210 protein-coding genes and 1 pseudogene (2 of these 211 running past the window's edge) are annotated in these 228,298 nt (G+C 72.0%); 141 read left to right on the top strand and 70 right to left on the bottom strand.

What is annotated here, in order from left to right:
* The 3 genes in view from ACPPVX_RS07450 to neuC are tightly spaced (each overlapping or abutting the next) and all read left to right on the top strand, a layout consistent with a single transcriptional unit that may run on beyond the window.
* Positions 1-60: the 3' end of an SDR family NAD(P)-dependent oxidoreductase gene (locus ACPPVX_RS07450; RefSeq protein WP_426574266.1), read on the top strand. It extends 765 nt beyond the left edge of the window; only the last 60 of its 825 coding nucleotides appear in the window; its start codon lies beyond the left edge, outside the window; the stop codon is at positions 58-60.
* Positions 54-1,097 carry an N-acetylneuraminate synthase family protein gene (locus ACPPVX_RS07445; RefSeq protein ID WP_426574265.1) on the top strand — a complete coding sequence of 348 codons (1,044 nt, stop codon included), beginning with the start codon at positions 54-56 and terminating at the stop codon, positions 1,095-1,097. Before ACPPVX_RS07450 ends, ACPPVX_RS07445 begins: the two co-directional genes overlap by 7 nt.
* Positions 1,087-2,265: a UDP-N-acetylglucosamine 2-epimerase gene (gene neuC, locus ACPPVX_RS07440; protein ID WP_426574264.1), complete on the top strand. Its 1,179-nt coding sequence runs from the start codon at positions 1,087-1,089 to the stop codon at positions 2,263-2,265. The genes ACPPVX_RS07445 and neuC overlap by 11 nt, the downstream gene beginning before the upstream one ends.
* 44 nt (positions 2,266-2,309) lie before the next feature.
* On the opposite strand, the gene ACPPVX_RS07435 is transcribed toward neuC, so the two are convergent.
* Complete coding sequence (locus tag ACPPVX_RS07435) at positions 2,310-3,506, bottom strand: glycosyltransferase (RefSeq protein ID WP_426574263.1); 1,197 nt, start codon at positions 3,504-3,506, stop codon at positions 2,310-2,312.
* 220 nt (positions 3,507-3,726) lie between these two features.
* On the opposite strand from ACPPVX_RS07435, the gene rpsL reads away from it, so the two are divergent.
* From rpsL to rpsJ, 5 genes are all read left to right on the top strand, one after another.
* Complete coding sequence (rpsL, locus tag ACPPVX_RS07430) at positions 3,727-4,098, top strand: 30S ribosomal protein S12 (RefSeq protein WP_216997204.1); 372 nt, start codon at positions 3,727-3,729, stop codon at positions 4,096-4,098.
* A 1-nt stretch (position 4,099) separates the two neighbouring features.
* Entirely contained in the window at positions 4,100-4,573 is a 474-nt protein-coding gene (gene rpsG / locus ACPPVX_RS07425; RefSeq protein ID WP_426574262.1) for a 30S ribosomal protein S7, read from the top strand.
* Between the two features lie 129 nt (positions 4,574-4,702).
* Positions 4,703-6,784 (top strand): elongation factor G, encoded by a 2,082-nt coding sequence (fusA, locus tag ACPPVX_RS07420; protein ID WP_426574261.1) that lies wholly within the window; start codon positions 4,703-4,705, stop codon positions 6,782-6,784.
* Positions 6,785-6,856: 72 nt separating this feature from the next.
* Positions 6,857-8,044 (top strand): elongation factor Tu, encoded by a 1,188-nt coding sequence (gene tuf / locus ACPPVX_RS07415; RefSeq protein ID WP_426574260.1) that lies wholly within the window; start codon positions 6,857-6,859, stop codon positions 8,042-8,044.
* An 8-nt stretch (positions 8,045-8,052) separates the two neighbouring features.
* A complete protein-coding gene (gene rpsJ, locus ACPPVX_RS07410; RefSeq protein ID WP_426574259.1) occupies positions 8,053-8,373 on the top strand; it encodes a 30S ribosomal protein S10 in 321 nt (106 codons plus the stop codon).
* 120 nt (positions 8,374-8,493) lie between these two features.
* On the opposite strand, the gene ACPPVX_RS07405 is transcribed toward rpsJ, so the two are convergent.
* Together ACPPVX_RS07405 and ACPPVX_RS07400 are read right to left on the bottom strand one after the other, a co-directional pair.
* Positions 8,494-9,627, bottom strand: a complete 1,134-nt coding sequence (locus ACPPVX_RS07405) for a glycosyltransferase family 4 protein (RefSeq protein ID WP_426574258.1) — start codon at positions 9,625-9,627, stop codon at positions 8,494-8,496.
* Positions 9,624-10,745, bottom strand: a complete 1,122-nt coding sequence (locus tag ACPPVX_RS07400; RefSeq protein WP_426574257.1) for a glycosyltransferase family 4 protein — start codon at positions 10,743-10,745, stop codon at positions 9,624-9,626. The genes ACPPVX_RS07405 and ACPPVX_RS07400 overlap by 4 nt, the downstream gene beginning before the upstream one ends.
* A gap of 111 nt (positions 10,746-10,856) precedes the next feature.
* Between ACPPVX_RS07400 and ACPPVX_RS07395 the strand changes: the two genes are divergently transcribed.
* The 7 genes from ACPPVX_RS07395 to asnB (ACPPVX_RS07365) are packed head-to-tail and all read left to right on the top strand — an operon-like array spanning position 10,857 to position 18,620.
* Positions 10,857-11,879 (top strand): Gfo/Idh/MocA family protein, encoded by a 1,023-nt coding sequence (locus tag ACPPVX_RS07395; protein WP_426574256.1) that lies wholly within the window; start codon positions 10,857-10,859, stop codon positions 11,877-11,879.
* The gene (locus ACPPVX_RS07390; RefSeq protein ID WP_426574255.1) at positions 11,876-12,463 is read left to right on the top strand and encodes an acyltransferase; all 588 of its coding nucleotides are present in this window, start codon (positions 11,876-11,878) and stop codon (positions 12,461-12,463) included. Before ACPPVX_RS07395 ends, ACPPVX_RS07390 begins: the two co-directional genes overlap by 4 nt.
* A gap of 1 nt (position 12,464) precedes the next feature.
* Complete coding sequence (locus tag ACPPVX_RS07385) at positions 12,465-13,583, top strand: DegT/DnrJ/EryC1/StrS family aminotransferase (protein ID WP_426574254.1); 1,119 nt, start codon at positions 12,465-12,467, stop codon at positions 13,581-13,583.
* Positions 13,580-14,734: a DegT/DnrJ/EryC1/StrS family aminotransferase gene (locus ACPPVX_RS07380; protein WP_426574253.1), complete on the top strand. Its 1,155-nt coding sequence runs from the start codon at positions 13,580-13,582 to the stop codon at positions 14,732-14,734. The genes ACPPVX_RS07385 and ACPPVX_RS07380 overlap by 4 nt, the downstream gene beginning before the upstream one ends.
* Positions 14,731-15,459 carry a sugar transferase gene (locus ACPPVX_RS07375; protein ID WP_426574252.1) on the top strand — a complete coding sequence of 243 codons (729 nt, stop codon included), beginning with the start codon at positions 14,731-14,733 and terminating at the stop codon, positions 15,457-15,459. The genes ACPPVX_RS07380 and ACPPVX_RS07375 overlap by 4 nt, the downstream gene beginning before the upstream one ends.
* Positions 15,452-16,732: a glycosyltransferase family 4 protein gene (locus ACPPVX_RS07370; RefSeq protein ID WP_426574251.1), complete on the top strand. Its 1,281-nt coding sequence runs from the start codon at positions 15,452-15,454 to the stop codon at positions 16,730-16,732. Before ACPPVX_RS07375 ends, ACPPVX_RS07370 begins: the two co-directional genes overlap by 8 nt.
* Before the next feature lies 1 nt (position 16,733).
* Positions 16,734-18,620 (top strand): asparagine synthase (glutamine-hydrolyzing), encoded by a 1,887-nt coding sequence (asnB, locus tag ACPPVX_RS07365; protein WP_426574250.1) that lies wholly within the window; start codon positions 16,734-16,736, stop codon positions 18,618-18,620.
* A gap of 81 nt (positions 18,621-18,701) precedes the next feature.
* Here the strand turns inward: asnB (ACPPVX_RS07365) and ACPPVX_RS07360 are convergent, their stop codons facing one another.
* Positions 18,702-19,634 (bottom strand): NAD-dependent epimerase/dehydratase family protein, encoded by a 933-nt coding sequence (locus tag ACPPVX_RS07360; protein ID WP_426574249.1) that lies wholly within the window; start codon positions 19,632-19,634, stop codon positions 18,702-18,704.
* A 243-nt stretch (positions 19,635-19,877) separates the two neighbouring features.
* Between ACPPVX_RS07360 and ACPPVX_RS07355 the strand changes: the two genes are divergently transcribed.
* The gene (locus ACPPVX_RS07355; protein WP_426574248.1) at positions 19,878-21,101 is read left to right on the top strand and encodes a glycosyltransferase family 4 protein; all 1,224 of its coding nucleotides are present in this window, start codon (positions 19,878-19,880) and stop codon (positions 21,099-21,101) included.
* Here ACPPVX_RS07355 and ACPPVX_RS07350 read toward each other — a convergent pair.
* The 5 genes from ACPPVX_RS07350 to ACPPVX_RS07330 all read right to left on the bottom strand — a co-directional run bounded on the left by ACPPVX_RS07350 (position 21,046) and on the right by ACPPVX_RS07330 (position 28,755).
* Positions 21,046-22,518 (bottom strand): O-antigen ligase family protein, encoded by a 1,473-nt coding sequence (locus tag ACPPVX_RS07350; RefSeq protein WP_426575006.1) that lies wholly within the window; start codon positions 22,516-22,518, stop codon positions 21,046-21,048. The genes ACPPVX_RS07355 and ACPPVX_RS07350 overlap by 56 nt on opposite strands.
* Before the next feature lie 26 nt (positions 22,519-22,544).
* On the bottom strand, positions 22,545-24,284 hold the full coding sequence (locus tag ACPPVX_RS07345) for a polysaccharide biosynthesis tyrosine autokinase (protein WP_426574247.1): 1,740 nt from the start codon (positions 24,282-24,284) through the stop codon (positions 22,545-22,547).
* A gap of 185 nt (positions 24,285-24,469) precedes the next feature.
* Positions 24,470-26,281, bottom strand: a complete 1,812-nt coding sequence (locus ACPPVX_RS07340) for an ABC transporter ATP-binding protein (protein WP_426574246.1) — start codon at positions 26,279-26,281, stop codon at positions 24,470-24,472.
* A gap of 66 nt (positions 26,282-26,347) precedes the next feature.
* Entirely contained in the window at positions 26,348-27,619 is a 1,272-nt protein-coding gene (locus ACPPVX_RS07335; protein WP_426574245.1) for a glycosyltransferase family 4 protein, read from the bottom strand.
* Positions 27,619-28,755 carry a glycosyltransferase family 2 protein gene (locus ACPPVX_RS07330; protein WP_426574244.1) on the bottom strand — a complete coding sequence of 379 codons (1,137 nt, stop codon included), beginning with the start codon at positions 28,753-28,755 and terminating at the stop codon, positions 27,619-27,621. Before ACPPVX_RS07330 ends, ACPPVX_RS07335 begins: the two co-directional genes overlap by 1 nt.
* 87 nt (positions 28,756-28,842) lie before the next feature.
* Between ACPPVX_RS07330 and ACPPVX_RS07325 the strand changes: the two genes are divergently transcribed.
* The 6 genes from ACPPVX_RS07325 to ACPPVX_RS07300 all read left to right on the top strand — a co-directional run bounded on the left by ACPPVX_RS07325 (position 28,843) and on the right by ACPPVX_RS07300 (position 36,127).
* Entirely contained in the window at positions 28,843-30,471 is a 1,629-nt protein-coding gene (locus ACPPVX_RS07325) for a glycosyltransferase family 2 protein (protein WP_426574243.1), read from the top strand.
* The gene (locus tag ACPPVX_RS07320; RefSeq protein WP_426574242.1) at positions 30,468-31,703 is read left to right on the top strand and encodes a glycosyltransferase; all 1,236 of its coding nucleotides are present in this window, start codon (positions 30,468-30,470) and stop codon (positions 31,701-31,703) included. Before ACPPVX_RS07325 ends, ACPPVX_RS07320 begins: the two co-directional genes overlap by 4 nt.
* Positions 31,700-32,965: a glycosyltransferase family 4 protein gene (locus tag ACPPVX_RS07315; protein ID WP_426574241.1), complete on the top strand. Its 1,266-nt coding sequence runs from the start codon at positions 31,700-31,702 to the stop codon at positions 32,963-32,965. The genes ACPPVX_RS07320 and ACPPVX_RS07315 overlap by 4 nt, the downstream gene beginning before the upstream one ends.
* Positions 32,962-34,344 carry a phenylacetate--CoA ligase family protein gene (locus ACPPVX_RS07310; RefSeq protein WP_426574240.1) on the top strand — a complete coding sequence of 461 codons (1,383 nt, stop codon included), beginning with the start codon at positions 32,962-32,964 and terminating at the stop codon, positions 34,342-34,344. Before ACPPVX_RS07315 ends, ACPPVX_RS07310 begins: the two co-directional genes overlap by 4 nt.
* The gene (locus ACPPVX_RS07305) at positions 34,341-35,393 is read left to right on the top strand and encodes a glycosyltransferase family 4 protein (protein ID WP_426574239.1); all 1,053 of its coding nucleotides are present in this window, start codon (positions 34,341-34,343) and stop codon (positions 35,391-35,393) included. Before ACPPVX_RS07310 ends, ACPPVX_RS07305 begins: the two co-directional genes overlap by 4 nt.
* A gap of 74 nt (positions 35,394-35,467) precedes the next feature.
* On the top strand, positions 35,468-36,127 hold the full coding sequence (locus ACPPVX_RS07300) for a GNAT family N-acetyltransferase (protein ID WP_426574238.1): 660 nt from the start codon (positions 35,468-35,470) through the stop codon (positions 36,125-36,127).
* Positions 36,128-36,170: 43 nt separating this feature from the next.
* Here ACPPVX_RS07300 and ACPPVX_RS07295 read toward each other — a convergent pair whose 3' ends face one another.
* Together ACPPVX_RS07295 and ACPPVX_RS07290 are read right to left on the bottom strand one after the other, a co-directional pair.
* Positions 36,171-37,298 (bottom strand): hypothetical protein, encoded by a 1,128-nt coding sequence (locus ACPPVX_RS07295; RefSeq protein ID WP_426574237.1) that lies wholly within the window; start codon positions 37,296-37,298, stop codon positions 36,171-36,173.
* Positions 37,295-38,440, bottom strand: a complete 1,146-nt coding sequence (locus ACPPVX_RS07290) for a glycosyltransferase family 4 protein (protein WP_426574236.1) — start codon at positions 38,438-38,440, stop codon at positions 37,295-37,297. The genes ACPPVX_RS07295 and ACPPVX_RS07290 overlap by 4 nt, the downstream gene beginning before the upstream one ends.
* Before the next feature lie 124 nt (positions 38,441-38,564).
* On the opposite strand from ACPPVX_RS07290, the gene ACPPVX_RS07285 reads away from it, so the two are divergent.
* Complete coding sequence (locus ACPPVX_RS07285) at positions 38,565-40,457, top strand: radical SAM protein (protein ID WP_426574235.1); 1,893 nt, start codon at positions 38,565-38,567, stop codon at positions 40,455-40,457.
* On the opposite strand, the gene ACPPVX_RS07280 is transcribed toward ACPPVX_RS07285, so the two are convergent.
* Entirely contained in the window at positions 40,446-41,621 is a 1,176-nt protein-coding gene (locus tag ACPPVX_RS07280) for a radical SAM protein (protein WP_426574234.1), read from the bottom strand. The two genes, ACPPVX_RS07285 and ACPPVX_RS07280, sit on opposite strands and share 12 nt — an antisense overlap.
* A gap of 130 nt (positions 41,622-41,751) precedes the next feature.
* Between ACPPVX_RS07280 and ACPPVX_RS07275 the strand changes: the two genes are divergently transcribed.
* On the top strand, positions 41,752-43,647 hold the full coding sequence (locus tag ACPPVX_RS07275; protein WP_426574233.1) for a radical SAM protein: 1,896 nt from the start codon (positions 41,752-41,754) through the stop codon (positions 43,645-43,647).
* A 42-nt stretch (positions 43,648-43,689) separates the two neighbouring features.
* On the opposite strand, the gene ACPPVX_RS07270 is transcribed toward ACPPVX_RS07275, so the two are convergent.
* On the bottom strand, positions 43,690-44,856 hold the full coding sequence (locus ACPPVX_RS07270) for an SPASM domain-containing protein (protein ID WP_426574232.1): 1,167 nt from the start codon (positions 44,854-44,856) through the stop codon (positions 43,690-43,692).
* A gap of 141 nt (positions 44,857-44,997) precedes the next feature.
* On the opposite strand from ACPPVX_RS07270, the gene asnB (ACPPVX_RS07265) reads away from it, so the two are divergent.
* Together asnB (ACPPVX_RS07265) and ACPPVX_RS07260 are read left to right on the top strand one after the other, a co-directional pair.
* Positions 44,998-46,755, top strand: a complete 1,758-nt coding sequence (gene asnB / locus ACPPVX_RS07265; protein WP_426574231.1) for an asparagine synthase (glutamine-hydrolyzing) — start codon at positions 44,998-45,000, stop codon at positions 46,753-46,755.
* Positions 46,752-48,944: a UbiA family prenyltransferase gene (locus tag ACPPVX_RS07260; protein ID WP_426574230.1), complete on the top strand. Its 2,193-nt coding sequence runs from the start codon at positions 46,752-46,754 to the stop codon at positions 48,942-48,944. The genes asnB (ACPPVX_RS07265) and ACPPVX_RS07260 overlap by 4 nt, the downstream gene beginning before the upstream one ends.
* Positions 48,945-48,974: 30 nt before the next feature.
* Here the strand turns inward: ACPPVX_RS07260 and ACPPVX_RS07255 are convergent, their stop codons facing one another.
* Positions 48,975-50,621: a radical SAM protein gene (locus ACPPVX_RS07255; RefSeq protein ID WP_426574229.1), complete on the bottom strand. Its 1,647-nt coding sequence runs from the start codon at positions 50,619-50,621 to the stop codon at positions 48,975-48,977.
* Between the two features lie 78 nt (positions 50,622-50,699).
* On the opposite strand from ACPPVX_RS07255, the gene ACPPVX_RS07250 reads away from it, so the two are divergent.
* Entirely contained in the window at positions 50,700-51,569 is an 870-nt protein-coding gene (locus ACPPVX_RS07250; protein ID WP_426574228.1) for a class I SAM-dependent methyltransferase, read from the top strand.
* The gene (locus tag ACPPVX_RS07245) at positions 51,566-52,582 is read left to right on the top strand and encodes a hypothetical protein (RefSeq protein ID WP_426574227.1); all 1,017 of its coding nucleotides are present in this window, start codon (positions 51,566-51,568) and stop codon (positions 52,580-52,582) included. Before ACPPVX_RS07250 ends, ACPPVX_RS07245 begins: the two co-directional genes overlap by 4 nt.
* A 2-nt stretch (positions 52,583-52,584) precedes the next feature.
* On the opposite strand, the gene ACPPVX_RS07240 is transcribed toward ACPPVX_RS07245, so the two are convergent.
* The 4 genes from ACPPVX_RS07240 to ACPPVX_RS07225 form a co-directional block, all read right to left on the bottom strand.
* Complete coding sequence (locus ACPPVX_RS07240; RefSeq protein ID WP_426574226.1) at positions 52,585-53,448, bottom strand: phytanoyl-CoA dioxygenase family protein; 864 nt, start codon at positions 53,446-53,448, stop codon at positions 52,585-52,587.
* 106 nt (positions 53,449-53,554) lie between these two features.
* Positions 53,555-54,364, bottom strand: a complete 810-nt coding sequence (locus ACPPVX_RS07235; protein ID WP_426574225.1) for an ABC transporter permease — start codon at positions 54,362-54,364, stop codon at positions 53,555-53,557.
* Complete coding sequence (locus ACPPVX_RS07230) at positions 54,365-55,615, bottom strand: ABC transporter ATP-binding protein (protein ID WP_426574224.1); 1,251 nt, start codon at positions 55,613-55,615, stop codon at positions 54,365-54,367. It abuts the gene before it with no gap.
* A gap of 136 nt (positions 55,616-55,751) precedes the next feature.
* Positions 55,752-56,525: a phytanoyl-CoA dioxygenase family protein gene (locus tag ACPPVX_RS07225; RefSeq protein ID WP_426574223.1), complete on the bottom strand. Its 774-nt coding sequence runs from the start codon at positions 56,523-56,525 to the stop codon at positions 55,752-55,754.
* 239 nt (positions 56,526-56,764) lie between these two features.
* On the opposite strand from ACPPVX_RS07225, the gene ACPPVX_RS07220 reads away from it, so the two are divergent.
* The 3 genes from ACPPVX_RS07220 to ACPPVX_RS07210 are packed head-to-tail and all read left to right on the top strand — an operon-like array spanning position 56,765 to position 59,333.
* Positions 56,765-57,592 carry a phytanoyl-CoA dioxygenase family protein gene (locus ACPPVX_RS07220; RefSeq protein WP_426574222.1) on the top strand — a complete coding sequence of 276 codons (828 nt, stop codon included), beginning with the start codon at positions 56,765-56,767 and terminating at the stop codon, positions 57,590-57,592.
* Complete coding sequence (locus ACPPVX_RS07215) at positions 57,589-58,476, top strand: phytanoyl-CoA dioxygenase family protein (RefSeq protein ID WP_426574221.1); 888 nt, start codon at positions 57,589-57,591, stop codon at positions 58,474-58,476. Before ACPPVX_RS07220 ends, ACPPVX_RS07215 begins: the two co-directional genes overlap by 4 nt.
* Complete coding sequence (locus tag ACPPVX_RS07210) at positions 58,473-59,333, top strand: phytanoyl-CoA dioxygenase family protein (RefSeq protein WP_426574220.1); 861 nt, start codon at positions 58,473-58,475, stop codon at positions 59,331-59,333. The genes ACPPVX_RS07215 and ACPPVX_RS07210 overlap by 4 nt, the downstream gene beginning before the upstream one ends.
* Here the strand turns inward: ACPPVX_RS07210 and ACPPVX_RS07205 are convergent.
* The 6 genes from ACPPVX_RS07205 to ACPPVX_RS07180 all read right to left on the bottom strand — a co-directional run bounded on the left by ACPPVX_RS07205 (position 59,328) and on the right by ACPPVX_RS07180 (position 67,877).
* Positions 59,328-60,515, bottom strand: a complete 1,188-nt coding sequence (locus ACPPVX_RS07205) for a cytochrome P450 (protein ID WP_426574219.1) — start codon at positions 60,513-60,515, stop codon at positions 59,328-59,330. The genes ACPPVX_RS07210 and ACPPVX_RS07205 overlap by 6 nt on opposite strands.
* 59 nt (positions 60,516-60,574) lie before the next feature.
* Complete coding sequence (locus tag ACPPVX_RS07200) at positions 60,575-62,947, bottom strand: B12-binding domain-containing radical SAM protein (protein ID WP_426574218.1); 2,373 nt, start codon at positions 62,945-62,947, stop codon at positions 60,575-60,577.
* A 118-nt stretch (positions 62,948-63,065) separates the two neighbouring features.
* Positions 63,066-63,953, bottom strand: coding sequence for a peptidase (locus tag ACPPVX_RS07195; protein WP_426574217.1), 888 nt, complete (start codon positions 63,951-63,953; stop codon positions 63,066-63,068).
* Positions 63,950-65,881 carry a hypothetical protein gene (locus ACPPVX_RS07190; RefSeq protein WP_426574216.1) on the bottom strand — a complete coding sequence of 644 codons (1,932 nt, stop codon included), beginning with the start codon at positions 65,879-65,881 and terminating at the stop codon, positions 63,950-63,952. The genes ACPPVX_RS07195 and ACPPVX_RS07190 overlap by 4 nt, the downstream gene beginning before the upstream one ends.
* Entirely contained in the window at positions 65,881-66,051 is a 171-nt protein-coding gene (locus tag ACPPVX_RS07185) for a DUF5989 family protein (protein ID WP_426574215.1), read from the bottom strand. The genes ACPPVX_RS07190 and ACPPVX_RS07185 overlap by 1 nt, the downstream gene beginning before the upstream one ends.
* On the bottom strand, positions 66,048-67,877 hold the full coding sequence (locus ACPPVX_RS07180; RefSeq protein WP_426574214.1) for a carbamoyltransferase family protein: 1,830 nt from the start codon (positions 67,875-67,877) through the stop codon (positions 66,048-66,050). Before ACPPVX_RS07180 ends, ACPPVX_RS07185 begins: the two co-directional genes overlap by 4 nt.
* Positions 67,878-67,943: 66 nt before the next feature.
* Between ACPPVX_RS07180 and ACPPVX_RS07175 the strand changes: the two genes are divergently transcribed.
* Both ACPPVX_RS07175 and ACPPVX_RS07170 read left to right on the top strand, forming a co-directional pair.
* The gene (locus ACPPVX_RS07175) at positions 67,944-69,092 is read left to right on the top strand and encodes a hypothetical protein (protein ID WP_426574213.1); all 1,149 of its coding nucleotides are present in this window, start codon (positions 67,944-67,946) and stop codon (positions 69,090-69,092) included.
* A gap of 36 nt (positions 69,093-69,128) precedes the next feature.
* Positions 69,129-70,214, top strand: a complete 1,086-nt coding sequence (locus ACPPVX_RS07170) for an RCC1 domain-containing protein (protein WP_426574212.1) — start codon at positions 69,129-69,131, stop codon at positions 70,212-70,214.
* A 15-nt stretch (positions 70,215-70,229) separates the two neighbouring features.
* Here the strand turns inward: ACPPVX_RS07170 and ACPPVX_RS07165 are convergent, their stop codons facing one another.
* Genes ACPPVX_RS07165 through ACPPVX_RS07150 form a run of 4 tightly spaced genes read right to left on the bottom strand, consistent with a single transcriptional unit; the run spans position 70,230 to position 74,274 of the window.
* The gene (locus tag ACPPVX_RS07165; protein WP_426574211.1) at positions 70,230-71,465 is read right to left on the bottom strand and encodes a hypothetical protein; all 1,236 of its coding nucleotides are present in this window, start codon (positions 71,463-71,465) and stop codon (positions 70,230-70,232) included.
* A gap of 2 nt (positions 71,466-71,467) precedes the next feature.
* Positions 71,468-72,427, bottom strand: a complete 960-nt coding sequence (locus ACPPVX_RS07160) for a ketoacyl-ACP synthase III (RefSeq protein ID WP_426574210.1) — start codon at positions 72,425-72,427, stop codon at positions 71,468-71,470.
* A 1-nt stretch (position 72,428) separates the two neighbouring features.
* Positions 72,429-73,871, bottom strand: coding sequence for a radical SAM protein (locus ACPPVX_RS07155; RefSeq protein WP_426574209.1), 1,443 nt, complete (start codon positions 73,869-73,871; stop codon positions 72,429-72,431).
* 55 nt (positions 73,872-73,926) lie between these two features.
* Positions 73,927-74,274: an acyl carrier protein gene (locus tag ACPPVX_RS07150; RefSeq protein WP_426574208.1), complete on the bottom strand. Its 348-nt coding sequence runs from the start codon at positions 74,272-74,274 to the stop codon at positions 73,927-73,929.
* 23 nt (positions 74,275-74,297) lie between these two features.
* Between ACPPVX_RS07150 and ACPPVX_RS07145 the strand changes: the two genes are divergently transcribed.
* Complete coding sequence (locus ACPPVX_RS07145) at positions 74,298-75,083, top strand: glycosyltransferase (protein ID WP_426574207.1); 786 nt, start codon at positions 74,298-74,300, stop codon at positions 75,081-75,083.
* The gene (locus ACPPVX_RS07140) at positions 75,080-75,832 is read left to right on the top strand and encodes an N-acetyltransferase family protein (RefSeq protein WP_426574206.1); all 753 of its coding nucleotides are present in this window, start codon (positions 75,080-75,082) and stop codon (positions 75,830-75,832) included. Before ACPPVX_RS07145 ends, ACPPVX_RS07140 begins: the two co-directional genes overlap by 4 nt.
* 9 nt (positions 75,833-75,841) lie before the next feature.
* Here ACPPVX_RS07140 and ACPPVX_RS07135 read toward each other — a convergent pair whose 3' ends face one another.
* Complete coding sequence (locus ACPPVX_RS07135) at positions 75,842-77,797, bottom strand: right-handed parallel beta-helix repeat-containing protein (protein ID WP_426574205.1); 1,956 nt, start codon at positions 77,795-77,797, stop codon at positions 75,842-75,844.
* Positions 77,794-78,654 carry a phytanoyl-CoA dioxygenase family protein gene (locus ACPPVX_RS07130; RefSeq protein WP_426574204.1) on the bottom strand — a complete coding sequence of 287 codons (861 nt, stop codon included), beginning with the start codon at positions 78,652-78,654 and terminating at the stop codon, positions 77,794-77,796. Before ACPPVX_RS07130 ends, ACPPVX_RS07135 begins: the two co-directional genes overlap by 4 nt.
* Positions 78,655-78,807: 153 nt before the next feature.
* On the opposite strand from ACPPVX_RS07130, the gene ACPPVX_RS07125 reads away from it, so the two are divergent.
* Both ACPPVX_RS07125 and ACPPVX_RS07120 read left to right on the top strand, forming a co-directional pair.
* Positions 78,808-79,806, top strand: coding sequence for a hypothetical protein (locus tag ACPPVX_RS07125; RefSeq protein WP_426574203.1), 999 nt, complete (start codon positions 78,808-78,810; stop codon positions 79,804-79,806).
* A complete protein-coding gene (locus ACPPVX_RS07120; RefSeq protein ID WP_426574202.1) occupies positions 79,803-80,693 on the top strand; it encodes a glycosyltransferase in 891 nt (296 codons plus the stop codon). Before ACPPVX_RS07125 ends, ACPPVX_RS07120 begins: the two co-directional genes overlap by 4 nt.
* 4 nt (positions 80,694-80,697) lie before the next feature.
* Here ACPPVX_RS07120 and ACPPVX_RS07115 read toward each other — a convergent pair whose 3' ends face one another.
* Together ACPPVX_RS07115 and ACPPVX_RS07110 are read right to left on the bottom strand one after the other, a co-directional pair.
* Complete coding sequence (locus ACPPVX_RS07115) at positions 80,698-81,918, bottom strand: hypothetical protein (RefSeq protein ID WP_426574201.1); 1,221 nt, start codon at positions 81,916-81,918, stop codon at positions 80,698-80,700.
* Positions 81,915-82,520 carry a hypothetical protein gene (locus tag ACPPVX_RS07110; RefSeq protein ID WP_426574200.1) on the bottom strand — a complete coding sequence of 202 codons (606 nt, stop codon included), beginning with the start codon at positions 82,518-82,520 and terminating at the stop codon, positions 81,915-81,917. Before ACPPVX_RS07110 ends, ACPPVX_RS07115 begins: the two co-directional genes overlap by 4 nt.
* Positions 82,521-82,898: 378 nt before the next feature.
* Here ACPPVX_RS07110 and rplC point away from each other — a divergent pair, with 378 nt between their 5' ends.
* The 30 genes and pseudogenes from rplC to rplQ all read left to right on the top strand — a co-directional run.
* Positions 82,899-83,534, top strand: coding sequence for a 50S ribosomal protein L3 (gene rplC / locus ACPPVX_RS07105; protein ID WP_426574199.1), 636 nt, complete (start codon positions 82,899-82,901; stop codon positions 83,532-83,534).
* Between the two features lie 2 nt (positions 83,535-83,536).
* Positions 83,537-84,181, top strand: a complete 645-nt coding sequence (gene rplD / locus ACPPVX_RS07100; protein ID WP_426574198.1) for a 50S ribosomal protein L4 — start codon at positions 83,537-83,539, stop codon at positions 84,179-84,181.
* Positions 84,178-84,471: a 50S ribosomal protein L23 gene (rplW, locus tag ACPPVX_RS07095; RefSeq protein ID WP_426574197.1), complete on the top strand. Its 294-nt coding sequence runs from the start codon at positions 84,178-84,180 to the stop codon at positions 84,469-84,471. The genes rplD and rplW overlap by 4 nt, the downstream gene beginning before the upstream one ends.
* Positions 84,472-84,476: 5 nt before the next feature.
* A complete protein-coding gene (rplB, locus tag ACPPVX_RS07090; protein WP_426574196.1) occupies positions 84,477-85,313 on the top strand; it encodes a 50S ribosomal protein L2 in 837 nt (278 codons plus the stop codon).
* A 15-nt stretch (positions 85,314-85,328) separates the two neighbouring features.
* Positions 85,329-85,613 carry a 30S ribosomal protein S19 gene (rpsS, locus tag ACPPVX_RS07085; protein WP_426574195.1) on the top strand — a complete coding sequence of 95 codons (285 nt, stop codon included), beginning with the start codon at positions 85,329-85,331 and terminating at the stop codon, positions 85,611-85,613.
* 2 nt (positions 85,614-85,615) lie between these two features.
* Complete coding sequence (gene rplV / locus ACPPVX_RS07080) at positions 85,616-86,386, top strand: 50S ribosomal protein L22 (RefSeq protein ID WP_426574194.1); 771 nt, start codon at positions 85,616-85,618, stop codon at positions 86,384-86,386.
* Positions 86,386-87,303, top strand: coding sequence for a 30S ribosomal protein S3 (gene rpsC, locus ACPPVX_RS07075; RefSeq protein WP_426574193.1), 918 nt, complete (start codon positions 86,386-86,388; stop codon positions 87,301-87,303). The genes rplV and rpsC overlap by 1 nt, the downstream gene beginning before the upstream one ends.
* Before the next feature lie 2 nt (positions 87,304-87,305).
* The gene (rplP, locus tag ACPPVX_RS07070; RefSeq protein WP_426574192.1) at positions 87,306-87,722 is read left to right on the top strand and encodes a 50S ribosomal protein L16; all 417 of its coding nucleotides are present in this window, start codon (positions 87,306-87,308) and stop codon (positions 87,720-87,722) included.
* Positions 87,722-87,952 (top strand): 50S ribosomal protein L29, encoded by a 231-nt coding sequence (gene rpmC, locus ACPPVX_RS07065; RefSeq protein WP_426574191.1) that lies wholly within the window; start codon positions 87,722-87,724, stop codon positions 87,950-87,952. Before rplP ends, rpmC begins: the two co-directional genes overlap by 1 nt.
* Positions 87,952-88,227, top strand: a complete 276-nt coding sequence (gene rpsQ / locus ACPPVX_RS07060) for a 30S ribosomal protein S17 (protein ID WP_426574190.1) — start codon at positions 87,952-87,954, stop codon at positions 88,225-88,227. The genes rpmC and rpsQ overlap by 1 nt, the downstream gene beginning before the upstream one ends.
* Positions 88,224-88,592 carry a 50S ribosomal protein L14 gene (gene rplN, locus ACPPVX_RS07055; protein WP_216997265.1) on the top strand — a complete coding sequence of 123 codons (369 nt, stop codon included), beginning with the start codon at positions 88,224-88,226 and terminating at the stop codon, positions 88,590-88,592. Before rpsQ ends, rplN begins: the two co-directional genes overlap by 4 nt.
* Positions 88,592-88,909, top strand: coding sequence for a 50S ribosomal protein L24 (rplX, locus tag ACPPVX_RS07050; protein ID WP_426574189.1), 318 nt, complete (start codon positions 88,592-88,594; stop codon positions 88,907-88,909). The genes rplN and rplX overlap by 1 nt, the downstream gene beginning before the upstream one ends.
* Positions 88,906-89,487, top strand: a complete 582-nt coding sequence (rplE, locus tag ACPPVX_RS07045) for a 50S ribosomal protein L5 (RefSeq protein WP_426574188.1) — start codon at positions 88,906-88,908, stop codon at positions 89,485-89,487. The genes rplX and rplE overlap by 4 nt, the downstream gene beginning before the upstream one ends.
* Positions 89,487-89,672 carry a type Z 30S ribosomal protein S14 gene (locus tag ACPPVX_RS07040; protein ID WP_421121211.1) on the top strand — a complete coding sequence of 62 codons (186 nt, stop codon included), beginning with the start codon at positions 89,487-89,489 and terminating at the stop codon, positions 89,670-89,672. Before rplE ends, ACPPVX_RS07040 begins: the two co-directional genes overlap by 1 nt.
* Positions 89,673-89,685: 13 nt before the next feature.
* Positions 89,686-90,090 carry a 30S ribosomal protein S8 gene (gene rpsH, locus ACPPVX_RS07035; RefSeq protein WP_426574187.1) on the top strand — a complete coding sequence of 135 codons (405 nt, stop codon included), beginning with the start codon at positions 89,686-89,688 and terminating at the stop codon, positions 90,088-90,090.
* An 8-nt stretch (positions 90,091-90,098) separates the two neighbouring features.
* Positions 90,099-90,638 carry a 50S ribosomal protein L6 gene (gene rplF, locus ACPPVX_RS07030; protein WP_426574186.1) on the top strand — a complete coding sequence of 180 codons (540 nt, stop codon included), beginning with the start codon at positions 90,099-90,101 and terminating at the stop codon, positions 90,636-90,638.
* Positions 90,639-90,644: 6 nt separating this feature from the next.
* Positions 90,645-91,007 carry a 50S ribosomal protein L18 gene (gene rplR / locus ACPPVX_RS07025; protein WP_426574185.1) on the top strand — a complete coding sequence of 121 codons (363 nt, stop codon included), beginning with the start codon at positions 90,645-90,647 and terminating at the stop codon, positions 91,005-91,007.
* A complete protein-coding gene (gene rpsE / locus ACPPVX_RS07020; protein WP_426574184.1) occupies positions 91,007-91,570 on the top strand; it encodes a 30S ribosomal protein S5 in 564 nt (187 codons plus the stop codon). The genes rplR and rpsE overlap by 1 nt, the downstream gene beginning before the upstream one ends.
* A 2-nt stretch (positions 91,571-91,572) precedes the next feature.
* On the top strand, positions 91,573-91,752 hold the full coding sequence (gene rpmD / locus ACPPVX_RS07015) for a 50S ribosomal protein L30 (protein ID WP_426574183.1): 180 nt from the start codon (positions 91,573-91,575) through the stop codon (positions 91,750-91,752).
* A 3-nt stretch (positions 91,753-91,755) separates the two neighbouring features.
* A complete protein-coding gene (gene rplO, locus ACPPVX_RS07010; protein WP_426574182.1) occupies positions 91,756-92,244 on the top strand; it encodes a 50S ribosomal protein L15 in 489 nt (162 codons plus the stop codon).
* Positions 92,245-92,289: 45 nt separating this feature from the next.
* A complete protein-coding gene (secY, locus tag ACPPVX_RS07005) occupies positions 92,290-93,669 on the top strand; it encodes a preprotein translocase subunit SecY (protein WP_426574181.1) in 1,380 nt (459 codons plus the stop codon).
* A gap of 4 nt (positions 93,670-93,673) precedes the next feature.
* Positions 93,674-94,336 carry an adenylate kinase gene (locus ACPPVX_RS07000; protein ID WP_426574180.1) on the top strand — a complete coding sequence of 221 codons (663 nt, stop codon included), beginning with the start codon at positions 93,674-93,676 and terminating at the stop codon, positions 94,334-94,336.
* A gap of 8 nt (positions 94,337-94,344) precedes the next feature.
* Positions 94,345-95,115: a type I methionyl aminopeptidase gene (gene map / locus ACPPVX_RS06995; protein WP_426574179.1), complete on the top strand. Its 771-nt coding sequence runs from the start codon at positions 94,345-94,347 to the stop codon at positions 95,113-95,115.
* Between the two features lie 188 nt (positions 95,116-95,303).
* Positions 95,304-95,528, top strand: coding sequence for a translation initiation factor IF-1 (infA, locus tag ACPPVX_RS06990; protein ID WP_426575005.1), 225 nt, complete (start codon positions 95,304-95,306; stop codon positions 95,526-95,528).
* Positions 95,529-95,573: 45 nt separating this feature from the next.
* Positions 95,574-95,690, top strand: a complete 117-nt coding sequence (gene rpmJ / locus ACPPVX_RS06985) for a 50S ribosomal protein L36 (protein WP_426574178.1) — start codon at positions 95,574-95,576, stop codon at positions 95,688-95,690.
* A gap of 3 nt (positions 95,691-95,693) precedes the next feature.
* Positions 95,694-96,071 carry a 30S ribosomal protein S13 gene (gene rpsM / locus ACPPVX_RS06980; protein WP_426574177.1) on the top strand — a complete coding sequence of 126 codons (378 nt, stop codon included), beginning with the start codon at positions 95,694-95,696 and terminating at the stop codon, positions 96,069-96,071.
* Entirely contained in the window at positions 96,071-96,469 is a 399-nt protein-coding gene (gene rpsK, locus ACPPVX_RS06975; protein WP_426574176.1) for a 30S ribosomal protein S11, read from the top strand. Before rpsM ends, rpsK begins: the two co-directional genes overlap by 1 nt.
* Before the next feature lie 11 nt (positions 96,470-96,480).
* The gene (gene rpsD, locus ACPPVX_RS06970) at positions 96,481-97,095 is read left to right on the top strand and encodes a 30S ribosomal protein S4 (protein ID WP_426574175.1); all 615 of its coding nucleotides are present in this window, start codon (positions 96,481-96,483) and stop codon (positions 97,093-97,095) included.
* A 32-nt stretch (positions 97,096-97,127) separates the two neighbouring features.
* Positions 97,128-98,066: a DNA-directed RNA polymerase subunit alpha gene (locus ACPPVX_RS06965; RefSeq protein ID WP_426574174.1), complete on the top strand. Its 939-nt coding sequence runs from the start codon at positions 97,128-97,130 to the stop codon at positions 98,064-98,066.
* A 2-nt stretch (positions 98,067-98,068) separates the two neighbouring features.
* Positions 98,069-98,419, top strand: a pseudogene (gene rplQ, locus ACPPVX_RS06960) (50S ribosomal protein L17); the annotation flags it as partial.
* A 129-nt stretch (positions 98,420-98,548) separates the two neighbouring features.
* On the opposite strand, the gene sigJ reads toward rplQ, so the two are convergent.
* Positions 98,549-99,433: an RNA polymerase sigma factor SigJ gene (gene sigJ / locus ACPPVX_RS06955; protein ID WP_426574173.1), complete on the bottom strand. Its 885-nt coding sequence runs from the start codon at positions 99,431-99,433 to the stop codon at positions 98,549-98,551.
* Positions 99,430-100,737 carry an NAD(P)-binding protein gene (locus tag ACPPVX_RS06950; protein ID WP_426574172.1) on the bottom strand — a complete coding sequence of 436 codons (1,308 nt, stop codon included), beginning with the start codon at positions 100,735-100,737 and terminating at the stop codon, positions 99,430-99,432. The genes sigJ and ACPPVX_RS06950 overlap by 4 nt, the downstream gene beginning before the upstream one ends.
* Positions 100,738-100,843: 106 nt before the next feature.
* Here ACPPVX_RS06950 and truA point away from each other — a divergent pair, with 106 nt between their 5' ends.
* From truA to ACPPVX_RS06915, 7 genes are all read left to right on the top strand, one after another.
* Positions 100,844-101,707: a tRNA pseudouridine(38-40) synthase TruA gene (truA, locus tag ACPPVX_RS06945; RefSeq protein ID WP_426574171.1), complete on the top strand. Its 864-nt coding sequence runs from the start codon at positions 100,844-100,846 to the stop codon at positions 101,705-101,707.
* Positions 101,708-101,768: 61 nt separating this feature from the next.
* Positions 101,769-102,941 (top strand): LLM class flavin-dependent oxidoreductase, encoded by a 1,173-nt coding sequence (locus ACPPVX_RS06940; RefSeq protein WP_426574170.1) that lies wholly within the window; start codon positions 101,769-101,771, stop codon positions 102,939-102,941.
* A gap of 156 nt (positions 102,942-103,097) precedes the next feature.
* Positions 103,098-103,550, top strand: coding sequence for a 50S ribosomal protein L13 (gene rplM, locus ACPPVX_RS06935; protein ID WP_426574169.1), 453 nt, complete (start codon positions 103,098-103,100; stop codon positions 103,548-103,550).
* A gap of 11 nt (positions 103,551-103,561) precedes the next feature.
* Entirely contained in the window at positions 103,562-103,966 is a 405-nt protein-coding gene (gene rpsI, locus ACPPVX_RS06930; protein ID WP_426574168.1) for a 30S ribosomal protein S9, read from the top strand.
* Positions 103,967-104,043: 77 nt separating this feature from the next.
* Complete coding sequence (gene glmM / locus ACPPVX_RS06925; RefSeq protein ID WP_426574167.1) at positions 104,044-105,384, top strand: phosphoglucosamine mutase; 1,341 nt, start codon at positions 104,044-104,046, stop codon at positions 105,382-105,384.
* 109 nt (positions 105,385-105,493) lie between these two features.
* Entirely contained in the window at positions 105,494-108,955 is a 3,462-nt protein-coding gene (locus tag ACPPVX_RS06920; protein ID WP_426574166.1) for an SIS domain-containing protein, read from the top strand.
* 80 nt (positions 108,956-109,035) lie between these two features.
* Positions 109,036-109,401, top strand: coding sequence for a holo-ACP synthase (locus tag ACPPVX_RS06915; RefSeq protein WP_426574165.1), 366 nt, complete (start codon positions 109,036-109,038; stop codon positions 109,399-109,401).
* 86 nt (positions 109,402-109,487) lie between these two features.
* Here ACPPVX_RS06915 and ACPPVX_RS06910 read toward each other — a convergent pair whose 3' ends face one another.
* Positions 109,488-110,366 carry an alpha/beta fold hydrolase gene (locus ACPPVX_RS06910; protein ID WP_426574164.1) on the bottom strand — a complete coding sequence of 293 codons (879 nt, stop codon included), beginning with the start codon at positions 110,364-110,366 and terminating at the stop codon, positions 109,488-109,490.
* 55 nt (positions 110,367-110,421) lie between these two features.
* Here ACPPVX_RS06910 and ACPPVX_RS06905 point away from each other — a divergent pair, with 55 nt between their 5' ends.
* Genes ACPPVX_RS06905 through ACPPVX_RS06890 form a run of 4 tightly spaced genes read left to right on the top strand, consistent with a single transcriptional unit; the run spans position 110,422 to position 114,509 of the window.
* Entirely contained in the window at positions 110,422-111,792 is a 1,371-nt protein-coding gene (locus ACPPVX_RS06905) for an NAD(P)H-hydrate dehydratase (RefSeq protein ID WP_426574163.1), read from the top strand.
* A 30-nt stretch (positions 111,793-111,822) separates the two neighbouring features.
* Positions 111,823-112,281, top strand: coding sequence for a CBS domain-containing protein (locus ACPPVX_RS06900; RefSeq protein ID WP_426574162.1), 459 nt, complete (start codon positions 111,823-111,825; stop codon positions 112,279-112,281).
* Between the two features lie 12 nt (positions 112,282-112,293).
* Entirely contained in the window at positions 112,294-113,424 is a 1,131-nt protein-coding gene (gene alr / locus ACPPVX_RS06895) for an alanine racemase (RefSeq protein ID WP_426574161.1), read from the top strand.
* Positions 113,421-114,509 (top strand): alpha/beta fold hydrolase, encoded by a 1,089-nt coding sequence (locus ACPPVX_RS06890; RefSeq protein WP_426574160.1) that lies wholly within the window; start codon positions 113,421-113,423, stop codon positions 114,507-114,509. The genes alr and ACPPVX_RS06890 overlap by 4 nt, the downstream gene beginning before the upstream one ends.
* A 32-nt stretch (positions 114,510-114,541) precedes the next feature.
* Here ACPPVX_RS06890 and ACPPVX_RS06885 read toward each other — a convergent pair whose 3' ends face one another.
* Entirely contained in the window at positions 114,542-114,895 is a 354-nt protein-coding gene (locus ACPPVX_RS06885; protein ID WP_426574159.1) for a DUF192 domain-containing protein, read from the bottom strand.
* A 153-nt stretch (positions 114,896-115,048) separates the two neighbouring features.
* Here ACPPVX_RS06885 and tsaE point away from each other — a divergent pair, with 153 nt between their 5' ends.
* The 7 genes from tsaE (at position 115,049) to groL (ending at position 121,417) form a co-directional block, all read left to right on the top strand.
* On the top strand, positions 115,049-115,570 hold the full coding sequence (tsaE, locus tag ACPPVX_RS06880; protein WP_426574158.1) for a tRNA (adenosine(37)-N6)-threonylcarbamoyltransferase complex ATPase subunit type 1 TsaE: 522 nt from the start codon (positions 115,049-115,051) through the stop codon (positions 115,568-115,570).
* The gene (tsaB, locus tag ACPPVX_RS06875; RefSeq protein ID WP_426574157.1) at positions 115,564-116,262 is read left to right on the top strand and encodes a tRNA (adenosine(37)-N6)-threonylcarbamoyltransferase complex dimerization subunit type 1 TsaB; all 699 of its coding nucleotides are present in this window, start codon (positions 115,564-115,566) and stop codon (positions 116,260-116,262) included. The genes tsaE and tsaB overlap by 7 nt, the downstream gene beginning before the upstream one ends.
* Entirely contained in the window at positions 116,259-116,885 is a 627-nt protein-coding gene (gene rimI, locus ACPPVX_RS06870) for a ribosomal protein S18-alanine N-acetyltransferase (RefSeq protein WP_426574156.1), read from the top strand. Before tsaB ends, rimI begins: the two co-directional genes overlap by 4 nt.
* Entirely contained in the window at positions 116,882-117,928 is a 1,047-nt protein-coding gene (gene tsaD, locus ACPPVX_RS06865; RefSeq protein WP_426574155.1) for a tRNA (adenosine(37)-N6)-threonylcarbamoyltransferase complex transferase subunit TsaD, read from the top strand. The genes rimI and tsaD overlap by 4 nt, the downstream gene beginning before the upstream one ends.
* A gap of 168 nt (positions 117,929-118,096) precedes the next feature.
* A complete protein-coding gene (locus tag ACPPVX_RS06860; RefSeq protein ID WP_426574154.1) occupies positions 118,097-119,326 on the top strand; it encodes a hypothetical protein in 1,230 nt (409 codons plus the stop codon).
* 133 nt (positions 119,327-119,459) lie between these two features.
* Positions 119,460-119,753 (top strand): co-chaperone GroES, encoded by a 294-nt coding sequence (gene groES, locus ACPPVX_RS06855; RefSeq protein ID WP_426574153.1) that lies wholly within the window; start codon positions 119,460-119,462, stop codon positions 119,751-119,753.
* A 14-nt stretch (positions 119,754-119,767) separates the two neighbouring features.
* On the top strand, positions 119,768-121,417 hold the full coding sequence (groL, locus tag ACPPVX_RS06850) for a chaperonin GroEL (protein ID WP_426574152.1): 1,650 nt from the start codon (positions 119,768-119,770) through the stop codon (positions 121,415-121,417).
* Between the two features lie 96 nt (positions 121,418-121,513).
* Here groL and ACPPVX_RS06845 read toward each other — a convergent pair whose 3' ends face one another.
* On the bottom strand, positions 121,514-122,233 hold the full coding sequence (locus tag ACPPVX_RS06845) for a TetR/AcrR family transcriptional regulator (RefSeq protein WP_426574151.1): 720 nt from the start codon (positions 122,231-122,233) through the stop codon (positions 121,514-121,516).
* Positions 122,234-122,338: 105 nt separating this feature from the next.
* On the opposite strand from ACPPVX_RS06845, the gene ACPPVX_RS06840 reads away from it, so the two are divergent.
* Together ACPPVX_RS06840 and ACPPVX_RS06835 are read left to right on the top strand one after the other, a co-directional pair.
* On the top strand, positions 122,339-122,500 hold the full coding sequence (locus tag ACPPVX_RS06840; RefSeq protein WP_426574150.1) for a hypothetical protein: 162 nt from the start codon (positions 122,339-122,341) through the stop codon (positions 122,498-122,500).
* Between the two features lie 16 nt (positions 122,501-122,516).
* Positions 122,517-123,257, top strand: a complete 741-nt coding sequence (locus ACPPVX_RS06835; protein ID WP_426574149.1) for an NUDIX hydrolase — start codon at positions 122,517-122,519, stop codon at positions 123,255-123,257.
* Between the two features lie 10 nt (positions 123,258-123,267).
* Here ACPPVX_RS06835 and ACPPVX_RS06830 read toward each other — a convergent pair whose 3' ends face one another.
* Positions 123,268-125,157 (bottom strand): hypothetical protein, encoded by a 1,890-nt coding sequence (locus ACPPVX_RS06830; RefSeq protein WP_426574148.1) that lies wholly within the window; start codon positions 125,155-125,157, stop codon positions 123,268-123,270.
* Positions 125,158-125,409: 252 nt separating this feature from the next.
* Between ACPPVX_RS06830 and ACPPVX_RS06825 the strand changes: the two genes are divergently transcribed.
* From ACPPVX_RS06825 to ACPPVX_RS06790, 8 genes are all read left to right on the top strand, one after another.
* Entirely contained in the window at positions 125,410-125,955 is a 546-nt protein-coding gene (locus tag ACPPVX_RS06825) for a YqgE/AlgH family protein (RefSeq protein WP_426574147.1), read from the top strand.
* Positions 125,956-126,015: 60 nt separating this feature from the next.
* Positions 126,016-126,405 carry a hypothetical protein gene (locus ACPPVX_RS06820; RefSeq protein WP_426574146.1) on the top strand — a complete coding sequence of 130 codons (390 nt, stop codon included), beginning with the start codon at positions 126,016-126,018 and terminating at the stop codon, positions 126,403-126,405.
* Between the two features lie 91 nt (positions 126,406-126,496).
* Positions 126,497-127,975, top strand: coding sequence for an IMP dehydrogenase (gene guaB / locus ACPPVX_RS06815; RefSeq protein WP_426574145.1), 1,479 nt, complete (start codon positions 126,497-126,499; stop codon positions 127,973-127,975).
* 150 nt (positions 127,976-128,125) lie between these two features.
* Positions 128,126-129,352 carry a hypothetical protein gene (locus ACPPVX_RS06810; RefSeq protein WP_426574144.1) on the top strand — a complete coding sequence of 409 codons (1,227 nt, stop codon included), beginning with the start codon at positions 128,126-128,128 and terminating at the stop codon, positions 129,350-129,352.
* 113 nt (positions 129,353-129,465) lie between these two features.
* Positions 129,466-130,596, top strand: coding sequence for a GuaB3 family IMP dehydrogenase-related protein (locus tag ACPPVX_RS06805; RefSeq protein ID WP_426574143.1), 1,131 nt, complete (start codon positions 129,466-129,468; stop codon positions 130,594-130,596).
* Positions 130,597-130,615: 19 nt separating this feature from the next.
* A complete protein-coding gene (guaA, locus tag ACPPVX_RS06800; protein WP_426574142.1) occupies positions 130,616-132,181 on the top strand; it encodes a glutamine-hydrolyzing GMP synthase in 1,566 nt (521 codons plus the stop codon).
* Between the two features lie 117 nt (positions 132,182-132,298).
* The gene (locus ACPPVX_RS06795) at positions 132,299-135,613 is read left to right on the top strand and encodes an EAL domain-containing protein (RefSeq protein WP_426574141.1); all 3,315 of its coding nucleotides are present in this window, start codon (positions 132,299-132,301) and stop codon (positions 135,611-135,613) included.
* A gap of 20 nt (positions 135,614-135,633) precedes the next feature.
* Positions 135,634-136,431, top strand: coding sequence for a dienelactone hydrolase family protein (locus ACPPVX_RS06790; RefSeq protein ID WP_426574140.1), 798 nt, complete (start codon positions 135,634-135,636; stop codon positions 136,429-136,431).
* A gap of 3 nt (positions 136,432-136,434) precedes the next feature.
* Here the strand turns inward: ACPPVX_RS06790 and ACPPVX_RS06785 are convergent, their stop codons facing one another.
* Positions 136,435-137,727, bottom strand: a complete 1,293-nt coding sequence (locus ACPPVX_RS06785) for a lysylphosphatidylglycerol synthase transmembrane domain-containing protein (RefSeq protein ID WP_426574139.1) — start codon at positions 137,725-137,727, stop codon at positions 136,435-136,437.
* A 136-nt stretch (positions 137,728-137,863) separates the two neighbouring features.
* On the opposite strand from ACPPVX_RS06785, the gene pcrA reads away from it, so the two are divergent.
* Genes pcrA through ACPPVX_RS06770 form a run of 3 tightly spaced genes read left to right on the top strand, consistent with a single transcriptional unit; the run spans position 137,864 to position 142,115 of the window.
* Entirely contained in the window at positions 137,864-140,134 is a 2,271-nt protein-coding gene (gene pcrA / locus ACPPVX_RS06780; protein ID WP_426574138.1) for a DNA helicase PcrA, read from the top strand.
* Entirely contained in the window at positions 140,134-141,633 is a 1,500-nt protein-coding gene (locus tag ACPPVX_RS06775) for a class I adenylate-forming enzyme family protein (RefSeq protein WP_426574137.1), read from the top strand. Before pcrA ends, ACPPVX_RS06775 begins: the two co-directional genes overlap by 1 nt.
* Before the next feature lie 56 nt (positions 141,634-141,689).
* Positions 141,690-142,115: a VOC family protein gene (locus ACPPVX_RS06770; RefSeq protein WP_426574136.1), complete on the top strand. Its 426-nt coding sequence runs from the start codon at positions 141,690-141,692 to the stop codon at positions 142,113-142,115.
* Between the two features lie 4 nt (positions 142,116-142,119).
* On the opposite strand, the gene ACPPVX_RS06765 is transcribed toward ACPPVX_RS06770, so the two are convergent.
* Both ACPPVX_RS06765 and ACPPVX_RS06760 read right to left on the bottom strand, forming a co-directional pair.
* Complete coding sequence (locus ACPPVX_RS06765; RefSeq protein ID WP_426574135.1) at positions 142,120-143,091, bottom strand: NADPH:quinone oxidoreductase family protein; 972 nt, start codon at positions 143,089-143,091, stop codon at positions 142,120-142,122.
* A gap of 3 nt (positions 143,092-143,094) precedes the next feature.
* On the bottom strand, positions 143,095-143,631 hold the full coding sequence (locus ACPPVX_RS06760; protein ID WP_426574134.1) for a hypothetical protein: 537 nt from the start codon (positions 143,629-143,631) through the stop codon (positions 143,095-143,097).
* Positions 143,632-143,727: 96 nt separating this feature from the next.
* Between ACPPVX_RS06760 and sucC the strand changes: the two genes are divergently transcribed.
* Both sucC and sucD read left to right on the top strand, forming a co-directional pair.
* Entirely contained in the window at positions 143,728-144,867 is a 1,140-nt protein-coding gene (gene sucC, locus ACPPVX_RS06755) for an ADP-forming succinate--CoA ligase subunit beta (protein WP_426574133.1), read from the top strand.
* An 11-nt stretch (positions 144,868-144,878) separates the two neighbouring features.
* On the top strand, positions 144,879-145,769 hold the full coding sequence (gene sucD / locus ACPPVX_RS06750; protein WP_426574132.1) for a succinate--CoA ligase subunit alpha: 891 nt from the start codon (positions 144,879-144,881) through the stop codon (positions 145,767-145,769).
* Positions 145,770-145,874: 105 nt separating this feature from the next.
* Here the strand turns inward: sucD and ACPPVX_RS06745 are convergent, their stop codons facing one another.
* Positions 145,875-146,354, bottom strand: a complete 480-nt coding sequence (locus ACPPVX_RS06745) for a hypothetical protein (protein ID WP_426574131.1) — start codon at positions 146,352-146,354, stop codon at positions 145,875-145,877.
* A gap of 149 nt (positions 146,355-146,503) precedes the next feature.
* Here ACPPVX_RS06745 and purN point away from each other — a divergent pair, with 149 nt between their 5' ends.
* The 4 genes from purN to ACPPVX_RS06725 are packed head-to-tail and all read left to right on the top strand — an operon-like array spanning position 146,504 to position 150,410.
* Positions 146,504-147,070, top strand: coding sequence for a phosphoribosylglycinamide formyltransferase (purN, locus tag ACPPVX_RS06740; RefSeq protein WP_426574130.1), 567 nt, complete (start codon positions 146,504-146,506; stop codon positions 147,068-147,070).
* Between the two features lie 49 nt (positions 147,071-147,119).
* Positions 147,120-148,667, top strand: coding sequence for a bifunctional phosphoribosylaminoimidazolecarboxamide formyltransferase/IMP cyclohydrolase (purH, locus tag ACPPVX_RS06735; protein WP_426574129.1), 1,548 nt, complete (start codon positions 147,120-147,122; stop codon positions 148,665-148,667).
* Positions 148,668-148,695: 28 nt separating this feature from the next.
* A complete protein-coding gene (locus ACPPVX_RS06730) occupies positions 148,696-149,556 on the top strand; it encodes a bifunctional 5,10-methylenetetrahydrofolate dehydrogenase/5,10-methenyltetrahydrofolate cyclohydrolase (protein WP_426575004.1) in 861 nt (286 codons plus the stop codon).
* Positions 149,553-150,410 (top strand): methylenetetrahydrofolate reductase, encoded by an 858-nt coding sequence (locus ACPPVX_RS06725; protein WP_426574128.1) that lies wholly within the window; start codon positions 149,553-149,555, stop codon positions 150,408-150,410. The genes ACPPVX_RS06730 and ACPPVX_RS06725 overlap by 4 nt, the downstream gene beginning before the upstream one ends.
* 31 nt (positions 150,411-150,441) lie before the next feature.
* Here ACPPVX_RS06725 and ACPPVX_RS06720 read toward each other — a convergent pair whose 3' ends face one another.
* Positions 150,442-152,673, bottom strand: a complete 2,232-nt coding sequence (locus ACPPVX_RS06720; protein ID WP_426574127.1) for an NADP-dependent isocitrate dehydrogenase — start codon at positions 152,671-152,673, stop codon at positions 150,442-150,444.
* 157 nt (positions 152,674-152,830) lie between these two features.
* Between ACPPVX_RS06720 and ACPPVX_RS06715 the strand changes: the two genes are divergently transcribed.
* Entirely contained in the window at positions 152,831-154,561 is a 1,731-nt protein-coding gene (locus ACPPVX_RS06715) for an N-acyl-D-amino-acid deacylase family protein (protein ID WP_426574126.1), read from the top strand.
* Here the strand turns inward: ACPPVX_RS06715 and ACPPVX_RS06710 are convergent, their stop codons facing one another.
* The gene (locus ACPPVX_RS06710; RefSeq protein ID WP_426574125.1) at positions 154,562-155,035 is read right to left on the bottom strand and encodes an SRPBCC family protein; all 474 of its coding nucleotides are present in this window, start codon (positions 155,033-155,035) and stop codon (positions 154,562-154,564) included. It lies immediately after the preceding gene.
* A gap of 56 nt (positions 155,036-155,091) precedes the next feature.
* On the opposite strand from ACPPVX_RS06710, the gene ACPPVX_RS06705 reads away from it, so the two are divergent.
* Complete coding sequence (locus ACPPVX_RS06705; RefSeq protein WP_426574124.1) at positions 155,092-156,531, top strand: aldehyde dehydrogenase family protein; 1,440 nt, start codon at positions 155,092-155,094, stop codon at positions 156,529-156,531.
* Between the two features lie 27 nt (positions 156,532-156,558).
* On the opposite strand, the gene ACPPVX_RS06700 is transcribed toward ACPPVX_RS06705, so the two are convergent.
* Positions 156,559-156,981: a gamma-glutamylcyclotransferase family protein gene (locus tag ACPPVX_RS06700; RefSeq protein ID WP_426574123.1), complete on the bottom strand. Its 423-nt coding sequence runs from the start codon at positions 156,979-156,981 to the stop codon at positions 156,559-156,561.
* Positions 156,982-157,093: 112 nt separating this feature from the next.
* Between ACPPVX_RS06700 and ACPPVX_RS06695 the strand changes: the two genes are divergently transcribed.
* Both ACPPVX_RS06695 and ACPPVX_RS06690 read left to right on the top strand, forming a co-directional pair.
* Entirely contained in the window at positions 157,094-158,737 is a 1,644-nt protein-coding gene (locus ACPPVX_RS06695; RefSeq protein ID WP_426574122.1) for a flavin-containing monooxygenase, read from the top strand.
* A 64-nt stretch (positions 158,738-158,801) separates the two neighbouring features.
* On the top strand, positions 158,802-159,791 hold the full coding sequence (locus tag ACPPVX_RS06690) for a malate dehydrogenase (protein WP_426574121.1): 990 nt from the start codon (positions 158,802-158,804) through the stop codon (positions 159,789-159,791).
* Here the strand turns inward: ACPPVX_RS06690 and ACPPVX_RS06685 are convergent.
* Both ACPPVX_RS06685 and ACPPVX_RS06680 read right to left on the bottom strand, forming a co-directional pair.
* Complete coding sequence (locus ACPPVX_RS06685) at positions 159,784-160,644, bottom strand: sulfotransferase domain-containing protein (RefSeq protein ID WP_426574120.1); 861 nt, start codon at positions 160,642-160,644, stop codon at positions 159,784-159,786. The two genes, ACPPVX_RS06690 and ACPPVX_RS06685, sit on opposite strands and share 8 nt — an antisense overlap.
* Positions 160,645-160,704: 60 nt before the next feature.
* Entirely contained in the window at positions 160,705-162,225 is a 1,521-nt protein-coding gene (locus tag ACPPVX_RS06680; RefSeq protein ID WP_426574119.1) for a DUF222 domain-containing protein, read from the bottom strand.
* Between the two features lie 151 nt (positions 162,226-162,376).
* Here ACPPVX_RS06680 and ACPPVX_RS06675 point away from each other — a divergent pair, with 151 nt between their 5' ends.
* Entirely contained in the window at positions 162,377-162,928 is a 552-nt protein-coding gene (locus ACPPVX_RS06675; protein WP_426574118.1) for a GrpB family protein, read from the top strand.
* Here ACPPVX_RS06675 and ACPPVX_RS06670 read toward each other — a convergent pair.
* Both ACPPVX_RS06670 and ACPPVX_RS06665 read right to left on the bottom strand, forming a co-directional pair.
* Positions 162,921-163,754: a DNA-formamidopyrimidine glycosylase family protein gene (locus ACPPVX_RS06670; RefSeq protein ID WP_426574116.1), complete on the bottom strand. Its 834-nt coding sequence runs from the start codon at positions 163,752-163,754 to the stop codon at positions 162,921-162,923. The genes ACPPVX_RS06675 and ACPPVX_RS06670 overlap by 8 nt on opposite strands.
* An 11-nt stretch (positions 163,755-163,765) precedes the next feature.
* Positions 163,766-164,176 carry an SCP2 sterol-binding domain-containing protein gene (locus ACPPVX_RS06665; RefSeq protein ID WP_426574115.1) on the bottom strand — a complete coding sequence of 137 codons (411 nt, stop codon included), beginning with the start codon at positions 164,174-164,176 and terminating at the stop codon, positions 163,766-163,768.
* 91 nt (positions 164,177-164,267) lie between these two features.
* On the opposite strand from ACPPVX_RS06665, the gene ACPPVX_RS06660 reads away from it, so the two are divergent.
* Complete coding sequence (locus ACPPVX_RS06660; RefSeq protein ID WP_426574114.1) at positions 164,268-165,209, top strand: DUF7065 domain-containing protein; 942 nt, start codon at positions 164,268-164,270, stop codon at positions 165,207-165,209.
* Here the strand turns inward: ACPPVX_RS06660 and ACPPVX_RS06655 are convergent.
* A complete protein-coding gene (locus tag ACPPVX_RS06655; protein ID WP_426574113.1) occupies positions 165,206-169,282 on the bottom strand; it encodes an alpha-(1->3)-arabinofuranosyltransferase domain-containing protein in 4,077 nt (1,358 codons plus the stop codon). The two genes, ACPPVX_RS06660 and ACPPVX_RS06655, sit on opposite strands and share 4 nt — an antisense overlap.
* Between ACPPVX_RS06655 and ACPPVX_RS06650 the strand changes: the two genes are divergently transcribed.
* From ACPPVX_RS06650 to ACPPVX_RS06620, 7 genes are all read left to right on the top strand, one after another.
* On the top strand, positions 169,199-170,602 hold the full coding sequence (locus ACPPVX_RS06650) for an acyltransferase family protein (protein ID WP_426575003.1): 1,404 nt from the start codon (positions 169,199-169,201) through the stop codon (positions 170,600-170,602). The two genes, ACPPVX_RS06655 and ACPPVX_RS06650, sit on opposite strands and share 84 nt — an antisense overlap.
* A gap of 81 nt (positions 170,603-170,683) precedes the next feature.
* Positions 170,684-171,400 (top strand): hypothetical protein, encoded by a 717-nt coding sequence (locus tag ACPPVX_RS06645; RefSeq protein WP_426574112.1) that lies wholly within the window; start codon positions 170,684-170,686, stop codon positions 171,398-171,400.
* Positions 171,401-171,438: 38 nt separating this feature from the next.
* On the top strand, positions 171,439-172,164 hold the full coding sequence (locus ACPPVX_RS06640; RefSeq protein ID WP_426574111.1) for a class I SAM-dependent methyltransferase: 726 nt from the start codon (positions 171,439-171,441) through the stop codon (positions 172,162-172,164).
* Positions 172,161-173,036, top strand: a complete 876-nt coding sequence (locus ACPPVX_RS06635) for a glycosyltransferase family 2 protein (RefSeq protein ID WP_426574110.1) — start codon at positions 172,161-172,163, stop codon at positions 173,034-173,036. The genes ACPPVX_RS06640 and ACPPVX_RS06635 overlap by 4 nt, the downstream gene beginning before the upstream one ends.
* Positions 173,033-176,506: an alpha-(1->3)-arabinofuranosyltransferase domain-containing protein gene (locus ACPPVX_RS06630; RefSeq protein WP_426574109.1), complete on the top strand. Its 3,474-nt coding sequence runs from the start codon at positions 173,033-173,035 to the stop codon at positions 176,504-176,506. The genes ACPPVX_RS06635 and ACPPVX_RS06630 overlap by 4 nt, the downstream gene beginning before the upstream one ends.
* Positions 176,503-177,051 (top strand): hypothetical protein, encoded by a 549-nt coding sequence (locus ACPPVX_RS06625; protein ID WP_426574108.1) that lies wholly within the window; start codon positions 176,503-176,505, stop codon positions 177,049-177,051. The genes ACPPVX_RS06630 and ACPPVX_RS06625 overlap by 4 nt, the downstream gene beginning before the upstream one ends.
* Positions 177,048-178,418, top strand: a complete 1,371-nt coding sequence (locus tag ACPPVX_RS06620; RefSeq protein WP_426574107.1) for a hypothetical protein — start codon at positions 177,048-177,050, stop codon at positions 178,416-178,418. Before ACPPVX_RS06625 ends, ACPPVX_RS06620 begins: the two co-directional genes overlap by 4 nt.
* Positions 178,419-178,435: 17 nt before the next feature.
* Here ACPPVX_RS06620 and ACPPVX_RS06615 read toward each other — a convergent pair whose 3' ends face one another.
* On the bottom strand, positions 178,436-179,173 hold the full coding sequence (locus tag ACPPVX_RS06615) for an endonuclease/exonuclease/phosphatase family protein (RefSeq protein ID WP_426574106.1): 738 nt from the start codon (positions 179,171-179,173) through the stop codon (positions 178,436-178,438).
* A 97-nt stretch (positions 179,174-179,270) separates the two neighbouring features.
* On the opposite strand from ACPPVX_RS06615, the gene ACPPVX_RS06610 reads away from it, so the two are divergent.
* Positions 179,271-180,350, top strand: a complete 1,080-nt coding sequence (locus tag ACPPVX_RS06610; protein ID WP_426574105.1) for a glycosyltransferase — start codon at positions 179,271-179,273, stop codon at positions 180,348-180,350.
* An 8-nt stretch (positions 180,351-180,358) separates the two neighbouring features.
* Here the strand turns inward: ACPPVX_RS06610 and ACPPVX_RS06605 are convergent, their stop codons facing one another.
* The 3 genes from ACPPVX_RS06605 to ACPPVX_RS06595 are packed head-to-tail and all read right to left on the bottom strand — an operon-like array spanning position 180,359 to position 185,607.
* Complete coding sequence (locus tag ACPPVX_RS06605) at positions 180,359-182,320, bottom strand: acyltransferase family protein (protein ID WP_426574104.1); 1,962 nt, start codon at positions 182,318-182,320, stop codon at positions 180,359-180,361.
* A complete protein-coding gene (locus ACPPVX_RS06600) occupies positions 182,317-183,387 on the bottom strand; it encodes a hypothetical protein (protein ID WP_426574103.1) in 1,071 nt (356 codons plus the stop codon). Before ACPPVX_RS06600 ends, ACPPVX_RS06605 begins: the two co-directional genes overlap by 4 nt.
* Before the next feature lie 15 nt (positions 183,388-183,402).
* Positions 183,403-185,607, bottom strand: a complete 2,205-nt coding sequence (locus ACPPVX_RS06595; protein WP_426574102.1) for a glycosyltransferase — start codon at positions 185,605-185,607, stop codon at positions 183,403-183,405.
* A 171-nt stretch (positions 185,608-185,778) separates the two neighbouring features.
* On the opposite strand from ACPPVX_RS06595, the gene ACPPVX_RS06590 reads away from it, so the two are divergent.
* The 3 genes from ACPPVX_RS06590 (at position 185,779) to ACPPVX_RS06580 (ending at position 189,232) form a co-directional block, all read left to right on the top strand.
* Complete coding sequence (locus ACPPVX_RS06590) at positions 185,779-187,782, top strand: hypothetical protein (protein ID WP_426574101.1); 2,004 nt, start codon at positions 185,779-185,781, stop codon at positions 187,780-187,782.
* A gap of 54 nt (positions 187,783-187,836) precedes the next feature.
* Positions 187,837-188,361 (top strand): Ig-like domain-containing protein, encoded by a 525-nt coding sequence (locus ACPPVX_RS06585; protein ID WP_426574100.1) that lies wholly within the window; start codon positions 187,837-187,839, stop codon positions 188,359-188,361.
* 121 nt (positions 188,362-188,482) lie between these two features.
* Complete coding sequence (locus tag ACPPVX_RS06580; RefSeq protein WP_426574099.1) at positions 188,483-189,232, top strand: DedA family protein; 750 nt, start codon at positions 188,483-188,485, stop codon at positions 189,230-189,232.
* Positions 189,233-189,253: 21 nt separating this feature from the next.
* Here ACPPVX_RS06580 and ACPPVX_RS06575 read toward each other — a convergent pair whose 3' ends face one another.
* The 9 genes from ACPPVX_RS06575 to ACPPVX_RS06535 all read right to left on the bottom strand — a co-directional run bounded on the left by ACPPVX_RS06575 (position 189,254) and on the right by ACPPVX_RS06535 (position 200,841).
* Complete coding sequence (locus tag ACPPVX_RS06575) at positions 189,254-189,910, bottom strand: class I SAM-dependent methyltransferase (RefSeq protein WP_426574098.1); 657 nt, start codon at positions 189,908-189,910, stop codon at positions 189,254-189,256.
* A 134-nt stretch (positions 189,911-190,044) separates the two neighbouring features.
* Positions 190,045-192,414, bottom strand: coding sequence for a sodium-translocating pyrophosphatase (locus ACPPVX_RS06570; protein ID WP_426574097.1), 2,370 nt, complete (start codon positions 192,412-192,414; stop codon positions 190,045-190,047).
* 218 nt (positions 192,415-192,632) lie between these two features.
* The gene (locus ACPPVX_RS06565; RefSeq protein WP_426574096.1) at positions 192,633-193,994 is read right to left on the bottom strand and encodes a flavin monoamine oxidase family protein; all 1,362 of its coding nucleotides are present in this window, start codon (positions 193,992-193,994) and stop codon (positions 192,633-192,635) included.
* A complete protein-coding gene (locus ACPPVX_RS06560; protein WP_426574095.1) occupies positions 193,991-195,202 on the bottom strand; it encodes a C69 family dipeptidase in 1,212 nt (403 codons plus the stop codon). Before ACPPVX_RS06560 ends, ACPPVX_RS06565 begins: the two co-directional genes overlap by 4 nt.
* A gap of 108 nt (positions 195,203-195,310) precedes the next feature.
* The gene (locus tag ACPPVX_RS06555) at positions 195,311-196,585 is read right to left on the bottom strand and encodes a DUF3089 domain-containing protein (RefSeq protein ID WP_426574094.1); all 1,275 of its coding nucleotides are present in this window, start codon (positions 196,583-196,585) and stop codon (positions 195,311-195,313) included.
* A gap of 50 nt (positions 196,586-196,635) precedes the next feature.
* Complete coding sequence (locus tag ACPPVX_RS06550; RefSeq protein WP_426574093.1) at positions 196,636-197,358, bottom strand: histidine phosphatase family protein; 723 nt, start codon at positions 197,356-197,358, stop codon at positions 196,636-196,638.
* 44 nt (positions 197,359-197,402) lie between these two features.
* Entirely contained in the window at positions 197,403-198,164 is a 762-nt protein-coding gene (locus ACPPVX_RS06545) for a succinate dehydrogenase/fumarate reductase iron-sulfur subunit (RefSeq protein WP_426575002.1), read from the bottom strand.
* A 5-nt stretch (positions 198,165-198,169) separates the two neighbouring features.
* The gene (locus ACPPVX_RS06540; protein WP_426574092.1) at positions 198,170-200,086 is read right to left on the bottom strand and encodes a fumarate reductase/succinate dehydrogenase flavoprotein subunit; all 1,917 of its coding nucleotides are present in this window, start codon (positions 200,084-200,086) and stop codon (positions 198,170-198,172) included.
* 8 nt (positions 200,087-200,094) lie between these two features.
* Entirely contained in the window at positions 200,095-200,841 is a 747-nt protein-coding gene (locus ACPPVX_RS06535) for a succinate dehydrogenase cytochrome b subunit (protein ID WP_426574091.1), read from the bottom strand.
* 168 nt (positions 200,842-201,009) lie between these two features.
* On the opposite strand from ACPPVX_RS06535, the gene ACPPVX_RS06530 reads away from it, so the two are divergent.
* A complete protein-coding gene (locus ACPPVX_RS06530; RefSeq protein WP_426574090.1) occupies positions 201,010-201,357 on the top strand; it encodes a helix-turn-helix domain-containing protein in 348 nt (115 codons plus the stop codon).
* A 48-nt stretch (positions 201,358-201,405) separates the two neighbouring features.
* Positions 201,406-201,840 (top strand): ImmA/IrrE family metallo-endopeptidase, encoded by a 435-nt coding sequence (locus ACPPVX_RS06525; RefSeq protein ID WP_426574089.1) that lies wholly within the window; start codon positions 201,406-201,408, stop codon positions 201,838-201,840.
* Here the strand turns inward: ACPPVX_RS06525 and ACPPVX_RS06520 are convergent.
* Positions 201,820-203,970: a glycoside hydrolase family 2 protein gene (locus tag ACPPVX_RS06520; RefSeq protein WP_426574088.1), complete on the bottom strand. Its 2,151-nt coding sequence runs from the start codon at positions 203,968-203,970 to the stop codon at positions 201,820-201,822. The two genes, ACPPVX_RS06525 and ACPPVX_RS06520, sit on opposite strands and share 21 nt — an antisense overlap.
* 194 nt (positions 203,971-204,164) lie before the next feature.
* On the opposite strand from ACPPVX_RS06520, the gene ACPPVX_RS06515 reads away from it, so the two are divergent.
* Together ACPPVX_RS06515 and ACPPVX_RS06510 are read left to right on the top strand one after the other, a co-directional pair.
* A complete protein-coding gene (locus ACPPVX_RS06515) occupies positions 204,165-205,511 on the top strand; it encodes a magnesium chelatase (protein ID WP_426574087.1) in 1,347 nt (448 codons plus the stop codon).
* A 10-nt stretch (positions 205,512-205,521) separates the two neighbouring features.
* The gene (locus ACPPVX_RS06510) at positions 205,522-205,890 is read left to right on the top strand and encodes a VOC family protein (protein ID WP_426574086.1); all 369 of its coding nucleotides are present in this window, start codon (positions 205,522-205,524) and stop codon (positions 205,888-205,890) included.
* A gap of 28 nt (positions 205,891-205,918) precedes the next feature.
* Here ACPPVX_RS06510 and ACPPVX_RS06505 read toward each other — a convergent pair whose 3' ends face one another.
* From ACPPVX_RS06505 to ACPPVX_RS06495, 3 genes are all read right to left on the bottom strand, one after another.
* Positions 205,919-207,103, bottom strand: coding sequence for a hypothetical protein (locus ACPPVX_RS06505; protein WP_426574085.1), 1,185 nt, complete (start codon positions 207,101-207,103; stop codon positions 205,919-205,921).
* Between the two features lie 46 nt (positions 207,104-207,149).
* Positions 207,150-208,322, bottom strand: a complete 1,173-nt coding sequence (locus ACPPVX_RS06500; RefSeq protein WP_426574084.1) for a hypothetical protein — start codon at positions 208,320-208,322, stop codon at positions 207,150-207,152.
* Positions 208,323-208,391: 69 nt separating this feature from the next.
* Positions 208,392-209,615: a family 1 glycosylhydrolase gene (locus tag ACPPVX_RS06495; protein ID WP_426574083.1), complete on the bottom strand. Its 1,224-nt coding sequence runs from the start codon at positions 209,613-209,615 to the stop codon at positions 208,392-208,394.
* A 57-nt stretch (positions 209,616-209,672) separates the two neighbouring features.
* Between ACPPVX_RS06495 and ACPPVX_RS06490 the strand changes: the two genes are divergently transcribed.
* Positions 209,673-211,706, top strand: a complete 2,034-nt coding sequence (locus ACPPVX_RS06490) for a VWA domain-containing protein (protein ID WP_426574082.1) — start codon at positions 209,673-209,675, stop codon at positions 211,704-211,706.
* Positions 211,707-211,721: 15 nt separating this feature from the next.
* Here ACPPVX_RS06490 and ACPPVX_RS06485 read toward each other — a convergent pair whose 3' ends face one another.
* Positions 211,722-212,696, bottom strand: a complete 975-nt coding sequence (locus ACPPVX_RS06485) for an alpha/beta fold hydrolase (RefSeq protein WP_426574081.1) — start codon at positions 212,694-212,696, stop codon at positions 211,722-211,724.
* 177 nt (positions 212,697-212,873) lie between these two features.
* On the opposite strand from ACPPVX_RS06485, the gene ACPPVX_RS06480 reads away from it, so the two are divergent.
* Positions 212,874-213,185, top strand: coding sequence for a WhiB family transcriptional regulator (locus tag ACPPVX_RS06480; protein WP_426574080.1), 312 nt, complete (start codon positions 212,874-212,876; stop codon positions 213,183-213,185).
* 10 nt (positions 213,186-213,195) lie between these two features.
* Here ACPPVX_RS06480 and ACPPVX_RS06475 read toward each other — a convergent pair whose 3' ends face one another.
* Positions 213,196-213,975: a glutamate formimidoyltransferase gene (locus ACPPVX_RS06475; protein ID WP_426574079.1), complete on the bottom strand. Its 780-nt coding sequence runs from the start codon at positions 213,973-213,975 to the stop codon at positions 213,196-213,198.
* Between the two features lie 85 nt (positions 213,976-214,060).
* Between ACPPVX_RS06475 and tatA the strand changes: the two genes are divergently transcribed.
* On the top strand, positions 214,061-214,258 hold the full coding sequence (gene tatA / locus ACPPVX_RS06470) for a twin-arginine translocase TatA/TatE family subunit (RefSeq protein WP_426574078.1): 198 nt from the start codon (positions 214,061-214,063) through the stop codon (positions 214,256-214,258).
* An 11-nt stretch (positions 214,259-214,269) separates the two neighbouring features.
* Here tatA and ACPPVX_RS06465 read toward each other — a convergent pair whose 3' ends face one another.
* Complete coding sequence (locus ACPPVX_RS06465; protein ID WP_426574077.1) at positions 214,270-214,521, bottom strand: WhiB family transcriptional regulator; 252 nt, start codon at positions 214,519-214,521, stop codon at positions 214,270-214,272.
* Between the two features lie 200 nt (positions 214,522-214,721).
* Here ACPPVX_RS06465 and ACPPVX_RS06460 point away from each other — a divergent pair, with 200 nt between their 5' ends.
* The 13 genes from ACPPVX_RS06460 to ACPPVX_RS06400 form a co-directional block, all read left to right on the top strand.
* On the top strand, positions 214,722-216,116 hold the full coding sequence (locus tag ACPPVX_RS06460) for a S1C family serine protease (RefSeq protein ID WP_426574076.1): 1,395 nt from the start codon (positions 214,722-214,724) through the stop codon (positions 216,114-216,116).
* A 55-nt stretch (positions 216,117-216,171) separates the two neighbouring features.
* Positions 216,172-216,441: a hypothetical protein gene (locus ACPPVX_RS06455; RefSeq protein ID WP_426574075.1), complete on the top strand. Its 270-nt coding sequence runs from the start codon at positions 216,172-216,174 to the stop codon at positions 216,439-216,441.
* Positions 216,442-216,516: 75 nt separating this feature from the next.
* Positions 216,517-218,628: an RNA degradosome polyphosphate kinase gene (locus ACPPVX_RS06450; protein ID WP_426574074.1), complete on the top strand. Its 2,112-nt coding sequence runs from the start codon at positions 216,517-216,519 to the stop codon at positions 218,626-218,628.
* Entirely contained in the window at positions 218,628-219,041 is a 414-nt protein-coding gene (locus ACPPVX_RS06445) for an NUDIX hydrolase (protein WP_426574073.1), read from the top strand. Before ACPPVX_RS06450 ends, ACPPVX_RS06445 begins: the two co-directional genes overlap by 1 nt.
* 172 nt (positions 219,042-219,213) lie before the next feature.
* The gene (gene pstS / locus ACPPVX_RS06440) at positions 219,214-220,335 is read left to right on the top strand and encodes a phosphate ABC transporter substrate-binding protein PstS (RefSeq protein WP_426574072.1); all 1,122 of its coding nucleotides are present in this window, start codon (positions 219,214-219,216) and stop codon (positions 220,333-220,335) included.
* An 87-nt stretch (positions 220,336-220,422) separates the two neighbouring features.
* Positions 220,423-221,424 (top strand): phosphate ABC transporter permease subunit PstC, encoded by a 1,002-nt coding sequence (pstC, locus tag ACPPVX_RS06435; protein ID WP_426574071.1) that lies wholly within the window; start codon positions 220,423-220,425, stop codon positions 221,422-221,424.
* Positions 221,421-222,422, top strand: a complete 1,002-nt coding sequence (gene pstA, locus ACPPVX_RS06430; RefSeq protein WP_426574070.1) for a phosphate ABC transporter permease PstA — start codon at positions 221,421-221,423, stop codon at positions 222,420-222,422. Before pstC ends, pstA begins: the two co-directional genes overlap by 4 nt.
* Before the next feature lie 56 nt (positions 222,423-222,478).
* Positions 222,479-223,315 carry a phosphate ABC transporter ATP-binding protein PstB gene (pstB, locus tag ACPPVX_RS06425; protein ID WP_426575001.1) on the top strand — a complete coding sequence of 279 codons (837 nt, stop codon included), beginning with the start codon at positions 222,479-222,481 and terminating at the stop codon, positions 223,313-223,315.
* An 11-nt stretch (positions 223,316-223,326) separates the two neighbouring features.
* A complete protein-coding gene (gene phoU / locus ACPPVX_RS06420; RefSeq protein ID WP_426574069.1) occupies positions 223,327-223,989 on the top strand; it encodes a phosphate signaling complex protein PhoU in 663 nt (220 codons plus the stop codon).
* A 12-nt stretch (positions 223,990-224,001) separates the two neighbouring features.
* Complete coding sequence (phoU, locus tag ACPPVX_RS06415; RefSeq protein WP_426574068.1) at positions 224,002-224,718, top strand: phosphate signaling complex protein PhoU; 717 nt, start codon at positions 224,002-224,004, stop codon at positions 224,716-224,718.
* Between the two features lie 4 nt (positions 224,719-224,722).
* The gene (locus tag ACPPVX_RS06410) at positions 224,723-226,033 is read left to right on the top strand and encodes a sensor histidine kinase (RefSeq protein WP_426574067.1); all 1,311 of its coding nucleotides are present in this window, start codon (positions 224,723-224,725) and stop codon (positions 226,031-226,033) included.
* On the top strand, positions 226,026-226,745 hold the full coding sequence (locus ACPPVX_RS06405) for a response regulator (RefSeq protein ID WP_426574066.1): 720 nt from the start codon (positions 226,026-226,028) through the stop codon (positions 226,743-226,745). The genes ACPPVX_RS06410 and ACPPVX_RS06405 overlap by 8 nt, the downstream gene beginning before the upstream one ends.
* A 70-nt stretch (positions 226,746-226,815) precedes the next feature.
* Positions 226,816-228,298 carry the 5' portion of an MFS transporter gene (locus tag ACPPVX_RS06400; RefSeq protein WP_426574065.1) on the top strand. The gene runs 131 nt beyond the window's last position, so only the first 1,483 of its 1,614 coding nucleotides appear in the window; it begins with the start codon at positions 226,816-226,818; the stop codon falls past the right edge of the window.

Below are 228,298 nucleotides of genomic sequence, written 5' to 3'. Positions count from 1 at the left end.
CTCTCGCGCTACGTGACCGGCCACGATCTGGTCGTCGACGGTGGCTGGACGGCATGGTGAGGCCCACGCCCGTCATCGAGCTGGCGGGCCGCCCGGTCGGCCCGGGCCACCCGCCCCTGGTGATCCCCGAGATCGGCATCAACCACGTGGGCGATCTCGGCAAGGCCCGCCGGATGGTCCACGACGCGGCCCAGGCCGGCGCCGAGATCGTGAAGTTCCAGACGCACATCCCCGCGGCCGAGATGATCCCCAACGACGTCGTGCCGGGCAACGAGACCCGCTCGATCTGGGACATCATCAGCGAGGCCGTCCTCAGCGGTGACGACGAGCAGAAGCTGAAGGCCGAGGCCGAGGAGCTCGGGCTCGCGTTCCTGTCGACGCCGTTCAGCCGGGAGGCGGCCGACCGTCTCGAGGCCCTGGGCGTGACGGCCTTCAAGATCGGCTCCGGAGAGTGCAGCAACCTGCCCCTCATCGATCACATCGCCTCGTTCGGGAAGCCGATGGTGGTGTCGACCGGCATGCACGGCATCGAGCAGCTCGGGCCCACGGTGGAGGTCCTGCGGTCCCACCGCGTGCCGTTCGCCCTCCTGCACTGCACGAGCGTCTACCCCACGCCCCCATCCCTGGTGCGCCTCGGAGCCCTCGCGGAGCTGCGAGAAGCGTTCCCGGATGCGGTCGTGGGGTTGTCGGACCACACCCTCAACAACCACACCTGCCTGGCCGCCGTGGCGCTCGGAGCGTCCATCGTCGAGCGGCACTTCACCAGCGACCGCGCCTGGCCCGGGCCTGACATCGAGGTCTCGATGGACCCCGTCGACCTGGCCGACCTGGTGGTGGGAGCCACCGAGATCCACCAGGCGCTCGGTGGGCACAAGTCGGTGCTCGCCGAGGAGCAGGTGACGATCGACTTCGCCTTCGCCTCGGTCGTCACCATCGCCCCGATCCCGGCGGGCGCTCCCTTCGATGGCTCCAACACCTGGGTGAAGCGGCCGGGCGATGGGGAGATCCCGGCCACGCGGCTCCCCGACGTCCTGGGATCGGTCGCGTCTCGCTCCCTGCCCGCGAACCACCAGGTGACGTGGAGCGATGTCCGCTGACGCGACGGCGGGCGGTGCCGGCCCGCCCCGTCAGGTGTGGTTCCTCACCGGGACCCGGGCCGACTTCGGCAAGCTGAAGCCGTTGATCCTCGCCGCTGCCGCCGAGCCGGGAGTCGAGGTCACGGTCGTGGCGACGGGCATGCACCTGCTCGACCTCTACGGCTACACGGTCCTCGAGGTCCGCCGCTTGCCGCCGCCCATCCGGGTGCGCGAGTTCGCCAACCAGCCCACCGGCGCCACCATGGACGTGATCCTGGCCGAGACGACCGCCTCGCTCGGGCGGATGTTCAACGAGCACCGTCCGGACCTGCTCGTGGTGCACGGCGATCGCGTGGAGGCGCTCGCCGGGGCCGCGGTGGGGGCGCTCCGGGGCGTCCCGGTGGCCCACGTCGAGGGCGGCGAACGGTCGGGCACGATCGACGGCGTCCTGCGCCACGCCATCTCGAAGCTCTCCCACCTCCACCTCGTGGCCAACGACGAGGCCGCTCGAAGGATCCTGCAGCTCGGTGAGGTGCCGTCGAGCGTCCGCGTCCTCGGCTCACCCGACATCGACGTGATGGTGTCCGGGTCGCTTCCAGACCTCGACGCCGTGCGGGCGTCGTACGCCATCCCGTTCGACCGCTACGTGCTGGTGCTGTTCCACAGCGTGACCACCGAGCCCGACGAGGCCGCCGCCGCGACGGCCCAGGCACTCCTCGCGGCCGTCGACGCGGTCGGGCTCCCGGCGGTGGTGGTGTACCCCAACAACGACCCCGGCGGCCAGGCCATCCTCGACGTGTACCGATCGCTCGACGGCCGTGACGGCTACCGGGTCTTCCCGTCGATCCGGTTCGAGGCGTTCCTCACCCTGCTGGCCCATGCCGAGGTGCTGATCGGCAACTCCAGCGCCGGGATCCGAGAAGCACCCTTCTACGGCGTGCCCACCGTCAACATCGGCAGTCGCCAGCGGGACCGGTTCCACCATCGGTCGATCCACTCGTGCGACGGCACCGTCGCGGCCATCTCGGCCGCGATCACGGCGGCGCTCGAGGGCGACCGGGTCCCGGCGGCCGATCACTTCGGCGCGGGGGACAGCGCCGGGCGCTTCGTCGAGGTGCTGCGCGACCCCGCCACCTGGTCGATCGACCTCGACAAGCGGTTCTTGGACCTCGACGCCGGCCCGCCCTGAACGGCGCCGCCTCCCAGCCGCGGCCGTGGCCGTGCCCGCAGGCGTCAGCGCGGCGAGGCGGGGTGGTGGGCGATCAGCTCGTCCCACAGGGCGGTGAGCGCCGCCTGCTGCGCGCGCTCGGTGTACCGGTCCACGTACCGCTCCCGCGCCGCGGCTCCGAGCGACCGCCGCAGGTCGGCGTCGGCGACGAGCCGGCCGAGCGCCGTCGCGCTGGCGTCGACGTCGTCGACCTCGACGAGGAGGCCGAGCCCGCCGTCGAGGCGATCGGGCATGGCCCCCACCGCCGTCGAGACGATCGGAAGCCCCGCGGCCATGGCCTCGACGCCGGTGACGGGGCCGCCCTCCGAGCGCGAGGTGATGGCGAAGACGTCGAGCCCGGCGTAGAACGCGGCCCGGTCGGTCACCAGGCCCGGGAGCTCCACGCGCGCGCTGATGCCCAGCGCCTCGGCCTGGGCGCGCAGCGCCTGCTCCTGGGCGCCGGTCCCGCCGATGCGCAGCACGACGTCGGACGCGCCTGGGGCGATGCGGGCGAACGCCTCCAGGAGCACGTCGAGGCCCTTGACCTCGTCGAGCCGGCACAGGGTGCCGATCACGAGCGGTTCGCCGGCCGGCCGGGCCGACGCCCGCTGAAGCTCCAGCAGGTCGTCCTCGATGTCGAGGGCCGACTGGCTGATCGTGACCGTGCGGCCCTGGTAGTCGAAGTGCTCGGCGAAGTCGGCGACCTGCCCCGGGTGCGAGATCAGGATCAGGTCGAGCTGGTTGCAGGTCCCCCGGAAGCCCTTCCGGTAGATGTTGGCGGCGTACTCGGGCGTGATCTCGTGGACCGACTGGTAGAGCACCGGCACCCCGGCGGCGTGCGCGGCGGCCAGGCCCTGCTGGACGAAGGGGAGCGGGGGCCCGAAGAGGTGGAGCACGCTCGTGTTCGCGAGCACCTCCTGGCCCGGCCCGTCCCAGTAGCGGGCGGCCATCCGCCGGACCACCCGGTGGGTGCCGAGCCGGCGCCCGGCGCGCTGGTTGGCGATGGCCTGACGGTTGCCGACGCGCACGAGGGCTCGTCCGGTGACATCGAGGGCCCTCGACCTGGCGGTGGACTCCCAGAGGTGCTCCAGGGCGCTGAAGTCGTAGGCGGCCAGGCGGTCTGCGGTGGTCGACCCGGGCGGTGTGGAGCGGCCGGCGCGGATCGCGACCCGGTGGCCTGTCGCCGCCGCCAGGTCCGCGGCGGCCAGGATCCTCGTCTCCATCCCGCCGTATCCGCCGAGCTGCCAGCCAGCGAAGGTCACCTGAGGTGGTTGCGCGCTCATGATCGCTGGGGACGCTAGTGGCCGGGCCCCTGGGCCTCCCCACCGTGACCAGGTGGCCGATCTTGCTCCGACCGGGGGTGTCCTCCTAGCATGTCTCTTCGGCTCAACGACGGATGTCGTCGTTCGGGAGCCACCATCGAAGTCATCGAGAGGTTCGTTCGTGCCCACCATCCAGCAGCTGGTCCGCAAGGGCCGCCAGGACAAGCCCACCAAGGGCAAGACGCCCGCCCTCAAGGGCGCGCCGCAGCGCCGTGGCGTCTGCACCCGCGTGTACACGAACACCCCCAAGAAGCCGAACTCCGCCCTGCGCAAGGTGGCCCGCGTCCGCCTGTCGAGCGGCGTCGAGGTCACGGCCTACATCCCCGGTGAAGGCCACAACCTCCAGGAGCACTCCATCGTCATGGTCCGTGGTGGCCGTGTGAAGGACCTTCCCGGTGTCCGTTACAAGATCATCCGCGGCACCCTCGACACCTCCGGTGTGAAGGACCGCAAGCAGGCCCGCAGCCGTTACGGCGCGAAGAAGGAAGGCTGACATGCCCCGCAAGGGTCCCGCACCCCGCCGCGAGCTCATGCCCGACCCGATCTACCGGTCGGTCGTCGTCACGCAGCTCGTCAACAAGGTCCTGCGCCACGGCAAGCGCTCCACCGCCGAGCGCATCGTGTACCAAGCGCTCGAGATCGTGCAGACCAAGACCGGCACCGACGATCCGGTGGGTGCGCTGAAGCGTGCGGTCGACAACGTCCGCCCCCAGCTCGAGGTCCGCAGCCGCCGTGTCGGTGGCGCGACCTACCAGGTCCCCGTCGAGGTCAAGCCCCGTCGGGCCAACACCCTGGCCATCCGCTGGCTCGTGGGCTACTCGCGGCAGCGCCGTGAGAAGACCATGGCCGAGCGCCTGGCCAACGAGATCCTCGACGCCAGCAACGGCATCGGAGCCTCGGTGAAGCGCCGTGAAGATCTGCACAAGATGGCAGAGTCGAACAAGGCCTTCGCCCACTACCGTTGGTAGTCGCCTTCGGGCATCAAGACCTTCCCATCCCTACGAGCCTCCGGGTTCGGCATGCATACGACCGGGCCTGCTGCGCAGGACCCGGTCGTGGCATGGAACCAGCACCAGACGTGAACTGAGATCAAGCAGATGCCCGACAACATCCCACTCGAGCGCTACCGCAACATCGGGATCATGGCCCACATCGACGCGGGCAAGACCACCACGACCGAGCGGATCCTCTACTACACCGGCAAGACCTACAAGATCGGTGAGGTCCACGAGGGTGCGGCCGTCATGGACCACATGGTCCAGGAGCAAGAGCGCGGCATCACCATCACCTCCGCCGCCACCACCACGTTCTGGAACGACCACCGGATCAACATCATCGACACCCCCGGCCACGTCGACTTCACCGTCGAGGTGGAGCGGTCGCTGCGCGTGCTCGACGGTGCCGTCGCGGTGTTCGACGGCGTCGCCGGCGTCGAGCCCCAGACCGAGACCGTCTGGCGCCAGGCCGACAAGTACGGCGTGCCGCGCATGTGCTTCGTCAACAAGCTCGACCGCATGGGCGCCAACTTCTACGACGCGGTGGCCTCCATCAAGGACCGCCTCGGCGCCAACATCGCCGTGCTGCAGATCCCGATCGGCTACGAGTCCGAGTTCGCCGGCGTGGTCGACCTCCTCAAGATGAAGGCCCTCGTGTGGGGCGGCGAAGAGCTGGGCGCCAAGTTCGACATCGTCGACATCCCCGCCGACCTCGCCGACAAGGCCGAGGAGATGCGTCACGAGCTGCTCGACGCCGTCGGCTCCGTCGACGACGACATCCTCGAGAAGTACCTCGGCGACGAAGAGATCACCGAGGCCGACCTGAAGGTCGCCATCCGCAAGGCCACCCTCGCCAACGAGCTCGTCCCCGTGCTCACCGGCTCGGCCTTCAAGAACAAGGGCGTCCAGCCCCTGCTCGACGCCGTGGTCGACTACCTCCCCTCGCCCCTCGACCTCCCGCCGGTCGACGGCGTGGAGCTCAAGGGCGGCGCCCCCACCACCCGCGACCCCGATGCCAAGGCGCCGTTCTCGGCCCTGGCGTTCAAGATCGTCGCCGACCCGCACGGCAAGCTCACCTACTTCCGGGTGTACTCCGGCACGCTGCACAAGGGCGACAGCGTCCTCAACAGCCGCACGGGCTCCAAGGAGCGCGTCGGGCGCATCCTGCTCATGCACGCCAACAACCGTGAGGACCTCGACTTCGTGTCCGCCGGCGACATCGCGGTGGGCATCGGCCTCAAGAACACCCGCACCGGCGACACCATCTCCGACGAGAAGAACCCGATCATCCTCGAGGACCTCACCTTCCCCGAGCCCGTGATCCAGGTCGCCGTCGAGCCCAAGACCAAGGTCGACCAGGACAAGATGGGCAAGGCCCTCTACTCCCTCGCCGAGGAAGATCCCACCTTCGTGGTGAAGACCGACGAAGAGACCGGGCAGACCTTGATCTCCGGCATGGGCGAGCTGCACCTCGAGGTGCTGGTCGACCGCATGATGCGGGAGTTCGGCGTCGAGGCCACCGTCGGCAAGCCCCAGGTGGCCTACCGCGAAGCGCTCACCCGGATCGTCGAGAAGCACCGCTACACCCACAAGAAGCAGACGGGTGGCTCGGGCCAGTTCGCCGACGTCACGATCATGCTGGAGCCGGGCGAGCCCGGTGAGGGCTACTCGTTCACCGACAAGATCTCCGGCGGGCGCATCCCCAAGGAGTACATCGGTCCGGTCGATCAGGGCATCCAGGCGGCGCTGTCGTCGGGCGTGCTCGCCGGCTTCCCGATCATCGACGTGAAGGCCACCCTGCTGGATGGCTCCTTCCACGACGTGGACTCCTCGGAGATGGCGTTCAAGATCGCCGGCACCATGGCGTTCAAGGAAGCCGCCCGCATGGCCAAGCCCGTGCTCCTCGAGCCCATCATGGCCGTCGAGGTCGTGACCCCCGAGGACTACATGGGTGACGTGATGGGCGATCTGTCGTCTCGCCGGGGCCGCCTCAGCGGCAACGAGCAGCGCGGCAACGCCACCGCCATCCGGGCGGAAGTGCCCCTGTCGGAGATGTTCGGATACGCTACCGACCTCCGTTCGCGCACCCAAGGTCGCGCCAACTACACGATGCAGTTCGACAGCTACCAGCAGATGCCGAGCAACATCCAAGAAGAGATCGTCGCGCGCTTGCGCGGCGAGTAATCCCAGTTCTCACACGCATTCACCAACCCGTACCAGATCAACACGTAGACGAAAGGCTCCAGGGCAACTGCCATGGGTAAAGAGAAGTTCGAGCGGAACAAGCCGCACCTGAACATTGGCACGATGGGTCACATCGACCATGGCAAGACGACGTTGACGGCGGCGATCACCAAGACGCTCCATGATGCGGATCCGACGACGGCGTTCACGCCGTTCGACATGATCGACAAGGCTCCGGAGGAGCGGCAGCGGGGGATCACGATCAACATCTCGCATGTGGAGTACGAGACGGCGAACCGTCACTACGCGCATGTGGATATGCCGGGTCACGCGGATTACATCAAGAACATGATCACGGGTGCGGCGCAGGTCGATGGGGCCATTCTCGTGGTGGCGGCGACGGATGGTCCGATGCCTCAGACTCGTGAGCATGTGCTGTTGGCTCGTCAGGTCGGGGTGCCGTCGATCGTGGTCGCGTTGAACAAGTGCGACATGGTCGATGATGAGGAGCTCCTCGAGTTGGTGGAGATGGAGGTCCGTGAGCTGTTGACGGAGTACGAGTTCCCTGGTGATGACACGCCCGTGGTTCGGGTGTCGGCGCTCAAGGCGCTCGAGGGTGATGCGGATGCGGCGGCGCAGGTGCTGGAGCTGATGGCGGAGGTCGATTCGTTCGTGCCGGAGCCGGTGCGTGACATCGACAAGCCGTTCTTGATGCCGATCGAGGATGTGTTCTCGATCACGGGTCGTGGGACGGTGGTGACCGGCAAGGTGGAGCAGGGTCAGATCCACACGGGTGATGAGGTGGAGATCGTCGGGATCAAGCCGACGCAGAAGACGACGTGCACGGGTGTGGAGATGTTCCGCAAGCTGCTCGATGAGGGCATGGCGGGCGACAACATCGGTGCGCTGCTTCGTGGCACGAAGAAGGAAGAGGTGGAGCGGGGTCAGGTGCTGTGCAAGCCGGGCAGCATCACGCCGCACACCGACTTCGTTGGTGAGGTGTACGTGTTGACGAAGGAGGAGGGTGGTCGTCACAAGCCGTTCTTCGCGAACTACCGGCCGCAGTTCTTCTTCCGGACCACGGATGTGACGGGGACGATCACGTTGCCGGAGGGCACCGAGATGTGCATGCCGGGTGACAACACGTCGATGACGGTGGAGCTGATCGCGCCGATCGCCATGGATGAGGGCCTTCGGTTCGCCATCCGTGAAGGTGGCCGCACCGTGGGCGCCGGCCGCGTCATCGAGATCCTGAAGTAAGGGCTGACATGGCAGACGCACAGAAGATCCGCATTCGCCTCAAGGCGTACGACCACGAAGTGATCGACCAGTCCACCAAGAAGATCGTGGAGACGGTGCTGCGCACCAACGCCACGGTCCGTGGGCCGATCCCGCTTCCCACCACGAAGCACCGCTACACGGTGATCCGGTCGCCCCACAAGTACAAGGACTCCCGCGAGCACTTCGAGATGCGCATCCACAAGCGCCTCCTCGACATCCTCGAGCCCACGCCCAAGACGGTCGATTCGCTCCAGCGCCTCGATCTGCCGGCCGGCGTCGACATCGAGATCAAGCTCCAGCAGGTCTGATCCCTGGCCTCGCTGAGGCCGCGATCACCGCAGACGTCACGAAGGGGTGCCTCCGGGCACCCCTTCGTCGCGCCCGCACCCGGAGCGGGCGAGCACCGGTTCCGTCAGGTAGCGGTTCCGTCAGGCGCCCAGGACGGCATCGAGCCAGCGAGGGCCCACGACGACCGTGGCGTGCTCGTCGCGGACGTACCGGCGCAGGGCGAGGGCCCGCTGGTCGGCCGCTCCGGGCTGGTCGAGGCAGGCGGTGGCCGCGGCGACCAGCCCGGACAGGTCGCCGGGGGCGGCGAGCAGGCCGCGATCGGCAGCGAGCAGCGCCGCCAGGTCACCGGTGCGCACCGCCACCACCGGCACGCCGCGGGAGCCGGCCTCCAAGGCCACGAGGGGCAGCGGGTCTTCCCGGCTGGGGACCACGAGGGCGGCGACGTCGGTGACCGCCGACCAGGGCGCCTCGGTGGCCGGGTGACGCACGAGGGGGTCGGAGCTCCCCGCCGCGAGCCGCCAGGGCGAGGGCTCCGGGGCGCCGACCCAGTGCCAACGAGCGGCCGGATGGGTGCGGCCCAGCTCGTGGGCACCCGCGATCGCCAGATCCGTGCCCTTGCGCCAGCCGGCCGTGCCGATGGACACGAGTGCCGAGCGGGGACCGGGCGCGAGGGCAGCGTCCCACCCTCCTGGGGGATCGTCGACCGAGCCGGGGACGATGGTGAGGCGCCCCGACGGGGCCCCGCTGCGCACCGCCAGGTCGGCCACCGCGGGGCCCACGGCAAGGAGGGCCTCAGGACGCAGCAGGAGCGCCTCGGCCTGGGCGCCGTGGACCGACCGGCTGAGGGCCACGTCGAGCTCGTGCAGGTGGGCGACGACGCGGGCCTGACCGATCGATGGCTCCACGGCCTCGAAGGTGGGCCACGCTCCGGCGCCCTGCACCAGCACGACATCGGGGCGGGGCAGGCGGCGGACGCGGTGGCGGATCCAGCGCTCGTCGACCTGGCGCCCGGCCGCGGATGCGCCCAGCTCGGCCAGGGCCAGCGCCGTGCTCCGGGCCCGGCTGCGCCCGATGGCCGGTTCGAGCGCGGTGACCGAGGCCGCGACCGAGGCGAGCTCGGTGCGCAGCGGCCCATCGCGCCCGGCCAGGATGTGGATCTCGACGGCATCGGGCCGGACCCGCGCCTGCCACCGGACCAGGCGGGCGAGGGCCACGGGGACGCCCGAGCGGTCGAGGTCGTGGAGGATGGCCCAGAGGACCGGAGGCCTGCTCACGGGGTGGCGCCGACGATCGCCGCGTGCACCACGGGAGCCAGGCGCTCGGTGGTGCGCCAGGCGGCTGCGGCCTGGAGGGCTGACCCAGCGGCACGGCGCCCCGCCGGGTCGGCGAGCAGACCGTGGACCCGCTCCACCAGGCCCAAGGCGTCTCCGGCCGGAGCCACCAGGTCGTCGAGCCCCGCCTGGCGCAGGAGGTCGGCGGCACCACCGGTGTCCCAGGTGACGACGGCGATGGCCTCGCTGGCCGCCTCGAGCACCGCGACCGGTGCAGGGTCCTCCCGAGCCGTGTGCAGGAGGATCCCATCGGGGGGAAGCCAGGCGCGGACATCGGGAACCTCCCCGACGAGGTCGAGGTGGCCGCCCAGGTCGGCTGCCTCGATGTCGTGGCGGACCAGGCGGGCGACGGAGCCATCGGCGGGGCCCCCGATCCACGCCGCGGCGAGCGTGGGGTGCAGGGTGCGGAGCTCGCTCACGACGGCGACGAACGCATCGGGCCCCTTCCGCGCGGTGAGCGAGCCGACGGCGATCACGTCGTGGTGCCCGCTGGGAGGCGACCGGTCGGGGAGGGGAGCGTCGATGGAGGAGTCGACCACGGTCACCATGGACGGCGGCACCTGCCACCGGTCCCGGAGCATCGCGGCGACCCGATCGCCCGTGGCGATCAGGTGATCGGTCTCGCCGAGGAGCCGGGTGCGCTCCGGCCGCGTCAGGATCCGTTCGCACACGTGGTCGAGCTCGTGGATCCAGACGACGAGCCGCGACCGTCGCCTCACCGACGCCGCGGCGGTCCAGGCCGCCACGGTGTTGGCCACCACGATCGGGTGGCCGGCGAGCTGGTGGCGAGGGCGGGTGAACGACTCGCCGGCGCGGGCGAGCGCCGGGAGCGGCGCGTGGGACCTGATCAGGGGGGCGGCTCGTTCGGACCATCGGCCCCCGACGCGGGTCGGGCCGACCCCCTCGAACCGGTGCTGCAGCGGCCCGCCCCGCTGCAGCCACACGGCCAGATCGACCGATCCGGAGCCGGCCGCCCACTGCGACCAGCGCAGGGCCATCCCCGGTGCACCCGTGTCGCTGGCGTCGTGACCCACCAGCAGAACCTCGGTGGGGCGCTCCATCGCTGCATCATCGCACGGGCTCCAGGCGGCCGATCGCCCGGTACGTCACGCTTCGGCGCGGATTGGGCCATGGCTTAGAGTGGGCGGCTCATCCGAGGAAGGGCAGGGGGAGTGCCAGGAACCGCCAACACGGCACCACGCGCGACGCGGGTCGCGGTCGTCGGCTGCGGCGCGTGGGGCAAGAACCACGTGCGCACCCATGCCGGACTCGGCACCTTGGCCGCCGTGGTCGACCCCGATCCCGCGGTCGCCCAGGCCCACGCCGACACGTACGGGGTCGCCTCCGCCACCTTCGACGAGGTGCTCGCCGACCCGACGATCGACGCCGTGGTGGTGGCAGCACCTGCGGCCGACCACGCTCGCCTCGCCGAGGCCGCGCTCGGGGCCGGCAAGCACACCTTCGTCGAGAAGCCGCTCGCGCTGAAGGTCCAAGACGCCGAGCGGGTCGTCGCCGCCGCCCACGCGGCGGACCGCGTCCTCATGGTGGGCCACCTGCTCCAGTACCACCCCGCGTTCCTGGCGCTCAGCGACCTGGTGGCATCGGGCGAGCTCGGCGACCTGCGCTACCTGTACTCGAACCGGCTCAACCTCGGGCAGTTCCGCCAGGAGGAGAACGCGCTGTGGAGCTTCGCTCCGCACGACCTCTCCATGATCTTGAGCCTGGTCGGCGAGGAGCCCTCCGACGTGTGGGCCACCGGAGCGGTCTTCTTGAGCTCCGAGGTGGCCGACGTGACCACCACCCACCTCACCTTCGCCAGCGGCCCGCGCGCCCACGTGTTCGTGTCCTGGCTGCACCCGTTCAAGGAGCAGCGCCTGGTGGTGGTGGGCAGCGAAGCCATGGCGGTGTTCGACGACCGCAACGAGTGGGACGACAAGCTGGTCGTCTTCCGCCACAGCGTCGATTGGACCGATGGGCGGCCGAAGCCCATCCGCGCCGAGTCCGAGCCCGTCGCCCTCCAGGTGTCCGAGCCCCTCCGCGACGAGTGCCAGCACTTCTTGGACTGCATCGCCTCCGGGGCCACGCCCCGCACCGATGGAGCGGAGGGACTGCGCGTGCTGCGCGTCCTCGCCCGGGCCCAGGAGGCCCTCGAATCCTCCTCCAGCTTCGCCCCTCCGTCCGGAGGCCTGGTGTGAGCGACGACGAGCCGGTCGTCCACGAGTCCGCCTACGTCGACGATGGCGTGGTGATCGGTCGGGGCACCAAGGTCTGGCACTTCTCCCACCTCATCTCGGGCTCGGTGATCGGCGCCGAGTGCTCGATCGGCCAGAACGTGGTGGTCGGTCCCGACGTGGCGATCGGCGACCGGTGCCGCATCCAGAACAACGTCAGCGTCTACGCCGGCGTCACGCTCGAGGACGGGGTGTTCTGCGGGCCGTCGTGCGTCTTCACGAACGTGTACAACCCGCGTGCCGAGGTGTCTCGCAAGGACGAGTTCCGGTCCACGGTGGTGCGGCGCGGGGCCACCATCGGCGCCAACGCCACCATCGTGTGCGGCAACGAGATCGGCGCCTACGCCTTCATCGGGGCCGGCGCGGTGGTGAACCGGCCGGTGGCGGCGCACGCCCTGGTGGTCGGCACGCCCGCCCGCCAGATCGGGTGGATGAGCCACGACGGCGAGCGCCTCGGCGAGGACCTGACCTGTCCTCGCAGCGGACGGCGCTACGAAGAGGTCGGCGGTCAGTTGCGAGAGATCACCAGTTCTTCTCCGGAGGCTTGACATGCAGTTCATCGACCTGGCCGCTCAGCAGCGCCGCATCCGCCCGCAGCTGGACGAGGCGCTCGCCCGCGTCCTCGACCACGGCCGGTACATCATGGGTCCCGAGGTCGCGGCGCTCGAGGCCGACCTGGCCGCCTTCGTCGGCGAGGGCGAGGTGGTGTCGTGCGCCAGCGGGACCGATGCGCTGGTGATGGCGCTGCTCGCGCGCGGTGCCGGCTCGGGCACGGCGGTCTTCGTGCCGTCGTTCACCTTCGCGGCCACCGCCGAGGCGGTGGCCCTGCTCGGGGCGACGCCCGTGTTCGTCGACATCGATCCGGTCACCTACAACCTCGATCCGGCCAGCCTCGACGCCGCCGTGCGCGGCCTCGATCCGGGGTTGCAGGCGGCCGGCGTCATCCCGGTCGACCTGTTCGGCCTCCCCGCGGACTATGCCGCCATCGACGCCGTGTGCGCCGACCACGGGCTGTGGGTCATCGCCGATGCCGCCCAGGGCTTCGGCGGCTCGGTCGGAGACCGGCGGGTCGGGCGGTTCGCTCCGCTGACCACCACCTCGTTCTTCCCGGCCAAGCCGCTCGGCTGCTACGGCGACGGTGGCGCCATCGTGGCGCTCGATCCCGATGATGCCAAGGTGCTGCGCTCCATCCGGGTCCACGGCTCCGGGTCCGACAAGTACGACAACGTGCGGCTGGGGATCAACGGCCGCCTCGACACCATCCAGGCCGCCATCTTGATCGAGAAGCTCCGCTTGTTCCCCGAGGAGCTGGAGCTGCGGGCGCAGGTCGCCGCCACCTACACGGCGGGGCTCGAGGGCGTGGTCGCCACGCCGACGGTCCCGGCCGGCGTCCGCTCGGCGTGGGCGCAGTACACCGTGCGGGTCGACGACCGCGACATCGTGGCCAAGGCCCTGGGAGAGGCCGGGATCCCCACCGCGGTGTACTACCCCTTGCCGCTGCACCGTCAGCAGGCCTACTCGCGCTACCCGGTGGGCGCGGGCGGCATGGCCGCCAGCGACCGGGCCGCCGACCAGGTCCTGAGCCTCCCGATGCACCCCTACCTGGAAGCGGCCGACCAGCAGCGCATCATCGAGGTGCTCCTCGACGCGACCGCTGCCGCCCGATGAGCGCGGGCACCGATCCCCAGGCGCCGGTCGCCTTCGCCCTGCCGCACATCACCGACGACGACGTCGACGCGGTCGCCCGCGTGCTGCGCAGCGGCTGGCTGAGCACGGGCGCCGAGTGCGCCGCGCTGGAGGGTGCGCTCGCCGAGCGGGTGCAGGCGCCCCACGTCGTGGCCGTCTCGTCGTGCACGGCTGCGCTCCAGATCTCGGTGGCGTCGCTCCGGCTGCCCCGTGGTGCCCGCGTGGGCGTCCCCACCTGGACGTTCGTGGCCTCGGCCTCCTCGATCGTCCACACCGGCGCCGTGCCGGTGCTCCTCGACGTCGACGAGGACACCCTCAACGTCTCGCCGGCCGCGGTGGAGGCGGCGATCGCCGAGGGCCTCGACGCCCTCATGGTCGTCCACTTCGCCGGCACCCCAGTCGATCCGAAGGTCTTCGAGCTGGCCGCCGACGCCGGCATCCCGGTCATCGAGGACGCCGCCCACGCCCTGGGTGCCTCCGACGACCGAGGCCCCATCTCCGGGGTGGGCACCGTGTCGGCCTGCTACTCCTTCTACGCCACGAAGAACCTCACCTCGGCCGAGGGCGGGGCGCTGGCCACGCACGACGAGAAGCTGGCTCGCTATGCCTCCAGCCAACGGCTCCACGGCCTGTCGAACGATGCGTGGGGCCGCTACCGCATCGGCGCGGTCACGGACTACGACGTCGTGGAGCCCGGGTTCAAGGCCAACCTGCCCGACGTCTTGGCAGCGCTGGCCCACTCGCAGCTCCGTCGCTTCGACGAGATGCAGGCCCGACGGCGCGAGGTCGTCACCCGCTACCGGTCGGTCCTCGAGCCGCTCGACGGGTGCCGGATCGTGCCGGGCCCGCCCGACCCCCGTTCGGCCGACCACCTCTTCGTGCTCGTCCTCCCCGAGGGGATCGAGCGGTCGGAGGTGACCTCGGTGATGGCGGCGGCGGCGATCGGCACCAGCGTCCACTTCCGTCCGGTCCACACGTTCACCTGGTACCGGGAGCACGCGCTGATCGGGCCCTCGGGGGTGGCCGTCGCCGAGCGCATGGCCCCCCGGACGTTGAGCCTCCCGCTCCACGCCGGGCTGTCCGACCACGACGTCGACCGGGTCCTGGAGACGCTGGTGGGCATCCTTTCGTGAGCACGGGCCGAGCAGGGAGCCCGTCGACGTGGGCGCGCCTGCGCTCGGCGGCGGTCGATCGGATCGTCGCCGGCCTGCTGCTCCCCGTGCTGGCGCCGGTCATCGCCGTCCTGGGGTGGCGGGTGCGTCGTGCCGACGGCGGGCCGCCCGTGATCGGGCTCACGCGGATCGGCCGCGACGGTGCGCCGTTCACGATGTGGAAGCTGCGCTCGATGCGCTCCGAGGAGGCCGACGGCTCATCGGGAGGAGCGGTGATCACCGCCGTCGGCGACGATCGCATCACCCCTGTCGGCGCCATGATGCGGCGCTGGCGCCTCGATGAGCTGCCCCAGATCTGGAACGTCGTCCGGGGCGACATGAGCCTGCTCGGACCGCGACCGGAGACGCCGGCGATGGTGGACCTCGATGACCCCGCGTGGCTCGAGGCGCTGGCCGTGGCACCAGGCATCACCGGTCCGACCCAGCTCGTGGTCGAGCGGTGGGAGTCCGAGCGCCTCGAGGAGGGTGCGCCCGAGGACGTCTACCGGACCGAGATCCTGCCGGTGAAGCTGGCCATCGACCAGTGGTACCTCCGCAGCGCGTCGCCCGCGATCGACCTGAAGGTCGCCTGGTCGATGGTGGAGCGCTTCGCGCTCGGCCGGACCGACACGGCGATCCAGCGCATCGTGCGTGAGCAGGTCCCCGAGGCGCGGCTCGTCCCCGTCGACCTGGTGCCCGATGGCTGAGGCTCCCACCGACCGCCCGCTCAAGGTCACCTTCGTCGCGCTGAACTACGCGCCGTCCGTCGGCGGGGCCCAGGAGCACATCCGCCAGGTGGCCGAGGGCCTGACCGCTCGAGGTCACCAGGTGGACATCTTGACGACCGATGCGCTGACGTCGCCCTCGGGCCGCGCTCCGGGGGTGATCCCGGAGCACCGGGAGGTGCTGGCGGGCGTGGAGGTCCGCCGCTTCGCCGTCGTGCCCTGGATGCTGCGAGCGCAGCGCGGCGCCCGGTGGGTGCTGGGGCGGATCTTCCGCGCCGACGGCGCCGCGGTCCCCGCGGCGCTCGCTCCGCTGCTGGTGGGACCGGCCTCGCCGGGCCTGCTCCGGCCCATCCGCGCCGCGCTGCGCACCAGCGACGTGGTCGTCGCCTGCCCGGCTCCGTTCCTGACGCTGCTGGTCCCGACGATGCTCCCCCGGCCCCGCGCCCGGGTGGTGTCCATGCCGCTGCTGCACGCGTCGAGCCGGGCGCCGGGCTGGTGGGTCCGGCGGGCGCTGCGGCGCGTCGACGGGTCCACCGCGTCCACCGGCTTCGAGCGGGACCTCCTGCACGCCCTGGGTGTGCCGAGCGAGCGCATCGACCTCTTGCCTCCCGGCACCTCCCTCGATCGGTTCGCGGCGCGCACCCCCTCCTCGGCGCGTGCCGAGCTGGGGCTCCCGGAGCGCCCGACGATCGGCTACGTCGGGCGGCTGGCCAGCTACAAGGGGATCGACACGCTGCTCGACGCCGCCCCGCTCATCTGGGACCACCACCCGGACACCACCGTGCTGGTGGCAGGGGCGCGCACCACGTGGTCGGGCCACCGGGACCACCCCGTCACCCGGGGTGAGCCCGACCGGGTGGTGGTGCGGGAGGACCTCGCCTTCGACGAGATCCCGACGTTCCTCTCGGCGTGCGACGTGATCGCGTTCCCCTCCCGCGACGAGTCGTTCGGCATGCAGATCATCGAATCGTGGGCCGCCCGCCGTCCGGTCGTCGCCGCCGGCATCCCCGCGGTCCGCGACGTCATCCGGGCGGGGATCGACGGCGAGCTCGTCGATCCGGGCGATCACGTCGCGCTCGCTCGTGAGCTGGGCCGTCTGCTCGACGAGCCGGACCGCGCCCGCCGCATGGGCGAGGCCGGACGGATCCAGGTCGTCGAGCACCTCACCTGGACGGCGATCGTCGACCGCTGGTCCTCGTTCCTGCACCTGACGGTCCGACGTCCCTCGGTCCTCTCCCCGGCAGGGCGGCCCTGAGGTGTGCGGGATCACGGGGATGCTCGTGCGCGACGGGCTCGACGACCGGGACCGGCAGGAGGTGGACGCCCTCAGCGAGCTGATGGCGCGCCGCGGCCCCGACGACGCCGGCGTGTGGGACGACGGGGCCGTGTGCGCCCTCGGGTTCCGCCGGTTGTCGATCATCGACCTCAGCGCGGGCGGCCACCAGCCCATGGAGTCCGGTGACCGGCAGCACGTGCTGCTCTTCAACGGCGAGATCTACAACTACCGCGAGCTGCGGCGCGAGCTGGAGGCCCTCGGGTGCACGTTCCGGTCCACGTCCGACACGGAGGTCGTCCTCCAGGCCCTGGTGGTGTGGGGCACCGACGCCCTGGCCCGCCTCAACGGGATGTTCGCCATCGCGTGGTACCGCCGGGGCGACCAGAGGCTGCTGCTCGCCCGCGACCCGGTGGGCATCAAGCCCCTCTCGTGGTGGTGGTCACCCCAGGCCTTCGTCTTCGGATCCCAGTACGACCAGGTCATCCGCCACCGGCGCTGCGATCGCGCCGACGTCGACCCGCAGGTGCTGGGGCTCTACCTCCGCCTCGGCTTCATCCCGGCTCCGTACGGGCTGCACACCGGCACCGGCCAGGTCGAGCCCGGCCACTGGCTCTCGGTCCGTCCCGGCGAGGCGCCCACCACGGGGTCGTTCCGGTCCATGGCGGTCGTTCCCCCTCCGGAGGAGCGCCTCTACGGGCGCGAGGCCGATGAGGCGGTGGCCCGCACGGTGGAGGAGGCCGTCGCCCGGCAGATGGTGGCCGACGTGCCCGTCGGGGTCTTCCTCTCCGGCGGCGTCGACTCGCCGCTGGTCACGGCCGCGATGCGCGACCACGTCGACGGGCCCCTGCGGGCGTTCTCCATCGGGACCGACGACCAGGTGTCCGACGAGTCAGCGGCGGCCGGCGTCTACGCGCAGCACTTCGAGGTCGACCACCACCTGCGGATCATCACCGGGCTCGATGCCATGGCGCTGGTCGACGACGTGGCGCAGGCGTACACGGAGCCCTTCGGCGACTACTCGTCGTTCCCCACGCTCATGGTGTCGGCGCTCGCGGCCGAGCACGGCAAGGTCGTGCTCTCGGGCGATGGCGGCGACGAGCTCTTCTGGGGCTACCCCCGGTTCGCGAAGGTCCGTGCCGCCCGCAGGTGGTTCGGTCTGCCCCGTTCGGCCCGGGTGGCGGCGTACGCCGCCACGAAGCCGCTGCCGGTCCACCGGCGCCCCGCCCGGGGGATCATGTTCCCGAGCCTCGGCGCGTGGTACCTCGACGCCCACTCCGGTCTGCGCGACGAGGATCTGGATGCGTTCGCTCCCGACCTGGTGGCGGTGCCCGCGTCGATGGACCTGTTCGACCTGGAGGGCCTGCCCACGGACGACCAGCTCCTCCAGTGGGTGCGGCAGAACGAGCTCCGCTGCCACCTGCCGATGGTGCTGCAGAAGGTCGACCGGGCGAGCATGTTCCACTCGCTCGAGGTGCGGGTCCCGCTGCTCGACCTCGAGCTCCTCGACCTGGCCGCTCGGGTCGACCCCTCGGCGGCGCTCGACGGACCGCTCGGCAAGATCGTGCTGCGCAAGGCCCTGGCCCAGCGCATCCCGACCGAGAAGATCCCCGTCGCCAAGAAGGGCTTCACCGTCCCCATGGCCCGGTGGCTCCGCGAGGACCTGCGACCCGTCTTCGAGGAGCGGGTCCTCTCGCCGGACTCGTTCCCGGCCGGCGCCTTCGATCGCCAGGCGCTCCGGACCTGGTTCGATGGGCACCTGAGCGGGCGCTACGACCGCACTCGCGGCCTGTGGAACCTGCTGGCGCTGCAGCTGTGGGCGGAGCGGCACTGCCGGCCCCTGCCCGCCTCCGGCGCCGAGGTGCACTGATCCCGGCCGGCCCGGCCGGCCCGGCCGGGCGGACGATCGGGCGCAGCTCGCGGCGCGGCCTCCGCGGCGGGAGGCCGCGGGTCAGCCCACCAGCCCCCGGAGCCAGGCGGCCTCGCGCTGGAGCCCCTCCACGGGGTCGACCAGGGGCGACCAGCCGAAGACCTCGTTCGCCTTCGAGTAGTCGGCCACCGTACGGCGCTGGTCGCCGGCTCGGGCCGCCTCGAAGACCAGCTCGGGCTGCACGTCGAGGACCTTGGCGAGGATGGCGACGGCCTCGAGGAGGGTCAGCTCCTGACCCCCGCCGATGTTGAACCGCTCGCCCGGCTGGGGGCTGGCGATGGCGGCCATGGTGGCGGCGACGCAGTCGGTGACGTAGGTGTTGGTGCGGCTCTGGTGGCCGTCGCCGTGGATGGTCAGCGGCTCGCCGCGCAGCATCCGCTCGCCGAGCGCTCGGTAGGCCATGTCCGGGCGCTGGCGGGGCCCGTAGACCGAGAAGTAGCGCAGGATCGTGACGGGCAGGCCCTCGGAGCGGTGCATGGTGTCGAGCACCAGCTCGGTGGCGAGCTTGGTGGCCCCGTAGGGCGACACGGGCGCGAGGGCCCCGTCCTCGGAGCCGGTGGCATCGGCGCCGTACACCGACGAGGTGGAGGCGTGCACGAGGTGGCCGACCCCGGCCCGGAGGCAGGCGCTCCCGAGCCGCTCCGCCGCGATGACGTTGCACGAGAGGTAGGTGTCGAACCCGTCCCACCCCAGCAGGAGGCCGGGCATGGCGGCTTCGTTGACGACCACGTCGCAGCCCTCGACGAGGGGGTCGAGGTCGGCGGTCCGCAGGTCGGCCTCGACGAACGTGAAGGCGTCGCTGGCTCGCAGGCCGGCCAGGTTGGCCTCCTTCTGGGGGCGCGGGTAGTAGTCGGTGAAGCAGTCGAGCCCGACCACCGCGTGGCCCTCCGCGACCAGCGCCTCGGCCAGGTGCGACCCGATGAACCCGGCGGCCCCGGTGACCATCACCTTCATCGGGCCCTCGTCTCGGACCCACGGACCTGCGTCAAGATTCCCCCTGGAGGCGGTGCGCAGACGGGCGGCACCACAGCGCACGACCTTAGCCGTGGACGGGGTGGTGCCTCCCAGCGGCGATGATCGGACCGGAGGGCCTGCTGGGATACCGTCAGGGCCTCGTCGGCCGGACGGGGATCCCGAGGGTCGGCTCCGGCACGACGGGTGCTGAGCCTTCCACTGCCCGACGCCCGAGAGCGACCGATGCCCCATCCCAGCGTCCTTGCCGTCCTGGACTACTTCCCGGCGCCGTCGGAGACGTTCATCGTCCGCAAGCTGACGGGCCTCCGCGATGCGGGGGTGCCCGTCACGGTCGCCGCCGGCCGCTTCGCCCCCGGCGCCCACGACCAGGGCCTTCCGCTGGTCACCACCAACCCGTGGCGCCCGCGCCCGCTCATCGCGACCAAGGGCCGCGGCGCGGCCGGAGCGGCACGAGCGCTGATCGGCAGCTCGGTGTCGTCGGGTGGCGACGCCCGCCCGTCCCTGCGGGGCCGGGCGCACCTCGCTCCGCTCGTGAGCGCCCGCGCCGACATCGTGCACTTCGAGTTCTCCGGGGTGGGGGTGGGCTACCTGGACGTGCTGGACCGCCTCCGCCCGGCGAAGCTGGTCGTCAGCTGCCGCGGGGCCGGCGAGCAGATCGTGCCCCTGAGCGACCCGACCCGACCCCCGGCGCTGCGGGCGCTGTTCGAGCAGGTCGACCTCATCCACTGCGTCTCCGATGACATGCGGGCCACCGTGGTCGATCTGGGGGCACCCGACGACAAGATCCTGGTCAACCGGCCCGCCATCCCGGTCGCCGACTTCGCGCCGCTGGCCGCTCGGCGCGCCCCCCACGACGGCCCGCTGCGCGTGCTGTCGGTCGGCCGGCTGCACTGGAAGAAGGGCCTCGACGACGGGCTCCGGGCGGTGGCGCGGGTGGTCGCGTCCGGCCGGTCCGTCGAGTACCGGATCGCCGGCGAGGGCCCCGAGCGGGAGAAGCTCTCCTTCCTGATCCACGACCTGGGGCTCGAGCGCCAGGCCACGCTGCTCGGCACGCAGCCCCAGGCCGAGATCCGGGAGCTGCTGGTGTGGGCCGATGTGCTGCTGCTGCCCAGCCTCAGCGAGGGCATCTCGAACGCGGTGCTCGAGGCCATGGCCGCCGGCCTGCCGGTCGTCGCCACCTCGTGCGGCGGCATGGGCGAGGTCATCGACGACGGCATCGACGGCTTCCTCGTGCCCGTCGCCGAGCCCGAGGCCGCTGCCGCCTGCCTCGGTCGGCTCGTCGACGACCGGGCCCTGGCCGCCGAGCTGGGCGTGGCCGCGGCCCGCCGAGCCGTGGGGTCGTTCGACGTGAGCCGTCAGATCGGGAACTTCGTGCAGGCGTACGACGCGCTCACCGAGCGCGGACGGGCCTCGTCGGCTGGGCAGGCTGCTCCGCGCCGCCCGTGATCGCAGGGGCGATGTGGACGAACGCGAACCCGAACGCGAACGCGATGCCGACCACGCGGAAGTTGGCGTAGAACATCTGCGCGATCGCCCAGGTCAAGAAGGCCACCGTGATCGGGAGCGTGGGTCCGGCGCGCTTCAACGCCAGGTACACCAGGTAGACGATCAGCGCGATGGCCACCAGGCCCGGGACGCCGTGCTCGCCGAGCATGCGGGTGAACTCGGTGTGCGAGGAGCCTTCGTTCTTGCAGCGGTCGGCTCGGAGCAGGCAGATGTTGTACGGGATCCGGTTGTACTTGGTCATGCCGGGGCCGACGCCGAAGAGCGGGTGCTCCCGGAAGATCGCGAGGTCGTTGGTGGCCAGCTGGGTGCGGCCTGAGGACGTGTCCGAGAACCGCTTGTCGAACGCACCGTTGGTGAACTGGTTGAGGTGGGGGATGATGACGAAGTACCCGAGGGCGAACACCACGGCCACGACGGTCAGGATCCTGAGCCGCATCTCCCGGTTGCGCGCCTGGCTGATCACCAGGCCGGACAGGGCGAGCGCCGTGGCGGTCATGCCGCCGCGGCTGAAGGTCAGGAAGCTCAGCACGACCGCGAAGAGGCCCAGCCCCGCCGCGATGAGCTTGACCGAGAGCTCCCGCTCCGCGAGGAAGGCGAGCACCGCGCACAGCGCGGTGAGGCCCATGAGGCTCGAGACCTGCACCGGCCCGAAGCCGCCGCTGGTGACGAAGTTCGACTGATCGGTGAACACCAGGCCGCCGTTGGCCGCGATGTAGTCGCTGATCGAGGTGAGGGCCGCGATGAGCGGACCGAGCCCGCTGACCAGCATCACCCACAGGATCCGCCGGTACAGCCAGGGCTCGATGGTGATCTGCGAGAACAGCGCCACCAACGTCGCCATGGCGAAGGGGCCGGCGAGGGCGAACGAGATGAACTGGCGAGAGGCGCCGCCCAGCAGCGAGATCGTGATGATCGTCGAGGGGATGAGCAGCATGATGTAGAAGAGCGCGATCCGGCCCGGCTTCGTGAGCTTGTTGTACTTCGTGACCATCACCAGCACGCCGATGGCGATGGTGGCGTAGGGAGCGAGCTGGTACGGGACCGGGGCCCGCACCTGGCGCCAGACGATCTCGGCGTTGGGGATGTAGGCGAGCACGCACAGGGCGACGATGGTGTCGCGCTTGAGGGTGCTGTAGCCGATGATCGCAAGGATCACGGCGGCCTGGGCCGCCCCGATGATCGGCGAGCTCGTCATGGCCCGGGTGAGGACCGCCTGGCCCACGATGGCCGCGAGGAGGATCATCCACCGAGGGACGAGGAGGTGCTTCGACGGGTCGCCGCGGGTGAGCATGCCGGCGACGGCGAGGTTCGGGGGCGGCGGCGAGCCGGCCCGGGCCAGCTCGCCGTACGGCGGCATCACGGACTCAGGGGGTGGGGCCAAGATCAGGCCCGGGGCATGCTGGAGGCGCTCTCGTCCTTCGGCTCGGGCGGGAGCTGGTCGGTGTCGATGCGAGGCGGGTCGTAGGACTTGCGACCGAAGAAGCGGCCGATCACCGGGAAGGTGGAGTGCGGGGTGTACCCGTAGTACTCGTAGAACGAGCCGTAGGTGTCCTCGCCGGCGACGCCGGTGAGGACGCTGCCCACCAACGGGCTGTCGACCTGGCGGAGCATCTCGATGGCGCGGCGGGAGGCCCGGCGGGTGGTGACGTTCGAGCGGGCCAAGAAGATGGTCGCGTCGACGTTGCGGCTCAGCACCAGCGAGTCGGTGACCGGCAGCACCGGCGGGCAGTCGATGAAGACCACGGCGTACTGCTCGGCCAGGAGGCGCAGGATGTTGCCGGTCCGCTGGTGGTTGAGCAGCTCAGACGGGTTCGGAGGCAACGGGCCGGAGCAGAGCACGTCGACGTTCGGGTGCCGGGGTGACGTCTGGATGGCCTCGTCGAGCGTCTGGTAGCCGAGGACCACCGAGGTGAGGCCCACGCTGCCCTCGACCTTCATGGTCTGGTGCAGGCGGGGACGGCGCAGGTCGCAGCCGACGACGATCACGCGGTTCCCGGCCTGGGCGAACGCCACCGCCAGGTTGGAGATGGTGGTGGTCTTGCCCTCGCCCGAGTTGGCGCTGGTGATCTGGATGATCTGCATCGGCGCCTCGAGCTGCGCGTACTGGATGGCCGTGCGCAGGCCTCGATAGGCCTCGGCGCCGGCGGACATCGGCGCGTCGACCGTGACCAGGCCCTTCGACGACGAATCGAGGGACATGGCGTCGTCGGGGATCAGGGCGAGGGTGGGGAGGTCCTTCGTGGACCGTTCGAGATCGATCTTCGAGCGGATCGAGTCGTCGAGCTGGTCGCGGGCGAACGCCAGGGCGACGCCGAGGAACAGGCCGATGATGAGCGACTGGAGCACATCGCGGGCGATGGTGGGCGAGATGGGGGTGTGCGGGGGGCTCGCCGGGTTGAGCACCTGGACGCCGCCCGTGGTGGTGAGGCGTTCGGACAGCTGGAGGATCTGCAGCCGCTGCTGGTAGTCGGCGAGCTGGTTCTGGGCGTCGGTCCGCTGGGCGTCGGTGCGCTCCTTGAGGCGCTCGCGGTCGGCGACCAGGCTGTCGTAGCGCGGATCGGTGGTGGCGATGGTGGCGATCTGGGCGTCGAGCGCGGCGAGGGGCTCGTTGATCTTGTCGACCTGGGACTGGAAGTCGTCGATCTGCTGCTGGATGATCTTCTTGGTGCTGGTCAGGTCGTCGAGGAGGGTGTCGAGCCGGGCCGTCTGGTACGTCTCGACGTAGGTGTTGACCCGCTTCGCCGCATCGTCGGGGTCGCTGGACGTGGCGCTGACGATGATCACGTCGTCCTCACCGCCGGCGACGGCGCTCACGGAGATCGGGCTCCCGAACTTCTCCTGGACCGCGAGCTGGACCTTGCGGCTGCGGATGACCCGGAGCTCGTTCTGCAGGGCCCGCGCCGGGTCCTGGTCCTGGACCGAGCCGGTGAGGATGTTCTCCGACGGCTTCGACTGGAGGAGGATCTGGGACGACGCCGAGTACACCGGCTGCGCGCGGAGATCGGTGAACAGCGTGAAGCCCACGAGCACCGCTGGGGTCAACACGATCCAGAGCCAGCGTCGGCGCAGCACCTCCAGGTACTGGGTGAAGCTGACTTCTGTGGAGTCCTGCGTGGGTTGCATGCTCTCTTCCTACGGCTGGTTCTCAGCCGCCTTCCTCCATGGATGGTTCCCCAACGGCATCCCCTGGACCGTGAGAGGGCCAGACGGGGACCGTCCTTGCACCCTCAGCGTCGGCCCGACCCGGGACGGGTGACCCTACCGGGGTCGAGACGACGGTAGCCGTCGCGGGGTGCGGGATCGCAGTCTCAACTTCGGATCTGCGACAGGCGCAGCGCGTCTCGGTAGAACTCGTTGTCGGCTTCGAGATGGTCCCGGGCGGCGAACGCCTGGAGCTCGCCGCCGTGCATGACCATGATGCGATCGCACGTGTTCAGCGTCGAGAGGCGGTGGGCGATCGCGAAGATGGTCACCGAGCCCTTCAGCCGGGTGAACGTCTCGTGGACGAGCGCCTCGGAACGCATGTCGAGGGCGCTGGTGGGCTCGTCGAGCACGAGGATCGACGGGCGCAGGACCAGGGCGCGGGCGATCGAGATCCGCTGCCTCTGGCCGCCCGACAGCGCGCCGCCGCGGGTGCCGAGGTCGCTGTCGTAGCCCTCGGGGAGGGCCATGATCTCGTCGTGGATGTGGGCCCGCTTGGCCGCGTTGACCACGTCGTCATCGCTCACATCGCGGAAGAAGGCGATGTTGTCGCGCACGGTGCCCCGCACGAGGCGCGACTCCTGGGGCACGAGCGCGATCTGCGAGAACCAGTCGTCGTCCTCGACGTCGGAGGCGTCGGTGTCGTCGATGAGGAAGCGGCCCGTGGACGGCTCGCGGAGCCGGAGGAGCACCTGGATGAGCGTGGACTTGCCGCTGCCCGACGGGCCGATGATGCCGATGGCCTCGCCGGCCTGCACCTCGAAGTCGACGTGCGAGAGCGCATCGATCCCTTCGGTGTAGGCGTAGCTGACGTCCTGGAACCGGAGGCGCTCGTGGCTCCCGACCCGCACGTGGCCCGACTTGGGGCGAGCGGCGCGGAACCGGGCCCGCTCCTCGGCGATGCGCTCGAAGTAGGGGGCCGACTCGACCATCGAGTGGTACGAGTTCTGCAGGCTGTTGGACTGGGTGAGGGCTCGGATCAGGATCACCACGATGGCGCCGAGCGAGCTCAGCTGCTGGTCGAAGAACACGTAGTTGGCGAACAGCCCGCCGAGCAGCAGGAGGATCATCGCCATCTGGTAGATCGAGGTGATCCCCTGGCGGAGCAGGACCGACTGGTAGGTCGGCTTGGCCTCCGCCAACGTGGCCTCCGCGAGGCGATCGCTCATGACGTCGGTGACGCCGAAGGCCCGGAGCTCCAGGCTCGCACCGATGGCCTCGAGCGAGCGCTGGCCGTAGTGCATCCCTGCGTCCTGGCCGGCGATCGAGACCCGCTTGCCGATGCGGCTGAGGGGCCGGATGGCGAAGAACAGGGCGCCGCCGGCCACCGAGATCATCACGGCCGCGACCGGATCGACCAGCACGGCCGACGCGACCAGGGCGACCAGGGTGCAGGCGGCGCTGATGGCGCCGGCGATGACGCTGATGGACGAGGTCTGGCGGCCCACGTGGCGGAGCAGGAGGTCCTGGATGTCGGACTCCTGGTGGCGGGACTGCTCCGCCCACGACGCGCTGGCGTAATCGCGGTACGTGTCGGCGCGGATCTCGGTGGTGAGGTCGGCAGAGAGGCGTGCGGTCAGGTGCGAGGCCAGCATCTGGAACGTGAACCGGATGACCGCGAGGGTCAGCGCGATCGCGAAGGACTCCTTGATCGTCAGCGCGGTGGCCGAGAGCGGCCCGATGCCCGAGCCGAGCACGCTGGCGTCGCCCTGCGACCCGATCACCAGCGCGATGTTGGCGATCATCACGAGGAGGAAGCCCTCGGAGGCGCCGGCGATGAACGATGCGCCCGCCATGATGACGAGGTACCGCTTCCGCCCCTCGAAGACGGGCCGGTAGGTGTTGAGGAGGCTCTCCTCCTTCTGCTTCGCAGCAGGAGCAGCCGCCTTCTCGCGGCGAACGGCGTTCACGGTTGTCACGGAGGTCCCTGGGGCTGTTGCGATGACTGCTCGGCCGACCGTCGCCTCGGCGGAGCGGCGCTGAGCCTAGCCACGAGCCGGCTCAGGCCCGTGGTCCGGGTGTCGCCGCTGGTCGAGCCGCCGGCGCTGACGGCTCGGCGACGGCACCGGTCGAGGGGTGTGATCGATGCTGTTCGCGAACGAGCGCAGCACGTCGGGCTCCGACCTCAGCCCGAGCACCACCTCGTAGATCTGCTCGATCGTCTTGGTGACCTTCCGCTGGTCGAGGAGCTGCTCGGCCACCTCGCGGCCCCGGCGGCCCATGGCCTGGCGCTCGGCGGGGGTCATGCGCAGCAGCGTGGTCAGCGCCTCGGCGAGGGCCTGGTGGTCTCTCGGGGGCGGGACGAACCCGACGCCGAGCCCGCTCACCGCATGGGTGATCTCGCCCGTGTCGGTGGCGACGAACGGCAGGCCGCTGGCCATGTACTCGAGGACGACGAGCGGACCGGTCTCGTTCTTGGAGGACAGCACGGCGGCGTCGGCGCCGGCGAGCATGGCGGCCGGATCGTCGCTCCGGCCGTAGATCTCGATGCACCGCTCGATCCCGAGGCGGGTGATCATGGCCCGGCACCCGGCTTCGTAGGCGAGGTCGACGCCGGTGGCTCCCACGATGACGACCTTCAGGCGGTCCTGGAGCTCCGTGGGGAGCTCGGCGATCGCTCGGAACAGCGTCGGGTGGTCCTTCGGGTGCCGGATGTTGGCCACCATCACCGCGACCACCTGGTCGGGAGCGATGCCGTAGGTGCCGCGGATGTCGACGGGGACGACGCCATCGAACCGGCTGAGGTCGACCCCGCTGCGCACGAGGAAGACCCGGTCCGGGTCCATGCCCGCGGTGGTGCTCGCCCAGGTGCACAGCCGGCTGTCGACGCCGATGTAGGCATCGACCCCGCGCTGCATGGCGATGCGCAGGTCGGGGTGGGCGTTGCGGTCGACGTGCAGCCACCCGAAGTGGTCGTGGAACAGGTGCCCGGAGCGGATCAGTCCGAGCACGCGGGCCAGGGCCACGAACTTCATGGTGCCGCGGCCGTGCGAGTGGATGACATCGATGTCGCCCTCGTTCACGAGGCGGGCGAAGCGCAGGAGCCCGGCGAGGTCCCAGGTGGCGGACCGCCCCAGGATGGTGACGTCGACATCGCCGCGCAACCGTGTGGTCAGGGGGCCGCCGGTGCGGGTGGCGCAGAAGGCCACGTGGTGGGTGGACCGGTCGAGGGAGTTCGCCACGTCGACCGCGACCTGCTCCGCGCCCCCCACCGCCAGCGAGTCCGTGACGATCAACGTGTTGATCCGGCGGTGCATCACCCCGCCGCGACCTCCCGCGGGTGCCCTGCACCCGACGGCTCGCCCACGGGGAGCGGCGGGCGCGGCCGCCGGTAGGCCGGGCTCAGGGCGCGGGTGACGTCGGCCGCCGCGGCCACGAGCGACAGGGGATCGCCCCGGTACTCGCGGTTGGCCGCGGCCCGCAGCACCGCGATCGGGCCGTGGCCGGGTTGGCCGACGAGGGCCCGCTCGTGCTGGTGGTCGGCGACGGATCGGAGGACGCCGGCCTCGTTGAAGTCGCCGATGAGCTCGGCCCGGCCGGCGGCCGCCTCGAGCTGAGCCGCTCGGACCTGGTGCTCGGCCGTGGGGGTGGTGGTGCGGCCGACCCGGCGAGCGGCCCGCCAGAGGGCGGCGGTGCGCTGCCGGCCGACGAGGACCCCGGTCTCCTGGGACGGGTGGACGCGGAAGCCGAGGCAGGGCTCCGGGAGCGCCCGCACGGTGCCGACGGCGGCGGCCACGAGCGAGAGCCACCGGTCGTGGCGCATGAGGGCCCGGGGGTCGTCCATCAGGTCGGGGAACGGGCTGGCCGCCTCGATGACCCGGCGGCGCACGGCCATCGTGCAGCCGGTGGTGAGGGCCCGGCGGGCGAAGAGGTCCTCGGGGACGACCGGGTGGCGGCGGAGGAACCGGCCGATGAGCCGGGTGTCCCAGAGCCGGTTCCCCAGCTGGTTGCCGGCCTCGTCGATGAGGTCGGCGTCGGAGAAGACCATCGAGATCGTGGGGTCCTGGTCGAACTCCCAGAGGAGCAGGGCGAGCTTGTGGGGGTACCAGACGTCGTCCTGGTCGGCCAGGGCGACCAGGCGGCCCCGGCACTCGGCGAGGGCGGCCGCGAAGTTGCGCGTGCTCCCCAGGCGGTCGGCGTTGACGTGGATGCGCACGTCGAACGCGGCGGTCACCGCGAACTCCTGCAGGACCGCCACCGTCCGGTCGTCGGAGGCGTCGTCGAACACCACCAGCTCGTCGGGGGGCCGCGCCTGCGCGGCGATGGACGCGAGCAGGTCGGGAAGCCAGCGCTCACCGTTGTACGTGCACAGCGCAACGGACAGCTCGACGGGCATGGTCGGTGGCGGGTCGACCCGCGGGGAAGGGACGGTCGGCGCGTCGATGCCGGCCATGTTAGCGATGCGAGGTCACCTCTCGTTCAGGTCGGAGTCGCGCCACGCCGTAAGCTCCGACGGCTTCGGATGCATGGAGGGACGGCCGTGGACCAGATCGACCTGCTGTGGTGGGGTACCAGCCCCCCACGCTGGCCCCACGGTGGAGTGACCTGCCTCGACGGCGACCTCGGGCAGGCGTCGAAGGCGCTGGCCGCCGCCGCGGCCTCGGGTGCGCCGTGGCTCCTGCTGTGGGATCCCTACCAGCCGCTGCCCGACGACGACGTCCTCGCCACCCTCACGCAGGGACGGGCCGATGCCTGGCACGCCGGCTTGGCGAGCGGCCTCGGGGGCGAGCCCGAGGAGCACGATGTCATCCAGCCCACCTGGGTGCTGGCGCGAGACGCCGACACCGAGGTCGAGGCCGTGTCGTGGCGCCTGGGCCTCGGGGCGCTGCTGGTGCGCAGCACGGCCATCGCCGCGCTGGGGTCGCTCGACCCCGCCTACGAGCACACCACCGGCGCCGGGCTCGGGCTCGGCCGGCGGCTCATCGAGCAGGGAGCGGTGGTGTTCCACACCCCGACGCTGGCCACGGGTGGACGGTTGCCGGCCGAGCCGTTGATCGAGCACGACCGCTTCGTGTTCCTGCGCCGCACGTTCACCCGCAAGTGGGTGGCCTACGCAGCCCTCAGGCGGGCGATCCGCCACCGCCGCCCGCTCCGAGTGCGCAACGCCTACCGGTCCAGCGCCAGCTCGATCGCGGCGCACCCGCCGGTCGTCGGGGGCGCCCCGGTGCTCACGCGCGAGGAGGTGGCGCTGCCTCCCGATCCCTCGGTCAGCGTCGTGCTGCCCACGCTGGGCCGCTACGAGCTGCTCGCCGGGGTGCTCGAGCAGCTCGCGGAGCAGACGCTGGCTCCCACCCAGGTGGTGGTGGTCGACCAGAACGACCCCGAGCGGCGCGACCCGGCCTTCTACGAGCGCTTCCAGGCGATCCTCCCCCTGGAGGTGGTGTTCCAGGAGGAGCGGGGCCAGTGGGTGTCGCGGAACGAGGCCGTCCGACGCTCCACCGGTGACTGGATCGCCTTCGTCGACGACGACTCCGCCATCGTCCCCGACTTCATCGAGCGCCACCTCGAGGGCCTCCTGCGCTACGACGCCGACCTCACCACCGGGGCGTCCCGGGCCGTCGCCGGCGCGCCGGTCCCCGAGAACTACGCGTTCTTCCGGGTGGCCGACCAGTGGGACTCCGGCAACGGCCTGTGCCACCGGTCGCTGATCGAGCGCTTCGGGCTGTTCGACCAGCAGTTCGACCGGCAGCGCCGCGGCGACGCCGAGTTCGGCCTGCGCGTCCAGCTGGGCGGGGGCCTGGTCATCCACGTGCCGGGAGCCATCCGCACCCACCTCAAGGCGGAGACCGGCGGCCTCCGCACCTACGGATCGTGGGACGGGTTCCGGTCGCGCGACCGCTCGGGCCCCCTGCCGGTCCCGGCGATGCTCTACTACACCGCCCGGTACCACACCCCCAGGCAAGCCCGCGAGGACCTGCTGATCGGGCTGCTCCAGGCCATCGTCCCGTACCAGCTGAAGCGCCGGGCCACGCCGTTGCAGTGGGCCCGGTTCGTGGCCGCCGAGCTCGGCCACATCCCGTCGACGGTGCGGCGGATCCGCCTGTCCCAGCAGCTGGCCCGCGAGATGGTGGCCGAGGGCCCGATCATCGCCGAACTGGCGCCCCGTTGAGCGGCCACGGGGCCGCCGCCAGCACCACCGACGTCGACCACCTCCGCCTCGCGGTGATCGGCGACACCCAGCACTTCCGGGACGCGGAGGGACGGCTCTGCGCCCTCGAGCCCGTGGTGATGCAGCTCGACCGCTGGGCCACGCTCTTCGATGAGCTGGTCGTGTGCGCACCCCTCGACCCGGGGCCGCCCCCGGTCGGCTTCGCCCCCTACCAGGCGGGCAACGTGAGGATCGTGCCCCTGGCCTCCGGCGGTGGCAACACCCTCCGAGCGAAGATCGGGATGCTCAAGCTCCTCCCGTCGTGGGCGTGGACCACCCGCAAGGTCGCCAAGAGCGTCGATGCGGTCCACCTGCGCTGCCCCTGCAACATCGGCATGGTCGCGATCCTGTCCACGTGGCGGGCCACCCGTCGGCGCCACGGCTTCTACGCCGGCGTCTGGCGGGGCTACCCGGGGGAGCCGTTCTTCTTCGGGTTGCAGCGCAAGCTGCTCGGGAGCCGGTGGTTCGACGGGCCGGTCTCGGTCTACGCCGCCACCGACCCCACGAACCCCAACCTGGAGCCGTTCTTCAGCCCGTCGTTCACCGAGGAGTACTGGGAGCAGGCCGGCCCGGCCGCCGAGGCGAAGCTCGACCGCCTCGGGAGCGACGACCGATCCGGTCCGTGGCGGCTGGTCACCGTCGGGCGGCTCACCGTCAACAAGAACCAGCGCACGGTCGTGGAGGCGACGGCCAGGATCATCGCCGCAGGCGTCGACGCCACCCTCGACGTGTACGGCGACGGACCGTGCCGCCCCGACCTCGAGCAGCTGGCCCGAGACCTCGGCATCGCGGAGCGGTGCACCTTCCACGGCGCGGTGGCGCACGGCGACGTGATGGAGGCGTTCGTGCGGGCCGACCTCCACCTGCTGGCCACCCGGCAGGAGGGGTACGGGAAGGTGCTCCTGGAGGGGATGGTGCACGCCACGGTCCCGGTGTTCACCGAGAGCCCGCTCGCCGACGACATCGCCGGCGGCGGCACCCGCGGCCTGGTGTTCGCCATCGACGACGACGCCGCGCTGGCGGCGCACGTGGTGGACCTCGTCGGTGACGGCGAGCGCTGGCGGGCGATGGCCGCCGATGCCCGCGACTACACCCACGAGATGACCCTCGACCGCTTCACCGACCGGGTGCGCAGCATGCTCGAGCGCCACTGGTCGGTCCGGCTGCCCCGACCGGCGGACCCGCCGACGTGAGCGAGCGCGAGCCCTCGAGCAGCTACCTGTTCGTCACCCAGTACTTCCCGCCCGAGCGCGGCGCCGCCCAGGTCCGCCTGGGTGCGGTCACCCGGGCCCTGGTGGCGAGGGGGCACCGGGTGGAGGTGCTCACCGCGCTGCCCAACTACCCCACGGGCCGCATCTTCCCGGGCTGGTCGCACCGCCCGCTGCAGCGGGGCGTGGAGGGGGGCGTCCCCACCCTCCGGGTCTGGGTGTGGGCGGCCATGGGGAGCGGGCCGGCGCGCCTCGCCAACTACCTCTCGTTCGGCGCGCTGTCGCTGCTCGGGCTGATCCGGGCCCGCAAGGCCGACTGGGTGGTGGTGGAGTACCCGACCCTGTTCGGTGCCCTTCCGGCGGTCGTGGTCGCCAAGGCGCGGCGCCAGCGCCTCGTGATCAACGTGGCCGACCTGTGGGTCGACGCGCTCGTCGCCCTCGGCGCGCTGCCCCAGGGCCTGCCGGCGCGGCTGCTGCTGGCCGTGGAGCGGTGGATGCTCGGCCAGGCCGATGCCGTCAACGCGGTCACCGAAGGCGTGCGGGACGCCATCGTCGACAAGGGCGTCCCCGCAGACCGGATCGCCTGGCTCCCCAACGGGGCCGACGACCAGCTCTTCTCACCAGGGGAGCCCGACCCCGTCGACGTGGCGGCGGTCGGGCTGGCGCCGGGCGAGCACCTGTTCCTCTACGCCGGGACCCAGGGCTACGTGCACGGCCTCGAGGTGGTGCTCGACGCCGCCGCGCTGCTGGCCGACGATCCGGTGCGGTTCCTGCTGGTCGGCGGCGGCTCCGAGCGCGATCGGCTGGAGGCCGAGGCGGCGGAGCGGGGCCTGGCCAACGTGACCTTCTGGGACCCGGTCAGCCCCGAGCGGGTCGCGTCGCTCCTCCGGCTGGCGACCGCCGGCGTCGCCACCACCCGATCGGGTCCGCTGTACCGCTCGATCCGGTCCGCCAAGATGCTGCCCATGATGTCCTCGGCCCGGCCCGTCATCTACAGCGGCGACGACGAGGGTGCGGCGCTGGTGGCCCACGAGGGCGCTGGTCTGGCGGTGCCCGCCGGCGACAGCGACGCCCTGGCCGCGGCGGTCCGCGCGATCGTCGACGACCCTCAGGCGGCGGCCGCCATGGGCGAGCGCGGGCGGGCCTTCATCCAGCGCGAGGCGAGCTGGGACGCCATCGTGGGCCGGTGGCTCGACGACGTGGCGTCGATCACGGGAGCGGGCCTCGGCCACGAGGCGGCCCGGTGAACCTCTCCGACCTCTACGGGCGCTCGCCCGTCGTCGTGCAGAACGCCATGGCCACCGGATACGGCCTGCGGGAGCGCGCCCGGCGGTACCACGGGTCGTTCCGCCACCTCGTCGACGAGCTCAACGTGCGCCAGTGGGCCGACCCCGACGAGCTGCGAGCCGACCAGCTCGCCCGCCTGCGCCGCCAGCTCACCTGGTGCGCCGCCGAGGTCCCCCACTACCGCGACCAGTTCCGTGAGCTCGGGTTCGACCCGAGGGACCTCGCCGATGTCGCCGGCCTGGAGGCCCTGCCGGTGCTCGACAAGGAGGTGGTGCGCACCGATCCCGAGCGCTTCGTGGCCGATCGCGATCGCGGCCACCTCATCGCCCAGACCACCGGGGGGACCACGGGCACGCCCCTGCGCTACTGGGCCACGCTCGACGCCGTCCGGGCCAACTACGCCACCTACGAGGCCCGGTCGCGGCGCTGGGCCGGCACGAGGTTCGGCGACCGGACGGCATCGCTGCACGGTCAGCCCATCGTCCCGGCCGCCGACCAGGACGGCCCGTTCTGGCGGCGGAACCTGGCGTTCAACCAGCTGTACCTGTCCGTGTACCACCTGAACGATCGCACGCTCCCGGCCTACATCGATGCGCTGGCCGCGTTCGATCCGCGGGTCGTGGTCGGGTACATGTCCGCCGTGCACCGCCTGGCCACGCACCTCCTCGAGACCGGCGACGTCGGGCGGGTGTCGCCGTCCACCGTCATGGTGAGCTCCGAGACCCTCACGGCGGCGGCCCGCCACGACATCGAGACGGCGTTCGGCTGCCGGGTGTTCAACGGCTACAGCCTGGGCGAGCTGGTGGCCTACGTGTCCGAGTGCCCCCACGGCAGCCTCCACGTGAGCACCGAGTACGGCGTGCTCGAGCTGGTCGAGACCGAGGTCGGATCGGAGATCGTGGCCACCGGGCTCATCAACCGGGGCATGCCGCTCGTGCGGTACCGAACCAGCGACCTGGCGGTGGCGAGCGATCGACCGTGCTCGTGCGGGCGGGGCCTGCCGGTGCTCTCCGAGCTCCAGGGCCGAGCCGACGACGTGGTGCGGACGCCCGAGGGGTCCGTGGTGGGCCCGGCGCCCATGAGCCTGGCCTTCCAGCGGGTGCAGCGGCTCCGGCGCGCGCAGGTCCTGCAGGACGCGCCCGAGGCCATCACCGTGCTGCTCGAGCCGGCTCCTGGGTTCGATGCCGATGACCAGGCGTTCTTGGACCAGGAGCTCCGCAAGCGGCTCGGCAGCACCCTCGCCATCACGTACGAGCGGGTGGAGGCCCTGCCGCGCACGTCGGGCGGCAAGGAGCGGTTGATCGTGTCGTCGATCGGGCGCGACCGGCCCACCGCATGACGGCGACGCCGCCCACCCTCGGCTTCCTCGGGATCCACGCCGACGGCCGACCGGGGCAGGCGCTGAGCCAGGACGAGGTCCTCGCCGGCCTGTTCGCCGCCGAGGGCTACCGGGTCCGCCGGGCCAGCTCCGTGAAGTGGGCGCCGCTGCGCACGGCCCACCAGATCTGGGAGCTGCTCCGGTGGCGCGACGTCGACGTGCTCGTCATCGCCGTGTTCTCCGGTCCCTCGTTCGCCATGGCCGAGATCGGCTCGTTCCTCGGTCGGCGGATCGGGCGCAGGAAGGTCGTGCTGTTCCTCCACGGCGGCAACCTCCCCGCGTTCGCCCCTGCGCACGAGCAGCGGGTCCGCCGAGCGTTCGACCGCGCCGATCTGATCCTCGCGCCGTCGTCGTTCCTGGCCGACGCGTTCCGGCCGTGGGGCTACGACGTGCGGGTGGTCCCCAACGTGCTGCCGTTCGATCCGCCGGCGGCATCGGTCCGCGGCGCGGCGCGGCCGGCGCTGCTCTGGATGCGGACGTTCCACGAGCACTACGACCCGCTCGCCGCGGTCGAGTGCATGCGGCTCGTCGCCCAGGCCCACCCCGATGCCACCATGACCATGGCCGGCGCCGACCACGGGCTGCTGGCGGCGGTGAAGGAGCGGGCGCGGGAGCTCGGCGTCGACGACCGCATCACGTTCCCCGGCTACCTCGACGCCCGGGGCAAGGCCGCCGCGTTCGCCGACCACGACATCTTCTTGAACACCAACCGCGTCGACAACACGCCGGTGAGCCTGCTCGAGGCGGCGGCGAACGGGCTGGTGCCGGTCGCGGTCAGCGTCGGCGGCATCCCCGCACTGCTCACCGACGACGTCGACGCCGTCCTCGTGGCCCCGGACGACCTTCCCGCCCTGGCCGGCGCGGTGACCGGCCTGATCGACTCCCCGGCTCGCTTCGAGCGCCTCTCCGCCGGCGCCCGAGCACGGGCCGAGGCCTCGATGTGGCCGGCCGTCCAGGCCCGCTGGGTGGAGGAGCTGCGCCTCCTGGTGCCCGGAGGATACCGAGCATGACCTGCAGCGGAGGGGCTGCGAAGGGCGCCGTACGTCATGATCGGGTCAGGTCGAGCGCACAGTACGGTGGGCGCGTGAGCGACGGCCAGATGAACCCCCGGCCGCGTCCAGCGGTCTCGGTGGTCGACCTCACCACCGACGATCTCGCCGACATCGCCCGCCTCCACCTGCTGGCGTTCCCCGACAGCGAGCTGGGCCGGCAGGGCACCGAAGCCGTGCGGCGGAGCTACCTCTGGCAGTTCGAAGGGCCCCACGACCTCACGGCGATCGGTGCCCGGCTCGACGGTCGGCTGGTGGGCTTCTTGTTCGGTGGGGTGTTCCGCGGGTCGACCATCGGGTTCCTCAAGCGCGAGTGGCCCTTCCTCGTCGGGCAGGCGGTGCGCCACCCGAGCACGGTGCTGCGGCGATCGAGCTGGAGCCGCATCACCCTGGCCCTGCGCCTGCTCGTCCGGCGCACCCCGCAGCCGGCGCCCGAGGAGCCCACGGCGGTCGGACCGCGCTCGTTCGGCGTGCTGTCCATCGCCGTCGATCCCACGGTGCAGGGCGGCGGGGTCGGGCGGGCGATCATGGTGGAGGCCGAGCGGGCCGCCCGGGAGCAGGGCTTCGATCAGATGCACCTCACCGTCCACCCGAGCAACGAGCAGGCCGTCCGCTTCTACCTCGGTGGCGGGTGGCAGTGGCAGATCGACGACGATGGCGAGCGCTCCGGCCAGATGATCCGCCTCCTGGTCTGAGGTCCACCGGCTCCGTCCGCCGCTGTCGCCGGCGGGCGGGTCGTCACGAGGGCGTGGTGTCGGCGTCGATCCCGAGCGTCTCGAACAGCGCCGCCAGGGTGCGGGCGAGCTGCACGCGGTCTTCGCGTCGCTGGGCCATCAACCTCCGGGGCAGCTCGAACTGGTCGTCGGCGAGGGCGCGGTCGACCGCCTGCGCCAGCGCTTCCACGGCGAACGGCGCGACCGCCGGGGCCCCGGGGCGGGCCCGACCGTCGGCGGGCCCGCGGCCTCGTCCGGCGGGCGTCGGGTCGTCGGGGGGACGGAAGCCCAGGACGGGCGCACCCACGGCGTTCGCCCGGTGGACGAGCGGCAGGTCGGTGCGGTGGTAGCCGGTGAGCACCAGCGCCCGGAAGGCCCGGCGGGCCACCTCGGCCGCGGTCACGATCGTGACCGCGGAGGCGGTGCCCAGGTGCCGGAGGTCGTGCTCGGCGAGCCAGCGGTCCTCGGCCCCGTCGGCCACCCACAGCACCTCGACGTCGGGATGGTGGCGCGCCAGGTGGGCGACCACCTCGATCGTGTGGTTGACCTCGTCCCACGCCCCTGGCGTGGGGAGCAGGACCACGGGCCACCGCTCGGGGCCGTCGCCCGGCCGGTCGATGACCTGGCCGGCACCAGGGTCGAGCAGGAGGGCCGGCGCGCTCGACCGGGCGCCGATGGCGGCTCGCTGCCCGTCGGTCGCCGTCAGCCAGACATCGGCGTCGCTGAGGGTCTCGAGATCGGCTGGGACCAGGTCGGACGGCAGCGCTCCCGCGGCGCCGAGTGCCGCGGCGAGGCGGGTCGGCCTCGCGGGGGCGTGGCGCACCAGCGCGGCCGCCCGAGGGTCCTGGACGATCCACGGCAGCGCGGCCCGCGCCCTCAGCGCCTGGCGGACGCGGACCCCCTTGAGCCCCGAAGCCAGGCGCCGGGCGCCCACGAGCTGGGCCACGGCCCCCAGGCCGCGGCGGCGGAACCGGTCGGCCACCGTGACCTGGCCGTACGCCCGGAGCGGAGCGAGCGGCCCCCCTTCGCCCACCAGCACGATGTCGGCCACCACGGCGTGGCGACCCAGCACATCGAGCAGATCGATCAGGCCGTCGCTGGCGACGTCGTAGGCCAGCACCACGACCTGGGCGTCTCGGCTGGGCCCGGTCACGCGGGACTCGCCAGGGTGGAGCGCAGCGAGGCGAGGAGCCGTGGGCCCGCCTGCTCGATCAACAGGTGCTGGCGTGCGAAGCGGCGGCCGGCGTCGCCCCACCGGGCCCGCTCGGCCTGGTCGCGCCCGGCCGCGGCCACCTGCGACGCCAGCGCCTCCACGTCGAGGGCGGGGGCCACGGTGCCGCAACCAGCCGCGCGCACCAGCTCGGCGGCGCCGCCGTTGTCGAAGGTCGCGATCGGGCACCCGGCGGCCGCGGCCTCCACGCACACCAGCGGGAACGCGTCCTCGCGGGCGCTCAAGACGAAGAGGTCGCTGGCCGCGATCCACGCCAGGGCATCGGGCTGGTGGGGGAGGAACCGGACCAGGTCGTCGAGGCCGGCCGCGGCGACGAGGCCTTCGAGCCCGCCGCGGTCAGCCCCACCGATCCAGACGAACTGCCACGGGACCTCCGGGGCGATCTCCCGCGCCCGTCGCGCGACGCGCACGAAGAGCTCCGGCGCCTTGCGCCAGTGGCGGACCCCCGAGCTGGTCACGATCACCTTGTCGGGCGGCAGCCCGAGCGCGGCGCGATCGGTGGTGCCGGGCAGCCGGGCCGGATCGACGAACCCCCACTGGCGCTCGACCAGGTCGGGGCGCACGTCGAAGCGCTCGAGGAAGGCCGAGCGCACCCCGTCGGACACGGCGACGAAGCGGGTGATGGCGGGGATCTGGTCCCGGGCGGCGGGGCCCAGGTGCAGGTCCAAGCCCACGCTCAGCTCGTGCAGGTGACCCAGGACCGGGCCGCGGGGGAGGGCGGCGACGGCGCGGAAGCTCCCCGCGCAGTGCACGTGGCTCAGGGCGATGGGACCCTGCCGGCCCAGCTCCCGCCGGAGGTCGCGGACCCGGCGCGCGGCCACGGCGCGGCCCGCCACGGAGCGGCTGGCGCGGTGCGGGATGCGGTGGTCGGCGTGGGTGACGGGGCCCAGCTCGCCGAACGAGGCGCTGATCGGCCCATCCCCGTCGAGGAACAGCGTCGAGAGCTGCCACGCCGGTTCCTCCTCGCGCAGCCAGCGCAGGAACTGCAGGGCGAACAGCGGTGGTCCGGTGAGCTCGGCGGCGTGGAGGACCGTGAGCAGGTGCGGCGCAGAAGGCGTGGTCATGGCCGGCGCGGGCGCGCGGACCGGGGCGATCGGCGGCCTCCGCGGCGAGGGCGGGGCCGGCGCGCTGGGGTCGGTGCGGGATCCACAGGGGGTATCATGGCGTGGTGACGAGGGGAGCGCCGAGTTGACGCGGCTGGGCGAGACCGCAGTTCGGCTGCTGCGCAAGCGGCCCGCAGAGGCGCTCCCGGCGGGGGTGTGCCGGGCCCCGTTCACGTCGATGTACCTCGATCAGCACGGCAGCGTCCGGGCGTGCTGCCAGAACACCGACCACCCCCTCGGCAACGTGACCGAGGCCCGCCTGCACGACATCTGGGCCGGCCACCAGGCCCGCACCCTGCGCGACGCCATGCTCGCCCACGACCTCGACCTGGGCTGCGGGTTCTGCAAGTGGCAGGTCGCGGAGGGCAACGACGCCCTGGTGTTCGCCCGCACGTTCGACCACCTCGAGGCGAGCTCCACCGAGCCGACGTGGCCGCAGCAGCTCGAGCTGTCGATGTCGAACGCCTGCAACCTCCAGTGCGTGATGTGCAACGGCGACTGGTCGTCGGCCATCCGGACGCACCGCGAGGGTCGACCCCCGCTGCCGCAGGTGTACGACGAGCAGTTCTTCGACGACCTGCGGCCGTTCCTCGAGCACGTCAAGGTGGTCAAGATCCTCGGCGGCGAGCCCTTCTTGGGCAAGGAGTCGCTGCGGGTCATGGAGATGCTCGTGGAGATGGGGTCCACCGCCGAGGTCCACGTGACCACGAACGGGACCCAGTGGAGCCCGCGCGTCGAGCGGATCCTCGAGAAGCTCCCGATGGTGATCATCGTGTCGCTCGATGGGGTCGAGAAGGCCGGCTACGAGTCGGTCCGCATCGGGGCCGACCTCGACGTCGTCCTGGAGAACATCGACCGGTTCCGCGGGTACGCGGCCACCCACGGCACCAGCGTCAACCTCGCGCACTGCCTGATGACCTCGAACTGGCGGCAGTTCCCCGACTTCCTGCGCTACGCCGAGCGCCAGGGGCTGCGGGCCTACGTCAACACCGTCACCTACCCCACCTCGCTGAGCCTCTTCCACCTGGCGCCCACCCGCCTGCGAGAGATCATCGACACGTACGAGGCCGCCGATGCCGAGCTGGTCCCCGTGCTCGCGCTGAACCGGAACCTCTGGAACGACCAGCTCGACCGCCTCCGCCACCGCCTGGCGGGGCTCGAGGACGGCAAGGGCGTCGACTACTACCTGGGCGTCATGGGCTTCCCGTTGGTGGCGCTCGACGTCGCCCCCGGCCTCGACGCCGCCCGGCAGGGCGCGCTCGACGTCGGCGGCGCGCCCCCCACCCACCTCGCGATCGACCTCGACCACCGGGTCGGCTCGGTGGTCGACGGGCCGGGCGAGGTCCTCGGCGTCGCCCTCGAGGGTCTGCACGGCCGTGACATCGAGGACCTGCTGGCGGTGCTCGGCGAGGCGCACGGTGCGCCCTCGGTGTCCGCCCCCATCGCGGATCACCCCGATGTCCGGCGCTGGCGCCTCACGTTCGGTGATGAGACCGTCCCGGGCGTCGAGGTCTTCCTCGCTCCGGTCCGCGACGACGAGGGCGTGATCCAGGCGTTCCAGGCCCACCTCGCGGTCCAACCCGTCGAGGCCCGGGTGGAGCCGTCGGAGCGCATCGACCACCTCGAGTCGTCGTTCCACGTCGGCCGGAGCATCGTGCACCGCATCGTCATCGGCACCGACGGCCGCGTCGCCGAGGTCGAGGCCGCCGGCACGGAGCTGGGATCGGTCCTGGCGGCCACGGTCGGGGATCGGGCCGATGACCTGCTCGGGACCCTGGGTGCCGCGCTCGGCGAGCTCGTCGAGATGGTCGATCGCACGGCCGAGGCCGACGGGGCCATGGCCTACGACGTGCGGTTCCGGGCCGACGGCCGCGACACGGAGCTCGAGGCCCTCGTCCTCCCCACCCCCACGGCCGGGCTCGGCCCCGCCGGCTCGCTCGTGCTGGTGAGCGAGCGGGAGCCGTCGTCAGCGGGTTGAGCGCAAGGTGACCGGCGTGCTCGTGGGCGAGGAGCCCCGGGTGCTGGCCTCGTCCCGCCACGTGGCGATCTGGTGGACCAGCTGGCGGTAGATGCCGTCGTTGCGCTCCGCGATGAAGGTGACCGGATCGGGGAGATCGGCCGCTTCCAGCGTGCTCACGATGTGGTCGAGGTCGGCCTTGGGGAGCGAGTGGAGGGCCAGCTCCTGGGGGGAGCGGATGGTGTTGAACCAGACGGGCAGGTCTCGCTCGTCGCACCAGCGGATGAACTCGGGCATCTCGTCCCAGTTCTCGCGCATGGGATTGACCATGATGCAGAGCGTGCGGTCGTTGGCCCGGCAGTACTCGTGGATCTCCGCGACGTTGGCCATGAGCTTGGCGAAGTCGGCGTGGACGCGGATGCCCTCGTACCGCTCGGCCTGGAGCGAGTCGATGGAGATGTTGAAGTGCAGGGTGCAGGTCTCCATGAGCTGCCGGACCTTGCGGTTGAGCACGGTGCCGTTGGTGGCGATGGTGACCCGCAGGTCCGGGCGGTGCTCGGCCACCCGCTCGCCCAGCAGGTGGACCAGGGGCTGGAGGAGCGGCTCCCCACCGTTGATCCGCAGCTCGTGGAGGTGGGGGAGCAGCTCGGTGACCTGGTCGACGAACGTCTCGTCGTAGGGCACGTCGAGCGGCTCGAGGCCCTCCCGGTTCTTGCGGATGCGAGAGGAGAGGAGCCCGTTGCACATGACGCACTCGAGGTTGCACAGGTTCGACAGCTCGAGCTCGAGCATGGTGGGCCAGGCGCCGATGGGCCGGTCGTTGTCGTACGCCGCGGCCAGCGGCTCGTTGCCGGTGCGCATGTCGTGCTCGCACTCGGAGCACCGGCCGATGAAGCGCTGCTCGGCCAGGGCGGTGCGTACCTTCGTGAGCTCGGGACCGTTCCAGATGTCGGCGATCGAGCGCTCCGGGCTCCACTTGGGCGGGCGCCAGGGGTAGTAGAGCCAGCACGGCGCCGCCGTGCCATCGGCCTGGAAGTACAGGTTGGTCGAGGGTGCGTTGCAGATCGACTCGCGGTGGGGCGTGTGGCGCTGCTGCCGGTACGCCTCGATCTCCGGGTCGCCGCCAGGGCCGGCAGCGCGCACCACGGGGCGGCGGAGCCGGTGGATCCAGCGTGATCGGGCCACGGCGACTCCCTCTCTGTACCCGGCGACGAGCACCCACTATGGCACGCGCCCGAGACGGCACCCCGGTGGTCCGCGACGGCCGTCGGGTAGCGTGAGCGCGTACGACGCCGTCGCACGACGAGGGGAGACGATGGCCGTTCGCTGGAGGCGCCGTGACCTCGACGTGAAGCCCGATCCGAGCGCGGCTGGTGCCGGCGCCGAGCCCTGGGCTCCCTGTCGGGCGCCCTCGGTCTCGATGCGGTTCTCGCCCACCGGCGAGGTCCGGGTGTGCTGCGCCAACGACAAGATCTCGCTCGGTCGCGTCGGTGAGGTGCCCCTGCGGGAGATCTGGGAGGGCCGGATCATCAGCGACCTCGGCGCCGCGCTGGACCAGGGCGAGTACCCCCACGGCTGCGACGACTGCGCCCCGGGCACCGTGGCCGACCGCGCCAGCACCCCCGCCGACAACTTCGACCGCTTCCCTCGGCAGCCGCGGTCGGGATGGCCGCAGCGCCTCGAGTTCGCCTTGTCGAACCGGTGCAACCTCCAGTGCGTGATGTGCAACGGCGAGCTGTCGTCGTCCATCCGGATCCAGCGCGAGGGCCGGGCACCCCTGCCGTCGGCGTACGGCGACGAGTTCTACGAGGAGGTGCGGCCGTTCCTGGTGCACCTGCGGGAAGCGGAGTTCATCGGCGGCGAGCCGTTCCTCGAGCCGGGAGCCCGGCGCATCTGGGACCTCTTCTTGGAGCTGGGGGTTCGGCCGAACATCCACGTCACCACCAACGGCACCATCCTCACGGCCCACGTGGAGCGCTACGTCCGTGAGCTGGCCATGGGGATCGCCGTGTCGATCGACGCGGCGAGCCGGGAGCTGTTCGAGGCGATCCGGGTCGGCGCCTCGTTCGACACGGTCATCGCCAACCGCGACCGGCTGCGGGCCATCACCCGGGAGACCGGCGCCGGGTTCGCCATCAACTTCTGCCTGATGACGAACAACTGGCACGAGCTGGCCGACATGGTGGTCGAAGCCGATCGGCTCGACGCCCTGCTGCAGGCGCTCCCGGTCCTGTGGCCGTCGCCGTTCAGCCTGTTCTGCCTCCCCGATGAGGAGCTCCGCGTCATCGTCGCGCAGCTCGATGCCGTCGACGCCGAGCGGCGAGGGTCGTTCGGTCGCAACCGGGGTGTCTGGGACCAGTCCCTCGCCCTCCTGCGCGACCACCTCCGGCGCGCCGACCTCGGAACGGTCCCGGTGAACCTGCGCAACCGGCAGGTCATCCGCCCCTGGGTGGTCCGGCCCGATGAGGTGATCGCCGACCTCGCCGAGCGCGCCGGTCACCCGCCGGTCGTGGTCGAGGGCGAAGGCGTCGACGTGGACTCGGTCGGCACCGGGCTGGAGCGCTGGCTCGGTCCGCCGCTGGCGGTCGCCAAGGCCGAGGACGGGTCGTGGCAGGGAACGTTCGACCTGGTGGCCGGCCGGGTGACCATCTGGGTGGCGGCGCTGCCTCCGGCGTCGGACGACCAGGCCGACGGTGACCAGACCGACGGTGACGAGGCGGTCGATGACCCGTCGGCGCGTCCGGGCCGGGTGGCGGTCGCGCCCGACTGCGACCCCCTTCGGCTGCTGCCGGTCGATCCGCAGGCGCTGGTGGAGCCGCTCGAGCGCTCGTGGTCCGTCGAGCAGCACGAGCGCCTGGTGCAGCACCTCGCGGAGGGGCTGGCCGCGTCGACCGGCCGGGAGCCGCTGCGCCTGGAGCTCACCGAGGGCCGCATCGATCGCGCCGATGCGCCGGCCTGGCTCGACCTCGATGAGGCCGCGGTCACGGGCACCCGATCCGTCGAGCTCGTCCTGCCCGGGTGCACCGGTCCGGCGACGGGGGCTTCGTTCCGCCACCACGCGCCGCTGGTGGCGGAGGGCGAGATCGAGCTGCCGACCGGAGCGGGGACGGTGGTGGCCCACGCCTACGTGGTGCGCCGCCCGGGCACCTCGTCGGCGACCACGCTGCTGGCGCCGGACCGCGATCTGCGCCTGGCCCCGGCGCCGGGCTGACCCGAGATCCGCCGGTTCAGCCGGCGGGCCCGGCCCCGGCCGTCACGGTTGCTCGAGCAGGTCGCCCAGGTTGGACCGCAGCTCCAGCTGCCCGGCTCCGCTCGGGGGCGTGGCGCGGATGGCTTCGAGGGCGTGCAGCTGGGAGCGCAGCGAGGCCAGCTGCGCCGCGGGCAGGCGGTCCAGGTCGATGGCGGCCCAATCGGCATCGGAGTGCGCCGACCACCGGCGGACGCGCTTGAACTCCACGAACATCGGGCGGTGCGGGGCCCGGGAGGCCAGTTCGCAGGCCAGCTCGTAGAAGGCGAGCACCTCGTCGACGTTGGCCTGCGACACGGTCATGTTCACCCCGAGCTGCCCGAGGTTGGGGATCGTGCTGATGAACTCGAGGTTCTCCATCAGCTGGTCCCACCGGGCGGGGCGCCGGACCACCTCGTAGGTGGCGGCGGTGGCGGCGTCGATGGAGATGTCGGCGGCGACGTCGAGGCGGTGCAGGCCGGGCATGCGCGCCCACATGCTCGGGGTCCACATGATCGCGTTGGTGTACAGGTAGACGCGGCGCAGCTTCGGGTGCGATTCCGGGGTCAGGCCGATCAGGAAGTTGCGGAGGAACTTGCTGGCGAAGGGGTCGCCCGTCCCGGTCATCGAGATGGTGTCGGCCCCCACGAGGACCTGGTCCTCGACCACCTGGTGGAGCCGCCCCATCTCCACGGCCTGCGGCCCCGAGACCATCCTGATCTCCTGGCGGCAGGTGGGGCAGGCGAGGTTGCAGCTCGAGTCGTAGTTCATGCTGACGTTGGACGGCCCCTCGTCCATGACGGTGCTCCCGGCGCGGGCGGCAGGGGGCAGGTCGAGGCGGTCGAGCTCGTCGAGGGGGGCCACGTGCGGATCGGCGGCGCCGCCGGCTGCGCCCTGGAGGTGGGGGCACCAGTGCTCGTCGCAGAACCGCGGGTCGCCGTCGAGCATCGACTGGCGCAGCGCGCGGGCGGGGGCGCCGTTCCACACCTCGTCGAAGCTCTGGCGGTGGAGGTTGCCCATGGGGAACTGGACCCAGTCGGGGCAGCAGTTGGGGTACACGTCGCCGGCCTCGTCGATGCTGATCTCGGTGAACGGCAGCCGGCAGAGCAGCCCAGGTGCGCCGGAGGCCGGCGCGAGATCGGCGGCGCCGCTCGGTGCGGGCCGGTTGCCGCGGCGGCGGATGTGGACCCTCATCCTCCCGACCCCCATCGTTCGATCCCCTAGGCGCGGCGCGGGCAGCACCGGCGCGCCCATCATGCCGCGTGGGCGCCGGGGAGGCGGTCGCCCTCGGCGAGGGGGGTGAGGACGACTGGTACCCTCGGCGGCGGAGGACGCATGTGTGGCATCGCCGGAATCGTCGGGCCTGGTGCCCCCCAGCATCGTGAGCTCGTCGCCGAGATGCTGCGCTCCCTCGACCACCGAGGCCCCGATGACCGGCGGATGGAGGTCACGGCCGAGGCCGTCATCGGTGCCACGCGCCTCGCGGTGATCGACCCCGACCACGGCCAGCAGCCCTTGGTCGATGAGGCGGGGGTGATCGTGGCCGGCAACGGCGAGATCTACGGCTACCGCCAGGTGCGCACCCGCCTCTCGCTCCCGCCGACGGGCGGCAGCGACCTGAACGTCGTGGCGCCCCTGTGGCACCGCCACGGCTCCGACCTCCTCCCGCACCTCCCGGGGACCTTCGCGCTGGCGGTGTTCGACCCGGCGGGATCGCGGCTGCTGCTCGGGCGCGACCCCTTCGGCGAGCGGCCGCTCTACTGGGCGGAGATGGCGGGCGGCTGCCTGGCGTTCGCTTCCGAGCCCGGAGCGCTCCTCGATGCGGGGATCGTCGCTCGCGAGGTGGATCGGTCCGTGCTGGCCGAGGTGGTGCGCACCGGGTACGTGGCGCCGGGCTCGTGCATCTGGCAGGGCATGCAGTCGCTGCGGCCCGGGCACCAGCTCATCGTCGACCTCCGGCGGGGCACCCGCGCGGTGGAGCGCTGGTGGTCGGCGCCCCCGGTCGACCCGTCCATCGAGCTGCCCGATGCCATCGGCTGGTTCCGCCACGCGCTCGACCGCGCCGTGGTCGAGCAGCTCGATGCCGACGTGCCCCTCGGCGTGTTCCTGTCCGGGGGCCTCGACTCCGCCACCATCGCCGGCCTGGCCGCCGGCCACCGGCCGGGACTGGTCGCGCTGGCCTGCGATGTCCCCGACGCCAGCGAGGTGGGGTGGGCCACCCGCACCGCCCAGCGCCACGGGCTCGACCTGCGGGTGTGCCCGATCGACGAGTCGAGCCTGGTCGACGACCTGCTCGACTCGGCTCGAGCGTGGGGTGAGCCCATCGGTGACTCGTCCGCGCTGCTGACGTGGATCCTGGCCCGGTTCACCAAGGAGCACGTGACCGTGGTGCTCAGCGGTGACGGGGCGGACGAGCTGCTCGGGGGCTACGTCGGCTGGGCCCGCGATGCCCTCGGCGCCGAGGCGGTGCTGGGGAGCGCGCACCATCGGCCGCGGTGGTGGCGGCGTCCCTCCGATCCTGCGGCGGTTACCCGGGCCTATCGGCGGTACCGGGACTACGCGTCGCCGGCCGACCTGCACGCGCTGGGCCTGCCGGCCGGCGAGGACCACGATCTCGATGAGGTCCACCACACCGGCACGGTCGAGGACATCTGCCGCTTCGACCTCGATCGGTACCTGCCCGGCGACATCTTGGTGAAGACCGACCGGGCCTCGATGGCCCACGGGCTGGAGGTCCGGGCGCCGTTCCTGGCCCGCCCCGTGGCCGAGGGCTGCCTGGCCCTGCCTGCCGCGTGCAAGGTCGACGACCGGCGGGAGAAGGTGCTCCTTCGCGACTCGTTCGAGCACCTCTGGCCGACCGGGTTGAGCGACCGTCCCAAGCAGGGGTTCGGGGCGCCGACCGACCGTTGGCTGCGGCTGCCCGCGGTGGCGGGGCTGGCCGACGAGCTGGTGCGGGATCCGGCCGGTCCGCTCGCCGGCCTCCTCGAGGTCGACGCCGCGTCGCGGCTGCTCGATGCGGGGGGCCAGGCGGCGTGGACCGTCTTCGCCGTGGCCCGCTGGTGGGCGCACCACCGCTCGCCCGTCGCCGCATGAACCTCCGGGCCTCGGTGCGCTTCGAGCGCTGGTGGAGCCCCAAGCTGGCGCAGCTGGTCGGCCTGGCGGCGGTGGCGACCACGGCGTCGGGCGGCGTCGACCACAGCGCGCTCACCCTCGGGCTCCTCCTGGTCTCCGCGGTCGGGATCGCCGCGTTCGGCCATGTGGTCAACGACGTCACCGACCGCCGGGCGGATGCAGCGGCGGGCAAGCCCAACCCCACCTCGTCGTGGAGCGCCGGGCCCACCGCGGGGCTCCTCGCGGCCACCTTCGTCCTCGGGATCGCTCCCTGGCTGGTGATCGACGCCCGCCCGGTGGCCCGTTGGCTCCTGGCGGTGGAGGTCCTGCTGCTGCTCGCGTACTCGGTGCCCCCGGTGCGGCTGAAGGTCCGGGGCCTGGCCGGCGCGGTGGCCGACGCCGCCTACGCCTACGCGGTCCCGTTCGCATGGGTCACCGTGGTGTTCGCGCCCGCCGAGGCCACCGGGCCCGTCCTCGCGCTGGTGGTGGCGTGGGCCCTGCTGCTCGGGTTGCGGGGGATCCTCTGGCACCAGATCGAGGACCTCGACGCCGATCGGGTCGCCGGCGCGCGCACGGCGGTGGTGCGGATGGGACCGGCCAGGGCGGAGCGCCTCGTCGCCGGTCCCCTGCTGGTGCTGGAGCTGGCGGCGGCCGTCGTGCTGGTGGTCGTCACCACCCGCGGCGGGGTGGGGTGGCTCGGCCCGTTCGTGGCGGCCTACGCCGCGTGGCGCCTGTTCGAGGTCCGCTACCTGTGGCGCCCTCCGCTGGCCCCGCGGCGCGGCGGCCCGATCGATCGCGTCCGCTTGGCCTACGTGCTCGACAACGAGCTCATCGAGCGCTGGCTGCCGCTCGTCGCGTCGGTCGCGGTGGCGTGGCACGAACCGTGGTGGTGGCTGGTGGCGCTGCTGGTCGCGCTGGGCTTCCAGCAGGGCCTCCGCGACCTGCTGATCGACCTCCGGTACGCGCCCGACGGCCTGGCGCGAGCAGGGATCGACGGGGTGGTGCTCGTGCGGTCGTGGCGCGCCGCCGTCCGCCGCCGGCGGCGAGCGGCGAAGGGGCCTCGGGCCCTCGATCCCGCGGTGCGCGACCGGCGCCGCTTCGCGTTCGTCGTGTGCGGCGCCGAGGAGCACCTCGCCACGCTCGAGCTGGCCCTCCGCCGCCTCCGTCCGCTGACCACCCTGGAGATCTGGGTGGTCACCGATGGGGCGCGCAACGCCCGGCCGATCGACGCGTCCCTCGCCACGGGGGTCATCGACGTCGCCACCCCGCCGCACCTCGATCACCACCAGGCCAGCATCTGGCTCAAGACCAGCCTGCCCGAGCGCGTGCCCGAGGGGGAGTGGTGCTACCTCGACACCGACGTGCTGGCCATCGCTCCGGGGGTCGAAGCGGTGTTCGATGCCCGGGTCGGTCCGGTGGCCTTCGCCTCCGACCTCACCTATCCGGGTCAGGTGGTCGACTGCTTCAGCCCCCACGCCATGACCTGCGGCTGCCTCGGCCTCACCGAGTGGTGCTCGCACCTGCGCGAGGCCCTGCACGAGCGGTTCGACCTCGACGTCCCCGGTGACTGGCTGCACTGGAACGGCGGGGTGTTCGTGTTCGGTCCGGAGGGGCGCGAGTTCATGGCCACGTGGCACCGCTGGGCGGTCGAATCGTTCTCGTGGCCCGAGTGGCGCACCCGCGACCAGGGCACCCTGATCGCCACCGCCTGGCACCTCGGCGAGCAGCACGCTGCCCGCCTGCCCACCGCCTTCAACTTCATCGCCGACCTCGACAACGGCGAGCTCCGCTTCGACCTCGACCGCGGGTGGGCCCACGATCGCGTCGGGCCGTGGGTGGCGCCGCGGCTGCTGCACCTCTACACGAGCCCGCTGGAGGACCCGCGCTGGCGGCTGAACCGCGACATCGAGCGGCCCTTGCTGCGCATCGAGCCCCTTCGGCGCCACCAGGAGCGCAAGGCGGAGCTGGTCCGGCGCCGCGCCCAGCTGGCCTCGCTGGGCTCGCGGTTCTACTGGACGTTCATAGACTGGCCCCGCGGGCACCTGCTCAACCCGGCGTACTGGGCGGTGCGCACCCGCATCGAGATCGTGGTCCACAAGGTGCGCAAGACGTTCCGGCGGCTGCGGCCGAGTCGGGTGCGGGCCCGGCTCCGGGGTCCAGGGCGGACGTGAGCGCGGCTCCCGCGAGGCTCGTGCGGTCGGTCAGGCGGCGCTGTCGCCCGCGGTGACGGGGTCGGGCCACGACACCGAGAACCGGCCCCCGACCAGGTCGCCGTCGCCGCTGCGGATCGCCTCGGCGACCAGGTGGCCGGCGACGGGGGTGGCGCTCGAAGGGAGCTCGACGGCGAACGTGTCGTCGGCCTCGGGGCTGATCCGAGGGGGTGCCGCCCAGGTGGCCGCCAGCCCGTGGAGCCGCTCGAGCGCGTCGATGAACGATTCGAAGGGCTGGTCTGCCAGCGCGGCCGGGTCGACGGGGATCTCGTCGGCCGCGTGCACCACCTGGACCTGGCCATCGGTCCCGACCTCGATGACGAGCGAGCGGGGCCCGGCTCGACCGGTCGGACCGGGGCTGCTGGCACCGGGGCCGGTGGGCTCGGCGAGGCCCTCCTCCGGGAACGGGAGCCACGGCCAGCGGCTCGGCGAGGCGGCGGGCACGTGGCTGGGCGCCGCCGGGTCCATGGAGGGCGCCGCCGGCAGGATGTGCAGGAACGAGATGGCGCCCGCGATGTCGACGGGGGCATCGACGGCGCCCGCCTCTTCGAGCTCGACCTCGCCCAGGCGGATGCGCAGCGCTTCGCGATGGCGGTCCCACTCGACGAGCCGGCTGCCCGTGAGGTGCACCTCGGTGGCGTCGAGCTGCCCGACGACCTCCCGGAGCTCGGACGCGGGGAGCCGGTAGAGGCTGTGGTCGAGCGGGAAGCGCACGACGTTGACCGTGACGTCGATGGCCCGCTCCTCGGCGAGCGTGAGGAGCGCCGAGAACTCCCACCAGTTGGTGGCCATGAGGCAGTGGGCGATGGTCACCCGGTCGGGGCCGAGCTGGTCGAGGTAGTGATCGAGGCTGGCGATCACCTGCTCGAAGCGGGCGCCTCGGCGGATCGCGTCGAACGTCGAGCTCGACGCCCCGTCGATCGAGACGACGATGTGCGGGCGCAGCGCCACGATGAGCTCATCGGTGCGCCGGGTGCGGATGGTGCCGTTCGTGGTGATGGTGATGGCCGGGGGATCCGACCGCTCGGCGAGCATGCTCATCACGCGGAGGGGCTCGCGGCCGAGGAAGGGCTCGCCTCCGAGGAACGTCGCCTCCTCGAGGTGGGGGAGGAACTCGGCGAGCTGCTCGAAGAACGCCTCTCCGTACACGGCCGGCATGGGGGGCCGGCCCTCGCGCCGGCGGATGGTCGACGAGAAGTTGCCCTCGCACATGGTGCACGCCAGGTTGCACGTGTTGGTGAGGGAGAACTCCATGCGGCGCGGCCAGCGAGGCCGTCGCTCGGGTGGCTGCCACCGGTCGAAGTTCTCGGCGAACACGAGCTCGTCGCCGGACCGCAGCTGCCAGGCGCAGAACCCGCACCCCTGCGAGTGGTCGTCGGCCTCGAGGGCGGACCGGATCGCCTCGGCGGCGGCGCTGTCCCAGATCTCCCGGAGGGTCTGGGTGCGGACGTCGCCGAGGGTGGCGCCCTTGGCCAGGCAGCACGCGCGGACCGTGCCGAACTGGTCGAGGTACATGGACGCGTGCGGCGCGTAGCACGCTGACCAGGGAGCGTCGGGGCCCGAGGCGGCCCGTCGGGTGCGGCGGAACACCACGGGGGTGGAGCGCCCCGATCCGTGGGCTTGGTCGGACGCGTCCACGGCGCCCAGCGTACCGGCCGGGGTTCGTCTCGGGCCGTCTCGAGGCGCCGGTAGGTTGGCGGGGTGCAGGGGGATCGGGTGAGCCAGGCCGACCGCGGCGGCGGGGAGGACGCGGCCGGGCGCGCCGCCGCGCCGCGCTACATCGATGCCCTCATCGACGACTTCCGCGCGGGCGGGGCGGGCCGCTTCAACCACCTGGGGCACTGGGACGACCCGATCCACGGTCCCGCCTCGATCGACCGGTCGGCCGCCCAGCGGCGCATGGCCGACCTGGTGGTCGAGCTGGCGGGCGTCGAGGCGGGGACGACGGTCGTCGACGTCGGTTCGGGCTTCGGGGGCACGCTGGTGGCGGTGGACGAGGCGTTCGACCGGATGCAGCTGGTGGGCGTCGACATCGACCTCCGCCAGCTCCGCGAGTGCCGGGCCCTGCGGCCGCGGTCAGGGACCTCGATGCACTGGATCCAGGCCGATGGCGGCGAGCTCCCGCTGGCCGCGGGCACCGTGGACCACCTGGTGTCGATCGAGGCCCTGTGGCACTTCCCCTCCCGTGCTCGCTTCTTCGCCGAGGCGGCGCGGGTGCTGCGGCCAGGAGGCCGGCTGGGGCTGGTCGACGTGATCATCCTGCCGACGGCGGGCCAGGAGCTGGGCACCACCGACGAGGAGCTGCGCCACGAGCTCGAGCCGGCGTTCGGGCCGTGGCCGTCGCCGTTCTGCACGGCCGACGACCTCGTCGACCTGGCCGCCGCGGCGGGGCTCGACTGCACAGCGATCATCGACGCGACCGCGAACACGGCGCCGACCTACCTGGACCACGGTGATGCCGCGCAGCGCCCTGGCGCCTCGGCGTTCAGCGCCTCGCCGGCGGTGGCCCGGTTCGTCGACCTCCACCGGCGCGGGTTGATCCAGGTGATCTATGCCGCCCTCGGCCGGCCGGAGGCCGCAGCATGACCTCGTCAACGCCCACCACCGCCCTCGATCGGGCCCTGGACTGGCTGGTGGCCGCCCAGCACCCCTCCGGGGAGCTCCCCTCCTATGCGAGCCCCACCACGGGCGGTCCCCTCGCGTGGGAGCCCGACCAGCTCAACTTCATCACCGCCCTCTGCGCCGAGGTCATCGACGGCATCGACGACCCTCGGGCCGAGGGCCTGGTCGACCGCGCCGTCGACTTCCTCCGGGCGGAGCGGGAGCCGGCCGACCTGTGGCGGTACTGGGCCCGGGCGAACGAGCGGTCTCCCTTCACCCCGCCCGATGCCGATGACACGGCGTGCTGCTCGCTCGCCGTGGCCTGCCGCGGCGATCGGACCGACGGGAACGTCGCCGTCCTGGCCGCCACCGCCTGTGCCGATGGCCGGTTCCACACCTGGCTGATCCCCCATGAGCGCCGGCTCCCGCTGGCGGTCCGATGGCGGCTCCGCGACGAGCGGCGGTCGGCCACGCAGGCCCTGCGCGCGGAGCTCTGGGCCAACACCGAGGCCGAGGCCGGTGACGTCGACGCCGTGGTCAACGCCAACGTGTGCCGCTACCTGGGCCCGGCCGCGCCCAGCGGCGCGGTGGACTGGGTGGTGTCCGTGGTGGAGGCCGGGTGGGACACGGCGGACAAGTGGCACCGCACCCCGTACACCCTGTGGGCGGCGGTGGCCGACGGGGCTCGCCGCGGCGTGGCGCCCTTCGCTGGCCTCGGCCCGCTCATCCTCGACCGCATCGCCGGGGCCGTCGACGCCGACGGCACCGTGGGCCGCTCCCTCGATGCGGCGCTCGCCCTCCTCGCGGTGCAGCGGTTCGACGGGCCCCCGGACCTCCGGCGGGTGCTCGCCGACGGGCTCGTCCGGGCCCAGGACGACGACGGGTGCTGGGCGCGCGACATCTTCTACTACGGCGGCCCCGACGAGGTGTTCGGCTGGGCGTCAGAGGCCCTCACCACCGCGTTCGCGGCCGCGGGACTGGCCGCCGAGGCCCGGTGAGGTCAGGCGTGGGTGCGGGGCCGTCGAGCGAAGCGTGACCGCGACGACCGCATCAGCGAGACGAACTCGTCCATCGTCAGCTGGGGCTCGGTGTAGGGAGGGATCACCTCGAACGGCTCACCGGGCGGGCGCTCGCCGATGCTGAACGACGTGTAGAACTCGTCGTCGACCCAGAACGACTCGACCCGGCCGTCGTCGGGGGCCCGGTAGTAGTGGACCGACGGAACCTCGGCGGGGAGCGCGTTGATGTAGGCGGCCACCCGCGTGGTGCCCGAGGTGTTCTGCGGCGTGGTGTGCAGCACGCGGCCGTCCATCACCAGCACGTCGCCGACCCGCACGTCGAGGGTCACCATGTGCTGCTCGGAGATCTGCTCGCCGATGTGCTCGTAGGGAGCAGGGAACCCGGGGCTGCCCCGGTGGCGCTGGAGGAACCGGTGGCTCCCGGGGACGGCGCGGAACCGGCCCTCGGCGTCGGTGACGGAGGTGAGCGGCAACCAGCAGGTGATGCCTGCGGTGCGGTCGGTCTCCTCCATCGTGTTCCAGTCCTGGTGGATCGGCACCACGCTCGCCCCGGTGGGCTCCTTGACCATGAAGGCGGCGATCAACGAGCGGTGGTCGAACAGGAGCCGATCGAGGCCGGGCCAGAGGATGGCGGACAGCTCGGCGTCGACCTTCGCCTTGTAGGCGGCATCGGTGCTGTGGATGCTGGCGTAGTAGCCCTCGGTGATGCCCGACGGGTTCGAGTCGAACACCTGGCGGGCCGCGGCGATCTCGTCGGGCGTCGCGACCGGAGCGATCACGTACCCGTCGCGCTGGAAGCGGCGGTCCAGCGCCTTGTCCCGGAGGGTCGGCCGATGTGCGCCCACTGCTGCTCCCCTGTCGAGCTGTCGATCTCACAGCCTGGTTGGCCCACCCCGCAGGCTACCGGCGCCCCCGATCGTGCCCAAGCCGGGGTGGCCCCGCCGGCCCGGCTCAGCCCAGGTCGACGATCCGGTGGCCGACCGACTGCAGGTGGGCGATGGCCAACCCGAGCAGCGCCACCGAGCAGGCCATCTGCAGCAGGAGGATGGGCCAGCTCGGCCAGTGGCCCAGCAGCACGGTGTCCCGGAGGGCCTGGATGTACACCGAGATCGGGTTCGCCGAGTTGAGCCACTGCAGTCCCTCGGGGAGCTGTTCGGGCTGGTAGGAGATCGGGCTGGCGAAGAACAGGGCCGTGACGCCGAAGCTGACCACGAACTGCAGGTCTCGCACGAACACCTGCACCGTGGACACCACGATGCACGCGCCGGCCGCGAGGGCGAGGACCCCCGCGAGGATGAACGGGACGGCCAGCAGGGTGTAGGTGGGCGTGATGCCCTGCAGCGCACCCACGACCACGAGCGATGGCACGGTCACCACCAGCTCGAGCGCCACCCCGAGGGAGAGCGAGAGGGGGATCACGTAGCGGGGGAAGGCCGAGTGGGCGATCACGTCGTAGTTGTCCGTGAAGCACGTGTTCTGGCTGAGGCAGTTCGACACGATGCGGAACACGATCATCCCGCCCAGGAGGTAGCTGAGGTAGGGGATGTCCCCACCGGACTGGTCGAAGATGACCCCGAAGATGAACGCGTAGACGGCGACGACGGCGAACGGCTGGATCACCGCCCAGAGCGCGGCCAGCGCGCTGCGCCGGTACCGGGCGTCGAAGTCGCGGCGGGTCCAGCTCAGGATGAGGGCGCCCGTGCGCATGCCGGTGGCACGGGTGGTGCGGCGCGGCGGCGGGGCGGGTGACGTGGCCTGCACCTAGTGGTCGCGTCCTGCGGTGGCCTCGGAGGTCGCGTCGTCGGCCGCGGCCGGGGCGACCTGCCACTCGGCGTCGAACTGCAGGCCGGGGCGGCTGGTGACGTCTCCGAGCACGGAGAAGGGCACCGTGACCTTGGCGAGGGAGGTGAGGTACTCCTGGGCGAAGTCCTCCCGCTCGTGGTGCGTGATGACCGCGATCCGGAGGTGGTAGCGGCCGGGAGCCACCGGGAAGTGGGGGATGGTGCCGGTCACGGCCCAGGAGCCGGGGGTGGTCAGCAGGTGGCTCGGGCCCTGCTCGGGCTCGGCGAAGGCGGCGCGCCCGATCGAGTACACCGACATGACGATGATGGCGTCGGTCGGCTCCTCGACGTCGAGGTTGAAGCGGAACGTCAGCGAGTCGCCGGGCTGGATGTCGGGCGGGACCAGCTCGAGGTCGCGGATCTCCACGCCTGAGTGGAGGATGGGCTCGGCCACCAGGTCGGCGTAGATCTGGTCTTCGGGCACCGGGCCGCCCTCGCCGATGGTGGTCGCGCCGGTGTACTGGCTGATGACCGTCACCGGGTCGCCCGACGCCACGACGTGGCCGTGGTCGATGAGGAGCAGCCGGTCGCAGAGCTGGCTGATCAACCAGTTGCTGTGCGACACGGCCACCACGGCCGATCCGCGCCGGTGCAGCTCGCGGATGCGGGCCAGGCTGCGGCGCTGGTACGCCCAGTCGCCGACCGACAGGACCTCGTCGAGCAGGATCAGGTCGGCATCGAACGCGGTGACGAGCGAGAACCCGAGCCGCGCCCGCATCCCGGTGGAGTAGCGCTTGAGCGGGGTGTCCATGAACTCCTCGAGCTCGGCGAACCGCACGATGTCGTCGTAGCGATCATCGATGTCGGCGGCGCTGTGGCCCAGCAGCCGGCCGGCGAAGCGCAGGTTCTCGGCCCCGTTGAGCTCTGGGTTGAAGCCGACGCCCAGCTCGATGATCGGGGCCACGCTGTCGGACACCGACACCGTGCCCGAGGTGGGCTCGACCACCCCGGCGAGGATCTTGAGCGCCGTGGACTTGCCGGCCCCGTTCGCCCCGATCAGCCCGACGGCCTCGCCGGGCTCGATCTTGAGCGTGAAATCGGTCAGCGCGCTGAAGGGCTCGCCGGGCCGGTGGTCGCCGCGGGGGCCGGGGATCAGCGCCCGCCAGTTCGAGCGCTCGGAACCGAGCCGATAGGTCTTCGTCACGTGCTCGAGGTCGGCGACGAGAGCCATGCAGCGCGTCCTTCCGGTGAGTCGGTGGCCAGGGTGGAGCGCGACGGCCGTGACGTCGTCCCACTGGAACCGTGACGATACACGCGGGCCCCTTGCGCTCTGGGGGCCGTGCGGGGCGCTCCGTGCCCGTCGCTGCTCAGGTTCGGCGTCGGCGCGCCCGCCCCCTCCAGCGGCGCCGGCCGGGCTCCGTGGGAGCGGTTCCGGCCGGGATCGACGGGTACGTGGCGACCACGTGGTCGACATCGAGCTGGTCGAGCTTCTCGTCCAGGAAGAAGTGGCGGTCGATCCCGACGGTGACGGGCCCGTCGTCGGTGGCGATCGTGTACCTCGGGGCCGCGGCGACGGGGACGAGCAGGCCGGCGACCACGGTGCGAGGGTGCGGGCCCGTGTTCGGCCCGGAGCCGTGGACGAGCGCGTGGTCGTACACGATCGCCTCGCCGGCGGCCAGGGGGATCGACACCGTGCGCTCGGCGAGGGCGCCGTCGTAGTCGGGGGCGAGGTTGTCCTCGGCCTGGTGGACGCGCACGAGGGGTCGGGCGCGGTGGCTGCCCGGAGCGAGGGTGAGCGCCCCGGTGTCGGGGCCGACGGGCTCGATGGCGCACCAGACGCCATAGGAGCGGTGCACCCGTTCGTCGACGAACGACGGGTCGCGGTGCGAGATGACCGCCCCGGCGGATCCCGGCCACTTGGTGATGTTCGTCCACCCGAGGCTCACGTACTCGAGGAACTCGCGGCGGGTCGGCTCCTCCAGGATCTCCGTGAGCGAGCTGGACATGGCGGCCTTGTAGCTCGCATCGGTGGACCAGGTGTCGTTGAACAGGCCGCTCCCGGGGTCGCCGGGGGCGATCCCGTGGCGCTCCTGGACGGTGCGCACCCGACGGACCTGGTCGGCATCCAGGAACGGGAGCACGACGAACCCCTCGTCGTCGAGCGCCTGCTGCCGGTCGGGATCGCCGAACAGGGGCGGCGGCTCGGACTGGCCGCGGCTGGTGGGGTGCGATGAGCGGGCGATGGCCCGAGGCTACCGGCGGGTCGCCGGTGGGCCGATGCTGCCCGCAGGCGGGAGTGCGCGTCGGGGGCTCCCGGCGACCATCATGGTGGTGACGCCATGGACACCCACGCTCCACCAGCCCTTCGACGGCGCGCCCGATGACCGCCCGGCCCCGGTTCCGCGCCGGCGCGCTCGATGCGCGGCTCGAGCGCGACGGCTACGTGGTCGTGCCCGGTGCTGCCCGCCGGTCGCTCCGCTCGTTCCGTCGGGTGCACCGGCGGGTGGTCGGCGAGGTCCCCCCGGGGTTCGACTCCACGCTGTACTCGGGTGACGAGCAGCTCAAGCGGTCGGTGCACGCCGAGCTGCTCGCGGTGTTCGCCCCGCTGCTCGACGAGCTGCTCGAGGGCCACCGCCCGCTCCTGACCAACTTCGTCACCAAGGGCCGCGATCCAGGCGGGAGCATGGCCCCGCACCAGGACTGGACGTTCGTCGACGAGCCGGCGCACGCATCGATCAACGTGTGGGTGCCGCTCACCAGGGTCGACCACCGCAACGGCGCCATGTCGGTGCTGCCGAAGGGGCACCGCATGGACCTGACGATCCGGGGGACCGAGACCCCGAACCCCTTCGAGGCCATCGAGGCCGAGGCGGCCGCCCGGATGGTCGAGCTGCCCATGGAGGCCGGCGACGTGCTCGTCCACGACCACCGCCTGCTCCACTCGTCACCGCCGAACCTGCGGCGCCGGCCGCGCGTGGTGGCGGGCTGTGCGGTCGTCGGCGACCGATCCGAGCTGCTCCACTACCGCCAGGCGGGGCCGGGCCGGGTGGAGCGGTTCACGCTCGACGCCGCGTTCTACACGGAGCACACGTTCGGCGCCGCCGACCTGCCCCCCAGCGCCACGCGGGTCGCCGAGGTGGACTTCGCGCAGCCACGGTTCGAGGTCGCCGACCTGCCGGGCATCACGAGCCGGGAGGCCGCCTCGTGATCCTCGCGCCACCATCATCGAGCGCGATCCGGTCCGTCGGCTTCCGCGATCCCGCCCTCGCCGACCGCTTCGCGATCGACGGCTTCCTCTGCGTGCCGTTCCTGGGCGCCGCGGCGGTCGACGAGCTGCGGCGGCTGTGGGACGAGGTGGGCCGAGACGATCTCACCGGCATCTACTCGAACGTCCACGACCTCGACGTCGAGGCCAACCGGCGCGTCGATCGGATCATCACCGGAGCGTTCTCGGGTCCGGCGCAGGCCCTGTTCCAGGGGGCGCGGCTCGGCGGATCCAGCTTCCTGGTCAAGGGCGTAGGACCGGACAGCGCGTCCACCCCCCACCAGGACTGGAACAACGTCGATGAGCACCAGGCCATCTCCTTGTCGATCTGGTGTCCGCTGGTCGACGTCGATGCCCACAACGGCGCGCTCGTCGTGGTGCCCGGATCGCACCGGCTGCGCCCCTCCATCCGGTCGCTCGACACGCCCTCGCTCTACCTCGACTTCGACCCAGACCTCGACCAGCACCTGGTGGAGGTCCCGGCGCGGGCGGGCGACGCGGTGATCTACGCCCACAACCTCTTCCACGGATCGAAGCCCAACCGCTCGGACCGCATCCGGGTCTCCGCGGTCTCCGGCGTGCTGCCGGCCGATGCCCCGAGCATCCACCACCGGGCCGTCCCGGGGGCGCCGGCGGGCACCTTCGAGGTCCTCGAGGTCGAGCGCGACTTCTACTTCGGCGGGATCGCCGCCATGAAGGACGGGGTGCTCCCCCCGACGGCGCGGCCCACGGGCACCGTCCTCGTCCCGGATCACGAGCTGCGACCCGACGAGGTGGTGGCCGCAGCCGTCGAGTGGGCCCGAACCACGAACGCAGGACCGACATGAGCCTCCTCGCCCGCACCTTCGTCGACGACGACCTCGAGGCCGAGCTCGTCGACCGGGGTTGGGTGGTGGTCCCCCTCCTGTCGCCGAGCGAGGTCGAGGGGCTCCGGTCGTTCTACGAAGACCGGTCAGCGACCGGCGACCACAACCCCGAAGGCGCCTACGACCCGACCTACGCCGAGTTCAGCGTGGTGCACAGCCGGCCCGAGTTCCGGGCCGAGGCGTACGAGCGCATCGTCGAGACCGTCGCGGCCCGGGCCGCTCCGCTGCTCCACTCGTTCCGGCCGCTCGTGGCCAACTTCGTCAACAAGCCGCCTCGCACCGGCGTCGTCCCGACGCACCAGAACTGGTACGTCGTCGACGAGGCCCGGTTCCGATCGGTGTCGGTGTGGGTGGCGCTCGTCGACTGCACCGTGAGCAACGGCACGCTGCAGCTGCTGGCCGGGAGCCACCAGGTCTTCCGGGAGCCTCGGGGCATGTGGGCGTACGAGGCGTTCGCCGATGTCGATCACCTGGTGCGGCCCGAGCTCGAGTGCGTCGAGGTCCGCGCCGGTGAGGCCGTGATCCTCGACGACGCGGTCGTCCACTACTCGGCCCCCAACGAGACCGATGCCGATCGCCTCGCGATCCAGCTGATCATGGTCCCCGAGGCCGCGACGCCCCTGTTCTGCCGCCGGGCCCAGATCGACGGGGACCGCCAGCAGGTCGAGGTGTGGGCGGTCGAGGAGCGGTTCTTCTGGGACTTCTGGCACGGCGACGGCGACGAGCGCTACGGCCGGGTCATCGAGCGCATCGAGCTCCCGGCGGGTCGGCTCGGGGCCGAGGAGTTCACCGACCGGTTCTTGCGCCGGTCGTCATGACCGGCGCCGGAAGGCCAGCCAGAGCTCGTCGCCGGCGGTGACCGTGGCGGCGTCGGGCCGGGGGTGCTCGGGCGCTGCGGGCCCGAGGTCGGTCAGGTGCCGGTGCAGCTCCTCGATCGCGACGCGGAGCTGGAGGCGGGCCAGGTGGGCGCCGATGCAGCGGTGGGCGCCGGCCCCGAAGCTGAGGTGGGCGCGCTCGGCTCGCCCTGGGTCGAACCGGTCCGGGTCGGCGAACACGGTGGGATCGTGGTTCGCGGCGTGGATGGACAGGGTGACGCGGCCGTCGGGTGACCCGTCGGGGGTCGCGGCGGGCGGAGCCGTGGGGAGGCGCTGGAGCGCGGTGATGGCCGAGCCCCAGCGGAGCACCTCCTCGATGGTGCGGCGCATGGCGGCCGGATCGGTCGCCACCCGCTCGTGCAGGGCGGGGTCGTCGGCGAGCAGTGCGGTGAAGGTGGCCAGGGCTCCGGCGACGGGATCGATGCCCGCGAGCAGGAGCAGGTAGCAGGTGTCGACGATGTCGTCGTCGGTGAGGAGCCCGAGCTCGGTGCCGGCGCCGTGGAGCGTCCGGATCAGGTCGGGGCCGATCTGGCCGCGGCGCTCGGCGACGATCGGATCGAAGTAGGCGTAGATCTCGGCGGCGACCGCACCGCGGGCCGGCGCGGCGACGTCCGGGCCGAGGATCCCGTCGTGGAACCGCCGGATCCGTTCGCCCTCCCGGAGGGGCAGGTCGAGGAGGTCGAGGAGGGCCAGCACCGGGATCTGGCGGCAGAAGGCGCCGTTGAGCTCGACGACCCCATCGGTCGGGAACGAGCCGATCAGGTCGGTCGCGCGACGGCGCAGGGTGGCCTCGCGGTCGGCGACGGCGGCCGGGGCGAAGACCGGGTCGAGCACCGAGCGCACGGTGACGTGGCGGTCACCGTCGACCTGCAGCGGGAGGAGCGGTCGGCGCTGGCCGAGGTCGAGGGCATCGCCCGACGCCGTGAGGCCATCGGAGTCGCGCAGCGCGGCCCGGACCTCGGCGTAGGTGCGCCGGACGTCGGGGGTGGCGGCTCCCGCTGGCGGCTCCGGCGGCTCCGGCGGCTCCGGCGGCCCTGGCGGTTCCGGGTCGGTGGCCGGTGGCCGGGTCGTGCCGGGGGGCGGGCGGAGGGCTCCGCGGTCGCCCTTCGATCGTCGTCGCAGCACGCTCGGGACCCTATCGGCGGCCGCAGCTCGGTCGGGGGTGGGCCCGGCGCTGGCCGCCCTCACCCGCCCGGCGCGATCCGCCTTCGGGGTGGGGCCACCACCGCGGCGCGCTGGCCCGGCGATCCGGTGAGGGCCTCGTCGGTGATCGCGCTGGGATCGAGCGGCGGGAGGTCGAGGAGGTCGACGAACGCCTGGGTGCTCGGCGACCGGTAGGACGCCAGCCGGGGGAGGCGGCGCAGGAGCATCGAGTCGAGCTCGTTGGCGGCGATGGCCCCGACGTGGAAGTCGGCCTCCAGGCGCGGGTCGGATGCGTCGCCGTTGAAGCGGAGGCCCTCGGTGCAGAGCGAGAGCGGGTCGCCGGCGACGACGAACGGGGCGGAGCCGAAGTCCGCCAGGCGCCGCGTCGGTGCGACGGCGCGACCCGCCAGGTAGAGCGGGCGCACGGCGGCGGCGTAGTACGCCACGTAGTCGTGCTCGAGCTCGATCGCCGCGGGGAGGACGCGGCCGGCGCGGGGGAGCAGGAACGCCTGCAGGCGCAGGACCGCGTCGAGCGCGCTCGATGGCTCGACCCCGAGGTCGTCGAGGACGAAGCGCCGCACGTCTCGGGTGAACGCCTCCCACCCGATGGCTGGGAGCGCGAAGCGGTCGAAGGTGCGCAGGGTCCACGACAGGATCGGGAGGCGGACCGCGTCGTCATCGCTCATCGTCGCGAGCGCCTCGATCACCTCCGTCGCGGGGATGCCGTGGTCCCACTGGAGGAACCGGAGCACGTGGCGCAGCAGGCCCATCCGCTCGACGATGACCTCGGTCGTGTGCAGCGCCAGCATGTGCTCGCGATCGGTGGGGCTCATCGTCGCGGTCGCCCGGACCACACGGGTGGGATCGACCTCGACCGCGTGCCGGCGCCGGTGCTCGGGCTCGTTGATCGGGGCGTTGGGCAGGAGCCGGAGGGGGAAGGTGCGTCCCATGATCTCGTGGTCGATCATGAACTGCAGGTCGGCGCGGTACGACGCCACCGTCTGGCCGGGGAGGCCGAGGATCAGGTCCCCCGACAGGGCGTGGCCGCGTCGCCGGAGGTAGGCCGCCAGGGCCAGGTAGCCGTCGATCGAGATGTTCTGCCGTCCGACCGTGCGGAGGGTCTCCTCGTCGGTCGTCTGGAGCGAGATCGAGGCGAGGACGGAGACGTCGGCGTCGAGCAGGGTGTCGAGGGCGTCGAGGAGGTGGACGATCCGGTTCTTCGACGGGGTGAAGATCAGCAGCTCCGGCGCACCGCGACGACGCCGGATGTCGGCGATGCGGCCGGCCATGTCGACGTCGCGCGCCAAGATGCCGAAGTTCGAGTCGCACAGCATGGCGATGACCATGCCCCGGTCGACGGACCACTCGATCTCGGCGGCCACCCGGTCCAGGTCGAAGCGGCGGATCCGGGAGTTGGTGGCGGAGCCCCAGTCGCAGAACGTGCAGGCGTAGGGGCACCCTCGGTTGGTCTCGAACGCCGGCGGTTCGATCCAGGCCATCGGATCGATGTGGTCGAACTCGCCGGTGAGGTAGGGCGAGGGGAGCGCGTCGAGGTCGGCGATCCGATCGCGATCGGGGGTCCGGACCACGGCATCGGTCGTGGGGTCGCGGTAGGTGATCCCGGCGACGGAGGCGAGCCGAGCGGGGTCCCGTGCCGGCAGCGTGGGCGCCAGCGCCTCGAGCAGCTCGACGAAGAGGTGCTCGCCCTCGCCCCGGGTCAGCACGTCGGCGGCGTCGGCGTGCGTGCGCAGGAACTGCTCCGCATCGCCGGGGTACTTGGGCGAGCTCGGCCCGCCGTGCAGGACGACGAGCTCCGGGTTGAGCTCCTTGCACCTGCGGGCGATGTCCAGGTTGGCGTCGAGGGTGTACACGTAGTCCGAGCAGGCCAGCACGGCGGGACCGCGGTGCTCGGCCACGGCGCGCAGGATGGCTTCGGCCGGCTCGGGGCGGCGGATCTCGTACTGCTCGTTGAGGGCGCCCGCTCGATGGGACCTCGCCGCCGCCGAGAGCATGCCCAGCGACAGGAGGGGGCCGACCTCCTCGTGCCACAGGAAGTAGATCGGCACTCGGGCATCGCCGCCGGGGAGCGGCGGACCGCCATCGGGCGGGCGGTCTCCGGCGGCCGCAGCCGCTCCGATCGGCGGGGACGAGGCGTCGAGCGGGCCCGGGTCGTCCTCGTCCGCGTGGTGCTCGTCGGCGACGTGGCGCCCATCGATCGCTCGGAGGTCCGCGGGCGTGAGGTGGACGACCTGGCCGTCGAGGTCTTCGATCGCCACCCCGAGCGCATCGATGGGCCCGGCGAACGCCGGTGCGGCCAGGACGGCCTGCGGGACCTCCCGATCGGACCTCGGGCCCTCGCCCCGAGCGCCCTGAGCGGCCGCGCCGACCAGCTGCTCGATCTCGTCCAGGGCCACGCGGTGGACATCCCCACCGAGCACGTCGCTCAGCCACCACCGTCCACGGTCGAAGGTGACGACTGGTCCGCGCGGCTGGTGGGGCATGGTCAGCGTGCCGCGACGCCGTCTGGTCTGGTCAGACCGTGGGGTAGCACCTTCCGGTGCCGACCGCGGCCAAGCCCGCGAGATCGCCAGGTGCCCACGAGGTCGCCCTTCCGTCGTGACCGTGGTACAAGATGTTCCGCACATCGCCGGTGTGCGTGAGCCCGACGACGTGCGCAACGTAGTGCATGAGGATCGCTCGCATGCGGGATTCTCGTTGGGCGGGGGCGAACGTGGCGGCGTCCGTCTCGATCGTGGGCCCGTTGAACGCCACCTCGCCGGTCACGTAGAGGCTGCGGGCGCCGTCGTCGACGGGCACGCCGTAGCTGCCGCCGGAGCCGAAGCTGTCATCGGTCAGCAGCGGGAGCTCCGCCTGATCGGACCAGGCGAGCAGCACCGGTGCCCAGCGCTTCCCGTAGCGCTCGGGCTGGTACAGCACGCGCTTCTCGACCGGTCGTTCCGTCGTGGTGCCGTCGTCGATGAACTCCAGGCCCGTCGCCCGGCTGACCTCGGCGATGGCCTGCTTCAGGATGGGCATGGCCCCGGCCGGAGCGGTGCGCTCGTTGACCACGTAGTGGATCGGCCGGCACGGGTCGTAGGCGACGGGTCGGGTGTGGTCGTCGGGTTGGTAGGTGAGGAACTGGTAGTCCACGCCCTCGTGCAGGTCGGCGGCGCCGGCGGGCAGGGGAGGAGGGTGACCGATCGGCGCGGTGCGCTCATCGGTGGGAGGCGGGGGCCGCGTGGAGGACGTGGGGACCGTGGCTGCGGTGGTGGTCTCGTCGTGGTGGTGGGTGGCCGGCGTCGTGGTGGTGGTGCTGGCGTCGTCGGACGATCCCCCGCGGGTCACCGCGACCACACCGATCGCCGCGGCCAGGACCACCACGGCGACGGCGACCGTGCGCCCCACGAGCCGACGGTTCATCGGGCCAGCTCCTGGAGCTGGGGTCGGAGGTCGCGGTACAGCGCCTCGGCGAGCAGCGACGCGCCCAGCTCGTTGGTGTGGACCTGGTCCCAGTAGATCGGCTTGGTCTGGCCGTCGTAGGCCGTGGACAGGTTGTGGACGTCGAGCGCAGGGAGCTGGTCGAAGATCGTCTGGTGGACGGCCCGGGCCGCGGCGAGGTCGGCGTCGGAGGCTCCGACCTGCTTGCGCACCTTCTCGTCGGCGGCCGACTGATCGGCCTTCGTCAGCAGCGAGGGCTGCCAGTAGAACCGGGTGGCGATGCCGGCGTCCTTGGCGAGCGTGTGGGCCAGCGCCACCCCGTGGCCGTAGCGGGTGGCGATCCGATCGCCGAGCTCGGTCGGGTCGGTGCTCGGCGGCACGGTGCCCGTCGGGTCTCGCTCGATCCCGAGCTGGTCGGCGACGCCCGGGCGGGCGCGCGACGCCAGCATCTTCTGGAACTCGGAGTCGAGCAGGGATCCCGGCTCGGCGCGCTCGCCCTGCTCGGTGCCGTTGAGCTCGACCTGCAGGGTCACGTCGTTCTCCCCGTCGAGGAAGATCGCCAGGTCGGGGTGGTCCTGCCACTGGAGGAGCTCGGCGAACAGGAGCGCGCTCTGCCAGTTGACCGTGGCCGGCACGGCCAGGTTGTGGACCCTGATCGGGATGCCGTCCTGGCCGGCGAGGCGCACGAGGTCGGACGCCACGGTCCGGTCGTCGCGCTGACCAGCGCCGAACGCGACGGAGCCTCCGAGGAGCCACACGTCGAGCGGGTCTCCCAGGCTGGGCTCGGGTGCCGCTGTCCGCCGCTCGCCGTTCGCCACGTTGATGTACCGGCTCCGCAGGTTGGCCACGCGCCACCCGCCCGACACGTCGAACTCGAGGAGGCTCCAGTAGTCGCGGAGGTTGAGGCCGAGGATCGAGGCCCACGGGGCGTCGGCGAAGGCGTCCGAGGTGGTGAGGTCGGCGGTGAACGAGGCGCCGGAGGTGCCGAGGTCGGTGGCGGGGGCGGCGGTGTCGGTGGTGGTCGAGGTGCGGTGGTCGCGCCACGTCACCAGGCCGAGCACCACCGCGAGGACGACGACGACGCCCAGTGCGGACCTCGACGCTCGCAGCGATCGCGGGGTGCTGGTGAACGGACGCCGGGCGTCGCGGCGCTGGTCCTCCTCGGAGATGCCCCGGGTCCTCCACGTCGTCGCGGCCCGGGCTCGGTGGCCGGGGAGGAGCCGTCCCCCGCGCCGCACCAGCTGGCTGATGGCGCCGGGCAGGTACACGAGCGGGAGCGCCACGATGAGGAGGGCGACGTGGCCGATGAAGGTGACGACGATGCGGACGAGCTCGGCGAGGGACCGGTCGGCGGCGTGGATCCAGCCTGGTCGGCGGGCCGCCAGCTCGGTCAGGACCAGGCTGGCGACGATGAGCAGGGCCACCGCGGCGTGGCTCCCCGACCGGACCCAGATCAGCTGGCTCAGGATCAGGGGCGCCAGGCCGAGGGGGGCGATGCCCCGTGCTCGTCGGGGCCAGCCTGGGATGGGCTGCCACTCCACCAGTGCGGCGAAGGCGGTGGTGGTGGCCAGCAGGGTGACGATGGCCGGGGTGGTCCCGATGAACGGGCGGGTGAGCGCGATGGCCGCCACGCCCCCAGCGGCCAGGGCCGGCAGCGACCAGGCGCGGCGACCGAGGAGGGCGGAGAGGGCGAGCAGCCAGGCGAGTCCCAGCACGACCACGACCGCGGTGTCGCTCGGTCGGTGCCCGCCGGTCTGCCACACCTTGACGGCGGTGGGCCCGGCGCCAACGGCGAGCGCGGCGCCCATCAGGAGGCCGCGACGGCGCGCGGTGCGAGCAGCCCACCGCACGGTCGGCTCCACCGCCCACGGATCGGGTGGCGGTCCCAGGATCGGGTCTCGGTCCCGCATCAGAAGAGCGTGTACATCGCGGTGGGCACCACGACCTTCGCAGTGGCGGCGACCACGGTCGCCACCATGATCATCACGATGACGACGGGCACCCACCAGCGGCCCGACCGGGCGGCGTGGAGCCACAGGTCCGTGACGAAGCGCCCGGCATGGCGGACCACGAGCCTCACGGCGCGCCGACCGAGGTGCCCGCCAGCGTCCGGTCGCCGTCCTTGCGGAGGATGCACCGGCCCAGCACCAGGAGGTCGAGGTCGGTGTCGTCGAAGCAGCGGAGGGCATCGGCGGGGGTGCGCACGATGGGCTCGCCCGCACGGTTGAACGAGGTGTTGAGCAGCACGGGGCAGCCGGTGCGCTGGTGGAACGCGCTCAGCAGCTGGTGGAAGCGCTCGTTGCGGTCGTCGACGGTCTGGACCCGTGCGGAGTGGTCGACGTGGGTGCACGCCGCGATGTCCGAGCGCTCCACGGCCAGGCGGGCGCCGAAGTCGTCGGAGCCGCGCTGGTCGTCGGCGCCGGGGCGCCGGTGCGCGGCGGACACCGTGGCGATCTCGGTCATGTGGGGGAGGGGGGTGGTGAGGTCGAACCACTCGCCGGCGTGGTCCTGGAGGACGGCCGGGGCGAACGGCCGGAAGGGCTCGCGCCGCTTGATCGACAGGTTGACCGTCCGGGCCATGGCTCCGGGGCGGGGGTCGGCGAGGATCGAGCGGTGGCCGAGGGCCCGGGGCCCGAACTCCATCTCTCCTTGGAACCACCCGATGGTCTGGCCCGCATCCAGTGCCGTCGCCAGCTCCTCGCACAGCCCGTCGGTGGTCTCGAAGGTCTGGTGGGGGACGTCGATCTCCTCGAGCCAGTCGATGATCTCGTGGTCGTCGAACGCCGGGCCCAGGAAGACGGAGGAGCGCTCGCTCCGCACCGCGGCCGGCGCCCGATCCTGATCCAGGGTCTGGTGCCAGTGCCAGAGCGCGGCGCCGACCGCACCTCCGGCATCGCCGGCGGCGGGCTGCACCCAGAGGTCATCGACCGCGCCGACCTCTCGGAGCCGAGCCGTGGCGACGCAGTTGAGGGCGACACCGCCGGCCAGGCAGAGCGAGCGCTCGCCGGTGAGCTGCACGGCCCGCCGGACCAGGCCCTCGATCGCCTGCTCGAGGACGGTCTGGATCGAGCGGGCGATGTCGGCCTCTCGCTGCGTCAGCGGCGCGCCGGGGGCGAGCGCCGGACCGTCGAGGAGGTCGCCGAGGCGGGGGTGGTACATGCGCCGGCCGGCCTGGAAGTCGAAGTACCGGTGATCGAGCTCGAAGGATCCATCGGCGTTGAGGTGGATCGCGTGGTCCAGGAGCGCCCGTTCGTAGGTGGGCTCGCCGTACGGGGCCAGGCCCATCAGCTTGTACTCGCCGTCGTTCACGTCGAAGCCGCAGAAGCTGGTGAGGGCCGAGTACAGGAGGCCGAGCGAAGCCGGGAAGTGCACCTCCTCGATCAGCTCGAGGTCACGGCCGCGGCCGTGGCCGATCGTGCAGGTCGCCCACTCGCCCACGCCGTCGAGCACGAGGACCGCGGCGCGGTCGAACGGGGAGGGGAAGTAGGCCGAGGCGGCGTGGCTCTGGTGGTGCTCGGCGAACTCGACCCGGACGTCGCGGTGGCCGAGCTGGCCCAGGAGCCGTTCGAGCCGGTAGGCCACCCAGAGCTTCGATCGGGACCAGCTCCACACGCCGCGGGCGAACGAGGGGAACCCCCGAGGACCGACGCGACCGTGGGTCACGAGCAGCCGTTCGTAGGCGGTGAGGGGCTTCTCGTAGAAGACCACGTGGTCGAGCCCGCCGGGCTCCACGCCGGCGGATTCGAGGCACCAGGCGATGGCGTGGCGGGGCAGCGAGGGATCGTGCTTGATGCGGGTGAAGCGCTCCTCCTCGGCGGCAGCGACCACCTGACCGTCGATCACGAGCGCGGCGGCGGCGTCGTGGTAGTCGCCGCTGATCCCTAGCACCGTCCCCCTCGCTTGCACCGCTCTAGCCTAGATGGCGCCTGTTCCCGCGGAGGGTCGGCCCAGCCGCTGGTCCATACTTGTGCGATGGTGCCGGGGGAGAGATCGTCGCTGCTCCACGACCCTCCTGGCACCCACAGCATCCGGTGGTGGGTGGTGCTGACGGTGGTCGTGAGCATCCTGGTGGGGGCGATCGCGGTCGAGCTCCGACGCCCCGACCAGCACGTCGCCACCAGCGGATCGGCCGCCGCGGCATCGTCGGATTGGGCCCCCGAGCGCCTCGCCGGGGAGCGCTTCTCCGCCCGCGACCGTTCGTTCGTGCTCTCCTACGCGTATCCGGGGCAGGACTGGGCCGACGAGCTGCTGGCCGACCGCGATCGGGCCCGAGCCGAGGTCGACCCCGTCACCGGGTGGCGCCTCCTCGACCTGCGCAGCCGGTACCTGAACATCACGGGGGGCCGGCGGGCGTCGCTGGAGCCCGCCGATCCGAACCTCACGGTGTGGTACTTCGGCGGCTCCACCATGTTCGGGAGCTCCCAGCGCGACGACCACACCATCCCGTCCGAGATCGCCCGGTTGGCCGAGGCCGACGGGGTCCGCGTGCGGTCGGAGAACTTCGGCGTCGAGAGCTACAACAACTACCAGGAGACGATGGCGTTCGCGGCCGCGCTCTCGACCGGACGCCGGCCCGACCTGGTGGTCTTCTACGACGGGGCGAACGAGCTGGCCACCGCGGTGGAACGGGTCGACGTCGGGCGGACCGATCCGGGCGAGATCTACTACCAGGCCGCGAGCGCCAAGGAGCGCAAGGCCCGCGGGGAGTCGAGCGCCACGCGCCGGCTGACCGCCGCGCAGCGCGACGACCTCGCCGTGAAGGTGGGCGGGGCGCAGTACCGCCGGGGCGTCCTCCTCGGCCAGCAGCTCGGCGGGGCCGACAAGATCCCCGTGGTGCACGTGTGGCAGCCGGTGTTCGCGGCCACGCCGCCTCCGCCGGTGGCCGAGCCGGTCGTGGCCCGCCTCGGGCTCGACGACGAGTCTCTGGCGTCGGTGGGTGGCCTCTACCGCCGGGTGCTGCAGGCATCGAAGGTGAAGCCCATCGACCTGTTCGAAGCCCTGGGCGGCGTCGAGGAACCGACGTTCTTCGACTTCGAGCACACCAACGAGCTCGGCGCATCGCTCGTGGCCAAGGCCCTGTACGAGCGGCTCCGACCGCAGTTCACGGCGTTGGCGCACTAGGTGGTCCCACGGGGCACCTCCTGGAGGGGCGGCCGGATGCTGCTCGCCGCCGCGGTGGGCGCGCTGCTGGTGCTGGGCTCGGTGGCGTGCAGCCGGACGACGGGCGCGGCCACCGAGGTCGCCGGGCTCGGGCCGGTCCGCGCCGTCACCCTCGGGACGCACCACGGGTGCGCCATCGCCACCGACCGCACCGTGCGGTGCTGGGGCAGCGACTACTTCGGGCAGCTGGGCGATGGCCACCACGTCGACCCGCGGCGTCCGGTGGCCGCCACCGGGTTGGCCGACATCGTCGGGATCGATGCCGGCGGTGATCTCACGTGCGCGGTCGACGGCCAGGGACGCGTCGCGTGCTGGGGCTACAACTTCGACGGCCAGGTGGGGAGCGGCACCTCCGAGGACGCGGTGTTCCAGCCCACCCTCGTCCGGGGCCTCGGCGCCGCCCAAGCGGTGACGGCGGGGGAGGAGCACGCCTGCGCCCTGACCTCGGGCGAGGTGTGGTGCTGGGGCTCGAACGACGTCGGCCAGCTCGGTCGATCCGACCCCGCCCGCTCGCTCGTGCCCGTCCGGGTCCCGGGCCTCTCCGACGTCCGGTCCATCAGCGCGGGCGGATGGCACACCTGCGCGGTGCGCACGGACGGCTCGGTGTCGTGCTGGGGGCTCGGAGGGTCGGGACAGCTGGGAGCCGGCACCTTCTCCGATTCCGCCCCGGTCGAGGTCGAGGGGCTGCCCGCGGTCACCACGGTGTCAGCGGGCTCGGCCCACACGTGTGCGGCGGCGGACGACGGGCGCGCGTGGTGCTGGGGGGCAGGGGCGCAGGGCCAGCTGGGCGCCGGCGCGGATCGCCGGGATCAGGACCGGCCGGTGAGCGTGCCGGGGCTGCGGGCGCGCCAGCTGGCGTCGGGTGCCGGCCACACGTGCGCGGTGACCACCGCCGGCCGGGTCCGCTGCTGGGGCGACGACCGCGGCGGCCAGCTCGGCGCGGCGACCGATGTCGGCGGGAGCGGGATCGCGGCCGATGCCGGGGTCGGCGCGGACGTGCAGGCTGTCGCCGCCGCCGAGGACCGGTCCTGCGCGGTCGGGCCCGGGGGCGAGCTGCGCTGCTGGGGGGCGCAGGCGCGCTGACCGGCGCCGACGGGGTCAGAGGCCCGGATAGGCCAGCCCCGTCCTCCACGCCCACCCCATGAGGCCGGCCACGAGGTAGGTCGAGAGCACCACGAGCAAGGTCGCTCCCGCGGCGGTGGAGAGCTCGCCGCGCTGGCGGAGCTCGATGAGGCGGCGCGGGATGAAGATCATCAACATGGCGAACGCCGCCTCCGAGAGCTGGAGCACGTCGCCCTGGTAGGTGGTGCCCTCGCGGCGCAGGAGCAGGGCCGCGACGACCCCGATGACGGCACCGGTCGAGCAGAGCAGGATCGCCTCGTCGTCGAACAGGCGCTTCCCGACGACCACGAGGGCGAGGATCGGGAACAGGCCGATCAGCCAGAAGAACGGGAACCGCACGTGCAGGTCGCGGAGCTCGGTGAGCGGGGAGAACACCCAGCCGCCCCGGTTGACCACGTACCGGACCGTGACGAGCAGCTGGATCAGGGTCAAGACGATGGCGGGCCCGACCAGCAGCACCAGGACCGACGTCATCGTGGGGCGGCCGTCGCGCTCGCGCCCTGAGCCGGACCGGCGCCGGATCGACCGGATCAGCACGACGAGGGGGACGGCCACCAGCAGGAGCGGCACGAGGGTGGGCTTGGCGAACGACGCCAGGAGGAGCAGCGCCGGGATGCGCCACCGCAGGGGCTTCGGCAGGTCGCCGCTGGTCCACCGGGCCACCTCCCAGACCAGGAGGGTGTTGGGTGCCAGCGAGGCCAGGGTGGTGGCGGCGTAGGGGAGGTACACGGGCATGAAGACGCCGGTGCCGGTGAACGAGCCCCAGCCCCAGAGCCCCGCGGGCGATTCGAGCATCGCCAGCCCGAGGCTCACCACCAGGGCGGCGGCGGGCCCGAGGCCGTAGCCGGTCCGGCGGGGGCGCAGGACCTCGGCGACGACGATGCCGAACCACGCGTAGAAGAGCAGGGCGGCGATGAGGGCGCCGAAGCGGATGTCGAACGGCAAGACGACGTCGAGCCCCTTGGCGGCGACCTGCCACAGCTGGCTCGGCGACCCGAAGTGCCAGAGGCCGTCGAACGCCGTCTCGGCGAACTCGGTGTGGGTGGGGAAGAGGTTGGGGCCGCGGACCGAGTCGCTCCGGTACAGGAGGTGGAACGCGACGGGGCCGAACACCAGGGCGTGGGCCAGCCCCGTGGCCCACCGCCACCGCCAGGGGTGGAGGTCGGGCTCGACGGCGGGCCGCGCGTCGGTCTCGAGGGCTGCGGTCTCCATGGTCAGAAGCGGACCAGGGCGCTGGCCCACGAGAGGCCCGCGCCGAAGCCGGCCAGGACGACGGTGGTGCCCGGAGCGACCGTGCCGCTCGCTCGGAGGTCCTCAAGGAGGAGGGGGATCGAGCTGGACACCGTGTTCCCCGTGGTGCGCAGCCGTCGCGGGACCTTGTGCGGAGGGACGTCCAGGCGGTCCTGGAGGGACCGGAGGACCAGCTCGCTGGCCTGGTGGAGCAGGAAGACGTCGATGTCGTCGACGGTGAGGCCGTTGCGCGCCAGCAGCGCGCCGATCTGGTCGGGCACGGCTCGGAAGGTGAACGACAAGATGGCGCGACCGTCCATGCGCAGGTGGACGGGCCCCGGTGGATCCGCGGAGGCGGGCACCGTCTCGAGCCGCCCGTGCTCGGCGCCCTCGGTCGCCCAGATCACGTCGACGAGACCGCTCGGCCCGTCCGTCGGGTGCAGCCAGGTGGCGGTGGCGGCGTCGCCGAAGAGGGCGCGCGTCGATCGGTCGTCGGGATCGAGCAGGGCGGAGTAGGTCTCGCCGGTGACCAGCAGGGCGTGGCTCGAGCGTCCGGTGGCGAGCAGCGCGTCGGCCACCCCGAGGCCGTACACGTAGCCCGAGCACGCCGCGCCCAGGTCGAAGGCCCCGACCGAGGGCGCGAGCCCCAGGCGGTCGTGGAGGAGGCACGCGTTCGCCGGCACCTGGTGATCGGGGGTCTGGGTGACGAAGACGATCAGATCGATCGCCTCCGCCAGTCCGGGGTTCCGTTCCAGCAGGGTGCCGCACGCCACGGTGGCGAGGTCGAGGGCGGTCTCGCCGTCGGCCGCGATCCGCCGGGCCTCGACGCCGGTGGCCCGCTGGACGGCCTCGAGGTCCCAGCTCGGCTGCTCGCGCTGCAGGGCCTCGTTGGTCACGGTGAGCGAGCCGAGGGCGCCGGCCACGTCGGCGATCGCGGTGCCCACGTCAGCGGCGCGGCCGGAGCGTGACCGGCGAGCGGGTCTCACCCTGGGCTCCGCCGCGGGAGGCCCCGTCGGCCTGCCAGCGCCGATCCTTCAGCTGGCGGAGCCGTGGCTCGCCGAGGACCGCCTGGATGGTGGGGACGAAGTAGGCCCCGCGCTCGGTCAGGCGGATGCTCGCGTGGTCTCGCTCGATGAGCCCCTTCGCCTCCAGCGCGGCCCACGCTTCGTCGTGCTCGTCGAGGCCGATCCCGAACGCCTCGCGGTACCGGGTGCCATCGACGTGGAGGCCCTGCACGCTCCGGTGCAGGGCCATGAGGCGCAGATCGACCGCTTCCCGGCGGACCGCACGTTCGACGGATCCGCCGTCGTGGTCCATCGACTGCTGGTACGCGCCGAGGGACCGGGCGTTCATCAGCGACCAGCCCGTGGTGCCATCGGGGTCGATGAGCTCGGTGATGGCGGCCTGGCCCCAGCCCCGCACCTCGTGGAGCTCGAAGTCGCGGTCGCACTCCTCGTAGACGTAGGTGGCCCGAGGGGCGGAGGAGCGGCGCTCGAAGTCGTACGAGGTCAGCTGGTCGAAGCCCCAGGACCGCAGGGCCCGCGACGCCTCGAGGTGCATGGCTTCGGTGGTGCTCGGGGGCGGGAGCTCGTGCCGGCGCTCGAGCGAGAACGCGGTCGGACCGCCGATGTTGAGCTCGTAGTGCGTGATGTGGTCGACGGTGGTCGAGGCCAGGACCTCGAGGTCTCGGAGCATCGTGTCGATCGTCTGGCGCGGCCACCCGAAGATGAGATCGACGTTGCAGGCCAGGCCGAGCTCGTGCGCTCCCTCCACGGCGTCGAAGACCTGCTCCGCGGTCTGGTGGCGACCGGACAGGGCCGACAGGTCGGGGTCGAGCTGCTGGGCCCCCATGCTGATGCGGCCGATGCCGGCACCGGCGGCCGCGGCGAGCTTCTGGCGGTTGAAGAGCTGCGGGATCCCCTCCAGCGTGATGGCGTCGGGGCCCGGCAGGTTGGGGAGGTGGCGCCGGATGATGTCCATGAGGGGCTGGTACTGATCGGACCGCAGCAGGTTGGGCGTGCCGCCACCGATGTACACGCTGCGGATCGAGCGGTGGGCGAACGCTCCCGCCCACTGCTCGGCCTCGCGGTCGAGGAGGTGCAGGTAGGCCTCCACCTGGGAGGACCGCTCGAACTCCTCGGTGGGGAAGAGGCAGTACCCGCACCGGTCGGGGTCGGTCTTGATGCAGAACGGCACCCCCACGTACAGGTCGAGGGCGAGGTCGGGCGACGCTGACGACGGGCGCGCCGCGGCGGCGCGGCTCGGCGCGGCAGGGGGCGGGTCGTCCCAGAGGCGCACCGGCGGGAACCCGTGCAGGATGTGGTTGACCTGGGGGCGGCGCAGGAAGCGGTCGAGGACCCCGGCCGCGTCGCTGGCGACCTCGGTCACGATCGCGTGGTCCGGTCGTGGCGCGCCGGACCGAGCCCGGTCGCGGCGCTCGGGCTCAGGCGCGCAGCGCTGCAGGCCACGGCTCGTCCTCGCTGATGAGCGCGACCAGGCCCACGGCCAGATCGTGGAACTCATCGACGTCGAACACCTCCGGCGGGAGGTCCCGGTCGAGCGTGCGCTGGAGCCGGTACTGGAGCTCGACGACGTTCAGCGAGTCCCAACCGATCTCGGCGAAGGCCCGCGGCACCCCGTCGAAGGGCTCGCCGGCGTCGTCCATGATCGCGAGGACCTCGTGCTCGAGGTGGTGGAGCATCGCCGCGGTGCGCTCATCGCTGCTCATCGGCGCTGGTGGCCCGGTGCGGCTGAGGTCGCGCTGGGCCTGTCCTCTCTGATCCAGCTCCACCGGCCCAATGGTAGTCTCGCCTCATGTCGCTTCGGCGCGGGGGAGAGGAAGGCGTCGAGATCAGCGTCGTGGTCCCGGTGCTCAACTCCAGGTCCACCTTGGTGGAGCTCGAGGAGCGCATCACGGCGGCCCTCGTGGCGGCTGACCTGGGCACCTTCGAGGTCGTGTTCGTCGACGATGGCAGCACGGATGGGTCGGTCGAGCTCCTCGCCCGCCTGGCTGACGGGCGCGAGTCGACGTCGACCATCGCCCTCCCCGCCAACGTCGGCCAGGCCGGAGCCCTGGTCGCCGGACTCCTCGCCGTGACCGGCGCGGTCGTCGTCACCCTCGACGACGACCTGGGCCAGCGTCCCGAAGACATCCCGTTGCTCGTGGCCGCCGTCCACGACGGGGCTCCGGTGGCGTACGGCCGGATCCCGCGCCGAGACGAGAACCCCCTTCGCCGGTCGGCGTCGTGGGCGATCCGCGCCATGCTCGGCCTGGTGATGGGGCACGCCATGGGCCAGGCGGTGAGCCCGTTCCGCGCCTTCGATGCCCGCCTGGTCGCCGATCTCACCGATGCCGATCGCTCGTGCGCCTCGATCGACCTCCTGCTGGCGCGGGGGACCGACCGGTTCGTCGTCGTGCCCGTGGGCCGCGGCGCGGGGGCAGAGGGCGCCGCATCCCGCTACACGGTCGCCGGGCTCCTGGCGCTCGCCGGGCGCATGGCGTCGATGGCCGTCCGCATGGGCCGGCGCGGGCAGACGACGCGTCCCGCCCCGCGGCCGACGGCCGCCCTCGAGCCGGCGCCGCCGGTCCGCGCTCGTTGACCGCCGCCGACGGCGCGCTGGTGCGCCGCCTGGCGTGGGAGAGCGGGTTCTGGGGCCGGCCGATGGTCGAGGTGCTCGGCACGACCGCCGACGCCGTCACCGCCGCCGACCATTGGTGCCGGACCGACGACGTGGCCATGGCGCACCTCCGGCTGCCGGCGGGCGAGGTGGGCGTCGTGGGGCACGCGGCCCGCCTCGGGTTCGAGGTCCTCGAGGTCAACGTGGTCGTCGATCGGAGGCTGGGGGGCGACGAGGAGCCGGTCGCGGGGCTCCGGCCCGCCACCGCCGCCGACGGGGAGCGGCTCGCCGCGATCGCCCGCACCGATCTCCGGGGCATGACGCGGTTCTACCGCGACCCCCGGTTCCCCACCGACCGGTGCGATGACCTGTACGCCGGTTGGGTCGAGTCCAGCATCGACGGCTGGGCGGACGTGGTGCTGGTCGCCGAGCGCGACGGCGAGGTCGTGGGCGGGGTGACCGGCCACCACGGCTCGGGGGGCGAGCCGAGCCGCGTCGGGCTCCTCGTCATCGACGGGGCCGACCCCTGGCGCCGGGTCAACGTCGGGAACCGGCTCCTGCGCGGCGTGTTCCAGCAGCTGGGCGCCTCGGGAGGGCGCGAGGTCACGCTGGCCACCCAGGCGCACAACGTCGCCACCGTCCGCCTGCTCGAGCGCCTCGGGTGCTCGACCCGATCGATCTCGCTCCAGATGCACAAGTGGTACGACGACCCTCCTCCACCCGAGCCCTGAGGGGCGTCGTCAGCCGTCGACCGTGGCGGGGGTCGACAGCTCGGAGGTGCTGCCCAGGCCCGACCTCGACGTCCGGTCGATGACCGTCGCCGTGGCCCTGACCGATCTGGTGCCTGTCGCCTTCACGTCGAGCACGAGCGAGCCCGTGCCGCTCGGCGCACCGAGCTCGAACGATCCGAGCAGGATCGCCTGCGCCCCCGGCGCCGTCCCGGCGGGGGTCCCGTAGACCTCGATCCGGTAGCGGGCGCCCGCGGCGCCCGGCAGCGAGACGGTGAGCGTGAGGCGTCGCCCCGACCGCGTGGCCGTGGTGACCGTCGGCGTCGGGGTGTCCCCGAAGCGCAGCCGCGGGTCCAGCGCCGCCGGCAGCCCGGGGCCGCGACCCTCGAACGCATCGGGGAAGTAGTCGGGAGGCACGGACGTGTCGCGCCCGTCGAACAGGTCGATGGCGAGCCCGCGGGAGCCGTCGGCCCGCGCCGGCATCGAGAACGCGTTGCCGATCACCGCCGTGCGCTGGGGCACGAGCGCCTCGCTCAGCGGTGTCGTGGCGCCGAGGAGGCGGCCGATGGCGACGCCGGCGACGGGGTTGCCCGCGATGACGTTCGCCGACCCCGGCTCGGTCCCGCCGATCGTGGTCTGGTCGGCGACCCCGAGGATCCAGACGCCGACCTCGTTGTGGAGGTCGGGTTCGATGCGCCCGCTCGGTGCCGGACCGATCAGGTTGCCCTCGATCCGGGTCCCGGTGGTGGCCGGGTCGAGGGAGGAGATCGCCACGTTCTGGCGCTGGTTGCCCGAGACGACGTTGCGATCCCCGGCCGCGGTCCCGCCGATCGTCGTCTGCTGGGAGCTCGACACCAGGATCCCGGCGACGACGTTGTGCATCACCCGGTTGCCGCGGATCTCGACCCCGGTGCCCAGGGACAAGATGATCCCGGCGGACCCGTTCCCCGCAGGGGTGGACCCGTCGGCGGCGACGCCGATGAGGTTCCCCTCGATCCGGAGGCGTCGGACCTTGTACGGCGCGATCCCGTAGCTGTGGTTGCTCGAGATCACGTTGCCGGTCCCCGGCGCCAGGCCGCCGACCCGCACGTCGTCGGCGTCATCGATCGACAGGGCGCCGCTGCTCGAGCCGGGTCCGGTCCCGTTGCCGAGGGCGGTCCGCCCGTCGGCGCCGACCCCGAGGTAGTTGCCCTCGATGACCCAACCGGACAACGGGTAGGCGGCGTTGTCGTCGTTGGCGGAGATCACGTTGCGGTCGGCGGGGCGGGGTCCTCCGACGCGCAGGCCGGTCGATCCCGTTCCGGCATCGTGGCCGATGCCCGAGCCGGCGTTGCCGCGATCGACGAGGCCGGTTCGATCGGTCCCGAGGTAGCAGCCCCGCACCGCGGCCCCGCGGGCCCCGGCCAGACGGATCGCGGTGCCGCTGAACCTTCCGATCACCAGCCCGCGCACCTGGGAGCCTCCTGCTCCGTGTCCGAGCGTCAGCCCGTCGACCGATGGGCTGCTGGTGGCGAGGCTGCCGTCGATCTCGACCACCGGCGCCCCGTCGAGGGGCCGCGGCCACGGGGCCGTGTTGGCCCGGTAGCCGTCTTGGGTGGTCCCGTCGATGGTGACCGCCTGGGTGATGGTGGGAAGGGCCGACCTCGGTCGGATCGGCCGGGGGCCACCGGCGGCGGGAGGGAGGGCGAAGGCGATGGTGCTGGGGCGGTCACCGGTGTTGGCCTGCTCGATGGCGGCGCGCAGGGTGCAGCGGCCGTCGGCGGTGCGGCACCGTTGGTCACCGGGGTCGGCGTCGGGGAGATCGGCCACCGAGTCGACGGTCAGCACCGACCGGTCCGGCGCCGGGGCCGGTGGTGGGCTCGAACGGTCCTGGGCGTGCTGTGTGCAGGCGGCGAGGAGCGCGGTCAGCGCCAGCACCGTGGCCAGGTGCCGGCGCACGCCACCAGGCCCCCGTCGAGTTGGGCTCATCGAGGCAGGGAAGCTCCCGGACCGGAAGATCGATCCGGCCCCGAGCGCAGCGCCGGCTTCGATCGGGCGAGGACGGCCGCCCGGCGCCCGGCCGGGGTCGCGTAGTACTCCTCGTAGCTCCCCGGAGCCAGCTGGTCGAAGCCGAGGCGGCGGCCGGCGCTGGTGGACAGGGCGCCCGGCTCCAGGTGCTCGAGGATCGTCGGCATGTCGAACCGCTGGCGGATCCAGGGCCGCGAGACGGCCGCGATGATGCAGCGGCGCGGGTGGTCGGTCGTGTTGCGGGTGCTGTCGTGCCACGCCGCACCGTGGAACCAGCACACGGAGCCGGCGGGGGCGACCAGCCGCAGCGCCCGGTGCTCGAAGTCCTCGGGCGTGGGCGGCGCGGCGGTCACCTCGGGATGGAACCGGGTGCCCCCGCTCGCCTCGTCGAAGTCGTCGAGCAGGATCATCAGGCCCAGCGCCGCGAGGAACCCGTCGATGGCGAGGGCGGAGTCGCGGTGCAGGGGCCGGCCCTGCTCGCCGGGGCCCGTGAGGGCGCTCGTCATCGTGTAGAGGTGGCTGTCGCGCCCCAGCAGCGGCTCCGCGGGCTCGTAGATCGGTCCGTCGTCGAGGAGCCGCAGGAACGGTTCGCCGTACACGGGGAGGAACAGCACGCGCCCGAGCTCGGCGGCGAGCCGATCCTCGGGGATCCAGCGGGCGTCCTGCTCGATCGCGGCATCGAGCGCGCCGCGCAGCTCCTCGACGCGATCGGGATCGAGCACCCCCGAGGCGGTCGCGACGTTGTTGCGCTGCAGGTCGGCTGCCACCGCGTCGGCCCAGCCTGGGGTGCCGTGACGGTGCACCGGAACGATCTGCATGACCCCTCGTTCCTCAGCTGATCGCGAACGGGGGTGGATCATACCGGTGGCCGCCGCGCTCGTCGGAACGCGGCGGAGCAGGGAGCTAGCGTCGTGCTCCCGGCGAGGGCCCGGGCGCCGGGGGGAGGCGAACCCGTCCTCAACGCACCCGCCATGGCCTTCACCCGCACCGCAACCGACCAGGACCTAGACGAGATCGAGGCGCTCGCCCGAGCCGACGACTTCGCCCCGCTCCGGTACCTGGCCATGTTCGGGTCGCCCGTCGGCGGGGAGCTGGCGGCCCTCGCTGCTCAGCGCGTCCAACGCTCGGGTCACCTCGTGGTGACGGGGGCGACGGCGATCACCGGCGCCGCCGGCGTGGCGGAGGTCCCCTACCTCGCCGAGCACTTCGGGGTGCCGTTCCGCCACATCGGCCCGGTGGTCACCGCGGATCCCGAGCCGGGGCTCCGGGCCCCGATCGTGTCCGAGCTGCTGGCCGAGATCGTCGCCGAGCCCGATGGCGGCGTGCCGCGCCTCGACGTGCTCCGGGTCGAGGCGGACGATCTGGGGTGCTACCACGCCGCCATCGCCAACGGCTTCCTCCCCTACGAGACCACCCTGACCTGGGTCAACGACCTCGAGCGGGTCCACCTGAACCCGCCCAAGACCAGCTGGCCCGACATCGAGGTCATGCGGATCGGGATCGACGAGGCGCCGTCCGAGGACGCGCTCGCCGGCCTCCGAGGCGGCGGGGCGCTGATCGCCGGCGACCACTACCACAACGATCCCCGGCTCGACTCCGCCCGCGCCGCGTCGCTGTACGAGCGCTGGCTCGACCGGGGGCTCAAGGGAGATGGGAGCGACGTGGCGGTGCTGCGCTACCACGAGGGCGCCCTGATCGGCATCGGGCTCTGGACCAAGTGGCGCGACCTGGAGCCCTTCGGCGTCTCCATGGTCGGGAACGGCTTCGGGTTCCGCGCCGGCTGGGCCCCGCCGGGGACCACCCAGGACTTCTCGTCGATCGTGTGCAACCGGCCGCTGCTCGACAACCGGTTGCTCGAGTGGTCGACCCAGGCGACGAACTACCCGATGGCGAACATGATCTCCCGCGAGCCGAGCATCCGCCTGTGCCGCACCTCGCACGTCCTGCATCGCTGGTCGGACCACCCGTGACCGATGGGTACTCGGTGATCGTTCCCGTGCACGGGAACGCCACCACCCTCGAGGAGCTCCACCGCCGGGTCGCCGCCGTGTTCGAGCAGCGCGACCTGCCGTTCGAGCTGATCTTCGTCGACGACCTCAGCCCGGACGACTCGTGGGACGTGATCTGCTCGATCGCCCGGGTCGACGAGCGGGTCATCGGCGTGCGCCTCGAGGCGAACGTCCGCCAGACGCGGGCGATCTTCGCCGGCATCGAGGTCTCCACGGTCGGTCCGTTCGTGATGCTCGATGCCGACCTCGACGATCGGCCCGAGGACATCGGCCTCCTGCTCGACGCCCACGCCGCCGGGCACGATCTCGTCGTGGCCCGGCGGACGCGCCGCCACCGCAGCACCCTGCGCCGCGCCGGGTCGGCCATCGTCAACGGGTTGATCTCGATCGGCGGGTTCCAGGTGTCCGACCTGGGGTCGTCGTTCATGCTGGCCGAGCGCCCCCTCGAGCACCCGGTGCGGGCGCAGCTCCACGAGACCGGGACGCAGCTGGTCCTGCCCCAGGTGGTGAAGGCGAGCGCCAACCCGACGTGGATCGACGTCGGCTCGAGCGGCAGCCGGTCCCCGTCGGGGTACGGCCTGGTCACCCTGCTCGTCATCGGGTGCGATGTGGCCGGCACCTGGGTGAGCCCTGGGGTGGTGGCGGCGGGCGTCCGCACCGTTCCGGTGCTCGCCGCGGTCGCCATCCCGAACGGTCCGCTGCGGCGGGTCCGCCGCTGGGCGCTCGTGCTGGCGGTGGCCGCCACGGCGGTCGCCGAGGTCGTGCACCGGGTCGGGACCCATCCGTCGGACCGGCTCTACACGATCGTCGACCAGGTGGGCGGGCCTGGAGCCGCCGCCCGCCGCTGACCCGCTACCACCACGCGGTGGGCGAGGCGACCTCCAGGAGCCAGAACGCGAGGCCGCAGCCGACCTGCGCGGCCAGCACCACGGCCACCACGACCTCGCGGCGATCGATCCCTCCGCCGGCCCGGCGGCCCCAGGTCTCGATCACGAGCCGGATGGACTCGGCGAGGAGGACGAACGCGGCGGCCTCGGCACCCCAGAGCAGGTCGCCGTGGTCGGTGCGGCCGTGGATCGCCAAGATGGCGACGAGGCCGATGCCGGCGCCGAACGTCAGCCACGCGAGCACCGCGCTCGGCGTGCGGCGGACCTCGCTCCGGTAGGCGATCGCCACCACCAGCGGGAAGGCGATGCTGGCGAGCAGCATCGGCAGGGCCATCCACGGGCTCAGGCCCCGGCTCGCGAACAGGAGGCGGATCGTCTGGAGCGGATCGATCTGCAGCGTGCCCTGGCCGCGCGAGAGCTGCGCCTGCACCAGGAGCCCGGCGACCGACGGCACGATGAAGCCCAGGGCGAGGTAGCGCAGGGCGACCGGCTCGCGGCGGGCGCGGCGGTAGGCGGCGTAGAGGACGATCGCGGGCAGCAGGCAGATCGTGTAGCTCGGCTTGGCCTGGAGCACCACGATCGACAGGGCGAACGTGAGGGCGGTCCCCCGGAGCCCGGCGCCGCGGTCGAGCCGGTCGACGACCACCCAGAACAGCGCGAGGGCGAGCGGGCGCAGGAGCAGGTACGACGGGTTGTGGAAGACGGTGGGCGTGACGTAGCCGATGAGGAGCTGGTGCCGGGACCACGTCAGCGCGGTGATCGGCCCGGCCACCAGCAGGCCGAGGGTGCCGGCGGTGGCGATCACGGGCGGGGCGACCCGGCGGTGGCCGGCGCCGACGGCTCGGGCGAGGCGCACGTGCACCAGGTCGGCGGTGATGGCCACGGCGAGCAGCAGCACCACCATCCCCGAGATCACCCACGTGTTGGGTCTCGATGCCGCGGTCGGCACGACCTCGCCGACCAGGTGGAACGGGATGAGGCCCCGGACGACGATGGTCAGCTGCTGGAACAGGCTGTAGGGAGCAGGACTCGAACCGGTGAGGGCGAGGTCCTCGGCGAACCGGAGGTGCACCCGCAGGTCGGTCCGCAGGCCCGACCGGGCGATCGCGGGGCCGTAGATGGCCACGGCCAGCACGGCGGTCGCGATGCGCCCGGTGGCCCGCGCCCTGCTGGGACCGGTGCTCACGCGAGCGGGAGATCGGGGCAGGTCGCCTGCGCGTGGCTCAGCAGCGGAGCGAAGGCCACGTCGTTCGCGTTGCTCCGCAGCGGGACGGTGGCCTGCTCCAACGCGGCCGCGGTCGCCGCCCGGCGCGCGTCGTCGATCACCTGCTGGACGATCGCGATGGTGGGTGCGTAGGTGGTGGCCCCGGCCTGGCGCAGCAGGCCGACGGCGTCGTTGAGGTGGTCCACGGTGAAGGTCCGCAGGTCTGACGTGCGATCGCGCATGGACGGGGCGGCCGCGAGCACCTCGAAGTAGCGGAGCAGGGCCTGGCAGGCGGCATCACCGGCCGGCACCGTCGGCAGGGTGGTGGTCGTGGTGGTGGGTGGGGCGATGGTGGTGGTGGTGAACGGCGCGGTCGTGCTCGAGGTCGGGGAGAGGACGCCGTCGGGAAGGGTGGTCGATCCGGTGACCTGGGGCTCCGCCAGGGAGAACGGACGGTCAGAGACCTTGGGGCCGGACGCGTCGTACCCCGGAGCCGACCCGGTGGCGGTGTCCCCGCTCGAGCCGCGCTTGACCAGGGTGACCGAGAGCCCGACGACGAGGAGCACGGCGATGCCGACGATCACCTGCGTCCGGCGTCGGCGCTGACGCCGACGCAGGGCCTCCTCCCATTCCTCCACCACCTGCTGACCCCCGGACCGGGCTTGCGGACGCCGACGATTCTGGCACGCCGCTCGCGCGCCTCGGGAGTCGGCCGACGGGGGTGACGAGGGAGCCGGGGCCCTGGTTTGCCTGGGAGCGCGGCACGCCGTAGAGTCTCCTCCTCGTTGCCCAGAGGCTCCCGCCGATGGGCTGGTATCAGGCTCACGCCTGCAACCGACGTCCTCGTAGGCCTGTTCGCAGGTACCACGAGGCACAACCGAACTGGCGCTCCGCTGGGCTTGGCCCATGCGGAGCGTCCGCGTGAACGGGCCCCGTTCCTCCGCGACCGAAAGACGCATCGCATGGCAACCAAGGCAATCGTCGGCCAGAAGGTCGGCATGACTCAGATCTGGGACGACCAGAACCGGATGATCCCGGTCACCGTCCTCGAGGTCGAGCCGCTCCGGGTGGTGCAGATCCGCACCCCCGAGAAGGACGGCTACAGCGCCCTCCAGGTCACCTTCGGCCACAAGAAGGTCACCAAGCTCACCAAGCCCGTCGCCGGCCAGTACGGCGACGTGGAGCCGGGTGAGCGCCTCGTCGAGCTCCGCCTCGACGACGTCACCGGCTACGAGGTCGGCCAGGAGATCAACGTCGGCACCCTCGCCGACGGCGACATCATCGATGTCACGGCCGTCAGCAAGGGCAAGGGCTTCGCCGGCGTCATGAAGCGCCACGGCTTCGCCGGCCAGCGCGCCAGCCACGGTGCCCACCGGGTCCACCGTGCGCCGGGCGCCATCGGCCAGTGCGCCACCCCCGCCCGCGTGTTCAAGGGCCAGCGCATGGCCGGCCGCATGGGTGGCGACAAGGTCACCACCATGAACCTCACGGTCGTGTCCGCCGACGTCGAGCGCAACCTGCTGCTCATCAAGGGCGCCGTGCCCGGCCCCAAGGGTGGCCTCGTGCTCATCCGTGACGCCGTGAAGGGCGGGAAGTGACCATGGTCGACGTACTCAACTCCACCGGCAAGAAGGCCGGCTCCGTCGAGCTCGACGAGCTGTACTTCGGCATCGAGCCCAACGTGGCCGTGATGGCGCAGGTCGTGACGGCCCAGCTCGCCGCCCGCCGCGCCGGCACCCAGTCCACCAAGACCCGCTCCGAGGCTCGGGGCGGCGGCGCCAAGCCGTGGGCCCAGAAGGGCACCGGCCGGGCCCGGGCCGGCTCCAGCCGCTCGCCGATCTGGCGCGGTGGTGGCGTGGCCCTCGGCCCGAAGCCCCGCAAGTACACGCAGAAGACCCCCAAGAAGATGGTCCGCCTGGCCCTGCGCTCGGCCCTGTCGGATCGGGCCGCCGAGGGCAAGGTCCTCGTGGTCGACTCGTGGAGCTTCGACGCCCCCAAGACCAAGGATGCCAAGGCGGCGCTCGCCGCCCTCGGCACCACCGGCCGGGTGCTCGTGGTCCTCACCGACGGAGACGGCGCGGCGGCTCGTTCGTTCCGCAACCTCCCCGAGGTGCAGATCATCAACTCCCGTGAGCTCAACGCCTACGACGTCCTGGTGAACGACTTCGTCGTGTTCACCCAGGACAACCTGCCCACCTCGGTGTCCACCGAAGCGGCTGCTCCTGCTGAGGAGGACCAGAAGTGAAGGACCCCCGCGACGTCATCATCGCTCCGGTCGTCTCTGAGAAGAGCTACGCCCTGATCGAGCAGAACGTCTACACGTTCATCGTCCACAACGACGCCGCCAAGCCCGAGATCCGCAGTGCGGTCGAGGAGATCTTCGGCGTCAAGGTGGCCAAGGTGAACACCCTCAACCGCAAGGGCAAGGCCGTGCGCAACCGCCGCACCGGCAAGGTCGGCACCAAGCCGTCGCGCAAGCGGGCCATCGTCACCCTCGCCGAGGGTGAATCCATCGACCTCTTCAAGGAGGCCTGATCGCCATGGCGCTCCGCAAGCGCAAGCCCACCAGCCCGGGCCGTCGGTTCCAGACGGTCTCGGACTTCAAAGAGATCACCAAGACGACGCCTGAGAAGTCGCTGCTCGTCTCCAAGTCGAACACCGGTGGTCGCAACTCGTACGGCCGCAAGACCGCTCGCCACAAGGGCGGCGGCCACAAGCAGCAGTACCGCCTGGTCGACTTCCGTCGCACCAAGGACGGCGTGCCGGCCCACGTGGCCGCCATCGAGTACGACCCCAACCGCAACTGCCGCATCGCGCTGCTCCACTACCTCGATGGTGAGAAGCGCTACATCCTCGCCCCGCGCAACGTGCAGGTCGGCGATCGGCTGCAGAGCGGCCAGGGCGCCGAGATCCGTCCCGGCAACGCCCTGCCCATGCGCTACATCCCCGTCGGCACCACGGTGCACAACGTCGAGCTCAAGGCCGGCGGCGGCGGCAAGATGGCTCGTGCGGCCGGAACCAGCGTCCAGCTGGTGGCCAAGGAGGGCGACTACGCCACCCTGCGCCTGCCGTCCACCGAGATGCGCCGCGTTCCGATCGACTGCCGGGCCACCGTCGGTGAGGTCGGCAACGCCGAGGCCGAGCTGATCAAGATCGGCAAGGCCGGCCGCAACCGCTGGAAGGGCGTCAAGCCCCAGACCCGCGGTGTGGCCATGAACCCCGTCGACCACCCACACGGTGGTGGCGAGGGCAAGACCTCGGGTGGTCGCCACCCGGTGTCTCCGTGGGGCCAGAAAGAGGGCCGCACGCGAGACAAGACCAAGCCGTCCCAGAAGCTCATCGTCCGTCGTCGCCGCACCCGCGGCTCGCGCCGGTAAGGCCAGGAGTCCGAGATGCCTCGTTCACTCAAGAAGGGCCCCTTCATCGACGACCACCTTCTCAAGAAGGTCGACGTCCTGAACGCCGCAGGCGAGAAGAAGGTCATCAAGACCTGGTCCCGCCGTTCCACCATCATCCCCGACATGGTCGGCCACACGATCGCCGTCCACGACGGTCGCAAGCACGTCCCGGTGTACGTCACCGAGTCGATGGTCGGTCACAAGCTCGGCGAGTTCGCTCCCACCCGCACCTTCAAGTTCCATGCGGGCCAAGAGCGCAACGTGCGCGGGGGTCGATAGCCATGGCGCAGTCCGGTACCAAGATCGCCGCGGTCCGCGAGACCCGCAAGGGCGCAACGATCTACAAGACCAACGAGCGCCCCGGCACCCGTGCCCAGGTGCGCTACATCCGGGTCTCGGCCTACAAGGCCCGTGAGGTGCTCAACCTCATCCGGGGCAAGCACGTGGCCGACGCCGACGAGATCCTGCAGTTCGTCGAGCGCGACATCGCCATCATCATCCGCAAGGCGCTGGCCTCAGCGGTGGCCAACGCCGCCAACAACGACGGCCAGGACCCCGAGGCGCTGTTCGTCTCGGCCTGCTACGCCGACGAGGGCCCCACGCTCAAGCGCTGGCGTCCCCGGGCCCGTGGCCGCGCCACCCGCATCCGCAAGCGCACCTGCCACATCACGATCATCGTGAGCCGGCTGGGCGACAACGAGCTCCGCATCCGTGCCGAGCGCGACGCTCGCAGCGGCCGCGTGGCCGGTGGCACCGCCGGCCGGGCCTCCCGCCGGGCCCGCGTGGCCAAGAGCCGTGACGAGACGACGCACGATCACGATCACGACCACGATCACGATCACGACGACGAGGCGCTGAACACCGACGTCGAGATCGAGGTCGATGAGGTCACCGTCTCCGACGAGGCCCCCGAGGCCGAGGTCGCCGAGACCGAGACCGAGGCAGCTGCCGAAGACACCACCGACGAGGCCGAGGCTGCGTCGGACGAGGCCACCGACGTCGACGCCGACGCCGAGGCCGACGCTGAGACCGACGACAAGGACAACGACTGATGGGCCAGAAGGTCAATCCCTACGGCTTCCGCCTGGGCATCACCACCGACTGGAAGTCGCGCTGGTTCGCCAGCCGCTCCGAGTACGGCACCTTCATCATCGAGGACTGGAAGATCCGGGACCTCCTGATGACCGACCTCCCGCACGCGGCCATCAGCCGCGTCGAGGTCGAGCGCACCCGTGACCGCCTTCGCGTCGACGTGCACACCGCCCGCCCCGGCATCGTCATCGGTCGCCGCGGCGCCGAGGCCGACCGGCTCCGGTCGCGCCTCGCCGAGATCACCGGCAACAACAAGGTCCAGCTCAACATCCAGGAGATCAAGCAGCCCGAGCTCGACGCTGCCCTGATCGCCCAGGGTGTCGCCGACCAGCTCGCCGGCCGCGTCGCCTTCCGCCGGGCCATGAAGCGCGCCGTGCAGAACGCCCAGAAGGCCGGCGCCCTCGGCATCCGGGTCCAGTGCTCGGGTCGCCTCGGCGGCTCCGAGATGAGCCGGACCGAGTGGTACCGCGAGGGTCGGGTCCCGCTGCACACGCTGCGCGCCGACATCGACTACGGCTTCCGCGAGGCCAAGACCACCGCCGGTCGCATCGGCGTCAAGGTCTGGATCTACAAGGGCGACATCCTGCCCTACAAGGCGTCCACCGAAGAGAAGATCACCCGCGAGGCCGCCATGGCCGTGGGCGAGACCTCCGGTGATGCCGCTCCCGCCAAGGTCGTCTCCTCGTCGGCTCGACGCCGCACCGAGGCTGCGCCCGTCGATCCGGCCACCGTGTCCGACGCCGTCGATGAGGCCAAGCCCCTCGTCGCCGAGGCCGATCCCGAGATCGAGAAGCTCCTCGAAGAGGAAGAGGCGATCGAGCGCTCGGTCCGCGAGACCCACGAGACCCCCCACTTCCGCCCCGGGGATGGTGACTGAACATGTTGATGCCCCGCAAGGTCAAGCACCGCAAGCAGCACCGCGGCCGCCTCACCGGTGCCGCCAAGGGTGGCACCCGTGTCACCCAGGGCGACTACGGCATCCAGGCGCTCGAGCCGGGTTGGGTCACCGCCCGCCAGATCGAGGCCGCCCGTATCGCCATGACCCGCCACATCAAGCGTGGCGGCAAGGTCTGGATCAGCGTCTTCCCCGACAAGCCCGTCACCGAGAAGCCCGCCGAGACCCGCATGGGTTCCGGCAAGGGCAACCCGGAGCGCTGGGTCGCCGTCGTGAAGCCGGGCCGGATCATGTTCGAGCTCTCCTACAGCGACCCGGTCGTTGCCAAGGAAGCCATCGAGCGTGCGATCCAGAAGCTGCCGATCAAGGCCAAGTTCGTGACCCGAGACGAGGGGTTCTGATGGCGAAGACCACCACCACTGCTGCCGACCTCGACACCGCCACCATCCGTGAGCGGCTCGCCGAGGAGAAGGACCGGCTCTTCAAGCTGCGGGTCCAGAGCGCCACGGGCACGCTGGAGAACACCGCCGGCTTGCGCAGCGCTCGCAAGGAGATCGCCCGCTACGAGACCGAGCTGCGGGCCCGCGAGATCGAGGCCGCCGAGGCCCTCGCCCAAGAGGAGAACGCCTGATGGCTGAAGAGAACCCCACCGAAGATCGCAACAACCGCAAGGTGCGCGAGGGCCAGGTCACGTCCGACGGCATGGACAAGACCGCCGTCGTCACCGTCATCACCCGCAAGCCGCACCCGCGGTACAAGAAGACCATGGCTCGCACCACGCGGCTGTACGTCCACGACGAGGAGAACACCCTCAAGGTGGGCGACAAGGTCCGTGTCGCCGAGACCCGCCCGCTGAGCAAGCTCAAGCGCTGGCGGATCGTCGAAGTCCTGGAGCGTGCCAAGTGATCCAGCAGGAATCGCGACTCCGCGTCGCTGACAACTCCGGTGCCAAGGAGGTCCTCTGCATCAAGGTGCTGGGTGGCTCCCGTCGGCGCTACGCCAGCATCGGCGACATCTTCGTCGCCACGGTCAAGGACGCCATCCCCGGCGCCGGCGTGAAGAAGGGCGACGTCGTCAAGTGCGTCGTCGTCCGCACCAAGAAGGAGAAGCGTCGTCCCGACGGCTCCTACATCCGCTTCGACGAGAACGCTGCCGTGCTGATCAACGACCAGCAGCAGCCGCGTGGCACCCGCATCTTCGGCCCGGTGGGCCGCGAGCTCCGGGACAAGAAGTTCATGCGCATCGTCTCACTCGCACCCGAGGTCCTGTAATGGCTGGACTCAAGATCAAGAAGGGCGACCGCGTCATCGTCTTGTCCGGCAAGGACAAGGGCAAGGAAGGCGTGGTCCACAAGGCAATGCCCACCGAGGGCAAGGTCGTGGTCGAAGGCGTCAACACCGCCAAGCGCCACCGTGCCGCCCGTTCCGCCACCGACACCGGCGGCATCATCCACATCGACAAGCCGATCCCGGTGAGCAACGTCGCCGTGATCAGCCCGTCCGACGGCAAGGCCACCCGCGTGGGCTACAAGTTCGAAGACGGCAAGAAGGTGCGCATCTGCAAGCGCACGGGGGTGGAGCTCCCATGAGCGACAGCACCGAGACCATCGAGATCCCTCGCCTCAAGGCGAAGTACAACGCCGAGATCCGCGACCAGCTCCAGGCTGCGCTCGGGCTCGGCAACGTGATGGAGGTCCCTCGCCTCGAGAAGATCGTGGTGAACATGGGCGTCGGCGGTGCCGTCGGCCAGGCCTCCCTCCTCGAGCACGCCGTGACCGACCTGACCCTCATCACCGGCCAGAAGCCGCTGATCACCCGGGCCCGCAAGTCGATCGCCAACTTCAAGCTCCGTGAGGGCAACGCCATCGGCGCCAAGGTCACCTTGCGCGGCGATCGCATGTGGGAGTTCCTCGATCGGCTGATCGCCCTGGCGATCCCCCGCATCCGGGACTTCCGCGGCCTGCCGGCGAACAGCTTCGACGGTCGTGGCAACTACACGTTCGGCGTCACCGAGCAGCTGATCTTCCCGGAGATCGACTACGACAAGATCGACCAGACCCGAGGCATGGACATCACCATCGTGACCACCGCCCGTTCCAACGCCGAAGGCAAGGCACTGCTCGACGCCTTCGGTTTCCCGTTCAAGCGTGAAGGGCAGGCCAACTGATGGCGAAGAAGGCTCTGATCAACAAGGCCAACAAGAAGCCCAAGTTCAAGGTCCGGGGCTACACGCGGTGCCAGAAGTGCGGTCGCCCGCACTCCGTGTACCGGAAGTTCAAGCTGTGCCGCATCTGCTTGCGAGACATGGCGCACGCCGGGGAGATCCCCGGCGTGACCAAGGCGAGCTGGTGAGGAGGACTGACCCATGACCATGACTGACCCCATCGCCGACATGCTCACCCGTGTTCGCAACGCCAACGTGGCGATGCACGACGAAGTGAAGATGCCGTCCTCCAAGAAGAAGGAGGCCCTTGCGGCCATCCTGAAGAAGGAGGGCTACATCGAAGACTTCAGTGTCGCCATCAACGCCGACCGTCCGGGCAGCACCCTGACCGTCACCATGAAGTACTCGCCCGAGCGGGCCCGGACCATCTCCGGCCTCCGCCGGGTGTCCAAGCCCGGCCTCCGGGTGTACAAGCCGGCTCAAGAGGTCCCCCGCGTCCTCGGTGGGCTCGGTGTTGCCGTCGTCTCGACCAGCCAGGGTCTCATGACCGACCGCGAAGCGCGCAAGCGCAACGTGGGCGGCGAAGTCCTGTGCTTCGTCTGGTAGGAGCACCCATGTCTCGCATCGGCAAAGCCCCCATCCCCGTGCCCTCGGGCGTCGACGTCACCGTCGCCGACCGCACCGTCACGGTCAAGGGTCCCAAGGGGACCCTCGGCCGGGTCATCCCGGGCACCATCACCATCCGCCAGGACGGCGACGTGCTGCTCGTGGAGCGGCCCGACGACGAGCGTCAGAGCCGGGCCATGCACGGCCTGGTCCGCTCCCTGGTCAACAACATGGTCGTCGGTGTCACCGACGGCTTCACCAAGCAGCTCGAGATCATCGGCGTCGGCTACCGCGCCACCGCCAAGGGCCAAGACACCCTCGATCTCGCGCTCGGGTTCAGCCACCCGGTCGAGGTGAAGGCCCCCGAGGGCATCACCTTCGACGTGCCCTCCCCCAACCGCATCGACGTGAAGGGCTCCGACAAGGAGCTCGTCGGCCAGGTCGCCGCCGACATCCGCAAGCTGCGCAAGCCCGAGCCGTACAAGGGCAAGGGCGTGCGCTACCTCGGTGAGCACGTGGTCCGCAAGGCCGGAAAGTCCGGGAAGTAGGAAACGATGAGCGATTCAGCGAAGCAGAAGCGCGAAGCCCGCATCCGCCGCCACCGGCGGGTGCGCAAGAAGGTCCGTGGGACCGCCGAGCGTCCGCGCCTGGCCGTCTTCCGGTCCAACAAGCACATCACCGCCCAGGTGATCGACGACCGCGCCGGCCACACGCTGGCCGCGGCGTCCACCACCGAGCCTGCGCTCAACGGCAACGGCGGCAACGTCGACGCCGCCACCAAGATCGGTGAGCTCGTCGCCGAGCGCGCCAAGGCCGCCGGCGTCACCACCGTCGTGTTCGACCGCGGTGGCAACCTCTTCCATGGCCGCATCGCGGCGCTCGCCGAAGCCGCCCGCAAGGGCGGACTGGAGTTCTGATGGCTACCAACAACTCTGATGCGCAGCTCCGCGAGTCGCGCGTCATCAACATCAACCGCGTGGCCAAGGTCGTCAAGGGCGGCCGTCGCTTCTCCTTCACCGCCCTCGTGGTGATCGGCGACGGCGCCGGGCGCGTCGGCCTCGGCTACGGCAAGGCCAAGGAGGTGCCCCTCGCCATCCAGAAGGGCACCGAGGAGGCTCGCAAGAACCTCTTCTCCGTCCCGCTGGCCGGGTCCACCATCACCCACCCCACCATCGGGGTCATGGGTGCCGGTCGCGTCATGCTCAAGCCTGCTGCCCCCGGTACCGGCGTGATCGCCGGTGGCGCCGCCCGCGCCATCCTCGAAGAGGCCGGCATCCACGACGTGCTCTGCAAGTCGCTCGGGTCGGCCAACCACATCAACGTGGCCCGGGCCACCATCGCTGGGCTCAAGTCGCTCAAGCGCCCCGACGAGGTGGCCCGCCTGCGCGGCCTCTCGCCCGAGGAGTTCGTCCCCAAGGGCCTGCTCGACGCGTACAACGAGTCCGAGCGCGGGCCCGTGCAGTTCGAAGAGGTGAAGTGACCATGGCCGAGCTGAAGGTCACCCAGATCCGTTCCACCATCGGCGTGAAGCCGAAGACCCGCGGCACCGTGCGTGCCCTGGGCCTGCGTGGCATCGGCCAGACCAACACCCTGCCCGACCGTCCCGAGATCCGCGGGATGATCGCCCGGGTCCCTCACCTCATCACCGTGGAAGAGGTCTGATTCATGAAGGTCCATGACCTGCAGCCCGCTCCGGGCTCCAACAAGGGTCGCCGTCGCGTCGGTCGCGGCATCGGCGGCAAGGGCGGCAAGACCGCCGGCCGCGGCACCAAGGGCCAGGCCGCTCGCGGCACCATCCCCGCCGCGTTCGAAGGCGGCCAGATGCCGCTGCACATGCGCATCCCGAAGCTGAAGGGGTTCAACAACCCCTTCCGCGTCGAGTACCAGGCCGTCAACCTCGACACCCTCGAGGCCTCCGGCCTCGACGAGGTCAGCCCCGAGGCCCTGCACGCCAAGGGCCTCGTGTCCAAGGCTGCCCTGGTCAAGGTGCTCGGACGGGGCTCGGTCACCCGCGCCATCACCGTGCGGGCCCACGGGTTCTCGAAGGCAGCTGAAGAAGCCATCACCGCAGCGGGCGGTACGGTGGAGCGCCTGCCCCTTCCGTGGGGCGAAGGACGCCCGCCCGCCAAGGGCAACCAGTTCACCAACCGCTGACCCGTCGGCCGTCAGGCCGCATCGAACGCCGACCAGGAGCGCGAGTTGTCGACCCTGCGCAACGTCTTCAAGATCCCGGAGCTGCGAAACAAGCTCCTCTTCACGCTGCTGATGATCGCCTTGTACCGGCTCGGCGCGCACATCCCTGTCCCGGGCATCGACCTGGGTCAGATCAAGGAGATCCAGGACAAGGCTGACTCCTCCGGAGTGCTCAACCTGCTCCAGACCTTCTCGGGTGGGGCCATCACCCAGTTCGCGGTGTTCGCGCTCGGGATCATGCCGTACATCACGGCGTCGATCATCATGCAGATCCTCGCGGTGGTGATCCCCAAGCTCGAGCAGTGGCAGGAGCAGGGCGCGGTCGGCCAGCGCAAGATCACCCAGTGGACCCGGTACCTCGGTGTGGCCATCGCCCTCCTGCAGGGCACCGGCATCACCTACCTGTTCCACACGGGTGGCGGCGGCTTCGGCTCCAAGGTCGACACCGCCGGGCTCGACGTGTTCGGCGACAACTACAACGCCCTGCGCTTCGCCCTGGTGGTGCTCACCCTCACCACCGGCTTCGCCCTCCTCATGTGGATGGGTGAGGTCATCACCCAGCGCGGCGTCGGCAACGGCATGTCCCTGTTGATCTTCGCCTCGGTCGTGAGCCAGATGCCCCGCAACTTCCTCACGGTCCAGCAGGAGAAGAACACGGCCACCATGATCGGTGTGGCCCTCATGTTCATCGTCTTGATGGTGGGCATCGTGTTCGTCGAGCAAGGCGTGCGCCGCATCCCGGTGCAGTTCGCCAAGCGCCAGGTCGGACGCAAGATGTTCGGTGGCCAGAGCACCTACATCCCGCTCAAGGTCAACGGCGCCGGCGTGATCTCGATCATCTTCGCCAGCTCGGTCTTGTACCTGCCGGTGATCCTGTCGCAGATCCTCCCCGTCGGCGACGCCACCGCCGAGAACCCGAACATCTGGTGGGACATCCAGCAGTTCGTCGACCAGCACCTCACCAAGTCGACCTCGCCGGCGTACCTGACCGTCTACGGCCTGCTGATCATCCTGTTCGCCTACTTCTACACGGCCATCCAGTTCGACCCGCACAAGCAGGCCGACCAGATCCGCAAGCAGGGCGGCTTCATCCCCGGCATCCGTCCCGGCTACCAGACCGAGCGCTACCTGGCCAAGATCCTCTCCCGGATCACCCTGCCCGGCGCCCTGTTCGTGGCCGCCATCGCCCTCATCCCCGCCTTCGTGCTGGGGAAGATCCTCGGCAACACCGCCGGTGGGCAGCGGCTCGGCTTCTTCGGCATCTCGATCCTGATCGCCGTGGGCGTGGCGATCGAGACCGTCAAGCAGGTGGACGGCCAGTTGATGATGCGCAACTACGAGGGCTTCTTGAACACGAAGACCAAGTCCAAGAGCTCCTCGAAGTAGCACCATGACCGAGGGTGTTCGTCTCGTCATGCTCGGCCGTCAGGGCGCGGGCAAGGGAACTCAGGCAATCCGGTTGGCGCAGCACTTCGTGGTGCCGCACATCTCCACCGGCGACATGTTGCGCGCCGCCGTCGCGGCCGGCACCGAGTTCGGCCTCAAGGCCAAGTCGGTGATGGATGCCGGCGGCCTGGTGGGCGACGACATCATGGTGGGCGTCGTCGACGAGCGGCTCAACGAGAGCGACACCACCAAGCGCGGCTACATCCTCGATGGCTTCCCCCGCACCGTGCCCCAGGGCCGGTCGCTCGAGTCCATCACCGAGACCCGCCCGCTCGACCTGGTCATCAACCTCGAGGTGCCCGAAGCGGTGGTCCTCGAGCGCATCACCAAGCGCCGGGTCTGCAAGACCTGCGGCCACATCTACTCGATCGACGCGCCGCCCAAGAACGGGTGGATCTGCGACGTCGACGGGGGAGAGGTGGTGCAGCGGGCCGACGACACCGAAGACGCCGTCCGCAAGCGCCTCGACCTCTACGCCGCCGAGACCAAGCCGCTGCTCCCGTTCTACGCCGAGCGCGGCGTGCTGGCCGAGGTCGATGGCCTCGGCTCCACCGACGAGGTGTTCGCCCGGCTGCTCGCCGCGGTCGAAGCCCGTCGTGGCGCCTGAGCCCGGCCATGCTGTTCTCGCGCACGCCCGCGGTCCGATCGACCGCCGACATCGCCGTCATGCGCCGTGCCGGCCGCGTGGTCGCCGAGATGCACACCGAGATCCGTGCCGCCATCGCGCCCGGGGTCAGCACGGGCCAGCTCGACCGGATCGGCCGTGAGGTCCTGGCCCGCCGCGGGGCGACGTCGAACTTCCTCGGCTACGGCTACCCGCCGTTCCCGGCGGTCATCTGCGCCTCGGCCAACGACATGGTGGTGCACGGGGTGCCGTCCGACGACGTGGTGCTCGTCGACGGCGACATCATCTCGATCGACTGCGGGGCCATCATCGATGGCTGGCACGGCGACGCGGCGTTCACGGCAGCCGTCGGCGACGTGCCCGACGAGGTGCGCCGGCTGATCGCCGTCACCGAGGCCTCGCTCGACGCGGGGATCGCGGCCATGGTCGAGGGCAACCGCATCGGCGACATCGGCAGCGCCGTCGAGCAGGTCGCCCTGGCTGCCGGTCTCGGTGTGGTGGAGGGGTACACCGGCCACGCCATCGGCCAGGCCATGCACGAGGACCCGAACATCCCGAACCAGGGCACGCCCGGCACCGGCGCCAAGCTCCGCGTGGGCAACGTGCTGGCGATCGAACCGATGCTCGTGCTGGGCACCACCGAGACCGTGGTGCTCGACGACGAGTGGAGCGTGGTCACCGCCGACGGAGGCTGGGCTGCCCACGCCGAGCACACGATCGCCATCACGGCGGACGGGCCCGAGGTCCTGACCCTCCCGTGAGCGCGCTATCTCAGACCTTCTCGGCCCCTGTGGGAGTGTCACACCCGCGTGGTCGCGGTGTGGTAGGGCGCGGACTTGGATGCTTGGAGCAGGCGCGTTACGATCGTTCTTCGGCCCCGAGTGGCTCGCCGCGCTTCCGGGCGCACGAGCCGAGGCTGTATCCCGCAGGATGTACCAGGAGATTTCCGCTGCCCAAGCCCAAGGAAGATGCCATCGTCCTCGAAGGGACCGTGCTCGAGGCTCAGAAGAACGCGATGTTCCGCGTCGAGCTGCAGAACGGGCACGAAGTGCTCGCGCACATCTCCGGGAAGATGCGCATGCACTACATCCGAATCCTCCCTGGCGACAAGGTCCAGGTCGAGCTCACCCCCTATGACCTGGCCCGTGGCCGGATCACCTACCGCTACAAGTAGCCAGCGCGGCGGCACCGCCCGCCCGCCCACAACCTCGAGGCACCGATGAAGGTCCAACCCAGCGTCAAACCAATCTGTGAGCACTGCAAGGTGATCCGTCGACACGGTCGCGTGCAGGTCATCTGCTCCTCCAACCCCCGCCACAAGCAAAGGCAAGGCTGAACCATGGCGCGTATCGCCGGCGTTGACATCCCGCGAGAGAAGCGGCTCGTCATCTCCCTCACCTATGTGTTCGGCATCGGCCGCACCACCGCAGAGAAGATCTGCGAGGCGACGGGGATCGACCAGAGCACCCGCACCCGCGATCTCACCGATGAAGAGATCAACAAGATCCGTGCCTTCATCGACCAGAACTTGAAGGTCGAAGGCGATCTCAAGCGCGAGGTCCAGCAGGACATCAAGCGCAAGATGGAGATCGGCTCGTACCAGGGCCTCCGCCACCGCAAGGGCCTCCCGGTCCGCGGTCAGCGCACCCACACCAACGCTCGCACCCGCAAGGGCCCGAAGAAGACCGTCGCCGGCAAGAAGAAGGTTCGGAAGTAATGGCGAAGCCAAAGCCGGGCGGACGCCGCCCCCGCAAGCGCGAACGCAAGAACGTCACCTACGGGGTGGCCCACATCAAGAGCTCGTTCAACAACACGATCGTCTCCATCACCGACCAAGAGGGCAACGTCATCTCTTGGGCCTCGGCTGGCAACGTCGGGTTCAAGGGCTCCCGCAAGTCGACGCCGTTCGCGGCGCAGATGGCTGCCGAGCAGGCTGCTCGCCGGGCCATGGAGCACGGCGTCCGCAAGGTCGACGTCATGGTGAAGGGTCCCGGCTCCGGCCGAGAGACCGCCATCCGCTCCATCCAGAACACCGGGATCGAGGTCACCGGCATCAAGGACGTGACCCCGGTTCCCCACAACGGCTGCCGCCCGCCCAAGCGGCGCCGGGTCTGAGGTAAGGAAGCATGGCTCGATACACCGGTCCCAAGGTCAAGATCTCTCGCCGTCTCGGCGTCAACATCTTCGAGAACGACAAGGGCTCCAAGGCGCTCAACAAGCGCCCGTACCCCCCAGGCGAGCACGGCCGCAGCCGTCGCCGCCAGCCCTCTGAGTACCTGCTCCAGCTGCAGGAGAAGCAGAAGGCCAAGTACATCTACGGGGTGCTGGAGCGCCAGTTCTCCAACCTCTACAAGGAAGCCAGCCGCCAGAAGGGCGTCACGGGCGAGAACCTGCTCCGCATGCTGGAGCAGCGCCTCGACAACATGGTCTTCCGTGCCGGATGGGCCTCCACCCGTCCGCAGGCTCGCCAGTTCGTGAGCCACGGCATGATCAACGTCAACGGCAAGCGCGTCGACATCCCGAGCTACCGCGTCCGCAAGGGCGACGTGATCTCGCTGCGCGAGAAGTCGCGCCAGATGATCGTCATCCGCCACAACATCGACACGATCGACCGGCTCAAGCCCAACTGGTTTGAGGTCGGCGACTCGGGTTTCCAGGTCACGATCAACGAGCTGCCCGTCCGTGAGCAGATCGACGTGCCCGTCCGAGAGCAGCTCATCGTCGAGCTGTACTCCAAGTAATCCGCACCGCAGAACCCCGAGGAAGGCAATACATGCTGGTCATTCAGCGCCCCACGGTCGAGGCAGTCGGCGAAGAGGAGAACAACCGTCAACGGTTCTCCATCAGCCCGCTCGAACCCGGATTCGGTCACACGCTCGGCAACTCCCTGCGTCGCACCCTGCTCTCGTCGATCCCCGGCGCGGCCATCACGGCCGTCCGCTTCGATGATGCGCTTCACGAGTTCGACACGATCACGGGCATCACCGAAGACGTCACCGACATCATCTTGAACCTCAAGGACCTGGTGCTCACCTCCGTGTCCGACGAGCCCGTCACCCTGCGCATCGACGTGCGCGGCGCGGCGATCGTCACCGGTGCCGACATCCAGACCACGGCCGATGTCGAGGTGCTCAACACCTCGCAGCACATCGCGACGCTCAACGAGAAGGCCCGCCTCGCGCTGGACCTCACCATCGAGCGCGGCCGGGGCTACCTCTCGGCCGACCGCGACAAGGGGAACAACACCATCGGTGTGATCCCGGTCGACTCCATCTTCTCGCCGGTGCGCCGCGTGACCTTCCTGGTCGAGCCCACCCGCGTCGAGATGGACACCAACTACGACCGCCTGGTGCTCGACGTGGAGACCGATGGTTCCATCGCTCCCCGCGACGCCGTGGCGTCCGCCGGCGACACCCTCGCCAAGCTGGTTCAGCTCGTCGCCGAGATGAGCGACGAGCCGCCCACCCTCGAACTGGGCGAGACCAGCGCCACCATGGCCAGCTCGCCCGAGCTGGAAATGCCGATCGAAGACCTCGATCTCTCCGAGCGTCCCCGCAACTGCCTCAAGCGCGCCCAGGTCAACACCGTCGGCGAGCTCCTGCGCAAGAGCGAGGATGACCTCCTGGCCATCACCAACTTCGGCCAGAAGTCGCTCGATGAGGTCAAGGAGAAGCTGAACGAGCGGGGCCTGGCGCTCCGCGGGATGGAATAGCAATGCCTGCAACCCCACGCCGGGGACGTCGCTTCGGCGGCTCCTCGCAGCACCAGAAGCTGATGATGGCCAACCTGGTCTCGTCGCTCATCGCCGCCGAGGGCATCACGACGACGGAGGCCAAGGCCAAGGCCCTGCGCCCCGTCGCCGAGAAGATGATCACCAAGGCCAAGAAGGGCGGGCTCCACAACCACCGCCAGGTGGTGTCGTTCCTGAACGACAAGGAGATCGCCGCCAAGCTGTTCGACGATGTCGGTCCTCGTTACGCAGAGCGCAACGGCGGCTACACCCGCATCCTCAAGCTCGGCCCGCGCCAGGGCGACAACGCCCCGATGGCTCGCATCGAGCTCGTCTGAACCTCTGACACCCCGGGCCCGGCCCAGGGATCAAGCGTCGTGGTCGAACCCCGCCCTCGTGGCGGGGTTCGGTCGTTTTGGCTCCGATGGGGAACCACCTCAGCCGGCACCGCCGGGGCTGAGCACCTAGGCGATCGGTGGGCTCGACAGGGTCGTCAGCTTGTCGGGGTTGATGATCGTCCAGACGCGCTGGACCTGGCCCCCGGCCACCGCGAAGGCGATGGCCAGGTACGGCCGGCCGTCGACGGCGCACACCACGCCCGGCTGGCCGTTGATCAGCTGCAGCGTGTACTCGGTCCCCTCGGCGGCGCGGGTGGTCAGGTTGGCCACGAAGCGGGGGATGCGCTCGGCCACGACCGGGCGGCGGGCGGCATGGTGGTCGGCGCCGCCATCGCTGATCGCCAGCGCATCGTCGGCCAGCAGCGACACGAGCGAGTCGAGGTCGCCCACCTGGGCGGCCGCCATGAACGCCATCGACACCTGCCACGCATCGTCGTCGGTGGGGGCGTAGCGGGGGCGGTCCTGGCGGACCCGCGTGCGGGCGCGGGAGGCGATCTGCCGGCAGGCCTCGGGCGTCTTGTCGACCACGGTGGCGATCTCGTCGAACGGCAGCCCGAACACGTCGGCCAGGAGGAACACGACCCGCTCGACCGGGCCCAGCCGCTCGAGGACGGTGAGGAAGCCGATGGTCACCGACTCGGCGAGCTCGGCCTGCTCGGCGGGACCGGGGTCGGCGTTGGCCACCTCGGGGAGCCAGGGCCCCACGTAGGTCTCCCGGGTGTGCCGGGCGGACTTGAGCTGGTCGAGCGCCAGCCGGCTGGTGACGGTGGTGAGCCAGGCGGCCGGTCGTTCGATCGCCGCCTGGTCGGCACCCTGCCAGCGCAGCCAGGCATCCTGCACGATGTCCTCGGCGCTCGAGCGCGAACCGGTGATGCGGTACGCCAGGCCCTCCAGCCGGGGGCGCTGCTGCTCGAAGTCGGCGTCGTCGCCGCGAGGACGGGCGGTGATCATGCGGGGACCATGGTTGCCGATCGCCCGACTGCGAGCCGGGCCGCCTCGGTGGCACTGGCGGCGACGGCATCGAGCAGCAGGCCGTGAGAACCGACCCAGTCGCCCGCGAGCAGCACGCCGGGGTGGTCGGCCACCGCCACCGGCACCCGGCCGGCGACGCCGCCCGCCGCCGCAGTCGGCATGGCGCCGCTCACGACCATCCGGGCCAGGAACCGCTCGGTGACGACGTCGGCCTCGGCGATGCCGATCGTCCGGGCCAGCGCGGCGAGGCGGGCCTGCTGCTCGGCCGCCGGCACGTGCTCTCCAGGGCGCTGGTAGCGCATGAGGTGGACGACCGCCCCGCCCTCGGGTGCGAGCCGGGCGGGAGGGCAGTGGGTCGACGCGTACACCGGTTCGTCGATGCCCAGCGCGAAGCGGTGCACCGGGGCCCGGCGCAGGCCCAGCTCGAGGCAGGCGGCGGTGACCGGCGGGCCGAGCACCGGCCACGATGGGGGCGTGGCGCCCAGGAGACCGGCGGCGGCGTCGGGCCCGCCCGCGGCGATGACCGTGGCGCCGGCCCGGACCTCGGAGCCGTCGGCCAGCACGATCACGGTCTCGCCGCCCTCGCTGCGCACCGAGCGGGCGCCGGCGCGCACGAAGGTGACGCCGTGGCGGCCGGCCCGGGCGACCAGCTGGTCGACCAGCGCCTGCCACCCGCCGTCGAGGTAGCGCACGCCCGGGCGGACCCCGAGCCGGGCGTTGTGGAGGGCCGGGCCGGCCGCGAGCACGTCCGGCGCATCCGTGTACGTCGCCACCCGGACCAGGGCCTCGACCAGCTGGCGCACCGTCCCCGTCTCGTGGCGCTCGTCGAGCCAGGCACCCACCGTCCGCCCGGCGGTGGTCGCCTCGTCGGCGCGCCAGACCGCCGCGAGGGCGGCGCCGGCCGCGAGCTTCTCCCGGGGCGAGAGCAGGGTCGTCCTCGCGCTGTCGAGGGGGCCGCCCGGGAACCGGTGCACCCGGCCGCCGTGGATCGCCACCGCACCGGCCATCGCCGGCTTGCCGCCGTGGCCGGTGTCGACCCCGACGGCTCGGAGGGCGCGATCGGCCGTGCTCCCCACGTACAACGCGCGGGGTCCGCGGTTGAAGGTGAACCCGTCGCGCTGGTCGCAGCGGGCACGGCCTCCGGGTTGCTGTGCATCGAGGACCACCACCGATGCGGAGGGCCGCGCCCGCGCGGCGGTCACGGCAGCGAGCAGGCCCCCGAGGCCGGCGCCGACCACGACGGTGTCGGCCCGGTGGGGCAGGGCGGCAGCGGGTTCGCTCATGGGTCCTCCTCGAGGGTTCGTCACGGTGATGACGAGCGAGGCGGTGGATGTGTGACACGCGGTCGTCGGAGGGCAGGGGGAGCGGGGCGCGTTATCGTCCGGCCCGATGACGCTGTTCGACGCCACGGAGCCCGGGCCCGAACCCCCCACCGCGGATCCCGCCGATCCCGCCCAGCGCATCCGCCTGGTGGTGGCGTACGACGGGGCCCCGTTCCACGGGTTCGCCCGCAACGAGGGCGTGCGGACCGTCGGCGGCGTCCTCACCGAGGCCATCGGCACGGTCATCGGCCAGGAGGTCGAGCTCACCTGCGCCGGCCGCACCGACAAGGGCGTCCACGCCCGCGCCCAGGTGGTGACCTTCGACGCGTCCGGCGACGACCTCGACCTGGTCCGCCTCACCCGGTCGATCAACAAGATGTGCGCCCCGTCGATCGCGGTCTGGGGCGCCGAGGTGGTGGACCACGGCTTCGACGCCCGGTTCTCCGCCACCGCCCGCCGCTACCGGTACCTCGTGCACAACAGCCCGACGCCCGACCCGTTCACCGCCGACTCGGCCTGGCACGTCGACGAGGAGCTGCTCCTGCCCGCCATGGTCCTGGGGTGCGACGCGCTCATCGGCGAGCACGACTTCGCCGCCTTCTGCCGGCGGCCCAAGCGCCGCGACGGCGAGGAGGCGAGCCTGGTGCGCAACGTCACCGAGGCGGTGTGGCACGACGACGGCGACGGACGGCTCCGCTTCGAGATCGAGGCCTCGTCGTTCTGCCACCAGATGGTGCGATCGGTGGTCGGCACCCTGGTCGACGTGGGCCGCGGCCGGAAGCGCCCGGGCGACCTGCTCGGCGTGATCCGGTCGCAGGACCGCAACCGCGCGGGCGACCTGGCCCCTCCCCACGGGCTGACGCTCTGGGCCGTCCGCTACCCCGGGTGGGCATCGGATCAGCAGCGCGACGGGTGGCCGGCCCCACGTTGACGCTGCGCGAACGCGGACCCCATACTCAGCGGTCCGGACCCAGCGCCCAGGGTGGAGCCCCATGTCGATCGTCTTCCATTGGTTCCTCCCCACGAACGGCGACGGCCGTCGCCTGGTGGAGCCCGAGCAGCCGACGCCCGGCGTGGCGGGCGGCCAGCGGCCGGCGACGTTCAACTACCTGACCCAGATCACCCTGGCCGCCGAGGCCCTCGGCTTCGAGGGCGCGCTCACCCCGGCCGGCCCCTGGTGCGACGACGCCTGGGTCACCACCGCAGCACTGGCGCAACGGACCGACCGGCTCAAGTTCCTGGTGGCGTTCCGCCCGGGGGTCACCTCGCCGACGCTCGCCGCGCAGATGGCCGCCAGCTACCAGTTCCACACGGGCGGCCGGCTGCTGCTCAACGTCGTCACCGGCGGCGACAGCTCGGAGCAGCACGCCTACGGCGACTGGCTGGGCAAGGACGAGCGCTACGAGCGCTGCGGCGAGTTCCTCGACGTCGTGCGCGGCCTGTGGTCGGGGGAGCGGGTCGACTACGAGGGCACGCACATCCACGTCGAGGGCGGCGCGCTCGGTCGCCGGCCCGACCCGGTGCCCGACGTGTACTTCGCCGGGTCCTCGCCCGCCGCCCTCGACGTGGCCGCCCGCCACGCCGACGTCTACCTCACCTGGGGCGAGCCGCCCGAGCAGGTGGCCGAGAAGCTCGACCGCGTGCGGACGCTCGCCGCGGCCCAGGGTCGCACGCCCCGCTTCGGCATCCGCCTCCACGTCGTCAGCCGGGACACGTCGGAGGAGGCGTGGACGGCGGCCGGCTCGCTGCTCGACGGCATCTCCGAGGAGGAGATCGCCAAGGTCCACGCCCGGATGCAGACCACCGAGTCCGAAGGGCAGCGCCGCATGCTCGAGCTGCACGGCGGGAGCCGCGACAACCTCGAGGTGTCACCCAACCTGTGGGCCGGCGTGGGCCTGGCCCGCGGCGGTGCCGGCACCGCCCTGGTGGGCAGCCACGTCGAGGTGGCCGACCGCATCGAGGAGTACGCGGCGCTGGGCATCGACGAGTTCATCCTCTCGGGGTACCCGCACCTCGAGGAGATCTACTGGTTCGGCGAGGGCGTGCTGCCCGTGCTGGAGCAGCGCGGCGCGTGGGCCCGGCCCGTGGGCTTGGCCGAGGGGATGCGCACCGGCTCGATCTCCTCGGGCGGCGTCGCCTTCGGCGTGGTCCCCGATCGCAAGTAGCGGGTGCGGCCCGCCGCACCCCCGAACGGTCCACCACCGCACGGTTCGGCTCTGCTATTTGCCCTGCGAGCAGGCCGGGCCGTAACGTATCCCTTCGGCCCGAAGCCGCCCCTGGGGCGCTTCTGGCTCACGACCCAGCAGATCCAAGGATTCACCGTGCCCACCTACACGCCCAAAGCATCAGAGATCGAGCGCAACTGGCTGATCATCGACGCCGAAGGCCTGGTGCTCGGTCGCCTCGCCACCGAGGTCGCGGCGATCCTGCGGGGCAAGCACAAGCCCACGTACGCCCCGCACATCGACACCGGTGACCACGTCGTGATCATCAACTGCGAGAAGGTCGTGCTCACCTCGGGCAAGGCCGACAAGAAGAAGGTGTTCCGCCACTCCGGGTTCCCCGGTGGCCTCAAGGAGCAGACCTTCGCCGATCTCATGGAGAAGAAGCCGGAAGACGCCGTCCGCGGCACCATCCGGGGGATGCTCCCGAAGAACCGGCTCGGCCGGGCCCAGCTCAAGAAGCTGAAGGTCTACGCCGGACCCAACCACCCGCACGCCGCTCAGAAGCCGCAGACGCTCGAGCTGGCCCACCACGCCCGCCGCAGCGCGTAGGAGTTCAACTCGTGTCCAAGCCCCTCGTGCAATCCACCGGCCGCCGCAAGGAAGCCGTCGCTCGTGTCCGTCTCCGCCCGTCCGAGGGCGACGCTGAGGCCACGATCACCATCAACGGCCGCGACGTCGTCGACTTCTTCCCGAACCCGACGCACCGGATGATCCTCACCGAGCCGCTGAAGCTCACCCAGCTCGAAGAGGCCTACGACATCGACGTCACCATCCATGGTGGCGGCGTGACCGGCCAGGCCGGTGCCGTGCGCCTCGGCATCTCCCGGGCGCTCATCGAGCTCGACCCCGAGCTTCGCCCCGTGCTCAAGCGGGCCGGCTTCCTCACGCGAGACGATCGCAAGAAGGAATCCAAGAAGTACGGCCTCAAGAAGGCCCGCAAGGCCCCGCAGTACTCGAAGCGCTAGTCGCTCCTCCGCTCTGCCGGACGCCGCAGCCGCAAGGCTGCGGCGTTCGTCGTTTTGGCACCAGTACGGTGTCGGCCATGTCGTTGAAGTTCGGGACCGACGGGGTGCGAGGGATCGCCAACCGGGAGCTGACGCCAGAGCTGGCGCTCAACCTGGGGCGGGCTGCGGCCCGGGTGCTGGGTGGGAGCCGCTGGCTGATCGGGCGCGACACCCGCCGTTCTGGCCCGCTGCTGGCCGCGGCCCTGTCGGCCGGGTTGGCCACCGAGGGCGTCGAGGTGGTCGACCTCGGGGTCGTCCCCACGCCCGGCGTGGCCTACCTGTCCGCCACCGACCGCGTGCCGGCGGCCATGATCTCGGCGTCCCACAACCCGTTCGGCGACAACGGCATCAAGCTGTTCTCCGCCGGCGGCGTCAAGCTCTCCGATGAGCTGGAGCAGCGCCTCGAGCTGGAGCTGACCGCCCTGAGCACACAGGGGGATCCCCGCCCGCGGCCCGCGGGGGCCGAGGTCGGCTCGATCAGCGTCGACCACCGGGCCATCGAGCGCTACCGCCGCCACCTCGTCGAGGGGGTGGTCCCGGCGGGGGCGCTCACCGGGCTCAAGGTGGTGCTCGACGGGGCCAACGGCGCCGCCTCGGAGCTGGCGGCCGGGGTGTTCGAGGAGCTGGGCGCCACCGTGGTGGCCATCCACGTCGAGCCCGACGGGATCAACATCAACGAGGACTGCGGCTCCACCCATCCTGAGGGCCTGCAGGCGGCCGTGGTGGCCCACGGCGCCGACGTCGGGCTGGCGTTCGACGGCGACGCCGACCGGGTGCTCGCCTCCGACGCCGACGGCGAGTTCGTCGATGGCGATCAGATCATCGCCATCTGCGCCATCGACCGGCACGAGCGCGGCCGCCTCGCGCACGACACCGTCGTGGTCACGGTCATGAGCAACCTGGGCTTCCGCCAGGGCATGGCGGCCCACGGCATCACGGTGGTCACCACCGACGTGGGCGACCGGTACGTGCTCGAGGCGCTCGACGAGGGCCAGCACTGCCTGGGCGGCGAGCAGTCCGGGCACGTGATCTTCCGCGACCTGGCCTCGACCGGCGACGGGATGCTCACCGGCATCGCCCTGCTGTCGGTGATGGCCCGCCGGGGCCGCCCGCTGGCCGAGCTGGCCTCAGCGGCGATGGTCCGGCTGCCCCAGGTGCTGGTCAACGTGCGGACCGCCCACCGCGATCCCGGCCTGCTCGCCCGGCTCCAGCCCGAGGTCACCGTCGCCGAGCACCGCCTCGGCGAGCGGGGCCGCGTCCTGCTGCGCGCCAGCGGCACCGAGCCGGTGGTGCGGGTGATGGTGGAGGCCCCCACCCACGACGAAGCGGCCGCCGTGGCCGGTCACCTGGCCGCTTCGGTCACCGCCCTGAGCACCTGAAGCGGCCCCGCGCCCGGCCTCGCCTCCGGGGGCCCGTCGCCTGGCCGGTACGATGGGAACGCTCCGGCGCGTCCGGGGCTCTCTGCCCGAGGTCCCGGAGGAATCCCTGATGTGCGGCATCATCGCCGTCGTCCGCCGCCGTAGCGGTCGGTCTGCGCCCAGTTCCGCTGAGCTCACCCAGCTGCTCGACGGCGTCAGCGGTTCGCTCCGCGACGCGCCTGTCGACCAGCTCGACGCCGTCGTGGCCGCCGTGGCCGACCGGGTGGAGGCGGTCGACCGCCTGCTGCGGGGCACGCCGGGCATCGCAGCCCTGCTGGCCGATCGTGGCCTGGGCCCGGTGCTCGACGCCCTCTGCACCGACGTCGCGGCGGCGCTGGCCGATCGCGAAGGTGCGCTCGACGACGATCCGGCCCCCGGTGCGGCCCTGGAGTCGGTCAACGCCGCGGTCATCCGCCTCAAGGACTCGCTGTGGGCGGTCCAGCGCGACCGCCTGCGCACCGCCGGCGCCGTGGCCGACCTCGCCGGCCCCAACCCGTCGGCCTCGTGCATCGATGCGTTCGCGTCGGTCCAGGCCGCCCTGAGCGCCATCGACCGCCTCGAGGTGCGTGGCCGCGACTCCGCGGGGCTCATGCTGCTCGTCCACGGGCACGGGCTCGACCTCGCCGATCCCGCCGTGGCGGCCCTGCTGAGCGACCGGTCCGACGACCCGCTCTTCACCGCCGGCGCCGTCCGGGTCACCCCCGAAGGCCACCTCAGCTTCGTCTACAAGGCGGCGGCGGAGATCGGCGAGCTGGGCGACAACACCGCCGTGCTCCGCGCCGCCATCCGCGACGATGCCCTGCTGCACCTCGCCGTGGCCGGCCCCTCCGCCGAGGTCACCGTGCTCGGCCACACGCGCTGGGCGTCGATCGGGATCATCTCGCAGCCCAACGCCCACCCCATGAACTCCGACGAGATCGGTCGGGGCCACGGCCCCTACGTCACCGCCGCGCTCAACGGCGACGTCGACAACTTCGCCGACCTCAAGGTCAGCGACGAGCTGCGCATCGCCACCGAGATCACCAGCGACGCCAAGGTGATCCCCACGCTCGTGTCGCGGCGCCTGGCCGCCGGCGACGAAGCCGTCGAGGCGTTCCGCCAGTCGGTCCGCCGCTTCGACGGCTCGGTCGCCATCGGTGCCAACGTGGCGGCCGCACCCGATCGCATCCAGCTGGCCCTGCGCGGCAGCGGCCAAGCGCTCTACGTCGGCCTCGACGAGGACCTGTACGTGGTGGCCTCGGAGCCGTACGGCGTGGTCGAGGACGCCACCAGCTACCTCCGCCTCGACGGCGAGACCCCGGCCGACCTCACCAACCCGGCCGCCTCGCGCGGCCAGGTGGTCGAGCTCGACGCCGCGGCGGCGGGCACCCTCGAAGGGATCCGTCGCTTCTCGTACGACGGCATCGAGCTCCCGCTGCTCCCCGAGGAGCTGATCACGCCCGAGGTCACCACCCGCGACATCGACCGGGGCGCCTACCAGCACTTCCTCCTCAAGGAGATCGAGGAGGCGCCGGGATCGTTCCGCAAGACCCTGCGCGGCAAGATCGCCCGCGACGGCGAGCTGCTCCGCGCTGCCCTCGGCCCCGACACCATCCCGCCGTCGGTGCGGGACGACCTCCGCTCCGGGGCCATCACCCGGGTCCAGGTGATCGGCCAGGGCACCGCCGCGGTGGCGGGCCAGAGCCTCGCCCGGGCGCTCGCCGCCGAGGTGGCCGGCACCACCATGCGGTCCGAGGCCGTCCTGGCCACCGAGCTGTCCGGGTTCTCGCTGCGCCCCGACATGAGCGACACGCTCGTGGTGGCGATCAGCCAGTCGGGCACCACCACCGACACCAACCGCACCGTCGACCTGGTCCGCGGCCGCGGCGCCCGGGTGATCGCCATCGTGAACCGGCGGTCGAGCGACCTCACCGACAAGAGCGACGGCGTGCTCTACACGTCCGACGGCCGCGACGTGGAGATGAGCGTCGCGTCCACCAAGGCGTTCTACGCGCAGATCGCCGCCGGCTTCCTGCTCGCGTGCGCCATCGCCGACGAGGTCCCCGGCGCCGGGGCGGGCGCCGCCCACCGCAGCGAGCTGCTCGCCGGGCTCCGCGACCTCCCGGAGGCCATGGAGGCCACCCTGGCCCGCCGCGCCACCATCGCCGAGGCGGCCCAGGAGCTGGCCCCGTCCCGCCGCTACTGGGCCATCGTCGGCTCCGGCAGCAACCAGGTGGCGGCCGAGGAGATCCGGATCAAGCTCTCGGAGCTCTGCTACAAGGCCATCGCCTCCGACGCCATCGAGGACAAGAAGCACATCGACCTCTCCTCGGAGCCGCTGATCCTGGTGTGCGCCGCCGGGCTCGTCGGATCCAACGCCGACGACGTGGCCAAGGAGGTGGCGATCTACCGGGCCCACAAGGCCACGCCGATCGTCATCGCCACCGAGGACGAGGACCGCTTCAACGCCGCCCACCGGGTGCTCACCGTGCCCGCCGTGCGCCCGGAGCTGGCCTTCGTGCTCACCACCGTGGCCGGGCACCTGTTCGGGTACGAGGCAGCGCTCGCGATCGACGCCCAGGCCCGCGGCCTCCGTGAAGCGCGCGGCGCGATCGAGGACGCCATCTCCAGCCCGGCGGTGGTCGACCTCGACCGCCTCCTCGCCGGCCTGCGGTCCACGTTCGAGCCCATCGCCGCTCGCTTCCACGACGGGCTCCGCTCGGGCTCCTACAACGGCAGCCTCGAGGCCGGCACGGCCGTCCGGCTGGCCTCGATGTTCCGCTACGCCATCGGCCTGGCCCCGCTCGACGCCTACCAGACCGAGCACGGCCGCGTCGGCACCCCGGGGGTCGTCATCGAGGACCTCACCGCCGCGCTCACGGCGGCCATCGAAGAGCTCACCCGACCCGTCGACGCCATCAAGCACCAGGCCAAGACGGTGACCGTCGGGATCTCCCGGTCCGACGAGAGCCTGCTCGACATCGAGCTGGTGGCGGCCACCCTCACCGCCGGCGCCGCCCGCGACCGCCTCAGCTACAAGGCCCTGCGCACCCTCGCCGGGCTCGACGCCGTGATCGACGAGGTGGTGGGCTACACCCGCTACCGGATCGAGGGCGATGTCGAGGAGGGCGACGCCACCATCGTGGTGGTCGATCGGGGCGGCATCGCCCGGGACCTCCCGCAGCGCACCGAGCGCAACCCGCTGCTGCGCGGCACCAAGCACCGCGTGGCCACCGAGCGCGAGGTCACGGTCGCCGTGGGCCGCAGCGACGGCCGCACGCTCGTGCTCGTGCCTGAGGTGAAGGGCACGCAGTGCACGGGGATCACGCTCCTGCACGCCCGCTTCAACGAGGAGATGCCGGCCGGCCGGATGCGCTCGGTGCTCGAGGCCTACCGGGGCCGCTACGCCGCCCTGAAGGACGCCGTCACCGAGACCGAGCCCACCTTCCGCGACGACCTGTTGGGTGCCCTGCCGCCCATCGAGCTGCTCACCACGCCGGTCAACGTGCTCGCCGACCGCTGGCGCCCCAGCGCCGAGGGGACCGGCGCGTGATCATCGTCGCCCTGGTCTTCGCCGCCGCGCTGGTGATGATCGCCATCGCGTTCGTCAACAACCGCAGGGCCTGACGCCCGGTGATCGGCATCGGCGTCGATCTGGTCGAGGTGGACCGCATGCGGACCGTCCTCGCCCGCACGCCCACGCTCGTCACCAAGGTGTTCACTCCAGGTGAGCAGGCCTACGCCCAGGCGGCCCACGACCCGACCGAGCGCTTCGCCGTCCGGTTCGCGGCCAAGGAGGCGGTGATGAAGGCGCTGGGGGTGGGCCTCGGCGCCGTCGACTGGCACGACATCGAGGTGGTCCGGACCAGCTCCGGTGCGCCCCAGCTGGCCATCACTGGGCGGGCCCTGGCGGTGGCGGCCGACCTCGGCATCACCAGCTGGAAGCTCACCCTCACCCACACGGCATCGATGGCCGAGGCGATCGCCGTCGCCCTCTGACCGCTGCGCCCCGCACGTCGTCGACGTGCGCAGCGTCTCGTGCTCACCAGCAAGGTCGCCGGCTCCCTCGACCACGTCGGGCGGCGTCAGCCCGCGAGCGCCTCGAGGATGGCGGCCCAGCGGGTGAGGGCGATGAGGTGGCCCTCGGTGGGGAACACGTGGAGCGTGGCGTCGGGCAGGGCCTCGGCCCACCACTCGCCGAAGGCCGGCGGCGCCGTGGCGTCCTGCGAGCCGTACCAGAGGTCGACCGGCACGGTGGCGGCGGTCCAGTCGACGTCGGGGGCCAGCACCTGGAGCTCCAGGTCGCGCGTGATGCCGCCGAGGCCCTGGGCCACCGAGTCGAACACACCCGCCGCGAGGGCCTCGACGGCCCCGGGGATGGCGTCGACCACGGCCCGGCGATCGGGGGTGAGCTGCTCGGTCACGTGCTCGAGCGCCAGGGCTTCGTCGCACGGGTAGGGCACGAGCATCGGTGCCGCCATCTCCGCCAGGCCCTCGGGGCCCACCTCGGCGCCGAGCTCGGCGACGAGGTGCCGGCCGCCGTCGGCGTCGTCGAGGATGCCCTCGGTGGCGTAGGCCTCGAACGGGACCAGCCCGGCGGCCACCGCCACGCGCGCCGTGCGGCGGGGGTGGCGGGCGGCGACGGCCACGGCGTAGGTGGCGCCGCCCGACCAGGCGAAGGGTCGCCACCGGTCGATGCCGAGGTGGTCGGCCAGGGCGACGGCATCGTCGGCGAACGAGCCCAGGGTGCCCGCGGGGTGGGGTGAGGAGCCGCCGAAGCCGGGCCGGTCGATCGCCACCAGGCGCACGCCGGCGGCCGTGGCCAGCTCGTCGTCGGGGTGGCGGGCGCGGCGGGAGTCGGGGGTGCCGTGGACGTAGAGGACGGGGAGCCCGGCCGGATCGCCGACGTCGTCGTAGGCGAGCGTGCGGCCATCGGTGAGGGCGAGCGTGGTGGCGGGAACCATGGACGCCGCACGTTATCGGTGCGAGGTCCCCCGGTCCCCGGGCAGGATGGGGGCCGTGCTCGCCATCGTGACCCCCCAGGAGATGGGCGCGATCGACGCCGCGGCGCCCGAGCCGGTGGACGTGCTGATCGACCGGGCCGGCGCGGCCGTGGCCCGAGCCGCCCTCGACCTGCTCGGCGGGGCCTACGGGCGGCGGGTCGTCGTGCTCGCCGGCAAGGGCAACAACGGCGCCGACGGGCGGGCCGCGGCCGCTCGGCTCGAGGCGCGCGGGGTTCGGTGCCAGGTGCTCGACGCTGCCGACCTCCCCGCCTCGATCGGGCCGGTCGACCTCGTGATCGACGCCGCCTACGGCACCGGCTTCCGGGGCACGTTCGCCGCACCCGACCTCGTGGCCGGCACACCGGTGCTGGCGGTCGACATCCCGTCGGGCGTGGCGGGGCTCACCGGCGAGGCCTCGGGCCGGCCCCTGCGCGCCGACCGCACCATCACGTTCGCCGCGCTCAAGCCGGGCCTGCTGCTGGCCGACGGGCCCGGGCTCGCCGGCGAGGTCGAGGTGGCCGACATCGGGCTCGACGTCTCCGGTGCTCGTACGCACCTGGTCGAGCCGTGGGACGTCGGTGCCTGGCTCCCGGAGCGGCCCCGCTCCACCCACAAGTGGAAGGCGGCCGTCTGGCTCGTGGCGGGCTCGCCGGGGATGACCGGCGCCGCCCACCTGGCGGCCGCGGCCGCCCAGCGCTCCGGCGCCGGCTACGTGCGGCTCTCGGTGCCGGGCGGCGGCCACCACGTCGACGCGCCGGTCGAGGTGGTGGTGGTGCCGCTCGAAGCCGCCTGGTGGGATGCCGAGCTGATCGATGGCGAGGAGAGGTTCGGGAGCCTCGCCGTGGGCCCGGGCCTGGGCACCGGCGTCGCCACGGCCGCGGCGGTGCGGGCCACGGTGGCCGGCACGTCGACTCCCGTCGTGGTCGACGGCGACGGGTTGCGGGCCCTCGGCGACGGAGCCGCGTCGGCCGTCGGGCGCCGCACCACCGAGCGCCCCGACGTGGTCCTCACGCCCCACGACGGCGAGTTCGAGGCGCTCGCCGGCCACCCCCCGGTGGCCGATCGGTTCGCCGCCGCGCGGGACCTGGCGGCGACGACGGGAGCCGTCGTCCTGCTCAAGGGCCCCACCACGGTCGTCGCCCACCCCGACGGCCGGGTGCTGGCCTCGAACGCGGGCGATGCCCGCCTGGCGACGGCCGGGACCGGCGATGTGCTGACCGGGCTGGTGGCCGGGCTGCTGGCGCAGGGGATGGCGCCGCTGGAAGCGGCGGCGTCGGCCGCACTCCTGCACGGAGCGGCCGGCGCCCTAGCCTGGCGCCGCGGCTTGGTGGCCGGCGACCTCGTCGACCACCTCCCGGCCGCGTTCGACCACGTCGCCGGAGGCTAGATGCCACGCAACACCCCCGTCTCTGCAGTCATGACCACCGAGGTGCTCTCCTTCGCGCCGGAGGACAACGTGGCCGACGCCATGCAGCAGCTCGTCGACCGTGGCATCGACGGCGCCCCCGTGGTCGATGCCGACAACCAGGTGGTCGGCGTCCTCTCCACCGGTGACCTGATCGTCCAGGAGACCGAGATCCACGTCCCCACGATCATCTCGCTGTTCGGCGCCACGCTCGAGCTGCCCAGCGCCCACAAGCACTTCGAGGACGACCTGCGCAAGACGCTCGGCTCCACCGTCGCCGACGTCATGCAGGGCAAGCCGTTCACCGTCGGCCCCGACGAGACCATCGAGGTGGCGGCCACCAAGCTCCACGACCACAACGTGTCGCGGCTCCCCGTGGTCGGGCCCTCCGGCCTGGTCGGCATCATCTCCCGCGTCGACGTGCTGCGCGAGATCATCCGCGACGAAGAGCCTCCTGCGCCCGACGCCTAGGGCGGTCCTGTCGTGAGACCCGTCTGGGCCGAGGTCGACCTCGGCGCGATCGCGCACAACGTCGCCACCCTGCGCGCCCTGGTGGCGCCCGCGGCGTTCTGCGCGGTGGTCAAGGCCGATGGCTACGGCCACGGCGCGGTGCCGTCGGCTCGGGCCGCCCTGGCCGGAGGCGCCGACGTGCTGGCCGTCGCCCTGGTGTCCGAAGGCGTCGAGCTGCGCGAGGCGGGGATCGCCACGGTGGTGATGGTGCTCTCGCAGGCATCGACCGACGAGATCGACCGGCTCGTCGCGGCCGACCTCGATGCCACCGTGTACACGGCCTCGGGCGTGCACGACCTGGCCGAGGCCGCCGAGCGCGCCGGGCGGACGCCGCAGCGGCCCGTCCGGGTCCACCTCAAGGTCGACACCGGCATGCACCGGGTGGGGGCCCAGCCCGACGAGGCGGTGGACCTGGCCCGCGCCATCGCCGACCAGCCCGCGCTCGAGCTGCGCTCGGTGTTCACCCACTGCGCGGTGGCCGACGAGCCCGGCAACGACTTCACCGCCGTCCAGCTCGAGCGCTTCGCCGGGATCGTGGCCGACATCGAGGCCGCCGGCATCGAGGTGCCGTGCACCCACGCCGCCAACACGGCGGCCGCGATCGACCATCCCGAGGCCCGCCTCGGCATGGTGCGCTGCGGGATCGGCATCTACGGGATCGACCCGGCACCGGCACTCGCCGGCCGCGTTCCCCTCGTGCCCGCCATGTCGCTGCGCGCCCGGGTGTCGCACGTGAAGCGGGTGGCGGCGGGGGAGGGCATCTCCTATGGCCTGCGCTACCGGCCCGCCGTCGACACCACCATCGCCACCGTCCCGCTGGGCTACGCCGACGGGCTCCCGCGGCGGCTGGGCGCCCTGGGCGCCACGGTGCTGGTCGGCGGCGAGCACCGGCCGATCGCCGGCTCCGTCACCATGGACCAGATCCTCGTCGACCTCGGCCAGGACCCCGTCGAGGTGGGCGACGAGGTGGTCTTGATCGGACGGCAGGGGGAGGCCAGCGTGGAGGCGGCCGACTGGGCCGGTCCGCTCGACACCATCGCCTACGAGATCGTCTGCGGCATCAGCCCACGAGTCCCGCGCCGCTACCTGGAGGTCCACCGATGAAGACCCGCAACGCCGTCGCCCTGGCCGCCGCCGGAGTGGGTGTGGGCCTGGCCGTGGCCGGGCTCCACCGCTCGACGCACCCCACCGAGGCGAAGGGGCCCGTCAGCCCCGACCCGGGCCGCCGCCGGACGCCGCCGCCCGACGAGCTGTTCGACCTCCCCGCCGATGTGGTCCACCACCGCATCGACACCCCCGACGGCGGCACCATCCACGCCATCGAGAAGGGCGAGGGCCGCCCGCTGGTCCTGCTCCACGGGATCACGCTGCGCTCCGACGTGTGGGCGCCGCAGTTCCACCAGCTCACCGACCGGTACCGGGTGATCGCCGTCGACCTCCGCGGCCACGGCGAATCGGCCGTGGGCGCCGAGGGGCTGGGCATCCACCGCCTCGCCCAGGACCTGTCCACCCTCCTCGGCTCGCTCGACCTCCACGACGCGGTCCTGGTGGGGCACTCGATGGGCGGCATGACGGTGATGCAGTTCTGCGGCCTGCACCCCGAGGTGCTGGCCGCGCGGGTCGCCGGCCTGGTGTTCCTGGCCACGGCGTCGCACGAGTCGTACGGGCCCCTCATCGACAACACCGTCCGCGCCCTCGTGGCCCGAGGGCAGGCGGTCGTCGAGAGCGGCCGGGAGCTGCCGCCACCGTCGAAGGCCGGCATGCGCTCCGTGCGGCTCGTCTTCGGCGACCACCCCTCGAAGAAGGCCATCGGGATCGTGGGCGAGATGGCCACCGAGCTGCCGCCCGCGGTGGCGGTGCCGTCGTTCGCCAGCATCCTCGAGCACGATGCCCGCGATGCGCTGCGCGCCACCCACACCCCGGCGCTCGTCGTGGTGGGCACCCGAGACGTGCTGACCCCCGTCTGGGCGGGTCGCACCCTCGCCCGGGCCCTGCCCGACGCCGAGTTCGTGGTGCTCCCGCGCGCTGGTCACCAGCTGATGCAGGAGCGCCCCGACGAGGTCGCCGAGCTGATCGACGCGTTCGTGGCCCGCATCGAGGGCACCGAGCCGTCGGTGGCGGCCGCCGTGGCCGACGACGACGGCCCGCTGAGCGCCGACCAGGTCGAGCCGGCCGGCGATCGGGCCTGACCGGACCGCTGCTCAGGCGGCCGCGCCCACGGTCAGCCGCGACCCACGGTCAGCTGCGACCCCACCCCCAGCCCCCAGCGCGAGAACGACCCGGCCTCGGCCTCGAGCACGGCGCGCCCGCCTCGGTGCGGGAGGACCAGCCGTCCGGCGGGCACCGTGCGCACCGCCACGACCCGCAGCCCGCGCGTGCACAGCGCCACGTCGATCGGGAACCGCATGCCGACCGTGTGGACCGAACCGGCCGGGGCGAGCAAAAGCGCCCCGTCGATCGCGTCGCGGCCCAGCAGGCCTCGGGCACGTGCTCGGCGGGTGGCCGCCACCTCCAGGTGGGCGACGTCGCGGTCGTCGACGAGCAGGCGCTGGTGGTGCAGGAGCGGTGGGGCCATGGGTGCCGCCTACCCCGCGGCTGCTCGTCTCACCGGGTTGCCACCCATCGGCAGCCGGCCTCCGATTCTTCCGTTCCGCGCCGCTCACTACGATCGTGGCGTGCGCCGCTCGATCTCCTTCCTCGTCGCGGCCCCGTGCCGGCGGTGGCCACGGTGAGCCGCCGCCCCCTCGCCCTGCGCACCACGCGCGCCGCAGAGACGCAGGACCTGGCCGCCGCCCTCGCCGCCATCGCCGTCCCGGGCGACCTCGTGCTGCTCGCCGGTGAGATGGGTGCGGGCAAGACCGCGTTCGCCCAGGGCTTCGCCCGCGGCCTCGGCATCACCGATCCCGTCACCAGCCCCACGTTCACCATCGTGCGCGAGTACTCGGGGGGCCGCCTCGCCCTCCACCACCTCGACGTCTACCGCCTCGAGTCGCTCAGCGAGGTCGCCGACCTCGGCCTCAGCGAGATGCTCGACGAGGAGGCCGTCATGCTCGTCGAGTGGGGCGACGCGGTGCTGCCCGCGCTGCCCGAGCAGTACCTCGAGCTGCGCATCACGTTCGGCACCGACGACGACGAGCGCCACCTCGAGCTCCGCAGCGTCGGCGGCACGTGGCCGGCGCGGGCCCGCCTCGTGGCCGAGACGGTCGCACCCTGGCTCGCCGACGCGCCGGGAGGCGAACCGCCATGTTGATCCTCGGGCTCGAGAGCGCCACCGCCGAGGTGGGCTGCGCGATCGGCGGCCACGAAGGCGTGCTGGCGTCGTCGCACTCGGCGCGCGGCAAGCGCCACGCCGAGAACCTCACGCCCGCCATCGAGTTCGTCTGCAAGCAGGCGCGCGTCGAGCTGTCGGAGATCTCGTGCGTGGCCGTCGACAACGGCCCGGGCCTGTTCACCGGCCTGCGCGTGGGCGTGGCGTCGGGCAAGGCCATCGCCCAGGCCCTGCGCGTGCCGATGATCGCCGTGTCGAGCCTCGACCTGCTGGCGTTCCCGCTGCGGTTCTCCGACCGCCGCATCGCCGCGGTCATCGACGCCCGCCGCAACGAGGTGTTCTGGTCCTTCTACCGCCAGGTCCCCGGGGGCATCCAGCGGGTCAGCGAGCCCACCGTCGGCAGCCCCGACGAGCTGGCCGCCGAGCTGCTCGCCCAGCCCGGCGACACGCTGCTCGCGGGCGACGGCGCGGTCCGCTACGCCGACGTCTTGTCGCGCCGCCCCGGCGTCGAGATCGCGGGCGGCGACCACGCCTACCCGTCGGCCCGATCGCTGGTGCAGCTGGCCCACGCCAAGGCGCTGCGCGAGGACTGGATCCGCCCCGAGCAGGTCGAGCTGCTCTACCTCCGCAAGCCCGACGCCGAGATCAACTGGTCGGTCCGGGAGGGGGCGTGAGCACCGCGGAGCTGGCGCCCGAGGTGATCGTGGCGCCCATGCGGCGGCGCCACCTGCCCGACGTCCTGGCCATCGAGGCCCAGGTGTACCCGCGGCCGTGGTCGTCGCGGCTGTTCGAGGACGAGCTCGAGCGCACCAACCGGGTGTACCTCGTCGCCCGGCTCGGCCCGACGGTGGTGGGCTACGCCGGCCTGCTGATGATCGCCGACGACGGCCACGTGGCCACGATCGCCGTCGACCCCAGCTGGCAGCGCCGGGGCCTGGCCCGCACGCTCCTGGTGGAGCTGGTGCGCGGCGCCATGGCCCTCGGCGCCAACCAGCTCACCCTCGAGGTCCGCATGTCGAACAAGGGCGCCCAGGAGCTGTACCGCAGCCTCGGGTTCGCGCCGGCCGGCGCCCGCAAGGCGTACTACTCCGACAACGGCGAGGATGCCCTGGTGATGTGGGCCCACGACATCGCCACCCCCGAGTACGAGGCCCGGCTGCAGGGGCTCGAGTCGCTCGCGCCGGGCGCGGTCGTCCGCCACGGGTTCCCCGCCGAAGCCGGCTCGGCCGACGGGGCCCCGCACCCCGCCATCGCCGGCGGCACCCCATCGTCGTCCACCGGCCGGGAGGCCTCGTGACCACCACCGTCCCCGTCACCAAGGGCTTCCCGATCCACGCCGGGACCAAGATCCTCGGCATCGAGACCTCGTGCGACGAGACCGCCGCGTCCGTGGTGATCGGTGGCCACGTGGTGCGCAGCTCGGTCGTGTCGAGCCAGGTCGACATCCACGCCCGCTTCGGCGGCGTGGTGCCCGAGATCGCCAGCCGGGCGCACGTCGACCTGCTCACCCCCGTCATCGCCGAGGCGCTCGTCGAGGCCGGTCTCGACGGCTCGGAGCTCGACGCCGTGGCCGCCACCTGCGGACCGGGCCTGGTCGGTGCCCTCCTCGTGGGCGTGAGCACCGCCAAGGCGCTGGCCCTCGTCTGGGACGTGCCCTTCGTGGCCGTCAACCACCTCGAGGCCCACCTGTACGCCGCGCTCGTCGAGGACCCGTCGCTGGAGCTGCCGCTGGTGGTGCTGCTCGTGTCGGGCGGTCACACGATGCTGATCTCCATGGAGGGCCACGGCCAGTACCGGCTGCTGGGCTCCACCATCGACGATGCCGCGGGGGAGGCGTTCGACAAGGTCGGCCGCTACCTCGGCCTCGGCTACCCAGGCGGGCCGGCCATCGACCGCATCGCCATGGAGGGCGATCCCCACGCCATCGCCTTCCCCCGGGCGATGTACAACGACGGCCTCGACTTCTCGTTCTCGGGCCTCAAGACGGCCGTGATCAACCACGTCCGCAAGCACCCCGAATCGGCGACGGCCGATGTGGCGGCGTCGTTCCAGGAGGCGGTCGTCGACGTGCTGGTGACCAAGGCCCGGCGGGCCGCCCAGCAGATCGGTGCCAAGGGCCTGGTGCTCGGCGGCGGTGTGGCCGCCAACTCCCTGCTGCGCGAGCGGTTCCTGTCGGCCTGCGTCGAGGACGGCGTCCACGGGTTCCTGCCCAGCCGGGCCATGTGCACCGACAACGCCGCCATGGTGGCCGCCGCGGCCTGGTGGCGGCTCGGCGCCGACGGCCCGAGCCCCCTCGACCACGGCGCCGACCCCAACCTCAAGCTCCCCCTCCTGTCCTGACCGTCCCACCCGGCCAGCGGTCCTGAACCCGGCACGGATCACGGACGCTGGTGTCGTCGTTCGGTGCCAGGTTCGGTGGGGTGGTCGTGGTCCGGGTCCCACCTGGAGGCGGTCGGGTACCTTCGGGCGACGGGTTCGGTGCCTCAGGGGCCGGGATGGGTGGGGGACGTGCGCAACAGGACCGGGCTGATCGTGGCGGCGTGGGTGGTGGCGCTCGGCGTCATCGGCGTCGCCCCGGCGCCATCGGGCGCCGCCGACCAGCCGGTGCTGACCACGACGGCCACCGAGCCGGCGCCGGACGAGCCGATCACCGTCACCCTCACGGGGTGCACGGGCCCGGCCCCGCCCACGATGGAGCGCCTCGGCAGCGTCTACGACCCGGCGGCCCACCCCGAGCCGGTGCTGATCGCCCAATCGTCGCCCGGCGTCTGGCAGACCACCTCCGAGGCCGCCCAGTACGGGGATTCGATCTACACCGCGTCCTGCGGCGGGGCGACCTCGGCGCCGCTGCGCATCGACGCCGAGTGGCGGGCGATGTTCAGCGACCCGTTCTACGAGACGTACGGCGCGCTGCACGGCGTGGACGGGTCCGACTGCGACACCGGCGAGCCGGTGAAGGTCGACTTCCGCGTGGCCGACCGGGTGTGGGAGGTGCAGCCGTCGGTCGACGCCCGCGGCGACTGGTACGCCGTCCCGCCCCTCCTGCCCGACGACCAGCCGGTGGAGATCATCGGGCGCTGCGGCGACTACCGGTACCTCCCGTCGCCGTGGTCTCCGGCGCCCGGCCTGCCGAAGCCGCCCTCGCCGGCCCAGTTCCTCAGCCCGGGTGAAGGCGCCCCCGGCACCGCGTACCAAGGGTTCGTCACCTGCGGCGGCACCAGCTTCAGCGTCACCGCCGTGGCGGCCGGCGACGACGTGCTGCGGCCCATCCCCGTCGACCGGACCCCCGGCGGCAGCGGGTCGTTCGACGCCGTCGCCGGAACGAGCGACGTCACCTACGACGTGCAGTGCGGCACCAAGACCGATCGGATGACCTTCGACGTCGAGGCCCCGGTGATGCGCCTCGGTCCGGTGCCCGTCCCCGCCATCGTCGACCTCGTCCCGACGCAGGTCGAGGGCACCGACTGCCCGCCCGGTACCCAGGTCTCGGTCCACTTCACCGCGGCCGGCGGCTCGTCCACCGCCCACGCCCCGATCGACCTGTTCGGCGACTGGCTGGTCCCGCTGCCGTCCCACCTGCCCGTGGGCACCACCGTCTCGGCGTCGTGCGGCGCCGTCGCCTACGACCCGATCGCCCTCCCGGCCTCCGCCATGGAAGGCGCGGCCGGTCCGGTGGCCGCGCCGACGGCCGCCGCGCCGGCGGTCGCGGTGGCGGGAGATCCCACCTACACCGGTTGATCGCGGCCGATTAGCACTCTCGGGTCGCGACTGCTTGCGATCGGTGGGAGCGCGCCGTAGGGTTAGCAGTCGCTAGAGACGAGTGCTAACGCCCATCGGTGGGCGCGCACCAACCACACGCCCAGGAGGCGAAATGGCCCTGAAGCCGCTCGAAGACCGCATCATCGTGAAGCCCGGTGACGCCGAGGAGACCACGGCCTCCGGCCTGGTCATCCCCGACACCGCCAAGGAGAAGCCCCAGCAGGGCGAGGTCCTGGCCGTCGGTGAAGGTCGCTGGGACGAGGACGGCGAGAAGCGCATCCCCGTCGACGTCAAGGTCGGCGACGTCGTCGTCTACTCCAAGTACGGCGGCACCGAGATCACGGTCGACGGCGCGGATGTGCTCATCCTGAACGCCCGCGACGTGCTCGCCATCGTCGAGAAGTGAGCTGAGGAACCCACATGCCAAAGATCCTGAAGTTTGACGACGAGGCCCGCCGCGGCCTCGAGGCGGGCGTGAACAAGCTCGCCGACGCCGTGAAGGTGACCCTCGGCCCGAAGGGCCGGAACGTGGTGCTGGAGAAGAAGTTCGGCGCTCCCACGATCACCAACGACGGTGTGTCCATCGCTCGCGAGATCGAGCTGGAAGACCCCTACGAGAACATGGGCGCCCAGCTGGTGAAGGAGGTGGCCACCAAGACCAACGACGTCGCTGGTGACGGGACCACCACCGCCACCGTGCTGGCCCAGGCCCTGGTCAAGGAAGGCCTCCGCAACGTGGCCGCAGGCGCCAACCCGATGGCCCTCAAGCGGGGCATCGACAAGGCCGTCGCCGCCGCCGTCGAGTCCATCAAGGACCAGGCCAAGGAGATCGACGACCGCAGCGAGATCGCTCAGGTCGCCACCATCTCGGCCAACAACGACAAGGCCATCGGCGAGGTCCTCGCCGACGCCATCGACAAGGTCGGCAAGGACGGCGTGGTCACGGTCGAGGAGTCGAACACGTTCGGCATCGACCTCGACTTCACCGAGGGCATGCAGTTCGACAAGGGCTACCTCTCGCCGTACTTCGTCTCCGACCCGGAGCGCCAGGAAGCCGTGCTCGAGGATCCGCTGATCCTCTTCACCGAGTCGAAGATCACCTCGGTCCAGGACCTCGTCCCGGTGCTCGAGAAGGTCATGCAGACCGGCAAGCCGCTCCTGATCATCGCCGAGGACATCGAGGGCGAAGCCCTCGCCACCCTCGTGGTGAACAAGATCCGGGGCACGTTCAACTCGGTGGCCGTCAAGGCCCCCGGCTTCGGCGAGCGCCGCAAGGCGATGCTCGGCGACATGGCCACCCTCACCGGCGGCCAGGTCATCTCCGAGACCATCGGCCTCAAGCTCGAGAACACCACCATCGACCTGCTGGGCACCGCCCGCAAGGTGGTCGTCACCAAGGACGAGACCACCATCGTCGACGGTGGCGGCTCGGCTGACGATGTCACCGGCCGGATCGCCTCGATCCGTCGTGAGATCGACGAGACCGACTCCGACTGGGACCGCGAGAAGCTCCAGGAGCGCCTCGCCAAGCTGGCCGGCGGCGTCGCCGTCGTCCAGGTGGGCGCAGCCACCGAGGTGGAGCTCAAGGAGAAGAAGCACCGCATCGAAGATGCACTCTCCGCCACCCGTGCCGCCATCGAAGAGGGCATCGTCCCCGGCGGTGGCACCACGCTGGTCCGGGCCCGCGCTGCGGTCGCCACGGCCCTCGAGGGCCTCGAGGGTGACGAGGCCACCGGCGCCAAGTCGGTGTTCAACGCCCTCGACGCTCCCGCTCGCCTGATCGCTCAGAACGCCGGCCTCGAAGGGGCCGTCGTCGTGCAGCAGATCGAGCGCGAGACCGGGGCCATCGGCCTCAACGCCGCCACCGGCGTGTTCGAGGACCTGCTCAAGGCCGGCGTCATCGACCCGGCCAAGGTCACCCGTGCGGCGCTGCAGAACGCGGCGTCCATCGCCGCCCTGCTGCTCACCACGGAGGCCATCGTCGCCGACAAGCCCGAAGAAGAGGGCGCTGGCGGCGGCATGCCCGGCGGCATGCCCGGAGGCATGGGTGGAATGGGCGGCATGATGTGATCCGTGGGCGCCCAGCGGGTGCCCACGGACCGCTTCGGTCCACCTGATCGCCCGACGATCACGCGAACGCCCGGCCGCAAGGCCGGGCGTTCGTCGTCAGTCGGCTCGGGCGATCCGTTCCGCCCGCTGGGGGGCGGCGAAGACGGGTTTGACGGCGACGTCGGGATCGTTCCAGGCGGGGTGGTCGGAGGCCGGGAACTTGGCCTCGAGGTAGGCGAGCAGGACGTCGATGTACTCGTCGGTGAGCCACCGGCGGCGCTCGTCGTCCTCGCCGTCGACCGCGGCGGCGATGACGAGGTGGGCGAGCGTGACGCACACCTCGGCCGTGCGGTCGCGCAGGTCGGTGGGGATGCCCGGCACCCGGAGCTCGATGAGCCCGCTGATGTGGCCCTCGAGGCCGGCGCGCATCCGCGTGCCGGCGGGCGAGCGGTTGCCCGGCACCATGGCCGACACCAGCAGCGCCGGCAGCGCCTTCTGGTCGCGCGTCTCGTCGACCAGGCGGTTCATGATCCGGTGGAGGAAGTCGCCGATGCGCTCCTCGGGGGGCAGATCGGTCAGCAGCTCCGTGTACAGGTCGACGAGGCGGCCGAGGTAGCGGTCGGTGAGCGCCTCGGCGAGCGCGGCCTTGTCGGGGAACCAGCGGTACAGCGTGCCGACGGGGACGCCGGCGCGCGAGGCGACCAGGTTGGTGGTGGCGGCGTCGTAGCCGACCTCTTCGAACACCTCTTCGGCCACGTCGAGCAGCAGCTCGACGCGCGCGGCAGAACGGGCCTGCCGAGGCGGGTTGCGCAGGTGGCTGGGGGGTACTTCCGCCACCGGACTCCTCCTACCAACGGTCGGGCGATGGGGCCAGGTTACCCAGCTGGGAGGGTGCGGCCGCCGCCTTCGGGCTTCGGCGGGCCGTCCCGGTAGGATCCGGGCATGGACCGCCCGCCCACAGACCCCGCCAAGCTCCTCTCCTCGTGGATGGAGTGGGAGGACGGCGAGTCGACGCCGGGCCGGGTGATGGCCGACCTCAAGACGGGCGGGCTCCGCGAGATCCTCGAGCACCTCGTCGCCGAACAGGCCCCTGCCGGCTCCTGAGCTCCACCCCCGGATCGTGACCGCTCCTGGTGTTCCCCACGAGCCCGGTGCTCCGGGTGACGGCGCGGCCCGCGGCGGGCACCAGCGCATCCCTCGCCCCGCCGACGTGCGGCCCGGCGAGGCGCCGCCGTGGGCGCACCTCGACGACCAGGAGCGGATCATCACGCTCCCCCTGCTCCGCGAGCGCTTCGCCCGCCTCGGTGCGCCGGTGCGATCTGCCCGCGAGGGCCACGTCGACCGGGCCTCGGCGGTGCTGGCGGCCATCTACGAGCACGACGGCGAGACCTGGGTGGTGCTGACCCGGCGGTCGGCGGCGCTTCGCGTCCACAGCGGCGAGGTCAGCTTCCCGGGCGGCGGCCAGGACGAGGGCGAGGACCTGCGCGACACGGCCAAGCGCGAGGCGTGCGAGGAGGTGGGCCTCGATCCCGATCTGGTCGAGATCATCGGCGAGCTCGACCACCTCAGCACGATCACCTCGAACTCGTTCATCGTGCCGTACGTGGCTGCGCTGCCGCACCGTCCCGAGCTGAAGCCGAGCCCGGCCGAGGTGGCGGCCGTGCTGCACGTCCCGTTGAGCGAGCTGCTCCACCCCACGGTGTTCCACGAGGAGCGGTGGGACCTCTTCGGGACCGACCGGGCGATGTGGTTCTTCGAGCTGGCGGCCGACACCGTATGGGGGGCCACGGCGGCGATGCTCCGGCAGCTGCTGGGGTTCGCCACGGGAACCGTCGAGCGCGGCGACCTCGGGCACATCTGAGCGCACCTGCTCAGCTGAGCTTGAGGTAGATCGCCACCTCCATGTCCTCGGCGGCGAAGAAGCGGCCCACCGAGTCGGCCTGGATCTGGTCGACGAGGGCATCGGGGACCTTGGGCGAGGCGATGAGCCCGTGGCGCTGGAGCTCCACGAAGGAGTCGACGCTGACCCAGTCGGACGGGAGATCGGCCTGACCCTGCGGCGGGGGCGTCGTCCAGCGGAAGAACTCGCGGCTGACGTCGGCGATCTTCACCCGGCTGCTGTCCTTGAGCTCCACCCGGCCGGCCTCGTCGATCGCGCTGCGCAGATCGATCCGCCGCTGGCTCTCCGTCGAGAGGCCGCCGCCGGGCACCAGGTCGGCGCGGGCGATGAGGAAGGCATCGGGATCGGGGGCCTTGGGCTCGATGGGGTCGCTGACCACGTAGAGGGTGGCGGTGTGCGCCCCCTCCTTGCTCGACGGCCGCCGGAACACGCGGTCGTCGTCGCTGGTCTCCGTGTGGATGCCGTGGCGCTCGAGGTCCTCGATCACGGCGTGGCGGAGGTACAGGCGCGCCGCCCAGCCCGAGGCGTTGACCTCCACCATCCGCTGCCCCTCGACCGACGACACGATCTTCGGCTGGATGCTGGCGATCGGGCCCATGAGCCCTTCGCCGTACCCACCGAACTTGCCGGGGGCGAGCACCGTCGCTGCCACCAGAGCGAGGGCGGCGACGGAGCCGACCACGGCGGTGACGAGGTGGGCGCGCTGGTCCTGGAGCCGAGGCGTGACTCGGTCGGCCACCATCGCCCAGAGCCCCCAGCCGGTCGCCAGCCAGACGGTCGCGGTCACCGGCCGGAGCAGCAGCATCGGATCGGCGGCCAGCACCGCCCCGCCGCGAGGGGTGCGGTAGACGACGAACGCGGCCGCGGCGAGCGACACGAGCGCGGCCTGCACCAGGGTGAGCGTCAGGCGGTCGCGGCGGCGGCGGGCCGACACCAGCACCCACGTGATCAGGCCGATCGTCACCAGGGCCCAGATGACGTCGAGCAGGCTGGGCCCCCGGAGCAGCACGAACGGCTCGTTGACCGGCTGGAGCCAGGCGGGCGGCAGCCCGAGCGACGTGCCGATCGCGCGGACCGCGACCCCGAGGCCCTGGCCGCGCTGGCCGGCGAACGAGAACATCTTGCCGAGGTTGCCGGAGCCGGTGAACTGGTCGATCAGCATCGGCAGGCTCAGGACCAGGCCCAGCGTGACCGACCAGATCAGGGCCTGGCGGCGGCCCTCCCCGAAGCGGCGGCGGGCCTCGTCGCTGCGGTGGCGGTGGTCGAGCGAGCACAGCACCGCGGTGCCGGCACCGAGGATCAGGGTCATCGGCGTGTAGACGACGTGGGCCTGGACCACCCAGCTCGCGGCCAGCACCGCGAGGGGCAGCGAGCGCCAGTGCCCCAACCGCACGTCCCAGCAGAGGAGCACCAGGAGGAACCAGGGGAGGAGCTCGACGTGGCTGTTGAGCGGGTCGCGGATGACGGTCGTGCCCAACGACCAGCACAGCACCAGGCCGGTGGCGGTGATGGCGATCGCCAGGGGCGCCTTCCCGCGCCGCCACCCGATCAGCACGCTGAGCACGAGCGCGGCCGCGTTGATGGCGGCGATCGTGACCAGCAGGCCGGCGGGGCCGAAGACGGCATAGGGGACCGCGGCGACCCACACCTCGAGGGGGCCGGGGTGGTCGAGCTCCTTGGCGTCGGTGATGGTGTCGGCCGTGGTGACCATGCCCGTCAGCGGAGCGTGGCCGCGCAGCACGTCGCCGGCGCGCAGGGCCAGGGTGGCGTTGTCGCCCACGGGGGTCCAGCCGTCGTGCAGGGCCATGGCGGTGGAGGCGAGGATCGGCAGGACGACGATCACGCACAGCCGCACGAGCATGGGCGCCGGGCGCGAGCGCGGTGGCTTCGGCTCGCGGTGCGGCGCCGGCCTCCGTGGTGGCGCGGCTCCCTGAGGGCGCGGACGCGTGGCAGGTCGTGCGCCGCCCGGTGCGTCCACGCTTCGCCCTCCGTTGCCCGCGCCGGCCACCGGCCGTCGCCGGAACGGTAGCAACTCCCCACCAGCCGATCTCGCGGAGGGCACCGGTAGCCTTCGCGCGGTGTCCGTCCCCTCGTCGCACGGCTCCGGTGGAGCATGAGCCTGGCCGGCCGCCTCCTGGTGGCCACCCCGCTCATCGCCGATCCGGGCTTCGAGCGCACCGTGGTGCTCCTGCTGGCCCACGGTCCGCAGGGCGCCTTCGGCCTGGTGCTCAACCGGCCGAGCGACACCACGGTCGACGAGGTGGCGCCGGCGTGGTCCGACACGGCCGCCGCTCCCGGCGTGGTGTTCGTCGGCGGTCCCGTCGGGCGCGACTCCGTGGTGGCGCTGGGCCGGACCACCGCTCCCGACCCCGAGGGTGCCGACCTGATCGTGGGCGACTGCGCGCCGGTCAACCTCAACCGGCCCCCCGGCGACGGCGAGGCCGAGTGGTCCGGCGTCCGCCTGTTCGCGGGCTCCGCGGGCTGGGCGGCCGGACAGCTCGAGGACGAGCTCGACGAGGGGGCCTGGTGGACGGTGGCGGCCGAGGCGGGCGACATCGTCGCCACCGATCCCGAGCGCCAGTGGAGCGAGGTGCTCCGGCGCCAGCGGGGCGAGGTGGCGTGGTTCGCCAACCACCCCGACGACCCCACGTCGAACTGAGGATCCGCTCGCGCCCACCCGTCCCCGCGGACGGGCCAGGGCCAGGGCTAGCGTTCCGCCATGGCCACGATCTCGTTCGAGGGTGAGACGCACGGTGAGCTGGTCGTCAAGGTGCGGCGCTGGCTCGCGTCGGTCGAAGGCCAAGAAGACGGCAACCTCACGCCCCACGAGGCCATCAACCAAGGGGCCGAGCTCACCAAGGAGGCCCTGCGGATCATCGCGTCGGCGGCGCCCGAGCCCGTGGCGCAGAGCGAGATCGTCAAGGCCCTGACCAACGCCGGCTACAAGGCCACCGACCTCACGAAGCAGGCGGTGGTCGAGGGCCTCGACTCGGTCGAGGAGGTCACGGGCGGCAGCGTCGTCAAGCTCGCCCGGGATGCGTCGAAGACCGCGGTGTACCAGATGAACACCACGGTGGCCCGGGCCATCCTCAAGTCGATCCGGCGCTGACCAGCACCGGGCTGCGCTGCGCCGCGAGCTTCGCGAGGGGGGCCTGCGCCCGGTAGCCTGCGGCAACGACACGCCGCTACCGGGAGCCCCCATGGCCCAGTCCCCGTCCGACCGATTCGCCACCGAGGGCCTGACCTTCGACGACGTGCTCCTGGTGCCGGCGGCGAGCGACGTCTTGCCCAACGAGGTGTCCACCGCGTCGTTCGTGACGCCTGGGATCCAGATCCAGGTGCCGATCCTGTCGGCCGCCATGGACACGGTCACCGAGGCCAGCCTCGCCATCGCCATGGCCCGCGCCGGCGGCCTCGGCATCGTGCACCGCAACCTCTCGGTGACCGATCAGGCCGGCGAGGTCGACAAGGTGAAGCGCTCCGAGTCGGGGATGATCGTCGACCCGGTCACGCTCGGCCCCGACGCCCTGGTGGCCGATGCGCTCGACCTCATGGCCCGCTTCAAGATCTCGGGCGTGCCGATCACCGACGACGACCGCCGCCTGGTCGGGATCCTCACCAACCGCGACCTGCGGTTCCACGAAGACGTCAACGAGCGCATCGGCGCCGTGATGACCAGCGAGGGCCTCGTCACCGCACCCCAGGGCACCACGCTCGAGGAGGCGCAGGCCATCTTGGGCCGGCACCGCATCGAGAAGCTGCCGGTGGTCGACCCGGAGGGGCGCCTGTCGGGCCTCATCACGGTCAAGGACATCCAGAAGCGCATCCAGTACCCCGACTCCACCAAGGACGACCAGGGCCGCCTGCGCTGCGGTGCGGCCGTCGGCACCGGCCCCGACGCCTTCGAGCGGGCCCTCGCCCTCATCGAAGCGGGGGTCGACCTGCTCGTGGTCGACACCGCCCACGGCCACTCGGCCGGGGTGATCAACCTGGTGGCCAAGATCGTCGAGGAGTTCCCCGTGCCGATCGTCGCCGGGAACGTCGCCACCTACGACGGCGCCAAGGCCCTGCTCGATGCCGGGGCATCGGCCATCAAGGTCGGCGTCGGCCCCGGCTCGATCTGCACCACCCGCGTGGTCGCCGGCGTGGGCGTCCCCCAGCTCACGGCCATCGCCGATGCCGCCAGCGCGGCATCGGACTACGACGCCTGCGTCATCGCCGACGGCGGCATCCAGTTCTCGGGCGACATCGCCAAGGCCCTGGCCGCCGGCGCCGACTCGGTCATGCTCGGCAGCCTGCTCGCGGGCGTCGACGAGAGCCCGGGCGACGTGGTCATGTACCAGGGCGAGCGGTTCAAGGAGTACCGGGGCATGGGCTCCATGGGGGCCATGAAGACCCGCTCGTACTCCAAGGACCGCTACTTCCAGGGCGACGTGATCGACGCCGAGAAGCTCGTGCCCGAGGGCATCGAGGGCCGGGTGGCGTACAAGGGCCCGGTCCGCCGGATCCTGTTCCAGCTCGTCGGCGGCCTGCGCCAGGCCATGGGGTACTGCGGGGCCGGGACCATCGACGACCTGCACCGGGCGTCGTTCGTGCGCATCACCGGCGCCGGGCTGCGCGAGAGCCACCCGCACGACATCACGATCACCGCCGAGGCGCCGAACTACTGGGGTCGCTGACCCGCTCGGCACGCCGCTGACCAGCGGCGACGCCGACCGCCACGCTCGGTGTGCACTCCACCACGCGCGGCCGCTACCGTCACCGCCGCCTGGCGGATGCTCCGCCGGCCTGGGTGCCCTCTCGGCCCCGGCGGAACACGAGGAGGACCTGTGGTCCGACGTCTCTCGGTGGCTGTGGGTGCAGCCGTCATGGTCCTGGGGCTCCTGGCCCCCACGATGGCTTCGGCCACGGTCGACACCAGCTACGGCTGGGACTACCGGGCGCTCAGCGTCAACGGCACCTACACGATGCTGCGCGGCCAGTTCGCCGGCGACGATGCCACCGACCTGCTGTTCTACGGCGCCGGGTCGGCGCCCGACTCGCTGTGGATCGGCAAGACGGGCACCAAGGGGACCGATGGCTTCACCAAGGTGCCCCTGACCATCAACCTCACCGCCGTGCCCGTGGTCGGCGACTTCGCCGGCGACGACTACGACGACATCTTGTTCTACGGCAAGGGCACCAACGCCGATGCGCTGTACACCTCGACCGAGACGTCCGACTACTTCTCGGTGAGCAAGCTCACCATCAGCGGGACCAACTACAAGCCCAAGGCGCTCCTCGACTACCGGGCGGTGGGCACCAAGGACGACGTCTTGTTCCTCGGGCCGGGCTCGACCCGTGACTTCCTCTGGCACTTCACCGACTCGCCCGGCACCGCCGACTACATCGGCCCGGGCACGTTCACCAGCCAGGCCCGCACCGTCAACGGCGCCTACCAGCTGATCAGCGGCGACTTCAACGGCGACTACCTCGACGACGTCGTGCTCTACCAGCCCGGCACCGCCGCCGACTACAAGTGGACCAGCTCGGCATCGGGCGCCTTCACCCAGACCAGCCTGTCGATCAGCGGCACCTACCAGCCCGTCACCGTCCGCCACAGCCAGTACGACGGCATCTACTGGTGGGCCAGCGGCGCCGGCAACGAGGCCTACTGGGTCTCCAACGGCACGTCGTTCGTGAACAAGACGGTCCAGCAGTTCCCCGAGTTCAAGGGCACCGCGGCCACGTACGGGGGCGACGGCGTCCTGATCCGCTCCGACCAGAGCGGCGACACGGGCCGCGACGCCTACGTCTCGGCCACCACCACGTCGGCCAAGACCTACTACCTGGCCAACCCCAGCCACGACTTCAACACGGCCACGCAGTTCGCCGAGGGCGACTTCGACGGTGACGACCACTTCGACACCATCTGGTACGGCCCTGGGACCCGCAAGGACGAGGTCTGGTACGGCCTGCCCGCGGCCGCCAGCGCCCCGGCCCGGTCCGCTGCCGCGTCGGGCCCGGAGGCCCCGGCTCCCGCGGCCGCCAAGGTCACGCCCATCGTCGAGCGCTGAGCCCGCGCCTCGTCTGCGCACCGGTGGCCCCGCCCCGCACCACGGGGTCGGGGCCACCTGCGCGCGCTGCGTAGACTCGTACCTTTCCCGAGCCAGGGTTGAGGAGATTGTCCGTGGCTGAACTAGAGATCGGCATGGGCAAGTCCGGGCGACGGGCCTACGGCCTGGACGACCTGGCGCTGGTGCCCTCGCGGCGCACCCGAGACCCCGAGGACATCGACCTCTCGTGGGAGATCGACGCCTTCACCTTCGACCTCCCGATCATGGCCGCGGCCATGGACAGCGTCGTCAGCCCGGCCAGCGCCGTCGCCATCGGCGAGCTCGGCGGGGTGGGCGTGCTGGCCCTCGAGGGCCTGTGGACCCGCTACGACGACCCCGAGGCCGTGCTGGCCGAGATCGCCGGGCTCACCGACACGGGCCTGTCCGGCCACGCCGCCACCGCCCGGCTCCAGGAGCTCTACGCCGAGCCCATCAAGCCCGAGCTCATCCGCGACCGCATCAAGGAGATCCGCGGGGCGGGGGTCACCTCGTGCGCCTCGATCAGCCCGCAGCGGCTCCCGGCCTACGCCGACGCCCTGCTGGCCGCCGAGCTCGACCTGCTCGTGGTCCAGGGCTCGGTGGTGTCGGCCGAGCACGTCACCAAGGACGGCGACCCGCTCAACCTCAAGACGTTCGTCCGCCGCTTCGACATCCCGGTGATCGTCGGCGGCTGCGCCAGCTACCAGGCGGCCAGCCACCTCATGCGCACGGGTGCCGCCGGGATCCTCGTGGGCGTGGGCTCGGGCGCCACGTCCACCACCCGCAGGGTGCTCGGCGTCGGTGCGGCGCAGGCCACCGCCATCGCCGATGCCCGCGCCGCCCGCATGCGCCACCTCGACGAGACGGGCGTGTACGTGCACCTCATCGCCGATGGCGGCATCACCACCGGCGGCGACATCGCCAAGGCCGTGGCCTGCGGCGCCGATGCCGTCATGCTCGGGGCCCCGCTCGCGGCGGCGTCCGATGCTCCCGGCGCCGGCTGGCACTGGGGCCTCAACGGCGGCCACGCCGACCTGCCCCGCGCCGACCGCGTGCCCGCCCCCTCGGTGGGCACCATCGAGGAGATCCTCGTGGGCCCGGCCCACCGCAGCGACGGCCGCACCAACCTGGCCGGTGCGCTGCGACGGTCGATGGCGTCGTGCGGGTACCCCACGCTCAAGGACCTCCAGAAGGCCGAGCTCACCATCACCCCCGTGCACCCCTGACATGAGCGAGACGCCAGCCATGACCGATCCTGACGCCGTCACCTCCGAGACCGGCCCCATCCTGGTGGTCGACTTCGGAGCGCAGTACGCCCAGCTGATCGCCCGCCGCGTGCGCGAAGCCCACGTGTACAGCGAGATCGTGTCGCACACCATCACCGCCGCCGAGGTGACGGCCCGCCAGCCGGCCGGGATCATCTTCTCGGGCGGCCCCAAGTCGGTCCACGTCGAGGGCGCCCCGGTCATCGACCCCGCCGTCTACGACCTCGGCGTCCCCGTCCTGGGCATCTGCTACGGGGCCCAGCTCATCGCCCAGCAGCTCCCCGGCGGCGTCGTCGCCAACACCGGCTCGGGCGAGTACGGGCGCACCGAGATGACCGTCACGGCGCCCGACGCGGTGCTGTTCGGCGGCGGCCAGCCGGAGCTCCAGCAGGTCTGGATGAGCCACTTCGACTCGATCTCCGTGCCGCCCGACGGGTTCGCGATCACCTCGTCCACCCCCGGCGCCCCCGTGGCCGGCATGGAGCACGTCGAGCGCAAGATCCACGCCGTCCAGTACCACCCCGAGGTGGTCCACACGCCCCACGGCCAGGCCGTGCTCGAGCACTTCCTGTACGACGTGTGCGGCTGCCCGCCCGCGTGGGTCATGAGCTCGGTCATCGACACCCAGGTCGACCTCATCCGCAAGCAGGTCGGCGGCGCCAAGGTCATCTGCGCGCTGTCCGGCGGGGTGGATTCGGCGGTCGCCGCGGCCCTGGTGCACAAGGCCATCGGACCGCAGCTCACCTGCGTGTTCGTCGACACCGGGCTCATGCGCCTCGGCGAAGGCGAGCAGGTGGTGGAGACGTTCCAGCGCCACCAGGGCATCGAGCTGATCCACGTCCGTGCCGCCGACCGCTACTTCGAGCGCCTCGAGGGGATCACCGACCCAGAGGACAAGCGCAAGGCCATCGGCGAGCTGTTCATCCGCATCTTCGAAGACGTCTCCGGCGGCATCGAAGACGCCAAGTTCCTGGTGCAGGGCACGCTCTACCCCGACGTCATCGAGTCCGGCACCGCCAGCGCCGCCAAGATCAAGAGCCACCACAACGTGGGCGGGCTCCCCGAGGACATGCAGTTCGACCTGGTCGAGCCGCTGCGGTCCCTGTTCAAGGACGAGGTCCGCAAGGTCGGCACCGAGCTGGGCCTCCCCGACGAGATCGTGTGGCGCCAGCCGTTCCCCGGGCCGGGCCTGGGCGTGCGCATCATCGGCGAGGTCACCCCCGACAAGGTCGCCATCTTGCAGCGGGCCGACGCCATCGTCCGCGAGGAGATCCGCGCCGCCGGCCTCGAGCGGGAGATCTGGCAGGCGTTCGCCGTGCTCCCCGACATCCGGTCGGTGGGCGTGATGGGCGACGAGCGCACCTACGGCTACCCGGCCATCATCCGCGCCGTCACCTCCGAGGACGCCATGACCGCCGACTGGGCCCGCCTCCCGTACGACCTGCTCGAGCGCATGAGCAGCCGCATCATCAACGAGGTCGACGGCATCAACCGCGTCGCCTACGACGTGACCTCCAAGCCCCCCGGAACCATCGAGTGGGAGTAGCTCCCCTCGTGGCTTGATGGGGGCGGACCCTGGATTCTGGCCGGTTCGGACCGATGGAGAACCACCTCAGGAGGTGAGGTCCGGTCCGAACGCGGACCGGTACGATTCGAGGCAGGTATGGATCCGGACGCGACGGCCGAGGGAGGGCAGGTCGGTGCCGCGGGCAGCGAGGCCGCCACGCTCGCTGATCGTCACGCCGACGATGTCGCTGCGCTCCACCGCGTCGCCAGCCTGGCCCCTGGCGACCCCGACGAGCGCCTGGTCCAGCTGCTCGATGCCGGGTGCGCAGCGCTCGACGTCGCCCAGGGCTTCGTGCTGCTCCGCCGCGCCATCGACCTCACCGTCCGCGCCGCCGCGGGGCCCCGGGCCTTCGGGCCGGAGCAGGGCGATCACGTGTCCGACTGGCGCCTCGACGACGTGCTGGCCCGCCAGGCCACAGTGGCCGCGCTCGGCGGGCCTGGTGCGAGCGACGAGCACACGGCGTTCGGCGGCGGGTCGATGGTGGCCTGCCCGTTGTGGGTGACGGGCCGCGTCGCGGGGGTCATCGCCTTCGCCGACGACACCGCCCGGGAGCCGTTCTCGTCGTGGCAGCTGGCGCTGGTCGACCTCGTGGCCGACGGCGCCTCGCGCATCCTCGAGCACGAGGCCGACATCCGCGAGATGGTCCGCCTCGAGTCGCAGGCCCAGGCGATGATCGACCTGATGCCCGACCCGGTGGTGCGGCTCCGCAGCGACGGCCAGCAGCTCTCCGACGACGGCGACCACGTGATGGGGATGTTCGACCCCACCACCGGCGCCCGCCCGGCGGGAACGCCCGCCGATCCGGCCACGCTCGCCCTCGTCCAGCAGGCCGTGGCGTCGGCGCTCGAGACCGGCCGGCTCCAGACCGACGTGTACGCCGCGGGGCCCGGCCTCGACGCCCGCCGGGTCGAGGCCCGCTTCGTGCCCGGTGACGACGACGTGGTGCTGTGCATCGTCCGCGACATCACGGAGCGCCACCGCGCCGAGCTGGCCCTCGCCGAGCAGGTGGCGTTCGAGGCGCTGGTCGCGTCGATCTCCACCCGCCTGATCGGCTGCGCGCCGCTGCTGCTCGACGACGCCATCGAGGTGGGCCTCGGCGAGATCGCCTCGTTCTTCGGCGCCGACGCCGCGTTCATCGACGAGCTGGCCCCCGACGGCTCCACCCTGCGGGTCTCGCACCAGTGGACCCGCCGGGGCACCCGGCCCACGCGGGTCCGGGGCCAGCGGGTCGACGTGAAGGGCTTCGGCTGGCTCACGGCCCGGTTCGAGCGGGCCGGTCACGTCTTCGTCCGCGGCCCGGGCACCATCCCCAAGGAGGCCACCGAGCAGGCGCTCGTCGACGTCGACGACAAGGGCGTGCTGTGGGTCCGCCTCGGCTACGGCGGCGAGCTGGTCGGCGTGCTCGGGATGACGTGGCGCACCCACGAGCCCCCGCCGTCCGACGAGGTGCTCGGGCTGGTCCGCTTCGCCGCCGATGCGTTCCTCGGCGCCCTCCGGCGACGGAGCGTCGCGCTGCTCGCCGACGGCCAGGCCGAGGTGTTCGAGCTCATCGCCCGCGGGGCACCGGTCGCGACGGCCATCGTGGCCGCCCGGTCCCTGCTCGAGCGCCACACGCTCGGGGCCACCGTCGTCATCGCCACCGTCGAGCAGGGCGACCGCCTGTCGCTCGTCGGCGAGTCCGGCGACGACGTGCTCGCCGCCTGGTTCGCAGCGCTGGAGCCGGGGCTCGGGAACCCGTTCGGCCAGGCGGTCATCACCGGCGAGCCGGTCATGGTGGCCAACGCCCTGGGCGATCCCCGCTACGGCGATGCCGTGCTGCCCGATGTCCGCTACCAGTCGGCCACCATCCTCCCGGTCAAGTCGCCCCGCAACGGCCAGACCCTGGCGGTGGTGGGCCTGCTCGGGTCCGAGCCCGGCGCCCCGATCGCCCGTCCAGCGGTGCGGGACTCGGTCCTCTCCCTGGTCACGGTGGCGGTGGAGCGGTCGATCGACGAGCGCAGCCTCGCCTACCAGGCCACCCACGACCCCCTGACGGGGGTGGGCAACCGGGCCGCGCTCGTCGACCGCCTGGCGCTCGCCCTGGCCCGCGCCAAGCGCTCGGGCCTGGCGGTCGCGGTGCTGTTCTGCGACCTCGACTCCTTCAAGGCGGTCAACGACCGCTACGGCCACGACCGAGGCGATCGCCTCCTCATCGAGGTGGCCGACCGCATCGGCCGCGCCGTGCGCCCGTCCGACACGGTCTGCCGGACGGGCGGCGACGAGTTCGTCATCGTGTGCGAGGACCTGGCCGACGCCGACCAGGCGGACACCATCGCCGAGCGGGTCCGGACCACCATCGAGACCGAGCCCATCGACATCGGCGAGACCCGGCTGGCGGTCACCGTGAGCGTCGGCGTGGCCGTCGCCGACCTCCCCGTCGACGATCCCGACCGACTCCTGCGCAGCGCCGACCTGGCCATGTACGCCCGCAAGCAGCAGCGTGCGTCCGATCGCCAGGTGGCCGAGTCCGATGCGGCCGCGGCTCGAGACCAGGCCCGCTCGGCCGTGGAGCCGAGGCGGCCGCCCGATCACCGCCACCCCGCGCTCGACGAGCACGAGGTGATGGCGGCCCGGAGCCGTGCCCCGGAGGCGCGGCGCACCGATCCGTTCGGCCTCGAGCTCGCCACCGCGATCGACCACGACGGCCTGCACCTGGTCCACCAGCCGCTGGTGGGCCGCGACGGCTCGCTCGCGGGGGTCGAGGCCCTGGTGCGCTGGGACCATCCCGTGTTGGGCGCCGTCGGCCCGGTGCGCATCTTGTCGGCGGCGGCCCACGACGACCTCGCCGGCGCCCTGGGCCGCTGGGTCCGCCGCACGGCGCTGGCCGAACGGCGGCGCTGGCTCGGCCACCTCGGCGCGGGCCAGCCGGTGCCCGTCCACATCAACGTGGCCGAGGCGGAGCTCGCCCGGCCCCACCTCACCGAGGCGGTCCTCGCCGACCTCGACGAGGCCGGCGTCGACCCCGATGCCATCGTCCTCGAGGTGCGCGAGCGCCACCTGGCCGACCCCGAGGTGCGCGACGTGGTCACGAAGCTGGCCGACGCCGGCATCGAGGTGCTGGTCGAGAACGTGGGCCAGGGCGGCGTGTCCCTGCCCGACCTGGCCGGCCTGGCCGTGCGCGGGCTCAAGCTGGGCCAGTCGCTGGTCGCCCGCATCCGCGAGGACGACCCCGTCGGTGTCGAGGTGGCCCGGTCGCTCGTGCTCCTGGCGCACGGCCTCGGGTGGCGGAGCCTGGCCGTCGGCGTGGAGACCGCCCACCAGCGCTCGGTGCTGTTCGGCTTCGGGATCGACGCCGTGCAGGGGAAGGTGGCCACCATGCCGCTCGAGCGCGAGGCCCTCCTCGACTGGCTCGCTGGTCGGCCGTCCGCCTGAACCCTGCGTAACGTCTGAGGATGACTGCGCTGGCTGGGTACGACGAGACCACGTTCACGTTCGAGGGGAAGACCCGCACGGTGTTCCGGCGGGGGAGCGGGCCGGCCGTGCTGGTGATCTCCGAGATCCCCGGCATCACCCCGCTCGTCGCCGACTTCGGCCGCCGGGTCGACGAAGCCGGGTTCACCGCGGTGCTGCCGTCGCTCTTCGGCACGCCGGGGCGCGAGGTCTCGATCGGCTACGTCGCCCAGTCGATGGGCTGGGCGTGCGTGTCCAAGGAGTTCTCCACCTGGGCCCGCAACAAGACCTCGCCGGCCACCCACTGGGCCAAGGCGCTGGCCCGCCACGAGCACGAGCAGTGCGGTGGCCCCGGGGTCGGCGTGGTGGGCATGTGCCTCACCGGCAACTTCGCGCTGGCGATGATGGTCGACCCGGTGGTGGCCGCCCCCGTCCTGTCGCAGCCGTCCCTGCCGTTCATGCTCAGCAAGGCCTACAAGCGAGACGTAAACCTCTCGCCCGAGGACCTGGCGGCCGTCAAGGCCCGCTGCGAGGACGAGGACGACCTGTGCGTGCTCGGGCTGCGCTTCACGGGCGACAAGCTCTCGCCCCAGGACCGGTTCGCCCGGCTCACCGAGGAGCTGGGCGATTCGTTCATCGGCGTCGAGATCGATTCGTCGAAGGGCAACGCCCACGGCATCCGGTCCGCGGCCCACTCCGTGCTCACGGAGGACCTGGTCGACGAGGCCGGCCACCCCACGCAGGATGCGCTCAACCAGGTGCTCGACCTGTTCCGCACCCGCCTCGCCCCTGCGGTCTGAGGGCTACGACGCCTCGGGCGTGGCCGAGGCGTCGTCCTCGGGCGCCGGCGGGGTGGCGTCATCGGGATCGGGCTCGTGCAGGTCCTCCTCGAGGTCGTCGCGCAGCTCCGCCTCCAGCTCCCCGACGCTCAGGTGGGCCTCGTGCGGATCGGCGTCGAGCAGGAGCGCCTCGGCGGTCTCGGCCTTGACCATGCGGTACTCGCCGGTCTCCTGGTCCCACACCCGGACGCGCGCGTTCTCGCTGGCGTCACGGGCCATGGTGCGCACCGCGGTCAGGCGCCGCCGCCGCCCGAGCGGGCCGAGCTTGAGCGAGGCGTAGGACAGGCCGCCGAGCGGGATGGGCATCCAGAACTGGATCAGGCGCCAGGCCAGCACGGCGAAGCCGGCCGGTCCGACGGGTGCGCCGAAGGTGACCAGCAGGGAGGGGAGCGCGGTCTCGACCACGCCCAGGCCACCAGGGGTGATGGGGATCGACGCCACGACGCCCGTGACGCCGTAGGCCACGATCAGGTTGATCGGGTTCATCGTGTACCCGAACGCGCGCAGCATCACCCAGAGCGCGGCGATGTCGAACATCCAGTTGGCGGTGGCCCACAGGGCGCCGCGCCGGACCAGCTCGGGCTGGCGGGCCAGGTCCTGGATGCGGTCGGCGGCCTGGTGGACGAACCGGGCGGCCGTGTCCTCGTCGACGTACGGCACCTTGCGGGCGATGGCCCGCAGCACCCGCTCGGCCTGGTCGCGGCCCTCGATGAGCAGGTAGACGAGCCCGGCGGCGAACGCGAGCAGCAGCACGCCCACGATGGCGGCGGTGACGTACGCGGTGCGGAACCCGTTCAGCGGGATGGAGATGAGGAGCGCGACCCACAGGATCAGGTTGAGCACCACGGCCGAACCGAGGCCGACGCTGGCCAGCGTGAACCCCGCGGCGGTGGACGACACCCCGGCGTCGGTGAGCAGGCTGTAGCCCAGCGTGCCGCCGGCGGCCGACCCGCCGGGGACCAGGTTGCCCACCGCCTTGGTGGACATCTGGATGCGCAGGATCGTGAACAGCGACAGGCGGGGCTCGGCCGGCAGCGTCACCCGGGTCAGCACCGAGTAGCAGAGCAGCGAGACGACCTCGAAGGCGATGGCCAGGATCACCAGCAGCGGGTTGACCTGGGTCAACAGGTCCGCCGACTCCCGCGACCGGGCCAGCGTGGGGATGACCAGGTAGTAGAAGACGAACAGGAAGACGACGAGCAGCAGGGTCCGCTTGACGGCGCGGGACTGCACGGACTGCTTGCGCCGCGGGTTCACGGGCGAGCCAGGGGATGGGCGGCGCGGAGCGCCGAAGACGCGGTGGAGATCTCGCCATTCTTCCCGCCCGATCGCCGCGTGCCGAACCACGGGCCGCCTCCGAGGGCTGTCAGAGGGCACCGGTAGGGTGGCGGCGATGCCTTCCTCCCCGACAGATGCCGAGCTCCTGGAGGGCTTGAACCCGGTCCAGCGGGAGGCCGTGGTCCACGACGAGGGCCCGTTGCTGGTCATCGCGGGGGCCGGTTCCGGCAAGACCCGCGTGCTCACGTCGCGCATCGCCCACCTCATCAAGACGGGTGTGTCGCCCTTCGAGATCCTGGCCATCACCTTCACCAACAAGGCCGCCCAGGAGATGAAGCACCGCGTCGGCGCCCTGGTGGGCCCGGTGGCCGAGAAGATGTGGGTCTCCACCTTCCACTCGGCCTGCGTGCGGATCCTGCGCCGAGACGGCCACCGCCTCGGCTACCCGTCGTCGTTCACCATCTACGACCAGGCCGATGCCGTCCGCCTCACCGGCTACGTCATCCGAGACCTCAACCTCGACGCCAAGCGCTTCCCGCCCCGATCGGTCCACGCCACCATCTCGGCCGCCAAGAACGACGACGTCGGCCCCGTCGAGTACGCCGCGCGCGCCTCGGTGATCTTCGAGCGCAAGATCGCCGACGTCTACGCCGAGTACCAGGCCCGCCTGCTCAAGGCCGGCGCCATGGACTTCGACGACATCCTCCGCAACGCCGTCGAGCTGTTCCGCACCGAGCCCGAGGTCCTCGAGCACTACCGCCGGCGCTTCCAGCACGTCCTCGTCGACGAGTACCAGGACACCAACAAGGTCCAGAACGAGCTGATCCTCCTCCTCGCCGGCGAGCACCACAACGTCTGCATCGTCGGTGACAGCGACCAAAGCATCTATAGGTTTAGGGGCGCCGACATCCGGAACATCCTCGAGTTCGAGGAGGCGTTCCCCGATGCCACGGTGGTGGTGCTGGAGCAGAACTACCGGTCCACGCAGACCATCCTCGACGCGGCCAACGCGGTCATCGCCAACAACCTGTCGCGCAAGCCCAAGGAGCTGTGGACCGACGAGGGCGACGGCCACGCCATCATCCGCTACCACGCCGACACCGAGACCGACGAGGCCCAGTGGGTGGCGCACGAGATCGCCAAGCTCCACGACTCCGGCGACCACCGCTGGGGCGACGTCGCCGTCTTCTACCGGACCAATGCCCAGAGCCGCGTGGTCGAGGAGCACCTGCTCCGCGCCGGCATCCCGTACAAGGTCATCGGCGGCACCCGCTTCTACGACCGGCGCGAGATCAAGGACGCCCTCGCCTACATGAAGGCTGTGGTCAACCCGGCCGACGAGGTGTCCGTCAAGCGCATCCTCAACACCCCCAAGCGCGGCATCGGAGACTCCACCGTCGCCAAGCTCGACGCGTGGGCGGCCATGCGGGGCCACACGTTCATGCAGGCCTTGCGCCTCGCCCACGACGCCGGCGTGACGGGGCGGGCGGTCAAGGGCATCGAGGACTTCCTGTCGGTGATCGACAACTCGGCCGAAGCCGTGGAGCAGGGCCCCGGCCCGCTGCTCGAAGCGGTGCTGAACCGCTCGGGCTACGTCGACGAGCTCCAGGCCGAGCACTCCATCGAGTCCGAGGGCCGGCTGGAGAACCTGGCCGAGCTGGTGGGCTCGGCCCGCGAGGTCGAGTCCGTCGACGTGTTCCTCGAGCAGGTCGGCCTGGTGGCCGACTCCGACGAGATCCCCGACGACGACTCGTTCGTCGTGATGATGACGCTCCACTCGGCCAAGGGCCTGGAGTTCCCCGCGGTGTTCCTCGTGGGCCTGGAGGACGGGATCTTCCCGCACCTCCGGTCGCTCGGCGAGCCCAAGGAGCTGGAGGAGGAGCGGCGCCTCGCCTACGTCGGCATCACCCGGGCCCGGGAGCGGCTGTACCTCACCCACGCGTGGAGCCGCACGATCTACGGGTCCACCCAGTACAACCCGCCCAGCCGCTTCCTCGACGAGATCCCGCAGCGCCTCGTCGAGTCGATCGACGGCAACCGGCGGGGCTCGCGCGCCGGCAGCTGGGCCGACAGCGCCGGCACCACCTCGTCGGCCTCCAGCTGGGGCGACCGCCCCCAGCGCACCAGCCGCATCTCGGCCGAGCGCCGCCAGGCCAACCGGGACCGGATGGTCGACCAAGCCATCTCCTCGGGCCAGCAGGCCGTGGCCTCGGCGCCTCCCACCAGCCAGTTCAAGGTGGGCGAAGACGTCGTGCACGCCAAGTGGGGTGAGGGCGTGGTCCTCGACCTGCGGGGCACGGGCGACAAGACCGAGATCACCATCCACTTCCCCACGGTGGGCCAGAAGGTCCTGCTGCAGGCCTGGGCCCCGCTGAAGAAGGCGTGATGCGGATCGTCCGGCGCATCGACCTGGCTCGGGGCCGCAACCTCACCCTCGGGACGCTGATGGAGCAGGTGGCCGCCGTCCACGGCTCCCGCACGCTGGTGGTCGAGCCCGACACCGGCCTGGCGCTCACCATGGAGGAGGCGGCGGTCCTGGTCGACGGGTGGGCGGCCGGAGTCGCCCAGGTCACCGAGCCCGGCGACCGCGTGGTCATCGCCACCCCCAACGGCTACGAGCAGCTCCTCCTCACCCTCGCGGTGTCCCGGGCCGGGCGGGTGCCCGCGCCCGTCAACGCCCAGATGGCTCCGGGCGAGATCCGCCACGTCGTGGCCGACTCGGGGGCGTCGCTGGTGATCCGCCACGCCACCGAGCTGCCCGGCACCGAGCACTTCGGCCCGGCCGTCCCCGCCGACCCCTCGTCGATCGGGGCGCTCTTCTACACGTCGGGCACCACCGGCAAGCCCAAGGGCGCCGAGCTCACCCATGCCGGCCTGCTCGGCGGCATGTCCCTCGCCGCCCTGCTGCCCACCGAGCTCCACCGCGACGAGCTGGTGCTGGCCCTGCCGCTGGCCCACATCTTCGGCTTCGCCATCGCGGTGGGCGCGGCGTGCGCCGGCGTGCCCGTGCACTTCCTGCCCCGCTTCCACCCGGTCCTGGTGCTCGATGCCATCGAGGAGCGCCGCGCCACCGTGTTCGCGGGCGTGCCCGCGATGTACCGCATGCTCGAGGAGGCCGGCGCGGCCCACCGGGACCTCACCTCGGTCCGGGTGTGGATCTCCGGGGCCGATGCCATGCCGTCGGACCTGGCGCACCGGTTCAAGCGCTGGGGCGCCACGGCCACGCTGCCGCTCATCGGTCCGGTGGGCGAAGCCACCTTCGCCGAGGGCTACGGCATGGTCGAGACCGCTGGCGGTGTGGCCGTGCGCGTGTCGCCGCCCCTGATCCCGGCCGCGCTGGGCGGGTCGATGGGCGTCCCCCTGCCCGGCGTGCGCTTCAAGGTGGTCGACGCCGACGGCCAGGAGGTGCCCATCGGTGGGGTCGGTGAGCTGTGGCTCACCGGCCGCGGGGTGCTCAAGGGCTACCACGGCGCGCCCGAGGCCACGCGCGGTGCGCTCACCGACGACGGGTGGCTGCGGACCGGAGATCTGGCCCGGCGCGGCCCCCTCGGCATCGTCAACTTCGAGGGCCGCATGAAGGACGTCATCAAGCGGGGCGGCTACTCGGTCTACGCGGTCGAGGTGGAGCAGGCGCTCGAAGAGCACCCGCAGGTCCTCGAGGCCGCCGTGGTCCCGGTCCCCGACACCCGAGACGGCGAGGTCCCGGTGGCGGCGGTGCGCCTGGCCCCGGGCGAGACGGTCGAGTCGCTCGACCTGCCGTCGTGGGCCGCCGAGCGCCTCAGCCGCTACAAGGTCCCGGCCCGCTTCGTCGCCGTCGCCGCCCTGCCCCGCACGGGCACCGACAAGGTCCAGCGCCGCGAGGTGGTGGCCCTCGTCACCGAGTAGCCGTCGGCCCACGCGGACCGGTGGTAGGGCGGCGCCCTTCGTGGGAACCTGACCGCATGGACCAGCGACTCTCCCTGATCACCCTCGGCGTGGCCGACACCGCCGCCTCCAACGCGTTCTACGAGGCCCTCGGCTGGAAGGGGCAGTCGCCCGACGGTGATGTCCACTTCTTCCAGGCCGGCAGCATGATCGTCGGCCTCTGGGGGCGCGCCGACCTGGCCGCCGACAGTGCGGTCACGGATGCGGGCGGGTGGGGCGGCGTCACCCTCGCCTACAACACCCGCTCGCCCGAGGAGGTCGATGCGGTGCTGGCCGAGGCCGAAGCCGCCGGCGCCACCATCGGCCGGCCGGGGGCGCCCACCGAGTGGGGCGGCTACTCCGGCATCTTCCTCGACCCCGACGGCCACCCGTGGGAGGTGGCCCACAACCCGTACTGGACCATCACCGACGACGGCGCCACCGTCATGGCCGGGGACAGCTGACTCGCTAGGGGATCAGGACGGTCTTGCCCTTGAGGCGCCGATCGAGCAGGTCGCGCAGCACCGCGCCGGCCTCGGCCAGCGGCCGCTCGGCCGGGGCCACGGGGTGGAGCGATCCGAGCCGGACGGCGTCGAGCACCTCGTCGAGGACGACGGCCTGGCTGGCCGGGTGCTTCATGGCCCAGGCGCCCCAGTCGACGCCCACCACCGTTCGGTTGTTGAGCAGCACCTGGTTGGCGGGCAGCGCCGCGATCCCGCCCGCGGCGAACCCGATCACGACCAGGCGGCCGAACACCCCGAGGGCCCGCAGCGCCGGCTCGGTGTGGGGCCCTCCCACCGGGTCGATGACGACGTCGACGCCGCCCTCGGACAGCTCGCGGGCGCGGACCTTGAGGTCGTCGGTCTCGTAGGCGATGGTGGCGTCGGCGCCCATGGCGACGGCGTCGGCGAGCTTGTCCGCCGACGACGCGGCGGCGATCACCCGGGCGCCCATCGATCGGGCCACGTCGATGGCAGCCAGCCCGACCCCGCCGCCGGCGCCGAGCACCAGGACGGTCTCGTCGGGCCGCACCGTGGTCCGCCGCTTCAGGGCGAACCAGGCGGTGCAGTACGACTGGGCCAGCGCGGCCGCGGTGGGCAGGTCGAGCCCATCGGGCACGCGGGTGACGGCGAGGGCCGGGACCACGGCGTGGCTGGCGTAGGCGCCGAGCCCGAGCGACGAGAGCACCCGGTCGCCCACCGCGACGGTGTCGACCCCGGGCCCGACGGCGGTCACGGTGCCGGCCATCTCGCTGCCCGGCGTGAAGGGCGGCGGCACCTTGATCTGGTACGTCCCGCCCACGAACAGCGCGTCGACGAAGTTCACGCCGGCGGCCGCGACCTGCACCAGCACCTGCCCCTCGCCGGGGATCGGGTCGGGCGCCTCCTCGATCACCAGCCCCTCGGGCGGCCCCCACTGCGTGCACGTGATCCGCTGCACCGGTCAGCCGCCCGTGGTCGAGGTGGTGGCGTCGGTGGTGGTGGCGTCGGTCGTGGTGGTGGTGGTCTTGGCGTCGGCGTTGAGGTTCACGTCGAGGCGGCCGTCGTTGACGGTGACCTTGAACTGGGGGAGGCCCTTGCCGTCGGCGGGCGCCGTGAGCGTCTTGTCGCACTTCGCCCGGAACTGCTCCTCGTCGGCCTGCCACTGCCAGGTGCACGCCCGGGACTTGTCGATGGGGGCGGCGAGGAAGGCGTACCAACCGGTCTGCGGGTCGTCGCCGAGGTGCTGGAGGATGATGTCGCGGTCCTTCCGGCCGGACACGTCGCCGTAGAAGATCGGTCCCCGTTCGTCGATCTCCTTGGCCAGCCGGGTGGTGCTGCCGCCCTGGAACGTCTGATCGCCGAGCTTCACGTCGGCGCTCTTCTTGCCGCCGATGGCGAACGTGACCAGCAGCAAGGCGACGGTGAGGACGAACACCCCCACCAGCGCCACCGCTGCTGCTCGCCCGACGTGGTTGCGGGATTGGTCGACTGGGCTCACGCGGCGGCCTCAGCCGTCACGCTCGGATGGGAAGACGTTCCAGACACCTGCCTAGTATCGCCCGGTCACGCGCTGAACCTCATCTCAGGAGTCCGAGTGGACCTTCTCGAATACCAAGGCAAGCAGTTCTTCGCCACCTACGGCATCCCGGTGTCGCAGGGCGAGGCGGTCACCACGGTGGAGGATGCGGTGGCTGCGGCCGACCGCATCGGCTACCCGGTGGTGGTCAAGGCCCAGGTCCACGTCGGTGGTCGCGGCAAGGCGGGTGGCGTGAAGCTGGCTGCCAACACCGAAGAAGCGCGCGAGCACGCCGACTTCATCTTGGGCCTCGACATCAAGGGCCACATCGTCAAGACGATCTGGATCGAGTCGGCCTCCGACATCGCCGAGGAGTACTACGCCTCGTTCACCCTCGACCGGGCCGCCAAGAAGCACCTCGGCATGCTCTCCGCCGAGGGCGGCGTCGAGATCGAGGCCGTGGCCGAGACCAACCCCGATGCCATCGCCAAGATCTGGATCGACCCGGTCGACGGCCTCACCGAGGCTGCGGCCCGGGCCTGGGTCAACGAGGCCAAGCTCAACCCGGCCGCCAACGACGGCGCCGTCGACATCCTCCTCAAGCTCTACGAGGCCTACACCAAGGGCGATTGCGACCTCTGCGAGATCAACCCGCTGATCCTCAAGCCCACGGGTGAGGTGCACGCCCTCGACGCCAAGGTCACCTTCGACGGCAACGCCGAGTTCCGCCACGAGGGCTGGGACGTCATCGACGCCAGCCAGATCCGTGACGAGCGCGAGCAGGCCGCGCACGACAAGGGGCTCCAGTACGTGGGCCTCGACGGCAGCGTCGGCGTCATCGCCAACGGCGCCGGCCTGGCCATGTCGACCGTCGACATCGTCAACCAGGTGGGCGGCAGCCCCGCCAACTTCCTCGACATCGGCGGCGGCGCCAACGCCGAGGTGATGGCCGGTGCGCTCGAGGTCATCAACAACGATCCCAACGTGAAGAGCATCTTCATCAACATCTTCGGTGGCATCACCAAGGGCGACGAGGTGGCCAACGGCATCGTCACCGCCCTGGGCCGCGTCCACATCGACGCTCCCATCGTGATCCGCATCGACGGCACCAACGCCGAGCAGGGGCGGGCCATCCTGGCCGAGCACGCCTCCGACAAGCTCCAGTCCAAGTCCACGATGATCGAAGCGGCCAAGACCGCTGTCGAGCTGGCGAAGTGAGGATCTGACCCATGGCCATTTTCGTCGATGAGAACACCAAGGTCCTGTACCAGGGACTGACCGGCTCGCAGGGCCGCTTCTACGGCCTGCGCAACCGCGACTACGGCACGCAGGTCGTGGCCGGCGTGAACCCCAAGAAGGCCGGCACCGACGTCGACGGGATCCCCGTCTACGCCACCGTCGCCGAGGCCAAGGAGGCCACCGGCGCCACGGTGTCGTGCGTCTTCATCCCGGCGCCCGGCGTGCAGGCGGCGGTCCTCGAGGCCGCCGAGGCCGGCATGGAGCTCGTGGTGGTCATCACCGAGGGCGTCCCGGCCCAGGACGAGGCGTACTTCTTCAACAAGGTGAAGCGCGACTTCCCCGGCACCCGGATCCTCGGCCCCAACTGCCCGGGCATCATCAGCCCCGGGAAGGCCAACATCGGCATCACCGCCGGTGAGATCGCCAAGCCCGGCGGCCCGGTCGGCATCGTGAGCCGCTCCGGCACCCTCACCTACCAGGCGCTCTACGAGCTCAAGCTCCAGGACATCGGCGTCACCACCTGCGTCGGCATCGGTGGCGACCCGGTCCCCGGCACGTCGTTCATCGACTGCCTGGAGGCCTTCGAGGCCGATCCCGAGACCAAGGCCGTCATGCTCATCGGTGAGATCGGCGGCTCGGCCGAGGAAGAGGCCGCCGAGTACATCAAGAACAAGATGACCAAGCCCGTCTCGGCGTACATCGCCGGCGTGACGGCGCCCCCCGGCAAGAAGATGGGCCACGCCGGCGCCATCGTGTCGGGCGGCAAGGGCACGGCGGCCGCCAAGATGGAGGCCCTGACCGACGCCGGGGTGAAGGTGGGCAACAACCCCACCGAGGCCGGCGAGCTCATGGTGGAGATCGTGCGGTCGCTGGGCCTCTAGCCCACGCCCACCTCCCGCCCACCGCAGAACCAACGGTGCCCGCCCCCAAGGGGGCGGGCACCGTCGCGTCCGGGCCGGCTGACGCCGGCGGTCAGGGCTGGTCGATCAGAACGGGGTGGCGGTGCCGCCGTCGCCGGTGCCGACGCTGGGAGCGCCCTCCTCCTCGTTGCGGTCGAGGTAGGCGCCGTAGACCATGCCGCCCGCCAGCAGGATCGCCAGGTAGGCGCCGAAGCCGATGTAGTCGAACTTCAGGATCAGCTTGAGGAACAGCAGCACGAACACGGCGATGGTGGCGTAGAAGGTCAGCTCGGGAAGCGGACGGGGCGTGTCGGGCAGGGCCGTGTCGGTGAACCGGCGGACGATGGTGACGCCGATGATGGCGAGCAGCACCAGCATGGCCAGCCAGCCCCAGAAGCTGTTGGGCGACTGGATCGCGGTGCGGCTGAACGAGCCGCCCACGTGGATGTCGCCGCTGCTGTACGAGTACGACCAGTGGTGCCACGGCAAGAACAGGAGATCGATCACCAAGACCAGGGCGCACCCGCCGAGGATCTTGTCGCCGAGGGTGAGTTTGCTGAAGTCCATGGGCCCGCGCTCCTAGGTGTCATCTGGGTGTGTTTGCACCCCCAACGTACTCCAGGGGTCCATCCCGCTGGGGAGATCCCCGGACGTCTGTCCACAGCTCCCGGGGACCCGGATCGGGGGGTCGGGGGCGGCTGGTAGCGTCCCGGCACGTGCGAGTGGGCGTCTTGGTGTCAGGAACTGGAACGATCCTCGACGCCATGCTCCAGGCCGGCGTGCCCGTCGCCGTGGTCGCCGCCGACCGCCCCTGCCCGGGCCTCGATCGCGCCGAGGCCGCCGGGATCGTCACGGTCCTGGTCGAACGGACCGAGTTCGGTCCCGGGTTCGACCGTGACGCCTACTCCGCCCGCTTCGCCGCCGCCATGGAGCCGCACCAGCTCGACCTGGTGGCCATGGCCGGCTTCGGCACCATCTTCGGCCAGCCCATGCACGACGCGTTCGAGGGCTGCATCATCAACACGCACCCGGCCCTGCTGCCGTCGTTCAAGGGCTGGCACGCCGTGCGCGACGCCCTCGACTACGGGGTGAAGGTCACCGGCTGCACCGTCCACGTGGCGGGGCTCGACGTCGACACGGGGCCGATCCTGGCCCAGGAGGCCGTCGCGGTCCGGCCCGACGACACCGAGTCGTCGCTGCACGAGCGCATCAAGGACGTCGAGCGCCGGCTGTACCCCGCCACGCTCCTCACGATCATCGACCAGGGACGGGTCCTGGCGTGAGCACCACCGCTCTCGCTGCCCTCCCGCCTGCTGAAGGGAAACGCCTGCCATGAGGGCGCTGCTGTCCGTGTACGACAAGACCGGGATCGTGGAGCTGGCCGCCGGCCTCCACGAGCTGGGCTGGGACCTGGTCTCGAGCGGGGGGACCGCCCAGGCGATCCGCGACACCGGCATCCCGGTGGCCGACACCGCCGAGATCACCGGCTTCCCGGCCATCCTCGGCCACCGCGTGGTCACCCTCCACCCCAAGATCCACGGCGGCATCCTCTCTGACCGCTCGCCCGAGCACCTCGCCGAGATGGAGCAGTACGGCATCGAGGGCATCGATCTCGTCGTCGGCAACCTCTACCCGTTCGGCTCCGACCCCTCCGCGTTCAGCCACGGCGGCGGCACGGCCGAGGACGTGATCGACATCGGCGGGCCCACGCTCGTCCGCTCGGCCGCCAAGAACCACGCCCACGTCGGCGTCGTCACCGACCCGTCCGAGTACCCGGCGATCCTCGAGGAGCTGCGGGCCTCGCCCGACGGCACCCTGTCCACCGAGACCCGCCGCCGCCTCGCCCGGGCCGCGTTCGCCCACACCGCCGCTTACGACGCGGCCGTCGTGGCCTGGTTCGACGAGGCCGACGACCCGATCCTGCCGCCCACCCTCCACGTGGCCGCCACCCGAGAGGACCGCACGCTCCGCTACGGCGAGAACCCGCACCAGCGCGCCGCCCTCTACAAGACCGACGGCGCCGACCCCTGGTGGGCCTCCGCCACCCAGTACGGGGGCATCGCCCTCAGCTACCTCAACCTCTACGACGCCGATGCCGCGTGGATCCTCGCCCACGACCTGGGTGCCTCGGCCGGCGACCAGCCCGCTGTGGCCATCATCAAGCACGCCAACCCGTGCGGCGCAGCGGTGGCCGGCACGCTGGCCGAGGCCTACCAGCGGGCGTTCGACTGCGACGCCCGCTCGGCGTTCGGCGGCATCGTCGCCCTCAACCGGGTGGTGGACGACGACACCGTGGTCGAGATGGTCGCGGCCGCTCAGGCCGACCTGGTCATCGCCCCCGGCTACGCACCCGGCGTGATCGAGGCCCTCCAGGCCAAGCGCAAGAACACGCGCCTGCTCGAAGCGGTGGCGCCCACGCCGCCCGCCCGCCACCTGCGGCCCATCAGCGGTGGCTGGCTGGTGCAGGAGCCGCACCGCCTGGTGACCCCGCCGTCGGAGTGGAAGGTCGTGACCGACCGCGTGCCCACCGCCGCTGAGCTCGCCGACGCCGCCCTGGCCTTCCGCATCTGCGCCGCGGTCACGTCGAACTCCATCGTCCTGGCCAAGGACGGCGTGGCCTGGGGCATCGGCGCCGGGCAGCAGAACCGGGTCGAGGCCGGCCAGATCGCCGCCGAGAAGGCGGCCGGTCGCGCCGAGGGCGGCGCCTGCGCCAGCGACGCGTTCTACCCGTTCCCCGACGGCATCGAGGCGGCGGCTTCCGCCGGCGTCGCGGTCATCGTCCAGCCCGGCGGCTCGATGAACGACGACAAGAACATCGCCCGCGCCAACGAGCTGGGCGTCGCCATGGTCTTCACCGGCGAACGCCAGTTCAAGCACTGATGCCGAGGAGCACGCTGTGACCGCACGCATGATGCCCGGAGGGCCCGTCGCCGACGCCGTCCTCGCCGACCTCGAGCCTCGCATCGCCGCCCTCATCGCCGCGGGCCACCGGCCCGGTCTGGGCACGATCCTGGTCGGGGGCGACTCGGCCAGCGCCGGCTACATCCGGATGAAGATGGAGAAGGCCGAGTCCCTCGGGTTCACCTCCCCGCACCTCCACCTCCCCGACGACGCCACCCAGGCCGACGTGCTGGCGGCCATCGCCCAGATGAACGATGCCGACGACGTCGATGCCGTGCTCATCCAGCACCCCACGCCCCCGCAGATCGACTTCGACGCCGCCCTGCTGACCCTCGACCCGGCCAAGGACGTCGACGGCCTGCACCCGGTCAACATGGGCCGGTTGGCGCTCGGCATGCCGGGCCCGGTCCCGTGCACGCCGGCGGGCATCGAGGCGCTCCTGGCGCACTACGAGGTCCCGGTCTCGGGCCAAGAGGTCTGCATCTTGGGCCGCGGCACCACCCTGGGCCGCCCGCTCGCCCTGCTCCTGTCGCAGAAGCGCCCCACCGCCAACGCCGCGGTCACCGTGGTCCACACCGGCGTGCCCAACTGGGCCGACTACACCCGGCGGGCCGGCATCGTCATCGCCGCGGCCGGCGTGCCCGGGATCCTGCAGCCCGAGCACATCACGCCGGGCGCGGTCGTGGTCGGCGGCGGCGTCCGCTACGAGGGCAAGCGCCTGCTCCCCGACGTCGACGAGCGCTGCGAGGAGGTGGCCGGCGCCATCACCCCGCGCGTGGGCGGCGTGGGCCCCACCACCATCGCCCTGCTGTTCCGCAATGCGGTGGAGGCCGCGGAGAAGCGGTCGCCTAGCCTTTCGGGACCATGACCCGGATCGCCGACCTCCTCGCCAAGGGCCCCACGTGGTCCTTCGAGTTCTTCCCCCCGAAGACCCCCGAGGGCATGTCGTCGTTCGATCGGGCGGTCGCCGACCTCTCGGCCCTCGAGCCGGCGTACGTGTCGATCACCTACGGCGCCGGCGGCTCGGCCCGTGACACCACCTACGACCTGGTGGTCCGCGTCAACGAGGAGCAGGCCTTCCCGGCCATGCCGCACCTGACCTGCGTCGGCCACACCCGCGCCGAGCTGGTCGAGCTGCTCGAGTCGTACCAGGCCAACGGCGTCGACAACGTCCTGGCCCTGGCGGGCGATCCACCCAAGGACGGCTCCGAGGCCGGCGGCGACTTCGTCTTCGCCACCGAGCTCGTCGAGCTGGCCCGTGAGGCCGGTGACTTCTCGATCGGCGTGGCCGCCTTCCCGGAGATCCACCCGCGCTCGGCCGACCGGGCCACCGACCGCCGCCACCTGGCCGCCAAGCTGAACCAGGCCGACTTCGGCATGAGCCAGTTCTTCTGGGACGCCGACCACTACCGCCAGATGGTGGACGAGCTGGCCGACCTCGGCTGCACCACGCCGGTGCTCCCCGGTGTCATGCCCTTCGTGAGCGTGGCCGGCGCCCGCCGCATGTCGGCCATGAACAACACCCAGATCCCCACCTGGCTCCAGGAGCGGATGGATGCCGTCGGCGACGACCCCGAAGCCACCCGCCAGCTCGGCGTCGAGGTGGCCACGGGCCTGATCGTGGCCCTGCAGGACATCGGCGTCCCCGGCATCCACCTCTACGCCATGAACCGGGCCCGGTCGATCCAGGAGATCTACGACAACCTCGGCCTCCGCCGCTGACCCGAACGGTCAGCGGCCCGACCCGCGAGGGTCAGCCCAAGAGGGTGAGGGCGGCGTTGAGGGTGGGGCTGGGGCGCATGGCGGCGGACACGAGGGCTTCGTCGGGGGCGTAGTAGCCGCCCATGTCGACGGGGCTGCCCTGCACGCCGTTGAGCTCGGCCACGATGGCGTCCTCGCCGTCGACCAGCGCCGCAGCCACCGCCGCGAACGTGGCGGCGATGTCGGCGTCGGTGGTCTGGGCGGCCAGGGCCTCGGCCCAGTAGCGGGCGAGGTAGTAGTGGCTGCCGCGGTTGTCGAGCTCACCGACCTTGCGCGAGGGCGAGCGGCCCTCGTCGAGGAAGCGGCCGGTGGCGGCGTCGAGCGCGTCGGCCAGGACCTGGGCCCGAGGGTTGTCGGCGTAGCCGGCCAGGTGCTCGAGCGAGACGGCCAGGGCCAGGAACTCGCCGAGCGAGTCCCAGCGGAGGTGGTTCTCCTTCTCGAACTGCTGGACGTGCTTGGGCGCCGACCCACCGGCGCCGGTCTCGAACAGGCCGCCGCCCGCCATCAGCGGCACGATCGACAGCATCTTGGCGCTGGTGCCGAGCTCGAGGATGGGGAACAGGTCGGTGTTGTAGTCGCGCAGCACGTTGCCGGTGACCGAGATGGTGTCGAGCCCCTGGCGAATGCGGTCGATCGAGTACTGGCACGCTGCGGCGGGCGCCAGGATCTCGATGGTGAGGCCGGAGGTGTCGTGCTCGGCCAGGTAGCGGTTGACCTTGGCGATGATCTGGGCGTCGTGGGCCCGGTCGGCGTCGAGCCAGAACACGGCCGGGGAGCCGGTGGCGCGGGCACGGCCCACCGCCAGCTTCACCCAGTCCTGGATCGGCAGGTCCTTGACCTGGCACATGCGCCAGATGTCGCCGGCGCCGACCGTGTGCTCGAACACCACGCCGCCGCGGTGGCTGACCACCCGCACCACGCCGTCGGCAGGGATCTCGAAGGTCTTGTCGTGGCTGCCGTACTCCTCGGCCTTCTGGGCCATGAGGCCGACGTTGGGCACCGAGCCCATGGTGGTGGGGTCGAACGCACCGTGGACCTTGCAGTCCCGGATGACGACGTCGTAGATGCCGGAGTAGCAGCTGTCGGGGATGACGGCGAGCGTGTCCTGCTGCTCGCCGGCGGCGTTCCACATCTGGCCGGAGGTGCGGATCATGGCGGGCATGGAGGCGTCGACGATGACATCCGACGGCACGTGCAGGTTGGTGATGCCCTTGTCGGAGTCGACCATGGCGACCGCGGGGCCGGTGGCGTAGGCGGCCGCGATGGCGGCGTCGAGCGGCGCCCGCTGGTCGTCGGGCAGGCCGGCGATGGCGGTGAGCACCCCGGCCAAGCCGTTGTTGGGGTTGGCGCCGATCTGGGCGAGCACCTCGCCGTGCTTGTCGAACAGCTCGTCGAAGAAGGTGCGGACGACGTGGCCGAACATGATCGGGTCGGAGACCTTCATCATGGTGGCCTTGAGGTGGACCGAGAAGAGGATGCCCTCGGCCTTGGCGGCGGCCACCTGATCGGCCAGGAACGCCTGGAGGGCGGTCTTGCTCATGAAGGTGGCGTCGACCACCTCGCCGGCGAGCACCGGCAGCGACTCCAGCAGGACGGTGCCGACGCCGTTGCTGGCGATGTGCTCGATGCGCAGCACGTCGTCGTCGATCATCGTGGCCGACTCTTCGTTGTGGCGGAAGTCTCCGGTGGTCATGGTGGCGACCCGGGTCTTGGAGTCGGCCGACCAGGCGCCCATGGAGTGCGGGTGCTTGCGGGCGTAGTCCTTGACCGACTTGGGGGCCCGGCGATCCGAGTTCCCCTCGCGCAGGACGGGGTTGACGGCGCTGCCCTTGACCTTGTCGTAGCGGGCCCGGGCCTCGTGCTGCTCGGGGGTCTGGGGGTCGTCGGGGTAGTCGGGGAGGGCGTAGCCGTCGCCCTGGAGCTCGGCGACGGCCTCCTTGAGCTGCGGCAGGGAGGCGCTCACGTTGGGCAGCTTGATGATGTTGGCCTCGGGCCGGTTGGCGAGGTCGCCCAGCTCAGCGAGGGCGTCGTGCACCTGCTGGTCGGCGGGGAGCAGGTCGGCGAAGGTGGCCAGGATGCGGCCGGAGAGCGAGATGTCCCGCGTCTCGACGGCCACGTCGGCGGCGGAGGTGAACGCCTCGACGATGGGGAGGAAGGAGTAGGTGGCGAGGGCCGGGGCCTCGTCGGTGTGGGTGTAGATGATCTTCGAGGTGGTGTCGGTCATGTCCATCTTCCGGCGAGACTGGGGGGAGGTGTCCCCGAGACGATACCGAGGGCCGCTGACGCTGCCGAACGGAGCTCGGGGATGCCGGGGCCAGACCGGGCCGATACGATCTGACGGCCCGTCAGAAACGGCCTGCCCAACCGTCGGAGGATTCCCCATGCTCGACCACCTGATCCAGGGCGGCACCGTCGTCGACGGGACCGGCTCGGCGCCCCGCCTGGCCGACATCGGGGTCCGCGACGGTCGCATCGTCGCCATCGCCCCGACGGGCGGGATCACCGAGGAGGCGGCGGCCGTCATCGACGCCACCGGCCTGCTGGTGCTGCCCGGCGTGATCGACCCCCACACCCACTACGACGCCCAGCTGTTCTGGGACGGTGGGGCGTCACCCAGCAACGTGCACGGGGTCACCACGGTGATCGGCGGCAACTGCGGCTTCACGCTCGCCCCGCTCAAGGCCGAGGACGCGGCCTACACCCGCGAGTTCATGGCCAGCGTCGAGGGCATGTCGGTGGCCGCGCTCGAAGAGGGCGTGCCGTGGAACTGGGAGACGTTCGCCGAGTACCTCGACCGGCTCGACGGCAAGGTCGGCGTGAACGCCGGGTTCCTCGTCGGCCACAACGCCCTGCGCCGCTACGTGATGGGCCCCGACTCCGTCGGCAACGAGGCCACGCCCGAGCAGGTGGCGGCCATGCAGGCGCTCCTCGCCGAGTCCATCCAGGCCGGCGGCCTCGGGTTCTCCACCACGCTGAGCCGCACCCACTCCGACGGCGACGGCAAGCCCGTGGCCTCGCGGTGGGCGTCGAACGACGAGCTCCTCGCCCTGTGCGAGGTGGTCGAGCAGCACCCCGGCACCACCCTCGAGGCCATGACCGACGGCTGCCTCGACAAGTTCTCCGACGACGAGATCGACCTGTTCTCCGACATGACCGCCACCGCCAAGCGGCCGCTCAACTGGAACGTGCTCACCATCGATTCCCGTGAGCCCACCCGCATCCCGCGCCAGCTGTCGGCCGGCGATCGGGCGGCCGAGAAGGGCGGGCGCATCGTGGCCCTCACCCTGCCGGTTCAGGTGCCCATGAACATGAGCTTCCTCAACCACTGCGGGCTGTTCCTGATCCCGGGCTGGAAGGACGTGCTGGGGCTGCCCGTTCCGGAGCGCGTCGCCGAGCTGCAGAAGCCCGAGGTCCAGGCCCGCATGCAGGCGCAGGCGCAGGCCCCCGAGGCCGGCGTGTTCAAGCGCCTCGCCGACTTCGAGAACTACATCCTGGGCGACACCTACTCGGCGGCCAACGAAGGGCTGAAGGGTCGTCGCGTGGGTGAGCTGGCCGACGAGCGGGGCCAGGACGCCTTCGCCACCCTCATCGACGTCGTGGTCGCCGACGAGCTGCGCACCGTGCTGTGGCCCATCCCGCCCGACGGTGATCCGGCGTCGTGGGAGCTGCGCCGCCAGACCTGGGCCGACGACCGGGTGATGCTCGGCGGCTCCGACGCCGGCGCCCACCTCGACCGCATGTGCGGCGCCCCGTTCCCCACCCGGTTCCTGGGCGACACGCTGCGCGGCCGCAAGCTGGTCCCGCTGGAGCGGGCGGTGCAGCTGATGACGCAGGTGCCCGCCGAGCTGTTCGGCATCAACGAGCGCGGCACCCTCACCGAGGGCTTCCACGCCGACATCGCCATCGTCGACCCCGAGACGGTGGGCTCCGAGCTGGCCGAGCTGGTCCACGACCTGCCCGGCAACTCGCCGCGGCTCACCGCCGACTCCATCGGGGTGGTGCGGGTGCTGGTCAACGGCACGGTCGTGGTGGTCGACGGCAAGCCCACCGGCGAGCTCCCCGGCACCATCCTCCGCAGCGGTCGCGACACCCGCACCGTCGCCACCAGCTGATCAGGCGGCTTCGGCCGCCGCCTTGAGGCGCTGGAGGGTGACCTCCATCCCGGCGAGGAGCTGCCGGCGGCGGACGCCCTCGAGCGGGATGGACAGGGCCTTGATCAGCGCGTTGGGGTTGGCGTCCTCGCGCGTCTCGGTGACCGTGCAGCCGGAGCCGTCGGCGGTGGGCTCGAAGCGGTAGGTCCAGCGGGCCCCGGACAGGCCGGTGTCGAAGCTGAGCGCCCGGCCCGGATCGGCCTGGCGGATGGTGCTGGTGCTCGACCACTTGGCCGGGAAGAACCCGACCTTGGTGTGGTTCCAGCCCTTGAACCGGGCGCCGGGCACGGCGGCGGTGGCGCCGTCGACCCACTCGGTGCGGTAGCACTCCGGCGACCACCGACCCATGTTGGTGATGTCGGCCACCAGGTCGTAGACGTGGGCTGCCGGGGCAGCGATCTCGATCAGGGCGGTGTCGATCTGGGCCGTGTCCATGGCCGGATCCTTGCCGGTATCGTCGATCGGGACAACGAGCCACCCAGGGGAAGCACATGTCCGACGTCCAGCAGTACGACAAGCTCTACATCGACGGGAGCTGGGTGCAGCCCGACGGCACCGGCACCATCGACGTGATCAACGCCTCCACCGAAGAGGTCATGGGCTCCATCCCCGAGGGCAGCGCGGCCGACGTCGATCGGGCGGTCGCCGCCGCCGTCAAGGCGTTCCCGGCCTGGTCGGCCACCAGCCCCAACGACCGCGCCAAGTACGTGCAGGCCATCTCCGAGGGGATCGCAGCGCGCAACGAGGAGATCGCCGCCACCATCTGCGGCGAGGTCGGCATGCCGATGTTCCTCTCGCAGCTCATCCAGGCCGGGCTCCCCCAGGCCATCTCCGGCAGCTTCCCCAGCATCGTCGACGACTTCGTGTGGGAGGAGACGGTGGGCAACTCGCTCGTCGTCATGGAGCCGCTGGGCGTGGTGGGCGCCATCACCCCGTGGAACTACCCCCTGCACCAGATCATCCTGAAGGTGGCCCCGGCGCTGGCCGCCGGCAACACCGTCGTGCTCAAGCCCAGCGAGGTCGCTCCGCTCAACGCGTTCATCCTCGCCGAGATCATCGACGAGATCGGCCTGCCCGACGGCGTCTTCAACCTGGTGTCGGGCACCGGCCAGGTGGTCGGCGAGGCCATCTCGGCCCACCCGCAGATCGACATGGTCTCGTTCACCGGCTCCACCAACGCCGGCAAGCGCGTGGCCGCCGTCGGCGCCGCCACGGTCAAGCGGGTGGCGCTCGAGCTGGGCGGCAAGTCGGCCAACATCTTGCTCCCGAGCCTCGAGGGCGACGAGCTCGTCAAGGCGGCCAAGGCTGCCGTCGGCTCCGCGTACCTCAACTCCGGCCAGACCTGCAGCGCCCTCACCCGGCTGCTGGTGCCCGCCGACAAGCACGACGAGATCGTCGAGGTGCTGCGCGAAGAGGTCGAGTCCACCTACACCATCGGCGATCCGGCCACCGGTGCCGGCCGCCTCGGCCCGCTGATCTCCGCCACCCAGCGCGACCGGGTCCGCGGCTACATCCAGAAGGGCATCGACGAAGGGGCCACCCTCGTCACCGGCGGTCCCGAACAGCCCGAGGACCTGCCCACCGGGTACTACGTCAAGCCCACGGTGTTCGCCGGCGTGCGCAACGACATGACCATCGCCCAGGAGGAGATCTTCGGCCCGGTGCTCTCGGTCATCCCCTACCAGTCGGTCGACGAAGCCGTCGAGATCGCCAACGACTCGCCCTACGGCCTGTCCGGTGGCGTGTGGGGCGCCGACGCCGACGAGGCCAAGGCCGTCGCCCGCCGCATCCGCACCGGCGGCGTCGAGGTCAACGGCGGCGGCTACAACCCGCTGGCGCCCTTCGGCGGCTACAAGCAGTCGGGCAACGGGCGCGAAGCCGGCAAGTACGGGCTCGAGGAGTTCCTGCAGGCAAAGGCGATGCACCTGTAGGACCGGTCCGGGGCCTGGGCCACCGGCTCAGGCCTCCGGCTGGTCGAGCCAGGCGTCGATCGGTCGCCACGACGAGTGCATGGTGGTGGCGTGGTAGCCCCACGCCTCCGTCACGCTGTCGATGGGGACCCGGATGCGCACGTAGGGATCGTTGCGGCGGTCGGGGACCGGGCCGATGCCCTCCATCCGATCGAGCTCCGGCAGCAGCCCGGCCAGCACGGCAGCGTCGAACCACACCACCCAGCCCGGGACGGTGCGGCCCGATGCGGTCCCGAAGGCGGCGGCCGGCCAACCGTCGCCGGTGTCGTAGAGCGTGCCCGGCACGACGGCTGGGCGGTGGGCCACGGCGTGGGGAGCCAGCATCCACCACCGGAGGTGCCCGGGCATGAGGGTGCCGTAGACGAACAGGGCGTCCTGGTCGGGGGCGCCCGGTCGTCCACGGTCGGTCATCCCCACAACTCTGCCCCACGGCGGAGTGCTGGAATCGGAGCCTGACGTCGTGGTTCGCGCTCGGACGCCGTCCCACTTGACCCGGCGGTCAAGATCGGTACGCTCGGCGGCGATGCCCACCCCCACGACCGGTCGCCCCCCACTCGGCCCCATCGCCGCCCTCGGACGGCGGCTCCCGCCGGGGGCCCGGGCACTGGCGGCTCGGCTGCCCGGCGCCCTCGCCCCGCCCGTCGACCCCGGCACCCGCACCCCTCGCGTGGCCATCATCGGGTCGGGCTTCGGCGGCATCGGCATGGCGTGCCGCCTCCGCCAGGCCGGCATCGACACCTTCACGATCTACGAGAAGGCCGACGCGGTGGGCGGCACGTGGCGCGACAACACGTACCCCGGTGCGGCGTGCGACGTGCCCTCGCACCTCTACTCCCTGTCGTTCGCGCCCAAGACCGACTGGACCCGGAAGTTCCCCGAGCAGGCCGAGATCCTGGCCTACCTCAACGAGGTCACCGACCGGTTCGGCCTGCGCCCGCACCTCCGCCTCGGCACCGAGCTCACCGCCGCCACCTGGGACGAGGCCGAGGCGCAGTGGCAGCTCACCTTCGCAGACGGCAGCACCGACGTCGCCGACGTGGTGGTGGCCGCCACCGGCCAGCTCAACCGGCCGCAGATCCCCCCCATCGAGGGGCTCGACGGGTTCGAGGGCACCGTCTTCCACTCGGCCCGCTGGGACCACGAGCACGACCTCACCGGCGACGTGGCGGTCATCGGCATCGGGGCCAGCGCCATCCAGTTCGTGCCCGAGGTGGCCAAGACGGCCCGGACGCTCACGCTCTTCCAGCGCAGCAGCAACTACGTCGCCCCCAAGCCCGACGGCGAGTTCTCCCAAGAGGCCAAGGCCCGGTTCCGGCGCATCCCCGGGTGGCAGCGGCTCTACCGCTTCTCGATCTGGGTCCGGTTCGACCTCCGCTGGGCCATGTTCCGCCAGGGCTCGAGGATCGCCACGCTCGGCGAGAAGCGGTTCTCCCGTGAGCTCGTCAAGGCCGTGAGCGACGAGGTGCCCGCCGAGGTGCTGATCCCCGACTACCGCCTCGGCTGCAAGCGCATCCTGATCTCCAACGACTGGTACCCCACGCTCTTCCAGCCCAACGTGAAGGTGATCACCGCGCCGGTCGATCACGTGACCCCCACCGGCGTCCGGTCGGGCGACGCCGACCACGCGGTCGACACCATCATCTTCGGCACCGGCTTCGCCACCACCGGGTTCCTCGCCCCCATCGAGATCACCGGCCGCGGCGGCCGCAACCTCCACGACGAGTGGCGAGAGGGCGCCGAGGCGCACCTCGGCCTCACGGTCAACGGGTTCCCCAACCTGTTCCTGCTCTACGGGCCCAACACCAACCTGGGCCACAACTCGATCATCTTCATGATCGAGCGCCAGGTCGGGTACGCCCTCACCTGCATCCGGCGGCTCGTCGACCAGGGCGAGGGCTCGCTCGAGGTCACCCCTGCGGCCCAGACCCGCTCGAACCAGCGGCTCGAGCGCCGGCTGGCCCGGACGGTGTGGGCCGAGTCGTGCCACTCCTGGTACAAGACCGAGACGGGCCGGATCACCAACAACTGGTCCGGTCCGACGATCGACTACTGGCGGCGCACCCGGCGCCCTCGCGCTGGCGACTTCCAAGCGCTGCCGCGGCCCGAGCGCGACGACGAGCTGGTCGGGTCGAGCGCCCATTCGGGCGCGGGCAGGTCGCCGGAATAGGGTCGGAACCGACCTTCGGCGCTGGATCCCGGCGCCGCCCAGCACCGTCCTCCAGGAGACCGCAATGACCACCGAGCCCGTACGCGTCGCAGTAACCGGCGGAGCCGGCCAGATCGGCTACAGCCTGCTGTTCCGCATCGCCAGCGGTGCCCTGCTCGGCCCGGACACGCCGGTCATCCTCCAGCTCCTCGAGATCACGCCGGCGCTCGGCGCCCTCGACGGCGTGGCCATGGAGCTCGAGGACTGCGCCTTCCCGCTGCTCGCCGGCGTGGTCAAGACCGACGACGCCGACGTGGCCTTCGGCGATGCCGACATCGCCCTGCTGGTGGGCTCCCGCCCCCGCACCGCCGGCATGGAGCGCGGCGACCTGCTCGCCGCCAACGGCGCCATCTTCACGGTGCAGGGCAAGGCCCTCTCCGACTCGGCCAAGAAGTCGGTCAAGGTGCTCGTGGTCGGCAACCCGGCCAACACCAACTCGCTGATCGCCATGAACAACGCCCCCAACCTCGACCCGCGGCAGTTCACGGCCATGACCCGCCTCGACCACAACCGGGCGATGGCCCAGCTCGCCACCAAGACGGGCAGCACGGTCAACGACATCACCAAGCTCACGATCTGGGGCAACCACTCCGCCACCCAGTACCCCGACCTGTTCCACGCCGAGGTGAACGGCCAGAACGCCGCCGCCCTCGTCAACGACCAGGCCTGGCTCGAGGGCGACTTCATCCCCACCGTCCAGAAGCGCGGCGCCGCCATCATCGACGCCCGCGGCTCCTCGTCGGCCGCGTCCGCCGCCAACGCGGCCATCGATCACGTCCGCACCTGGGTGTCCGGCACCCCCGAAGGCGACTGGGTGTCGATGGCCGTGCCGTCCGACGGCAGCTACGGCGTGCCCGAGGGGCTCATGAGCTCGTTCCCGTGCACCACCAAGGACGGCGACTGGAGCATCGTGCAGGGCCTGGAGATCGACGACTTCTCCCGCGGCCGCATCGACGCCTCCGTCGGCGAGCTCGCCGAGGAGCGCGACGCCGTCAAGGAGCTCGGCCTCATCTAGCCAGCCACGCGAGCAGGTCGGGAGCCAACAGGGCGCCGGCCTGCTCGTCGTAGGCCTGGCGGGCCTCCCCGATGACCAGGTGGGTGCCCTCGCCCGAGCGGCCGGAGCGGAAGAACGCCTGGCGATCGGCCAGGACGCCCAGCCGGTCGGGCGCCCGCTCCTCGGCCCGCTCCCGCATCGCCTCGAAGGAGGCGGCCGCCACCAGATCGGGCCACGCCTCCTCGGGCACCTCGATGCCGAGGCGCGCGGCCATCCCCCGCATCGCCCCTTCGGTGTCGTCGGCGAGGTCGCGGTAGTGCAGGAGCACCACATTGGGCTCGCCGCGCCGATCCCACGCGTCCGAGAGGTGGTGGGCGAGGCCGGGGAGCGTGTCGAGCTCCTCGTCGATCGACGCAGCCGGATCCATCCACGTCGGGAACCAGCCGGCGAAGGGCTCGGTCGGGCTGGTCTGCTCGGGCCGCCCGGTGAGCTCGGCGACCCGCGCCCGATCGATGTTCTGGCCGTGGTGGTACAGCGACACGGCGACATCGAGCGGGTGGCGCCCCACGACGAGGTACGTCACGTCGGATCGCAGCGGCAGGCCGTCGAGCGGCGTATGGGTCTTGATGATCCGGCGGTGCTCCTGGCGGTCGAGCCGCTCGGCCACGTCGGCGAGCGGCTCGATGTCCCAGTCGAGCCACGGCGAGATCTCGCCCAGCGGGGCCGGCAGGTCCGGGGTCTGGAGCACCAGGAGGGCGCACGCCATCTGCACCCAGGTGGTGCCGCACTTCGACCGGGTGCTGATCACGATGTCGCCGGGCCGGTGCTCGAACCCCAGCCACCGATCGTTGGCCTCCGACCCGTAGCGCCGCACGGTCGGGCAGCGTACGACCCGTCGACCTCCCCGCCGAGGCGCGCCGAAGCGCCGCCGGGATCAGGGCAGGTAGGGGATCTCGGTGCCGTCGGGTCGGACGACGTGGAACCGGCTGTGCTCGTCTCGCCAGACGGTGAAGCCGTGCTGCTTGTGCCGGTTGTGCTTCCCGCACAGGGGTCCCCCGTTGTCGGGGCAGGTTCTGCCCTGTCTCGGCCCGTTGAACGGCTCGAGGTGGTCGGTCTGACACTGGGTGACGGGCACGCCGCATCCGGGCCAGTAGCAGGTGGTCCGGGACAGCTGGACGGCGAGCTGGGTCGGTCCGGTGAACAGCCGGCTCAAGCGCCCGAGGTCGAGCGTTACGCCGTCGGGTCGGATCACCCCTCGGCGGACGTGGCCGAGCAGGGCCCGCGATGCCACCAGCGACGGGGTCAGCGGGAACCCGTCGAGGGTCTCGCAGCGATAGGCGTGCCCGCGACGGCGAGGTCCCTCGGGCGATGCTCCGCTCCCGGTGCCCCGGTCCGCCTCGGCATCCGGCGCGGGAACGACGTCGACGGGTCCGTGCTCTTCGCTCACCTCGTCCACGGGTCGGCCCTCGGCCTCGTCCTCAGCGTCGTGGGCCGGGTCGTCGTCGTCCTCATCGTCGATGAGGTCGTCGAGGAGGTCCTGGAAGAAGGTGGCGAGGCGGGCGTCGGGCTCGACGTCCTCGCCACAGGCCCGGCGCAGCTCACGCTCGAACGTCTCCTGGTCCATCACCAGGTTGGTGACCACCCGCGAGCCGCCGGGAGCAGCAGCGAGCGCCGAGGCGCCGGCGCGGTAGATGGCGTAGTGGGCGTCGGCCCGGCGCTGGGCGTCGGTGCGGGCGAGGTGCTCGACCGTGGTGGCGTCGCCGTGGACGGCCCGGGCCTCCGCCCAGTCGGCGGCGAGCTCGGCGCCCGCGAACGCGGCGAGGATCGACCGCAGCTCGACGCCCTGCTCTTCGCCGCAGCCGCCCAGGTGCCGGAACGACCCGTCGAAGTTGGGGTGCAGCACGTAGTCGCGGTTGGCGTGCTGGCGCTCGGACCGGTCTCGGACGCCGTCTTCGTCGGCCATCCGCTCCCAGTCATCGAGCTTGGCGTCGAACTCGGGGTACGGCAGCCGGGCGGCGAGCTCGGCGATGTGGGCATCCACCTCGATGAGCGCGGCGCGCACCCGCGCGTTGCCGTGGAGGCGGGCGATGCGATCGAGCTGGGGGAGCCCGATCCGGCCGGTCCGGAACGCGGCGGCCACGGCGGGCAGGTCTCGCAGCATCCGCATGGCCTTGCCCCGGCGCCGGCCCTCGGCGTTGGAGAGGTTGGCTGCGGTGCGGACCATCACCGTGGCGCTGGCGTGGCCGTCGGCCTGGTGCAGGCCGGCGCGATCGACCTCGCGCAGGACCCACTGCTGGACCGCCGCCAGGTGCCGGCCCAGGACCTCGGTCTCGCGGATGAGTGCGTACGCATCCGTCACGTCGTGGGGCGAGAGGGGAAGCCCCAGGAGCCGACCGACCGCGGTGCGCGCTGCTTCGAGCGCTGCCGCCGCCTCCGGATCCGCCACGGAACTCATGGTCCAACCATACGAAGGGGGTGTGACAGTGAACCCCTTTCCACCCTGTTCGGTAGGTTCCATGTCCGATTTGCCCACCTCTGAGGAGGGAGCGCCCTGATGGCGGCAGGGACAACCCGAGGCGACGGCGATCGCGTGCCAAGCTCGGCGGGTGGGCATTCGGCCGGACTCGACCGTCGAGGTCGTGGCGTACTCGGAGGAGTGGCCCGCAGCGTTCGAGCGGGAGCGGGTGGCGCTGCGGGCGGCGGTCGGCGACGTGGCCACCTCGATCGAGCACATCGGCAGCACGGCCGTGCCCGGCCTCGCCTCGAAGCCCACCATCGACATCCTCATCGTGGTCGGATCGGTCGACGCCTTCCGCGATCGGATCCCCGAGATCGAGGCGATCGGCTACGACTTCCGGGAGGGCAACGCCTTCGTGGGCAACCCCGACCACCTCTTCCTCCGCAAGGTGGTCGGCGCGAAGCGGACGCACCACCTCCACGTCCTGCCCGAGGGCTCGCCGGAGATCGACGACTACCGGCTGTTCCGCGACGCCCTGCGGTCCGACCCGGCGTTCGCCGCGCGCTACGAGGAGCTCAAGGTCGACCTCGCCGGACGCCACGCCGACCACCGCATGCGGTACGTGACCGAGAAGGAGGCGTGGGTGGGTGACGTGCTCGCCTCGCTGCGAGCGGCCAGGGAGCCGGGCTCGGCTACTTGAGGAACTTGCTGGTGGTGTTGTCGGCGAGGATCTTGCCGTCGGTCTGGCAGGTGGGGCAGTAGACGACGGTGTAGGCCCGGTACTCGACGGCGCGGAGGGTGTCGCCGCAGCGGGGGCAGGGCTGGCCGGCGCCGTGGTGGATGCCGCCGCGCTCGGCCGACTTCACCATCTCGTCGTGGGTGCGCTCCTCGGCCAGCGACTCGGCGATGCACTCCTGCACCGCGGCGGCGAGCGCGGCCACCTGCTCGGGCTTGAGCTTCGAGGCGTTGGCGAACGGCGAGAGCATGGCGCGGTGGCAGATCTCGTTGGCCAGGCGCCGCCCGATGCCGGCGATGGCGTGCTGGTCGCGCAGGACCCCGTGCAGCCGCGAGGAGCGCGTCGCCAGCACGGCCGCCCACCCGTCGGCATCGAGGGTGTCGGCGTCGGGGCCGAGGCCCTCGATGGGCGGCTGGGTCTCGAGGTCGCCCTCGACCACCCACACGCCGGCCTTGCGCTCGGTGCCGGGCTCGGTGAGCAGCAGGGCCCGGCCGTCGGCGAACGTCCAGCGGGCGATGCCGCCTCGGGGCTTGGCCGACTGCTTCTCGTCGGGCTTGAGCCGTCCGCCCTGCATGAGGTGCACCACGAAGGTGAGCGGCCCGACGTGCATCAGCAGGTACTTGCCCCGGCGCCCGAACGAGGTGACCGCCGTGCCGACGGCGTCGGCGGGATCGGGCCTGAACGTCTTGAGGGCCGTGAAGGTGATGGGCCGGAACCCGGCCAGCTCGGCGCCACCGAAGTCGGCGTCGAGGCGCTCGGCGTGGGCCTGGAGCTCCGGCAGCTCGGGCACGGCGCCGGACCTCAGGCCCGCTCGGCGGCGACGGGAGGCGTGGTCCGGGCCCGCACGCCCGCGAAGACGTCGTCGAGCTGGGTGAGCACGTCGCCGTGGTCGAGCAGCACCCGCAGGTCGCCGCCGATGCGCAGCCGTCCGGTCATGAACGCCCGCTGGGCCGAGCCCCTTCCGGTGGCGATGTCGGCTGCGGTGGCGTAGTCCTGGCTGAAGCGGACGGTGGGCTCGGCGGCCGGCCCGTTGGCGACCGACACGCGGCCTCGGTCGAAGGCGATGTGGTAGCGGACCTCGCCGAGCGGGGTGTCCGTGACCTCCTGCTCGATGACGAGGGACACGTCGGCGGTGAGCGCGCCCAGGCGCTCGTCGGTGGCGACAGCTTGGTCGAGGGCGGCGATCCAGTCGTCGCTCAGGAAGGTCAGCATCGGCGCCACGCTACCGGCGGCGACGCGCTCGGACGTCCGGGCGGGCCGGGGTGAGCAGACCTACGATCGCCCGGCCGACCGAGGAGCACCTGTGCCTGAACCCACGCCGCCCGCTGCCACCGCCACCCCCGCCGATCCGGCCGACGAGGCCCGGCACGCGCCCACCGACGAGCACCTCTGGAGCGAGAGCTGGTACCTCGACTTCGTCGACGAGGACCAGGGCATCGCCGGCTACGTGCGCCTCGGCCTTTACCCGGGGATGGGCCGGGCCTGGTACTGGGCGTGCGTGGTGGGCCCCGACCGTCCCCTCGTGACCGTGATCGACCACGACGTGGCCATCCCGCCGGGCCGGTCCCACGAGATCCGCACCGAGGGCCTGTGGGCCGACTACACGGTGGAGACGGCGCTCGACCACGTGTCGGTGGGGGTCGAGGCGTTCGCCGTCGGCGTCGACGATCCCACCGAGGTGTACGGCGATCTGCGCGGCGATCGCGTCCCGCTCGGGTTCGACCTCGAGTGGGAGACGGTCGGCAGCACGTTCGCCTACCCCGGCGTCACCCGCTACGAGGTGCCGTGCCGGGTGCACGGAGAGGTCCTCGTGGGGTCCGAGCGCATCGAGCTCGACGGCCTCGGCCAGCGCGACCACTCTTGGGGCGTGCGCGACTGGTGGAGCTACGGCTGGAGCTGGACCGCCGGCTGGCTCGACGACGGCACCCGCTTCCACGGCGTCGACGTCCACCTCGGCACCGATCAGCTGTACGGCACCGGGTACGTGCAGAGCCCATCGGGGCTCATGGCCGCGGTGACCAGCACCGCCAGCGGCGCCGAGCTGGGCCGGGCCGGGCTCCCCGAGCACGGCACGTGGACGGTCGGCGACCTCGAGCTCCAGGTGGAGCCGGTGGCATGGTCGCCCGTGCTCCTCACGTCCGACGACGCCAAGGTCAGCCGCTTCCCCCGTGCGTGGTGCCGGTTCACCGCCGCCGACGGTCGGGTGGGCCACGGCTGGACCGAGTGGAACCAGCCGGAGCTCTAGGCCGGTTCCTCGTCGGGAGGCGAGGGCAGCAGCGCCACCGCCACCGCCAAGATGGCGAGCACCGCGAAGCCCTGGGCGGGGCCCGAGAACGTGCCGGTGTGGTCGCCCACGTCGGCGCCGGCCCAGATGAACGTCACCAGCCCGGCGCAGCCCGTCGCCGCGGCGGCCACCACGGGCAGCCACCGGCTGCGCCGCGGCAGCACGACGAGCGGTACGGCGAGCAGGACCAGCGGGCCGCCGAGGCTGACGCCGGCCAGCACGATCAGGGCGCAGGTGGCGGGCGCCGCCCACGGCCGCAGGGCGGGCGGCACCCACGTCGCCCGGTCGGCGCCGGCGCGGCGGCGGGCCGGCACGGCGGCGGCCGCGAGGAGCGCGAGCAGGGCGACCAGGCCGAGCACGAGGCCGAGCCGCTGGCTGGTGCCCGGCCGGTAGCGCAGGTGGATCGTGGCCGCCGAGCCGGCCGGGACGCGCCAGCCCTGGCGCCACCCGTCGACGCGGATCGGGGTGAGGGCCTGGCCGTCGAGGGTGGCCTCCCAGCCGTCGTTGAAGTTCTCGGTGGTGGCGACGATGGCATCCCCCCCAGCGGCGACGCGGATCGTGCGGTCCTCGCGGCCCCATCGGCCCGCCGTCGCCGTCCGAGCCGCGGGAGGCGCGGGGATGCCGCCTTCGGGCTCGATGGCAAGGGTGCTCACGAGGAGCGCTCCGGCGGTCGCGGTGACCCGGTTGGGGCCGCGGTCGAGCTGGGTGGGGGAGCAGGCGGTCCAGGCGATCGGGCTGCCGTCGAGCAGCTGGCCGACCGTGGCCTCGGCGCGGGTGGCGACCGCGGTGCCGTCGACCGAGACCGGCGGGCCCTCGCCGCACGGCAGGGCCACCCTCGTCGCCCGCTTCGGCGTGGCCGCGGTCCGGCCGAAGATCGCGGGCACGCTGATCTCGCCCACCGCCACCTGCCGGGCGTTGGTGCGGTCGCCGGGGTCGGACGGGAACGAGACGGTCAGCTCGTCGGCATCGGTGGAGGGGATCGACACCTGCCCCGATGCCGTGAGCTCGCGGTCGTAGTCGACCCCGCCGACGGTCACCACGACCCGGTGGACGGGATCGGCCACCTTGTCGAGCATGTCGATCTGCAGGCCGTCGACGGGCACCGCGCCCTGCCACTTCAGCGTGATGGCGGGGGCGTCGGCCTGGGCGGCGCTGATCCACCCGGTCTGCGGATCGCCGTCGACGGCCATGCCGGGCACGAACGCAGGTTGGTCGCCGAAGACCGAGGTGGCCGTCGCCTGCACGTCGCTCGGGTGGGCGGGCCCGACCCCCTGGGCGACGAGCGCATCGAGCGCGTGACCCGGTGCGGCGCTGGCCGTGCCGTGGAGCTGGGCCTGGGCCGAGCCGCCCCAGGTGAACACGCGGTCGAGGTCGCCCTCCTCGTCGTGGCGGGTGAGGCTGAAGCGGTCGTAGTGGTCACGGGCGAGCGACACCACCTCGGCCCCCTCGGGTGACGGCGACGGGACCACGAGCGGGCGGTCGATGTGGACGCCTCCGATCTCGATCTCGCTGATGCCGACGCGGGCGACGCCGCGCGTCCCGGTGATCGAGTCGATGACCACCCGCACCCGGCTGGTCTTGCCTGCGGGAGGATTGACGGAGGCGGTGCCGTCCGGACCCACCTTCGCCACCTGCGAGCCCTGGTCGGTCTCGATGCGGACCGAACCGATCCGCTTGCCGGTGGTCTCGGGGATGCGCACGGTGATGGCGCCCACGTCGGTGGGCTGGTCGAGCTGGACCTGCACCCACTCGCCCGTCCGGCCCTTGGCCGGTCCCCATGCCGTCTCCCGGTTGCCGTCGAACGCCGCGAACGGCTGCTGCTCGGGGCGCATCGACTGCTGGGGCTTGCGGCTGTCGGTGAGGGACGCGGCGCCGTCGACCCGCGCGCTCGTGAGCCCCTCGGGTGTGCCGGAGGGCCAGCGGTCGACGGGCGCGTCGCCGGTCAGGGGGGAGTCCTGGTCGGCGGTGAGGGTGTAGGTGGCGTTGTCGCGGATGGCCCCGAACCGCACGTCGCGCCGCCGGGCCGTGTCGGTGGCGACCAGGAGGGGATCGGGCAGGTCGGCGGCCCCGTCGTCGACGGCCAGGACCACGGCGCGCCCGTCGGTGAGGTGCGGCTCGAGGTCGAGGACCGCCTCCGGGCCGCCGCTGGTCACCGCCGCGCCCGCGGCGGGGTAGCCCGTGACGCGGTCGACCGCGCCGGGGACCTCGTAGATGTCGATGGCCCGGAACGCCTCGGTGGCCGCCTGGCCGGGGGGCGACGCGACCCGCAGGTCGGAGCCCGGATCGCTCTGGGCCGGCCCGAACGAGGCCACCAGCTGGATCTCGGGCACGGTCCGGAGGAGGCGGCGCACGCTGGCTGGGCGGGGGCCGCCGGTGCGGACCAGGTCGAGGTCGTTGCGCACCACCAGGTACCGGACCCCCGAGCGCTGCAGCGTGGTGAGGAACCCGGGCGGCAGGGCGTCGCTCTGCAGGGCCGTGTCGATGCCATCGAGCATCCGGGTCGACCCGTTGCCGCCGAGCGGGATCAGGTCGCGGACGGCCCAGTCGGAGTGGAGCAGCGAGGAGATCGGCTCGTCGAGGGGCCGACCCCACTCGTACTCGCCGAACGCCGAGCCGGGGAGCAGCAGCGACCGCTGGCCGTCGTCGTGGGCGTCGAGCCAGGTGGCGGCGTCGCGCCAGGTGGCGGGCACGTCGGTGAACGAGCCTGGGGCCGTGAGCTGGCCGGCGGCGGGCAGCACCGCCAGCGCGATCGCCACCGCCGCGAGCGCGGGGACGGCTCGGGCCAGCCGGGTCCGTCCGACCCGAGCAGGGGCCCCCGCCGGGGCACCGGCCGCACTGGCCGCACCGGTCGAACTGGAGGGGACTGCGGCCCGGGCCCTGTCGACCGCCACCGTCACCAGGTGGCCCAGCCCGAGGGCGAGCGGCAGGTGGACGACGGCCGAGAACTTGTGGACGTTGCGGAACGGCACCAGCGGCCCGTCGAGCAGCTGCTGGGCGAGGCCGCTCAACGGCCCGCCCCAGGCCCCGGCGTACCCGATGCCCATGGCGACCGTGCCCAGCACGAACGAGGGGAGCAGCCACGAGCGACCCGGTGAGGCGCGGCGCGCCAGGCCCCACATCCCGCCGGCGGCGACCGCGACCGAGCCCAGGATCGCCACCCGGTCGGCGGTCAACGACCACGCCCCCGGCAGCCACGACCCGCCGTCGGTCTGCACGAACGACAGCCAGTTGCCCGTCCCGCGGAGGATCTCGGTGCCGGACTCCGTCCAGGTGGTCAGCGACGACGTCTCGGTGAAGTCGGTGAAGCGGATGCCGTAGCGGACCGAGACCAGCAGGGGGATCAGCCACCACAGCGTGGCGGCGAGGGCTCCGGCCAGCCACCAGCCGAGCAGGCGCCGCCGAGCCGGCCCCGGTGCTCGGGTGGTGAACCAGATGACCACCAGGGGCAGCACCGCGAACGCGGCGGCACCGTTGACGCCGCCCATCGCCGCGATCCACAGCGCCGAGGCCGCCGCCACCCGCCGCGGGCTGGCGCCCTCCTTGGCGGTGAGGAGCGGCACGAGGACGTGCGGCGCCAGCGCGTAGGGGAGCTGGCCGGCCGACTGGAACGCCGTGATCGACAGGGTGGCCGGTGCGAGCGCGTAGGCCCAGGCCGCCACCAACCGACCCGCGGACGACGACACCCCGACGGCCCGGGCCACCCGGTGCGCACCCCAGAGCGACAGCACGATCACGAGCGAGATCCACAGCCGCTGGACCAGCCACGGCGGAACCGACAGGGCGTGGCCGAGGGCGGTGAAGGCGCCCATGGGGAACAGGTAGCCGATGGCCTGGTTCTGGACCCGTCCGAACCCGCCGCTGGGGTCCCACGCCGACAGCGCCCGGCCCAGGTAGCCCACCGGATCGAGGAGCACGTCGAGCTTGGTCTCGGGCACGATCCGGCCCGGGGCCTGCAGCAGGACGATGAGGGTGATCACGCCCGAGGAGAGCCACAGCGCGCGCCGATCGCGGCCCTCCCCCTCGACGTCATCCATCGGCCCGAGTCTGGTGCAGGAGGCCCTGCTCCCACGGGCACTCGGCGGCCCCGGCGCCAGGACCGGACCTACGATGCCGCGATCGACGCTGGTCCCACCGCTCCCACCGCGCCCGCCCGGGGCGGCCCGGTCACCCGGTTCCCCACCTTCGAGGGGATCCGGGCCCTGTGCGCCCTCGGGATCTTGGCGTACCACGCCGGCACCTTCACCGGCGTCACCTGGGGACGCGACGCCTCGGTCGGCGGGATGGGCCCGTGGCTGCAGCACCTCAACGTCGGGGTCAGCATCTTCTTCGTCCTGTCGGGCTTCTTGCTGTTCCGGCCGTTCGTGCTGGCGCACCTGACCGACGGGGTGCGCCCCCGGTTCGGCACCTACCTGCTGCGGCGGCTGGTGCGGATCTACCCGGCCTACTGGGTCGCGCTGTTCATCAGCACCTGGCTGCTCGACCTGAACCTGGGCGACTGGTGGGGCCACCTGCGCTTCTACGCCCTCATCCAGGTGTACTGGGGCGACACGGTCCTGGGCGGCCTGGCGCAGGCGTGGAGCCTGTGCACCGAGGTGTCGTTCTACCTGTTCCTCCCGCTGTGGGTGCTGCTGATGGCGCTGCGCAAGGGGACCGTCGAGCAGCGGATCCGCACCCACTACCTCGGGCTCGCCGTGCTCTACGCCACGGGCATCATCGTGCGGGCCCAGCTCCGGGCCGGGGGCCACGCGGTGGGGTACGGGACCCTGGCCGCCAACATCGATCTGTTCGCCATCGGCATGGCCCTCGCGGTGGCCAGCTCGGCCGCCACCGTCCGGGGCCGCCCCGCGGGCGGCCTGGCCCGGACCCTGGGCGACCTGCCCGGCGTGGCGTGGGTCGCTGCGGCCTGCTGCTACGCGGGCGTGGTCGCGCTCCGGTACCCGTTCGGCTTCGATCCGCCCACCGTCTTCCAGGAGGTGCTGCGCGAGGTGCTGTTCGGCGTCATCGCCGCGCTGGTGGTCGCGCCCGGGGTGTTCGGCCCGCAGGACCAGAGCGTCGTGCGCCGGGTGCTGCGCAGCCGCCCCCTCGTGGCGCTCGGGGTGGTGTCGTACGGGATCTACCTCTGGCACATCACGGTGATGGTCCGCCTGGTGCGGCCGGGGGCGTTCCTCGCCGGCGCGTCGTTCGTGTCGCTCACGCTGTGGGCGACCGCCCTGACCTCGGTGGTCGCGGCGATCAGCTGGTTCGTGGTGGAGCGTCCGCTGCTGCGCCGGGTGCGGGCGGGGACCGGGTGGGGCAGGGCATCGGTGCTGGCACCGGAGCCCCGGTCGGACCGGCCGCACGTGGGGCAGCCCTGAGGGCTTCATCGTCTAGGGTCCACCCCTGACGATTGCTCTGGTGCCACCCCGTGCCTGGAGCCCAGGTGCCGAGGAGCGTACGTGAGCGACTTCGACGACGAGCCCAACGTGGCTTCCGACGCCAGCGATGGCCGAACCGACCAGCCGTCCACTGCCCCCAGGTCGAAGGGTCCGGCCACGTCCGATGCCGACGACGACTGGGACGACGACTGGGATGACGACGAGCGCGACGAGCGCGGCGGTCGCCGAGACCTCACCCTCGTCTACGCCATCGTCGCCGCGGCCATCGTCATCGTGCTCGCGGTGGTGCTCACCCGGCCCAAGGACGACAACAACTCCTCCACCAACGCCAGCGGCGGCACCACCACCGAGGCCACCGCGCCGCAGAAGAACTGGCAGGGCCCGGTGGGCGACGCGGTCGGCGCCAACGGGGCCGACGCCCAGAAGCGCGCCCAGGCCGCTTCCGGCGTCTACATCTGGACCGACTTCGGCGGCTGGCACCTGCGCTCCAACAACACCCAAGAGGTGAAGGTCACGGTGGCGGCCGACCAGGTGAAGGTCAAGAAGACCGACGACTACAACGACAAGGACGAGGGCGGCGGGTCCTTCTCCACCGAAGAGGTGGTCACCCTGCCGGCGGGCAACGGCTCCGAGGGCATCGGGCTCGACCTGGGCACGTCCGAGAAGGCCACGTTCACCGTCACGATCGACGGCAAGAACGTTCCGATCACCGAGATCATGCTCGGCGGCGCCAAGGGACAGGCCGACTCCAACCCCGTCACCTTCGTCAAGGCGTAGTGGCCGCCGTCGCTCCCGTGGCGAGCGCCGGTCCCTCCATGGGGGCGAACGACGGGGTGCAGCGCTCCTGGCACATCCTCCAGGCGATGCGCAGGGAGCAGGCCGACCCGCGCGGCACCTACACGTTCATGGGCGACGACACGGCCGAGCTGCTGTCGGGTTACCTCCCGCTCGAGGGCGCCGTCGCCATCGACGTGGGCGGCGGCCCTGGGTACACCGCCGAGGCCCTCCGCCGCGCCGGTGCCCACGCGTTCACCTTCGACCCGTTCGAGGACGAGCTCTCGCTGCACGGTCGCACCCCGGTCGACGCCGTGGTCGGCGACGGCTTGGCGCTGCCGCTGGCCGATGGCTCGGTCGACCTGGTCTGCACCCTCAACGCCCTCGAGCACGTCGAGACGCCGTGGCTCTTCCTCGACGAGCTGGTCCGGGTGGCTCGACGCGGGGGCATCGTCTTCATCGGGGTGACCAACTGGCTGTCGCCCTGGGGTGGCCACGAGACCTCGCCGTGGCACTACCTCGGCGGGGAGCGGGCGGCGCGGCGCTACCAGGCCCGCACCGGCACGCCGCCGAAGAACCGCTACGGCACCTCCCTGTTCCCCATCGGGGTCGGCGAGGTGCTGCGCTGGGCCCACGCCGATCCGCATGTCCGCGTGGTCGACGCCTTCCCGCGTTACTACCCCCGGTGGTGCCGTCCGCTGGTGCACGTCCCCGGCGTCCGTGAGGTCGTCACCTGGAACCTCGGCCTCGTACTGGAACGCACATGACCGATCTCTCCGAACCGTCCGAACCGTCCGAACCGTCCGGCTCCTCCGAGCGGCCGATGGTGTCGGTGGTGGTGCCCGTCAAGGACTCCATCCGCACCATCGAGGCCTGCCTCCGGTCCATCCGCGCCCAGACCTGGGAGCCGCTCGAGCTCGTCGTCATCGACAACTTCAGCACCGACGGCACGTGGGAGGTCGTCGAGGAGCTGGCCCACCACGCCGAGCAGGCCGGCCCCGAGCGCAGCGCCCAGCGCAACCTCGGCATCGAGCGGTCCAAGGGGACGTGGGTGCTCTGGATCGATGCCGACATGGAGCTGCCGCCCACCATCGTCGAGCGGGCCATGCAGGCGGCGCTCGACGAGGGGGCCGACGGCGTGTTCGTCCCGGAGGTCACCGTCGGCGACGGGTACTGGACCGCGTGCCGGGCGCTCGAGCGGTCGTGCTGCGTCGAGGAGATCCTCGTCCAGTCGCCCCGCCTGGTCCGCCGCGACTACCTGCGCCGCACCGGAGGGTTCCTCGAGTCGCTGTCGGGCACCGAGGACGCTGAGCTGCGCACCCGGATGATCGACGACCAGTGCAACCTGGCCTGGATCCCCGACCTGATCGTCCACGACGAGGGCCGGATGTCGCTCGGGTTCATCTGGTCGAAGCGCTACTACTACGGACGCGGCCTGAAGAAGTACAAGGTCGAGCACCCGGGTGCGCTGAGCGAGCAGGCCGGTTCGGCCGTGGGCGCGTACCGGCGCCACTGGCGCCGGCTGGCGGCCAAGCCGTCCGTCGCCGCCGGCGTCGTGTTCATGCGCGCCGGTGAGTTCGCCGCGTACGGCATCGGGGCCGCGTTGGGCGCGCTGGAGCGCTCCGACCAGCCGTCGTGACGGCGGTCGCGGCTCCGGCCCCGCCCGCACCCCCGGAGTCCGACGACGCCGGGTCGCACCGCGGGCCGCCTCGCGCCGACCGGCCGCCGCGCGTCCACCGGGGCGAGGCGACCTTCCTCGTCATCGGTGCCGTCCTGCTGGCGTGGGCGGTGATCGGCACCCGTTGGGGCGTGTTCACCCCCGACACCCGCCCCGACCTCTACCAGCACCCGGCCGCGTTCCTGCGATCCGCGGTGCAGGCCTGGGTGGGCGGCTCCAGCGGCCTCGGCCAGGGCAACTTCAACGCCGGTGCCGCGCCGGTCGGTGCGGTCGTCTGGGTGATCCGGGCCTTCGGCGCCTCGCCGTGGATGGCCGTGCGGGTGTGGCGCCTGCTGGTCCTGCTGCTCGGGGCCTGGGGCATCCGCCGGTACCTGGGCGTGCTCATGGGCCGGCGCCTCAGCGCGCAGGCCCGGGTCCTCGCCACCGTCTTCTGGGTGGTCAACCCCTATGTCATCGTGGCCGGCAGCACCACGCCGATCCTGCTGCCCTACGCCCTCCTCCCGTGGACGCTGCTGGCGTTCATCCGCGCCACGCGCGCCCCCACGTCGTGGCGCTGGCCGGCGCTGTTCGCCCTCGGGTTCTTCGCCCAGACCGGCCTCAACGCAGGCGTGGTGCCCTTCTTCCAGCTGCTCGCCCTGCCCGGGCACCTCTGGTACGCCCGCCGGGTCGAGGGTCGCAGCTGGCGAGACCTGTGGCGCGTGCTCGTCCGCTGCGGACTGATGGCCATGGCCGTCTCGCTGTACTGGCTGCTGCCGTCGTTCCTGGCGTCGAGCACCGGTGCGGGCATCGCTTCGGGCACCGAGAACCCGATCGACGTGGCCCGCACCTCGTCGTACGCCGAGACCGCTCGAGGGCTGGGCAACTGGCCGCTGTACGGCCGGGCCGGTGCCCGCGAGTTCCTCGGCGACTACACGATCTACCTCACGTCGCCGCTCGTCCTCATGGCCACGTTCCTCGTGCCCGTGCTCGTGGGCCTGTCGCTCTGGCGGTCACGGGCGCGCGAGCGCCTGCTGGTCGTCGGGCTGCTGGCGGTGGGCCTGCCGGTCATGGTGGGCATGTTCCCGCCCGACGACCCGTACCCGGCGGGGAGCCTCCTCTCCACCATCTTCGATCGCGTGCCGGCCGCGCTGGCCTTCCGCACCACCAACAAGGTGGGGGCGGTCGTGGTGCTCGCCGAGACCATCGCCCTCGTGGTCGGGTGGCGCACGTGGGAGGCGCGGGCCCGGCAGGGCGGCCAGGCCATGCGCGCCGTCGGCATCGCGCTGGCCGCGGTGCTGCTCCTCGGCATCTCGGCGCCCCTGTGGAACGGTGGGCTGTACCCGCTCGGCTACACGATCCCCCGTTCGTGGCAGCAGGCCACCAAGGCGCTCGACTCCGTCCGGCCCGAGTCCCGGGTCCTGGTGATCCCCGGCGGCACGGGCGGCAACTACCGGTGGGGCATGCGCAGCCCCGACGACCTGTTCCCCTCGCTGCTCGACCGGCCCGTCGCGGTGCGCAACACCGTCGTCGGGCGCGGCGACCCGGCCGGCAACCTGCTGTCGAACTTCGACATCGCCCTGGCGCAGGGCGCGCTCACCGACGATCAGATCTCCACCACGGCCCGCTACCTCGGTGCCACCGACGTGCTGGTCCGCAACGACCTGCTCACCGAGGAGATCGGCGGGGCGGCGCCCTCGGTGGTCCACAACCAGGTCAAGAGCGACAGCGGCCTCGTCCTCACCGGCACCTACGGGCGCCGCGGCACCGACACGATCCCGGGCACCTCCGGCAAGGCCACCGCAGCGGCGAGGGCGACCGACCCTGCCGACGCCGCCCTGCCGCCCGTGATGACGTACCGCGTGGTCCACCCCACGCCGCCCATCACCGCGGCATCGGCCTCCGACCAGGTCCTCACGGTCGGCGATGGCGCCGCCATGCCGGCGCTGATCCAGTCCGGCATCGTCGACGGCAGCCAACCGGTCCGCTACGTCGGCGACCTCGACCAGCAGGAGTTCTCGACGGCGGTGCAGCAGGGCGGCCGCGTCGTGCTCACCGACACCAACCGGCGGCGGGCGTGGGACATCAACCGGGTCGCCAACGCCACGTCGCCCACCCTCTCCGTCCACGACGACATCGACGCGGGCAGCGGCTCCACCATCACGCGGTGGCCGGACCGGCCGAACGACCAGACCGTCTCCCAGCTCACCGATGCCGAGATCGGAGCCGATCGCGACGGCTTCGGCCTGCACCCCTACGGCCGGCCGTCGAACGCGTTCGACAGTGATCCGAGCACCGCGTGGATCACCGGCGGGTTCGGCACGGCCGCGGGCAAGAGCATCTGGATCGAGTTCCCCGAGCCCCGCCTGGTCTCGCAGATCTCGATCACGCCGTACGACAGCGAACCGTCGTCGATCAGCGCCGTGCGGGTGCAGGTCGGGACCAAGCAGGCACGCGAGGCCGTGCAGCCCGGCAAGTCGGTCCTCGTGGGGATCGAGCCCAGCGTCGCCAAGCGCGTCGAGGTCACCATCCTCTCGCAGACCAAGGGCAACAACCCCGTGGGCATCAGCGAGATCTCGATCGACGGCGAGCAGGTCCTCAACATCACGAGGGTGCCCAAGACGCTGAGCCGGCTGGCCGCGAAGGCCGACGCCAAGACCAGCGCGGCCCTGAGCGCGCTGCCGCTCGATGTGCTGTTCACCCGGGCCCAGGGCTCGCTGCTCGCCGACGATGACGACGAGGAGTCCCAGCTCAACCGGGTGTTCGACCTGCCCGCTCCCCGCCAGTTCACCTTCAGCGCCGCCCTCTCGGCGTCGGGCGCCGACGCCGCCACGCTGGTGGCGGCCGGGCGCGGCGAGGCCAAGTGCACCAGGGTGGCGATCGTCGACGGCACCTTCATCGAGGCCAAGATCGTGTCGTCGCGAGCCGAGCTGGCCAAGGGGGCGGTGCGCCTCGAGGGGTGCCAGCCGCTGACGCTCGGCGCCGGTCCTCACCAGATCCTCACCATCTTCGGGTGGCGGCTGAACACGCTCCGCCTCTCGACCCCCGGCACCGCTCCCGTGCAGGCGCCCGATCCGGCGGGGAGCGTCGTCACGGTCAACGATCGGTCGGCCACGTCCATCGACATGGACGTGGTGGCCACCTCGACCGGCCCTCGGTACCTCCGGCTGGGCGAGGCGTACGACGAGCGGTGGAAGCTCACCGTCGACGGTGCCGACGCCGGTCCGCCCATCGTGATCGACGGGTACTCAACCGGCTGGCTGATCGACGGGAAGGCCCACCACCTCGTGGCCACGTTCGGGCCGCAGCGGGCCGTGCAGGCCACGTTCGTCGCGTCGGCGGCGGCCGTGGTCGGCGTGACCGGCATCGCCCTGCTGCCCACCCCCGAGGTCGTGCGCCGGCGCCGACGGCGGCGAAGCGGCGCCGCTCCGGTCCCAGGAGGTGGTCCCTCGTGACCGAAGACGCGCCCGTCCCCGGCGTGCTCGGTGGGGCTGAGCCGCACCACCCGCTGGTCCCCGATCCCCCGGTCGGGCAGCGGCGGGCCAGCGTCCCGCGCCCCACGCGGCGCGCCGTGCTGATCTGGCTCGCGCTCACCGCGGTCGCGGTGGCGCTCGACGGCGTGGTGGGCGGCCTGGCCCTGGTGGTGGTGGCGGCCGTGGTGCTGGCGGGTCTCTCGCCCCGGGTGCTCGGCGCGCTCGGCACCGTGTCCCTGCTGCTCGTCCCGCTGGCCATCTTCATCCGCGGCGTGCCCGACGGCAGCGAGATCTCGCCGGCGTTGGTCACCCGCTCGTTGATCCCGCACCACCTCACCTTCGCCGGTCTCACCTTCGTCTCGGCGGGTGCCCTCATCGAGCTCTGGCCCCACCTCGAGGCGTGGGCCGCGTCCGATCACCACCACGCGTCGGAAGGGCCGCCGCTGGGGACCATCGCCGGGGTGATCGTGGTCGCGGTCGTCGCCGTGGGTGCCGTACTCGCCTGCGTGGCGGTGCTGCAGGCGTGACGGCCACCGCCATCGGCCGAGCGCGCTCGTCGAGGGTGCTCCAGGGGTCGGCGTGGATCCTGATCGGCCTCGGGATCCAGGCCCTGCTGGGCTTCCTGTTCTGGCTGCTCGGCTCCCGGGTCGCCACGAGCGACGAGCTGGGCCAGGCGTCGGCCCTGTTCACCGCCATCCAGTTCGTCAACTACGCATCGGGCCTCGGGCTCACCATCGCCCTGGCCCGCCACGCCACCCGCCGCAACGCCGAGTCCGATGCCCTGTTCGGGTGGGCGGTGGCCGCCACGGTCGTCTCGTCGGTCATCGGCGGCGTCGCGTACCTGGCCCTGGTCGACACGAGCGCCACCCGGCTGGTCACGGGCTCGCCCGGCGGGTGGCTGCTCTTCAGCGCCTACACGGCGGGCACCTCCATCGGCCTGCTGGTCGACGTGCGGCTCATGGCGGCGCGCCGGTGGGGCTGGCTCGTCGCCCGCCTGGCCTTCATCGGGCTCATCCGGCTGCCGTTGGTGGTCCTGCCCGTGTCGATCGACCCGGCCCTGTGGCTCTACAACCTCATGCTGGCCCCGGCGGCCCTCGTCGCGGTGCTCACCATCCCCGTGCTGCACTGGATCGGAGCCGGGAGCATCAGCTGGCACCGCCCGCAGACGCTCGGGTCGGTCGCCCGCTACGCCGGCGTCAACTGGGTGGCCACGCTGTCCAGCCAGGCGCCCCAGTTCATCCTGCCGCTCGTGGTCGCCCAGAGCGTGCGGCCGTCGGTCAACGCCAGCTTCTTCCTCGCGTGGACGGTGACGGGCCTGGTGTTCCTCGTCCCCGCGGCCATCGCCCAGGTGCTGCTCGTCGAGGGCGGCAAGGACGCCGACGGCCACGACAGCGAGGCCGATGCGGCGGGGCTCGACCTGCTCGAGGGCGACGATCCCGCCTCCTCGGCGGCCGAGGGATCGAGCGCGGCGGTGGTGAGCACGGTCACGGCCGAGGGGCGGGCGAAGGAGGCGCTGGCGTTCTCCCTGGGGCTGGCCACCGTGGCCTGGCTGGCCTCGCTGGCCATCGGGCCGCTGTTCGCCCACGTCTTCGGCCCCGGCTACCACCGCCTCGGCCGGCTGCTCCCGTCGCTGATGGTGGCCGGCATCCCGTGGGCCATCACCTCCATCCGGCTGTCCGAGGCGCGGATCCGCCGGGATCAGGTGGCCACGGTGGCCATCACCCTCACGCTCGGCCTCGGCATCTTGTTGCCCACGCTGCTCTTCGTGCCCGACGGTGGCACCCTGGCGGCCACGCGGGCGTGGGTGTTCGGCAACGTGGCCGGCGCCGTGGTGGCCATCGCGGTGCACCACCGGGCCATGCGGGCCTCGGCGCGGGCGCTCGTGCCCGACTGAGCCCGGTTCAGCCGGGATCAGCCGGGATCAGCTCGCGGCCGGAGGGTGGCCTGGACGGGACGGTGGTCGGATCCAGCCGGGCGGAGCACCGCGCTGCTGACGACCTCGATGTCGGGCGACACCAAGATGTGGTCGAGCTGGGAGTGGGGTCGGTGGGCGGGCCACGTGCGGCCGCGGACGGCCCGCTCGTGGCGGGGGAGGGCCGCCGTCGCCACCGGGCCCCACAGGTTGCAGTCGCCGGCCACCACGCTGGGCTGGTGCTCGGGCAGGTACCCCGCCAGCCGCCGCAGCTGGGCGGCGGCGTTGGGGAGCACGAACGACAGGTGGATCGCGGCCACGGTGACGGGCGTGCCCCCGACGTCGAGCTCGGCGAGGATCGCCACGCGCTGGGCCACGTCCCAGCGCTCGACCAGGCGGCCGAGGTCGACCACCCGGGTGCTGCGCACCGGCAGCCGGCTGAGCAGGGCCAGGCCCCAGGTGCCCGCCGCTTCGTGCGGGTGGGCGGTGATCTCCGGGCGGGGGTCGACCCGCGACGGCGACAGCGGCGCGTGGATGACGTGGTACCCGAGCCGGGCGGCCTCGTCGGGGAGCGAGGTGCCCCCTTCGGTGGGGTCCCACACCTCTTGGAGCGACACCACGTCGGTGTCGAAGCGCTCGACGACGCCGGGGAGGTCGAACGGCGTGTCGTCGACGGTGAGGCCCCACCGGGCGTTGAACGACGTGAGGGTGAGCTGGGACATGGTGGCCTCGGGCACCCAGGGTGGGTGCGGTCGCGAGAAGCGTGGTACGAACTCAGCTTCGTCGCCGTCCCATGATGGCCCGACAGCGGCCGGGGGCCGGGGAGGTGCGGAGATGGGCCCAGCGCGTGATCCCCTCGACCTCCTGTGGCTCGCCCTGCCCGAGTCGCGGCCGGGCCGGGAGCTGTCGTGGCTGGCCTCGATGCCCGACGCGTCGGTGTCCGCCGTCGGCGAGGCCGGCACGGGCGACCCGGTCCCGTTCATCGAGCGGCCGTACCGGCGCCTCACCCGCCGGTTCATCGAGGCCGGTGCACTGGCGTGGTTCCAGGACCTCGACACCGTCGACCCGGGCCCCACCGACTGGGTGGCATCGCTCGAGCTGTGCGCCCTCGTGACCGGGCAGGCCGGTCCGCTGGCCCAGCGGCTCGGCGCCCGCCAGGCCATCTTGACCTGGGGCAACGATGCCAGGAACCCGCTGTACCGGATCCCGCCGTACCACCAGGCGCTCAAGCGGGCCGAGCGGGCCGACCTGGTGGTCTGCCTGATCGAGGCCGCCCGCGACCACTGCCTGGAGCTGGGCTTCTCCGCCGAGCAGCTCCGGGTGGTGCTGCCGCCGCTCGACACGGCGCGGTTCCACCCGCCGGAGCAGCCGGTCGAGGAGCCCGTCGCCGCGTTCATCTCGCCGCTCGCCACCAACAAGGGCATCGACCGGGTGCTCGACGCCTGGCCGCTGGTGACCTCGAAGGTGCCCGAGGCCCGGCTGGTGGTCGCCGGCCGCGGCCCGCTCGACGGCTTGGTGCGCGAACGGGCCGCGTCGGATCCGTCGATCGAGTTCGTCGGCTCCCTGCCGGGCGACGGCGTGGCCGAGCTGCTGCGCCGGGTCGCCGTGTTCGTCACCGCGCCCCGGCCGACCCGCGTGTGGAACGAGCAGTTCGGCCTGGCCTACGTCGAGGCGATGGCCAGCGGCGTGCCCGTCGTGACCACCGAGTGCGGGACCAACCACGAGGCCGTCCTGGCGCCGAGCATCCGCGTCCCCGACGATGCGGGCCGCATCGCCGAGGGGCTGATCCACTTCCTCGGCGATCCGGCGCTGCGCCGATCGATCTTCCCCGAGCTGCGCCGGGTCGTTGTCGACCGGTTCGAGCGCAGCCAGCAGCTGGCCGCGCTGCGAGCCGCCTTCGACTCGGTGGGGTAGCGGCCGGGTCAGTTCCCCCGGCGTTCGCTCTGGGCGATGGCGGTCACCTGGGGGATCAGCCAGTTGTTCACGGCGGCGGCACCGGGACCCTCGAAGTGCTGGCCGTCCGGGCGGAGGTCGGCGCCGTCGATCTCCGTGAGGCACCGGTCGTCGGAGGGGCACACGTACGACGCCAGGTCGATGACGTGGACCCCGGGCGTGGCCTTGGCGATGTCTCGGAGCACCTGGTTCACGCAGCGCACGCGCGCCGGCATGCCGGGCCGGGCCCGCTCGAGCACCCACGACAGGGTGGTGCCGGGGGCGCTCACCAGCACCACCGGCGCACCCGACGACCGCAGGTCGCCGACGAGGCTGTCGAGCTTGGTGCGCCAGGCCTCGAGGAAGAGGTCGTCGCACGGCCGGGTCTCGTGGCCTTCGATCCGGATCGACTCGTTCGGGAACTCGCCGAACATCAGCACGGAGACGTCGGGGTGGAACTTCGCCACCTGGGCCCGGTACTCGCCGTCGCCGGAGCAGTCGTTGATGTCGGTCCGGATGTTGCCCTCGACACCGCGGATGGGGCCGAGCCCGGCCAGCAGCTGGCAGCCGGGCTTGGCCCGGTTGATGACCGAGACGCCCAGCTGGTCCTTCTGGGCACTGAGCTCGACGCCCAGCAGGAGGGGCACCGAGTCGCCGGCCAGCAGCACGCGGGGCGCACCGGGCACGGACGAGACGTCGACGGCACCGATGGCCCGGGACAGGTCGGGCCGCGCCGTCGCGCCCAGGGTGGACGAGACCAGGGCGATGATCACGATGGCGGCCGCGGCGGGGACCGCGGCCCGCGCCGGCCGTCCCTCCAGGAAGCGCCGCGTGCGGATCGGCTCCTCGACGAAGCGGTAGCTGATCGCCGCGAGCACCACGGTGACGCCGACCCGGACCCCCGTGAGGGTCCACCCCGACAGGCCCGTGCGCGCCTCGTCGAGCACCAGGAAGATCGGCCAGTGGAACAGGTACACGCCGTAGCTGATGCGGCCGAGGGCCGGCAGCGGGCGGAGGTTGAGGACCCGCCCGACCGGTCCGGGGTGGCGGCGGTCGGCGACCGAGGCCACCACGACGGCGGCGGCGATCCCCACCAGGGGCAGCACCCGGTACGAGATCCCCTCGCTCCCGTCGAGCCCCCACCAGGCCAGCGCCAGGGCGCCCGCCCCCACGATGCCGGCGGCGTGGCGCAGCTGCCGGGTGCCCGCCCAACGGGAGGGCCCCATGGTGACGCGGGCGGCGGCGAGCGCGGCGCCGAGCATCACGGCCGAGGCTCGGGTGTCGGTGCCGTAGTAGAGGCGGCTGCGGCTGACGCCCAGCGAGAACAGCACCTCCATCAGGGCGCCGGACGTGACGGCCAGCGTCACGGCGGCCACCAGCACGGCCTTGGGGCTGCGGCGCCACCTCAGCAGGCCGGCCACCACCAGCGGCCAGATCAGGTACAGCTGCTCCTCGATGGCGAGGCTCCACGTGTGCCGCAGCGGCGACGGGCGCAGGATCGTGGCCCAGTAGTCGCCGCCGGAGGCGATGGTGCGGAGGTTGGCCACCTCGAAGAGGGTGGCCAGGCCGTCGCTGCGGATGCCCGTGAGCTCCGACGGCTGCGCCACGAAGGTGGCGTAGAGGCTGACCCCGAGCAGCAGCAGGACCAGGGCCGGTCCCAGGCGCCGGACCCGGCGGGCCCAGAAGTTGGCGAGCGCGACGTGGCCGCCGCGGTCCTTCCAGCCCTGGATCAGCAGCGCGGTGATCAGGTAGCCCGACAGGACGAAGAACAGGTCGACGCCGAGCCAGCCGCCGGTGAGGTGCCCGGCGTGGTTGAGCAGGACGGCGGCGACCGCGGCACCGCGCAGCCCGTCGAGCGCGGATACGTGGGGGAGCCGGGGCCCGGGCGCCTGAGGGGGATCGGCGAGCTCGCCGCCCGGGTCGGGCGTCGTCGGGGCCGATGCGGTGGTCACCCGGGCGAGCTCGCGAGGTGCGCGCAGGCGGCGTCGAGCAGGCGGCGGGCGTCGCCGGGCGACAGGTCGCGGGCCCGCAGCGTGAGGGTGGTCTGGCCGCCCTCGATGGCGGCGGACGCGAAGCACACGGCAGAGCGGCCCCGAGCGACCGGGAAGAAGTCGAGCCGCTCGACCCCTGGGACGCGGTGGCGTCCCAGGTTCGACACCAGGATCGTGTCGGAGAACCGCTCGACCACCGGCTCGAGCAGCGCCATCAGCGCCTTGGGTGCGCTGACCTGCTCGCCGGGCTCGTCGGGCGAGGCGAGCGCCTCCTGCACGAGCGCCGGGATCGGGTCCGAGGGGGTCACGTCGATGCGGCGGTAGGAGGCCACGTTGCCCACGCCCGCGGGCCCCCCGATGGCGATGGTGAGGCCCACCTTGCGGATGGGGTGGTCCCGGTCGGCGTTGTGGTCGACGACGGCGCGCACGCACGCCGCGGTGAGCTGGCCGGTGATGCCTTTCCCCGTGACGGTCACGGTCCGGGTGGCGTAGGCGTCGCGCGGCCAGACGCCCGGGGTGGGCGCCACGCGGTCGGCCGGGCGGGCCAGCCGCTGCAGCAGCGGGACCTTGGACCCGGCCTCGCCGGGCGGGGGCGACGTGACCGGTTTGGGCTGCTCGCCCGAGGTGAGCGCCCGCAGCACCGCGACCAGGGCGAGGCCGTCGAACGCAGCGTGGTGGCCGGCGATGCCCAGCCGCAGGCCGTCGGCCGACAGCACCACGCGCAGCGGCGGCTCCTCGCCCAGATCGAACGCCCGATCGAGCGCGGGGTGCCCGAGCGGGTCGCCCTCGACCACGATCGGGGTGGGTGCCGAGCCCGCGTGCCACACCTCGTCGCGCAGGCGGGCCCCGACGATCGGCACCGATGCGTGCAGCGCCTCCAGGGCGGCGTCGAGGTCGGTGAGCGGCTGCGAGAGGGTGGCGACCGTGACCACCACCCAGTCGGTGCGCGGGTCGGGGAACCGGAGCAGCGCGAGCGCGTGCCGAGATGCGGGCAGCGGCAGGGCCGCGGTGTGATCAGCTGGATCCATCGCTCGAGGCGGGCCTCAGGGAAGGGCCAGGCCCGCCCGGAGGCGGTGGCCCTGCGGATCGAGGATGGCCGCGGCATCGATGGCGGTGGGCCGGACCAGGATGCCGTCGAGGTTGCGCTCGAGGGCGGTGGCCAGCTGGGTGGCATCGACGGGCTCGACGAACGGCAGCAGGACCAGCACGCCCTTGTCCCACGGGACGACCGCGCCGGGGACCGGGAGCTCGGCGTCGACCGCGCGGGCCAGGTCGGCCGTCGAGAGGTCCGGGGAGCGGCCGTACGCCTCGAGCGCCGAGATGGTCTGGGGGTACCGGACCCGACGGGAGATGCGTGCGATCTGGTACGTCATGTGGAGCGAGTCGACCACGATCCGCACGTGGCTGCCGCGGACCGCCCGCCAGTGCACCGGCACCTCGCGGAGGTCGAAGCCGATCCGGTCGGCCAGGGCCAGCAGCTCCACGTCGAAGGCGTAGCCGCGCTCCCGCATGAGGTGGAAGAGGAGCTTGCCGGTGGCGGCCCGGAACCCCTTGAACCCGCACTGGAAGTCGGTGATGGCGAGGCCGGTGGCCGAGCGGGCCAGCACGTTGAACATGCGGTGGGCGGCGTCGCTCGACGGCGTGATGCCGCTGGTGATGGCGCCGGGGGCGCTGCGGGAGCCGATGGCCACGTGGACGTCGTCGAGCGCCGTGAGCAGCGGCTCGAGGAACTCGAGGTCGGTCGCCATGTCGGCGTCCATGAACACGATGTTGTGGCCGGTGGCGCGCGCCACGCCGGCTCGGACCGCGGCGCCCTTGCCGCCGTGGCGGCCGAGCTTGAAGACGCCCGAGCGGGGGATCTCGCGGAGCAGCTCGGTGCCGATCCGCACGGTGTCGTCGGTGCTGCCGTCGTCGACGATGATCACCTCGGTCCGCAGCGACTGCCCGGCCAGGAACTCGGCCAGCACCGGCAGCGAGATCGGGAGCCGGGCCGCCTCGTTGAACGCGGGCAGCACGATCGTGAGGTCGGGGCGGTCGCGGACCACCTGCAGGCCCTGCCGGCCGGTGCCGGTGGGGATGCCGGCGAGCTCGGGGGAGTCGATCACCGGGGTGTCGGCGTCGCCGTACTCACCGACGGGCACCCGCTCGTCGGGTCCGGTCCAGGAGCCGGGGGGCAGCTGGAGCGAGCGCTTGTGGCTCTGCACCGCCTCCTCGCAGATCTCCTCGAAGCGGTCGACGGTGGCGTCCCAGCTGCAGGCCGCGGCGCGGCGCAGCGCACCGGTCCGCAGCCGGTCCCGCAGCGGCTTGTCCTGGGCGATCTTGAGCCAGGTCTCGGCCAGCTGCTCGGGCCGGTCGACGAGCACGCCGCTCATCCCGTCGACGATGGAGTCCTGCAGCCCTGGCACCCGGAACGCCAGCGCGGGGGCGCCGTAGGCCGCGGCCTCGGTGATGACCAGGCCCCAGCCCTCGTGGCTGGCGGGGTGCACCATGAGCCAGGCGTTGCTCAGGAGCTCCTGCTTCTCCTGCTCGGAGATGCGCCCGGGGATCTCGACCCCGGGACCGGCCATCTCGAGGAGGCGGTCGCGCTCGGGCCCGTCGCCGGCGATGACGAGGCGCCCGCCGATGATCGGCTGGATCTGGTTGAAGGCCTCGACGGCCAGCTCGAAGCGCTTGTGCGGGACCAGGCGGCCGAGGCCCACGAACAGCGGCTCGGGTGCCTCGTGTCCGATGGTGGCGGGGAGCTCGGTGCCGTTGATGATGATCCGGATGCGGTCGCGATCGACGCCCAGCTCCTCGAGGAGGTCGGCGGTGGACGGCGAGACCGCGACGAACAGGTGGTCGCGGTAGACGGCGGGCATGAGCTTGCGCTCGGCGAGGCGGCCGAGCGGCGCGACCGGCCAGTTGAACCACTGGTCCCACTGCTCGGTGTGGATGTGGTTGACCAGGCAGAGCGACGGCCCCCGCCGCCAGGCGGGGGCGTAGAACGACACGCCGTTGGCGACATCGACCACGAGGTCGGCGTCGCGGAAGTGGCGGAGGTAGGCGAACGGCGCCCGCAGGTACTGGTCGACGGTGCCGCCGTTGGGGTGCACGCGGTAGCCGTGGCCCTCGCCGACCGGGTTGGCGCACAGCAGCGTGACGTCGTGGCCGCGCGCGGTCATCCCCTTGCAGAGGTGGTCGATGAGGACCTCGGAGCCGCCCGCCAGGTCGTTGGCGAGGTCCCGCCAGGCGGCGATGAGGATGCGCATCAGCGCGCCACCCGTGGCGGAACGTTCACCGCTGTCCCTCGAGCTGCTCGGGTCATGGAGGTCCTCGTCCGTGGGGCCGATCCCACAACGCTCGGCGCACCTGTCCGCAGATGCGGTGGAGTGAGGAACACTAGCGTGGCGCCACCGGCGCTCCCTCGGAGGGGGCCCCTGGTGAGGATCCACGTGCCGCCCACTGCCGAGACCAACGCGCCCCCTCACCTCGGCCCCGCCGCGGCGCGCTCGCGCCGCGATCGGCCCATCCCAGGGTGGTGGCCCTGGGCGGTGGGGGCCCTGCTCGGCCTGATCGTGCTGGGCCCGGGTCTCGGCGGCGGCTCGCTGCTCAGCCTCGATCTCCTGGTCACCCCCCACATCCCGGTGCCCAACGGGATGTACGGGCTCGGCCCGGCGCTGTCGCAGCGGGTGCCCCTGTTCGCCATCTTGGGTCTGGGGTCGGCCGTGGTGGGCGGTCCGGTCATCACCAAGGTCCTGATCGTCGTGTTCTTGGCGGCGGGGTTCGCGGGCGCCGCCCGGCTGGCGCGGACCTTCGCCCCGGCCGGCACCTCGGTGGGCGTCGTGGGCCAGCTGGCGGCCGGCCTGCTGTGGGCGGTGGGGCCCTTCGCCCTCACCCGCGTCGCGGTCGGCCACATCAACCTGCTGTGGGTCATCGCCGTGCTGCCGTGGGTCCTGCCGCGGCTGTGCCGGCCCGCCGACCACCTACCGTCGACGTTCATCGCGTCGGTGGCGATGGCCATCGGTGGGCCGGGTGGCGGGACGCTCGGCGTGGCCACGGCGGTGATCGCCCTGGTGCTGCAGCCGCGGCCGCGCCGCTACGTGAAGCCGCTCGTGGCCATCCTCGTGCCCCAGCTGATCTGGGTGGCGCCCACGGCGGTGCTGCTCTGGGCCGGGGCGGGGGTCAGCGGGGCGAACGGCTTCGCCACCCACGCCGACGGGGTCGCTGGGTGGCCCGCCGTGGTGGCGGGGAGCGGGTTCTGGCGCGCCGACTACCAGGTGGGCGCCACGGGCGCGGTGGGCGCGGTCGCCGGGGTGCTGATCGCGGCGCTCGCCCTGGTGGGCGGCCTCGACCTCCTCCGGCGGCGGGGGCTCCGGTCGTGGGAGGGTGCCGCCTCGGTGGTCGCCGGGATCGGGCTGCTGCTGGCGGTGGCGAGCGCGGTGCCCGGGGTGCGCGACGCCTACGAGTGGCTGACGGAGCTCCCGATCGGGGCCCCGCTGCGCGAGAGCCACCGATTCCTCGCGCTGTGGCTGGTGTGGGCGGCCCCGGCGGCGGCGCTGGGGGGCGCCCTGGCGGGCCAGCGCCTCCGCGCCCGGACGCCCGAGGCGCCGGGCTGGGTGGTCGGTGCGGTGCGGTGCGTCCCGCTGCTGGTCGCGCTCGCGGTGTCGGTCCCCGGCTGGTGGGGCGTCGACGGGCGCCTGGCCCCGGTGGAGTACCCGGCGGGGTGGGCGCAGGTCCGCAGCACGATCGCCCGCGATCCGGGCACCGTCGTGGCCCTGCCCTGGAGCGAGTACCCGGCGCTGTCGTTCGCCGACGGCCGGCAGGCGTTCAACCCGATGCCCGACTACCTGGGCGGCGACGTCATCAGCAGCTACGACCCGCTGCTCGACGGCACCCGCCGCCACCAGGAGCAGGTCGACCGGAGGTCCGTGGCCGTCGACCGCATCGTCGAGCAGGCCCACGCCGGCCGGCCGGTCGCGTCCGACCTGGCTGCCCTCGGCGTCCGGTGGGTGGTCCTGGCCCACGAGCGCGGCGCTCAGGACTACGAGGCGCTGCCCGCCGACCCGGGGCTCGAGCACGTCCTCGCCCTCCCCGACGTGGACCTCTACGAGGTGCGGGGGTGGGCCGGCCCGGCCACGGGTCCCGACGGCACCGCCCACGACCTGCGGCGGCCGGTGCCCCCGGTCCTGGTCACCGAGGCGCCTCGAGGATCGGTCCTCAACGTGGCCGGGGCCCCGGGCTGGGTCCAGGGATGGGGCACTGCGGTGCAGGTCACCGGCGATGGGCGCCTCCGCCTGGAGGGCGGTGGCGGCGTGATCTGGTTCTGGCCGGCGCTGCTGATCCTGGCCGTCGACGCCGCTGTGGCTTCGGTCACGATCTGGTGCATGTCCTCACGTCGGCGGCTCTATAGCCGAATACTTGCTCCGAGGGGTGCGCGCGACTAGCTTGACGTGCACAGTTGCGGGAGGCTCCTGCGTGAAGGGTGGAAGGGTAACAACATGATTCGAACCAAGGTGATGCTGGTAGTCCTCATCGGAGCGCTCTTCGCGTTCGGTGGGAGCGCCGTCGCCGGTGCTGAGGATTGTGGGTACGGCGGGTGTGGCACCACCACCACCGCCTCGAGCTCCACCACGGCAGCTGCGATCCCCACGATCACCGTCGTGCGCGGCGAGTCGGTCGATGTCTCTGGCAAGGGCTGCGCCGCCGGCTCCGAGGTCACCGTGACCTTCGATGACGGCACCGTGCTCGGCACCTTCACCACCGACGCCAACGGCGACTTCACCGCCAAGATCACCATCCCGTCCGACTCCACGCTGGGCATGCACCTCGTCACCGCCACCTGCGGCGACGTCCAGCAGTTCCTCAACGTGAACGTCCTCGCTGAGTCGGTCAACAACGTCGACGACGGCACCCTGGCCCGCACCGGTAGCTCCAACACCGGCCCGCTGGTCGGCATCGGCGCTGCGGCCATCGTCCTCGGTGGCGCCTTCCTCTACGGCGCTCGCCGGCCCCGCCAGGCCTGAGTAGCCCGCTGGCGCTAGGCGCCAGCACACCCTTCGAGAACGACCCCGCCCCTCGGGCGGGGTCGTTCCGCGTCCCGGCCCTGGTTCCGATCTGGAGGGGGTCGTCCCCTAGGGTGCTCGGATGCTTGCGATGCTCTCGAACATCTTGGCCACCGGCCCGTGGAAGCCCGAGTTCTGGCTCGAGAAGGCCGGCGCCAGCGCCGCCTGGGTGATCGCGGCGATCATCTTCGCCGAGTCCGGGCTGTTCTTCGGCTTCTTCCTCCCGGGCGATTCGCTGCTGTTCCTGGCCGGCTTCATGACGAGCAGCGGGGCCGATGCGTTCACCAGCGTCGGCGCCGCCGGCGAGGCCCTCCGGCCCGTCTACGAGGGCATGCCGTCGATCTGGGTGCTCCTGCCGCTGTTCTTCGTCGCCGCCGTCCTGGGCGACCAGGTCGGCTACTGGTTCGGCAAGGGCGTCGGTCCCTCGCTGTTCAGCCGGGAGGACTCCCGGTTCTTCAAGCAGAGCCACGTCACCAAGGCCCACGACTTCATGGAGAAGTACGGCCCGAAGACGGTGCTGCTGGCGCGGTTCATCCCGATCGTGCGCACGTTCGTCCCCATCGTCGCCGGTGTCGGCAAGATGCGGTACCGCACGTTCCTCATCTACAACATGATCGGCGCCCTGTGCTGGGCGGTGGGCGTGACCGTGCTCGGCCACGTGATGGGCAACGTGGCCTTCGTGCGCGACCACATCGACCTCGCCATCATCGGGATCGTGGCGCTGTCGCTCTCGCCGGTGGCAGTCGAGGTGATCCGCGATCGTCGGCACAAGCGCAACGGCACCGCCGAGGCGCCCTCCTCGGTCGATCAGGGCCCGTCGGTCGACGCCTGACCGCTCTCGGTCGCATCGGGGTCAGGCCGGCAGCTCCCCACGCCGGACCACCAGGAACGCTTGCGGCTGGGCCTCCCCGTCCGCGGGCGCCCTCGTGAGCTCGGCCACGACGTCCAAGCCGGCCTCGGCCGCCCAGGCGGCCACCCGGGCCGTGGGAAGCCGGTAGGCGTCCAACGACAGGATGTGGCCGTACGCCTGCTCCAGGTGGACGCGCTCGTCGCCCACCTGGAACGCCAGGAGCAGGCAGCCACCCGGACGCAGGACGCGGGCCAGCTCGGCGAACACGGCCGGCTGGAGCGGTGGCGGGGTGTGGATGATCGAGTACCAGGCGACGGCGCCGGCGAGCGAGGCGCTCGCCAGGGGGAGGGCGGCCAGCGTGCCGCGGACGAACCCCAGGTCGGGGTACGAGGCGCGGGCCACCTCCACCATCGCCGAGGAGCGGTCGATCCCGAACGGCTCGAGGCCGAGGTCGTGGAGGTGCGCGGTCACCCGGCCGGGGCCGCACCCCAGGTCACCGACCGGTCCGGGCCCACCGACCCGGACCAGCTCGGCGAACGCGCCCAGCACGGCTCGATCGAACGGCTTGCGCCCGAGCTCATCGGCGAGGAGCTCGGCGTAGTCGGCGGCCACCAGGTCGTAGGCGGCCTGGACGGTCAGCTCGTGGTGGGCGACGTGCACCGGGACGGTCTACCCCCTGGGGCCGGCGCCCGAGCCCAGACGCGCCACCGGCGTGCACCCGGCCGCGAGGGCCGAGGGCACGCCGGTGGGTCGAGCGGGCGTCCAGCGGGCGCTGAGGCCCGTCTGCGGATGGGTCAGGCGGGAGCCGACACGATCTCGGCCTCGGCGGCGAGGGCCGCCTTCTCGCCCGACTTCTTCGAGTAGGCGATGGCCCCGACCACGACGATGGCGGCGATGACCGCGATCACGATGGCGACGCCCTTGGGCGACTGGTGCAGCAGGGCCAGCTTGGGCTTGCTGTACACCTTGATGATCGCCGGCAGGATCAGCAGCGAGACCAGGTTCATGACCTTGATCAGCGGGTTGAGCGCCGGGCCGGCGGTGTCCTTGAAGGGATCGCCGACGGTGTCGCCGATGACCGCGGCCTTGTGGCCCTCGGAGCCCTTGCCGCCCTCGGCGCCGTCCTCGATGAACTTCTTGGCGTTGTCCCAGGCGCCGCCGGCGTTGCTGAGGAAGTTGGCCATGAGCTGGCCGACCACGATGACGCTGGCCAAGAAGGCGCCCAGCGAGATGGGGCCGAGGCCGAAGCCGATGATGACCGGGGCGAGCACGGCGATGATGGCCGGGGTGGCCAGCTCGCGGAGCGAGGCCGCGGTGCAGATGTCGATGGCCGGCCCGTAGTCGGGCTTCTTCTCGCCGCTCATGATCTTGCCGTCGGCGAACTGGCGCCGGACCTCCTGCACCACCACGCCGGCCGTGCGGGACACGGCGCGGATGGCGAGCGAGGAGAAGATGAAGGCGATGGAGCCACCGATGAGCAGGCCGATGAAGACCTTGGGGTCGGCGACGTTGATGACGAACGACTCGCCGCCCTTCCAGAGCGGGCCGAGCTGCTCGATGATGGTCTCGCCGTAGGAGGCGAACAGGGCGACGGCGGCGATGACCGCCGAGCCGATGGCGAAGCCCTTGGTGACGGCCTTGGTGGTGTTGCCCACCGCGTCGAGCGCCACCATGATCTTCTCGGGCTCGCCCTCGAAGTTGCCCGACATCTCGGCGATGCCCGCCGCGTTGTCGGCCACCGGGCCGAAGGTGTCCTCGGCCACGATGATGCCGGTGGTGGACAGCATGCCGATGCCGGCGAGGGCCACCAGGTAGACGGAGAACTTGAAGGAGCCGCCGCCGAGGGCCACGGCGCCGCCGATGGCCACGGCCACGGCGATGAGGGCCCACACGGCGCTCTCGAGGCCGAGGCTCATGCCCTCGAGCACCGTGGTGGCCGGGCCCGTGCGGGTGGCCTTGGCGATGTCCTGGACGGGCTTGGTGGTGGTGGAGGTGAAGTAGGCGGTGATCTTCGAGGCGGCGAAGCCGAGGACCACGCCGACGAGCACGGCGCCGAACATGCGGGCGCCGGGGTTGCTGACGAGCAGGTCGCCGCCGCCGATGGCCTTGGGGTTGCCGACGTAGCCGAACGCCAGGGCCGCGGCCGCCAAGATGGCCAGGACCTGGGCCACGCCGATGCCGCGGTTGATGGCCTTGAGGGCATCGCTCTCGCCCTGACGGGCCTTGACCATGTAGATGCCGATGAGCGAGGCGACGAGGCCGAGGGCCATGACGGCCACCGGGAACACGAGGCCCTTGGCCGCATCGGCCGGGCCCACGCCGATCGAGGTGAACGCCGAGACGCCCAGGATGATGGAGGCCACGAGGGTGACGCCGAAGGACTCGAACAGGTCCGACGCCATGCCGGCGCAGTCGCCCACGTTGTCGCCCACGTTGTCGGCGATGGTGGCGGGGTTGCGGGGGTCGTCTTCGGGGATGCCGGCCTCGACCTTGCCGACCAGGTCAGCGCCCACGTCGGCGGCCTTGGTGAAGATGCCGCCGCCGACCCGCAGGAACAGGGCCAGGAGCGAGCCTCCGAAGCCGAAGCCCACGAGGATGGCGGAGCTGGTGTTCTGGAAGATCAGGATGATCGTGGTGGCACCGAAGAGGCCCAGGCCGGCGGTGGCCAGGCCGACGGAGCCGCCGGTGCGGATGGCCACCTTGAGGGCGCCGGGGTAGTCGCTCTTGGTGGCGGCGGCCGTGGTGCGGATGTTGCCGCGGGTGGCGAGCCACATGCCCAGGAAGCCGATGGCCCCGGAGAACAGGGCACCCATGATGAACGCCAGCGTCCGGTACAGCCCCGACTGGGCGAAGCTGAGGGCCACGATGCTGTTGTTCTTGACGATCTCGGCGGAGGTGAAGAACACCACCAGGCACAGCGGGACGACGATGAACAGGATCGTCCGGAACTGGCGGGTGATGTACGCCATGGCCCCTTCCTGGACCGCCGTGGCGATCTCCTGCATCTCCGGGGTGCCGTCCTCGGAGTCGATGACGCCCTTCGCCATGATGGCGGAGAAGACCAGCGCGAGGAGGGCGATGCCCAGGGACATGAACAGGAGGGCCTTGTCGGTCCCTCCCAGCGTGAAGAACTGATAGCCGCCTTCGGCTGCGAGCAGGTGCACCGTGGATCCTTCGTCGGGTTCGGCGTGATACGGGGCGTCCTGGCGAGGACGCGCCGCACCGCCGCGAAGGGGTGCGCGGCACGAACTGAGTCCCCGCAGAACGGCTCTTCGCTACTACGCATGACGGCCGTCACGCAAGACGACACAAGGGTTGTCGGGGGTGGAGCGCCGGGTCTCGGAGCGTCGCGGCGGGGCCTCAGGTCGGAGTCAGCGCGGGTTCAGCTGATCAGGGTGGCGATGTCGGCGGCCGTGCTCTCGCCGGATCGGACCGCGCCCTCCATGTACCCGTTCCACACGGGCGAGCACTCGGCGCCGGCCCAGTGGATGCGGCCGACGGGCGCCCGGAGCGCCTCGCCGTAGGCGGTCCACACCCCCGGCGTGAAGTGGGCGCCGTAGCAGCCTCGGCTGAACTCCTCGGCCATCCAGTCGCGCTCGTGGTACTCCAGCGGGTCGGCAGCCTGGGGACCGAAGTACCGCACGAAGCACTCGACCGCCGCGGCGCGGCGCTCCTCGACCGTGCGCCGGGCCCAGACCCGGCCGTCGTTCGCCTCCATGAAGCCCACCAGGACCCCGGGGGTCCCGGCCGGCGGCGTGTTGTCGAACGTGACCTTCACCGGTCCCTCGTCGGACGCCGCCTGTCCGTTGAGCCCGTCGGCCCGCCAGAACGGCTCCGGGTAGACGGCGTAGAGCTTGATCACCGATCCGGCGGGGAGCCGCTGGGTCAGCTGGTCGCGCCACGAGGGGAGCGCCGGCCCGTACTCCAGCCGGCCGGCGAGGGTGGGGGGCAGGGCGACGATCACGTGGGACCCGTCGACCACCTCGCCCGAGCGCAGCAGCACCCGGACGCCGTGGTCGTCGTGGTCGATGCGGCGCACGGCCGCGCCGAGGCGGACCCGGTCGCCGAGGTGGGACGCCATCGCCTCGCTGATGCGCACGGAGCCGCCGACGATCCGGTCCTGCTGGGCCCCTCGGTCGACCGAGAGGAGCGTCTCGAGGTCGCTGCCGGAGTGCGAGTAGAAGAGCGCGTGCAGGGCCGACAGGTCGGTGGACTCGGCCGAGAACACGGCCTCGCACGCGATCCGGAAGTAGGCCCGGCCGGTGGTGGTGCGGAGGTTGCGCTGGATCCACGTCTCGAACGTCTGGCCGTCGAGCTTGCGGGCACCGGCCGACGCCCACGGCTCGTCGAGCGAGATCTTCGACGACAGCTTGGTGAAGCGGGCGAGGCCCTGCGCCAGGTCGGCCAGGGCGAAGGGGTTCAGCTTGGGGACGGCCCCGCGCTGGGAGCCCATCCGGCTCTGCTTGCCGCCCAGCCGGATGACCAGCTCGCCGTCGTTGTAGGTGGGGAACGTCTCGAGGCCGAGCTCCTCGATCAGCTCGTACATCCGGTTCTGGGTCGGCCCGACCCACTGGCCGCCCAGCTCGAGCGGGGCGCCATCGCTGGTGGCCCCGCCCTCGGTGCGGCCCCCGACCCGGTCGCGAGCCTCGAGGACCACCACCTCGTGGCCATCGGCCGCGAGCCGCCGGGCGGCCGCCAGCCCGGCCAGGCCGGCGCCCACCACGATGACCGGGGTGCTGCTCACGCCGCCGCCGAGCGCGTGCTGGCGCGGCCGGCGCGCTGGTCCCAGCCCGTCCACATCGACCGGAGCCAGCGCGGGCGGCGGTCGGGGAGGTCGGCGGCCTGCAGGTCGGCCCGCCAGCGGGCCTCGGCCGCTTCGGCCTCGTCGAACGCCTCGGCGGTGGCCGGCGGAGCCGTGACCCACCGCGCCTCGATCCGGTGCTGCTCGGCGGCGAACCGGGCATGGGAGGCGGCGTGGTCGCGCAGGACCAGGCGGTGCAGGTCCTCGTGGCGCCACCAGCCAGAGGCGGGATCGGCCGTGGCGCCGGCGGCCTCGTCGCCGGGCCGGGCGGTCGGCTGGTCGACCCGGAGCGGCTTGAAGATCGAGGTGCACGGAGCCGACGTGCCCGTGGCCCAGTGGATCTGCTCGCCGCGGAGGTCGGCCACCCACGAGCCGGTGGTCTGGGTGGCGGTGACCCTGCCGCCGGCGTGGGCGCACGGCGCGTCGAGGGCCCCGTTGACCACCGAGTAGGTGGGCGACGGCTCGGCGCCGTGGTCGCGGAGGGCGGCGAACAGGTCGAGCGGACCGACGGCCACCTCGGCCGCCGCCTGGGTGCGGGCCCGGCGCAGCGAGCAGGCCGCCACCCGGCCCCGGAGCCGGTTGGCGTGGGCATCGGCGAAGCCCTCGATGGTGAGGCCGTTCGAGATCGACCGGCCCGGGCCTTCGACCCGTTCGGTGGCCCAGAGGCTCCCGGCCGTCTCGAGCACGATCGCGCCTTGGGGATCGGCCACCAGGAAGCTGTTGTGGTACGTGAACCCGGGTTTGGCCTGGCTGCACGAGCCGCCCTGGCCGTGGCGCTCGAGCAGGGTGACCATCACCTCGACCGCGTCGGCCGCGGTGCGGCCGCGCTCGAGCCCGAGCCGCACGAGGTCCATGCCCAGCAGCGCGGGGTCGCCGTGGGGCTGGGTGGTGAAGACGGCCTCGTTGCCGATCACCACGCCGTGCTCGTTGGCCCCCATCTCGGCGCCCCACATCCACCACGGCCGCGACAGGACGGTGGCGTGGGTGTGGCTCGCCTCGGGGATGGCGATCCACGTGCAGGCGGTGCTGGTCCCGCTCGGGTGGTCGGCGGCGGCGTGCCAGGTGAGCACCTGGGCCTCGTTCGGATCGCGGTCGCTGTTCTTGGCGAACAGCACGCCGTCATCGGTCAGCGAGACCAGCGTGTCGCACATGCGCCCGACCGTATCCCCACGCCCGTCCCCCGGCACCCGCCCGCTCGGTTCCAGGTCGCGGAGCCCCCTCTGGGGGTGGCGGCGTGACCCGATGGGCCTGGAGGGTGGTCAGCCGTGGGCGTAGGTCTGGGCCTGGGCGGCGACGTCGTCGACGATGTTGCCCATGACCAGGTTGATGTTGACGAGGTGCAGGCCCCACTCGGGCGTCAGATCGCCGGGGATGTCGTCGGCACGGGGGCCGTCGGTGTCGGGGTCGAGCGTGGCCGACAGGTAGTCGATGCCGTCGCTGGTGGTCTGGCACTCGCCGCTGACCAGCTTCGGCAGGCGCACGAACGGGGTCGTGATCTTCCCGGCTGACGGCTCGACCCAGGACTTCCCCGCGGTGGTGGTGCCGAGCGAGGACAGGATCGAGGCGTCGGAGTTGGCGGGGAGGTAGGCGTCGAGGTCGGCGGAGCCGCCGCCGATGGCCGCCGGGTTCACGCACGCCGCGACCTGGCCCCCGTCGCCAGGCTGTCCGAAGAAGGAGCCCGACGGAGGGGGCGCGGTGGAGCGGAACGTGACCCAGGTGACCACGCAGCCGGCCTCGCCGTCCTTGGTGCAGACCGGGACGTGCTGCAGGTCGCCGCCGACGGCCTTGCCCTTCGGGACCTCGACCGAGCCGCCGGCGAGGTACGCCCCGACGAGCTGCTCGCGCACGTCGGCGTTCGGATCTATCTCCTCCTTGAGGAGCTTGCTGAGCATGCCCGTGCCCTGCGAGTGGCCGATGAGGACCACGCCCCGGCCGTGGTTGTCGTTGGCCATGTAGGTGCGCCAGGCGTCGAGCACGTCGGCGTACGGGTCCGCCCGGTCGGCGCCCTTGATCGAGCCCCCGGCCATGCGGGACGTGAGCGCGGTCAGGGTGGCCTGGCGGTAGACGGGGGCGTAGAGCCGGCACTGCGACTGCAGCCGGGCCGCCTGGTTGAGCGTGACGTAGCCCTCTTCGTCGTCGGAGTAGTTCCAGTCGCTGGTGGGCGTCTTGTCGCGGGAGATGGTGGGGTACACGTAGAAGCAGTCGATCGGCGGGTCCTTCGCCTTCTCGAACGGCTCCACGGTGAGCGTGCCGTCGGCCTGCACCACGGTGGCGTCGAGGTCGCGGTCGCAGATGTCGTCGACCTTGTCGGGGCGGCACACCCAGTGGGCGGGGTCGTCGTGGTTGACGCTCTGGTAGTCGGCGTAGCGGGCCAGCGCCTTGCCGGTGCCGCCGCCGCCGCCGGCCGCGGTGGTGGTGGGGGCGGCGGCGGTGGAGGCGGTCGACGCATCGCTGCCGCCGGAGCTGCAGCCGGCGGCGATGAACGCGAGGGCGAGCACGGCGAGGCCGGCACGGTGGAGAGGGCGGGGAACCATCGGGCGACCGTACCAACGCGTCAGTGACATCACGGGCGGCGCGCGGCGGCTCAGTAGGTGCGGTCGTCGACGGCCAGGTGGTTGGCGTCGCCGATCGAGCGGAGCGACCAGATGTGGTGGCCGGCCATGGGGGTAAGCACGAGCAGCGCGACCGACGCGTGGCCCATGGAGAACCGGTCCCACTCCCAGGGCTCGGGCGCGGCCCCCAGGAGGTGGGCGATGATCGACGAGTTGGTGCCGCCGTGGGCCACGGCCACCACCCGGTCGACGCTGCCGTCGGCCGCCACGCCGTGCGGGTCGAGGTCCCACAGGCCGGGCTCGGGCGCCGGGACGATGCCCAGCTCGGCCAGCAGGGAGCGCAGCCCGGTGGTGACGCGCAGGTGGAACTCGCGCAGGGTCTCGCCACCCTCGTGCCCGTCCCACCACTCGTCTCGCGACTTGGCGCCGAGCGTGGAGAAGGCTTCGCTGATCTGCTCGATCGGGATGCCCTCCCACGCCTCGGGGTTGCGCAGCTCCCAGAGCCACTCCCGGGTGTCGATCGGCAGCTGGAGCGCGGCGGCGATGGGCGCGGCGGTCTCCTGGGCGCGGACCGCGGGGGAGACGTAGAGCCGGTCGACGTCGCCGCGGCCGGGCAGGTCCTCCGTGTCGGCCAGCCGATCGGCCGCTCGCTTGGCCTGGGCATGGCCCAGGTCGGTGAGACCCGGGTCGTTGCGGCCCATGCCCTCGGGCGTGGTCCACGCGGGTTGGCCGTGTCGGACGAGGATCAGCTCCATGGGCCGACCCTACCGACCGCCTCTGACGGCCCGAACCGACGTGGCTACTTGCGGCTGAGCATCTTGCGGTTCTTGAACTTGGACTTGAGGTAGTCCTTGTTCATCAGCGCGATGAAGTCGATGCTGATCTCCTTCGGGCACGCTTCCTGGCACTCACCGTGGTTGGTGCAGGAGCCGAAGAAGTCCTCCATGGTGTCGACCATGGCCTCGACCCGGCTGTAGCGCTCGGCCTGACCCTGCGGGAGCAGGTTCAGGTGGCTGATCTTGGCTGCCGTGAACAGGTTGGCGGCCGAGTTCGGGCAGGCGGCCACGCAGGCGCCGCAGCCGATGCACGCCGCCGCGTCCATGGCGGCGTCGGCCACGGGCTTGGGGATCGGGATCAGGTTGGCGTCGGGAGCACCACCGGTCTCGGCGGTGATGTAGCCACCGGCCTCGACGATGCGATCGAACGCCGATCGGTCGACCATGAGGTCCTTGATCACCGGGAACGCCGTCGCCCGCCAGGGCTCGATCACGATCTCCTGGCCGTCGTGGAACTTGCGCATGTGGAGCTGGCAGGTGGCCGTGCCCCTGGCGGGGCCGTGGGCCTGGCCGTTGATCATGAGCGAGCAGGTGCCGCAGATGCCCTCGCGGCAGTCGTGGTCGAACACCACGGCGTCCTTGCCGTCGTTGATGAGCCGCTCGTTGACCACGTCGAGCATCTCGAGGAACGACATCTCGTCGTTGATCCCGTCGGCCTTGATGGTGTCGAAGCTGCCCGTGGCGTCGGGGCCGTCCTGGCGCCAGATCTTCAGCGTGAGGTTCAGGTCGGTCACTTGTAGCTCCGGACGGCGAGGTGGACGTTGTCGAAGGTGAGCGGCTCGGTGTTGCGGATGGGCTTGGTGGGGTCTCCCGTCCACTCCCACGCGGCGACCTCGGCGAAGTGCTCGTCGTCGCGCTCGGCCTCGCCCTCTTCGGTCTGGTGCTCGGCGCGGAAGTGGCCGCCGCAGCTCTCCTCGCGGGTGAGGGCGTCGAGGCACATCACCTGGGCGAGCTCGAAGAAGTCGTCGATGCGGCCGGCCTTCTCGAGCGTCTGGTTGGTGCTCTGGCCGCTGCCGGTGACCCGGAGGTCCTTGCGGAACTCCTCGTGCAGGGCGGGGATCTCCGAGAGGGCCTTCTCGAGCCCCTCCCTGGTGCGCTCCATGCCGCAGTAGTCCCACATGATCTTGCCCAGCTCCTGGTGGAAGGAGTCGGGGGAGCGGGTGCCGCCGATGGCGAGGTAGCCAGCGAAGCGCTCCTGGGCGGCCGCCTCGGCGGCCTGGAACTCGGGGTGGTCGGTGGGGACCGGCGTGGTGCCGAGCTGGGGGGCCAGGTAGTTGCTGATGGTGTTGGGCAGCACGAAGTAGCCGTCGGCCAGGCCCTGCATGAGCGCCGAGGCGCCCAGCCGGTTGGCCCCGTGGTCGGAGAAGTTGGCCTCACCCGCGGCATAGAGGCCGGGGATGGTGGTCATGAGCTCGTAGTCCACCCAGAGCCCGCCCATCGTGTAGTGGACGGCGGGGTAGATGCGCATCGGCGTCTCGTACGGCGACTCGTCGGTGATGCGCTCGTACATCTCGAAGAGGTTGCCGTAGCGCTCCTCGATGGTGTGGCGGCCGAGCCGGTCGATGGCGTCGGAGAAGTCGAGGTAGACGCCGTTCTTCAGCGGGCCGACGCCCTTGCCCTCGTCGACGACCACCTTGGCCGCGCGGCTGGCGATGTCTCGTGGGGCCAGGTTGCCGAACGAGGGGTAGCGGCGCTCGAGGTAGTAGTCGCGGTCCTCCTCGGGGATCTGGGCGGCGGGACGGGTCTCGTCGGGGCTCTTGGGGCACCAGATGCGGCCGTCGTTGCGGAGGCTCTCGGACATCAGGGTGAGCTTCGACTGGAAGTCGTCGCTCTGCGGGATGCACGTGGGGTGGATCTGCGTGTAGCAGGGGTTGGCGAACGCGGCGCCCTTGCGGTGGGCCCGCCACGCCGCCGTGACGTTGCACGCCATGGCGTTGGTGGAGAGGAAGAAGGCGTTGGAGTAGCCGCCGGTGGCGAGCACGACGGCGTGGGCCGAGTGGCTGGTCAGCTGGCCGGTGAGGAGGTCTCGGACCACGATGCCGGCGGCCTTGCCGTCGACCACGACGACATCGACCAGCTCGGAGCGGTTGTAGAGGGCCACGTTGCCGAGGCCCACCTGGCGGGCGAGCTGCGAGTACACGCCCAGCAGGAGCTGCTGGCCGGTCTGGCCGCGGGCGTAGAAGGTGCGGGAGACCTGGGCGCCGCCGAACGAGCGGTTGTCGAGCAGGCCGCCGTACTCGCGGGCGAAGGGCACGCCCTGCGCCGTCATCTGGTCGATGATGCGGACCGACTCCTCGGCCAGGCGGTAGACGTTGGCCTCGCGTGCCCGGAAGTCGCCGCCCTTCACCGTGTCGTAGAAGAGGCGGTAGACGGAGTCGCCGTCGCCCTTGTAGTTCTTGGCGGCGTTGATGCCGCCCTGGGCGGCGATCGAGTGGGCTCGGCGGGGCGAGTCGTGGAAGGTGAAGGCCTTCACGTTGTAGCCCTGCTCGCCGAGCGTGGCGGCGGCGGCGCCGCCGGCCAGGCCGGTGCCCACGACGATGATGTCGTACTTGCGCCGGTTGGCCGGGTTCACGAGCTTGCGGTCGAACTTGTAGTTCGTCCACTTGTCTTCGATCGGACCGTCAGGGATCTTGGAGTCGAGGATCACAGGGGCTCCTAGTTGCTCACGATGCCGAACTGCACGGCCAGCGGGAACGAGCAGTTCCCGATGACGATGAGGGCGGCGAAGACGGCGGCGAAGTTGCGGCGCCACGAGTTGAACTTGGGGTTGTTCCAGCCCATGGACTGGAAGAGGCTCCACGACCCGTGGAACAGGTGGATGCCGAGCGCGATGTTGGCGACCAGGTAGAGGATGGCGACGGGGAGCCGGTCGAGGCTGTTGGCGACGTTCTGGTAGGCGAGGCCCCGCACGTAGTGGAACCCGGTGCCCGTCCAGCTCAGGTCGAACAGGTGCCACACCAGGAACAGGCCGACGATGATGCCGGTCCAGCGCATGGTGCGGCTGGCGAAGTTGGCGGCGATGTAGTCGCGCTTGCTCTGGTACTTCATCTCCCGGGCCGCGTGGTTCATCCGGGTGAGGGAGTACGCGGAGGAGATGTGCAGGGCGAACGCGCCGATGAGGCCGAGCCGGAGCAGCCACAGGAACACGGTCCGCGGCAGGATCGGGACGAGGATCTGGCGGAGGAACTCGCCGTACTCGTTGAAGTGGTTCGGCCCCAGGTACATCTTCAGGTTGCCCACCATGTGGGCGAAGACGAATCCCATGAGCATGATCCCGGTGATCGCCATGATGTACTTCTTGCCCAGGGCGGACCGGTAGAACTCGATCGGGAAGGGGGCCTTGCGCTTGGCCCTTGGTGCTCCACCTGCGGCGGAGCCTCGGGCAACCGTTGTCGTAGCCATCGCTGGTGACGCTACCTCTGGCCGCCACCCTCGGAACAAACGATGGGCGCCGCGGCCGGCGGCCTCGTGATCGAGCGAGAACCGGACATCAAAGTCCCAGGTCACAGCGGTGGGTGCCACTCATTAGTCTGTCGCAGCCGAGGGCGCTGGCATCGAAGGTGTACCTCCATGGAAGGTGAGATGCAGGTCATCGTCGGCGACAACCTCCGCCGGCTCCGGCGACAGATGGGGTTCTCCCAGGAGTCGTTCGGCGAGCACGTGGGCTGGCACCGCACCTTCGTGGGTGCCGTCGAGCGCGGCGAGCGCAACCTCACGCTGCGCACCGTGGAGCGCCTCGCCACCCAGCTCTCGGTCCATCCGCTGGCCCTGCTGTTCGACGGCGTGACCGCGTTCCAGCCGGTCCTCGACGACCCGCAGCAGTCCCGCCCGGTCACCTTCGCCGCCGATGCGCTCCACCGTGCATCGGCCCCAGACCCGCCTCGCACCTCCAGGAGCTCGCGGCCCAGGCCCGGCTGACGGCCGAGCCCCGACCTCGCTGTCAGAGGCGCTCGGCAGACTCCCGTCATGAGTCGTTGGAACCCCTGGGCCAGCCTGCGGACCACCCGCGTCGAGCTGTGGTTCGCCCCGCTGCACGGCGAGCGCGGCCGCTGGACGCGCCGTCCTGAGGGCGACGAGATCCTGCTGGAGGAGACCCTCGACCGGCGGTCGCGCCGCGAGGTGCTCGCCCACGAGCTGGTGCACGTCGAGCGCGGTGTGGGCTGGCCCGACGCCACCGCATCCACCATGGAGCTCGAGGAGGAACGGGTCTGGCGCACCGCGCTGCGCCGGCTGGCGCCTCCCGGCGAGGTCGAGCGCTTCGTCCGGTCCCGGAGCACGGTCGGCCCGGTCACCGTCGCCGACCTGGCCGAGGAGTTCGACCTGTCCCCACGAGCGGCCGCCCGGGTGGTGCACCTCTACCAGGTGTCGGGCGGCTCGCTGCTACGCGAGCACGATGCGTGACCGGTCGGTGCGGGTCACGGTTCCGCCCGGCACGCCCTGGCCGGTGAGCTCGAGGTGCAGCGTGACGGGCCCGGGCTCGTCAGGCACCTCCACCTGCAGGGTCCCCACGCGCACGCAGGTGTCGGCCGCCACCGCACCCCCGAACCGCCAGCGCTGCTCGCCACCCTCCCACGCCAGGCGGGCGGTCACCTCGAGCTGCTCCACGGGCCGCCGCAGGTCGCTCACCACGTGCACGTCGAGGGCCAGCGTCTCGCCGCCCACCAGCTCGGCGGGCAGCCGGTCGGCCACCACCACCACGGGTCGGCAGGCCTCGGCGAGCGCGTGGTAGGCCAGCTTGGGCGTGCGCTCGTGGTCGAGCACCGACCCGGAGATGGCGGGGTGGCCGTCGGCCAGCAGGAACTGGGCGAAGCCGCCGGTGGGTCGGTACTTGAGGCGGCGCAGCGTGAGCACGTGGTGGGTGATCAGGTCGGCCTGGTACTCCTGGGTGGCCTGCTGCCACGCCTCGAACGACGGGTGGTCCACCGCCGGCACGCGCCGGTCGAACACCCCGCGCTGCATGCCGTGGGTGTCGGCCAGCGCCTCCCAGTCCAGGTCGGGCCACCGCTCGGGCGAGGCGAACCGGGCGCTGGTGGGCACCGACTGCGCGCCGAACTCCGACACGAAGCGCACCATCCGTGGCACGGCTCGGGCGAAGCCGGCCAGGTCGCGCTCGTCGCCGTGGTTCCAGCCGAACGACAGGTGGCTGTCGGTGCCGTCGAGCTGCGGCGGGTGGGGCAGCACGCCCGAGTGGGCGATGACCGGACGGCTGCCGTCGGCCTTCTCGATGGCTCGCTTCACGGAGCGGTCGAGGATCGTGCGGTTCCACGACGGGAGCTCCTGGGCCAGCACGTACCGGGCGGGGCTCACGCCTTCGTCGGGTGCGGTGCTGAGGTCGCGCTCGAGCGTGAGGGGCTCGTCGTGCGCGCACCAGATGGCCACCGACGGGTGGTGGGCGAGCAGGTCGACGGCTTCGCGGGCCTGGCGCTGCGCCTGCTTGCGGATGCTCCGGGCGTAGCCGCGGTGCAGCGGGAAGTCCTGCCAGATGAGCATCCCCGCCTCGTCGGCCGCGTCGTAGAGCTCCGGGCGGGAGATGTGGGCGTGGAGCCGGATGAGGTCGAGGTTGGCCGCCTTGGCCAGCTCGACGTCGCGGACCAGGGCCGAGGGCCGCGCTTCGGCGAGGCGCATGTCGGTGGGGCCGAGGTTGGCCCCCTTCAGGAACAGCCGCTCCCCGTTGACGTGGAGGACCCACGCGTTGAGGTGCACCTCTCGGAGGCCGATGCGGCGGGTGATGCGGTGGCTGACCCCGCCGATGGGCAGGCCGGTGGCCTCGTCGACCGGCGTGACCGCGACGATCACCTCGTGGAGCGGCTGGTCCCCGAGCGCGTGCGGCCACCACAGCGCGGGATCGTCGATCCCCACCGTCCACTCGACCTGGTTCTCTCCGGCGGCCAGCCGGCGCTGCACCACGTGGTCCACGCCGCCCACGGTGGAGCGCAGCGACACCTCGCATGCGACCGCCGCGTCGAGCACCACCCGGAACGCGACGGTGGCGAGGCGCTCGGAGGCGTCACGGCAGAGCACGCGGGCGTGGCGGATGCGCACGGGACCGGTGCGCTCGAGCTGCACCGGGCGCCAGATGCCGCCGGGGTTCCACGCCGGGTCGAGGTAGGAGGCGTGCTGGAACGACCCGGTGATGTTGCGCTTGGCCGTGAGGTCGCCGGGCGGGTTGCAGGTCACCTCCACGCCCAGGGTGTGCTCGGTGCGCGCGGCCAGGGCCTCGGTCACCTCGAACGTGTGGGGCACGAAGTAGCCCTCGGTGTCGCCCACGTACGAGCCGTCGAGCCACACGTCGCCCTGGTAGAAGAGGCCGTCGAACCGGAGCCACCAGCGCTCGTCGTGGTGGGTCGGCCCTTGGTGCTCGAAGCGGGTCCGGTAGAGGAGCGGCCCGTCCGATCGCTCGAAGCCGCGGTCGCTGCGCCAGTGCCCGGGGACGGTGACCGGATCCCAGTCGTGGTCGTCGTCGGTGTCCAGCCAGGTGCGCCGAAGGTCCTCGTCGGCCACCGCCGCCCGCCAGGTGCCTCCGAGGTCCATGGCCGCCGACGCTACCCGTCGCCCCCGAGGACGCACCCAGCCGCGCGCCGCCGCGCCCCTCGGTGCGGTGCCCTTCTGGAACGGCGCGGCTGGAGCAGGCGAAATTCGGAGGGGACGGCGGTAGCTTCAGGGCCATGTCGAATCGGCCAGCAACGATCGGGCAACTGCGCGAGAGCGGGTGGGAGTCGGTCCCCGTGAAGACGGAGATCCGGCGCAACGCCATCGCCCGCATGCGGGCCGGCGTACCGCTCGTCGAGGCGGTGCTCGGCTACGAGGACACCGTCCTCCCCCAGCTCGAGAACGCCATCCTGGCCGGGCACGACGTGATCTTCCTGGGCGAGCGCGGCCAGGCCAAGACCCGCATGATCCGGTCGCTCACCGACCTGCTCGACGAGTGGATGCCCATCGTGTCCGGGAGCGAGATCAACGACGACCCGTTCGCGCCGGTGTCGCGCCACGCCCGGGAGCTCATCGCCGAGAAGGGCGACGACACGCCGATCGACTGGGTGCACCGCGACGAGCGCTACGGCGAGAAGCTGGCCACGCCCGACACGTCCATCGCCGACCTGATCGGTGAGGTCGATCCCATCAAGGTGGCCGAGGGCCGCTACCTGTCCGACGAGCTCACGCTCCACTACGGGCTGGTGCCGCGGACCAACCGCGGCATCTTCGCCATCAACGAGCTCCCCGACCTGGCCGAGCGCATCCAGGTGGGCCTGCTGAACGTGCTCGAGGAGCGCGACGTGCAGATCCGCGGCTTCAAGGTCCGCCTGCCGCTCGACGTCGTGCTGTTCGCGTCGGCCAACCCCGAGGACTACACCAACCGCGGCCGGCTGATCACCCCGCTGAAGGATCGCTTCGGCGCCCAGATCCGCACCCACTACCCGCTCGACGTCGAGACCGAGATGGCGATCGTCGCCCAGGAGGCCGTCCCCCTGACCGACGATGGCCTCGAGGTGGTGGTCCCCGACTTCATGTCCGAGGTGGTGGCCACCCTGTCGCAGCTGGCCCGCCAGAGCAGCCACATCAACCAGCGCTCCGGCGTGTCGGTGCGCCTCACCGTCACCAACGCCGAGACGCTGGTCGCCAACGCTGCCCGCCGGGCGCTCAAGACCGGCGACACCAGCGTGGTGCCGCGGGTCTCGGACCTGGAGGCGCTGGCGGCCTCCACGTCGGGCAAGGTCGAGCTCGACACGCTCGACGACGACGGCGGCGAGGTCATCGAGCGCCTCGTGCGCCAGTCGGTGCTCACCGTGTTCCGCGACCGGCTCGACGTCACGGAGCTGCGCGGCGTGATCGAGGCGTTCGACGACGGCCGCGTCATCCACGCCGGCGAAGACGTCCCGGCGGTCGACGAGGCCCGCTTGGCGGCCGAGGTGCCGGCCATCGGATCGGCCGTGATCGCCCTGGTCGGCGACGACGAGCGCCCCGCGGTGGTGGCCAGCGCCGTGGAGTTCCTGCTCGAGGGCCTGCACCTCTCGAAGCGGCTCAACAAGGACGCCGACCACCGCGGCGTCCGGTCCACGTACCGCGCTCGCTGACGGGGGCTCCATGCTCGACCACGTGTCCATCCAGGTCGACGACCTGGCTGCTGCCGCCACGTTCTACGACGCCGTGTTCGAGCCGCTGGGCTACCGCCGGCTCATGGGCGACGAGCACGCCATCGGGTACGGCGACACCTTCCCGAGCTTCTGGATCGGCACCGCCTCCGACGCCATCCCCAACCGCCAGTCGCACCTGGCGTTCCAGGCCCCCAGCCGCGAAGCGGTCGATGCGTTCCTGGCGGCCGCCGAGGCCCAGGGGGCCGAGGTGCTGCACCCGGCCAAGGTGTGGCCCGAGTACCACGCCGGCTACTACGGCGCCTTCGTGCGAGACCCCGACGGCAACAACGTCGAGGCCGTCCACCACACCTTCGGCTGAGGCGCGCCGGGGCGGGCCGGCTGCCCGGTCAGTTCCGGTACGGGGCCGCGCAGTCCCACGCCACCTCGATCTCCTCCTTCTGGCGTCCGAGGTAGGCGTGGGGGTGGTCGCGCCGGCAGCGCCAATCGGTCACCACCGGGCCCCAGCTGATGCCGGGGCTGAGCCGGCCTCCGCTGGCCTCGTTGGCATCGTCGGGCTGGATCACGTCGATGCGGACCACGGCGAAGAGGAGCTGCAGCGCCACCATCGCCATCAGCACCCTCGGCCGGTCCTTCAGGGCCACCGCGTAGAGGATGGCGATGCAGAGGAGCGAGGGGAGGAGGTGGGCCATCTTCCAGGGGAACCGGATGAACAGGACCTGCGACAGGACCAGTCCGGGTACGGCGAATCGCACCAGCCACGACGCCGACCAGGAGCGGATCGCGGTGACCACGGCCGGCAGCGCCGCGAGGGCCACGATCACCGTGGGCAGGCCGAGCAGCAGGAGGTCCTTGGCCACGGCCCGGCCCAGCTGGACGAGCGGGGTGGACGACGAGAAGTCGTTCTGGGCGAACGACAGCCCACCGGCGTGGACCGCGGACGGGATGAACAGGACCAGGGTGACCAGCCCGCACACGACGGCGGTGACGAGGACGCGACGGCGCGCCGGACGGCCGGTGCCCAGCTCGGCGAACAAGGCGGCGGCGATCAGCGTCATCGAGCCGACCCGGCTGCCCATGGCGGCGGCGGCGAGCACCCCGGCCAGCACCGGTCGGTCGGCGCGCAGCGCGAGGGCTGCGAGCACGCAGAACATCAGGGCGAACACGTAGTCGGCGGTGGAGGTGGCGGCGATGATGAACCACGGGTTGGCGGCGACGAGGGCGACGCCCCACCGTCCCGCTCGGCCGACGCCCTCGTCGTGGAGCAGCCGATCGAGGGCCCACACCAGCACGCCCGCCGCCGCGAGCGACGCCAGGTTGGTGAGGACCGGGCCGCCGATGAGGTCGAGGATGCCGACGATGGTCTCGTGCACCGGTGCGCCGGGCGGCCGGCTGGGCACGTAGGCGAGGTGCCTCGCGATCGAGCGGCCCGACCGGAACACGTTGCCGACGTCGAGGTCGTTGCCCGGGCCGCTGATGATCAGTGGAACGGCGACGATCAGCGCGACGGCCGTGAACGTCGGCCACCACCACCGGGGGGCGTCCTGCTCGGTGGTGGTGCCCCGCTCCTGCATCGGCGGCCACTCTAAGAGCGCGCCCCGGTCCCTGGGTGCAGCGGGGTCAGCCGACCTTGCCGAGCTGCGCCACCACCGTGAGGACCCAGAGGCCACCCAGGCCGATGCCGGCCGTCACCAGGAGGCGGCGGGGCGCGGCCCGGATGAGGAGCAGGGTCGACAGCAGGCCCGCCTCGGTGGCGGCGCGCATGAACGCGGTGGCGCCTGACCAGAGGTACGCGTTGAGGAGCAGCACCACGGCCACGGCGCCGAGCCACGCGATCCGCTCGGCGTCGAGCCACATCCGGCGGGTGCGCCACAGGGCCCAGCCGGCGGCGGCCACCAGGGCGATGAGCCCGAGGATCGAGAGCAGGCGGAACGCCTCGGTGCCGCCGCTCGGCGGCACCACCTTGGTGAGCTGGTCGACCAGGCCGCTCAGCGGCGCGGTCAGGTTGTTGTCGCCCGACGAGCTGAGCGGGAGGGCCCCGAAGCGGTCGCGCTGGAGGAGCTGCCAGCCCCCGAACACCGCCAGGGCGGTGCCGCCGGCGAGCACCTGGGGGAGCGCGCTCCGCCGCACCTCGTCGTCGCCCCGCCCCGCCCACAGCCCGGCGAGCACGACGGCGAACGGCACGACCGTGGTGGTGTCGCGCGTGAGCACGGCGGCGCAGAGCAGCAGACCGGTCGCCACCCATCGACGGTGCCGGAGGGCGAGGAGGGCCCCGAGCAGGAACGACGCGGCGACCAGCTCCGAGGTGTCGAGGCTGAGCGAGTAGGCGAACCCCGGCCAGAGGAACAGGAGGAGGCCCCACGCGGCGTGACGGTCGGCGCTGCGCGCCAGGCCGCCGCCGATGGCACCGACCGCGGCCGCTGCCACCAGGTTCAGGCCGATCAGGGCCCACGGGACGAGGTCGGGGTCGCCGCCGCTCGCCACCCAGGCGAGCGCGCCGTACCCCCACCGGGCGTTGCGCAGCGACGGGAGGTCGAAGGTGACGCCATCGACGGTCTTGGCGGTGGACCAGGGCGCCAGCCCGATCCGGTAGAAGAACTGGCCGTCGAAGGCGGCGTCGGCGTCCTGGACGGTCAGCGAACCGCGGGCGCCCTCCGCCGAGGTCCAGGGCGGACCGGCGTGCACGAGCACCGACGGATCGCGATCGGCTCGCACGAGCAGCGCGCCCACGAACACCAGGGCGAGGAGCAGGGCGGCCAGGCCGGGAACCCAGATCCGGTCAGGCAGCCTCACGGATCCGGACCCTACCGGCGGCGGTGGTCCGGGCTGGTGAGGCCGGCCGCCGCCCAGGGTCGGCGCCGTTCAGCGCGGGACCGGTGCGCCACCCGCGACCCGGCTGAGGAGGTCGCCGGCCGGGCGGAGGGAGCGGTCCGACCGCACCAGCGCCCGTCCCGACGGTTGGCCGGGGCCGTCGATCGGTCCCGTCCACCACAGGCCGCGCAGGTCGATGCCGCCGGCCGCCGCATCCTCGGCCACCTCGAGGACCTCGCGGACGTACTCCTCCTGGTCGCCGTCGGCGGGCACGGGTGCGCCGACGCCGGCGATGAGCAGGGGCCGCTCGGGCAGCGCGTCGGCGAGCTGGTGCAGCACGAGGGCCAGCCCCTCGGCCCAGGCCACCTGGCCGTCGGGCCCGGTGGCCAGCGCCTGCGGGTAGGGGAGCAGAGCTCCGTCGCCGCGCACGGCGAGCGCGTGGCGGTACGTGAACCCGATGAGGTCGAACGCCTCGCGGGCTCCGGGCACCTCGATCGGCGACCGGTTGGGCAGCACGAGGGTCTCCTCGGCGAGGAGGCGCAGCCAGCTCCGGCGGTGCACCTCGTCGACCTTCTGGGCCATCACCTCGGCGTCGGCCGTCGGGGGTGCGTCCGGCGCCAGCCGGGCCGGGAACACCGGCACCAGCCAGTGGGCGGTGGCCACGGGCTGGCCGTCCTGACGGAGCCTGAGGGCGGCGTCGACCGACGCGAGCAGCACGCCCTCCAGCGCGCCCGTGAAGCCCTCGCCGTCGTCGTGGCGGCCGGGGGGCCGCACCCCGTCGAGCCACCCGCGGGCGGCCCAGCGGTTGGGCTCGAACGTGGGGACCCACCCGTGGACGAGGTCGCCGAACCCCTCGCCGACGAACTCCACGTGGCGCGACCAGAAGTACCCCCGGCTGCGGGCATCGCCGAACCCGTGCTCGTCGACCGCGAACCAGCCGGGGAGCGACCCGTCGTGGAGGCAGGCCCAGACGGACACCCCTGCGGCTCGGGCGGCCTCGAGGACCTGCCGCGCGTGCTCCACGGCGGCGGTGTCGTGCCGGCCGGGCTCCGGCTCCAGACGGGACCAGTCGAGCACGTAGCGCAGGTGGCCGAGCCCTACGTCGGCGAGGAGCGGGAGGTCGTCGACGAACGAGGAGGCGAAGCCGATCCCGGTCCCGGACTCGGCGAGGCGGCCCCGCACCTCCCAGTCGCGCCGGTCGGACGCGTCGGCCGCACCCTCGGTGGCATCGGACGATGCACCGCCACCCCACCAGAAGTCCTCGGGAAACGACATGCCTGCATCCTCGCCGACCCGGCCGCGATTCCCGCGAAGCGGGCGTAGCCTCGGACCGTGATCCGTCGCTCGCAGGCCTCGAAGGTCCGGTACTCCCGCTGGGATGGCACCCAGGTCGGCTTCGAGCTCGATGCCGACTCGCTGCTCAACGAGATCAACGACGACCTCCTCTACCACGGCGACCTGAACGCGGCCCTCCGCCGGCTCATGAACTCCGGGTTCGACGACCGCAACGGCGAGCGGATCCAGGGCATGAAGGACCTCATGGAGAAGCTGCGCCAGAGCCGCCGCGAGCGCCTGGAGCAGTACGACCTCGGGGGCGTCTACGACGACATCGCGGAGCAGCTCCGCGAGGTGGTCGACATGGAGCGAGACGCGCTCGACCGGTTGCAGCGCGACGCCGACGAGTCCGGCGACGCCCGTCGCAAGGAGGTCACCGACGAAGCCGTGTCCGAGCGGCGCATGGAGCTCGACCTGCTTCCCCCGGACCTCGCGGGCATGGTGAAGGAGCTGTCGGAGTACGACTTCACGAGCAGCGAGGCGCGCGAGCGCTTCGAGGAGCTGACCGACCAGCTGCGCGAGCAGCTCGCGCAGCGGTGGTTCAACCAGATGGCCGGGGCCATGAACGACGTCTCGCCCGAGGCCCTCGCCCGCACCAAGGACATGCTGGCCGAGCTCAACCAGATGCTCCAGGACCGCAACGCGGGCAAGGAGCCCGACTTCGACGGCTTCATGGAGCGCTACGGCGACTTCTTCCCCGAAGACCCGCAGAACCTCGAGGAGCTGCTCGAGGTGATGGCCCGCCGCATGGCCGCCATGCAGGCGATGATGAACTCGATGACGCCCGAGCAGCGGGCGCAGCTCCAGGGCCTGTCCGAGCAGCTCCTCGAAGACATGGACCTCCGCTGGCAGATGGACCAGCTCTCGGCCAACCTCCAGCAGGCGTTCCCCGACATGGGGTGGAACCGGCGCTACGACTTCGAGGGCCAGGACCCGCTCGGGTTCGCCGACGCGGCCGAGGTGATGAACGAGCTCGGCGACCTGGACCAGCTCGAGCAGCTGATGCGAGGAGCCGCCAACCCCGGTGCCCTGGCGGAGGTCGATCTCGACCGGGCCCGCCAGCTCCTGGGCGAGGAGGCGGCCGACAGCCTCGAGAAGATGGCCGAGCTGGCCAAGATGCTCGAGGATGCCGGGCTCATCGAGAACCGCGAGGGCCGCTTCGAGCTCACGCCTGCGGGCCTGCGCCGCATCGGCAAGCACGCCCTGAACGACCTGTTCTCGAAGCTGGCCCGAGACAAGCTCGGCCAGCACGAGCTCACCCGCACGGGCATCGGCCACGAGCGCTCGATGGACACCAAGCCCTACGAGTTCGGCGACCCGTTCAACCTCCACATCGAGCGCACCATCCGCAACGCGGTCGCCCGCCAGGGGGGCGGCACCCCGGTGCGCCTCTCACCCGACGACTTCGAGATCGAGCAGACCGAGCTCACCACGCGGTCGGCCACCGTGCTGATGGTCGACCTCTCGCTGTCGATGCCGATGCGCGACAACTTCCTCGCGGCCAAGAAGGTGGCGATGGCCCTGCACTCGCTCATCTCCAGCCAGTACCCGAGGGACTTCCTCGGCCTGGTGGGCTTCAGCGAGGTGGCCCGGGTGATCGAGCCCCGAGACCTCCCCGAGGTCAGCTGGGACTACGTCTACGGCACCAACATGCAGCACGGCTTCCAGCTGGCCCGCAAGATGCTCGCCCGCGAGTACGGCACCAAGCAGATCATCATGATCACCGACGGTGAGCCCACCGCCCACATCACCGCCAGCGGGCACCCGGTCTTCAGCTACCCGCCCACGCAGGAAACGGTCGACGCCACGCTCACCGAGGTGATGCGGGCCACGCGCGAGGGCATCCGCATCAACACGTTCATGCTCGACGCCACCGCCCACCTGCAGCGCTTCATCGAGCAGCTCACCCAGCTGAACAAGGGCCGCGCCTTCTTCACCACTCCCGAGACGCTGGGCGACTACGTGCTGGTCGACTTCCTCGAGAGCCGTCGCTCGCAGTCGCGGGCGGGCCGGGGCCGTCGGACCGGGTAGCCGCCGCCGGCCCGATCAGCGGCTCGGAGCGCCGAGCCGTCGGGCCGCGAAGTCCTCGATCGCCGCCACCAGGGCGTCGGGCTCCTCGATGGGCAGGGTGTGGGATGCCCCTGCGAACGCCAGCAGCTCGCTGCCGGGCACCTCGTGGTGGATGGCCTCCGAGCACCGCGCCGGGGTGAACGGGTCGGCACCCGCTGCGACCACGAGGGTGGGGGCGGTGATGCTGGACAGCAGGTCGGTGGCGCTGTGGGCCCGCATGGCGGCCGCCAGCAGCACCACGACGGCGGGGTCGGTGGACTTCACGTGGAGCAGGTACGGGTGGAGGTCCTCCTTGGTGGCCTTGGGGCCGGCGGCACCGGACAGGCGGGCGCCGAGGTGGCCCACCGAGGCCGGGCCGATGGTGGCCCACACCGGGGCGAGGATCTCGGGGAACCAGCGGACGATGCCGGCGCCCACGGGGAAGAGGTGGTCGAACGCCGAGGTGCCGTAGAAGGTCTTGGCCGGGTTCTCCGCGGTGCCGGCCACCAGCACCAGCGCCTGCACGCGATCGGGTGCCTGGCGGTACACCTCGAGGGCGGTCTGCACGCCCATCGAGTGGCCGATCACGATCGCCGACTCCACGCCGGCGTCGTCGAGCACGGACAGCAGGTCGCGGGCGATGCGCGGCATCGACAGGTCGTCGATGGTGAGGTTGCGGGCGCCCCGCCCCGGTGTGCGAGGCAGGCCCGAGCGGCCGTGGCCGCGGGTGTCGGGGAGCAGGCACGGGTGCCCCGCCGCCTCGAGCAGCGGCAGCACCTTGCCCCAGTAGGCGTCGCTGCACGACCAGCCGTTGGCGAACAGCAGGGGAGCGGCGGGTCCGCCCTGGTTGCGGAACGTGTACGCGATCGGGGTGCCGTCATCGGCCACGACGCGCCGCTCCTTGGCGAACAGCGCGTAGCCCTCGTCGGCTCCGGGGCGCGGTTCCCACGGCTCGTCGATCGGGTCGCTCATGGTGGCTCCTCGTGGCCCACGGCCAAGTTCTGCTTGCGCTTCCGTCCGCCAGCGGCGAAGATCACACCAATGTAATTTCATGCGTGGTATGGGAAGTGCTTCGGCACCACCGGCCACCACTGGCACCCGATCGTACGGGTGCCTCCCCAATCGGGACGACTCTGGGGGTCAGCCCACATGCACGAAGCAACCGAACCAGCCGAAGCCAAGGGATGGCAGGACTTCGCCAACTGCCTTGGCGTCGATCCCGACCTCTTCTTCCCCGAGCGCGGCGCGTCCACGCGGGAGGCCAAGGAGGTCTGCAAGGGCTGCGTCGTGCGGGAGGACTGCCTGGAGTACGCCCTGGCCAACGGCGAGAAGTTCGGCATCTGGGGTGGCCTGAGCGAGCGGGAGCGCCGGCGCATCCGCCGCCAGCGGGCCCTCGCCCGTCGCTCCGCCCTCGAGGTCGAAGCCGGTGGCGACGCCGGCGGCGCTTCCGCCACCGCCTGATCGGTTCCGCTTAGCTGCGGATCCTCGCCTCGATCGTCCGGTCGGCGCTCAGATCGAGCTCGTCCCAGCGGGCTTCGGGCTCCCGGGCCAGCACCGCGGCGGGCACCAGCCCCACCAGCTCGCACCGGTCGATCCGCGCCAGGGCCGCCACGGCGTCGACCACACGACCCGGCCCGGTGCGCAGCGGGTCGATCAGGTTCATCGACACCTGCACCTCGTCGCCCACCAGGAGGCCGAGCGTCCGCACCTCCTGGCTGCGCAGCTGCGTCGCGATTGCCCGGGCCCGCGCCAGGTCGGGCTCGGCGAGCCACACGTTGTACGCCACGAGCACCGGACGCTGGCCCACCGCGATGGCGCCGGCGGTGGGGTGGGGGTGCTCGGGCCCGCAGTCGGGTGCCAGGTTGGCGAACGCCCCGCGGCGCACATCGGGCAGGGTCCGCTCGGCGCCGTAGCGGAAGCACGGCACGCCGAGCTCGCTCCCGGCCCAGGTGCAGAACGCGTCGCGGGCGGCCACCGCGTCGCCGGTGCTGCTGCCGTCGAGGGCGACGAACGGCACCACGTCGACCACACCGATGCGCGGGTGCGCGCCCTGGTGGGACCGGAGGTCGAGGCGCTCGACCGCCGCCGCGGCCACCGCCCGGGCCGCCGCTTCGCCCACGACCGTCAGGACCGAGCGGTTGTGGTCGGCATCGGTGTGCACGTCGAGCAGCGACGGGCCTGCCGCGGCCGCGATCTCGTCGATCGCCGCCCGGTCGCGACCCTCGCTGATGTTGATGACGCACTCGAGCACGCCACCAGCTTCACGGATGCCGCAGGTCGTGGGGAATTCAGGCCCCGACGTGGTGGCAATCGACCCAAGGGGTTACGGTGACCACATGGGCCTTGGACCGCCGGAACTCATCATCGTGCTCATCATCGTGCTCGTGCTGTTCGGCGGCGCGAAGCTGCCGAAGCTCGCCAAGTCGCTCGGCGAGGCGCAGCGCGAGTTCAAGAAGGGCCAGGACGACGGCGACAAGCCGAAGACCGACGAGGCGTCGTCCGAAGCCACGAAGCCCTCAGACTCCGCCAGCTGACACGAGCCCGCTCAGACCGCGGCAGCAGCCTCTTGGCGGCGCCGCTTGAGGATGCGCCGGCGCTCCCGCTCGGAGCAACCGCCCCACACGCCGTGATCGATCCGGTTGTCGAGCGCGTACTCGAGGCACTCGGCACGGACGGGGCACTCGGCGCAGATCTGGCGAGCAGCGTCGACACCGACCCCGTCGCTCGGGAAGAAGGCGGCCGGCGGATACCACCGGCAGTGGCCTTCGTTCATCCACTCGAGCTGGACCTCGTCCATGTGGGCTCCTCTGGGATCGAACGTGATCCCGCTGGGGTTCTGGCAGCTGGTCGCTGTCAGGCCGAGGGGTGCTCCCGACCGGAACAGGACGTGTTCGTCTCGGTTCCTGACGTTCCCGGCCCGGCCATGGTTCCCCGCCCTCCGTGTGGGTTCGGTGCAGACGCGGTGGAGATACGGCCAAAACCTGCTTGCATGGCGTCATGAGATCGGGACGCGACGGCCGTCACCCCAATGCAGAGCAGCCGTCATCGGCCTTCAACCCGTGGGCGCCGCGCTCGGGTGGAGCGGCCGCGTCGGCCCGGCCGTCGGCCGCTGCTCCCGGGGCCGTCTCGTCGCCCCCGATGGCCCGCCACCAGGCCGCCAGCGGGCCGGCGACGCCTCCCGAGGCGCCGCTCACGGCCGCGCTCGGTGGCCGTGCCCCCGTCGCCGACGACGCCCGCCCGCCGGGCGCCCCGCCGGCGCCGCCCACGGGGTGGCCCGAGCCCCGCCTTCCCCACGCCCTGTCCACCGGCAAGCCCGACAAGCCGCGCAGCACCGTGCTCATCGCGTTCTGCGCCTTCCTGTTCGGTTCGCTCCTGGTCGGGGCGGCGTTCGCGTCCTATGCGCTGGGCGATCGCAACGACGAGGCGTCGGGGGCCACCACCACCACCACGCAGCCGCTTCGCTCCGCCGAGCCGCTCGACATCCAGAAGATCCTCGACATCGCCCGTCCGTCGGTCGTCACCATCCAGACCGGCAGCCCCGATGGCCTCTTCGGCGGGGCCGGTTCCGGGGTGGTCATCTCCTCCGATGGGCTGATCCTGACGAACGCCCACGTCATCGAGGGTGCGGGCAGCAACATCTCGGTGCGCTTCAGCGACGGCACCTCCGTGGAGGCCAAGTTGGTGGGCGCGTCGACGGCCGACGACATCGCCCTCATCCGGGCCGACCGCACCGACCTCACCCCGGCCAAGATGGGATCGAGCGCCAACCTGCTGGTGGGTGACCCGGTGGTGGCCATCGGCAACGCCCTCAACCTGGGCGGCGACCCGAGCGTGACCAGCGGCATCGTGTCGGCCAAGGACCGCGAGATCAACGAGGGCGCCCTGCGCCTCGACAACCTCATCCAGACCGATGCGGCGATCAACCCGGGCAACTCCGGCGGTCCGCTGGTCAACGCCAGCGGCGAGGTCGTGGGCATCAACACGGCCATCATCGCGGGGGCGCAGAACGTCGGCTTCTCGATCGCCATCGACTCGGTCCAGGACCTCATCGAGACGCTCAAGGCCGGCGGCGGCGATCTCACGGCCGACACCGCGGTCCTCGGCCTGACCTCGGTCGACGTCGACTCGCCCAATGTCCCCCAGCAGCTCAAGGACCAGTTCGGCATCACCGCCGACCAGGGCGCGCTGGTGTCCTCGGTCGACCCGAAGGGCGGTGCGTCGAGCGCCGGCATCCAGGAGGGCGACGTCGTCCGGGAGCTCAACGGGCAGGAGATCCTGGGCGCCACCGACCTCACCCGGATGGTGCGCCGCTACCAGCCCGGCGACCAGGTCGAGGTCACCGTCGAGCGCAGGGGCCAGCGCCAGACCTTCCGGGTGACGCTCGGGCCCTGAGGTCGTCGTCGGGCCGAGATGAGCGATCCGGCACCCCACCGCTAAGGTTGGCGTCATGTCGTCGACCGAGCCCGAGCTGTCCCAGGAACCGCCACGAGGCCACGTGCGCGTGGTCTACCTGGGCCCTGTCGCCCCGCACTGGGATCTGCAGAGCGACTTCGGCGACCGGGCGCTCATCGAAGGGTTCCGGGTCCGCATGCAGGCCCGGCTCCAGCTGGTGCCGCCACACGATCCGCAGTTCCGCCGCAACCGCGAGCGCGTGATCCGCGACGCCGAGCGCGAGAACCTGCTGCTCGACTGGGACCTCGGCCTCCCCGAGGACTGATCCGCGCCGTCCGTTCACCGGGCGGACACCTCCAGGTCTGTTGGCCGTCCGCGAGCGTCGCTACGCTCCGGGGCCATGGAGCCCGATCTCGCCGACCAGTCCGACGATGGCGACCGGAGCCTCGACGCTGATCGGTTCCTGAACAGAGAGCTCTCGTGGCTCGACTTCAACGCACGCGTGCTGGAGTCGGCCGCCGACCCGCGGGTGCCGCTGCTCGAGCGGGCCAAGTTCTGCGCCATCTTCAGCCAGAACCTCGACGAGTTCTTCCAGGTCCGGGTGGCGGGCCTGTCCGACCAGCTCCTGGCCAAGTTGGGGCGCACCTCGCCCGATGGCAAGAGCCCGGGCGACCAGCTGAAGGCCATCGCCCAGCGGGTGGGCGACCTGGTCGACCGGCTCGAGCACCTCTTCCTCGACGACATCGTCCCGGCGCTGGCCGATGTGGGCGTGGTCTTCTCCGATTGGAAGGAGCTCGACGAGGACGATTGGGAGTACCTCGTCGGCGAGTTCGAGGCGCGGATCTTCCCGGTCCTCACGCCCCTGGCCGTCGACCCGGGTCACCCCTTCCCGTACATCTCGAGCCTCTCGCTCAACCTGGCGGTCGTTCTGCGAGACCCCACCAACGACGAGCGCCGCTTCGCCCGCGTGAAGGTGCCGCCGCTGCTGCCCCGGTTCGTGGTCATGCCCGATGGCGAGCGGTTCGTACCGCTCGAGCAGGTGATCGCCGCCCACCTCGACCGCCTGTTCCCGGGGATGGACGTCGTCGAGACGTTCGCCTTCCGCGTCACCCGCAACGCCGACCTCACCCTCGAGGAGGAGGAGGCCGACGATCTGCTGGCCGCCGTGGAGATGGAGCTGCGCCGCCGGCGGTTCGGCTCGGCCGTGCGCCTCGAGGTCGATGCCCGGGTGACGCGAGAGGTGCGCGAGCTGCTCGTCCGCGAGCTCGACCTGACCGACGATGCCGTCCACGAGAGCGTCGGCCCCCTCGACCTCGGCGGCCTGTGGGCCCTGCGAGACCTCGACCGGCCCGACCTCAAGGACGAGCCGTGGACCCCGGTCACCCAGGCCCGCCTGGCGGTGACCGACGACGAGAGGCCCGACATCTTCTCGGTGATCGCCGACGGCGACGTGCTGGTGCACCACCCGTACGACTCGTTCTCCACATCGGTCGAGGAGTTCGTGCGGCAGGCGTCGCGAGACCCCAAGGTGCTCGCCATCAAGCTCACGCTGTACCGCACGTCCGGTGACAGCTCGATCATCAAGTCGCTCATCCGGGCGGCCGAGCGCGGCAAGCAGGTGGCGGCGCTCGTCGAGCTGAAGGCCCGCTTCGACGAGGCCGCCAACATCGGCTGGGCCCGCGCCCTGGAGCAGGCCGGGGTGCACGTCACCTACGGGCTCGTCGGGCTCAAGACCCACACCAAGACGGCCCTCGTCGTGCGCGACGAGGGCACCGGGGTGCGCAGCTACTGCCACATCGGCACGGGCAACTACAACGCCAAGACCGCCAAGCTCTACGAGGACCTGGGCGTGCTGACCGCCGACCCGCTCGTCGGGGCCGACCTGGCCCAGCTGTTCAACTTCCTCACGGGGTACGGGCGCAACGTGCAGTACCGGCGCCTCCTGGTGGCGCCCCACCCCTTGCGCAGCCGGCTCTACGAGCTGATCGATCAGGAGACGGTGGCCCCCGAAGGCCGCATCGTCATGAAGATGAACAGCCTGGTCGACCCCGAGATCATCGATCGGCTGTACGCGGCATCGCAGGCCGGCGTCGAGATCGACCTGATCATCCGGGGCATCTGCTGCCTGCGCCCTGGGGTCCCCGGCCTCTCCGAGCACATCCGGGTCCGGTCGCTGATCGGCCGCTACCTCGAGCACTCGCGCATCTACCACTTCGCCAACGGCTCCGGCCCCGGCGATGCCGTCACCTACATCGGCTCCGCCGACCTGATGCCCCGCAACCTCGATCGTCGCATCGAGGCCCTGGTGCCGGTGATCGATCCGTTGCTGCAGCGCCGGGTCATGGAGATCCTCCAGGTGTGCATGGCCGACGACACGCTGGCGTGGGCCCTCGGTCCCGACGGCGAGTGGACGCGGGTCGCGCCGATCGACGCCGGCGGCACGGTCGACGCCCACCTCCGGTTCCAGGAGCTGGCCCTGACCCGGGCCCGCCGGGCCGACGTCGACGCCTGATGGCGGTCGATCCGGAGCGACCGCAGGTGCTGGCGGCGGGCGGCCTGGTGTGGCGGCGCACCGACGGCCAGCTCGAGGTCCTGCTCGTGCACCGGCCGCGCTACGACGACTGGAGCTTCCCGAAGGGGAAGTGCGACCCCGGTGAGTCGTTCGAGCAGACGGCCGAGCGCGAGGTGCTCGAGGAGACCGGCCTCCAGGTGGCCTTCGGGCCCGAGCTCGACGAGGTCCGCTACCGCGACCACAAGGGGCGCTCCAAGCTGGTGCGCTACTGGGCGATGACCGTCACCGGTGGCATGTTCGAGCCCAACGACGAGGTCGACGAGGTGCGGTGGCTCCCGGCTGACGAGGCTGCCGCCCTGGTCAGCTACGGACACGACCGGCAGCTGCTCGACGGGTTCGCGCCCGTCGGCTGATACCCGGTGGGCGGGCCGCCCGGATCGGTGCGGTCGGAACCGTCCTGAGGGGCGATGGCAAGAGTTGGCGAGTCGTTCACCCCTGGTTCACCGGCGGCCCCCTGGGGTGACACCCGCCCTCTTTACGGTTCGAGGCGTCAAGAGACGAACAGACGCCCAAGGAGGGCTCCCCTTGAAGAACCGCAGAGGCATCGCCTCGCTGATCGCCACCGCCGCCGTGCTCACGCTCATCGCAGCGGGTTGCGGCAGCTCCGGCGGCAGCGACTCGAGTGGCGACAAGACCACCACGACGGAGAAGGCGGCGGCGAACACCGATGGCCTCTCCAAGCTCAACGGCAAGCTCGACGGCCAGGGCTCGAGCTTCCAGGACACGTTCCAGCAGAAGGTCAGCACCGGCTTCGATGCCGCGGTGAAGGACGCCGGTGGCAGCACCACCGTCACCTACACCAAGACCGGCTCCTCCGACGGCAAGAAGGCCCTCGCCGACGGCACGGTCGACTACGCCGGCACCGACTCGGCCATCAAGGACGACGAGAAGGCCGCGTTCGGCAGCACCGAGGTCCTGTACTTCCCCGTCGTCGGTGGTCCCATCGCCGTGGCGTTCAACCTCAAGGGCGTCGACTCGCTCAACCTGAGCCCCGACACCATCGCCGGGATCTTCCAGGGCGACATCACCACCTGGGACGACGCCGCCATCAAGAAGGACAACCCCGACGCCACGCTGCCGTCGACCAAGATCACGGTCGTGCACCGCTCGGACGGCTCCGGCACCACCAGCAACTTCACCAAGTTCCTGGTCGCCGCCGCCCCCGACACCTGGAAGCTCGACTCGGGTGAGACCGTCGAGTGGCCCGCCTCCACCCAGGGCGCCGAGAAGAGCACCGGGGTGACCTCGGTCGTCGCCGGCACCGACGGTGCCATCGGCTACGCCGACCTCGCCGACGCCGCCAAGGCCGACCTCTCGGTTGCCAGCGTCGGCAACGCCAGCGGAGACTTCATCGCTCCCAACCCCGACAGCGCCTCTGCGGCCCTGGCCGGCGCGGAGATCAACGATGACCTCACCTACAACCCGCTGAACGTCGACGCCGACGGGGCCTACCCCATCACGTCGCCGACCTGGATGCTGGTCGACAAGGTCCAGAAGGATGCGGCCACCGCCGCCGTCTTGAAGGCGTACCTCAACTACGTCCTCACCACCGGACAAGACGACGCCAAGGGCCTCCTCTACGCTCCGCTGCCTGAGGACCTCGCCACCAAGGCCATCGCCCAGATCGACGACATCACCGTCGGCTGATCGACCTGGACGCCAGTCGGGACCGAGCCCTTGCGGGCTCGGTCCCGCTGCGTTCCACCCACCCCTCCCTCCCGACCTGAGGACTGCATGACCGCCCTCAACCTGACCGACCTCGACCGTGCCTCCACCGCTCCGCTGGTGGAAGGGCTCGACTCGAGCAAGGGCTCTACCCCCGACTCCGCCTTCCGGCTCACCGCGTTCGCCGCGGGCCTGATGGTCCTGGTGATTCTGGCGCTGATCACCTTCACCACCACGCAGGCCGCCTGGCCCGCGTTCTCGAAGTACTGGTCCTCGTACTGGACCACGGCCGACTGGCGCCCCAACCAGCAGGCCTTCGGCATCCTCGGCTTCATCTGGGCCACCCTCATGATCTCGTTCATCGGGATCCTCCTGGCGGTGCCGGTCGCCATCGGGATCGCCCTGTTCGCCACCGAGGTGGCGCCCCGCCGCCTCCGCCGGTCGATCACCACGGTGATGGACCTCCTCGCCGCCATCCCCTCGGTCGTGTTCGGCCTGGTCGGCTTCTACGTCCTGCGGTCGCCGCTGCAGGACCTGTTCCGCAGCCTGGGCGATGCGTGCGCCGGCATCCCGGTGCTGAACAAGGTCTTCGGGCAGGGCTCGGCGGGCATCAGCATCCTGCTGGCCGCCATCGTGCTGTCGATCATGATCCTGCCGATCGTCACCTCGGTCTCCCGCGAGGTGTTCGACACCGTCCCCCGCAACGACAAGGAGGGCGCCCTCGCCCTCGGGGCCACCCGGGCCGAGATGGTGAACGGCGTCGTGATCCCGCACTCGCTCGGCGGGCTCACCGGCGCCGTGATGCTCGGGCTGGGTCGGGCCATGGGCGAGACCATCGCCGTCACCCTGCTCATCGGCGGGTCGTCCAACCCGCCGATCACCGTCAACGTCCTGGGCGGGAGCGACGCCATGCCATCGGGCATCGCCCGGTACCTGTCCGAATCGTCCGGGGACTACCGGGCGGCGCTGATCGGGCTGGGGGTCACGCTGTTCGTGATCACGATGGTCGTGAACGTGCTCTCCCGCAAGGTGGTCGGAGTGTTCGACCGTCGTCTCAAGGGAGCCGCATGACCGCCACCGAGACCCCTCCCCGCAAGGTCGACGAGCGCCTCGTGGTGCCCAGCGACGTGCGCATCAGCACCATCAAGGGCGCCCGCTTCCGGCGGAACCGCATCGCCACGATCTCGATGATCGCGGCGTTCGTGCTGGCCACCATCCCGCTCATGTTCGTGGTGGGGAACGTGATCGTTCGCGGCGCCCCGGTGGTGAGCGCACGGTTCCTGACCAGCGACATCCCCAACGACGCGTCGGCCAACGAGCTCAGCGGCGACTGCGCCAAGCTGCAGAAGTACGACCCCACCGCCAAGTGCGACGCCGCCCCGGCCGTGAAGTCGCAACCGGGCATGGGCCCGGCCGTGATCGGCACGCTGGTCACCACGCTGCTGTCCGCACTGTTCGCCATCCCCCTCGGGATCATGGCGGCCATCTACCTCCACGAGTACGGCAAGCAGACCCGGCTCGCCCGCTTCATCCGGTTCATGACCGACGTGATGACCGGCGTGCCGTCGATCGTGATGGGCATCTTCATCTACACGCTGTGGATCTTGAAGTTCGGCCACGACCGGTCGGCGCTGGCGGCGGCCATGGCGCTGGCCTGCCTGATGCTGCCGATCGTGGTCCGCACGAGCGAGGAGATGCTCCGCCTCGTGCCCAACACCCTGCGCGAGGCCAGCGCCGGTCTGGGCGCCCGGACCTGGAAGACCACCTACAAGGTGGTCCTGCCCGCGGCCCTGCCGGGCCTGGTCTCGGGCGCGATGCTCGCGGTCGCCCGGGCCGCCGGCGAGACCGCCCCGGTGCTGTTCACCATCGGTGCTGTCAACTCGGTCGAGCAGGCCAAGACGATCACCGGGCAGAGCACCACGCTCTCGTTCCAGATCTACAACCTGATCACCAACGGCGGGAAGCTCTCCCCGCAGATGGCGTGGGGAGCAGCGCTCACGCTGATCGCCATCGTCTTGATCCTGACCACCATCGCCCGGACCGTCAGCGCACGGTTCGTGATGCGGTGAGACTGCCACGCATGACCGACGAGGAGAACCCCGTGCCGACCCCGGCTCCCATCCACATGGCCGATCCGGCCGAGCTCCACGAAGGACCGCCTGCGGACCCGACGGCGCCGCCGACCGTGTTCGAGGTCAACGACCTCTCGGTGCTGTACAGCGGCTTCCGTGCGGTGAAGGACGTCGACATCAAGATCGGCAAGAACGAGATCACCGCGTTCATCGGCCCGTCGGGCTGCGGCAAGACCACCGTCCTCCGGTGCTTCAACCGGATGAACGACCTCATCGAAGGCGCGGTGGTCGAAGGCGAGCTCAAGTACCACGGCATCGATCTCTACGACAAGGAGATCAACCCGGTCGAGGTGCGCCGCCGGATCGGGATGGTGTTCCAGAAGCCCAACCCGTTCCCCAAGTCGATCTTCGACAACGTGGCCTACGGGCCCAAGCTGGCCGGCATCAAGAAGAAGTCCGAGCTCGACGAGATCGTCGAGAAGGCGCTGCGCGGCGCCGCCATCTGGGACGAGGTCAAGGACCGCCTCCACAAGTCGGGCCTCGGCCTGTCGGGCGGCCAGCAGCAGCGCCTCTGCATCGCCCGGGCCCTGGCGGTGAACCCCGAGGTCATCCTCATGGACGAGCCGTGCTCTGCGCTCGACCCGATCGCCACCGGTCGCATCGAGGACCTGATGGAGGAGATCAAGCAGGACTACACGATCATCATCGTGACCCACAACATGCAGCAGGCCGCCCGGGTCAGCGACCGCTGCGCCTTCTTCACCACCGAGGTGAGCGAGACCAGCGACATCCGCACGGGGCTGCTCGTGGAGTTCGACGCCACGGAGAAGATGTTCTCGAACCCGTCGGATGTGCGGACCGAGAACTACGTCACCGGCCGGTTCGGCTGATCGCGCCGATCATGGTCCGACAAGGGTTCAACGCCGAGCTCGATCAGATCCGCCTCCAGGTGGAGCTGATGGCCGTCCGCGTCGACCAGAACCTCGAGCGCATGAAGGCGTTCCTGGCGACGGGCGACCTGGACGTCGCCGCCACCACGATCGCGGGCGACGACGACATCGATGCCATGAACCTCTCGCTCACCGAGCGCTGCTACGACCTGTTGGCGCGGGAGGCCCCCGTGGCCTCCGACCTGCGCTTCGTGATGTCGGTGCTGCGGGTGCTCGGCGAGCTGGAACGGGTGGGTGACCTGGCGCTGCGCGTGGTCAAGGTGGGGGAGGACTGGGAGCTCGTCCAGAGCTACCGCGGCACCTACGAGATCCTCCTGTCGATGGCCGACACGGCCGTCGACCAGTTCCGCGAGTTCCTCCGGGCCTGGTCGAGCCAGGATCTGGACCTCGCCGACCACCTGGCGCGGTCGGGTCCGGTGCTCGACCTCGCCAACGCCCAGCTGGTGAAGGAGCTGCTGCTCCTCGAAGGTCCTACGGCGGTCGCGGCCGCGCTCAATAGCCTGGTGATCGGAAAGGCACTCGATCGCATCGCCGATCACTCGGCCATCATCGGCAGCAGGCTCCGCTACCTGCTCACCGGCGACGCCGAGCACCTCGCCGCCGAGATTCGCTGAGACGGGAACCCCATGGTCGACAACGCAAGGAAGAGCTTCCAGCAGACGCTGGAGGAGATCCGCCAGGAGATGGTCCAGATGGCCGCGCTGGTCACCGAGGGCATCCCTCGTGCCACCGACGCACTGCTCGCCGGTGACCTCACCGACGCCCAGCGCATCATCGAGGGCGACGACCCGCTCGACGCCCGGGCGGTCGAGCTGGAGGAGCTCTGCTACCAGCAGCTCGCGCTCCAGCAGCCGATGGCCGGCGACCTGCGCGGCATCGTCACCGCCATCCGCATGATCTCCGAGATCGAGCGCTCGGGCGACCTCGTCGTCAACATCGCCAAGGGCTCGCGGCGGATCTTCGGCACCGAGCTGTCCCCGCGCCTGCGGGGGCTCATCACGCAGATGGGCGAGGAGGCCACCCGGCTGTTCCGGCTGGCCATCGACGCCTACATGGACGAGGACGCCGCCATGGGTGCGGCGCTCGACGACCTCGACGATCGGCTCGACGCCATCCACCGCGACTACATCCAGGAGATCTTCCTGGTGCACAACGCCGGCGACCTGCAGGTCCAGCCGGCGGTGCAGCTCGCCCTCATCGGCCGGTACTACGAGCGCATCGGCGACCACGCCGTCAACATCGGCGAGCGCGTGCGCTACATGGTGACCGGCTGGCTGCCCGAGCACACCGGCGCGGCGCGCGCCGCGGCGCTGCAGGCCAAGCCGCCGCCCGAGGACGGGTGACCAGGTGATCCTTCGCTCGGGCGCGCTGCGCCAGCGGCTCGACCAGCTGCGCGGCCGCTTCGAGCGCCGGCCCGGAGCCGACTCGGCGACGGTCGAGGAGGCCACCGATCGCCTCGAGGCGGCGGTCGACCGGCACTTCGCCAAGCAGGCGGCAACCCGGGTCACCGCCGACCGGCTGGTCGGTGCGCTCGATGTCATCCCGCAAGGGATCGTGCTGGCCGACGCCACGGGCGAGATGGTGTTCCGCAACCGCACCGCCGCCGACTACCTGTCGGCCCGGCACGGCGACGCGCTGGTGGGATCGCTCATCACCGAGCTGATCGCGGCGGCGGTCCGCGGGGAGTCGACCACCCGCACGATCGACCTGTTCGGTCCGCCTCGCCGCTCGCTGCAGCTGCGGTCGGTGCCCCTCGAATCGCTCGAGGGCCACCCGTCGCCCGCCGGCTCGGGTGGCCCGGTGGCGGGCGCCTTCCTGGTGGTCGAGGACATCTCGGAGCGGCAGCGGCTCGAAGCGGTGCGCCGGGACTTCGTGGCCAACATCAGCCACGAGCTCAAGACGCCCATCGGCGCGCTCGGCCTGCTCGCCGAGACGCTCGCCTACGAGGACGACCCCGACGTGGCCCGCCGCCTCGCCCAGCGCATGCAGCGCGAGGCGTTCCGCGTGGCCCACACCATCGACGACCTGCTCCAGCTCAGCCAGATCGAAGCGAGCGAGCCCCCCGTCGAGGCGCCCGTGTCCGTGGCACTGGTCATCGAGGAGGCGGTCGACCGCACCAGACCCGCGGCGGAGCTGCGCTCGGTCGACCTGGTGATCGAGCCCACCGAAGGCGCCCCCGCGGTGCTGGGCGACCGGCGCCAGCTGGTGTCCGCGGTCGCCAACCTGTGCGACAACGCGGTCAAGTACTCCGATGCCGGCACCGAGGTCCGCCTTCGGGCACGGTGCCACGACGGCTGGGTCGAGATCGACGTGGCCGATCAGGGCATCGGGATCCCCGCCCGCGACCAGGAGCGCGTCTTCGAGCGCTTCTACCGGGTCGACCGGGCCCGCAGCCGCGACACCGGCGGCACCGGCCTGGGCCTCGCCATCGTCCGCCACGTCGTCCAGAACCACCAGGGCGACATCACCGTGTCGTCGCGAGAGGGCGAGGGGTCCACGTTCACCCTGCGGCTGCCGGCGGCCGGCGCCGCCTCGTCTCCCGACGAAGGTCCGCCCGACCTCGAGCCCGTCGACGATCCCGCCGACCACGCCCGCTCCACCCCCGGGTCCCAGCTCCCCGCTGCCACCCCATCGAACCTGAGGAACACCGATGCCTGAGTCCACCACCGTCCTGGTCGTCGAAGACGAGGACAGCTTCATCGACGCGCTCACCGTGGGCCTGGCCCGCGAGGGGTTCCGCGTGCAGGTGGCTCGCGACGGCGCCGAGGCGCTTGCGATCTTCGACGCCGTGCGGCCCGATCTGGTGCTGCTCGACGTGATGCTGCCCAAGGTCTCCGGGATCGACGTGTGCCGGGAGATCCGCACCAAGTCGAAGGTGCCGATCATCATGGTCACGGCCAAGGCGTCGGAGATCGACACCGTGGTGGGCCTCGAGGTCGGCGCCGACGACTACGTGTCGAAGCCCTACCGCCTCCGGGAGCTGGTGGCCCGCATGCGCGCCGTGCTGCGCCGGGCGCCTGGGGCGGCCGAGCCCGAGGCCGCCGACACCTTCGACGTGCTCGAGATCGGCGACGTGACGCTCGACCCGTCGCGCCACGAGGTGGTCATCCGGGGCGACGACGTCTCCCTGCCCCTCAAGGAGTTCGAGCTCCTGCACATCCTGCTGGAGAACGCCGGTCGCGTGCTCAGCCGCGACCTCCTCATCGACCGGGTGTGGGGCCACGACTACGTCGGCGACACCAAGACGCTCGACGTCCACGTGAAGCGGCTGCGGGCCAAGGTCGAGGCCGACCCTTCCAACCCGAGCCGGATCGTCACCATCCGGGGCCTCGGCTACAAGTACGAGACGCCCAAGCTGTCACGAGCCTGAACGGCTGGTGAGCGCCGGTTCCGGGGGCTCTCGGGACGGGCCGTCAGACCGTGTCCCTACCATGGGACGGGTGACGGACCCCTTCGCGCCAAAGACGGGCAACCGCCCCGGCACGCCTGAGGGCAGCCGCGCGTTCATCGTCCGCCCCTTCCAGCGCCTGGCCCGCACCCACGTGGCCAACTGCATGGCCGACGCCATGCTGGCCGCCGCGCTGGCCGACTCGCTGTTCTTCTCGCTGCCCGCCGACAGCGCCCGATCGCCGGTGGTCCGGTACCTGATCATCACGATGCTGCCGTTCGCGGTCATCGCCCCCCTGGTGGGCCCGCTGATCGACCGGCTCAAGGGCGGCCACCGGTTCGTGCTGGTGGGCAGCACCGTCCTGCGGATCGTCCTCTGCTACCTGATGATCGGCGAGATCCGGGCGGGCGGGGCCAGCTTCTTCCTGCTCGCGCTCTGCGTGCTGGTCTGCCAGCGCGCCTACAACGTGGCGCGCAGCGCCCTGGTGCCCACCGTGGTGGCGTCCGACGACGAGCTCATCGAGGCCAACTCCAAGCTGGCCATCATCGGTGGCGTCTCCGCCTTCGTCGGCATCGTCCCGGCCGCCGTCCTGCTCAAGGTCTGGGGCCCGGGCTGGGCGCTCGGGCTGGCGATGGTCACCTACGGGACCAGCTCGGTGCTCGGCCTCCGGATCCCCCGGTCGCGGGTGGCGGTGGCCAAGCCCGACTCGGCGGAGAAGAGCGAGCTGCGCGGGGCCGGCATCCGGCTGGCGGGCGCGGCCATGTCGCTGCTGCGCATGTGCGTGGGCTTCTTGACCATGCTCGTCGCGTTCGACTTCCGCGGCGGTGACCGCGCCACCTGGGAGTTCGCGGTGGTGGCCGGCGTCAGCGTGGCGGCGCAGCTGGTGGGCGCGGCCGTGGCCCCCCGCCTCAAGGCCATGGCGAGCGAGGAGACCATCCTCACGGGATCGCTGGGCCTCGTGGTCGTGGGGACGTTCCTCGCGCTGTTCATCAACGAGGTCCTCGGTGCGTGCATCGTGGGCATGTCCGTCGGCTTCGCGGCCGCCCTCGGCAAGCTGGCCTTCGACTCGATCCTCCAGCGCGACGCACCCGACGCCAACCGGGGGCGATCGTTCGCTCGGTTCGAGACCCGGTTCCAGGTGTGGTTCGTGGCCGGGTCGTTCATCCCCGTCGCCATCAAGACCGGGGCGCGCGCCGGGTTCATCATCTTGTTCATCGTGGCCATCGTGGCCACCGCGTCCTACGTGATCGGCCGGATGGCCTGGGCGCACCGCACCGGCGAGCGCCAGACCGCGGCCACGGCTGCGGCCGTCGGGATCGAGGAGCGCTTCGCCGAGGTGTCCGGCGAGGTGAAGGGCCGCCTGGCCGCTGCGCCGCGCAGCGTGCTCAGCCGCCTGCGGGGGTCGGGCTCGGGGTCCGACCACGATGGCGATCCCACCGAGGTGGTCGATCGCGGTGCCGTCGACGGCCCCCACGACGAGGTCGACCCCGATGCCACGCCGGTGCCGTTCGCCGAGGCGCACACCGAGCCGTTCG

The sequence above is a fragment of the Aquihabitans sp. McL0605 genome, assembly GCF_049993875.1.
Lineage (GTDB): Bacteria > Actinomycetota > Acidimicrobiia > Acidimicrobiales > Iamiaceae > Aquihabitans.
This window is presented reverse-complemented; position numbering and strand designations above follow the sequence as displayed.

Coding starts and splice junctions, on each gene's coding strand:
- ACPPVX_RS07445 (WP_426574265.1), top strand. CDS start 54: ATGGTGAGGCCCACGCCCGTCATCGAGCTGGCGGGCCGCCCGGTCGGC.
- neuC (WP_426574264.1), top strand. CDS start 1,087: ATGTCCGCTGACGCGACGGCGGGCGGTGCCGGCCCGCCCCGTCAGGTG.
- ACPPVX_RS07435 (WP_426574263.1), bottom strand. CDS start 3,506: ATGGAGACGAGGATCCTGGCCGCCGCGGACCTGGCGGCGGCGACAGGC.
- rpsG (WP_426574262.1), top strand. CDS start 4,100: ATGCCCCGCAAGGGTCCCGCACCCCGCCGCGAGCTCATGCCCGACCCG.
- fusA (WP_426574261.1), top strand. CDS start 4,703: ATGCCCGACAACATCCCACTCGAGCGCTACCGCAACATCGGGATCATG.
- tuf (WP_426574260.1), top strand. CDS start 6,857: ATGGGTAAAGAGAAGTTCGAGCGGAACAAGCCGCACCTGAACATTGGC.
- rpsJ (WP_426574259.1), top strand. CDS start 8,053: ATGGCAGACGCACAGAAGATCCGCATTCGCCTCAAGGCGTACGACCAC.
- ACPPVX_RS07400 (WP_426574257.1), bottom strand. CDS start 10,745: ATGGAGCGCCCCACCGAGGTTCTGCTGGTGGGTCACGACGCCAGCGAC.
- ACPPVX_RS07385 (WP_426574254.1), top strand. CDS start 12,465: ATGCAGTTCATCGACCTGGCCGCTCAGCAGCGCCGCATCCGCCCGCAG.
- ACPPVX_RS07380 (WP_426574253.1), top strand. CDS start 13,580: ATGAGCGCGGGCACCGATCCCCAGGCGCCGGTCGCCTTCGCCCTGCCG.
- ACPPVX_RS07370 (WP_426574251.1), top strand. CDS start 15,452: ATGGCTGAGGCTCCCACCGACCGCCCGCTCAAGGTCACCTTCGTCGCG.
- ACPPVX_RS07360 (WP_426574249.1), bottom strand. CDS start 19,634: ATGAAGGTGATGGTCACCGGGGCCGCCGGGTTCATCGGGTCGCACCTG.
- ACPPVX_RS07355 (WP_426574248.1), top strand. CDS start 19,878: ATGCCCCATCCCAGCGTCCTTGCCGTCCTGGACTACTTCCCGGCGCCG.
- ACPPVX_RS07350 (WP_426575006.1), bottom strand. CDS start 22,518: ATGCCGCCGTACGGCGAGCTGGCCCGGGCCGGCTCGCCGCCGCCCCCG.
- ACPPVX_RS07345 (WP_426574247.1), bottom strand. CDS start 24,284: ATGCAACCCACGCAGGACTCCACAGAAGTCAGCTTCACCCAGTACCTG.
- ACPPVX_RS07335 (WP_426574245.1), bottom strand. CDS start 27,619: ATGCACCGCCGGATCAACACGTTGATCGTCACGGACTCGCTGGCGGTG.
- ACPPVX_RS07330 (WP_426574244.1), bottom strand. CDS start 28,755: ATGGCCGGCATCGACGCGCCGACCGTCCCTTCCCCGCGGGTCGACCCG.
- ACPPVX_RS07305 (WP_426574239.1), top strand. CDS start 34,341: ATGACGGCGACGCCGCCCACCCTCGGCTTCCTCGGGATCCACGCCGAC.
- ACPPVX_RS07290 (WP_426574236.1), bottom strand. CDS start 38,440: ATGACCACGCCTTCTGCGCCGCACCTGCTCACGGTCCTCCACGCCGCC.
- ACPPVX_RS07275 (WP_426574233.1), top strand. CDS start 41,752: ATGGCCGTTCGCTGGAGGCGCCGTGACCTCGACGTGAAGCCCGATCCG.
- ACPPVX_RS07270 (WP_426574232.1), bottom strand. CDS start 44,856: ATGAGGGTCCACATCCGCCGCCGCGGCAACCGGCCCGCACCGAGCGGC.
- asnB (WP_426574231.1), top strand. CDS start 44,998: ATGTGTGGCATCGCCGGAATCGTCGGGCCTGGTGCCCCCCAGCATCGT.
- ACPPVX_RS07260 (WP_426574230.1), top strand. CDS start 46,752: ATGAACCTCCGGGCCTCGGTGCGCTTCGAGCGCTGGTGGAGCCCCAAG.
- ACPPVX_RS07245 (WP_426574227.1), top strand. CDS start 51,566: ATGACCTCGTCAACGCCCACCACCGCCCTCGATCGGGCCCTGGACTGG.
- ACPPVX_RS07230 (WP_426574224.1), bottom strand. CDS start 55,615: ATGGCTCTCGTCGCCGACCTCGAGCACGTGACGAAGACCTATCGGCTC.
- ACPPVX_RS07220 (WP_426574222.1), top strand. CDS start 56,765: ATGACCGCCCGGCCCCGGTTCCGCGCCGGCGCGCTCGATGCGCGGCTC.
- ACPPVX_RS07210 (WP_426574220.1), top strand. CDS start 58,473: ATGAGCCTCCTCGCCCGCACCTTCGTCGACGACGACCTCGAGGCCGAG.
- ACPPVX_RS07195 (WP_426574217.1), bottom strand. CDS start 63,953: ATGAACCGTCGGCTCGTGGGGCGCACGGTCGCCGTCGCCGTGGTGGTC.
- ACPPVX_RS07190 (WP_426574216.1), bottom strand. CDS start 65,881: ATGCGGGACCGAGACCCGATCCTGGGACCGCCACCCGATCCGTGGGCG.
- ACPPVX_RS07175 (WP_426574213.1), top strand. CDS start 67,944: ATGGTGCCGGGGGAGAGATCGTCGCTGCTCCACGACCCTCCTGGCACC.
- ACPPVX_RS07170 (WP_426574212.1), top strand. CDS start 69,129: ATGCTGCTCGCCGCCGCGGTGGGCGCGCTGCTGGTGCTGGGCTCGGTG.
- ACPPVX_RS07165 (WP_426574211.1), bottom strand. CDS start 71,465: ATGGAGACCGCAGCCCTCGAGACCGACGCGCGGCCCGCCGTCGAGCCC.
- ACPPVX_RS07145 (WP_426574207.1), top strand. CDS start 74,298: ATGTCGCTTCGGCGCGGGGGAGAGGAAGGCGTCGAGATCAGCGTCGTG.
- ACPPVX_RS07135 (WP_426574205.1), bottom strand. CDS start 77,797: ATGAGCCCAACTCGACGGGGGCCTGGTGGCGTGCGCCGGCACCTGGCC.
- ACPPVX_RS07130 (WP_426574204.1), bottom strand. CDS start 78,654: ATGCAGATCGTTCCGGTGCACCGTCACGGCACCCCAGGCTGGGCCGAC.
- ACPPVX_RS07125 (WP_426574203.1), top strand. CDS start 78,808: ATGGCCTTCACCCGCACCGCAACCGACCAGGACCTAGACGAGATCGAG.
- rplC (WP_426574199.1), top strand. CDS start 82,899: ATGGCAACCAAGGCAATCGTCGGCCAGAAGGTCGGCATGACTCAGATC.
- rplD (WP_426574198.1), top strand. CDS start 83,537: ATGGTCGACGTACTCAACTCCACCGGCAAGAAGGCCGGCTCCGTCGAG.
- rplB (WP_426574196.1), top strand. CDS start 84,477: ATGGCGCTCCGCAAGCGCAAGCCCACCAGCCCGGGCCGTCGGTTCCAG.
- rpsS (WP_426574195.1), top strand. CDS start 85,329: ATGCCTCGTTCACTCAAGAAGGGCCCCTTCATCGACGACCACCTTCTC.
- rplV (WP_426574194.1), top strand. CDS start 85,616: ATGGCGCAGTCCGGTACCAAGATCGCCGCGGTCCGCGAGACCCGCAAG.
- rpsC (WP_426574193.1), top strand. CDS start 86,386: ATGGGCCAGAAGGTCAATCCCTACGGCTTCCGCCTGGGCATCACCACC.
- rplP (WP_426574192.1), top strand. CDS start 87,306: ATGTTGATGCCCCGCAAGGTCAAGCACCGCAAGCAGCACCGCGGCCGC.
- rpmC (WP_426574191.1), top strand. CDS start 87,722: ATGGCGAAGACCACCACCACTGCTGCCGACCTCGACACCGCCACCATC.
- rpsQ (WP_426574190.1), top strand. CDS start 87,952: ATGGCTGAAGAGAACCCCACCGAAGATCGCAACAACCGCAAGGTGCGC.
- rplX (WP_426574189.1), top strand. CDS start 88,592: ATGGCTGGACTCAAGATCAAGAAGGGCGACCGCGTCATCGTCTTGTCC.
- rplE (WP_426574188.1), top strand. CDS start 88,906: ATGAGCGACAGCACCGAGACCATCGAGATCCCTCGCCTCAAGGCGAAG.
- ACPPVX_RS07040 (WP_421121211.1), top strand. CDS start 89,487: ATGGCGAAGAAGGCTCTGATCAACAAGGCCAACAAGAAGCCCAAGTTC.
- rpsH (WP_426574187.1), top strand. CDS start 89,686: ATGACCATGACTGACCCCATCGCCGACATGCTCACCCGTGTTCGCAAC.
- rplF (WP_426574186.1), top strand. CDS start 90,099: ATGTCTCGCATCGGCAAAGCCCCCATCCCCGTGCCCTCGGGCGTCGAC.
- rplR (WP_426574185.1), top strand. CDS start 90,645: ATGAGCGATTCAGCGAAGCAGAAGCGCGAAGCCCGCATCCGCCGCCAC.
- rpsE (WP_426574184.1), top strand. CDS start 91,007: ATGGCTACCAACAACTCTGATGCGCAGCTCCGCGAGTCGCGCGTCATC.
- rpmD (WP_426574183.1), top strand. CDS start 91,573: ATGGCCGAGCTGAAGGTCACCCAGATCCGTTCCACCATCGGCGTGAAG.
- rplO (WP_426574182.1), top strand. CDS start 91,756: ATGAAGGTCCATGACCTGCAGCCCGCTCCGGGCTCCAACAAGGGTCGC.
- ACPPVX_RS07000 (WP_426574180.1), top strand. CDS start 93,674: ATGACCGAGGGTGTTCGTCTCGTCATGCTCGGCCGTCAGGGCGCGGGC.
- map (WP_426574179.1), top strand. CDS start 94,345: ATGCTGTTCTCGCGCACGCCCGCGGTCCGATCGACCGCCGACATCGCC.
- rpmJ (WP_426574178.1), top strand. CDS start 95,574: ATGAAGGTCCAACCCAGCGTCAAACCAATCTGTGAGCACTGCAAGGTG.
- rpsM (WP_426574177.1), top strand. CDS start 95,694: ATGGCGCGTATCGCCGGCGTTGACATCCCGCGAGAGAAGCGGCTCGTC.
- rpsK (WP_426574176.1), top strand. CDS start 96,071: ATGGCGAAGCCAAAGCCGGGCGGACGCCGCCCCCGCAAGCGCGAACGC.
- rpsD (WP_426574175.1), top strand. CDS start 96,481: ATGGCTCGATACACCGGTCCCAAGGTCAAGATCTCTCGCCGTCTCGGC.
- ACPPVX_RS06965 (WP_426574174.1), top strand. CDS start 97,128: ATGCTGGTCATTCAGCGCCCCACGGTCGAGGCAGTCGGCGAAGAGGAG.
- sigJ (WP_426574173.1), bottom strand. CDS start 99,433: ATGATCACCGCCCGTCCTCGCGGCGACGACGCCGACTTCGAGCAGCAG.
- ACPPVX_RS06950 (WP_426574172.1), bottom strand. CDS start 100,737: ATGAGCGAACCCGCTGCCGCCCTGCCCCACCGGGCCGACACCGTCGTG.
- truA (WP_426574171.1), top strand. CDS start 100,844: ATGACGCTGTTCGACGCCACGGAGCCCGGGCCCGAACCCCCCACCGCG.
- ACPPVX_RS06940 (WP_426574170.1), top strand. CDS start 101,769: ATGTCGATCGTCTTCCATTGGTTCCTCCCCACGAACGGCGACGGCCGT.
- glmM (WP_426574167.1), top strand. CDS start 104,044: ATGTCGTTGAAGTTCGGGACCGACGGGGTGCGAGGGATCGCCAACCGG.
- ACPPVX_RS06920 (WP_426574166.1), top strand. CDS start 105,494: ATGTGCGGCATCATCGCCGTCGTCCGCCGCCGTAGCGGTCGGTCTGCG.
- ACPPVX_RS06910 (WP_426574164.1), bottom strand. CDS start 110,366: ATGGTTCCCGCCACCACGCTCGCCCTCACCGATGGCCGCACGCTCGCC.
- ACPPVX_RS06900 (WP_426574162.1), top strand. CDS start 111,823: ATGACCACCGAGGTGCTCTCCTTCGCGCCGGAGGACAACGTGGCCGAC.
- ACPPVX_RS06890 (WP_426574160.1), top strand. CDS start 113,421: ATGAAGACCCGCAACGCCGTCGCCCTGGCCGCCGCCGGAGTGGGTGTG.
- ACPPVX_RS06885 (WP_426574159.1), bottom strand. CDS start 114,895: ATGGCCCCACCGCTCCTGCACCACCAGCGCCTGCTCGTCGACGACCGC.
- tsaB (WP_426574157.1), top strand. CDS start 115,564: ATGTTGATCCTCGGGCTCGAGAGCGCCACCGCCGAGGTGGGCTGCGCG.
- groES (WP_426574153.1), top strand. CDS start 119,460: ATGGCCCTGAAGCCGCTCGAAGACCGCATCATCGTGAAGCCCGGTGAC.
- groL (WP_426574152.1), top strand. CDS start 119,768: ATGCCAAAGATCCTGAAGTTTGACGACGAGGCCCGCCGCGGCCTCGAG.
- ACPPVX_RS06840 (WP_426574150.1), top strand. CDS start 122,339: ATGGACCGCCCGCCCACAGACCCCGCCAAGCTCCTCTCCTCGTGGATG.
- ACPPVX_RS06830 (WP_426574148.1), bottom strand. CDS start 125,157: ATGCTCGTGCGGCTGTGCGTGATCGTCGTCCTGCCGATCCTCGCCTCC.
- ACPPVX_RS06825 (WP_426574147.1), top strand. CDS start 125,410: ATGAGCCTGGCCGGCCGCCTCCTGGTGGCCACCCCGCTCATCGCCGAT.
- ACPPVX_RS06820 (WP_426574146.1), top strand. CDS start 126,016: ATGGCCACGATCTCGTTCGAGGGTGAGACGCACGGTGAGCTGGTCGTC.
- guaB (WP_426574145.1), top strand. CDS start 126,497: ATGGCCCAGTCCCCGTCCGACCGATTCGCCACCGAGGGCCTGACCTTC.
- guaA (WP_426574142.1), top strand. CDS start 130,616: ATGACCGATCCTGACGCCGTCACCTCCGAGACCGGCCCCATCCTGGTG.
- ACPPVX_RS06795 (WP_426574141.1), top strand. CDS start 132,299: ATGGATCCGGACGCGACGGCCGAGGGAGGGCAGGTCGGTGCCGCGGGC.
- ACPPVX_RS06790 (WP_426574140.1), top strand. CDS start 135,634: ATGACTGCGCTGGCTGGGTACGACGAGACCACGTTCACGTTCGAGGGG.
- pcrA (WP_426574138.1), top strand. CDS start 137,864: ATGCCTTCCTCCCCGACAGATGCCGAGCTCCTGGAGGGCTTGAACCCG.
- ACPPVX_RS06775 (WP_426574137.1), top strand. CDS start 140,134: ATGCGGATCGTCCGGCGCATCGACCTGGCTCGGGGCCGCAACCTCACC.
- ACPPVX_RS06770 (WP_426574136.1), top strand. CDS start 141,690: ATGGACCAGCGACTCTCCCTGATCACCCTCGGCGTGGCCGACACCGCC.
- sucD (WP_426574132.1), top strand. CDS start 144,879: ATGGCCATTTTCGTCGATGAGAACACCAAGGTCCTGTACCAGGGACTG.
- ACPPVX_RS06745 (WP_426574131.1), bottom strand. CDS start 146,354: ATGGACTTCAGCAAACTCACCCTCGGCGACAAGATCCTCGGCGGGTGC.
- purH (WP_426574129.1), top strand. CDS start 147,120: ATGAGGGCGCTGCTGTCCGTGTACGACAAGACCGGGATCGTGGAGCTG.
- ACPPVX_RS06730 (WP_426575004.1), top strand. CDS start 148,696: ATGATGCCCGGAGGGCCCGTCGCCGACGCCGTCCTCGCCGACCTCGAG.
- ACPPVX_RS06725 (WP_426574128.1), top strand. CDS start 149,553: ATGACCCGGATCGCCGACCTCCTCGCCAAGGGCCCCACGTGGTCCTTC.
- ACPPVX_RS06720 (WP_426574127.1), bottom strand. CDS start 152,673: ATGACCGACACCACCTCGAAGATCATCTACACCCACACCGACGAGGCC.
- ACPPVX_RS06715 (WP_426574126.1), top strand. CDS start 152,831: ATGCTCGACCACCTGATCCAGGGCGGCACCGTCGTCGACGGGACCGGC.
- ACPPVX_RS06710 (WP_426574125.1), bottom strand. CDS start 155,035: ATGGACACGGCCCAGATCGACACCGCCCTGATCGAGATCGCTGCCCCG.
- ACPPVX_RS06705 (WP_426574124.1), top strand. CDS start 155,092: ATGTCCGACGTCCAGCAGTACGACAAGCTCTACATCGACGGGAGCTGG.
- ACPPVX_RS06700 (WP_426574123.1), bottom strand. CDS start 156,981: ATGACCGACCGTGGACGACCGGGCGCCCCCGACCAGGACGCCCTGTTC.
- ACPPVX_RS06695 (WP_426574122.1), top strand. CDS start 157,094: ATGCCCACCCCCACGACCGGTCGCCCCCCACTCGGCCCCATCGCCGCC.
- ACPPVX_RS06690 (WP_426574121.1), top strand. CDS start 158,802: ATGACCACCGAGCCCGTACGCGTCGCAGTAACCGGCGGAGCCGGCCAG.
- ACPPVX_RS06680 (WP_426574119.1), bottom strand. CDS start 162,225: ATGAGTTCCGTGGCGGATCCGGAGGCGGCGGCAGCGCTCGAAGCAGCG.
- ACPPVX_RS06665 (WP_426574115.1), bottom strand. CDS start 164,176: ATGCTGACCTTCCTGAGCGACGACTGGATCGCCGCCCTCGACCAAGCT.
- ACPPVX_RS06655 (WP_426574113.1), bottom strand. CDS start 169,282: ATGGATGACGTCGAGGGGGAGGGCCGCGATCGGCGCGCGCTGTGGCTC.
- ACPPVX_RS06640 (WP_426574111.1), top strand. CDS start 171,439: ATGGGGGCGAACGACGGGGTGCAGCGCTCCTGGCACATCCTCCAGGCG.
- ACPPVX_RS06635 (WP_426574110.1), top strand. CDS start 172,161: ATGACCGATCTCTCCGAACCGTCCGAACCGTCCGAACCGTCCGGCTCC.
- ACPPVX_RS06610 (WP_426574105.1), top strand. CDS start 179,271: ATGGGCCCAGCGCGTGATCCCCTCGACCTCCTGTGGCTCGCCCTGCCC.
- ACPPVX_RS06600 (WP_426574103.1), bottom strand. CDS start 183,387: ATGGATCCAGCTGATCACACCGCGGCCCTGCCGCTGCCCGCATCTCGG.
- ACPPVX_RS06595 (WP_426574102.1), bottom strand. CDS start 185,607: ATGCGCATCCTCATCGCCGCCTGGCGGGACCTCGCCAACGACCTGGCG.
- ACPPVX_RS06585 (WP_426574100.1), top strand. CDS start 187,837: ATGATTCGAACCAAGGTGATGCTGGTAGTCCTCATCGGAGCGCTCTTC.
- ACPPVX_RS06580 (WP_426574099.1), top strand. CDS start 188,483: ATGCTTGCGATGCTCTCGAACATCTTGGCCACCGGCCCGTGGAAGCCC.
- ACPPVX_RS06560 (WP_426574095.1), bottom strand. CDS start 195,202: ATGTGCGACACGCTGGTCTCGCTGACCGATGACGGCGTGCTGTTCGCC.
- ACPPVX_RS06555 (WP_426574094.1), bottom strand. CDS start 196,585: ATGGTTCCCCGCCCTCTCCACCGTGCCGGCCTCGCCGTGCTCGCCCTC.
- ACPPVX_RS06550 (WP_426574093.1), bottom strand. CDS start 197,358: ATGGAGCTGATCCTCGTCCGACACGGCCAACCCGCGTGGACCACGCCC.
- ACPPVX_RS06535 (WP_426574091.1), bottom strand. CDS start 200,841: ATGGCTACGACAACGGTTGCCCGAGGCTCCGCCGCAGGTGGAGCACCA.
- ACPPVX_RS06530 (WP_426574090.1), top strand. CDS start 201,010: ATGGAAGGTGAGATGCAGGTCATCGTCGGCGACAACCTCCGCCGGCTC.
- ACPPVX_RS06525 (WP_426574089.1), top strand. CDS start 201,406: ATGAGTCGTTGGAACCCCTGGGCCAGCCTGCGGACCACCCGCGTCGAG.
- ACPPVX_RS06520 (WP_426574088.1), bottom strand. CDS start 203,970: ATGGACCTCGGAGGCACCTGGCGGGCGGCGGTGGCCGACGAGGACCTT.
- ACPPVX_RS06510 (WP_426574086.1), top strand. CDS start 205,522: ATGCTCGACCACGTGTCCATCCAGGTCGACGACCTGGCTGCTGCCGCC.
- ACPPVX_RS06505 (WP_426574085.1), bottom strand. CDS start 207,103: ATGCAGGAGCGGGGCACCACCACCGAGCAGGACGCCCCCCGGTGGTGG.
- ACPPVX_RS06495 (WP_426574083.1), bottom strand. CDS start 209,615: ATGTCGTTTCCCGAGGACTTCTGGTGGGGTGGCGGTGCATCGTCCGAT.
- ACPPVX_RS06485 (WP_426574081.1), bottom strand. CDS start 212,696: ATGAGCGACCCGATCGACGAGCCGTGGGAACCGCGCCCCGGAGCCGAC.
- ACPPVX_RS06480 (WP_426574080.1), top strand. CDS start 212,874: ATGCACGAAGCAACCGAACCAGCCGAAGCCAAGGGATGGCAGGACTTC.
- tatA (WP_426574078.1), top strand. CDS start 214,061: ATGGGCCTTGGACCGCCGGAACTCATCATCGTGCTCATCATCGTGCTC.
- ACPPVX_RS06465 (WP_426574077.1), bottom strand. CDS start 214,521: ATGGACGAGGTCCAGCTCGAGTGGATGAACGAAGGCCACTGCCGGTGG.
- ACPPVX_RS06460 (WP_426574076.1), top strand. CDS start 214,722: ATGAGATCGGGACGCGACGGCCGTCACCCCAATGCAGAGCAGCCGTCA.
- ACPPVX_RS06455 (WP_426574075.1), top strand. CDS start 216,172: ATGTCGTCGACCGAGCCCGAGCTGTCCCAGGAACCGCCACGAGGCCAC.
- ACPPVX_RS06450 (WP_426574074.1), top strand. CDS start 216,517: ATGGAGCCCGATCTCGCCGACCAGTCCGACGATGGCGACCGGAGCCTC.
- ACPPVX_RS06445 (WP_426574073.1), top strand. CDS start 218,628: ATGGCGGTCGATCCGGAGCGACCGCAGGTGCTGGCGGCGGGCGGCCTG.
- pstC (WP_426574071.1), top strand. CDS start 220,423: ATGACCGCCCTCAACCTGACCGACCTCGACCGTGCCTCCACCGCTCCG.
- pstA (WP_426574070.1), top strand. CDS start 221,421: ATGACCGCCACCGAGACCCCTCCCCGCAAGGTCGACGAGCGCCTCGTG.
- pstB (WP_426575001.1), top strand. CDS start 222,479: ATGGCCGATCCGGCCGAGCTCCACGAAGGACCGCCTGCGGACCCGACG.
- phoU (WP_426574069.1), top strand. CDS start 223,327: ATGGTCCGACAAGGGTTCAACGCCGAGCTCGATCAGATCCGCCTCCAG.
- phoU (WP_426574068.1), top strand. CDS start 224,002: ATGGTCGACAACGCAAGGAAGAGCTTCCAGCAGACGCTGGAGGAGATC.
- ACPPVX_RS06405 (WP_426574066.1), top strand. CDS start 226,026: ATGCCTGAGTCCACCACCGTCCTGGTCGTCGAAGACGAGGACAGCTTC.